208 protein-coding genes, 1 tRNA gene and 3 pseudogenes (1 of these 212 cut by a window edge) are annotated in these 226,255 nt (G+C 60.8%); 95 read left to right on the forward strand and 117 right to left on the reverse strand.

The features are described 5' to 3' along the window. Positions 1–29: 29 nt before the first annotated feature. From ACR0LZ_RS08365 to ACR0LZ_RS08375, 3 genes are all read right to left on the reverse strand, one after another. The gene (locus tag ACR0LZ_RS08365; RefSeq protein ID WP_480749341.1) at positions 30–3,878 is read right to left on the reverse strand and encodes a sacsin N-terminal ATP-binding-like domain-containing protein; all 3,849 of its coding nucleotides are present in this window, start codon (positions 3,876–3,878) and stop codon (positions 30–32) included. Next, the gene (locus ACR0LZ_RS08370; protein ID WP_480749342.1) at positions 3,875–7,162 is read right to left on the reverse strand and encodes a TM0106 family RecB-like putative nuclease; all 3,288 of its coding nucleotides are present in this window, start codon (positions 7,160–7,162) and stop codon (positions 3,875–3,877) included. Before ACR0LZ_RS08370 ends, ACR0LZ_RS08365 begins: the two co-directional genes overlap by 4 nt. Before the next feature lie 174 nt (positions 7,163–7,336). Next, positions 7,337–7,600: a hypothetical protein gene (locus tag ACR0LZ_RS08375; RefSeq protein ID WP_480749343.1), complete on the reverse strand. Its 264-nt coding sequence runs from the start codon at positions 7,598–7,600 to the stop codon at positions 7,337–7,339. A gap of 151 nt (positions 7,601–7,751) precedes the next feature. On the opposite strand from ACR0LZ_RS08375, the gene ACR0LZ_RS08380 reads away from it, so the two are divergent. After that, positions 7,752–8,732, forward strand: coding sequence for a helix-turn-helix transcriptional regulator (locus ACR0LZ_RS08380; protein WP_480749344.1), 981 nt, complete (start codon positions 7,752–7,754; stop codon positions 8,730–8,732). 25 nt (positions 8,733–8,757) lie between these two features. Beyond that, the gene (locus ACR0LZ_RS08385; RefSeq protein ID WP_480749345.1) at positions 8,758–9,423 is read left to right on the forward strand and encodes a hypothetical protein; all 666 of its coding nucleotides are present in this window, start codon (positions 8,758–8,760) and stop codon (positions 9,421–9,423) included. A gap of 59 nt (positions 9,424–9,482) precedes the next feature. Here the strand turns inward: ACR0LZ_RS08385 and ACR0LZ_RS08390 are convergent, their stop codons facing one another. The 7 genes from ACR0LZ_RS08390 to ACR0LZ_RS08420 form a co-directional block, all read right to left on the reverse strand. Continuing rightward, positions 9,483–12,932, reverse strand: coding sequence for an ATP-binding protein (locus tag ACR0LZ_RS08390; protein ID WP_480749346.1), 3,450 nt, complete (start codon positions 12,930–12,932; stop codon positions 9,483–9,485). Continuing rightward, entirely contained in the window at positions 12,929–14,167 is a 1,239-nt protein-coding gene (locus ACR0LZ_RS08395; protein ID WP_480749347.1) for a metallophosphoesterase family protein, read from the reverse strand. Before ACR0LZ_RS08395 ends, ACR0LZ_RS08390 begins: the two co-directional genes overlap by 4 nt. Before the next feature lie 456 nt (positions 14,168–14,623). Continuing rightward, positions 14,624–15,022: a DUF5681 domain-containing protein gene (locus ACR0LZ_RS08400; RefSeq protein WP_480749348.1), complete on the reverse strand. Its 399-nt coding sequence runs from the start codon at positions 15,020–15,022 to the stop codon at positions 14,624–14,626. Further along, positions 15,015–15,398, reverse strand: a complete 384-nt coding sequence (locus ACR0LZ_RS08405) for a DUF5681 domain-containing protein (protein WP_480749349.1) — start codon at positions 15,396–15,398, stop codon at positions 15,015–15,017. Before ACR0LZ_RS08405 ends, ACR0LZ_RS08400 begins: the two co-directional genes overlap by 8 nt. Then, the gene (locus ACR0LZ_RS08410; protein ID WP_480749350.1) at positions 15,395–16,756 is read right to left on the reverse strand and encodes a site-specific DNA-methyltransferase; all 1,362 of its coding nucleotides are present in this window, start codon (positions 16,754–16,756) and stop codon (positions 15,395–15,397) included. Before ACR0LZ_RS08410 ends, ACR0LZ_RS08405 begins: the two co-directional genes overlap by 4 nt. Before the next feature lie 211 nt (positions 16,757–16,967). Continuing rightward, entirely contained in the window at positions 16,968–17,408 is a 441-nt protein-coding gene (locus tag ACR0LZ_RS08415; RefSeq protein ID WP_480749352.1) for a ParB N-terminal domain-containing protein, read from the reverse strand. 370 nt (positions 17,409–17,778) lie between these two features. Continuing rightward, positions 17,779–18,003, reverse strand: coding sequence for a helix-turn-helix domain-containing protein (locus tag ACR0LZ_RS08420; RefSeq protein ID WP_480749353.1), 225 nt, complete (start codon positions 18,001–18,003; stop codon positions 17,779–17,781). 124 nt (positions 18,004–18,127) lie between these two features. Between ACR0LZ_RS08420 and ACR0LZ_RS08425 the strand changes: the two genes are divergently transcribed. Continuing rightward, positions 18,128–18,895, forward strand: coding sequence for a hypothetical protein (locus ACR0LZ_RS08425; RefSeq protein ID WP_480749354.1), 768 nt, complete (start codon positions 18,128–18,130; stop codon positions 18,893–18,895). Positions 18,896–18,978: 83 nt separating this feature from the next. Further along, positions 18,979–19,179, forward strand: coding sequence for a hypothetical protein (locus tag ACR0LZ_RS08430; RefSeq protein ID WP_480749355.1), 201 nt, complete (start codon positions 18,979–18,981; stop codon positions 19,177–19,179). Positions 19,180–19,422: 243 nt separating this feature from the next. Here ACR0LZ_RS08430 and ACR0LZ_RS08435 read toward each other — a convergent pair whose 3' ends face one another. Continuing rightward, a complete protein-coding gene (locus ACR0LZ_RS08435; protein ID WP_480749356.1) occupies positions 19,423–22,356 on the reverse strand; it encodes a DEAD/DEAH box helicase in 2,934 nt (977 codons plus the stop codon). A gap of 18 nt (positions 22,357–22,374) precedes the next feature. Between ACR0LZ_RS08435 and ACR0LZ_RS08440 the strand changes: the two genes are divergently transcribed. Further along, positions 22,375–22,728 carry a hypothetical protein gene (locus ACR0LZ_RS08440; RefSeq protein WP_480749357.1) on the forward strand — a complete coding sequence of 118 codons (354 nt, stop codon included), beginning with the start codon at positions 22,375–22,377 and terminating at the stop codon, positions 22,726–22,728. Here the strand turns inward: ACR0LZ_RS08440 and ACR0LZ_RS08445 are convergent. Then, positions 22,725–23,624 carry a hypothetical protein gene (locus ACR0LZ_RS08445; protein WP_480749358.1) on the reverse strand — a complete coding sequence of 300 codons (900 nt, stop codon included), beginning with the start codon at positions 23,622–23,624 and terminating at the stop codon, positions 22,725–22,727. The two genes, ACR0LZ_RS08440 and ACR0LZ_RS08445, sit on opposite strands and share 4 nt — an antisense overlap. Positions 23,625–24,010: 386 nt before the next feature. Here ACR0LZ_RS08445 and ACR0LZ_RS08450 point away from each other — a divergent pair, with 386 nt between their 5' ends. From ACR0LZ_RS08450 to ACR0LZ_RS08495, 10 genes are all read left to right on the forward strand, one after another. Next, positions 24,011–24,337 (forward strand): DUF3489 domain-containing protein, encoded by a 327-nt coding sequence (locus tag ACR0LZ_RS08450; protein ID WP_480749360.1) that lies wholly within the window; start codon positions 24,011–24,013, stop codon positions 24,335–24,337. Next, positions 24,334–24,828: a DUF2924 domain-containing protein gene (locus ACR0LZ_RS08455; protein WP_480749361.1), complete on the forward strand. Its 495-nt coding sequence runs from the start codon at positions 24,334–24,336 to the stop codon at positions 24,826–24,828. The genes ACR0LZ_RS08450 and ACR0LZ_RS08455 overlap by 4 nt, the downstream gene beginning before the upstream one ends. A 1-nt stretch (position 24,829) precedes the next feature. Continuing rightward, on the forward strand, positions 24,830–26,482 hold the full coding sequence (locus ACR0LZ_RS08460; RefSeq protein WP_480749362.1) for a recombinase family protein: 1,653 nt from the start codon (positions 24,830–24,832) through the stop codon (positions 26,480–26,482). Between the two features lie 137 nt (positions 26,483–26,619). Then, complete coding sequence (locus ACR0LZ_RS08465) at positions 26,620–27,507, forward strand: BrxR family helix-turn-helix transcriptional regulator (protein ID WP_480749363.1); 888 nt, start codon at positions 26,620–26,622, stop codon at positions 27,505–27,507. Then, positions 27,504–32,681, forward strand: a complete 5,178-nt coding sequence (locus ACR0LZ_RS08470; RefSeq protein WP_480749364.1) for a DEAD/DEAH box helicase — start codon at positions 27,504–27,506, stop codon at positions 32,679–32,681. The genes ACR0LZ_RS08465 and ACR0LZ_RS08470 overlap by 4 nt, the downstream gene beginning before the upstream one ends. A 1-nt stretch (position 32,682) precedes the next feature. Next, complete coding sequence (locus tag ACR0LZ_RS08475; RefSeq protein WP_480749365.1) at positions 32,683–35,454, forward strand: helicase-related protein; 2,772 nt, start codon at positions 32,683–32,685, stop codon at positions 35,452–35,454. A gap of 2 nt (positions 35,455–35,456) precedes the next feature. Continuing rightward, positions 35,457–39,275 carry an Eco57I restriction-modification methylase domain-containing protein gene (locus tag ACR0LZ_RS08480; RefSeq protein WP_480749366.1) on the forward strand — a complete coding sequence of 1,273 codons (3,819 nt, stop codon included), beginning with the start codon at positions 35,457–35,459 and terminating at the stop codon, positions 39,273–39,275. Next, positions 39,268–39,615: a hypothetical protein gene (locus ACR0LZ_RS08485; RefSeq protein ID WP_480749367.1), complete on the forward strand. Its 348-nt coding sequence runs from the start codon at positions 39,268–39,270 to the stop codon at positions 39,613–39,615. The genes ACR0LZ_RS08480 and ACR0LZ_RS08485 overlap by 8 nt, the downstream gene beginning before the upstream one ends. Further along, positions 39,587–40,738: an ImmA/IrrE family metallo-endopeptidase gene (locus ACR0LZ_RS08490; protein WP_480749368.1), complete on the forward strand. Its 1,152-nt coding sequence runs from the start codon at positions 39,587–39,589 to the stop codon at positions 40,736–40,738. Before ACR0LZ_RS08485 ends, ACR0LZ_RS08490 begins: the two co-directional genes overlap by 29 nt. Before the next feature lie 4 nt (positions 40,739–40,742). Beyond that, entirely contained in the window at positions 40,743–41,501 is a 759-nt protein-coding gene (locus ACR0LZ_RS08495; RefSeq protein ID WP_480749369.1) for an HNH endonuclease, read from the forward strand. A 79-nt stretch (positions 41,502–41,580) separates the two neighbouring features. On the opposite strand, the pseudogene ACR0LZ_RS08500 reads toward ACR0LZ_RS08495, so the two are convergent. Further along, a pseudogene (locus ACR0LZ_RS08500) lies at positions 41,581–41,862 on the reverse strand (protein NO VEIN domain-containing protein); the annotation flags it as partial. Positions 41,863–41,964: 102 nt separating this feature from the next. On the opposite strand from ACR0LZ_RS08500, the pseudogene ACR0LZ_RS08505 reads away from it, so the two are divergent. Beyond that, a pseudogene (locus tag ACR0LZ_RS08505) lies at positions 41,965–43,149 on the forward strand (IS256 family transposase). A gap of 33 nt (positions 43,150–43,182) precedes the next feature. On the opposite strand, the pseudogene ACR0LZ_RS08510 reads toward ACR0LZ_RS08505, so the two are convergent. From ACR0LZ_RS08510 to ACR0LZ_RS08530, 5 genes and pseudogenes are all read right to left on the reverse strand, one after another. Further along, positions 43,183–43,743: pseudogene (locus ACR0LZ_RS08510) on the reverse strand (protein NO VEIN domain-containing protein); the annotation flags it as partial. A 497-nt stretch (positions 43,744–44,240) separates the two neighbouring features. Then, positions 44,241–51,575: a UvrD-helicase domain-containing protein gene (locus ACR0LZ_RS08515; protein ID WP_480749370.1), complete on the reverse strand. Its 7,335-nt coding sequence runs from the start codon at positions 51,573–51,575 to the stop codon at positions 44,241–44,243. 687 nt (positions 51,576–52,262) lie between these two features. Continuing rightward, positions 52,263–52,352 (reverse strand) — tRNA-Ser (locus tag ACR0LZ_RS08520). A gap of 434 nt (positions 52,353–52,786) precedes the next feature. Continuing rightward, on the reverse strand, positions 52,787–53,734 hold the full coding sequence (locus tag ACR0LZ_RS08525; protein ID WP_480749371.1) for an aminotransferase class IV: 948 nt from the start codon (positions 53,732–53,734) through the stop codon (positions 52,787–52,789). A gap of 168 nt (positions 53,735–53,902) precedes the next feature. After that, positions 53,903–54,817, reverse strand: coding sequence for a LysR family transcriptional regulator (locus ACR0LZ_RS08530; protein WP_480749372.1), 915 nt, complete (start codon positions 54,815–54,817; stop codon positions 53,903–53,905). 102 nt (positions 54,818–54,919) lie between these two features. Between ACR0LZ_RS08530 and ACR0LZ_RS08535 the strand changes: the two genes are divergently transcribed. Then, positions 54,920–56,044, forward strand: coding sequence for an enolase C-terminal domain-like protein (locus tag ACR0LZ_RS08535; protein WP_480749373.1), 1,125 nt, complete (start codon positions 54,920–54,922; stop codon positions 56,042–56,044). An 11-nt stretch (positions 56,045–56,055) separates the two neighbouring features. Here the strand turns inward: ACR0LZ_RS08535 and ACR0LZ_RS08540 are convergent, their stop codons facing one another. Further along, positions 56,056–56,571, reverse strand: a complete 516-nt coding sequence (locus tag ACR0LZ_RS08540) for a winged helix DNA-binding protein (RefSeq protein ID WP_480749374.1) — start codon at positions 56,569–56,571, stop codon at positions 56,056–56,058. A 117-nt stretch (positions 56,572–56,688) separates the two neighbouring features. Between ACR0LZ_RS08540 and ACR0LZ_RS08545 the strand changes: the two genes are divergently transcribed. From ACR0LZ_RS08545 to ACR0LZ_RS08585, 9 genes are all read left to right on the forward strand, one after another. Further along, positions 56,689–57,951 carry an NAD(P)/FAD-dependent oxidoreductase gene (locus ACR0LZ_RS08545; protein WP_480749375.1) on the forward strand — a complete coding sequence of 421 codons (1,263 nt, stop codon included), beginning with the start codon at positions 56,689–56,691 and terminating at the stop codon, positions 57,949–57,951. A gap of 39 nt (positions 57,952–57,990) precedes the next feature. Next, entirely contained in the window at positions 57,991–58,974 is a 984-nt protein-coding gene (locus ACR0LZ_RS08550; RefSeq protein WP_480749376.1) for a TRAP transporter substrate-binding protein, read from the forward strand. Between the two features lie 63 nt (positions 58,975–59,037). Then, the gene (locus ACR0LZ_RS08555) at positions 59,038–59,571 is read left to right on the forward strand and encodes a TRAP transporter small permease (protein WP_480749377.1); all 534 of its coding nucleotides are present in this window, start codon (positions 59,038–59,040) and stop codon (positions 59,569–59,571) included. 4 nt (positions 59,572–59,575) lie between these two features. Next, positions 59,576–60,892 (forward strand): TRAP transporter large permease, encoded by a 1,317-nt coding sequence (locus ACR0LZ_RS08560; RefSeq protein WP_480749378.1) that lies wholly within the window; start codon positions 59,576–59,578, stop codon positions 60,890–60,892. A gap of 72 nt (positions 60,893–60,964) precedes the next feature. Next, entirely contained in the window at positions 60,965–61,888 is a 924-nt protein-coding gene (locus tag ACR0LZ_RS08565; protein WP_480749379.1) for a hypothetical protein, read from the forward strand. Next, complete coding sequence (locus ACR0LZ_RS08570; protein WP_480749380.1) at positions 61,875–62,624, forward strand: 5-oxoprolinase subunit B family protein; 750 nt, start codon at positions 61,875–61,877, stop codon at positions 62,622–62,624. The genes ACR0LZ_RS08565 and ACR0LZ_RS08570 overlap by 14 nt, the downstream gene beginning before the upstream one ends. Further along, positions 62,621–63,619, forward strand: a complete 999-nt coding sequence (locus ACR0LZ_RS08575) for a 5-oxoprolinase subunit C family protein (protein ID WP_480749381.1) — start codon at positions 62,621–62,623, stop codon at positions 63,617–63,619. Before ACR0LZ_RS08570 ends, ACR0LZ_RS08575 begins: the two co-directional genes overlap by 4 nt. Before the next feature lie 11 nt (positions 63,620–63,630). After that, positions 63,631–64,392, forward strand: a complete 762-nt coding sequence (locus tag ACR0LZ_RS08580; RefSeq protein WP_480749382.1) for a LamB/YcsF family protein — start codon at positions 63,631–63,633, stop codon at positions 64,390–64,392. 119 nt (positions 64,393–64,511) lie between these two features. Continuing rightward, on the forward strand, positions 64,512–64,826 hold the full coding sequence (locus tag ACR0LZ_RS08585; RefSeq protein ID WP_480749383.1) for a hypothetical protein: 315 nt from the start codon (positions 64,512–64,514) through the stop codon (positions 64,824–64,826). Between the two features lie 105 nt (positions 64,827–64,931). Here the strand turns inward: ACR0LZ_RS08585 and ACR0LZ_RS08590 are convergent, their stop codons facing one another. Next, positions 64,932–66,332: a D-alanyl-D-alanine carboxypeptidase family protein gene (locus ACR0LZ_RS08590; RefSeq protein WP_480749580.1), complete on the reverse strand. Its 1,401-nt coding sequence runs from the start codon at positions 66,330–66,332 to the stop codon at positions 64,932–64,934. Between the two features lie 286 nt (positions 66,333–66,618). Continuing rightward, positions 66,619–67,320, reverse strand: a complete 702-nt coding sequence (locus tag ACR0LZ_RS08595; RefSeq protein ID WP_480749384.1) for an HAD family hydrolase — start codon at positions 67,318–67,320, stop codon at positions 66,619–66,621. Between the two features lie 91 nt (positions 67,321–67,411). On the opposite strand from ACR0LZ_RS08595, the gene clpS reads away from it, so the two are divergent. The 4 genes from clpS to hemF all read left to right on the forward strand — a co-directional run bounded on the left by clpS (position 67,412) and on the right by hemF (position 70,532). After that, the gene (gene clpS, locus ACR0LZ_RS08600; RefSeq protein WP_480749385.1) at positions 67,412–67,753 is read left to right on the forward strand and encodes an ATP-dependent Clp protease adapter ClpS; all 342 of its coding nucleotides are present in this window, start codon (positions 67,412–67,414) and stop codon (positions 67,751–67,753) included. An 85-nt stretch (positions 67,754–67,838) separates the two neighbouring features. Continuing rightward, positions 67,839–68,804: a class I SAM-dependent methyltransferase gene (locus tag ACR0LZ_RS08605; RefSeq protein WP_480749386.1), complete on the forward strand. Its 966-nt coding sequence runs from the start codon at positions 67,839–67,841 to the stop codon at positions 68,802–68,804. A gap of 37 nt (positions 68,805–68,841) precedes the next feature. After that, a complete protein-coding gene (locus ACR0LZ_RS08610; RefSeq protein ID WP_480749387.1) occupies positions 68,842–69,642 on the forward strand; it encodes an SDR family NAD(P)-dependent oxidoreductase in 801 nt (266 codons plus the stop codon). A 5-nt stretch (positions 69,643–69,647) separates the two neighbouring features. Next, a complete protein-coding gene (gene hemF / locus ACR0LZ_RS08615; RefSeq protein WP_480749388.1) occupies positions 69,648–70,532 on the forward strand; it encodes an oxygen-dependent coproporphyrinogen oxidase in 885 nt (294 codons plus the stop codon). A 3-nt stretch (positions 70,533–70,535) separates the two neighbouring features. On the opposite strand, the gene ACR0LZ_RS08620 is transcribed toward hemF, so the two are convergent. The 16 genes from ACR0LZ_RS08620 to ACR0LZ_RS08695 form a co-directional block, all read right to left on the reverse strand. Continuing rightward, the gene (locus ACR0LZ_RS08620; protein ID WP_480749389.1) at positions 70,536–70,949 is read right to left on the reverse strand and encodes a hypothetical protein; all 414 of its coding nucleotides are present in this window, start codon (positions 70,947–70,949) and stop codon (positions 70,536–70,538) included. A gap of 103 nt (positions 70,950–71,052) precedes the next feature. Further along, complete coding sequence (gene modC, locus ACR0LZ_RS08625; RefSeq protein WP_480749390.1) at positions 71,053–72,156, reverse strand: molybdenum ABC transporter ATP-binding protein; 1,104 nt, start codon at positions 72,154–72,156, stop codon at positions 71,053–71,055. Then, positions 72,153–72,845, reverse strand: a complete 693-nt coding sequence (gene modB / locus ACR0LZ_RS08630; protein WP_480749391.1) for a molybdate ABC transporter permease subunit — start codon at positions 72,843–72,845, stop codon at positions 72,153–72,155. Before modB ends, modC begins: the two co-directional genes overlap by 4 nt. 4 nt (positions 72,846–72,849) lie before the next feature. After that, the gene (gene modA / locus ACR0LZ_RS08635) at positions 72,850–73,629 is read right to left on the reverse strand and encodes a molybdate ABC transporter substrate-binding protein (RefSeq protein ID WP_480749392.1); all 780 of its coding nucleotides are present in this window, start codon (positions 73,627–73,629) and stop codon (positions 72,850–72,852) included. 60 nt (positions 73,630–73,689) lie between these two features. Further along, positions 73,690–74,061 (reverse strand): winged helix-turn-helix domain-containing protein, encoded by a 372-nt coding sequence (locus ACR0LZ_RS08640; protein WP_480749393.1) that lies wholly within the window; start codon positions 74,059–74,061, stop codon positions 73,690–73,692. Positions 74,062–74,198: 137 nt separating this feature from the next. After that, on the reverse strand, positions 74,199–75,302 hold the full coding sequence (locus tag ACR0LZ_RS08645; protein ID WP_480749394.1) for an alpha-hydroxy acid oxidase: 1,104 nt from the start codon (positions 75,300–75,302) through the stop codon (positions 74,199–74,201). Further along, complete coding sequence (comE, locus tag ACR0LZ_RS08650; protein ID WP_480749395.1) at positions 75,302–75,856, reverse strand: sulfopyruvate decarboxylase subunit beta; 555 nt, start codon at positions 75,854–75,856, stop codon at positions 75,302–75,304. Before comE ends, ACR0LZ_RS08645 begins: the two co-directional genes overlap by 1 nt. After that, positions 75,853–76,359 carry a sulfopyruvate decarboxylase subunit alpha gene (gene comD / locus ACR0LZ_RS08655; protein ID WP_480749396.1) on the reverse strand — a complete coding sequence of 169 codons (507 nt, stop codon included), beginning with the start codon at positions 76,357–76,359 and terminating at the stop codon, positions 75,853–75,855. Before comD ends, comE begins: the two co-directional genes overlap by 4 nt. A 49-nt stretch (positions 76,360–76,408) precedes the next feature. After that, on the reverse strand, positions 76,409–76,819 hold the full coding sequence (locus ACR0LZ_RS08660) for a universal stress protein (protein ID WP_480749397.1): 411 nt from the start codon (positions 76,817–76,819) through the stop codon (positions 76,409–76,411). A gap of 23 nt (positions 76,820–76,842) precedes the next feature. Then, entirely contained in the window at positions 76,843–77,823 is a 981-nt protein-coding gene (locus ACR0LZ_RS08665) for an alcohol dehydrogenase catalytic domain-containing protein (protein WP_480749398.1), read from the reverse strand. Next, a complete protein-coding gene (locus ACR0LZ_RS08670) occupies positions 77,820–78,581 on the reverse strand; it encodes an SDR family NAD(P)-dependent oxidoreductase (RefSeq protein ID WP_480749399.1) in 762 nt (253 codons plus the stop codon). The genes ACR0LZ_RS08665 and ACR0LZ_RS08670 overlap by 4 nt, the downstream gene beginning before the upstream one ends. Further along, positions 78,574–79,881: a histidinol dehydrogenase gene (gene hisD / locus ACR0LZ_RS08675; protein ID WP_480749400.1), complete on the reverse strand. Its 1,308-nt coding sequence runs from the start codon at positions 79,879–79,881 to the stop codon at positions 78,574–78,576. Before hisD ends, ACR0LZ_RS08670 begins: the two co-directional genes overlap by 8 nt. A 12-nt stretch (positions 79,882–79,893) precedes the next feature. Next, on the reverse strand, positions 79,894–81,222 hold the full coding sequence (locus ACR0LZ_RS08680) for a TRAP transporter large permease (protein ID WP_480749401.1): 1,329 nt from the start codon (positions 81,220–81,222) through the stop codon (positions 79,894–79,896). 11 nt (positions 81,223–81,233) lie between these two features. Then, positions 81,234–81,746, reverse strand: a complete 513-nt coding sequence (locus ACR0LZ_RS08685; RefSeq protein ID WP_480749402.1) for a TRAP transporter small permease — start codon at positions 81,744–81,746, stop codon at positions 81,234–81,236. 110 nt (positions 81,747–81,856) lie between these two features. Beyond that, on the reverse strand, positions 81,857–83,002 hold the full coding sequence (locus ACR0LZ_RS08690) for a TRAP transporter substrate-binding protein (RefSeq protein WP_480749403.1): 1,146 nt from the start codon (positions 83,000–83,002) through the stop codon (positions 81,857–81,859). Positions 83,003–83,036: 34 nt separating this feature from the next. Next, the gene (locus ACR0LZ_RS08695) at positions 83,037–83,222 is read right to left on the reverse strand and encodes a hypothetical protein (protein WP_480749404.1); all 186 of its coding nucleotides are present in this window, start codon (positions 83,220–83,222) and stop codon (positions 83,037–83,039) included. 135 nt (positions 83,223–83,357) lie between these two features. Between ACR0LZ_RS08695 and ACR0LZ_RS08700 the strand changes: the two genes are divergently transcribed. Further along, positions 83,358–84,377: a LacI family DNA-binding transcriptional regulator gene (locus tag ACR0LZ_RS08700; RefSeq protein WP_480749405.1), complete on the forward strand. Its 1,020-nt coding sequence runs from the start codon at positions 83,358–83,360 to the stop codon at positions 84,375–84,377. Here the strand turns inward: ACR0LZ_RS08700 and ACR0LZ_RS08705 are convergent. The 5 genes from ACR0LZ_RS08705 to ACR0LZ_RS08725 form a co-directional block, all read right to left on the reverse strand. Next, a complete protein-coding gene (locus tag ACR0LZ_RS08705) occupies positions 84,332–84,634 on the reverse strand; it encodes a trimethylamine methyltransferase family protein (RefSeq protein ID WP_480749406.1) in 303 nt (100 codons plus the stop codon). The genes ACR0LZ_RS08700 and ACR0LZ_RS08705 overlap by 46 nt on opposite strands. A 204-nt stretch (positions 84,635–84,838) precedes the next feature. Further along, the gene (locus ACR0LZ_RS08710) at positions 84,839–85,828 is read right to left on the reverse strand and encodes a C45 family autoproteolytic acyltransferase/hydolase (RefSeq protein ID WP_480749407.1); all 990 of its coding nucleotides are present in this window, start codon (positions 85,826–85,828) and stop codon (positions 84,839–84,841) included. A 5-nt stretch (positions 85,829–85,833) separates the two neighbouring features. Then, a complete protein-coding gene (locus ACR0LZ_RS08715) occupies positions 85,834–87,285 on the reverse strand; it encodes a biotin carboxylase (protein WP_480749408.1) in 1,452 nt (483 codons plus the stop codon). A 40-nt stretch (positions 87,286–87,325) separates the two neighbouring features. Continuing rightward, positions 87,326–90,064, reverse strand: coding sequence for an aminotransferase class I/II-fold pyridoxal phosphate-dependent enzyme (locus ACR0LZ_RS08720; RefSeq protein ID WP_480749581.1), 2,739 nt, complete (start codon positions 90,062–90,064; stop codon positions 87,326–87,328). A gap of 57 nt (positions 90,065–90,121) precedes the next feature. Beyond that, positions 90,122–91,090, reverse strand: a complete 969-nt coding sequence (locus tag ACR0LZ_RS08725; RefSeq protein ID WP_480749409.1) for a carbon-nitrogen hydrolase family protein — start codon at positions 91,088–91,090, stop codon at positions 90,122–90,124. 306 nt (positions 91,091–91,396) lie between these two features. Here ACR0LZ_RS08725 and ACR0LZ_RS08730 point away from each other — a divergent pair, with 306 nt between their 5' ends. Continuing rightward, positions 91,397–92,167: an SDR family NAD(P)-dependent oxidoreductase gene (locus tag ACR0LZ_RS08730; protein WP_480749410.1), complete on the forward strand. Its 771-nt coding sequence runs from the start codon at positions 91,397–91,399 to the stop codon at positions 92,165–92,167. A gap of 90 nt (positions 92,168–92,257) precedes the next feature. After that, positions 92,258–94,102 carry an adenylate/guanylate cyclase domain-containing protein gene (locus ACR0LZ_RS08735; protein WP_480749411.1) on the forward strand — a complete coding sequence of 615 codons (1,845 nt, stop codon included), beginning with the start codon at positions 92,258–92,260 and terminating at the stop codon, positions 94,100–94,102. 61 nt (positions 94,103–94,163) lie between these two features. On the opposite strand, the gene ACR0LZ_RS08740 is transcribed toward ACR0LZ_RS08735, so the two are convergent. After that, positions 94,164–97,373, reverse strand: a complete 3,210-nt coding sequence (locus ACR0LZ_RS08740) for an AAA family ATPase (protein ID WP_480749412.1) — start codon at positions 97,371–97,373, stop codon at positions 94,164–94,166. Positions 97,374–97,553: 180 nt separating this feature from the next. Here ACR0LZ_RS08740 and ACR0LZ_RS08745 point away from each other — a divergent pair, with 180 nt between their 5' ends. Next, positions 97,554–97,949 carry a DUF1348 family protein gene (locus ACR0LZ_RS08745; protein ID WP_480749413.1) on the forward strand — a complete coding sequence of 132 codons (396 nt, stop codon included), beginning with the start codon at positions 97,554–97,556 and terminating at the stop codon, positions 97,947–97,949. A 103-nt stretch (positions 97,950–98,052) separates the two neighbouring features. Here ACR0LZ_RS08745 and ACR0LZ_RS08750 read toward each other — a convergent pair whose 3' ends face one another. The 9 genes from ACR0LZ_RS08750 to ACR0LZ_RS08790 form a co-directional block, all read right to left on the reverse strand. Next, complete coding sequence (locus tag ACR0LZ_RS08750) at positions 98,053–99,543, reverse strand: M81 family metallopeptidase (RefSeq protein ID WP_480749414.1); 1,491 nt, start codon at positions 99,541–99,543, stop codon at positions 98,053–98,055. Beyond that, a complete protein-coding gene (locus ACR0LZ_RS08755; protein ID WP_480749415.1) occupies positions 99,540–101,189 on the reverse strand; it encodes an amidohydrolase in 1,650 nt (549 codons plus the stop codon). The genes ACR0LZ_RS08750 and ACR0LZ_RS08755 overlap by 4 nt, the downstream gene beginning before the upstream one ends. Positions 101,190–101,201: 12 nt before the next feature. Continuing rightward, positions 101,202–102,002, reverse strand: a complete 801-nt coding sequence (locus ACR0LZ_RS08760; RefSeq protein ID WP_480749416.1) for an SDR family NAD(P)-dependent oxidoreductase — start codon at positions 102,000–102,002, stop codon at positions 101,202–101,204. Further along, positions 101,999–102,937: an oligopeptide/dipeptide ABC transporter ATP-binding protein gene (locus ACR0LZ_RS08765; RefSeq protein ID WP_480749417.1), complete on the reverse strand. Its 939-nt coding sequence runs from the start codon at positions 102,935–102,937 to the stop codon at positions 101,999–102,001. The genes ACR0LZ_RS08760 and ACR0LZ_RS08765 overlap by 4 nt, the downstream gene beginning before the upstream one ends. Next, the gene (locus ACR0LZ_RS08770; protein ID WP_480749418.1) at positions 102,934–103,914 is read right to left on the reverse strand and encodes an ABC transporter ATP-binding protein; all 981 of its coding nucleotides are present in this window, start codon (positions 103,912–103,914) and stop codon (positions 102,934–102,936) included. The genes ACR0LZ_RS08765 and ACR0LZ_RS08770 overlap by 4 nt, the downstream gene beginning before the upstream one ends. After that, complete coding sequence (locus tag ACR0LZ_RS08775) at positions 103,911–104,768, reverse strand: ABC transporter permease (protein ID WP_480749419.1); 858 nt, start codon at positions 104,766–104,768, stop codon at positions 103,911–103,913. Before ACR0LZ_RS08775 ends, ACR0LZ_RS08770 begins: the two co-directional genes overlap by 4 nt. Positions 104,769–104,778: 10 nt before the next feature. Continuing rightward, positions 104,779–105,717 carry an ABC transporter permease gene (locus ACR0LZ_RS08780; protein ID WP_480749420.1) on the reverse strand — a complete coding sequence of 313 codons (939 nt, stop codon included), beginning with the start codon at positions 105,715–105,717 and terminating at the stop codon, positions 104,779–104,781. An 87-nt stretch (positions 105,718–105,804) separates the two neighbouring features. Beyond that, a complete protein-coding gene (locus ACR0LZ_RS08785; protein WP_480749421.1) occupies positions 105,805–107,367 on the reverse strand; it encodes an ABC transporter substrate-binding protein in 1,563 nt (520 codons plus the stop codon). A gap of 28 nt (positions 107,368–107,395) precedes the next feature. Continuing rightward, the gene (locus ACR0LZ_RS08790; RefSeq protein WP_480749422.1) at positions 107,396–109,372 is read right to left on the reverse strand and encodes a CocE/NonD family hydrolase; all 1,977 of its coding nucleotides are present in this window, start codon (positions 109,370–109,372) and stop codon (positions 107,396–107,398) included. A gap of 131 nt (positions 109,373–109,503) precedes the next feature. On the opposite strand from ACR0LZ_RS08790, the gene ACR0LZ_RS08795 reads away from it, so the two are divergent. Further along, positions 109,504–110,304, forward strand: coding sequence for a helix-turn-helix transcriptional regulator (locus ACR0LZ_RS08795; protein ID WP_480749423.1), 801 nt, complete (start codon positions 109,504–109,506; stop codon positions 110,302–110,304). A 367-nt stretch (positions 110,305–110,671) separates the two neighbouring features. Here ACR0LZ_RS08795 and ACR0LZ_RS08800 read toward each other — a convergent pair whose 3' ends face one another. Beyond that, positions 110,672–111,163 (reverse strand): RNA pyrophosphohydrolase, encoded by a 492-nt coding sequence (locus ACR0LZ_RS08800; protein ID WP_480749424.1) that lies wholly within the window; start codon positions 111,161–111,163, stop codon positions 110,672–110,674. A 137-nt stretch (positions 111,164–111,300) separates the two neighbouring features. Between ACR0LZ_RS08800 and ACR0LZ_RS08805 the strand changes: the two genes are divergently transcribed. Next, complete coding sequence (locus ACR0LZ_RS08805) at positions 111,301–113,328, forward strand: FAD-dependent oxidoreductase (RefSeq protein ID WP_480749425.1); 2,028 nt, start codon at positions 111,301–111,303, stop codon at positions 113,326–113,328. A 172-nt stretch (positions 113,329–113,500) separates the two neighbouring features. Here ACR0LZ_RS08805 and ACR0LZ_RS08810 read toward each other — a convergent pair whose 3' ends face one another. The 7 genes from ACR0LZ_RS08810 to meaB all read right to left on the reverse strand — a co-directional run bounded on the left by ACR0LZ_RS08810 (position 113,501) and on the right by meaB (position 117,881). After that, the gene (locus ACR0LZ_RS08810; protein WP_480749426.1) at positions 113,501–113,866 is read right to left on the reverse strand and encodes a YybH family protein; all 366 of its coding nucleotides are present in this window, start codon (positions 113,864–113,866) and stop codon (positions 113,501–113,503) included. Positions 113,867–114,082: 216 nt separating this feature from the next. Then, positions 114,083–114,523: a copper chaperone PCu(A)C gene (locus tag ACR0LZ_RS08815; RefSeq protein WP_480749427.1), complete on the reverse strand. Its 441-nt coding sequence runs from the start codon at positions 114,521–114,523 to the stop codon at positions 114,083–114,085. A gap of 51 nt (positions 114,524–114,574) precedes the next feature. Next, positions 114,575–114,934 (reverse strand): hypothetical protein, encoded by a 360-nt coding sequence (locus ACR0LZ_RS08820; protein ID WP_480749428.1) that lies wholly within the window; start codon positions 114,932–114,934, stop codon positions 114,575–114,577. Between the two features lie 85 nt (positions 114,935–115,019). Then, positions 115,020–115,448 carry a CBS domain-containing protein gene (locus ACR0LZ_RS08825; RefSeq protein ID WP_480749429.1) on the reverse strand — a complete coding sequence of 143 codons (429 nt, stop codon included), beginning with the start codon at positions 115,446–115,448 and terminating at the stop codon, positions 115,020–115,022. A gap of 151 nt (positions 115,449–115,599) precedes the next feature. Further along, positions 115,600–116,256: a pyridoxamine 5'-phosphate oxidase family protein gene (locus tag ACR0LZ_RS08830; RefSeq protein ID WP_480749430.1), complete on the reverse strand. Its 657-nt coding sequence runs from the start codon at positions 116,254–116,256 to the stop codon at positions 115,600–115,602. Positions 116,257–116,379: 123 nt separating this feature from the next. Beyond that, positions 116,380–116,667: a 50S ribosomal protein L28 gene (rpmB, locus tag ACR0LZ_RS08835; protein ID WP_480599182.1), complete on the reverse strand. Its 288-nt coding sequence runs from the start codon at positions 116,665–116,667 to the stop codon at positions 116,380–116,382. A 236-nt stretch (positions 116,668–116,903) separates the two neighbouring features. Continuing rightward, positions 116,904–117,881 carry a methylmalonyl Co-A mutase-associated GTPase MeaB gene (meaB, locus tag ACR0LZ_RS08840; RefSeq protein ID WP_480749431.1) on the reverse strand — a complete coding sequence of 326 codons (978 nt, stop codon included), beginning with the start codon at positions 117,879–117,881 and terminating at the stop codon, positions 116,904–116,906. Between the two features lie 125 nt (positions 117,882–118,006). On the opposite strand from meaB, the gene hrpB reads away from it, so the two are divergent. Then, the gene (gene hrpB, locus ACR0LZ_RS08845) at positions 118,007–120,454 is read left to right on the forward strand and encodes an ATP-dependent helicase HrpB (RefSeq protein WP_480749432.1); all 2,448 of its coding nucleotides are present in this window, start codon (positions 118,007–118,009) and stop codon (positions 120,452–120,454) included. A 47-nt stretch (positions 120,455–120,501) separates the two neighbouring features. Here hrpB and ACR0LZ_RS08850 read toward each other — a convergent pair whose 3' ends face one another. Then, positions 120,502–122,112, reverse strand: a complete 1,611-nt coding sequence (locus ACR0LZ_RS08850; protein ID WP_480749433.1) for a GMC family oxidoreductase — start codon at positions 122,110–122,112, stop codon at positions 120,502–120,504. A gap of 137 nt (positions 122,113–122,249) precedes the next feature. Between ACR0LZ_RS08850 and ACR0LZ_RS08855 the strand changes: the two genes are divergently transcribed. Beyond that, entirely contained in the window at positions 122,250–123,152 is a 903-nt protein-coding gene (locus ACR0LZ_RS08855) for an alpha/beta fold hydrolase (protein WP_480749434.1), read from the forward strand. Positions 123,153–123,191: 39 nt separating this feature from the next. Here ACR0LZ_RS08855 and ACR0LZ_RS08860 read toward each other — a convergent pair whose 3' ends face one another. Further along, on the reverse strand, positions 123,192–124,001 hold the full coding sequence (locus tag ACR0LZ_RS08860; RefSeq protein ID WP_480749435.1) for a class I SAM-dependent methyltransferase: 810 nt from the start codon (positions 123,999–124,001) through the stop codon (positions 123,192–123,194). 168 nt (positions 124,002–124,169) lie between these two features. Between ACR0LZ_RS08860 and ACR0LZ_RS08865 the strand changes: the two genes are divergently transcribed. Next, positions 124,170–124,928, forward strand: a complete 759-nt coding sequence (locus ACR0LZ_RS08865; RefSeq protein WP_480749436.1) for a hypothetical protein — start codon at positions 124,170–124,172, stop codon at positions 124,926–124,928. Positions 124,929–125,026: 98 nt separating this feature from the next. Beyond that, the gene (locus tag ACR0LZ_RS08870) at positions 125,027–125,524 is read left to right on the forward strand and encodes a GNAT family N-acetyltransferase (RefSeq protein ID WP_480749437.1); all 498 of its coding nucleotides are present in this window, start codon (positions 125,027–125,029) and stop codon (positions 125,522–125,524) included. A 95-nt stretch (positions 125,525–125,619) separates the two neighbouring features. Here ACR0LZ_RS08870 and gndA read toward each other — a convergent pair whose 3' ends face one another. Continuing rightward, complete coding sequence (gene gndA / locus ACR0LZ_RS08875) at positions 125,620–127,017, reverse strand: NADP-dependent phosphogluconate dehydrogenase (RefSeq protein ID WP_480749438.1); 1,398 nt, start codon at positions 127,015–127,017, stop codon at positions 125,620–125,622. A gap of 162 nt (positions 127,018–127,179) precedes the next feature. On the opposite strand from gndA, the gene ACR0LZ_RS08880 reads away from it, so the two are divergent. Together ACR0LZ_RS08880 and ACR0LZ_RS08885 are read left to right on the forward strand one after the other, a co-directional pair. Beyond that, positions 127,180–127,638, forward strand: a complete 459-nt coding sequence (locus tag ACR0LZ_RS08880) for an NUDIX hydrolase (RefSeq protein ID WP_480749439.1) — start codon at positions 127,180–127,182, stop codon at positions 127,636–127,638. A 92-nt stretch (positions 127,639–127,730) separates the two neighbouring features. After that, positions 127,731–129,209 carry an inorganic phosphate transporter gene (locus ACR0LZ_RS08885; protein ID WP_480749440.1) on the forward strand — a complete coding sequence of 493 codons (1,479 nt, stop codon included), beginning with the start codon at positions 127,731–127,733 and terminating at the stop codon, positions 129,207–129,209. Between the two features lie 21 nt (positions 129,210–129,230). Here the strand turns inward: ACR0LZ_RS08885 and ACR0LZ_RS08890 are convergent, their stop codons facing one another. The 4 genes from ACR0LZ_RS08890 to ACR0LZ_RS08905 all read right to left on the reverse strand — a co-directional run bounded on the left by ACR0LZ_RS08890 (position 129,231) and on the right by ACR0LZ_RS08905 (position 133,934). After that, positions 129,231–130,559: a metal-dependent hydrolase family protein gene (locus tag ACR0LZ_RS08890; RefSeq protein ID WP_480749441.1), complete on the reverse strand. Its 1,329-nt coding sequence runs from the start codon at positions 130,557–130,559 to the stop codon at positions 129,231–129,233. A gap of 122 nt (positions 130,560–130,681) precedes the next feature. Continuing rightward, positions 130,682–131,683, reverse strand: coding sequence for a helix-turn-helix transcriptional regulator (locus ACR0LZ_RS08895; protein ID WP_480749442.1), 1,002 nt, complete (start codon positions 131,681–131,683; stop codon positions 130,682–130,684). Positions 131,684–131,899: 216 nt separating this feature from the next. Further along, positions 131,900–132,895 (reverse strand): 2-dehydropantoate 2-reductase, encoded by a 996-nt coding sequence (locus tag ACR0LZ_RS08900; RefSeq protein WP_480749443.1) that lies wholly within the window; start codon positions 132,893–132,895, stop codon positions 131,900–131,902. Between the two features lie 61 nt (positions 132,896–132,956). Beyond that, positions 132,957–133,934, reverse strand: coding sequence for a sterol desaturase family protein (locus tag ACR0LZ_RS08905; protein WP_480749444.1), 978 nt, complete (start codon positions 133,932–133,934; stop codon positions 132,957–132,959). A 103-nt stretch (positions 133,935–134,037) separates the two neighbouring features. Between ACR0LZ_RS08905 and ACR0LZ_RS08910 the strand changes: the two genes are divergently transcribed. Then, the gene (locus ACR0LZ_RS08910; RefSeq protein ID WP_480749445.1) at positions 134,038–135,015 is read left to right on the forward strand and encodes a LysR family transcriptional regulator; all 978 of its coding nucleotides are present in this window, start codon (positions 134,038–134,040) and stop codon (positions 135,013–135,015) included. Here the strand turns inward: ACR0LZ_RS08910 and argF are convergent. The 3 genes from argF to ACR0LZ_RS08925 form a co-directional block, all read right to left on the reverse strand. Continuing rightward, positions 134,990–135,916 (reverse strand): ornithine carbamoyltransferase, encoded by a 927-nt coding sequence (gene argF / locus ACR0LZ_RS08915; RefSeq protein ID WP_480749446.1) that lies wholly within the window; start codon positions 135,914–135,916, stop codon positions 134,990–134,992. The two genes, ACR0LZ_RS08910 and argF, sit on opposite strands and share 26 nt — an antisense overlap. A 76-nt stretch (positions 135,917–135,992) precedes the next feature. Then, positions 135,993–137,180: an acetylornithine transaminase gene (locus ACR0LZ_RS08920; RefSeq protein WP_480749447.1), complete on the reverse strand. Its 1,188-nt coding sequence runs from the start codon at positions 137,178–137,180 to the stop codon at positions 135,993–135,995. A gap of 242 nt (positions 137,181–137,422) precedes the next feature. Then, on the reverse strand, positions 137,423–137,683 hold the full coding sequence (locus ACR0LZ_RS08925) for a zinc ribbon domain-containing protein (RefSeq protein ID WP_209598147.1): 261 nt from the start codon (positions 137,681–137,683) through the stop codon (positions 137,423–137,425). Positions 137,684–137,757: 74 nt separating this feature from the next. Between ACR0LZ_RS08925 and ACR0LZ_RS08930 the strand changes: the two genes are divergently transcribed. The 3 genes from ACR0LZ_RS08930 to ACR0LZ_RS08940 all read left to right on the forward strand — a co-directional run bounded on the left by ACR0LZ_RS08930 (position 137,758) and on the right by ACR0LZ_RS08940 (position 140,426). After that, a complete protein-coding gene (locus ACR0LZ_RS08930; protein WP_480749448.1) occupies positions 137,758–138,123 on the forward strand; it encodes a MerR family transcriptional regulator in 366 nt (121 codons plus the stop codon). A 52-nt stretch (positions 138,124–138,175) separates the two neighbouring features. Next, a complete protein-coding gene (locus tag ACR0LZ_RS08935; protein ID WP_480749449.1) occupies positions 138,176–139,054 on the forward strand; it encodes a DMT family transporter in 879 nt (292 codons plus the stop codon). Positions 139,055–139,184: 130 nt separating this feature from the next. Continuing rightward, positions 139,185–140,426 carry an MFS transporter gene (locus ACR0LZ_RS08940; protein ID WP_480749450.1) on the forward strand — a complete coding sequence of 414 codons (1,242 nt, stop codon included), beginning with the start codon at positions 139,185–139,187 and terminating at the stop codon, positions 140,424–140,426. On the opposite strand, the gene ACR0LZ_RS08945 is transcribed toward ACR0LZ_RS08940, so the two are convergent. Continuing rightward, a complete protein-coding gene (locus ACR0LZ_RS08945) occupies positions 140,423–141,226 on the reverse strand; it encodes an ABC transporter permease (protein ID WP_480749582.1) in 804 nt (267 codons plus the stop codon). The genes ACR0LZ_RS08940 and ACR0LZ_RS08945 overlap by 4 nt on opposite strands. Positions 141,227–141,355: 129 nt before the next feature. Here ACR0LZ_RS08945 and ACR0LZ_RS08950 point away from each other — a divergent pair, with 129 nt between their 5' ends. Further along, positions 141,356–141,931 carry a GcrA family cell cycle regulator gene (locus tag ACR0LZ_RS08950; protein ID WP_480749451.1) on the forward strand — a complete coding sequence of 192 codons (576 nt, stop codon included), beginning with the start codon at positions 141,356–141,358 and terminating at the stop codon, positions 141,929–141,931. A 259-nt stretch (positions 141,932–142,190) separates the two neighbouring features. Here ACR0LZ_RS08950 and ACR0LZ_RS08955 read toward each other — a convergent pair whose 3' ends face one another. Beyond that, complete coding sequence (locus ACR0LZ_RS08955) at positions 142,191–142,706, reverse strand: YHS domain-containing (seleno)protein (protein WP_480749452.1); 516 nt, start codon at positions 142,704–142,706, stop codon at positions 142,191–142,193. A 246-nt stretch (positions 142,707–142,952) separates the two neighbouring features. Here ACR0LZ_RS08955 and yghU point away from each other — a divergent pair, with 246 nt between their 5' ends. Next, on the forward strand, positions 142,953–143,831 hold the full coding sequence (gene yghU, locus ACR0LZ_RS08960; RefSeq protein WP_480749453.1) for a glutathione-dependent disulfide-bond oxidoreductase: 879 nt from the start codon (positions 142,953–142,955) through the stop codon (positions 143,829–143,831). Positions 143,832–143,879: 48 nt separating this feature from the next. Here yghU and ACR0LZ_RS08965 read toward each other — a convergent pair whose 3' ends face one another. Together ACR0LZ_RS08965 and ACR0LZ_RS08970 are read right to left on the reverse strand one after the other, a co-directional pair. Beyond that, positions 143,880–144,668 (reverse strand): SseB family protein, encoded by a 789-nt coding sequence (locus tag ACR0LZ_RS08965; protein WP_480749454.1) that lies wholly within the window; start codon positions 144,666–144,668, stop codon positions 143,880–143,882. Further along, the gene (locus ACR0LZ_RS08970; protein WP_480749455.1) at positions 144,661–145,251 is read right to left on the reverse strand and encodes a uracil-DNA glycosylase family protein; all 591 of its coding nucleotides are present in this window, start codon (positions 145,249–145,251) and stop codon (positions 144,661–144,663) included. The genes ACR0LZ_RS08965 and ACR0LZ_RS08970 overlap by 8 nt, the downstream gene beginning before the upstream one ends. A 227-nt stretch (positions 145,252–145,478) precedes the next feature. Here ACR0LZ_RS08970 and ACR0LZ_RS08975 point away from each other — a divergent pair, with 227 nt between their 5' ends. From ACR0LZ_RS08975 to ACR0LZ_RS08990, 4 genes are read left to right on the forward strand one after another with little or no spacing between them, the layout of a single operon-like run. Next, positions 145,479–146,138, forward strand: a complete 660-nt coding sequence (locus ACR0LZ_RS08975; RefSeq protein WP_480749456.1) for an ABC transporter ATP-binding protein — start codon at positions 145,479–145,481, stop codon at positions 146,136–146,138. After that, positions 146,116–147,693: a KpsE/RkpR family capsule polysaccharide export protein gene (locus tag ACR0LZ_RS08980; protein WP_480749457.1), complete on the forward strand. Its 1,578-nt coding sequence runs from the start codon at positions 146,116–146,118 to the stop codon at positions 147,691–147,693. Before ACR0LZ_RS08975 ends, ACR0LZ_RS08980 begins: the two co-directional genes overlap by 23 nt. A 5-nt stretch (positions 147,694–147,698) precedes the next feature. Beyond that, complete coding sequence (gene kdsA, locus ACR0LZ_RS08985) at positions 147,699–148,532, forward strand: 3-deoxy-8-phosphooctulonate synthase (protein ID WP_480749458.1); 834 nt, start codon at positions 147,699–147,701, stop codon at positions 148,530–148,532. Positions 148,533–148,547: 15 nt separating this feature from the next. Beyond that, complete coding sequence (locus ACR0LZ_RS08990; RefSeq protein WP_480749459.1) at positions 148,548–150,044, forward strand: phosphomannomutase/phosphoglucomutase; 1,497 nt, start codon at positions 148,548–148,550, stop codon at positions 150,042–150,044. Between the two features lie 132 nt (positions 150,045–150,176). On the opposite strand, the gene ACR0LZ_RS08995 is transcribed toward ACR0LZ_RS08990, so the two are convergent. Continuing rightward, entirely contained in the window at positions 150,177–152,111 is a 1,935-nt protein-coding gene (locus tag ACR0LZ_RS08995; RefSeq protein ID WP_480749460.1) for an AsmA family protein, read from the reverse strand. Positions 152,112–152,209: 98 nt separating this feature from the next. Between ACR0LZ_RS08995 and rimO the strand changes: the two genes are divergently transcribed. From rimO to ACR0LZ_RS09010, 3 genes are all read left to right on the forward strand, one after another. After that, the gene (gene rimO, locus ACR0LZ_RS09000; protein WP_480749461.1) at positions 152,210–153,658 is read left to right on the forward strand and encodes a 30S ribosomal protein S12 methylthiotransferase RimO; all 1,449 of its coding nucleotides are present in this window, start codon (positions 152,210–152,212) and stop codon (positions 153,656–153,658) included. Between the two features lie 52 nt (positions 153,659–153,710). Continuing rightward, entirely contained in the window at positions 153,711–154,478 is a 768-nt protein-coding gene (locus tag ACR0LZ_RS09005) for a hypothetical protein (RefSeq protein ID WP_480749462.1), read from the forward strand. A 166-nt stretch (positions 154,479–154,644) separates the two neighbouring features. Continuing rightward, positions 154,645–155,004: a hypothetical protein gene (locus ACR0LZ_RS09010; protein WP_480749463.1), complete on the forward strand. Its 360-nt coding sequence runs from the start codon at positions 154,645–154,647 to the stop codon at positions 155,002–155,004. 6 nt (positions 155,005–155,010) lie between these two features. Here the strand turns inward: ACR0LZ_RS09010 and ACR0LZ_RS09015 are convergent, their stop codons facing one another. After that, the gene (locus ACR0LZ_RS09015) at positions 155,011–155,367 is read right to left on the reverse strand and encodes a diacylglycerol kinase (protein ID WP_480749464.1); all 357 of its coding nucleotides are present in this window, start codon (positions 155,365–155,367) and stop codon (positions 155,011–155,013) included. A 91-nt stretch (positions 155,368–155,458) separates the two neighbouring features. On the opposite strand from ACR0LZ_RS09015, the gene ACR0LZ_RS09020 reads away from it, so the two are divergent. Beyond that, entirely contained in the window at positions 155,459–156,271 is an 813-nt protein-coding gene (locus ACR0LZ_RS09020; RefSeq protein ID WP_480749465.1) for a trypsin-like serine peptidase, read from the forward strand. 51 nt (positions 156,272–156,322) lie between these two features. Here the strand turns inward: ACR0LZ_RS09020 and ACR0LZ_RS09025 are convergent, their stop codons facing one another. After that, on the reverse strand, positions 156,323–156,511 hold the full coding sequence (locus ACR0LZ_RS09025) for a hypothetical protein (RefSeq protein WP_480749466.1): 189 nt from the start codon (positions 156,509–156,511) through the stop codon (positions 156,323–156,325). Positions 156,512–156,715: 204 nt separating this feature from the next. On the opposite strand from ACR0LZ_RS09025, the gene ACR0LZ_RS09030 reads away from it, so the two are divergent. Further along, positions 156,716–156,958: a CDGSH iron-sulfur domain-containing protein gene (locus ACR0LZ_RS09030; protein ID WP_480749467.1), complete on the forward strand. Its 243-nt coding sequence runs from the start codon at positions 156,716–156,718 to the stop codon at positions 156,956–156,958. On the opposite strand, the gene ACR0LZ_RS09035 is transcribed toward ACR0LZ_RS09030, so the two are convergent. From ACR0LZ_RS09035 to ACR0LZ_RS09055, 5 genes are all read right to left on the reverse strand, one after another. Beyond that, positions 156,959–157,216 carry a DUF6455 family protein gene (locus ACR0LZ_RS09035; protein ID WP_480749468.1) on the reverse strand — a complete coding sequence of 86 codons (258 nt, stop codon included), beginning with the start codon at positions 157,214–157,216 and terminating at the stop codon, positions 156,959–156,961. It abuts the gene before it with no gap. Then, positions 157,216–157,491: a DUF6455 family protein gene (locus tag ACR0LZ_RS09040; protein WP_480749469.1), complete on the reverse strand. Its 276-nt coding sequence runs from the start codon at positions 157,489–157,491 to the stop codon at positions 157,216–157,218. Before ACR0LZ_RS09040 ends, ACR0LZ_RS09035 begins: the two co-directional genes overlap by 1 nt. Positions 157,492–157,497: 6 nt before the next feature. Then, positions 157,498–157,749, reverse strand: coding sequence for a DUF6455 family protein (locus ACR0LZ_RS09045; RefSeq protein WP_480749470.1), 252 nt, complete (start codon positions 157,747–157,749; stop codon positions 157,498–157,500). A 68-nt stretch (positions 157,750–157,817) separates the two neighbouring features. Next, complete coding sequence (locus tag ACR0LZ_RS09050; RefSeq protein ID WP_480749471.1) at positions 157,818–158,186, reverse strand: YigZ family protein; 369 nt, start codon at positions 158,184–158,186, stop codon at positions 157,818–157,820. Then, complete coding sequence (locus ACR0LZ_RS09055; RefSeq protein ID WP_480749472.1) at positions 158,183–158,887, reverse strand: M48 family metalloprotease; 705 nt, start codon at positions 158,885–158,887, stop codon at positions 158,183–158,185. Before ACR0LZ_RS09055 ends, ACR0LZ_RS09050 begins: the two co-directional genes overlap by 4 nt. Before the next feature lie 122 nt (positions 158,888–159,009). Here ACR0LZ_RS09055 and ACR0LZ_RS09060 point away from each other — a divergent pair, with 122 nt between their 5' ends. Continuing rightward, positions 159,010–159,258: a hypothetical protein gene (locus ACR0LZ_RS09060; protein ID WP_480749473.1), complete on the forward strand. Its 249-nt coding sequence runs from the start codon at positions 159,010–159,012 to the stop codon at positions 159,256–159,258. Here ACR0LZ_RS09060 and ACR0LZ_RS09065 read toward each other — a convergent pair. Beyond that, positions 159,246–159,521: a DUF167 domain-containing protein gene (locus ACR0LZ_RS09065; protein ID WP_480749583.1), complete on the reverse strand. Its 276-nt coding sequence runs from the start codon at positions 159,519–159,521 to the stop codon at positions 159,246–159,248. The two genes, ACR0LZ_RS09060 and ACR0LZ_RS09065, sit on opposite strands and share 13 nt — an antisense overlap. A 218-nt stretch (positions 159,522–159,739) precedes the next feature. On the opposite strand from ACR0LZ_RS09065, the gene ACR0LZ_RS09070 reads away from it, so the two are divergent. Beyond that, positions 159,740–160,318, forward strand: a complete 579-nt coding sequence (locus ACR0LZ_RS09070; RefSeq protein WP_480749474.1) for a nitroreductase family protein — start codon at positions 159,740–159,742, stop codon at positions 160,316–160,318. Next, positions 160,315–161,013 (forward strand): EI24 domain-containing protein, encoded by a 699-nt coding sequence (locus ACR0LZ_RS09075; protein WP_480749475.1) that lies wholly within the window; start codon positions 160,315–160,317, stop codon positions 161,011–161,013. The genes ACR0LZ_RS09070 and ACR0LZ_RS09075 overlap by 4 nt, the downstream gene beginning before the upstream one ends. 13 nt (positions 161,014–161,026) lie before the next feature. Here the strand turns inward: ACR0LZ_RS09075 and ACR0LZ_RS09080 are convergent, their stop codons facing one another. Together ACR0LZ_RS09080 and mce are read right to left on the reverse strand one after the other, a co-directional pair. Next, on the reverse strand, positions 161,027–161,302 hold the full coding sequence (locus tag ACR0LZ_RS09080; RefSeq protein WP_480749476.1) for a DUF1467 family protein: 276 nt from the start codon (positions 161,300–161,302) through the stop codon (positions 161,027–161,029). A gap of 24 nt (positions 161,303–161,326) precedes the next feature. After that, a complete protein-coding gene (gene mce, locus ACR0LZ_RS09085) occupies positions 161,327–161,731 on the reverse strand; it encodes a methylmalonyl-CoA epimerase (protein WP_480749477.1) in 405 nt (134 codons plus the stop codon). 139 nt (positions 161,732–161,870) lie between these two features. On the opposite strand from mce, the gene ACR0LZ_RS09090 reads away from it, so the two are divergent. Together ACR0LZ_RS09090 and ACR0LZ_RS09095 are read left to right on the forward strand one after the other, a co-directional pair. Continuing rightward, on the forward strand, positions 161,871–162,590 hold the full coding sequence (locus ACR0LZ_RS09090) for a response regulator (RefSeq protein WP_480749478.1): 720 nt from the start codon (positions 161,871–161,873) through the stop codon (positions 162,588–162,590). Position 162,591: 1 nt separating this feature from the next. Then, positions 162,592–162,723 (forward strand): hypothetical protein, encoded by a 132-nt coding sequence (locus ACR0LZ_RS09095; protein ID WP_480749479.1) that lies wholly within the window; start codon positions 162,592–162,594, stop codon positions 162,721–162,723. A 96-nt stretch (positions 162,724–162,819) separates the two neighbouring features. On the opposite strand, the gene aspS is transcribed toward ACR0LZ_RS09095, so the two are convergent. Then, a complete protein-coding gene (gene aspS / locus ACR0LZ_RS09100) occupies positions 162,820–164,601 on the reverse strand; it encodes an aspartate--tRNA ligase (protein ID WP_480749480.1) in 1,782 nt (593 codons plus the stop codon). A gap of 229 nt (positions 164,602–164,830) precedes the next feature. On the opposite strand from aspS, the gene ACR0LZ_RS09105 reads away from it, so the two are divergent. After that, positions 164,831–166,033: a class I SAM-dependent methyltransferase gene (locus ACR0LZ_RS09105; protein ID WP_480749584.1), complete on the forward strand. Its 1,203-nt coding sequence runs from the start codon at positions 164,831–164,833 to the stop codon at positions 166,031–166,033. Here the strand turns inward: ACR0LZ_RS09105 and ACR0LZ_RS09110 are convergent, their stop codons facing one another. After that, the gene (locus ACR0LZ_RS09110) at positions 166,034–166,681 is read right to left on the reverse strand and encodes an aminotransferase class IV family protein (RefSeq protein ID WP_480749481.1); all 648 of its coding nucleotides are present in this window, start codon (positions 166,679–166,681) and stop codon (positions 166,034–166,036) included. Next, positions 166,636–167,763, reverse strand: a complete 1,128-nt coding sequence (locus tag ACR0LZ_RS09115) for an aminodeoxychorismate synthase component I (protein ID WP_480749482.1) — start codon at positions 167,761–167,763, stop codon at positions 166,636–166,638. Before ACR0LZ_RS09115 ends, ACR0LZ_RS09110 begins: the two co-directional genes overlap by 46 nt. A 179-nt stretch (positions 167,764–167,942) precedes the next feature. On the opposite strand from ACR0LZ_RS09115, the gene carB reads away from it, so the two are divergent. Both carB and ACR0LZ_RS09125 read left to right on the forward strand, forming a co-directional pair. Further along, entirely contained in the window at positions 167,943–171,287 is a 3,345-nt protein-coding gene (gene carB, locus ACR0LZ_RS09120; RefSeq protein WP_480749483.1) for a carbamoyl-phosphate synthase large subunit, read from the forward strand. A 492-nt stretch (positions 171,288–171,779) separates the two neighbouring features. Further along, complete coding sequence (locus ACR0LZ_RS09125) at positions 171,780–172,904, forward strand: beta-ketoacyl-ACP synthase III (RefSeq protein ID WP_480749484.1); 1,125 nt, start codon at positions 171,780–171,782, stop codon at positions 172,902–172,904. A gap of 485 nt (positions 172,905–173,389) precedes the next feature. On the opposite strand, the gene ACR0LZ_RS09130 is transcribed toward ACR0LZ_RS09125, so the two are convergent. Next, entirely contained in the window at positions 173,390–173,776 is a 387-nt protein-coding gene (locus ACR0LZ_RS09130; RefSeq protein ID WP_480749485.1) for a hydroxyisourate hydrolase, read from the reverse strand. Between the two features lie 200 nt (positions 173,777–173,976). Here ACR0LZ_RS09130 and ACR0LZ_RS09135 point away from each other — a divergent pair, with 200 nt between their 5' ends. The 5 genes from ACR0LZ_RS09135 (at position 173,977) to ACR0LZ_RS09155 (ending at position 178,598) form a co-directional block, all read left to right on the forward strand. Then, positions 173,977–174,906 (forward strand): LysR family transcriptional regulator, encoded by a 930-nt coding sequence (locus ACR0LZ_RS09135; protein ID WP_480749486.1) that lies wholly within the window; start codon positions 173,977–173,979, stop codon positions 174,904–174,906. Between the two features lie 132 nt (positions 174,907–175,038). Next, positions 175,039–175,608 carry a 2-oxo-4-hydroxy-4-carboxy-5-ureidoimidazoline decarboxylase gene (gene uraD, locus ACR0LZ_RS09140; protein ID WP_480749487.1) on the forward strand — a complete coding sequence of 190 codons (570 nt, stop codon included), beginning with the start codon at positions 175,039–175,041 and terminating at the stop codon, positions 175,606–175,608. Beyond that, a complete protein-coding gene (locus ACR0LZ_RS09145) occupies positions 175,598–176,095 on the forward strand; it encodes a tripartite tricarboxylate transporter TctB family protein (RefSeq protein ID WP_480749488.1) in 498 nt (165 codons plus the stop codon). Before uraD ends, ACR0LZ_RS09145 begins: the two co-directional genes overlap by 11 nt. A 2-nt stretch (positions 176,096–176,097) precedes the next feature. Further along, positions 176,098–177,627 carry a tripartite tricarboxylate transporter permease gene (locus tag ACR0LZ_RS09150; protein ID WP_480749489.1) on the forward strand — a complete coding sequence of 510 codons (1,530 nt, stop codon included), beginning with the start codon at positions 176,098–176,100 and terminating at the stop codon, positions 177,625–177,627. Further along, positions 177,624–178,598 carry a Bug family tripartite tricarboxylate transporter substrate binding protein gene (locus ACR0LZ_RS09155; RefSeq protein ID WP_480749490.1) on the forward strand — a complete coding sequence of 325 codons (975 nt, stop codon included), beginning with the start codon at positions 177,624–177,626 and terminating at the stop codon, positions 178,596–178,598. The genes ACR0LZ_RS09150 and ACR0LZ_RS09155 overlap by 4 nt, the downstream gene beginning before the upstream one ends. Positions 178,599–178,683: 85 nt before the next feature. Here the strand turns inward: ACR0LZ_RS09155 and ACR0LZ_RS09160 are convergent, their stop codons facing one another. The 6 genes from ACR0LZ_RS09160 to ACR0LZ_RS09185 all read right to left on the reverse strand — a co-directional run bounded on the left by ACR0LZ_RS09160 (position 178,684) and on the right by ACR0LZ_RS09185 (position 183,796). Further along, positions 178,684–179,172 (reverse strand): nucleoside deaminase, encoded by a 489-nt coding sequence (locus ACR0LZ_RS09160; RefSeq protein WP_480749491.1) that lies wholly within the window; start codon positions 179,170–179,172, stop codon positions 178,684–178,686. A gap of 293 nt (positions 179,173–179,465) precedes the next feature. Beyond that, positions 179,466–180,140 carry an ankyrin repeat domain-containing protein gene (locus tag ACR0LZ_RS09165; RefSeq protein ID WP_480749492.1) on the reverse strand — a complete coding sequence of 225 codons (675 nt, stop codon included), beginning with the start codon at positions 180,138–180,140 and terminating at the stop codon, positions 179,466–179,468. A gap of 65 nt (positions 180,141–180,205) precedes the next feature. Then, complete coding sequence (locus ACR0LZ_RS09170; RefSeq protein WP_480749493.1) at positions 180,206–180,688, reverse strand: GlcG/HbpS family heme-binding protein; 483 nt, start codon at positions 180,686–180,688, stop codon at positions 180,206–180,208. Between the two features lie 89 nt (positions 180,689–180,777). Then, on the reverse strand, positions 180,778–181,386 hold the full coding sequence (locus ACR0LZ_RS09175) for a response regulator transcription factor (protein WP_480749494.1): 609 nt from the start codon (positions 181,384–181,386) through the stop codon (positions 180,778–180,780). Then, positions 181,383–182,864 carry a sensor histidine kinase gene (locus ACR0LZ_RS09180; protein WP_480749495.1) on the reverse strand — a complete coding sequence of 494 codons (1,482 nt, stop codon included), beginning with the start codon at positions 182,862–182,864 and terminating at the stop codon, positions 181,383–181,385. Before ACR0LZ_RS09180 ends, ACR0LZ_RS09175 begins: the two co-directional genes overlap by 4 nt. Before the next feature lie 473 nt (positions 182,865–183,337). Further along, the gene (locus ACR0LZ_RS09185; protein ID WP_480749496.1) at positions 183,338–183,796 is read right to left on the reverse strand and encodes a hypothetical protein; all 459 of its coding nucleotides are present in this window, start codon (positions 183,794–183,796) and stop codon (positions 183,338–183,340) included. A 378-nt stretch (positions 183,797–184,174) separates the two neighbouring features. Between ACR0LZ_RS09185 and ACR0LZ_RS09190 the strand changes: the two genes are divergently transcribed. Next, complete coding sequence (locus ACR0LZ_RS09190; protein ID WP_480749497.1) at positions 184,175–184,765, forward strand: thymidine kinase; 591 nt, start codon at positions 184,175–184,177, stop codon at positions 184,763–184,765. Positions 184,766–184,863: 98 nt separating this feature from the next. On the opposite strand, the gene ACR0LZ_RS09195 is transcribed toward ACR0LZ_RS09190, so the two are convergent. The 5 genes from ACR0LZ_RS09195 to ACR0LZ_RS09215 form a co-directional block, all read right to left on the reverse strand. Next, positions 184,864–185,817 (reverse strand): 2-hydroxyacid dehydrogenase, encoded by a 954-nt coding sequence (locus ACR0LZ_RS09195; protein ID WP_480749498.1) that lies wholly within the window; start codon positions 185,815–185,817, stop codon positions 184,864–184,866. Next, complete coding sequence (locus ACR0LZ_RS09200; RefSeq protein WP_480749499.1) at positions 185,817–186,155, reverse strand: tRNA-binding protein; 339 nt, start codon at positions 186,153–186,155, stop codon at positions 185,817–185,819. Before ACR0LZ_RS09200 ends, ACR0LZ_RS09195 begins: the two co-directional genes overlap by 1 nt. Further along, positions 186,148–186,963, reverse strand: a complete 816-nt coding sequence (gene proC, locus ACR0LZ_RS09205; protein ID WP_480749500.1) for a pyrroline-5-carboxylate reductase — start codon at positions 186,961–186,963, stop codon at positions 186,148–186,150. The genes ACR0LZ_RS09200 and proC overlap by 8 nt, the downstream gene beginning before the upstream one ends. A 39-nt stretch (positions 186,964–187,002) precedes the next feature. Further along, positions 187,003–187,503: a type III secretion system chaperone family protein gene (locus tag ACR0LZ_RS09210; protein WP_480749501.1), complete on the reverse strand. Its 501-nt coding sequence runs from the start codon at positions 187,501–187,503 to the stop codon at positions 187,003–187,005. Between the two features lie 312 nt (positions 187,504–187,815). Then, positions 187,816–188,064 carry an accessory factor UbiK family protein gene (locus ACR0LZ_RS09215; RefSeq protein ID WP_480749502.1) on the reverse strand — a complete coding sequence of 83 codons (249 nt, stop codon included), beginning with the start codon at positions 188,062–188,064 and terminating at the stop codon, positions 187,816–187,818. Positions 188,065–188,161: 97 nt separating this feature from the next. Between ACR0LZ_RS09215 and lgt the strand changes: the two genes are divergently transcribed. From lgt to ACR0LZ_RS09235, 4 genes are all read left to right on the forward strand, one after another. Further along, positions 188,162–189,049 carry a prolipoprotein diacylglyceryl transferase gene (gene lgt, locus ACR0LZ_RS09220; RefSeq protein WP_480749503.1) on the forward strand — a complete coding sequence of 296 codons (888 nt, stop codon included), beginning with the start codon at positions 188,162–188,164 and terminating at the stop codon, positions 189,047–189,049. Next, the gene (locus tag ACR0LZ_RS09225) at positions 189,046–190,113 is read left to right on the forward strand and encodes a class I SAM-dependent methyltransferase (RefSeq protein WP_480749504.1); all 1,068 of its coding nucleotides are present in this window, start codon (positions 189,046–189,048) and stop codon (positions 190,111–190,113) included. The genes lgt and ACR0LZ_RS09225 overlap by 4 nt, the downstream gene beginning before the upstream one ends. Beyond that, positions 190,110–190,865 carry a peptidoglycan editing factor PgeF gene (pgeF, locus tag ACR0LZ_RS09230; RefSeq protein WP_480749505.1) on the forward strand — a complete coding sequence of 252 codons (756 nt, stop codon included), beginning with the start codon at positions 190,110–190,112 and terminating at the stop codon, positions 190,863–190,865. The genes ACR0LZ_RS09225 and pgeF overlap by 4 nt, the downstream gene beginning before the upstream one ends. Before the next feature lie 727 nt (positions 190,866–191,592). Continuing rightward, positions 191,593–192,372, forward strand: coding sequence for a Hint domain-containing protein (locus ACR0LZ_RS09235; protein WP_480749506.1), 780 nt, complete (start codon positions 191,593–191,595; stop codon positions 192,370–192,372). A gap of 96 nt (positions 192,373–192,468) precedes the next feature. Here ACR0LZ_RS09235 and ACR0LZ_RS09240 read toward each other — a convergent pair whose 3' ends face one another. Continuing rightward, positions 192,469–192,969: an Lrp/AsnC family transcriptional regulator gene (locus tag ACR0LZ_RS09240; RefSeq protein ID WP_480599035.1), complete on the reverse strand. Its 501-nt coding sequence runs from the start codon at positions 192,967–192,969 to the stop codon at positions 192,469–192,471. A 223-nt stretch (positions 192,970–193,192) separates the two neighbouring features. Here ACR0LZ_RS09240 and trxB point away from each other — a divergent pair, with 223 nt between their 5' ends. The 3 genes from trxB to ACR0LZ_RS09255 all read left to right on the forward strand — a co-directional run bounded on the left by trxB (position 193,193) and on the right by ACR0LZ_RS09255 (position 197,984). After that, the gene (gene trxB, locus ACR0LZ_RS09245) at positions 193,193–194,134 is read left to right on the forward strand and encodes a thioredoxin-disulfide reductase (RefSeq protein ID WP_480749507.1); all 942 of its coding nucleotides are present in this window, start codon (positions 193,193–193,195) and stop codon (positions 194,132–194,134) included. Between the two features lie 243 nt (positions 194,135–194,377). After that, on the forward strand, positions 194,378–196,057 hold the full coding sequence (locus tag ACR0LZ_RS09250; RefSeq protein WP_480749508.1) for an adenylate/guanylate cyclase domain-containing protein: 1,680 nt from the start codon (positions 194,378–194,380) through the stop codon (positions 196,055–196,057). A 208-nt stretch (positions 196,058–196,265) separates the two neighbouring features. Then, the gene (locus ACR0LZ_RS09255; protein WP_480749509.1) at positions 196,266–197,984 is read left to right on the forward strand and encodes a bifunctional sulfate adenylyltransferase/adenylylsulfate kinase; all 1,719 of its coding nucleotides are present in this window, start codon (positions 196,266–196,268) and stop codon (positions 197,982–197,984) included. 178 nt (positions 197,985–198,162) lie between these two features. Here the strand turns inward: ACR0LZ_RS09255 and ACR0LZ_RS09260 are convergent, their stop codons facing one another. The 4 genes from ACR0LZ_RS09260 to ACR0LZ_RS09275 form a co-directional block, all read right to left on the reverse strand. Then, positions 198,163–199,023 carry a glycosyltransferase family 10 domain-containing protein gene (locus ACR0LZ_RS09260; RefSeq protein WP_480749510.1) on the reverse strand — a complete coding sequence of 287 codons (861 nt, stop codon included), beginning with the start codon at positions 199,021–199,023 and terminating at the stop codon, positions 198,163–198,165. Then, positions 199,023–199,910, reverse strand: coding sequence for a PhzF family phenazine biosynthesis protein (locus tag ACR0LZ_RS09265; protein WP_480749511.1), 888 nt, complete (start codon positions 199,908–199,910; stop codon positions 199,023–199,025). Before ACR0LZ_RS09265 ends, ACR0LZ_RS09260 begins: the two co-directional genes overlap by 1 nt. A 111-nt stretch (positions 199,911–200,021) precedes the next feature. After that, positions 200,022–200,246 (reverse strand): DUF1150 family protein, encoded by a 225-nt coding sequence (locus ACR0LZ_RS09270; RefSeq protein WP_480749512.1) that lies wholly within the window; start codon positions 200,244–200,246, stop codon positions 200,022–200,024. A gap of 3 nt (positions 200,247–200,249) precedes the next feature. Then, positions 200,250–200,663, reverse strand: a complete 414-nt coding sequence (locus ACR0LZ_RS09275; RefSeq protein ID WP_480749513.1) for an Hsp20 family protein — start codon at positions 200,661–200,663, stop codon at positions 200,250–200,252. A gap of 165 nt (positions 200,664–200,828) precedes the next feature. On the opposite strand from ACR0LZ_RS09275, the gene ACR0LZ_RS09280 reads away from it, so the two are divergent. The 4 genes from ACR0LZ_RS09280 to ACR0LZ_RS09295 all read left to right on the forward strand — a co-directional run bounded on the left by ACR0LZ_RS09280 (position 200,829) and on the right by ACR0LZ_RS09295 (position 203,561). Next, the gene (locus ACR0LZ_RS09280) at positions 200,829–201,053 is read left to right on the forward strand and encodes a YdcH family protein (RefSeq protein WP_480749514.1); all 225 of its coding nucleotides are present in this window, start codon (positions 200,829–200,831) and stop codon (positions 201,051–201,053) included. A 200-nt stretch (positions 201,054–201,253) separates the two neighbouring features. Continuing rightward, entirely contained in the window at positions 201,254–201,739 is a 486-nt protein-coding gene (gene purE, locus ACR0LZ_RS09285) for a 5-(carboxyamino)imidazole ribonucleotide mutase (protein WP_480749515.1), read from the forward strand. Next, the gene (locus tag ACR0LZ_RS09290; RefSeq protein ID WP_480749516.1) at positions 201,736–202,491 is read left to right on the forward strand and encodes an NAD(P)-binding domain-containing protein; all 756 of its coding nucleotides are present in this window, start codon (positions 201,736–201,738) and stop codon (positions 202,489–202,491) included. The genes purE and ACR0LZ_RS09290 overlap by 4 nt, the downstream gene beginning before the upstream one ends. 2 nt (positions 202,492–202,493) lie before the next feature. Then, on the forward strand, positions 202,494–203,561 hold the full coding sequence (locus ACR0LZ_RS09295; protein WP_480749517.1) for a 5-(carboxyamino)imidazole ribonucleotide synthase: 1,068 nt from the start codon (positions 202,494–202,496) through the stop codon (positions 203,559–203,561). 43 nt (positions 203,562–203,604) lie between these two features. Here ACR0LZ_RS09295 and ACR0LZ_RS09300 read toward each other — a convergent pair whose 3' ends face one another. From ACR0LZ_RS09300 to ACR0LZ_RS09320, 5 genes are all read right to left on the reverse strand, one after another. After that, the gene (locus ACR0LZ_RS09300; protein ID WP_480749518.1) at positions 203,605–204,756 is read right to left on the reverse strand and encodes an alpha-D-ribose 1-methylphosphonate 5-triphosphate diphosphatase; all 1,152 of its coding nucleotides are present in this window, start codon (positions 204,754–204,756) and stop codon (positions 203,605–203,607) included. Continuing rightward, a complete protein-coding gene (locus ACR0LZ_RS09305) occupies positions 204,753–205,529 on the reverse strand; it encodes an alpha/beta fold hydrolase (RefSeq protein WP_480749519.1) in 777 nt (258 codons plus the stop codon). Before ACR0LZ_RS09305 ends, ACR0LZ_RS09300 begins: the two co-directional genes overlap by 4 nt. A gap of 38 nt (positions 205,530–205,567) precedes the next feature. Beyond that, positions 205,568–206,410, reverse strand: coding sequence for a DMT family transporter (locus ACR0LZ_RS09310; RefSeq protein WP_480749520.1), 843 nt, complete (start codon positions 206,408–206,410; stop codon positions 205,568–205,570). 360 nt (positions 206,411–206,770) lie between these two features. Then, positions 206,771–208,411: a chaperonin GroEL gene (gene groL, locus ACR0LZ_RS09315; RefSeq protein ID WP_480749521.1), complete on the reverse strand. Its 1,641-nt coding sequence runs from the start codon at positions 208,409–208,411 to the stop codon at positions 206,771–206,773. A gap of 62 nt (positions 208,412–208,473) precedes the next feature. After that, positions 208,474–208,761 (reverse strand): co-chaperone GroES, encoded by a 288-nt coding sequence (locus ACR0LZ_RS09320; protein WP_170614752.1) that lies wholly within the window; start codon positions 208,759–208,761, stop codon positions 208,474–208,476. A gap of 261 nt (positions 208,762–209,022) precedes the next feature. Here ACR0LZ_RS09320 and ACR0LZ_RS09325 point away from each other — a divergent pair, with 261 nt between their 5' ends. Beyond that, complete coding sequence (locus ACR0LZ_RS09325; protein WP_480749522.1) at positions 209,023–209,928, forward strand: alpha/beta fold hydrolase; 906 nt, start codon at positions 209,023–209,025, stop codon at positions 209,926–209,928. A gap of 213 nt (positions 209,929–210,141) precedes the next feature. Here the strand turns inward: ACR0LZ_RS09325 and ACR0LZ_RS09330 are convergent, their stop codons facing one another. From ACR0LZ_RS09330 to ACR0LZ_RS09340, 3 genes are read right to left on the reverse strand one after another with little or no spacing between them, the layout of a single operon-like run. Next, the gene (locus ACR0LZ_RS09330) at positions 210,142–210,606 is read right to left on the reverse strand and encodes a CoA-binding protein (RefSeq protein WP_480749585.1); all 465 of its coding nucleotides are present in this window, start codon (positions 210,604–210,606) and stop codon (positions 210,142–210,144) included. Between the two features lie 4 nt (positions 210,607–210,610). Beyond that, the gene (locus tag ACR0LZ_RS09335; protein WP_480749523.1) at positions 210,611–210,961 is read right to left on the reverse strand and encodes a 2Fe-2S iron-sulfur cluster-binding protein; all 351 of its coding nucleotides are present in this window, start codon (positions 210,959–210,961) and stop codon (positions 210,611–210,613) included. An 11-nt stretch (positions 210,962–210,972) separates the two neighbouring features. Next, positions 210,973–212,328 (reverse strand): selenium-binding family protein, encoded by a 1,356-nt coding sequence (locus tag ACR0LZ_RS09340; RefSeq protein WP_480749524.1) that lies wholly within the window; start codon positions 212,326–212,328, stop codon positions 210,973–210,975. A 71-nt stretch (positions 212,329–212,399) separates the two neighbouring features. Between ACR0LZ_RS09340 and ACR0LZ_RS09345 the strand changes: the two genes are divergently transcribed. Then, positions 212,400–213,161, forward strand: coding sequence for an IclR family transcriptional regulator (locus ACR0LZ_RS09345; RefSeq protein WP_480749525.1), 762 nt, complete (start codon positions 212,400–212,402; stop codon positions 213,159–213,161). 103 nt (positions 213,162–213,264) lie between these two features. Next, positions 213,265–213,618, forward strand: coding sequence for a putative quinol monooxygenase (locus ACR0LZ_RS09350; protein WP_480749526.1), 354 nt, complete (start codon positions 213,265–213,267; stop codon positions 213,616–213,618). A 135-nt stretch (positions 213,619–213,753) separates the two neighbouring features. Here the strand turns inward: ACR0LZ_RS09350 and ACR0LZ_RS09355 are convergent, their stop codons facing one another. Beyond that, positions 213,754–214,428, reverse strand: coding sequence for a DUF2161 domain-containing phosphodiesterase (locus ACR0LZ_RS09355; RefSeq protein ID WP_480749586.1), 675 nt, complete (start codon positions 214,426–214,428; stop codon positions 213,754–213,756). 103 nt (positions 214,429–214,531) lie between these two features. Between ACR0LZ_RS09355 and ACR0LZ_RS09360 the strand changes: the two genes are divergently transcribed. The 7 genes from ACR0LZ_RS09360 to ACR0LZ_RS09390 all read left to right on the forward strand — a co-directional run bounded on the left by ACR0LZ_RS09360 (position 214,532) and on the right by ACR0LZ_RS09390 (position 221,604). Then, positions 214,532–215,515, forward strand: a complete 984-nt coding sequence (locus tag ACR0LZ_RS09360; RefSeq protein ID WP_480749527.1) for a TraB/GumN family protein — start codon at positions 214,532–214,534, stop codon at positions 215,513–215,515. 21 nt (positions 215,516–215,536) lie between these two features. Continuing rightward, positions 215,537–216,520, forward strand: coding sequence for a TraB/GumN family protein (locus tag ACR0LZ_RS09365; protein WP_480749528.1), 984 nt, complete (start codon positions 215,537–215,539; stop codon positions 216,518–216,520). Between the two features lie 109 nt (positions 216,521–216,629). Continuing rightward, positions 216,630–217,550 carry a manganese-dependent inorganic pyrophosphatase gene (locus ACR0LZ_RS09370; protein ID WP_480749529.1) on the forward strand — a complete coding sequence of 307 codons (921 nt, stop codon included), beginning with the start codon at positions 216,630–216,632 and terminating at the stop codon, positions 217,548–217,550. 226 nt (positions 217,551–217,776) lie between these two features. Beyond that, positions 217,777–218,151, forward strand: a complete 375-nt coding sequence (locus ACR0LZ_RS09375) for a hypothetical protein (protein ID WP_480749530.1) — start codon at positions 217,777–217,779, stop codon at positions 218,149–218,151. Between the two features lie 252 nt (positions 218,152–218,403). Further along, positions 218,404–219,279 (forward strand): TIGR01459 family HAD-type hydrolase, encoded by an 876-nt coding sequence (locus ACR0LZ_RS09380; RefSeq protein WP_480749531.1) that lies wholly within the window; start codon positions 218,404–218,406, stop codon positions 219,277–219,279. 102 nt (positions 219,280–219,381) lie between these two features. Next, positions 219,382–219,825: a MaoC family dehydratase gene (locus ACR0LZ_RS09385; RefSeq protein WP_480749532.1), complete on the forward strand. Its 444-nt coding sequence runs from the start codon at positions 219,382–219,384 to the stop codon at positions 219,823–219,825. 69 nt (positions 219,826–219,894) lie between these two features. Further along, a complete protein-coding gene (locus ACR0LZ_RS09390; protein WP_480749533.1) occupies positions 219,895–221,604 on the forward strand; it encodes an adenylate/guanylate cyclase domain-containing protein in 1,710 nt (569 codons plus the stop codon). A 32-nt stretch (positions 221,605–221,636) separates the two neighbouring features. Here ACR0LZ_RS09390 and ACR0LZ_RS09395 read toward each other — a convergent pair whose 3' ends face one another. Beyond that, on the reverse strand, positions 221,637–222,626 hold the full coding sequence (locus ACR0LZ_RS09395) for a methylenetetrahydrofolate reductase (RefSeq protein WP_480749534.1): 990 nt from the start codon (positions 222,624–222,626) through the stop codon (positions 221,637–221,639). Then, positions 222,623–223,207 carry a methylenetetrahydrofolate reductase C-terminal domain-containing protein gene (locus ACR0LZ_RS09400; protein WP_480749535.1) on the reverse strand — a complete coding sequence of 195 codons (585 nt, stop codon included), beginning with the start codon at positions 223,205–223,207 and terminating at the stop codon, positions 222,623–222,625. The genes ACR0LZ_RS09395 and ACR0LZ_RS09400 overlap by 4 nt, the downstream gene beginning before the upstream one ends. Positions 223,208–223,472: 265 nt before the next feature. Here ACR0LZ_RS09400 and ACR0LZ_RS09405 point away from each other — a divergent pair, with 265 nt between their 5' ends. Genes ACR0LZ_RS09405 through ACR0LZ_RS09415 form a run of 3 tightly spaced genes read left to right on the forward strand, consistent with a single transcriptional unit; the run spans position 223,473 to position 225,912 of the window. Beyond that, the gene (locus ACR0LZ_RS09405; RefSeq protein WP_480749536.1) at positions 223,473–224,405 is read left to right on the forward strand and encodes a bifunctional riboflavin kinase/FAD synthetase; all 933 of its coding nucleotides are present in this window, start codon (positions 223,473–223,475) and stop codon (positions 224,403–224,405) included. Further along, positions 224,402–224,875 carry a YcgN family cysteine cluster protein gene (locus tag ACR0LZ_RS09410; protein ID WP_480749537.1) on the forward strand — a complete coding sequence of 158 codons (474 nt, stop codon included), beginning with the start codon at positions 224,402–224,404 and terminating at the stop codon, positions 224,873–224,875. Before ACR0LZ_RS09405 ends, ACR0LZ_RS09410 begins: the two co-directional genes overlap by 4 nt. Then, positions 224,875–225,912, forward strand: coding sequence for a threonine aldolase family protein (locus tag ACR0LZ_RS09415; RefSeq protein WP_480749538.1), 1,038 nt, complete (start codon positions 224,875–224,877; stop codon positions 225,910–225,912). Before ACR0LZ_RS09410 ends, ACR0LZ_RS09415 begins: the two co-directional genes overlap by 1 nt. Here the strand turns inward: ACR0LZ_RS09415 and ACR0LZ_RS09420 are convergent, their stop codons facing one another. Further along, a protein-coding gene (locus ACR0LZ_RS09420) for an alpha/beta fold hydrolase (protein ID WP_480749539.1) crosses the window boundary here: on the reverse strand, positions 225,913–226,255 show its end. It continues 470 nt past the right edge of the window; 343 of the gene's 813 nt are visible here — the last part of the coding sequence; its start codon lies beyond the right edge, outside the window; the stop codon is at positions 225,913–225,915.

Raw genomic sequence — 226,255 nt, forward strand, 5'->3', positions numbered from 1 at the left:
CAACCTGCCGCAACTTCGAGACAATTTCTTCAGGCTTCGGTCGCTTGTTTGCCATTTCTGATCCTCCGTTTCCTAATCTTAACGGTGGACCCATTCAAATGGGGAGCCTCAGCACCATCCTCAGCAGCGGCTGCATCATCATGCAGCGGCAAGAGCTCGGCGAGCTCCGTGCTGAGCAGGACATCCGGCGCAACCCCCGTGCATCGGGCGGTGACCTCCGAACCAGGTTTCCAGCTGCCCGCCACGGTGGGCACCAAGACTTCGCCCACGATCCTTCGGAAGCTCGAGATGGGCCATGAAGTCATCGCCCGGAAGCTCGCCTCGTAGGCAACGCGCGCAGAACTCTTCGCAGCTCGGGCTGTACTTTGCCCCTCCTGTGCTATCCTCGCTAAGGTGTTGAGCCAACCGTCAAGGTCGACAGACGATACGCTGTCGGCGGTCCCGAAATGCGTGAGGACCTCGTGCACCCGCCCCGCGTTCTTCTGGTCGCCCTTGGCAAGCGCCCGCAGTACGGCGGCGAGAAGGGGCCAGCCGGTCAATGGGAGGACGGCCCCGGCAGCAGCGAGGTCGGTAAGCGCCCTTGCCAACTCCTCGTTGACCTCACCCATATAGGCGACAGGTCTCTCAGCCTCGACCATGAGGAGAAGCCCGTCCAGAGAGCTCACCCCGTCGGAAAGCACGCCCCGGTCGCGCAAGGCGGCGAAGGCTGGGTGATCACGGAGCACCGGAGCAATGTCGCTCACCGGGAGGAAAGGCAGATCCTCGCCAAGTGCCTGGCGCGCGGCGGTAAGGATCTCGTCGGACAGGTCAAGCACGTCCTCGGGCTTCCAGGCGCTGCCGCGACGGTCAAAGAGCCAAGGGATCCCGCCGATCTGGTCAGGGTCAGGTCGGTCGCCCCGTGCGAGTGCCTCAATAATCTCGACGGCGAAGCGCGAGGGTTCTTGTTGTCTGAGGCAAAGTGCGATCTGCGCCTCGGGTGACCAGTGACGCACGAGTGCCTCGGCACGTCTCTTCGCCGTCTGCTCCATAATGTCACCAAGCATCGGCACAAGGGCAGTCATGCTCGCTGGGACAGGCCAGTCTGGGTTCGATTGATAAAGGTCGTCCGCGGACGCCCAGCCACCCTTAGTCGTGGGAAGGATCGGCAGCCGTCGGAGCGTTTCCTCGGGAATGTCAGCGCACAGGATCGCCTCGGCCGCCTTTCGGTCGAGGCCGCATTCAGGCAGCTCCTCAGCATGGCGGTAGAGCAGATCACCAAGTTCCGCCCCCTCGATCGTAGCGATCGACAGGTGGCGTACCTTGACCCGATCGAGCGTGTCGATAACCTCAGCTGGCACTAGAACGTCTTGCGCTGAAGTTGCGATCAGCCGCGCAATCAGCGCGTCGAGCGCCGGGACTGCCTCGCGCAGTGCCTCGAGTTTGACACCAGGATCGAGCGCGCGCAGATCCCCGGCTGCAAGAACGCGTAGGGCGTCGCGCTTGTCCGCATCCTCCGTGAAGATCTTGTTCAGCAGTGCGGCGCGGGTCTGAGGCGAACCGAATGCCTCGGCCCTTCGCGCCAAGGAGCAGGCGGCGCCGGCATCGAGGTTGGCCAAGCGGAAGGTCGGCTCAGCAGATGGGCCGCGGCTTGCGTCGTCCAGCGCGCTGGCGACGGCGCTGGGAAGGATGAACGCCTTCGCCCCAGGCAGCGCGGCCGCCAACAACCCAAGAAGCATTCGTGCAGGCGGTGTGTCACGGAACAGCCTCCCTTCGCGCGCTGTGGCGTCGAGTTCGGCAAGGCTCAGCAGGCGGCTGCCACTGCCATCGAGCGCTCGCACTACAGGAAGTTTGCAAAGCTCCGGGTCGGCAAGTGCCGCTTCCAGGTTCTTGAGCCGGCGCACGATGGCGAGGGATGCCGTACCTGCGGCCTCGCCCTGCGCTTCGTTCGCGAACAGCGGCTGCAACGCTGCGATAAGTGGCCGGGCCTTGTCGGCGTCGAGCGTCGGGCTGTCTTCCGTCCCTTCCGGTAGCCATGCCCGGGACAGACAAAGTGGCGCGTTCTGCGCCTGCGCGAGTGCGCGCAACACGTAGCGCTCGGAGGCCGAGGGTGGCAACGGCACGATGTCCGAACAATTTATGGTGGCCAGAACCTCGGCGATCCGGGAATGCGGTGCAACCGCACGCGCCGAGGCGATCGCCTTCCTCAGCCGGTCGGTGACCGGCTCGGCCGCAGCCACGCGCAGATCATCGTTGGCGCATGCGACAAGTAGGAAACCTCTCAGAACGCGCGTGTGTCTTTCGCTTGCAAAGCACTCGGGCTCAAGCCCCGCCAGAAACTCCTTTAACTCGCCGGAGTTCCAGCCCGGCACTTCGGGCGCCAGCAGTGCATCTGTGCCGCAGACCAGCGTTAGGTTGCGCGCCGCCGCCCAGTCGACGACATTGGGCAAAAGCTCTAAGAGCGCGATGCGCCCACGGTCGTCGGGTGCCGGCAGGGGCCGAAGGACCGTCCCAGCCGTAACGAGGCGCCAGCGCGCCACCGTGCTGTCTCGAGTGATGTCAACGCAGCGGGCCAGCACATGTTCAGCCGCGATCGCTTCGCGGTGCGTGCGACCGAAGTCGCTGTTCGCCAGTGCGCTGACCGCGGCTGCTAGCGCCTCACTCGAGAGTACCTGTTGTGCCAGAGCGTCGTGAAAGACGGCTGGGATCAGCGGCAGAACAAGCTCGTCGCGGAGGCTACGGTTCCAATCCGCACGTAGCGCAGCCTCGTTCGAAGGCTTCTGCTCAGAGTGCCTCGGGCCGTCATCGTCAAGTCCGATGACGGCCTTGCGCCCACTGTCTACAAAAAAGCATCCATGGAGGAGCAGCTTCAGGCGTCCCTTGCCGTCATGGTGGAGGGCGCGAAAAGCCTGAGTTACCGGCAGGAGCACCGACCAGTCGGCAGAGAGCTGCCCACGGCTGTCAGGCTCGACCACGAGGATTGCAGTGCCGTGGGGTGTTGCCTTTTGTTTCTGCTCCTCGTCGGTGTCCGGGTTCCGGCTGAGTGGCCAGTTGTCCGACCCTCGAAGGTCGCTGCGGAAGTCGTCAGATGCACGACGTTCGCGGCCGAGGCTAAACATACCCGGGCCGAGCGCCCCCCCGAAACTACGATCACCTGGATCAAGTCCGTAGCCAACCATGCCAGGGGCCGCATCACGGTCGAGTTCGACGCGCACGCCGTTGATCTCGACCGACACGCGGCGCACATGACGCAGCGATGCGAGCATTTCAGCCAGGCGTTGACGGTCTGCAAGGGGCGAGAGGCTTTCAGGCGTGACATCCGTTGAGACACCGCCTTTGCTCGTCGGCTTGGGGCGCAGTCCGCGGCGTCGCAGGGGGAACCACAAGTTCAGTCTGCGGGAAGAGGATATGAAGCGCTCCCCCGCCGAAACGATAAGGGATGCATCGCTTTCGTCGATTTTGGTCCAGCGAAGGCAGTCATCGCCTTCGCGTCCGAGCGTCTCGAAAGGGTTGACGACAAAGGGAGCGTGTTCTGTCCCGTAACCACAGGGAACAACCACAAAGGCATCGCAAAGGTGAAAGACAGATTTCTGCCCGAGGCCGAAACGCCCCACGGCGGCCTCATCGAGCGCCTTCACGCTTCCGCCGAAGGTTTGCATGCCTGTTGCAGAGCCGGCGTCAAAACCACCATCGTTGACTAACAAAAGACCCGGCCCGCGGAGCAGCGGATTGGCAGCCTCCGGCCACCCACTGAGAAGGCTTACGGCTACGCTTTCAGCTTCCGCTTTCGGGTCGTCGGCATTCTGCAGAAGCTCGCGGAGGACAGGGAAGCCATCAGCATAGGGATAACGCTCAAGGTTGTGGCGCAGATGTTCGACGATGTCTTTTGGGTCGAATCTCATGACGCCCCTTTGATTTCTGCCTGTGCCGTCACCGCGCAGAGCGTGTTAATCAGCTGCATCTGCTCGACTGTATCGCATTTAGCCTCGCGTAGTCGCGGAGCCCCGAAGACCAGAGCCAAGCCTTTTGCCCGCGACACCGCCACATTGATACGGTTGAGCGAGAACAGGAAGTCCATGCCGCGCGGCGTTTCCTCGGCAGATGAGGCCGTCATCGAGACGAGACAGATTGGCGCTTCCTGCCCCTGGAATTTGTCCACCGTCCCTACCCGGATCACCTCGGGCAAGGCCTCGCGTAGCGCGTTAACCTGAGCGTTGTAGGGCGCGACGACGATGATATCAGACTGACGAATGGGGCGAGTCACGCCGTCCTTCTCTTTCCAAGCGCCCGTCAGCAGTTCCTCGACGGCATCTTGGATCGCCTCGACTTCTTCCAATGCGACCTGCGCGTTCCCTTCATGTGCCACCGGCACCCAATAGGCGCCGGCTTCCGGAAAATTCGTGCCGGTCACCGCCTGGCGGGCAGTATCGGGGTGACTTTCGAGACGACCCTCGTAGACCTGATCCGAAATGAAGCGATTGACCTCCGGATGCATTCGCCGTGTCACGCCGAGGAAGATCCCGCGATCCGGCGGAATAGTGGCGTGGTCACCCAACATCCATTCCAGACAGGACAGGTTTGCAGGCGCCGGATGCGCTCCTTGGATCACCTGCGGCAACTGGCGAGGGTCGCCCACCAGCACGATGTTGCGCGCGGCCCGGCCCATGGCGGCCATGTTGGCGAGCCCCACCTGTCCGGCCTCGTCCACGAACAGCCAGTCAAAGGCTTGAATGTTCTCTTCACGGGCAAAGAAGAAGGCCGTGCCGCCCACCACCTGACTACCTGACGCGGCTTCCGCGTTGTCGTTAGTGCGGCGGATCAGGCAGTCCTCAGGATAGCCATCCTCATCTCCGGACACCTTGTGGATGAGCTCCAGGTCTATCGGTAGATCTTCATCTTCCAACGCCTTCAGACATCCCATCAAGACGTTGCGAATGGCTTCATGGGAATTGGAGGCCACGCCCACCCGTTTTCCTGCTCGGACAAGCGACAGAATTGCACGCGCCGAGACATGGGTCTTGCCGGTCCCAGGAGGGCCCTGAATGGGCATCACCGTTTCATCCATTCGCTCGACTGCCGCGATGGTGCCTGCGACCACGTCACCCTGAGGCAGAATTGGGCCCGCGCCCGTCAACCTCGGGGCCGATCGCGAGAGAAGATCATCGACGGCGCGGTAGCTCCGAGGACCACACTGGTCATCGATCACATCACGAAGCGCCGACGCGATCACCTCGGCATTGATCGGCTTGTCCGGATGGAGTGTCAGGCGGTCCGCCAGGAGATCCGCCCGTGCTGCTCCAATCTTCAGCGTAATCGTGCGCCGCGTTCGATCGAATTCCTCGATGCTCACAGATGTGAAGCCTTCGGGGGTCGGAATGCTGGCCTTCTTGCCCCCGCGCAATTTGCTTTCCTGCGCAGGGAAGCGGTAGCTGCGCTGCACTGAGCGCTTGATCGGCTCGGCGGGCCCGGTCGCGACGAGGCCTCCCAAGGCGTCGAGATCATCGATCAGATCCTCATCGTCCTTGCCCAGACTGTCAAAGATCGCCCACCAGGCCGGTTTGGCCTCGCGTTTATGAAACATCCCAAGGTCGAACAGCATCGACTGTTTGTCTTCTGTGAGGCGTGACGCTGCGAGCTGTGCACGCAAGGCTTGAGCCTCGACATCCTCCTCATTTTCCTTCGCATCGGCAGGTTCAATGAGCTGTGGCCAAGGACCTTCGGGGCGGATTTCAACCAACCAGTCGCGGAGGCGTTCCGTCGAGACACAGTCGATGCGATTGTAGTCCTCGATCTCGTCGAGGATCTGCTGCTCGCCGGTTTCTCGCCAATGTTCGTAGGCCACAACCGAACCGCCCGCCGTTTTGACCTCGCCCTTGCGTTCGAGCCCGTAGAAGGCTTCCAGAGACTTGATCGAATAGTTTGGCTCGGAGCAGATTAGTCCTCCGCGCACAACGGCATAGAGATCCACAAAGCGGCGCTCCCGAAGCAGCCGGTCTAGGAACGCCTCACCAATCCCGTACTTCGCGGTCAGGCGGCGCAGGGCCGTGATTTCGTAGGGAGCGTAGTGATAGATCCGCGCCTGCGGGAACTTTGCGAGCTGGTCCCGGAAGAAGTCGAGCAATTCCGACAGGGCCCGCGCCTCTGCCTTGTGGTCATGCGCCCAGAAGGCACGAAAGCCACCGTCGAACCAGACGCCATGCAGATATTCGAGCCCGCCTTCGTAATGGGGGTCCCCCTCTATGTCGTAAAAGAGGTCACCAGGCTGCGGCGCCGGCAGCAGATCAAATCCCTTCCCGAGTTGTGGCGGACGCAACTCATAGTGGGGTGCCCCTAGCTTCCGGGCATTCTGAAGGCGCGCCTGGGTGCGTAGTTTTTCCAGCGTCTCATTCGCCATGCCGCGAATTGGGCCTGCATGCGTTGCCAGCTCCGCCATCGTGGAGATCCCGGCGGCCTCCAGCTTCTTGACCTGCCCCTTGGCGATGTTCGCCACGTTGAAAAGACTGTCCTCGGCATCCCAGACACTGCTGCAGTGATCCGCCCACCGACAGAGAGCGCAATCGGAACAAGGTATAGGCCGCGTCGTCGCGGGCTCAGCCACAAAGGCCTCAAGTCTAGCGCGAGCGGCGCGCGCGTAATGGGCATAGTCCGCCAGCCGCAGGGTCGCCCTCTCGCCTGTCCCCAACTCGACATGGGCAAATTCGGGCGCCATGCCTAGTATCTCGGTCAGAAGGTCGGAGTAGAGCACCAGTTGCAACACGTGCTTCGGGTGAGGCTGGCGCTTTAGCTTGGTATCGGCCACCTCATAGCTGAACGGACCCAGAGCCGAGGGCCGCTCGACCCGTTCCAGGAAGTCTGACCATCCGCCCCAGTTGCCCGCGAGAAACGCGCCCTGGAACACCACCTCGGCCCCTGTGGCAAGTGCAGCGCGGGTTTCTTGTGCGTTGGTAGCCAGATCACCCCGATCGATCTCGATCACGTGCCGCCCGGATGCCTTCAGCTTCGCCAAATGCGCCGCCTCATGCGCATCGCCCTGCTTTTGCAGCAGAGCGGCATCCTCGGTATCTTCTCCGGGCTCTGGCCCTTCTCCCCGCATGCGCAACAAATCGAGATGGGTTGCATGGGGGCAACCCATGAACCGCATCAGATCAGTCGCTGAAAAAAGGATGTTTCCGCCAAATTCCCGCATGGGTTCCTTCAATCAAAATAGTAGGCGATCCAAAGCAGACTCGTCACTTGCTCGCAGCTTGGCCCTCAACCGGAAAGGGTGTCAACATTTGTCACACATAATCCCGAGCCACCTCGTTCTGCGATGGATGTTCAATAGGAATATGCCGAAAAGTAAGGCCGATTCCGGGAGCGCTCAGGTAGCTCTCACTATGCGCAAGCTTTCCGGTGATATCAGAGAGGCCCGCTTTCCATTTGCCCCCATCCAGAGTGAAAAGCCCTTTCCGATGAGCTCCGCTGCGTCGTCCAGCGTCTTTACATAGACCGCGTGCTCCGCGTGATGCTTTTGCTTTCCATGGGCCGGATCTCCAAGCTTGTAGCCTTTTGCTGTGAATTGCGGCTCTTCGACCTTTCCTGCACGCGGAGAAACTCGTTCGATCCTGATTACCTGTCCAGTCATTGGTGGCTCCTTTCGTTTCACGATGCGCCTGCCAGCAATTCCACCTTGCTGATCGGGGCACGATCCGCTTGAGGGAATCGGCTCGACAGGACGCTAGAGCAAACGTAACCTGCGAGGGTGTCAAACTTTGACAGGCTTGTTAGTTGCGCTTATGTCTTTCTCTAAGGCCCAGGACCTGATCCGCCTCGCACAGCTGGCGGCGGCTCGGCGCCGAGGCGTCAGCCTCGAGGATATTTGCGCCGAGTTCGAGGTGTCACACCGAACTGCTCAGCGTATGACCGATGCGCTGGAAACCACATTCGGAAATGTCCTTTCTGAAGATGGCGAAGATAGAAAACGCCGCTGGCGCTTGACCGACCCGCATCTTGATAGGCTGCAGCTTCGCCACGAGACCGGGGTCGAAGCTCTTGAGATCGCTGCGCGCGCTGCCGAGTCCGATGGGCGTTTACGGCATGCACAGGCGCTTTCCGATCTTCGTGAGGGACTGCTCGCCCGGTTGTCCTCGCGGAATGCAGCGCGGGTTGAGACCGATGCAGAGGCGGTTCTGACGGCAATGGGTCAAGTGACGCGACCCGGGCCGCGCGTCAGCGTCTCTCCCGATATTCTGGATGAGATCATCGAGGCGCTGCGCGGCCCCTTCCGGCTACGCGTGCGCTACAACGAGGATAAGGAGACACGCATTCTCGAGCCGCACGGAGTGCTGCTGGGCCATCGCACCTATCTTGCTGCGCGCGACCCAGCCAAGGCCGATGAGGTGCGGAACTTCCGGATCGATCTCATCCGAGAGGCAACGGCACTCGATGAGAGTTTCGCGCTAGTGGAAGGGTTCACCATTGCTGGCTATGCCGCCAAGTCCTTCGGTGTTTGGCAGGACCCTGAACAATATGGCGAGGTCGTCTGGCGTTTTTCGCCGGAGGCCGCCGACCGCGCGGCAGGTTTCAGGTTTCATCCCGATCAAGTCCTTGAGCCGCAAGATGACGGCAGCCTGATTGTACGTTTCCATGCGGCCGGGTGGCTCGAGATGACCTGGCACCTCTACCAATGGGGAGACAAGGTCGAGGTTATTGCGCCCGAGGCGTTGCGCTTCATGGTGGAAGGCTATCGTCGGTCCGATTTCGGGGCGATGCCATGAAAGCAGTTTGAAACGGAGGTATTTGATGGACGGCAACCTGGAATTCAGTGCTCTCAAAGAAAAACAGCGGGTTATTCGCGCCGGGTTCCCGGAGACAATGGGACTACGGGTGCATCGCGCGATCAGTTGGGTCGGCAGGTCCGAAGCCTGTGACGGGGATGACGACGCTCGCTTCCTGTTTCTTTGGATTGCTTTCAACGCGGCCTATGCCGATGAGCGCGAATTTCAGTCGATCGCACCAGGCGAGCGCGCAGCCTTTCTGGATTTCTTCGGCAAACTCGTCGCGCTGGACCATGACAAACGGATCTATCGCGCTGTTTGGCAGAGGTTCACCGGCCCAGTCCGGATGCTCATGGAAAACCGTTACGTGTTCAATCCGTTCTGGCAGCATCATAACGGTATTGATGGGTATGAAGACTGGGAAGAACGCTTCAAGGCGTCCGCCAAGTCATTCGCTCAGGCTTTTCAGGCGGGAGACACTGCGCGTGTACTAAGTTTTGTTTTCGATCGATTGTATGTCTTGCGCAATCAATTGATTCACGGTGGTTCGACGTGGAACAGCGGTGTAAATCGAGCGCAAGTCCGGGATGGTGCAGCCATCCTGGCATTCCTGCTGCCCGTCTTTGTCGATCTGATGATGGATAATCCAGACCAGGATTGGGGAAAGCCTTTCTACCCTGTCATAGAGTAAACCTTTATGGGCCAACGCTCCTCGCGACCTAAACCCATTTCAGCTCTCATCATCCCGCGCTAGGCCTCGATGTTGTGGATCTGCACCCCCTCGCCACAGACCTCGCGAGCGATATCAACGACATGCTGATGATGCGTGAGATAGATCGCCTGTCCACGCAGCCCGACACGCTCCATCACCCGGCAGGCCGAGCGCGTGCGTTCCTCGTCGAAGGTCTCGAAGATATCATCGCAAAAGAACGGCAGCGAAGCCCCTTGATCCGCTAGCTGCTCGTAGGCCGCGGCGCGCAAGGCGAGATAGAGCTGGAACCGGGTGCCTTTGGACATGTCCTGAGCCTGTTTCGCCATGCCACTCGCATCCAACGCCAACAGGGTTTCCGATGCTCCGTCGATCTGGGTTTGGAGTTTGGAATAGGCGCCGTTCGTTAGTTCCGAAAACGCCGTTTCCGTGGCTTGCATCATCGCGCTGCGGTGGGCATCGCGGTACCGACGGATCGCCGCTTCTGCGAGGTGGTGACCCAAACTCAGTTCGAGATGCCGAAGTGCAACGTCCTGCATTTCGAGTTCCAGCGTTGTCTTTCTCTCGACCAGGAGCGCAACATCTGCGTCCCCGGCAATAGCGCGGAGCGCTTGTGCAGCGGCGGTCCGCGCCTCGATCGCGCCCTTGTAGAGCCCTTCAATGCCTTCGAGATCAGCGCCGATTTCGTCGAGCTCGGCCTGCAATCCGGTTTGGGTCGCCCCCGCCAATACGGCTCGGGCTTCTTCCAGGCTCTCGAGGTCAAGGAGCGACGTCAGAGTGCGCTCAAGGTCCGAACGTCTCGCCCTGTCAGAGATGACTCCGTTAGCAGTGCTGACGGCCTGCCGCAGAGCGCCCAGAGAACTGGTATCTATGCCTTCGGGAAACACCCGAGCCAGTTCAGCAACGGCACGGTCTATGTCGTCCAGGATCTTTTGAGCCTCGGCCAATGAGACTCCACACGCCTTAATCCGCTCGTTCAGGTCGCGCGCCTTTTCTTCTGCGCCCATTGCCTGCTCCGACATGGCCTTTAGAGCTTCGTAGTCGGACAGTGGCGATCCAGTCGGAATGCTACCGACCCGCTCGACCAGTTTCTGCACTTTCTCGGAAAACTGGGTCTGGTCGTCTTCCATGGAAGAGACCTGACGCTCCAACGCCACGCGTTCCTTGTCGTCTTCACGTAGATCCTGGAGCGGTTGCAGTGAGGCCTCAAGCACGCCAGCATCCAAACCCTCCGGCAAGGCCGCGGCCGCCCGCTCCATCCAATTACGGCGCGCGTTCGATGCGTCCGCGTCAAAGGCGGCAAGCTTGTCGGCGCGCTTGGTCCGATCCCGGCTCAGCTCATCAACACGCGCTTTGACGCTGCGCAGGTTTTCCTGATGCGTGCGCTGCGTGGCGAGACTGGTTTTTGCGACGGCGACCAAGTCGTCAAACTCCGGCGCGTCGCGGCGGATGTGCTCCGAGAGCACTTGGATCAGCCGGTCTGCCTTTTTGAAGGTCTCCTGATGCTCGTCTTGAAGCCGGAGCAGTTCGGCATCGGCACGTGACGCCAATTCAAGCTTGCGCAACCAGTTCACGAAAGTGTCCGGGGCAACTGTGGTTTCGAGACCGGCTTCGGTCGCCGCCCCCGCCAAACGCTCCAATATAGTGTTGCGCGCTTGTTCCAGTGCGGAGACCTGTTGCTCCACCGAGCCCGCCTTCGCGTTCGCCGCCGCGAGATCGCGTTCTTGCTGACGCAGTGTTCCAAGATCAGCAGCCTGCGAAAGTCGGAGATCCATTGCAGTATCGACACGCGCCATTGCGCCCTCGAACGCGTCAGCGCTCTCGTTGGTCATGCTGGATCTGTGGGCCTTCCAGAGGTCGTCGCGACCCGCGCGGATGCTGCGGGTCTCGTCATCGTCTACAAGCCCGTCCATCGCCTTGATCTGTGCGATCCGGGCGTCGCGCTCCGCGATTTCGACTCGAACATTCTCCAGCTCTTGGACCGCGGCCTCATAGCGCTGGGTCGTTTCCTGTACATCGCCAAGCAGAGTGTCGGCCTCTTCCACGGTCAGAGGAGAGGTCGGAAGAGCCTCAAAGCTTTGTCCTTTGATGGTGAGCGCATCCAGCGCCGACCGCCGGTTACGGCGCGCGGTCTTTAGAGCTTCAGAGGCAGCCGCATGGCGCGCGGAAAGCGTATCGACATCAAAACGCTCGAAGATCTCGGCCAAATCGACAGTGATAGAGGTTTCAGCACCGAGGGTGCCTAGGCGCTCCTTGGCTGCCCCGATCCTTTCGTCGATGGCCGCCACTTCGTCCCGCTCACGCGTGACCGCGGCTTCTGCATCCCGCATCCTCTCCCGGGCCTGCTCGAGGTCCAACAAGGTGGCCGAGGACAGCACCAGATCCTTCGGGTCGATACCGGCGGGTGCACCAAGCTCCCGAGCGGCCAGGCCCATATCTGCGAGAACCTGTTCGAGCGCCTTGCGGCGCCGATCCAGGTCCAGGTCGGCCGTCGCGTACCGGCTCCTCAAGGCGTCCAGATCCTCCAACTCCTGCGTCAGCGAAAGATGCTCGGGGTGGTGTTCGATCGCGGCCAGATCCGAACGCAACCCTTCGAGCTCATCGCCGAGTTTCGTGATGTCGCTCTGAGCCGTGGTCTGTTGGGTGAGCATCCGCACTAAGTCTTCAGGGTCGACATCAAGTTGCGCCGGCCAGGTGCTGAAATCCGCCAGCTGGTCATCAAGCAGACCGATCTCGCCCAACACGGGCAAGGCCTTGAGCCTGGCGTCCAGCTGAGCTTTCGCGGCAAACAGCTCCTTGCGACGTTTGGAAACCTGGGCTTCCTCGAGCAGCGCGTCGTCGAGCGCCTTCTTCAGACCTCGATACTGTGAAGCGGACACATCGAGTTCCCGGATCTGCTTCTCGACGTCGGCATGTTCTTTTTTCAGACCTGCGAGCCGGGTCGTGCTCGCGCGCTTGCGATATAGACCGTCCGCTTCCGCCCGCACACTATCGAGAACGTCGGAAAGTTCGCTGATCCCGGCCGCCGCAGAAAACAGCAGGCGTCCGATATCGCCCTTGGCCCGGGTGATTTCGTCGCCCCCTTTTTCGATGGTCAGGTCGTCCAGACACAGAAGGTTCCTGTAGTCTTCCTCGGACAGGCCGCCGAGATGCGCTTGCAGCGCGCTGTTGGGCAATTCCTGGCCATGGGCATCGCGGAGCGACGGATCGCGGGTAGGTACCCGTGTGAAGGCCGTTTCAGTGCCGTCGATATCCAGCAGGCCAGAAACCCGAAGGTTTTTGCGCTGGTGGAGGAAATCGTAAGGCTCCCGATGGGGAAACCCATAAAGAAGTCGAAGATAGCCTTCCATCGTCGTGGTCTTGCCGGCCTCGTTCGGCCCGTAGATGACGTGAAAATCCGGCATGCCTGGATCTGGCCGGGCCCCAAAATCAAATCGCTTGCCGGTAAACCCGCCGAAGAGTTCCAGATCGAGCTTTCGCAGGCGCATCATTCCGAAGCTCCCTTCATCAGGGCAAAGAGATGCTCGGACCCAGCTTCAGCCAGCCCGGATGTCAACGCAGAGAGTGCCTCCGCATCGGTCATAAGCTCAGCGCGCCGGGCCGCTGGAAGCTGCGATAGCACCTCGTCGACTTCGGCCTGCGCCTGCGCTGCAAACCCCTCTTCCGCCGCGATCTGCGCCATCAGGCGGCCAAGCTCATCGGTGGCACTGGTATGGCCCCCCGCCGCGGGCGCCTCGAGCGCAAAGCTGAGCTTCTCGACCCAGAGCCGGCCGGTTTCTTCGGCGATTTGTGAGACGGTTTCGGTCCAGATGTCCCGGTCACGCAGGACATGCCAATGCCGTGCCGTTCTCCCTGAAAGTGTCAGACGCAAGATCGCATCGTCGTCGGGTCGCAAGTCCGCGATCGGAGCATGGAGGCTTTGCCGAATCCGCTGGCGGATTTCGTCGTCATTTTCCGCCCCGGACACATCGATGTTATGGCCAATAAAAGACACGATGGAGGTCGGAACTTCCGCCACGGCAATCCCCCCGCCTTCGATCGTCAAGAGCGAGGCCGACTTGGAACCCGCCTCGCCAATGTCGCGGCCCTGCGGGATGCCGGGCATGACGACCCAAGGCGCTTCGCTATGCACCTGTCGTTTGTGAACATGGCCGAGCGCCCAATAGTCAAAGCCCAGCGTGGCAAGTTCGGCGACGGAACAGGGCGCGTAATTGTCGTGGCCTGCCGCTCCGGCCAAGGACGTGTGGAGCATCGCAATGTTGATGGCACCGGACACCGGCGCGCCAAACTTGCCGAGCAGGCTTTCGGGGGCGTGTTTGCCGCTGAAGCTTACGCCATGGATCCAGACATCCAGATCCGCCAGCTGTACCTTGCCGCCGCGCCCATCGAACACATGGACGTTGTCAGGGAGCGCGACTTCGCCGGTGATCGGGTTTTCGGCGTCGTGATTGCCTTTGATGTAGAACACCGGGATCTCGGCAGCCCGCAGCCTTTCAAGCTGCCCCCCCAGAAACGCCGCGGTTTTCGCGCTGCGTTGTGCCCCGTCGTAAAGGTCACCGGCGATCAGAAGGGTAGCAACGCCCTCGGCGAGCGCGGTATCGATGATCCGGATAAATGCAGACCGCGTCGCGGACTGGATATTTGCGCGCAGAGCCTCGCCGCGAAGCGCCAGGGACGTGAGCGGCGAGTCCAAGTGAACATCGGCGGTGTGCAAAATCTTGATCAAACATATTCTCCCATAAACCAGCCCAAACGACTGCCCGCGTTCTCAGCTCGGCGCCCACCTTCCGCAATTCATTCGGGTCGCGCAGCAAGAATCGATCTCCGGCCATTTAACCCAATCTACGTGCCATGGGTGTCAAATTATGACATGGATGGTGCGGTTCCGGCGATCGTGAAATCGGGCTCCGGGATTGCCGAAACAGATTCCGAAACTTGTGAGGTGCAGCCCGCGCTCCCAGTTTGGCCGTTTAGACCCATCACGAAGGGGCGAGACCCCTCGTACAGCTGGCTGATCGAGGCTGGCCCTCATGTCAGCGTGCGGCAGCCCCATTGGGCCCGTGGAGCGCCCGTACGGCCTGTGCAGGGCCAGCCATACGGGCGCTGAAATTGAGAGGCCACGGGCAGGCCGCGGCCTCTCTTGATCTAAGCCCCTTTCAGGCCGCCAAGGCGCCGCGTCGCCTCAGTCGTTCTCCAGCGGCCGATTGCGCAGAGCCTCGGTCGGCAGGCCGAGCCGTTCGAGCCGGGCGATCAGCTCTTCCCGCTTGCGGCGCTTGTCATCGATCTTTGCTTCGACGGCCGGCTGGACCTCCAGCATGATCGTAACGGCCCTGAGAAGCGCCGGCACGTCGCCTTTAAGCCCCTTGCGGCAGAGCGCCAAATAGGCGGCCTCCAACCCCGCCAGCGACACGGGCTTCCCATCGGAGGTCCGGGCCATCACAGGTTCTGACAGGATCGCTGCGGCGTCCCTGAGGTGGTCCGCCCGGCTTTTGGGCCGACCCTTCGGATTGCCCGACTGCCCCTTCCGCCATTTACTGGCCTCTGGCGGCTTGCCATAGCCGATATCATATTCGTCACGCATCGCCGTCGCCCTCCTTCTTCGTCGCCTTGGCGATCCGGTTGAGAATTTCCACGACCTTTCGCCTTTTGGCATCTGGATCGAAACGGTCCGTGTCAGCGGCATCGGACTCTGCGAGAATCCGGCGCTGCAGATCCAACGCACGACGATCACCGGCAAGCGCCAGCTCCCGCAGGCGGCGGATAAGGGCCTCGCGGATAGGCATCTGGTCGTCACTGCCCTGCAGCTTGACTTTGCGGTTCAGCACCCGGCTCAGGTGGCCCCAGAGGTCATCCTGTTTGCGCGGACGCCCGCGGGGATTGCCGGACTTGCCCTTCTTGAAGCGGTGCTGTGCCGGCGGGTTGGCATACCCCGCCGGCTGATTGGTCTGATCGCTCATTTTGCAACCTCCGGTTCAGGCGCCTTGGCCTCAGTGGCGCGCGTCTCGGCCGCGGCCGCGAAGGTCTCGCCTGTGGCCTCCAGCACCGGCCCAACGCCCGTGAGCGCTGCGTAGCGGCGGCAGATCACGTCACTGTAGATCGGGTCGAGCTCCACCAGCCGCGCGACACGGCCGGTGCGCTCGGCCGCGATCAGCGTAGTGCCCGAGCCGCCGAAGCCGTCGAGCACGATCTCGCCGCGGCGGGTGACGTCCTTGATCGCATCGGCCACCAGCGCCACCGGCTTTACCGTCGGATGCAGCGCCAGGTCCTGCTGGTTGCCGCCGAAGCTGTTCACCCCGGGATAGTCCCAGACATTGGTGCGATAGCGACCATGTTCGCCGAGGCCGAAGGTATTGGTGTGCGGCGCGGTGCCGACTTTCCAGACATAGATCAGCTCATGCCGCGAGCGGTAGAAGGTCCCCATGCCGCCATTGGTCTTGGCCCAGACCACGAGGTTTTTCAGCTCGCTATAGACGCGTGAGCCAGCCGCGTGCAGCTCAGCCATGTGGCGCCAGTCCATGCAGGTGTAGTGGATCGCGCCATCGAGGCTGACCGCCGCCATGGCGCCGAGAGAGGCTTCGAGGAAGGCGGTGAAGGTAACCGCATCCATCTCGCCCGAGGCCATGGCAAATTCGCGGTGCTTGACGGCGCCAGAGCCGCAGACATGTCCGTCGATCTTCACATTGTAGGGCGGATCGGTGAACACCGCCCGAGCGCGATCGGCACCCATGAGCGCGACATAGGTCGCCGGGTCGCGTGCGTCGCCGCAGATGAGCCTGTGCTTGCCCAGAACCCAGACGTCGCCCGGCTGGGTCACCGCCGGCCCAGACACGGGTTCGGGCATCTCATCGGCCGGGTCCGCGAAATCTTCGTCGGCACTATCGTCGAGCATCAGGTCGAGCTCTGCGGTCTCGAAGCCGGTGATCTCCAGCTCGAAGTCGAGATCCATCTCGGCCAGCGCCTGGAATTCGATCTTCAGAATCTCGCGATCCCAGCCCGCGAGCTCGGCTAGGCGATTATCGGCGATGATGTAAGCGCGCCGCTCGGCAGCCGTCAGATGGCCCAGGGCGATGGTCGGCACTTCGGGAATGCCGAGCTGCTTCGCCGCAGCCACGCGACCATGGCCGGCAACGATGCCGCCCGCGACGTCGATCAGCACCGGGTTGGTGAAGCCGAAGTGGCGGATCGACGCTGCGATCTGGGCGATCTGCTTGTCGCTATGGGTGCGGGCATTGCCCGCATACGGAATGAGGTCACCAGTCTTGCGATAGGTGATCTTGAGCCGGGTGCTTTCCGGCAGGGTCTTGATATCAGCCATTCTGGGGCCTTTCGGGTTCGCGCTGCCGGCTCGCCGTGACAGGGACCAGAGCCCAAAAGGGTGAGCCGGACAGCGCTGTTTCAGGGAGAGGCCGGACCGTAGGGTCCTTGCGAAGGGCCGGTCGCCCGGCACGAGATCGGCAGGCCCCCCACCGATCACTTCGCATCTTTTTGACCGGGCACTTTGAGCCCGGGTCGGGTTCACTGGATCGTCACTGGGTCTTGACCGCAGTGTCGCTCCCGCCCGCCTTCATCAGTGCTTCGACCACGAGCAGAAGCTGCAGGTCGGTTTCCAGCATCTCAGCGCTCCAGCCGACATAGGCGCCGAAGCGGATCATCGTCTCGATGTAGTGATCGAGATCATCCGATGAGAACGACGACAGCGGAATGGCCGGAATCTCATCGACACCGAGCAACCGGCCGGCTTCAACACGCCCGCGACCGGCGACGATGTTGCACTCGTCATCGATCACGATCGGCTGAGCGCCGTTGTAGTCGTAGATCGTCCGCTGGAAGTGGTCGATCTCGGCGTCGCTATGTTCGCGCTCTTCGAGCAGGAGATAGTCCAGCTCATCCGGATCATACCGGATGACCTTCGCGAGGGTTTCGTCCCTCAGGTTGGGAACGTCCGTTCCCTGGGTGATGTTGGTCATGAGATTTTCTCCTCTGCATACCAACTTGCCCCCAGAGCGTTCCGGGGACTTCCAATCTCATTCGCGGCGATCTGGCGCCGCTAAACACCGTTGGTTCCGTTGATACGCAGGCAACCCGGTGGATTGCTGCGGAGTTGCCGGGATTTCGGCCCGACCCGTGTGATAGTCCGATGCTATCCACGATCCGTTACTTCTGAGCCGGCAGCTGTTTGCGGCTCAGGGTCTACATTGTGGCGCTTCCCCATGAACGCAAGGGTTTTCTGCCCCGATGTATAAATGGCTTATATAGAATCTGCATTCCGGACCGATTTTCGGGGATTTGTAGGCCTTAAAACACGGTCTTGGCGCCCACGGCTATCGAGACGAATCGCTAACTCGCACCGGAGCCATGTTCGTCGAGCAAGGCGCCGACCGGCACGCCCAGCGCCGCTGCCAGTTTATCGACCACGGTGATCGTCGGATTGCGTGCCCCGCGTTCCAGGTCGCTGACATAGGTCCGGTGCAGCCCGGCCTGATGCGCAAACTCCTCCTGCGACCAGCCTTTCGACTGGCGCAGACGGCGCATGTTGAGGCTCAGGCGTTCGCGGATCTCCATGCCGCCCAAAGGCGGTTGGTGTCGTCGATCCGTCTACAGACGAACAGTGACATTCACGCTTGACCTCAGCCGCGGCGCAAGCGTTGTTCGTGTCACTGATCGACGACAATTTGGGATTATGACGATGGTGGAAGCGGCAGATGCAAACGAGATAGAGGCGAAGAAACCTCGGGGATTTGGCGATCCCGTCATCATGCTTGCCGACCATATCGAGGAGATAGGGCTGGAGCAGGTCGGCGTCTCGCAAGAATACCGCTATGCTTCCCTGCCGCTTTGTGTGATCGACGCGGTGTTTTCGATCGGTGTGAAATACACATCCACGCAAGCGACCGTGGCGCGGTTCTGCGACAAGTCCGGCTGGCCGCGCTTTGCGCCGTTGCGCGAAGATCGTGGCGCCGGGACCCACAGCCTCTCGGATCTGCTCGCGCTCTATGAGGGGTTGACCTCGGAGGCCGCAGCCCAGGTGCTCTTCGGAAACCGCCAGCGTACATCGACGACTTCGGGAATATTGAAAGCCGAAGCGGTCAGGCTGTTCGCCGAAGCTCTGCGCAGGTGCGAAATCGACACCTTCGCAGACTTCACGCCGGATCGGCTGGAGCTTGCCGAAGCGATCATCCTCGGCCTGCCGGGCCAGGGTAGCGGGATCGCTTTCGACTATTTCAGGATGCTGGCCGGTGATGATGACCTCATCAAACCCGACCGGATGATCCAGCGCTTCGTCGCCAATGCGCTAAGGATCGAAAAAGAGCCTGAGCCCCGGCAGGCGGCGGTGTTGGTTCGGCTTGCAGCCCGTGAATTGACGGAACGCGGGCATCGCTGGACGCCGCTCAGCCTCGATCATGCGATCTGGCGTTATCAGAGAGCCCAGCGTGCGATTGCTGGAACGGTTTAGGTTCGTCTGCCAGACGGCAGAAACGACTGGACTTTAGCTCCGCCGGAAGCGGTCCTTGCTCGACAGAGGACTGGAGCCGGAACGTGCAGGACACCGAAATACAGGAGCTCTTCGCCCGGCTGACCGCACAGTTCGAGGACTGCGCGGCTCTGGCGGCCGAAGGGCAGCGGGCTGGGCTCAGCCAGGCAAGAGCCGCCGGGCTGCTTCGCGAGATCAGGGATGTCACGAAGCGAACCGAACAGTCTCTTTCCCTGGTCAAAGAATATCTGGATGGCGGACATTAGTTCGAAGGGAAAAGCTGTGCGCCGAGCCCGGCCCTTAGCGGACCGTAGGGTCCGCTCCATTCTGCGTAGCCGCATCCCGTAAAACTGCCATTGGGCCTTTGGTTCGGCGGTATGATCGTTCGCTGCAGTGAACGGAGGTTATCATAGCGGCGTCTCTATGTGCTGTCATCGGAGTATGGTGTGTTTACACTAGCCAGATCGATCGCACGGCAACAGGGATGCTTGCAAACTGGCATGCTACGCTCAGTCGCCGACCAGCAGCAGATACACCCGCATGCGATCCACCACCGCAGGATACTCTTCCATATTTGAGAGCTCTGGCTCACGCTCGAAAGTGGCGGAATAGGCCTGATGAGTCTGAACGCGGCTCAGGAAGCCGCGCTTGATGTCGCTAAAGGCGAGCTTGTTCGGGGTGTCGAAGCCGCGTCTGACCCCGGCGGCAAGGCAGTCAATAACAGAGACCGGTGTAGCCGTTCCGTCGGCGACTGCAGGTATCTCGCTTGCCGTGCGCGCGGCTAGACCGGCAGCGAAGGAAAGGCTGAGCGGCACTAGCTGAGAGACTAGCTCACGGGCACGCGGGCAAATCGCTTTTTCAGCGGGGTCGCCGCCGAGTTGTCTTTCGATTTCGCGCAAGGGTTCGCCGCGTAGCCAAGCCAGAATGCCGGGTTCGAGGCTTCTTACGGCGTCGGCCGTCAGCGGTCCGTCCTTCTTGTTTCCGGTAGCGCCGAGAATTGCCCTACCATCACGGATGAGAATGGCATCGCGCGCATCCTGATCCTCTGCGAGCCAGTTGATGATCCAGGACGTCCAGTCCGGTATTGTCTGGGGCAGCCGTTCAATCTGATCCTCGATCCTTTGCCGCAGCGATTTGAGGATGCCGAGCGGCGCGCCGCTCTGAGTGGCAAGCTCCGCCAGGACCTGATCATCGGCCTCCTTCGCTCTCACGCCGATAAGCTCGTTCAAACGCGCGACTTTCGCATCGAACTCCGCCTTCTGATTGATCCTTATGGCCGTGAAGGCAGCCAGTGACCGCCCTATTGAAAAGCGCGTCGTTGCCTCGGTTTCTGCTCCTTCAGGCGCGACCGCAGTGGCCAGGCGATTCAGGGCATACTCGACATCGGGATCGGCAGCAGCCGCCACATTAATACGATCAAGAATTGTCTGCAGGGGATCGCTCAGGGACAGACAGCGGTCGTCCTCCGGCAGTACCGATTTCAGCTTGTCGAGCACCCCTTTTGTGAAGGGCCTATCTTGCCTGAATTGAAGCACGGCTTCAGGGATCAGGAGCACAATGCCGTTGGCGAGGTGACCGGCGCGACCTGCACGGGCCGCAGCATTCAGTATCTCGTGCGCCTCCAGGTCTTCACGCCCTCCTTCGTCCGGATCGCTGCGCTTGTCCCCGGCAAGAATGGCAATATGAGCCGGAAGGTTGAGACCCTGCGCCAGCGTCGGTGTAGCGACGATGACTTTTGCCCCGTCGGCACGGCGGAACAAGCGCTCTGCCAGATCGCGCTCCAGCCTGAGCATCAGCGCATTGTGGGGCACGGCGGCGGCGGGACCGGGCAAGATCGCGTGTTCCAGCCCGCCAAGCTCGATCTCCAGCGCCTTCCATCTCTCTTCTTCATCTTGCGATTGCTCTGGCGGGTCACCCAGCAGCGCCGAGATTTCACGCGCAGTGGAAGCGGCAGTATCCTTGCGGTTGACGAAAACGATGCCTTTCAGGCCGTTGCGCGCCGCAACAGCCGCAACTTGCGCGGCGACCTTGTTTACATTCGGCGTCAGATAGATCGAACCATTCCGGTTGAGCTTACCGGTTAACGTGACCGGCGCATCGGATATGGCCGTCAGGGTGCAGCTTGGCGCTGCACCGGCCAGCCAGTTGTGCTGAAGCCCAAAGAGAGCATGCGGCGGGCACTGCAGCGCTTCGGCAGCCGGTTTGCGCAGGTTCTTTGCGCGCTTTTTCTTGCGGGCATCCTCCGCGCGCTGAACAGCGATCGCGTTGCGAGTCATCTGCACGATGGCGGCACTCTCATACAGCAGAACTCCGCGCGCCTGTCGGCTCGGCTTCCAAAGCGGATCCGCAAGAACACAGGTGCGACCGGTGAGCTCTTCAATCCACTCTGCGAATACAGCGCCATTATCAAGCATCGCGGAAAGGAACAGAAAGTCGGCTTCCGGTGCGATGCTGTTGAAGGCAAGTACGCAGAACATTCCGTCCAGCGCCCGGCGGAGATTCGATACGGGGCTGAGAAGATGACATTCGTCAAAGACCAGCAACCCTACGTTTTCAAAAGCCTCGGGCGAATATGACAGAAGCGCAAGACAGCGCTCCGGCGTCATGACCTCGATGCTGTCGAAGTTGGTGCCGGAAGCGAACAAGCGGTCGAAATCGCTCGAAACAACCGAACCTTCCAGGGATTCCGGGAAGACTTTCTGTAGATCGTCGGTGAGCTGATCCACAAGCGCGTGAGTTGGAGCCAAGAACACAACCGACTTGCCGCTTGCCAGTACAGCGGCAATCTTCAGGCAAGAGACCGTTGTTTTTCCCGCGCCGGTCGGCAGAACGAGCACGGCGGACTTGCCACTCTCGTGGAATCCCTTCGCTATGGCTTCCCTATGATTGGGCCAGACGAATGGTGCGGCATTCGCACGATGCCTCAGCCAGCTTCGCCAGTAATCCCGATCTGAACCATCGGGCGGCTGCAGGCGTGTAACCGCCGCGCCCGCAATGGAGTCATAGGCTGCCAGCAGCAGTGAGGCGAGGTGACGCGGTCCCGGATAGGTGGTCTGAAAATTCTGCGACAAATCACCGAGGCGACCGTGCTCCAGCGAAGATAGGGCCAGCACGCGGGCGAACGCCGCCCTTGCGCCGTCGAACCGCCCTGCCGCCATCTCGGGCATATCTTCTGCCAGAACTTCCGCGGCAAACAACTCGACACCGACGACGAGGCTCTCGAAGAGCGCCGTTGTCCCCCGCTGTTCAAGCAGTCCACCGGAGAAGAACCCCTCCGGACGGCGCTGCGCGCGGTCGAGAATGCTCTGGAAATTGCCGCGAGCCAGGTCACGAATGTCTTCGGCCAGAATGGTGCAGACATAGTCCTGCTCTCCATCTTCCGGCCTGATAAAGCGCGCGGCTTCGTGGGCGTCCGCGTACTGCTCGGCCACCAGAAAAAGCACCGCCGCCGCGATCGCCGGATGGATGCGATCCCGATCCATGATGGCAACAGACCCGGCAGCATCGGTCTGCGCGAGGTCCTGCGCCAGAATTTGATGCGCCGTGCCGGCAACGAATGCCGCCGCCCTGCGGTAGTCGGCATCGCGCCGGACGGACACAACGATCTCATAGGCGTCGGCAATACGGGCGAGAGGCCATTCGCCATCAGCAGCGCCGTCACCCGCCGCATCTTCAGCGCCTTCAACGCGTCTCATTCTGCGGGCAACCAGTTCTGCATACTGCGCTGTAAGCAATTGCGGCAGCTCGGCAGGATTCAGGCCTGGCAAGGCTGGCGCAGTACGCATGATTTCCGCTGTCACCGGATCGAACATTAGTGATCGTCCTCCCCGAGCTCGTCAATGAAGGCGATCGCCCGACCGGCAATCTCGTCAAACCAGGTGCGCAGTTCCAAAGGCGGCAGGAATGTAGCCCCGATGCGCTGCGCCCCGGTGATCTTTTCAAGCCCCTCATATCCTTTGAACAAAGCTGTGCGTCCGGCCTCCGAGTCGTGGTCAGGGTTGATCGTCAATCCGGCGCGGTAGGCCCTGAATGCCATATCCAGTACGCGCCCTGCAGCCTCCATGACGGCTTCGTCGGGAATCCTGCCGTCAAGCAGCGAAGATGTTGCCGCCACCAGCTCCGAAGCCCGTTTGCCAGCATGGTAGTTTCGGAAGGCCGGCAGAACTTCGTCTCTGAATTTTCGCCGGGGGTCGTTCGAACATTTGTCTTCGAGAATTGTCGCGCGGACGACCGTTTCACCTTTTTCGTCCAGTTCGATCATGAGCCCGTCAAGACCCTGTGTCGTCGCGCTGATGTGGGGGTCTCTCATGAGCACGTTGGCGGCAGCACCCTGTCGGGCGGCGATCCAGGAGATCGCCTCGAAGATCAGACCGTCGCGATGCCATCGGTGAGCGTCCTGCTTTTCCGGCGTGTCTCCGGTCACAGTCAGACGCTGTTTCGCATCGGCACGGAGCACGTCGATGGTCAAGGCCGGAACCGCTAGCTGCAGGTTCGCGATAATCCGCGCTGCGTGCTTCGCCTGTCCCATTGCGATAATCGCTATGAGCCGCGCCAGTAACTCGACATCACCGACCGTCCAGTGATCGCCGACACAGTGCTCGTTGACCTTGCATGCCGCCGTCGAAATCGCCGTTGGGGAGGCAACTCCGGCCTCCGGCCCGGCAGAAACGGTCATCTTGTCGGGGCTGTCTGTCTCAAGGTCCTCGTTCATCTGGTTAAGACTCTCTAAGCAGCGGTCGATGCAGGCGCGTTCTTTTCAATGACAGCGCCGCGGATGCGCGACAACAAATACATGACTTTATTTGATTTTACGTGAGAAACCTACTTCAAGTCGAGCAGTCTGTCCTGTGAAGTGGCTCGAGGGGTAGCTCGCGATCGTGAACACTTGGAAGATTGGGGGCATTCGCGCTCGCGGCAACGAACATCCGTTCTCCGCCCCTTCTGCCCACCTACAATTTCCGCTGGACTTCGTCGGCTCGGCAAGCGGTAGTTAAGTCATGCTGACACAGCGGGTTTGTTCAGCGCCACTGCCCGGAACTCCGGGCTCTGCATGGTAGGAAGGCCGGGATGGATCCGGCCCCGACCAGGAGGCCAACCATGGCGAAGAAACCCACGACCACATCCGACAAAACCGTCGTTTCCTGCGGAACAATCAAAACAGAAGCCCCGGCCGGCATCGAGAGCAAGAAGGATCGGCTGATCAGCATGCTAAGGCGCGACGGCGGCACTACGATTACTGCGATCAGCTCAGCGCTCGGTTGGCAACCGCATACCACCCGCGCAGCGATCACCGGGTTGCGCAAGGCGGGCCACAAGGTCGAAACGGCCAAGCTGGAGGCTGGCGGCTCTGGACTGATCTATCGGATCGCCCTCAGCGCTAGCGCCGATGTGACAGCCGTCAACAGCGCAGAGGCCAGTCAATGAGCTCGACCAACCAACCGGTAGCCCTGCGGAACCTGCCTGAAGCTCTCACCGCTCTCGAAACCGCAGATCGCGCCGCCCTGCTCGACCGCTGGCGCGAGGTGATCGGGGCACCGCCCCCGAAGAACCTCTCACTGCCGTTCTTGCGCCGGGCCGTCGCCTTCGAACTGCAATCTCAGGTGCGTGGCGGACCCAAGGCCCGAACGATCGAGGATCTGAACCGCATCGCCGCTGGCAGAGCGTCGCGGGCGACCGTTGGCACCAGGCTGCGCTCCGGCGCCAAGCTCGTTCGGGAATGGCAGGGGCGCACCTGGACCGTCGAAGTGATCGACGGAGGTTTTCTGATGGCTGGGGAGCGGTATGTATCGCTTTCCGCCATCGCCCGAAAAATCACGGGAGCCCGTTGGTCGGGCCCCCGCTTCTTTGGGTTGGCTGAGGAGGCTCGGCGGGACGATACGCCCACCAAGCTGTCTCATCGAAGAAAGGCGGCTTGAGATGGCCCGCCGAATCCGATGTGCAATCTACACCCGGAAATCCTCCGAAGAAGGACTTGATCAGGACTTCAACTCGCTCGACGCCCAGCACGAGGCATGCGCTGCCTATGTGACGAGCCAGAAGGCGGAGGGTTGGGTGCTCATCCCGACCCGCTACGATGACGGAGGGTTGTCCGGAGGGACCCTGCAGCGGCCAGCGCTCCAGCGCCTGCTCGCGGATATCGAGGCGAGCCTCGTCGACCAGATTGTCGTCTACAAGATCGACCGGCTGACCCGTTCGCTCTCCGACTTCGCGAAAATTGTCGATCGGCTTGATGCAGCCGGCGCCTCCTTCGTCTCGGTCACGCAGTCCTTCAACACCGCCACCAGCATGGGACGGCTAACGCTGAATATGCTCCTCAGCTTCGCGCAGTTCGAGCGCGAGGTGACGGCGGAACGGATCCGCGACAAGATCGCCGCCTCGAAGAAGAAGGGGCTCTGGATGGGCGGCACAGTTCCCTTCGGCTACCAGCCTGACGGCCGCAGCCTGAAGATCGACGAGACCGAAGCGCCAATCATCCGCCGCATCCATGACCTCTATAACGATCTCGGCTCGGTCCGCGCAGTCGCCGAACGTGCGGAAGAACTTGACTATCGAACGCGGTTGCGGTCGTTCGCTACGGGCACCTCGACCGGCGGCACACCATTCAGCCGCGGGCACATCTATCAGATCCTGAGCAACCCGCTTTACGCCGGCCGCATCCGGCACCGGGATAAGATCTATGACGGGCAGCATCCCGCAATCATTGACCCTGCGGCATGGGACGAAATGCAAGAACGTCTTGCCTCCGAGGCGGCCCGCGTACGCGGTCGGTCGAACGCGGCGGAACGCTCGCCCTTGGTCGGCAAGCTCTTCGATGAGACCGGAGATCGGTTGACCCCGAGCCATTCTCGGAAAAACGGCAAGCGTCTGCGCTACTACATCTCGCGCAGGCTAGTCACCAACCGGCGTGAGAAACACGCCGATGCGTGGCGGTTGCCGGCCCGCGACCTCGAGGCTGGCATTGCACGGGTCCTCGCCGATCACTTGCGCAAACCCACCGTGGTGACCGATCTGATCCGGGACATCACGGCCTCTGAGGTCTCGGCTCTGCAGGAGAAGCTTCTGCAAGTCGCGAATGATTGTGACCTGGAAGGCAGTGCTGACTTCTGGGCACCCCTGCTGCGCCGTGCCGATCTTGCGCAGGGTAGCATCCTCTTGCGGCTCGACCGGAAGGTTCTGGCGGAACGGCTTGGCATCGCGCCGGATCGGATTGAAAGCTCGGCCCGACGGATTCCCGCATCCTTTCAGATGCAACGTCGAGGTGTCGAAGCACGCATCATTCTCGGTAGCGCTGTCCCGCAGGTCGATCCAGTGCTTGCGAAGAACATCCTGACTGCACAACGTTGGTACGCGGCCATTAAGGACGGCGCCTCCTTCGGCGACCTTGCCGCTCGAGAGAAAACCACCTCGAGCCGCATCCAGCAGATAGTCGGTCTCGCCTTCCTCGCCCCGGATGTTCTGGATCAGGTTGCCGCGGGTAACCAGCCCGTTTCCTTCACGTCGGAATGGTTCAAACGAAGGCAGCTACCCCCAGAATGGAACAAGCAAGAACAGATTGTTCGCGAGCTTTAACTGCTTCTGTCATCTGAAAAGTCTCATATTTCAAAGTATTTGGATTGCACGCCACCGTCTCCCCCGATAGCCTGGAATGGGACCAGAAAGTGGGTGCACAAAGTTTCGGTGCGCGACAGCTATGCCGGGAGAAAATGGTGGACTCTGATAAGTCGGAACTTCGTTGGGGAGTCGCGCAGCGCCTCGAGTTCATAGAGTTCCGCCTGTTCTGGGAGGGGCACGTGAACCGCAGCGATCTGATGACCCAGTTCGGGGTCTCGGTGAACCAGGCGTCCAACGACCTGAACCGCTACATCGGCTTTTCTGCAGACAACATGGTCTACGACAAGAGCGCACGGACCTATGTCCGAGGCGCTGAGTTCAAGCCGGTGTTCCTCGAGCCAGACGCGAGCCGCTACCTTACGCAACTTCGGTCTGTCGCAGATCAGATCCTCAGCCGCGAGGATGCCTGGATAGCGGATCTCCCGCCCTACGCCTCGACGCCTATTCCAGTGCGCGGAGTCAATCCAGTGACACTTCGGTCAGTCGTTGGGGCTATTCGTCGGTCTGAGGCGATCGAGGTGCAATACCAGTCTCTGTCTAGCCCAGAGCCGCGCATGCGCTGGATTGCTCCGCACGCCATCGCGTTCGACGGGTTTCGATGGCACACCCGGGCGTATTGCTTGACCGAAAAGTGTTTCAAGGACTTCCTGCTCTCGCGAATTCTCAAAATCCGAGCGGTGCGCGAGAGCGAAATATCGGCCGGTGATGATTGCGACTGGCATTCCGAAGTCACTCTGGAAGTCGCCCCCCACCCCGACCTATCGGAGACGCAGGCGAAGATCATCGCGCTCGACTACGGGATGCGGGATGGCAAAGCTGAGATCAATGTCCGTCGCGCGCTCCTTTATTACGCGCTAAGGCGGCTGGGATTAGATACTGACCCGGCGGCCAGGGAACCGCAGGATCAGCAGATAGTGCTACTGAATCGGGATAAAATTCACGAGAGCAAACAATTGAGCTCCGAGAAACAAGGTTTCCAATGAAAGCGTTTGAATTCGACCATCAATTGATAAATGCCTACGAGCACTTCTCGCGTTCATTCAGCGCAATCCGAGCGCCTGATCTGAAATCCGAGATCGATGACCAGTACGACGCCGGAAAATTCTGGCCGGATGCCCTCTTGTCTCTGAACCCGCGTTTCATGGCAGGGCCGACGGTCGATGAACTCGTCGCCACGGGTGATCTCGACGACGGCACGGGCAAAGTTTTCCGGTTTGGCACCACGCCTCTTCGCTTTCACCGGCACCAAGCCGAGGCCATCGCGAAGGCGAAGCAAGGAAAGAGTTATGTCGTCACAACCGGTACGGGTTCGGGGAAATCCCTGTGCTTCTTCGTGCCGGTTGTCGACTCGATCATCCGCGCGCGGCGCGCAGGAAAGCCGCGTCGCACGACGGCAATCATCGTTTACCCCATGAACGCACTGGCAAATAGCCAGATGAAGGAGATCGACAAGTTCATCGCCGGTTCCGGTTTGCCCGATGAGCTCAAGCCGGTGGTCAAGCGCTACACCGGGCAGGAAAGCCGTGAAGAACGCGAGCGCATCGCTGCCAATCCGCCCGATGTTCTCCTGACGAACTACATGATGGCAGAATTGCTTCTGACGCGTCAGGACGACCTGGACTCGAAAGTCGTTTCGAACGCGTCCGGTCTCGAGTTCATCATTCTCGACGAACTCCATACCTATCGCGGGCGCCAAGGTGCCGATGTCGCGGTCCTCGTTCGGCGCCTGCGGGACAGGTGCTCGCCTGACAAGGAGCCAATCTGCATCGGGACCTCGGCAACGATGGCCTCCGAGGGATCGGATGAGAGCCGCGCACTTGCTGTCGCGAAGGTAGCGTCTCGTCTGTTTGGCACCGAAATTGGCCCGGACGCAGTCATCGACGAGTCCTTGCAGCGTGCGACCGATGACGCCCTTAAGACCGTGCAGGTCCTTGGCGCTTTGAAGACGGTCCTGACGCAGCCTTTGCCGGACGCGCTCGATGACGAAACCCTGGAGCGCCATCCGCTCTCGGTGTGGGCCGAACTCGAACTCGGATTGGACGATGGGCTTGAGCTTCGCAGGAAGAAGCCGATCCCTTTCGAAGAGGCCGTCGAAAAGCTCTCTCTGGCCAGTGCGGTCGATGCCGAAACCTGCCGAGACTATCTCGAAAGATTCCTGACCCGGGTAAGCCTGCCGGAGCATGAGCGCGGCGGCACGAAGGACGGAGCCTTTCTCGCCTTCAAACTCCACCGGTTCATCTCAGGTGCCGGTGAAGTCTTTACAACCCTCACTGCCAGGCCGCGTCGGATCCTTCTTGAAGGGCAGCTCGAGGACCCCGAAGCCCCTGGCAACCGCCTCTACCCCACACGGTTCTGCCGAAACTGTGGCCAAGAATACCATGTCGTGACCAAGGTCGACGACGATGGGAGTTTGCGCTTTCTGCCCCGAAGCATCGACGACACGCCGCTCGATACCGAGGAAGACGAAGTCGCAGGATATCTCTGTCCGGTGACGCCCGGCGATTCTGACTTCCAGTTCACAGGCGAGCTTGAGGGGTACCCTGAAAGCTGGCGAGAAGAGAAAAACGGCATTGAACGGCTGAGAGGGTATCGCAAGAAGCGTATGCCGGTATCCTACGTTGTGGGTGCTGATGGTCGCCACGGAGCGGGCGGGAACGATTTCTGGTTCATCCCGGGAAAGTTCGCGTTCTGCCTGTGCTGCCATGACGAACCGACGCAGGGGATGCGTGAGCGCAGCAAGTTGGCGGGTCTGTCCGGCGAAGGGCGAAGCTCGGCTACAACCTTGCTCGTAGCCAGCGCCCTGGAGTGGATGAACAAACCTGGCAGCGGCGTACCCGAAACGAAGCGGAAGCTTCTGGGATTCACGGATAACCGTCAGGATGCAGCCCTGCAGTCCGGCCATTTCAATGACTTCCTGTTCGTAAGCCTGTTGCGAGGAGCCATTCTTCGCGCGGTCATTGCTGCTGGCTCAGGTGGGCTCGCAGAAGACGAGTTCGGCCTGCAGGTGGTGAAGGCGCTCGGCTTTACTGCAGCCAACAAAGAGGCGCGCCAGCATTGGCTGCTGGATTCAAATGCTGGTGCCATCATTCGTGAAGATGCCCAGCGGTCGCTCGCAAAGGTACTCGCCCATCGTGTCTGGACGGACCTGCGTCGCGGTTGGCGCTTCACCAACCCCAGCTTGTCTGTCCTGAACCTGATCGACGTGAATTTCCTCGGCCTCGAGGTAATCTCTGAAGATCGCGAGCGCTTCATGGCCATCCATCAAGCACTGGGAGACCTCAGCCTCGAGCAGCGGCAGGCAATTCTCAAGGCGATTTTGTCCGCGATGCTCGAGGGCCTGGCTGTTCAGACCGAAGCATTGGACCTGACCGTCCTCGACGGCGTAGCCCAGAAATCCCGAATGCTGCTTCAGGCACCTTGGGCAATTGACCAAAAGGAAAATCCGCGAGCGCGGTCCTCGCTTGTCCTGCGCGCGGGCAGCAAGAACGTCGTCACGCTGCGTGAAGAACAAACACTTCTTCGGGCAGGTCCGAATTCGCGGATCGCACGGCTCGTGAACCGGAAGTCCGTTCTCGGCACGAAGCTGAACAAGGATGAGTACTACGAGTTCATGGAAGGGATGCTTGCCTTCCTGAGCGACGAAGGGCTGCTGGTGCCTGTCGAACTCGATAGCGATGTGACGGGCTGGCGCCTGTCACCATCTGCGGTTCGGCTTGTGCCGGGACCGGCCCTCGATGATGAAACCCACCGCGGAAACCGTTATTTCCACGACCTCTATACCGCGATTGCCAGTGACCTTGGCGACGGGCGCAGTTCCTACTGGGGGCTGGAGGGACGCGAGCACACAGCTCAGGTTTCCCAGAAACAGCGTGAATGGCGGGAATGGCGGTTCCGGTTCGAACAGGACGACATGGACCATCTCGCGACCTCGGAGTATCGAACGGAAATCCGGGCGACAGGCGAGTCCGATCGGTTCCTGCCCGCCCTGTTCTGCTCTCCGACTATGGAACTCGGCGTTGATATTTCCGCCTTGAACGCCGTCTACCTGCGCAACGTACCGCCTACGCCGGCGAATTACGCGCAGCGCGCTGGCCGTGCCGGTCGTTCGGGTCAGGCCGCGGTTGTAGTGACCTACTGCGCCTCGGGGTCTCCGCATGACCAATATTTCTTTGAACGGCGCAACGATATGGTGGCCGGCGTTGTGCGGCCGCCGGCACTCGACATCACGAATGAAGAGCTGGTCCGATCGCACCTGCACGCGGTGTGGCTGGCTGAAGCGAAACTGGCGCTTTCTCCCGACATCCCAGAGATTCTGGACCTTCACGGGGATAAATTCCCGCTGAAGGAAGACGTTTTGGCGGTCATCTCGAAACCCGCTCTCGTTTCGCAGGCACGGGGGCCGATGGCGCGTGTCTTGAAGCAGATTCTGGCGTCCGACGGAGGGCAAACCCCAATCTGGATGGATGATCCAGACGAGTTCGTTCTTCACACGGCCATGAATGCCCCCAAGGAGTTTGACCGTGCCTTCGACCGTTGGCGCGAGCTTTATAGCTCTGCCAGGACGCAATTGGCCGAGGCGAACAAGCGTTCGGAGATTACGGGGCTCTCGGGAGTCGACCGGCGCAAGATCAAGGCCGCGCAAATGCAGGCCCAGGATCAGATCGCCATCCTCGAACAAGGCAAAGCCTCGAATGGCTCCGATTTCTATTCGTATCGGTATCTGGCAACTGAGGGCTTCTTGCCCGGGTACAACTTCCCGCGATTGCCGCTCTACGCGTTCGTCCCAGGCGAAGGCAAGACGGGTTCATTCCTGTCAAGAGCTCGGTTCCTCGCCATTTCCGAATTCGGCCCGCGCAGTCTGATCTATCATGAGGGCCGCGCCTACCGGGTCATGAAAGCCAAATTGCCGCCCGAGGTGCGTCAGGGCGACGGGTCGGAATTGGCGACCAAGGATATCTACATCTGCTCTAACTGTGGCGCATCGCATGAGGGCGAGGTCGAGCGGTGCCATGGGTGCAACAACCACATGGCGGGTGAGGTCCCCATCAAGAAGACCCTGCGCATCGACAACGTCGAGGCCGCCCCGACTGAGCGCATCACGGCGAACGATGAAGAGCGCGTTCGGCAGGGCTTTGACATCCAGACCGTCTTCTCCTGGCCGAAGAAGGATGGGCAGGTCCAAGTGACCAACGCCAAATTCGTCTGTGGCGAGACCTCCCTCTTGGCGCTTCAATACGCCAACAGCGCGGAAATCAGCCGTCTGAACAAGGGCTTGAAGCGCCGAAAGGACCAGACTGTCTTCGGTTTCCACATCGATCCAAGGTCCGGCTACTGGGCGAAATCCGACGACGAGGACAGCGACACGGACGTCCCGCCGGACGTGGTCAAGCCGGTTCGCATTGTCCCGATTGTCCGCGATAGAAAGAATGCCCTGCTGTTCCGCTTCGAAAAGCCAGAGCAGTATGAGCCCGAGACAATCGCGACTGTTCAGCATGCGTTGCTGCGCGGAATCGAAGTGGTTTTCCAGTTGGAAGAGGGCGAAATCCTCGGTGAACCGCTGCCCGCGAGGGACAACCGTCGCGCAATCCTTGCCTACGAGGCAACGGAAGGCGGCGCCGGCGTGCTCACGCGCCTGATCGATGACGGAAAGGCAATCAACGAGGTGGCGAAGACCGCACTGGGTTTGATGCACTTCGAGAATGTTGATGCTGCGATTGCGGCGGGTGATGCGGATCTGTTGCAGGAGAGGAAAGACGGAAGCTGTGTTCGCGGCTGCTACCGTTGCCTGCTGTCCTACTTCAACCAACCGGACCATGAGCTGATCGACCGCTCGAGCCCGGAAGTGGCGCAATTCCTGATCGATCTTGCACGCGGCACAATTTCCCTTGCTGCGAAGCCGACCGCTGGAACGGTGGCATCACCATGGCTTGAGGCATTCAGCGCAGCAGGCATTCCCCAAGTCGATACGATGCCTGCGAGCTTTGGTGGGCGCGAATTCGAGTTCGTTTGGCGCGCTTTCGCGGTTGCCGCGACGACCGCTGACCTGACAGCGGAAGCTGAGGCAGACGCGATGAACAAGGGTTGGGTCGTTTTTGAATTGCCTTCGGCTCCGTCGGAAGGACTGCCGGATGGCTTCATGAAGAATTTTGAAGGTTGATATGACTGTGAATTTTACTCCAGGAGATCTCGTCAGAGCGCGCGGCCGCGAATGGGTTGCCTTGCCGACACCCGGCGAGGGCCTGCTCGCCCTGCGCCCCCTCTCGGGCAATGAAAACGACATCGTGGTTCTTGCTCCGGATCTCGAGCTTACGCCGGTCGAAGCCGCTCGCTTCGACCTGCCTGACGATGCGCGCACGACAGTGCAGTCCAAGGCAGCCCTTCTTGCCGACGCGTTGCGACTGACCCTCCGCCGGGGGGCAGGCCCGTTCCGGTCCGCCGCACAGCTTACTTTTGAGCCTCGGACGTACCAGCTGGTCCCGCTTCTCATGGCCCTTCGGCTTCAGGTCCCGCGTCTGTTGATTGCCGACGACGTTGGAATCGGCAAGACCATCGAAGCGGGTCTGATCCTGCGCGAACTGATGGATCGCGGAGAGGTCGATGCGTTTTCGGTTCTCTGCCCTCCGCACCTTGTGGACCAGTGGATCACAGAACTGAAGGATCGCTTCGGGATCGATGCCGTTGCCGTCACCTCCGGGACTGCGGCACGTCTGGAGCGCAACCTCCCATTGGCGCAGACCCTTTTCGATGCCTATCCGTTCACGGTGGTCAGCCTTGACTACATCAAAGCCGAGAAACGTCGGGATGGGTTCGCCAGGGCCTGTCCGGATTTCGTTATCGTCGATGAAGCACACGCCTGCGTCGGGACGCACAAGGGAAAGCAGCAGCGCTTCGACCTGCTCCAAGGCCTTGCGCGCGATCCTGAGCGTCGTTTGATCCTGCTGACAGCCACGCCGCACTCCGGGGATGAAGATGCGTTCGCTCGGCTTCTGTCGCTGATCGACACGGAATTCGGGACCGTCAACTTCGACAACCAGAAATACCGCGAGCGCCTTGTCAGGCACTTTGTTCAGCGGCGGCGCGTCGACCTAGTGGAGGGCGACTGGGATGAGAACCGCTCGTTCCCCAAGCACGAGACGACCGAATACTCGTATCGCCTGAACGACGAGCATCGGGCCTTCCAGGAAGCCGTACTTGATTACTGCTTCTCGGTCGTGTCTCGGGCTGGGGACGCGCAAAGGGATCGCCGGCTTGCGTTCTGGGGCACTCTGGCGCTGATGCGCTGTGTCGGATCGTCACCCGCAGCCGCAATGAGCGCGTTGCGAAATCGAGCTTCCAATGAAGACGACCGCCTCGAGCCGCAGATTTACGACGAAGATGGCGATGATGAAGACGCCGTGGACATCGAGCCAAACACCGTCTTCTCAAATGATCCCGCTCTCCAAGGGCTACTCGACAAGGCCAGCGAACTTCTGAAGGCCGAAGATCCCAAACTGAACGCCCTCATCAAGGCCCTCAAACCCTTGATCAAAGAAGGGGCTAACCCGGTGGTCTTCTGCCGCTACCTCGCCACTGCCGAACACGTGAAGGAAGGGCTTCGTAAGGCCTTCCCCAAGCTGAATGTGCAAGCCGTGACGGGTGAATTGACACCGGACGAACGTCGCGATCGCGTCGCGGAAATGGCGGCGGAAGAAAGTGCTGCCACAGATCAGCGCATCCTGGTCGCTACGGACTGCCTGTCGGAGGGGATCAACCTTCAACAGCTGTTCGACACCGTGATCCACTACGACCTTTCCTGGAATCCGACGCGCCATCAACAGCGCGAAGGTCGCGTGGATCGTTTCGGGCAACCCGCCGAACTCGTTCGCTCGATCATGATGTTTTCGCCCGACAGCGCCATCGACGGTGCCGTCTTGGACGTCATTCTTCGCAAAGCCGAGGAAATCCGCAAGGCGACGGGCGTGACTGTGCCTCTACCCGATGAACGGGGACCAGTCACCGATGCGCTGATGGCTGCAATGATGCTCCGCCGTGGCGGTGGCAGCCACAAGCAGCTTACGCTGGACCTGCAAATTGGCGACGGGATCCAAGTGATGGAGACCCGCTGGCGCGATGCAAGCGAGAACGAAAAGCGGTCACGCGCCCGGTTTGCACAAAACGCCATGAAGCCGAGTGAAGTCGCTCCTGAATGGGACAAGGTGAAGTCCCTGCTTGGATCGCCAGCAGTAACGCTCGAATTTCTCGAGCGCGCGATGTCTCGGTTCGGGGTGCCCCTCGAGAAGAAGAAATCGCTGCAGTTCGCCCACGTGCATGCCCTTCAGGATAGCCTCAAGGAAAAGCTGGAGCAGCGTGGGCTGAAGGGCTCTCTGAAACTGGCCACGCAGGAACCGGTGCCCTCAGGCGCTTCACTTCTGACCAGAACCCATCCGCTGACATCGTCCCTGGCAGAAAGCCTGCTTGAAGCCTCTCTTGACACCGAAGCGCTGCCGGATCTGGGCATCGGTCGTGTCGGGGCCTGGCCGAGTGCCGCCGTCACTCAGATGACGCGTGTCGCGCTCTTGCGTATTCGTTACAAGCTCACGGTTCATGCACGGCGCGAGCGCCTTCTGCTGGCAGAGGAAGCCGCCCTCGTTGCCCTAGACAGCAATACGGTGATCGCCTCTGGCAGCGAGGCGCGCGCGCTGCTTGCCTCTCCCGCGACTGCTGATCTCGCGCCTGTCGCCCGCGATCGGATGATCAATTCGGCGAAGGCAGCCCTTCCCGACCTGCTGGGCGGCCCGATTGCCGATTTCGTGCAAAAGCGTGCCGCGGAGCTGGTTGAAGACCACGCCCGCCTTCGTGCTGCCGCTGGGTCTGCGTCGCGTGTCAGTGTGGAGCCGATCATTCCCCCAGACGTTATCGGCCTCTTCGTTCTTGTTCCGGGGGAGGTGTAATCATGGCCCGCAAGCCAATTACCGATATGTCGGCGTGGCCGTCGCTGAGCCTCGAAGGCAACCTGATCGCGCCTGCAATGATCGCCAAGATCGATCAGCGCCAGGCACCCGAGCAATCCCCAGAGGAATACGGGGTTCGCAAAGGTCTGCAAATCCGCGAGGAAATCGCCACCGCCTTCCGCGTAGGCCAATCGCATTTCGATACCTTTGCGAAGATCGAGCACCCCTCGGCCGCCGCTACCTCGCGTTTCATCGCCGACTTCTTCAAGGAAACCTTCGGGTACACCGATCTAGTGGTGGCAGCCGCACCGATCGCCCTTATCGCGTCCGACCGTGTGCCCGTTGTGGTCGTCCCTCCGTCCGAGCTGCTTGATCGCCGCAGCCCCACGCTCTCGACGGATCGGTCGCGCTCTCCGGCCTTTGCTCTTCAGGACCACCTGAATGATCGGGACGAGGCCCTTTGGGGCATCGTGACCAACGGGATGCAGTTGCGCCTCATGCGCGACAATGCCTCCCTGACCCGCCCGGCCTATATGGAGGCCGATCTGGCACAGATGTTCACCAACGAGGACATCGCGTCCTTTGCGGTGCTCTGGCTCCTGATCCACCGCACCCGCTTCGGCGCGGCAGACGCCCCCGCCACCGATTGCCCCCTCGAACGCTGGCGCGACGCCGGCTCCAAGGAGGGCGAAGCCGCGCGTGATCGCCTCGCCAGTCAGGTCCAGCTGGCCCTCAAACTGCTCGGCTCGGGCTTTCTCGAGGCTAACTCCGACCTCGCCGTGAAACTGCATTCCGGCGAAGTGAACCTGACCGAGTGGTTCAACGAACTCCTGCGCCTCGTCTACCGCCTGATCTTCCTCATGGTGGCCGAGGACCGGAACCTCCTTCACCCGGAAAAGGCCAAACCCGAGGCCCGCGCCCTCTACGCCCAGGGCTATTCGCTCCAGTCGCTGCGCAAGCAATGCTACCGCGCCGCCACCTGGGACAAACACCATGACCGCTACGAGGGGGTGAAGATCGTCTTCCGCGCCCTCACGCATGGCCAGCCCGCCCTCGCGCTGCCCGCCCTCGGCGGCCTCTTTGCCGAGGACCGGCTGCCCCACCTCGAAACCGCCCGCCTTCGCAACAAGGCCTTCATGGAGGCGCTCTATCGTCTCTCCTGGCTTGCCGACAAGAACGGCATGGTCCCCGTCAACTGGCGCGCGATGGAAACCGAGGAACTGGGCTCGGTCTACGAATCCCTCCTCGAACTCCAGCCCCAGCTCGGCGACGACGGCAAGACGCTCGTCTTCGCCTCCGAGGCGGCCGAGCAGAAGGGCAATCAGCGCAAGACCACCGGCTCCTACTACACGCCCGACAGCCTCGTTCAGGCGCTGCTCGACACCGCGCTCGACCCCGTGCTCGACAAGACCGAGGCCGAAGCGGACGATCCTGCCAAGGCGCTGCTGAAACTCTCGGTTATCGATCCGGCCTGCGGGTCCGGGCACTTCCTGTTGGCCGCCGCCCGCCGCATCGCCACGCGGCTCGCGCGCATCCGGGCCGAGGGCACGCCCTCGCTAGCCGACTTCCGCCACGCGCTGCGCGATGTCGCGCGCTGCTGCATCCACGGGGTGGACCGCAACCCGATGGCGGTGGAGCTGACCAAGGTCGCGCTCTGGATCGAGACGGTGGACCCCGGCCTACCGCTCGGCTTCTTCGACGCACAGATCCGCTGTGGCGACGCGCTGCTGGGGGTTTTCGACCTGAAGGTGCTGGAGGACGGCATCCCCGACGCCGCCTACAAGCCGCTGACCGGCGACGACAAGGACGTCGCCAAATTTTACGACCGCGCCAACAAGGACGCGAAGAAGGGCCAGGGCACGTTCGACTTCACAGGTGGCCGCTCCGACCTGCCCACCGCGCCGCTCTCGGCCGAGTTCTCCGATCTGCGCGATCTGCCCGAAGACACGGTGGAGGACGTCGAAGCCAAAGCAAAGGCGTACCGCTCGCTCCGCAAGCAGGACGCCTTTCTGCGCGCACGCATGGGCTGCAACCTCTACACTGCGGCCTTCCTACTGCCCAAGACGGGTGAGGTCCCGAGCGGCGATTCCGAACGGACCGTGCCGACCTCGCAGGATGTCTGGCTGGCGGTTGGTCAGGGCAAGGGGCGCAAGCCCATCATGGAGAATGCGAAGGCAGCGACGCAGGCACGGGCGCTGCACTGGCCGCTGGAGTTTCCCGACGTGATACAAGGCGGCGGATTTGATGTGGTCTTGGGCAATCCGCCCTATGTTCGCCACGAACTTCTTGACGAGAAACTAAAGCGGTTCCTAAAGGTAAATTATGAAGCATTCGATGGTATTGCTGACCTGTACGTGTATTTCTACGAGCGGGGACTGCGTGCGCTTCGCAGAGGCGGCTATCTGAGCTACGTTGTGACTAATAAGTGGCTACGGGCAGGGTACGCAAAATCATTACGTAGTCTTTTCTCATCTGATTACTTTGTAAATTTCATTGCGGATTTTGGCCACGCCAAACACTTCTTTCCAGGAGTTGACGTCTTTCCCTCCATTGCAACCTTTCAGAGACCAATAGAGGGACAAGAGGCGCCGGTCGATACAACGGTCTGCGTGGTTCCTAGAGATGCATCTCCGCAAAATGGTCTCTCCGCAGCACTTTCAGCAGGGACATACCGGCTGCCTCGAAGCACTTTCACAAGCGAAAGCTGGACGCTCGAACCACCCGAAATTATGGGCCTCCTAAGTAAAATAAGTTCGAATGGCTTGCCGCTGGCGGAATATAACTCTGTAAGGCCATACCGAGGCGTATCAACGGGATTGAATGATGCCTTTCTTATTGACGATACAACTCGTGATCGACTGGTTGAAGAAGATCCAGCGTGTACTGACATTATTAAGCCATACGTAAGGGGCCAAGACATAGGGCGGTGGCACTCCCCGTGGAATGGGCTCTGGATGATCTTCGCCCGTCGGGGAATTGAGATTGATCACTACCCAAGTGTCAAAAGACATCTAGAGGCCTTCCGAGACCGGCTTGAGCCCAAGCCGGCAGATTGGATGCCTTCGAATGATGAAGAAAAATGGCCTGGACGAAAGCCAGGGCGCTATGAGTGGTATGAGATTCAAGATAGCACGGAGTATTGGCCCGAGTTTGAGAGGCCAAAAATAGTCTTTCAGGAGCTTAGTTGGCGCCAGACCTTTCAGATTGACGAGTCTAATCTCTACTTGCCCAATACAGCATATCTTTTGACATCATCAGATCCCTGGCTGTTGGCCGTGCTCAATGCCCCCACGTTCTGGTGGTGGAGTTGGAGACGGGCGGTTCACGGGAAAGATGATGCTTTGCGACTAATAAAGGAATTCATTGTCACAGTCCCCATTCCTACGCCATCCGATGCAACAAGAGCTGAAGCGGAAAGAATAACGACATCCCTGAAGCAGTTGACAACAGTACAGCAAGAAACGGAACGTTCTGTTCACGAATGGCTACGAGATGAGTTCGGACTGACCAAAACTGGGAAAGCCTTGTCGGAACTCACCCTCTTGGGTGCCGATGAATTTGTTAAAGCCGTCTTGGCTGCACTACCAAAGAGGCAAACCACGGTAGCAGCTGATCGAATCAAGCAAAGACACGGTGAAGTTCTGGCGCCTGCTCAAGATACGGTTATGAAAATACTCGACCTTGAACGGGAGCTCTCGGATATCGTTTGCGCTGCATACCAACTAACACAGGCCGAAATAGAGCTGATGTGGCGCACAGCTCCGCCACGCATGCCAGTCGATCCAATTAGAGAACTTCGCCGACGCAGTGTGAGTGCCTGAAGTGTTGCAGCTTGGATTGATATTAGACAACTACGCCAGCCTTGCAATTGCTCCTCGCGAACATAAGGGCAAGCGGTACCTTTGGAATATCGACCGGCATGCGGTTCTCCGCGCCGACCTCGACGCCTTCTACGCCTGCGCCTACGACCTGACCCGAGACGAGCTGCGCTACATCCTCGACTCTGCGGATGTGAAAGGCCCCGACTACCCCTCGGAAACCTTCCGCGTCCTCAAGGAAAAGGAAATCCGCCAATACGGCGAATACCGCACCCGCCGCCTCGTCCTCGCCGCCTGGGACCGCATGGAAGCGGATGGCGAATTCACTGCGATGGGGATGTGATACCGTGGATGGCGCTAGATCAAAGCGAAGGTTGCTCGATCTCTATGTGGCCGTTGCGCTCATGGATTGGGTCGACATGGCTGATCCGCCAAACGTAATGGCCCAAAAGGTCACCAAAATCCTGCGCGATGATTGGGATGTGGCAGAGGACCTGACACGCTTTGTCGAGCCTTTGGTTCCGGAAATCTTCAAGCGGTTTTGGACGAATGACGGTGGTCTGATGACCCGGGCGTCTCAGAAGCAAGGCGACTACGGTCCTGATGAGCTGGCTGACTTCATCGCAGCAACGGCGTGGCAGCTACGAGAAGAACAGGCGCCGGAGCGGTCTCTGCTGGAGCAGCTCATCTCTGCGACGAAGCTCTACGACAGTAGCGAGGCGATCAAGGAGCTGCTCGCCTTCACGATCCGTCTGCGCGAATTCGCCCCATTCAACGCGATGCTTTTGCACATCCAGAAGCCGGGCCTGACCCACGCAGCAACGGCACAGGACTGGCACAAGCGGTTTGGGCGGGTGCCGAAAAAGGGTGCGCGGCCGCTTCTGATCCTGCGTACCAAGGGCCCGGTCGATTTCGTCTTCGACATCCTTGATACCGAGGGGCGCGATGTCCCTGTCGATGCCTTTGCCTTTCCCACATTCGGCAACCTGACTGACAACCGTTTCATCGAGTTCATTCAGTCGGTTAAGAAGGAGCGGATCGACGTAGTCGTCCTTGATTCCGGCGATGGACAAGCAGGTTGGATACGTCTGCTTGCAGCGTCGAAGGCCAAGACCGGCAAGAACCTTTACCAGCTCGCCTACAACCGCAATCACGACGCTGCCACGCGCTTCGTCACCGTGGCGCATGAGCTGGCGCATCTGTACTTGGGTCACCTCGGGCTTGATGCCGGTCGTCGGGTGCCGGATCGGCGCGATACACCGCACGCTCTGATGGAGGTCGAGGCGGAGATGGCGGCCTATCTGGTGGCGATGCGCAACGGGCTGAAACCCAGAAGCGAAAGCTATCTGGCCAACTACAAGGGCGCGTTCGAGGATTTGAACCTTTACGCCGTCACCCGCGCGGCCAACGCCGTAGAAACAGCGATGGGCCTCTCCGCCCAGAAGCTCCGGAACGAGAAGGCATGAGGGAATGATCGAGACGCCCCAATCCTTCGTGACCCGCCAGGAATGCGACAAGGTCGCGTTCCAGAATGGCTTCCGCCGGTCTCACGGCGACGCAGATGGCTGGAGGCGCTACAGCTCGACTACGGCGCAGGGCTCAATCTGGCTAGCACATGATGAAGATGGCGGTTGGCTGTTGGCCATCGATCATGCTGGCGTGACTGAGGAACTGGACACAGCCGGGGCCCCGGTCGAGGGGCCTGGCCTTGTGCGCTACACATTCACGACCTTGGGGCTGCTCTACGCCTTGATGCCCCGTGTCTATCAGCTGGCCGCCAGCCTTCCCGACGCGCCGCTGGCGCAATTCCAGGCCAAGGTGAAGGATCTGCCAACATCCACGGAGGCCGAACGCCTCGTCGTTCAACGTATTGGTCAGGATGTATTTCGATCGGGACTACTGGAATATTGGCAAGGGCGCTGCCCACTGACGGGTATCGCTGATACCCCGCTACTTCGCGCTTCGCATATCGTTCCCTGGAAGGATTGCCCAAGCGATGCAGAGCGCCTCGATGTTCACAATGGCCTGTTGCTCTCGGCACTCTGGGATGCTGCGTTTGACCGCGGCCTTGTCAGCTTCGATGACACAGGCCATCCATTGTTTTCGCCAGCCCTCGGAGCGGCCGCCCGCGATGAACTGCGCTGGCATCAACCAGTTAGTTTGACGGATAGTCATCGCGCACGCCTTGCCTGGCATCGCGCAAATCTTTTCAAAGAAAAATCAAAGTAATGGCGGTCGCCGCAGACAAAATCCTGTCTACACTTGAGAATGAGCGAACATTGCCCAACCCATCGGCCACGGAGTGGGTTCAGTGAAAACTTGCCTGAAACGCGGTCGCTGTGAGAGACACGTGAGCATCCAGTGGCGGGCGAAGCTCAAAGGCCTTGGGTTCGCGTGAGAAATTCCAGAGCCGGAACAGGCACCATTCCGAACGCCGCTCCTCCGCGACAGCCAGTTCGTTACGAGTGATATGGAAGGGCGTGCGCTCCCATCCGTTCGTCGTCTTCACCTCGATCAGCCGCGGCCGCCCGTCGGTTTCGAAGCTCGCGATGTCGTAGCCCGCACCGTCCCCTTCTTCTTCGGAGACCCAGAGATAACGTACAAAGTCTTTCGCACATTTGACCGTGATGATGGCTCCTTTCACACTGACTGAGAGGAGCAAAGAATGGATGATAACGAGAAGCCCAAACCGATGGGGCAAGTGATACAGATCGATGAGGCGCGCATTCGAGATCACCTTGGTGAGATGGTGCGCGGCACCGTTGAGGAGGCGCTGAATGCGATGCTGGATGCGGAAGCAGACAGGCTGTGCGGCGCGGGCAAATACGAACGAACTGACGGCCGCAAGGACACACGGGCTGGCAGCTATGAACGGTCGCTCGACACGAAGGCCGGGCCGGTGAAGTTGAAGATGCCGAAGCTCAGGAAGCAGACCTTCGAAACCGCCATCATCGAGCGCTACCAGCGTCGCGAGAGCTCCGTCGAAGAGGCGCTGATCGAGATGTATCTGGCTGGCGTTTAGGTTCGGCGCGTCGAAGACATCACCGAGGCGCTCTGGGGCACGCGGGTCAGCCCCGGCACCGTCTCGAACCTCAACAAGAAGATCTACGCCAAGATCGATGACTGGCGGCATCGGAAGATCGAAGGCGATCATCCGTACGTCTTTCTTGACGGGATCGTGATGAAGCGCTCTTGGGCGGGCGAGGTCCGGAACGTCTCGCTGCTGGTGGCCATTGGCGTGACCACAGACGGCTATCGCGAGATTCTGGGCATCATGGAGGGACCCAAGGAGGACAAATCCGGCTGGTCGGCCTTTCTGCGCCACCTGGTGGATCGCGGCCTCAGCGGCGTGCAGCTCGTTGTCTCAGACGCCTGCCGCGGCCTCGTCGAGAGCGCTTCCGAGTTTCTGCCCGACGCACAATGGCAACGCTGTGTCGTGCATTTTTACCGGAACGTCTTCAGCCTCGTGCCGTCCGGAAAGGTCCGCGATATCGCCAGGATGCTGAAGGCAATCCACGCCCAGGAGGATCGCAAGGCGTCAGCCGAGAAGATGCGTGCTGTCATCGCCGATCTGCGCGCCATGAAGCTGGCGAAGGCGGCCGACCTGCTCGAAGAGAGCGGCCACGAGACGCTGACCTACTACGGATTCTCGGACAGCCATTGGATCAAGTTGCGGACGAACAATCCCCTGGAGCGCATCATGCGCGAGATCCGGCGACGAACGCGGGTCGTCGGTGCCTTCCCTGATGGTAAATCCTGCCTGAACCTGGCCGCAGCCCGGTTGAGACACATTGCCGGAACCCAATGGTCGACCCGCAAGTACATGAACATGACCCCGCTATTCGCGGACCAAACCCAAGGAGCCGTCGTCGCCTGAAAATCAAAAGTGCGAAAGATCTTTGACACTACCGACCCAGATCACCTTGCGCGCGAGGTCATCACGGCCAGCCGATCGGAGTTGTGCCCGCTCATGTTTCAGCGCTCGCTCTTCGCCGGCGCGGCCAAGCGCTCGATTTCGCTCGTCCCGAGCCGCAACGTCGAATTTGCGCGCAACGCGCAGCACCTGCTCCAGTTCCTGAGGTGGAGGTTGGTTTGAGAGTGTAGGCGGCGGTCCAACCCAGATTTGCGGCGCTTCACGAAGTTCGTTTTCTTGAGGCCCAGTTACCACGCGTGTAAGCCAGGAAGGGTTCTTAGCCAGCCAGCGGTCCACCGCATTTTCCAAAGCCATCTGGTAATTGAAGGCCGGTTTGTAACCTGGGATCCGATCTTCGCCGAGGCCTACAAGAACCGCGCTGATGTTCTGATGCTTGAACTCGATCGATCCTTCAGACCGATTGTTTAGCAGAGGCAGAAGTGCGCGACGATGCTCAGCCTTGCTATAAGGGCGCCCGGAAACATCGTCGGCGAGCATCGCGAAGTAGTCCGCGACAATCAGATCGTTCTCGATGTCCGTCCACGTCCCGTTCGACATGTCGCCAGGCTAAAGGCGAGAAGTTCCTTTGTCATCAGGGCTTTCAGGTGTCTGCCCTCGACAGGCACTCCCGCCGCTGCTAGTCGTCACATTATGCTGAACGCCACGAATTCAGCCCCGCACCAGCTTCGAAATGGCCCAAAGTCAAGTCCAGCGCCTGAAGCGCCATCCGAAAACCGTATCGCGCCAAATGCCAAACAGAGACTCGGGCCGTTTTGGGCGGCTATTTCGCCTGTGATTTCAAGTCTCTAGGAGCCAGAGCGCCTCACATGTCACGGAAAACACGCCACAATACGTCTGGCGAAAAATCGTTTAATATCAATGTGTTATGTGGTGGCGGAGCACTCTGGATTCGAACCAGAGATATGTTCCCTTTTCTAACCCCCGGAAAACACGACACATTTTGAGCATAGAAAATAGGGTAGACTGTTGAATTTGCGCGATTTTTGGGCACCCGCTTGGCGAACAGATCATCATGATATGTCGTCATTTTTACCTCAACGAAGCCGTCCTTCCACAAGGACCGCATAAGCCCACGCGCGCCCGTTGGCCCATCTGGGCGGCATATCAGGGAAGAAACGGACGACTGCCGCAACACGAAGGTCTGCTGCCGGGCCAGCGGATCCGGTTCTAAATGCAAGAAAACCAACCTGAGTGGGCAAGCCCGAAGAATTGACATGAAAGAGGGCGCGCCCGGCACCGCCGCCACGACCACCGACGGAAATCGGATCGCCGACGGCAACATGTGTTTCGATGTAGTCATGGAGGCCTGCGGGGTTGGAATTGAAGCCCCGGCCATCCGCGGTCCAACCTAGGTCTATCTCCGTGCCACTTCCATTTAGGAACCGGCTCTCATCCTGGCCCGCAAGCGGGCGCGGAGGGTCAGAAGACCAGGCGGCCTCGCGTTCACCGTGCAGCCTGAGCATGCGCTCCTTGGCGCGGGTTCCAGCGACGTAGAGCACGCGAGCCTCCTCGGCCGCCGCGCGCGCCGGATCATCGTGGCCCATGGGGAAGGCGCAGGTGGAAGGCATGATGATTACATCGTCGAACTCCAGGCCCTTAACTTTATGGATCGTAGAAAGTATCCGAGAGGCCCCGCGACCCACTAGTCGATCGACGTCGTCCGGTCGCAGCCAACTCCGTAACAAGCCGGCAACGTCGGACAGGCGTGCTTCGCGATCCTCCTCTCGTGCGCAGTTCCATAGGGCCGCAAGGTCGCGCATTGCCTCGCTGTCCCCTCTCGTCTCTGGGATGTGGAAGGTCTGGCGGAAATCCTTGAGGAGCGTGTCGCGCAACTCCGTCGTCGCGGTGTCATCTCCCTGGGCGATCCGCCGGTCGAGAAAATCCAGCCACAAGCCGACATGGCGACAGTCAGCGACGTTCAGGATCTCGCTCCGCTTTTGGACCCTCAGGCCAGGCAGTACAGCCGTCAGCGACTCCCGAAGACGGTCCACCTCGGCGTTGCTTCGGCAAAGGATCGCTAGGGACCTATCCTTCGGGAAATTGGCGAGTTGCTGCTGAAAATCCGCGACCAGATCGTCCCATGCCCGGTCGCGGCAATCCTCGACCCGCCATTCGCCCGTCGGCGCATCCTTACGCGCGCGCAGTGCGGAGCGCTTCAGTCGCCCGCTGACGGGACTGCGATCCAGCATTCCTGCCAGGTCGCGCTCGCTGCCTTCCACAATCGCTCGGCCCGAACGGAAGTTTACGGAAAGTGAGCAATGATCTTCCGACCCGGTTTCAAATGTCTGCTCGAACCGCTCGAAATAGGTGCCAGAGAACGCTCCGCTCGCACGGTTCCAGCGCGTGATGTCCTGATCGTCATCACCAATTGCGAATACCCCCGCTCCTGATGCCTCGGCGACCGACTCTACGATGTCGAAGATCGCATCGTTGGAGTCCTGGAATTCGTCAACTAGGATGCAGCGGCAGGCCATCGCAACCTCTGCGGCAAGCGTGGCGTCTCGACGCATGCTGTCGCTCAAAGCTGCGAGGACGTTCTCATCCTTTCTGCGTGTTCCCTCGGGAAGGAATTTCGTTGCCAGCGCATGGAAAGTTTGGACTCTCAAGTCACGAGTATACGCTCCGTAGCCCAAATCATGGAATACCGCGGCGACCCGCGCGCGGATTTCCTGCACGACGGCGCGGTTGAAGGCCATGACAAGGATCTCGCCTGGCTTCAGGCCCTGCACGTGAAGCAGATGCAGGATCCGGGCGACGAGCACGGCCGTTTTTCCGGCGCCAGGCCCCGCGTTCACCAACATAGGTCGATTGTAGGGGTGCGTGATCGCCGTCCACTGAGCTGGCTCCTCAGAGGTTTTGAAGCGCGAAAAATGTTCGTCCACGGCCTCGCCACGATAGCGGCGCAGCAGGCTCTCCACGAATTCCGAAAGGTGAGTGTCCTCCTCGCTAATGGTACCCAATTGCTGCACGAGGAACGCCTCGACCTCCTCTGCGTCGCGGCAGGCCATGTACCCTCGAACGAACCCGTCCCGCGCAGCCTCGGGTATCGCGCAAAAGGCCTCCATAACGATAAGGCGGGCCTCAGCATGCGAGTTCACAGATGCGAGTTTTGCCGCCAACTCGGGATGTCCGTCAAATCCAGCGCCGTCCCCTTGAAGGGCAATCTCGTAATGGCTTGGCAGAAGCTCCTCGCGAATCGAGAGTTGACGTAGCGCGGAAGCCAAACGGAGAGTGGCATCTAGGTCGCGGGTGCGGAAACCGCGATGGACCTCCTTAACCAACTTCACCAAGTCGCCGGCATCCACTGAAAACGTCTCGGGCCCATCCCGTCGTACCTGCGTGATCAGTCCCTGGACGGCCTGGAGTAGCTTTTCGGCGCGCTGATGCGCCTTGCGCTGCTCCGGCGCTGGAAGCCGAACACGCCAGGCGAGCCCTTCCTTCTGCGACACCTGCCTGAGATAGACCCCGCAGGACAGAGCGAGTGACTTCACCGCCCATGTCCAAGCCTGTCGGAAGGACCTTCGCTCGTCCTCAGTGACCCCAGCGAAAACGTCGCCTTCCTCGTCGCGCGCAGCGCCAACCTCCTCCATCAAGGTCGTTGGATCAACTTCGGCACCTGGCCCAACGGCCCGATTTATTAGCCACGTAATCCCCTGTTCGACGGCGTCGATTAGCGCGTTCGTTTGTTCGGGTGGCTGTTTCCAAAGCCGCAAGGGGCTCGCCGACAACGTCCAATCGATTTCCAGGGCCCGTCTTTCGCGCAACTCCGCAAGAGCGGCTATGGTCTCATCCGTTCCGGCATGTCCGCAGGCACGACTCAATGAGCCGACATCGAGAAGAACGAGCTGCACCTCCCCTCCGGCTGCGCGATCGCTGGGCGAATGGTCATCGCCAATGATTGCGAGGAGCTGCTCCGCTGCGCACCCGACTGAGTTCTCCTCATCTACGATCCTGCGAAGCGCATCGGCATGCAGGTAGACCGAAAGCGATGTGCGCACGAGATTGACGAGTGTCAGCCGACCTGCCTCCTCCAACCAGTGGAGCGACATCCGACAGCGCGTCTCCAGAGCGCGTTTGTGACCGTCGCTCGTGTAGGTTTCGAAGCCATGCGAGGGCACAATCACGCGATCTCCGGTCGCATGCTGCCGCAACTCCAAATGGAAGCTTCGGATTGATGCCTCAGTGACCTCGTTCTTCTTGCGCAAGTCCCTCGCTACAACGAAATCGGCAGGTGACCAAAGTAGGGGCGCCGGCAGTCGATCAAATCCTGCGGCCTCGCGCTCACGCATGCCGCGACCGATGCGGCCAACCTCCTGCAGGTAGTCCTCCAGGTAGGCCGGAGGCGACAGATGCACAACGTAGTGGATGTCAGGGATATCCATCCCCATTCCGAAAGCCTTCGTGGCGACGAGTACGTCGATGCGCCCATCGCGAAAGTCCTCCACGAGTTCCTCGCGCAGCCCAGCGGAGAGGCCGGCGTGGAACGCCTCGGCCGTTATTCCTGTCTCCTGCGCGATCGCCGATGCGACGGCTTCTGCATGAGAGCGGCGCGTCACAAAGACCAGCACACCGCTTCGCTGGCCAGTACGCATGCCATTCTCCTGCGCCGCGCGGACGGCAGCCGCTAGATAGGGCAACCGTTCTGGCAGGCCCTTGTCGAACTCCTTCTTCCCGAGGATCGCGCGCTGCACCTCCTCGGTTCGAACCTCGATGTGCTCTCGGAGTGGATGCGGCTGCTCGTCGGGCGGCGGTACCGACTTCAAGGCCACGCTTCGGTCCAAGCCACGCGCCGACTTCAGCACTGCAGCGAGCGCGTCCCGGTCGGCGGCGGTATGCGTGGCCGATAACATCAGGACGGGAGCAGCCGGCTCAAACTCTCGCCCAGGAGCATCAGGGAGCACCTCGGTCATCGCCTCGGAGATGTTTTGAGCGCCCGCGGCGTCTGCAGAGCGAAGAACTTCTTGTACTGCGAAGAAGTAGTCGGGTCGGAATTCGAACCCCCATTGGTTCAAACAATGTGCCTCGTCTAGGACCAGACGCTCCAGCCCCGCGTCCGCCACGATCCGTCGCTCAAGCACGTCACGGAAGATGGGGTCGCGGAGGCGCTCAGGCGCAACGTAAAGAAGGACAAGCCTGTGATCCAGTAGGCCCTCCAGGATCTCGGCCCTCTCGTGTGCCGGACGGTCGGCGTTCAGGTAGTCCGCCGAAGCGTCGAATCCTTGTATGCGCAGCCGCTCGACCTGATCCCTCATCAACGCTCTGAGCGGCGACAGAACGAGCGTGAGGCGGCGATGACGCAGGCCGCGGCAAAGTCCGGGAACCTGGAAGAGAACGGACTTTCCCTCTCCAGTTGGCAGCGTTACGACAACGTCCTGTTGTCGTTGCAAGATAGCTTCCATGGCTAATTTTTGGGTCGGCTTGAAGCCTTCCACGGCGTTGCCCTGCCCGCCAGGCGGTTGCCAGTGCGCAACGAGGAACGCCTCCATTGCCTTGATGTCTGATGGAGCGGCCTCACGTTTGATCGCGAGCGGCTCGAGAAGAGCCATTAGCTTGCCACGTTCGCGCTCTGGCAAGGCCGGGAGCGAAGGTCTCGGCGCGAGGCGACCTCGAAGTGGGCGTAGCAGTTCGCCAGCACGCGGATCGAGGATCAAAGGCGCGATACGAGCAGCAGCTAGCCCGCTTTCTTGAAGCCAGGCTTCGAGGTAAGCGCGAGAGGTTTCGACCAGTCCAGTGGCGATATCAGCGCGCGTAATCGGACCTGACGGGATCTCTGAGGCATCTGACGTACTACGTGCTAGAAGATACCACTCCTCCACGGGCAGCGCCTCGACAAGCGGGCGAAGCACTATACCTTGCGCTTCGGCAAGCCGGAGCCACTCCCGCCACTCCTCTGCCAGCATAACGACCGTACCATCAATGCGTGACGCCCGCTTCAGGTGCTCGCCACGGCTGGTGTGCTCCGCCTTGACCTCGCCATGACCGATCTCCGCCAACGCCTTTTCAAGGAGGAAAAGGAGTGTTCGGCTGCAACTGGAACCAACGAGGAGCGCCCGAACCTCTCCGTTCGCCGCCAGCCCGGCCACGTCGCTGATCACATCGGCCCAGTAGTTAGCGTTGTCGAATCCCCCAGGACCCATGCGGAATATCTTGCGCTCGGGCACAAGCGGGACGGGCGTATCTGATGTGGGGCTCAGCGGTACGATCGCCTCCGCCGGAATACGTGCGGTCCGAAGGCACCGTGGCTTTGGAAAGACGTCCAGACGCGCCGCTGCCGGGTCGGGAAGCGCCCAGCATCCCGCAATCTCTTCCCATACGAGTACCTCTTGCACGACAGAGCTGACCTGCAGCGAACCTACCGCGGTTGGAGGAACATCAATGAGGCGGACGGTTCCGGTCCACGATAGGACACGCAACGACGTTGAATCGAAATCATCCCACCACGAACCTGCGGGCGGAAGCAAGCATACCCGTAAGCCTTTTGCCTTGGCGGGCCGGGCTCCGCGACGGACGACATGGCCGAGGCGGCCTTCGATCAGCCAAGGCGGAAGCATTCCGATGCGCAGCGCGATACCCGCTGCATCGCAGCGCTCTGCCAACGCCAAGACGACCGCTGCCCGCGGATCGGAGGTGGGATCGAACTCGGCGTCAGCGCACAGGGAGTCCACGTCGACGACAAGCAGGTCCAGCGGGAGGGCGCCGCCGCCCGGTACCGGAACGACGTCGACGCCGCTGGTCCAGGCGAGTTCGTTGATTGCATGCATCGGGGCTAGAACGGGCCGGTCGCAGTTAGGCGCGGCGTCCACAACCCAAGTCGGGGTAGGCGCCGGCTCGAGAAAGTCGGCCGAGAGCTCTTGTGCAATACGCGCAATCAGGCTGGTGCTTGATGTTGGGGGATTGCTCAGGAGCGAGGCCGCGAATGAGTCGGGAAGGCGATCGAGCTGCCTACGGAAGAGCGCGAGCGCATCGGCCGCATCCATGTCGGCGCGGTGCGCACCGCTAAGGGCATGGGAAACCGCGCGCGGATCTAGCAGAGCCTCCACAAGCAGTGTGTCCCAGACGAGACCAATATCGAGCGAGTCGTTACCCTCTTCAGCGAGGATTGGGAGGTCCCAAGTGAGGACGTTGTGGCCGACTACAATCGGCGCCTTAGAAAGTCGGCGGGTCAGCTTCGCGAATGCCTCCGCCTGCTCCCCTGGCCCGCCGCCGTCGAACAGCAAGCTGCTACCAGCCGCCGTGGCCGTACCGATCTGCTGCGTCGTGTTACCATCAGTCTCAAGATCGAAGGCAAGCGCCACGCGCCATGCAAGATCCGGGGCGATGTCTGGCCGGAGAGCAATCGCTGCTGTGCGTGTCTCATGCGTAGCGGCCGCTGCGCTTAAGAGAGATTCTTTCTGCTTTTCAGAAAGAAGTTCTAGGCAGAGGAGGACCTGCTCCCCATCTGCCGTAGCGATTGCTTCGACGAAACCCTCGGGCAAAAGACCGCTCGTGCGCAGCGCCTCGAGCCAGCGCACTAGACCCGCTCCGTGCGGGAGACCGGAGTCCAGCAGGCGTGATGCGGCCTCCGCCTCCCAGGAGGCCCGGCCGCTGAGCATTTCATCGCGCTCGCGTCCGGTTGCCTCGGCCCCTCCGGCCCGAACGAACCACGCGATTACCTCCGCTCGCCTTGCCTCCGACGCGCGCGAGAGCACCTGCGGTCCGGGTCGTCCAAACAGCGATAGGCGCTCCGCCGGGACGTTATCAAGTAGGGCCACGGCGTCCGGATGCGCCGTGTCAAAACATGGAGCAAACTCGTAGAGTGCCGATCGCGACAGGGTTAGGGGGTCGAACCGCTTCAGCTCGTCCTGATCCATGCCGCAAATGCGCGTGAGCACCAAGCCGCGTAAAAGGTCATCTTCGAGATTGGCTGGGGCGGACTTGTCCCCCCATTTTTGGACGTACCAGTTCGGACGAAGCACCGCGTCGAGCCGTCCAAGGAATTCGCCCAGGGCTACCCGTCGCATCTTGTCCCAGGAAGCCTGGTCATTCGGTGCCCCGTCGTTCCAGACGATGTGATCCAATGCCGCCCATCGGACGATCTCTTTGCGATCTCCTCGCCTTGGATCGCTTCCCACAAGCGCAAGGATGGGGACTCCGGGTTTCAAGATTTCGAAGTCATCCCGCCGAATACCGGCGTTGCGGTGGAAGAAGAGGCGTTGCCCTGCGACCGATGCCGCGAAGCCGAAGCCGCGATCGGTCAGCTCGATGACTTCCGCCAAGAGCGGCAGAAAAAGCGCCTTCTTGGCTGAAATCCTGATATTCTGAGGCCGCCCATTTGCCTGACTTTTGCTCGGGCTTGATTTCTCGCTGCCCCGGCCTTGGGCGGACCTCATTATTGCGCCAAGTTGATCTAGGGACTTGGTCGTACGGTTTTTACGGGGGGGTTCTTTGGTCATCCTGCCACAATTCGAATTCCTGCCCAGCCCGAATGAAAAGCCCTTGCAGAAAACCTGCGAAGAAAGTCACCTAAGGCCAAGAATTTGTTATTTTTCTTTAAGCGTTACACGACTGGCTTCATTGGGACAAGCAAGGTTGTTCTGTAAGCGGGAAACCTTCGGGCTGGTTCAAAACGGGCTCCCAAAAAGCAATTGAAATTCGAATGAAACAGCCAGGTAGCAAGCTACCGGGTCGGTTTCGAAAGCGCCTGCGGAGTAGTCTTCTTGCCCCAACTCCTCAGCCAGCCGAAACGCACCGGATCGGCAAAAAGAACGCCCCGCGAACCCACGTTGAGTCCCGTCTGCAGGCAGGCTGCATCTTATGCCATACGAGGCTGGCTGGGTCGGCGGGCTGCCTGGAATTAGGTGGCCATCAGCTTCCATTCAACCGAAAGTCAAGTCCAGCGCCGGAAGCGCCACCCGAAAACCGTATCGCGCCAAATGCCAAACAGAGACTCACCCCATTTGGGGCGGCTATTTCGCCTGCAATTTCAAGTCTCTAGAGGCCAACGCCCCGCACAGTTCGCGGAAAACGCGACACAATACGTGAGGCGTAAAATCATTTAATATCAATATGTTAAGTGGTGGCGGAGACGAAGGGATTCGAACCCTCGAGACGGTTTCCCGTCTACTCCCTTAGCAGGGGAGCGCCTTCGACCACTCGGCCACGTCTCCGCCGACGGGTATATCCGCGCAAGCAACGGAAATTCAAGGCCAATTCGGCAGCTTTGGGAATTTTTTACGGAACCACTCGAACCCTTTGAAATAGCACGGAAAGGCGGAGGCGAGCGGCAATTTCGTGCACGGATTTGTCGTCTGTCTGATGCGGTGCCGGCTCGCCAGCACCCGATGTGCGCCGCTCGGACCGGCGAGATTCAGTTTGTCGGCAGTATTTTCCGTTACTGCCGCCGATATGAAATGGGACTGTTTCTTGCTGCACCGAGATCCGGCATCAAACATCGCATCTGGCAGGACAGTTACGGAGTTTCGGAGTTCGGCCACGCAGGGTCGACCCCGCCTGCTCCCACGAATATTCTACCCGTCGGGCGCGTCGCGTATTTCAACCACGTTCCGGCGTGTAATCCGGGCCAATCCGCCATCACTGCCCCTTATTTCGTTTTCGATGCCTTCTGCTCGACCACGTTTTGCGCAACCAGATCCTTGTAGAGTTGGCGAAGGCGCAAGGTCATGGGGCCTGCGCCCGTATGGTCGCCGATCGGTTTGCCGTCGATTTCCGCCACTGGCGTCTGCGCCCCGAAGGTGCCGGTCAGAAACGCCTCGTCCGCGCCATAGGCCTCGTAAAGTGAATAGTTCTTTTCCTGCACCGGAATGCCGTTGGCGCGGCACAGGTCGATCACCTTTTGCCTGGTGACCCCGTTCATGCAGTAATCGCCCGTCGAAGTCCAAACCTCGCCGCGGCGCACGATGAAAAAATTGCAGGCGTTGGTGGTGTTGACGAACCCGTGCGGGTCCAGCATCAGCGCCTCATCCGCGCCGGCCTGCTCGGCCTGCAGGCAGGCGATCACGCAGTTCAGCTTGGAGTGGCTGTTGTATTTGGCGTCCTGACTCATCGGCAAGCCGCGCACCTGCGGGACCGTTGCCAGCCTGATACCGCGCGATTGCAGGCTATCGGCGGGCGTGGAATGCTCGACGATGGCCACGATGGTCGGCCCCCATTTCGACAGACCCGGATGCTGGAACGGTTTGGCCTTGCGCCCGCGCGTGATCATCAGGCGGCAATGGGCATCGCCTGTCATGCCATTGGCCGTGGCGGTATCATCAAGAATCTTTCGGATGTCTTCAGCCCCCATGCCGATGTCTATCGAGACCGATTTCAGCGAATTGAACAGCCGGTCCATGTGATCGTCGAAAAAGGCCCATTCGCCGTCATACAGGCGCAACCCTTCCCACATGCCGTCGCCCAGCATGAAGCCGCTGTCATAGACCGAAACCACTGCTTCGCGCTTGGGCACCAGTTTGCCGTCGACGTAGATCAGAATGTTCTCGTTGCGATCGTCTGCCTGGGCATCGTGAGTGGAATGGCTGTGTTTGGTCATCTGTCTGTCTTCCCTCTGTGTCTTGGCCGATCATGTGATCGGGGGCAGGCTGGCGGGTAATGTCGGGCAAGGCGCGACACTTGCCTGGCGCACATGCTTTCTCTGGCAAGATCGCCAGAACGTCCAGTGCTCTCAGGATAAGTCGCGTATCAGATCGCCGATGAACTGTCACAACCTGGCGACGGCAGGAGATATTGCAAGGCGACTCATACTGGCCGAGACCTGCGACAGGAATTGTTCCCCGATCGCCGAAATCGGGCGCCCGCGCGCGGTGACGATGACCACGTCCAGCACGATCTGCGGCACAAAACGGCGCAGTACATATCCTTCGCGGTCGTCACTGGACAGGGTGAAGGGATCGACAAAGGTCACTCCCAGCCCCTGCTTGACCAGATTCAACGCGTTTCGGAACAGATCAGTGTGGCATCTCGTTTTCATGTTGGCCCCGTCGGTATGGAACGCCTCGCGCGCACGCCGGGTGACCATGTGATCCGCACCCATCACGATAAACGGGATATCATCCAGCAGCCTCGGGGTCAGCACTTTATGTTCGACCAGTGGGCTATTTTGCGGAACCGCGCAAAGGATCTCGAAGAAGAAGGGCGTATAGTCCAGGCCGTCCTGGCGCAAAGGGGGTTCACAGATCCCTATCTCGAACAGGCCCGCGGCGACCCATTCCTGTATCTTCGATGAATACTGAGACTGAAACGCGATGGTCAGGTTCGGCTTGTCCTCGGCAAACCGCGCGATTTCTCCTGGCATGAACCCAAAAGCCATGGCGTGGCTGGTCGCCACCTGCAACTGGCCGGCCTTTTGGTTCTGCAAGTCCACCACCGCTTGATTCACATGGTCGAGGCCCCGGACCACGGTATCGATTTCTTCGTACAGCACCATCGCTTCGGGCGTCGGCAGCAAGCGGCCCCTGCTGCGCTCGAAGAGCTTGAGCTTGGAGTGGCGCTCCAGTTGCCCCAGAAGGTTGGAAATGGCCGGCTGCGAGACGCCAAGCTGCTCGGCCGCGCGTGTCACGGTCCCGGTTTCGATAATGGCGTGAAAAGCCTGATAGTGGCGAAAGAAGGAGGCCATATGACACTATACATCATTTTTGCTGATGCATTGCAAAAATATTAGTATTTGAAATGATGAAAATGACGCCGCACACTGTTCTTGACCTTGGGGGAGGACAGCGTGGATCTTTTGCAAACCATCACCGGATTTGATCTGTGGCACCTGAAATTGCCCGTCGTTTCCGCAAGGGATCATGGCATCGGACGGGTCGAGGGAACCTGTGAAATCGTCGTTTTGCGCCTGACCGCCGAGGGTGGTGCTCAAGGGTTTGGCGAGGCCTCACCCTGGTCGGTTTTCACCGGAACCCCCGAGGCAAGCTATGCCGCGCTGGACCGGTACCTTCGCCCACTGGTGGTTGGCCGGAGTGTTGGTGACAGGGCAGCAATAATGGCCCAAGCCGCCCGCGCGGTGGCCCATTGCACCGAGGCCAAGGCAGCGCTGGAAACCGCGTTGCTGGATCTGGCCGGGCAGATCAGCGGTCAGCCGGTCTGGTCCCTGCTTGGGGGCAAGTGTCGCGACACGATTCCGCTAAGCTGTTCTATCGCCAATCCGGATTTTGGGGCGGATATCGAGTTGATGGAGCGCCTGCGTACCGACAAGGTCGGGCTTATCAAGCTCAAGACCGGGTTCAAGGACCATGCCTTTGACATCATGCGGCTTGAACGGATCGCTCAGGACTTTCCCGAGTTCCGTGTGCGGGTCGACTACAATCAGGGGCTTGAGATCGAAGAAGCGGTGCCGCGCGTGCTGGATGTGGCCCGCTTTACCCCGGATTTCATCGAACAGCCTGTCAGGTACCACCATTTCGACATGATGGCGCAGCTGCGAGGCTTGACCAATGTTCCCCTTTTGGCGGATGAAAGCGTGTTCGGGCCGGAAGACATGGCGCGCGCCGCGCGCGAGGGCATTTGCGACGGCGTGTCGGTCAAGATCATGAAATCAGGCGGTTTGTCCCGCGCTCAGACGGTTGCGCGGATGGCAGCGGCACACGGGTTGACGGCCTATGGCGGTGATATGTTCGAGGCCGGGCTGGCGCATCTGGCCGGAACCCACATGATCGCCGCGACGCCCGAGATAACGCTGGGCTGCGAGTTCTATCAGGCTTTGTATTTCCTGAAAGAGGACATTCTGGAGACGCCATTTGCCGTCAAGGATGGCCAGGTTGTCGTCCCGGACGGTCCGGGGTTGGGAGGGCGACCCGATCTGGACAAGCTTGATCACTACAGCGTTCGGAAATCGACATGAACGCGCGGTGTTCAGAACACGCTGGCGCCACGCGCGGCCTGGTCGTATTGCCCGGACATCAGGCGCATCAGCGCGGACACCCGGCTAAGCTGTTCGGCTTCGACACCGATTTCCTGCATCGCTTCCAGCAAGAGCGCCTCGCGTATCTCGCCATATCGCGTGCAGGCAGCGGCGCCTTCTGGCGTGGCTTCGACAGTCTTTTCCTTGCCCTGACGGCCCTGTTTGACCAACCCTGCCGCGCTGAGTTTCTTGATCGCGTAATTGACCGTATGCGTGTCTTCGACGTTCAGTACATGACAGATATCGGCCAGCTTTTTGGGGCGGTCCCGATGGCGGACCGTGTGCAGCACCAATACGTCCAGCGAGGACAGGCCGGAATAACCGGCGGCGGCCATGGCGCGCACCGTCCAGCGGGCAAAGGCATGTCCGGCGATGATCAGCCCGAATTCAAACTCGGATACTTCCGGAAAGCTCCCTTCGGCCAGGTGAGCAGAAGATACAATGGGGCCAAGAATGGATTTTGACATGACGTCAGAATATTATTCACCGTCACTTTGTCAACATTTTGTTGACGTTTTTTCCCTATGTGGCACTCTATGTCCAATCGAATCGGTCCGTTCAGCAGCGAACCCGTGGAGGGCATCATGACTGAAACGCCCAAAACCATTGCCATCGTCGGCGCCGGCATCGTCGGGGTTTCGACCGCAATATGGCTGCAGCGGGATGGCCACAGGGTCATCCTGATCGATAAGAAAGGCCCGGCCGAGGGCACCTCGTTCGGCAATGGCGGCATTTTGGCGTCCTGCTCGATCGTGCCGGTGACCGTTCCCGGCCTGCTGCCCAAGGCGCCGCGCATGTTGTTCGACCCTAATCAGCCGCTGTTTCTGCGATGGGGCTATTTGCCGAAACTGGCGCCGTGGCTGCTCAAGTACCTGGGCAACGCCAATACCAGTGGTGCTGAACGGGCGGCGGCGGCTCTGGCTCCGATCGTGGGCGACAGCCTGCAAGACCATCTGGCACTTGCACAGGGAACGGGGGCCGAGAAATGGATCAAGCCGTCGGATTACCTGTTCGTCTACAATGATCGCCCGCATTTCCGGGAAGATGCGTTCGGTTGGGGCTTGCGGCGCAAACACGGTTTCACCTGGGACGAGTTCGACGCGCAGGAGTTCCACGCCTACGATCCCATATTCGCCTCCGACCTGACCTTTGCGGTGCGCCTGAAGGATCATGGCCGAATCGCCGACCCGGGCCGATATGTCAAGGACCTTGCCGGGCATTTTCAGGCACAAGGCGGACAGCTGGTAAGGGCGGATGCCGAGGACATCGTGCATGAAAACGGGCATGTCATCGCAGTACGTGCCGCCGGGCAGAACATTGCCTGCGATGCAGCGGTCATCGCTACCGGCGCATGGTCGGGTCCGTTGACCAGGAAACTGGGTCTGAACATCCCGTTGGAGGCGGAGCGCGGATACCACATCGAATTCTGGGAACCGTCGATCATGCCGAAGGCCCCCGTTATGGTGGCAGCCCGGAAAATCGTCGCAACCCCGATGGATGGGCGCTTGCGATTGGCAGGTGTGGTCGAATTCGGTGGTCTTGAAGCGGGCGCTTCGGAGGGTCCCATCGAGTTGCTGCGAAAAAGCGCCAAAGCGGTCTTTCCAGACCTGAAAGCCGCCGAGGTGACAGAATGGCTGGGCCACCGCCCTGCCCCGGCGGATTCAATCCCGGTGATCGGAGAGTTGCCGCACATCAAGGGCGCGTTCACCGGGTTCGGACACCATCATGTTGGGCTGACAGGCGGCCCCAAAACGGGCCGTTTGCTGGCCCAACTCATCTCGGGGCGACAGCCAAATGTTGACCTGAGCGTCTATTCACCGGCACGCTATACGAAGGCCGGGCATTAACAACCACGCAATCAAACACTTCACACCAGGGAGAAAACCATGAAAACACTTGCGAAACTGATGACGGCAACTGCCCTGACTGCGGCTGCGGCGATGCCGGCCATGGCCGAGAAATGGGACATGCCAATGGCCTATTCCGGCTCGAACTTTCATTCGGTGACCGGCGCGGAATTCGCCAAATGCGTGACGACCGGCACCCAAGGCGAAATCGAGATCGTGACGCACCCGTCGGGTTCGTTGTTCCCCGGCGCACAGATCAAGCGCGCCATCCAGACCGGACAAGTGCCGATCGGCGAACGCTTGTTGTCGGGTCACCAGAACGAAGACGCAATCTTCGGCGTCGACTCGATCCCGTTCCTGGCGACGTCCTTTGACGACGCTGAAAAACTGTGGAAGGCGGCAAAGCCAACTCTTGAAAAGGTACTTGCCGACCAGAACCTGACCCTGATCTATTCGGTACCGTGGCCGCCGCAGGGCCTTTACTTCCGGGACGAAGTGAATTCGGTCGCTGACATGAAGGGCATCAAGTTCCGCTCATACAACAACGCCACCGCGCGTTTGGCGGAACTGACCGGGATGTTGCCGGTCACCATCGAGGCGGCCGAAATCAGCCAGGCATTCGCCACCGGCGTTGCGGATTCGATGGTCAGTTCGGGCGCAACCGGCTATGACCGCAAAGTCTGGGAAAGCCTGAATTACTTCTACGAAGTGGATGCCTGGCTGCCGCGCAACTATGTCATGGTGAATTCGGACACCTGGTCGGGCGTTTCGGACGCGAACAAGGCCGTGATCCAGGGCTGTGCGGAACTGGCGGAATACGCGGGTACCTGGCGCGCAGTCCAATACACCGACTTTACCCTGAAGGGTCTCAGCGACGGCGGTATGACCGTGGCCAAGGCCAGCGATCAACTGAAGGGCGAGCTGCAGCAGATCGGTGAAACCATGACAGCCGAATGGCTGGAGGCCGCCGGTGCCGACGGTGCGGCGATCGTCGAAGCCTTCAAGGCGTCCAAGTCGGAATGACTCCGGACCGGGGCGGGCGATGGTGCCTGCCCCATTCCCAATCAGCAAAAAACAGGGGGCATCATGACAATGGCCCAGCGGCTTCGCTCCGCCCTAGATTTCCTGTACCTCGGCTCTGGTATTCTTGCCGCGCTTTGCCTGATCGCGATCCTTGTGCTGATCGTGATCCAGATGATTGCCCGCTGGACGGGCGAGGTATTTCCCGGCGCACCGGATTATGCGGGCTACGCCATGGCGGCGGCCTCGTTCCTGGCCTTTGCCAACGCGCTGAACCGCGGTGCGCATATCCGTGTTTCGATCCTTTTGAATGCGGTTGGCCCGACCATGCAACGCGTGGTCAACATATGGTGTTTTGCAATCGGCACGGCAATTGCATGGTTCTTCGTCCGCTACTGCGTCAAATTCGTTTACTGGTCGTGGAAGTTCAACGATATCAGTCAGGGACAAGACAGAACCGCCCTGTGGATACCGCAATCCGTCATGCTGTTGGGCGCAGTAATCTTTGCCATCGCTCTGACGGACCACCTGATCAGCCTGATCATCAGCGGCGAGCACCGCATCAAACGCGATCTCGTCGATCAGAGCTTTGGGGAGTAAGGTAATGGAAGATTTCTCGATCATCATTCTCTTTCTCTTTGTGCTCTTCCTTCTGCTGGGAACCGGCGTCTGGGTCGGCCTTGCGCTGATGGGTGTGGCCTGGGTGGGGATGGAGCTGTTCACCACCCGCCCGGTTGGCGACGTAATGCTGACCACGATCTGGACAGCATCGTCCTCGTGGACGCTGACCGCACTTCCACTGTTCATCTGGATGGGCGAAATCCTGTATCGAACGCGGCTATCCGAGGATATGTTCAAGGGGCTGGCCCCTTGGATGGCCGGGCTGCCCGGCGGTTTGGTGCACACCAATATCGTGGGCTGTACCGTGTTTGCCGCCGTGTCGGGGTCGTCCGCTGCAACGTTGACAACGGTGGGCAAAATGTCGATCCCCGAACTGCGAAAACGGCAATACCCCGAACCGATGATAATCGGCACGCTGGCGGGCGCGGCCACGCTTGGCCTGATGATACCGCCGTCGCTGACGCTGATCGTCTATGGCGTGACCATCAACGAGTCGATTTCGAAACTGTTTTTCGCAGGTATCCTGCCCGGTCTGGTGCTGGCCACGATGTTCATGGCTTATGTGGCAATCTCCTCGCGGGTGTCCAAGACATGGAACCCGGCGCAGGAACCGCCGCTGACACTGGGGCAAAGGCTTGCAAATTCGCGATTTCTTCTGCCAGTGATCTGCCTGATCCTGGTGGTGATCGGATCGATGTACCTGGGCTATGCCACCGCGACCGAGGCCGCAGCATTCGGCGTCATCGGCGGGCTGATCCTGGCTGCCAGCCAGGGCTCGCTCAGCTGGCAGACATTTACTGAAAGCCTGATGGGGGCCACCCGCACCAGCGCGATGATCGCGCTGATCCTGGCCGGAGCCGCCTTTCTGTCGCTGTCGATGGGCTTTACCGGCCTGCCGCGCGGATTGGCGGATCTGATTGCTCAGCTTGAACTCAGCAAATTCCAGTTGCTGATGGTCTTGCTGGTATTCTACATCATCCTGGGCATGTTCCTTGACGGTATCTCGTCGGTGGTGCTGACCATGGCTGTGGTCGAGCCGATGGTGAGGCAGGCGGGCATCGATCTGATCTGGTTCGGCATTTTCATCGTCGTTGTCGTCGAGATGGCGCAGATCACGCCGCCGATCGGGTTCAACCTGTTCGTGCTGCAAGGCATGACGCATCATGAAATGGGCTTCATCGCGCGCGCGGCGTTTCCGATGTTCCTGATCATGGTGTTGATGGTCTTTGTGCTGATCGCCTTCCCCGAGATCGCAACGTGGTTGCCTGAAAATATCCGGCAGGCGCCGGGTGGCGGATAAACCTGCTGCGAGAGCATGGAGTGGGCCGTCTGGCCCACTCCAGACTTTTCCAAGCCCCAAGTCCCAGCTCCCATGATTCATCGCGCACTTTCATTCGTTGCCCGTCACGGCAAGTTGGCCCTGATTTGCGGCCTGGTTGCGGGGATCGCCTTGCCGGGCCTTGCAGGCACCCTGCGGGCGTGGATCCCCGAGATGGTGGCGCTGCTTTTGTTTCTGACGGCGTTTCGCATCGGTCCACGCGACACTGTGGAAAGCCTGCATGCAATGGCCAGGACCTCGGCAACGGCGCTGGTTCTGCAATTGGTCATGCCGCTGGTTTTTCTCGCTGTGCTGGCGATTTTCGACCTGCCGTTGTCGCCGCTTGCGCTGGCTGTTGCCCTGATGCTGGCGGCCCCGTCGGTCACCGCGTCTGCGAATCTGACGATCCTGCTCAACCATGATCCCTCCCCGGCCCTACGTCTGTTGATCCTCGGTACTGCCATCCTGCCGCTGACCTGTATTCCGGTTATTACACTGCTGCCCCAGTTTGGAGCGCTGGCGTCGGTGCTGCAGGCCGCAGGTCGTCTGTTGGCCGTCATTCTGGCGGCGGCTGCATTTGGCTTTGCATTGCGCCACTGGGGTTTTTCCGGGATGACTGACCGGGGACGTCAGGTGACGGATGGAATTACCGTTGTCACGCTGGCGGTGATCGTGATCGGCCTCATGTCGGCGGTTCGGCCAACATTCGAACAGAACCCCGCCGAATTGGGCTTTTGGCTGGCCGCCGCTTTCGGCGCCAATTTCGGTGTGCAGATAGTGGCCTTTACCGTTCTACGCCTGCTTGGTCGCCCCGATGCGGTTCCAACGGCGATCATCGCGGGAAACCGGAACTTTGCCCTGTTCTTTGTAGCCCTGCCTCCGGAAACCACCGATCCGCTGCTGATCTTTCTTGGATGCTATCAATTCCCCATGTATTTGACGCCGACCCTGTTGCGGAGGCTTTATGACCCACGCTGATCCTTTCCCCGTGATCCGGAACGTCGGACTGGACGGCATGCTTGTCACCTTTGCCGACACCATGACCGAGCCGTCGAACCGCGCGGCGCTCGCCTTTCGCGGCGCGGTGGAAGACGCCGGCTGGGAGGGGGTGATCGAAACCTCAACCTCGCTGGCCTCGACCTATGTTCGGTTCGATTTCTCGCGGCTGCCCCATACCGAGATGGAACGGTGTCTGCGCGATCTGCTGGCCTCGCGCGACTGGTACGCCGCGCCCCTGCCTGCCGGACGCAAGTTGTGGCGGGTGCCCACCGTTTATGGCACGGAACTGGCCCCGCAACTGGACGAAGCCGCCGCCGCCGCCGGGTTGCCCGTTACAGAGGCCATTCGCCGCCTCAGCCAGACACGCGTGCGCGTCCTGACCATCGGATTTGCACCGGGCCAGCCCTATCTTGGCCCGCTGGGGCCCGAGTTTAACATCCCCCGCTTAAAGGAACTGACCCCGATGGTTCCCGAAGGGGCGCTGGTTCTGGCCATTTCGCAGTTCGTATTGTTTTCGGGGCCGACCCCGACAGGGTGGCGGCATATCGGGCAAACCGCGTTTCGGTGTTTCCGGCCCGAAATTGAGCAGAGCTTTGCCCTCAATCCCGGCGACGAGATGGTGTTTGAATCGGTTCCCCGCGACGAGCTGGAACACATCTGCGCGCATAACGAGGATGGTACAGGCGGCTCAACGGCAGAGGAGATCCCAGCATGAGCCTGATCGTCCGCCGTATCGGCCCTGCTTGCACGGTTCAGGATCAGGGGCGCGACGGGTTCCTTGATCAGGGCTTGTCGCGCTCGGGCGCCGCGGACCTGCTGGCCCTGCACGAAGGGGCCGCACTTTTGGGTCAACCGGCTGCGCTGGCGGCACTGGAGATGGCGGGGATGGGCGGCGAGTTCGAGGCGTTGGAGGACATCCGCATCGCCCTGACCGGCGCGCCGATGCAGGCCAGCATCGACGGCAGTCCGGCGATGTGGAATGCCTCGCACCTGCTGGCCAAGGGGCAACGGTTGACTTTGGGGGCTGTACTCAAGGGTGGTTATGGTTACCTGCATTTGGGCGGCGGCATCGCAACTGAACCGTTCCTGGGATCACGCGCCACACATCTGACTGCCAAAATCGGCAGGGCTGTTGAAACCGGGGACACATTGCCCGGTGGGCCTGACGCGGGTATCACGGGTATGAAACTGGTGCCCGCCGAGCGGTTTTCGGGCGGTGCGCTGCGCATCGTGCCCAGCTTTCAGACCGCGCTTTTCGATCCGGAGACTTTGGCCCGGTTCGAACAGACCGAATTCCGGCGCGGCCCGCGCGCCAACAGGATGGGTATGCAACTGGACAGTGACGGCGAGGGGTTCGCGGCGCAGGGGCAGCTCAACATTCTGTCCGAAGTCATCACCCCGGGTGATATCCAGATGACCGGATCGGGAAACCCTTTCATCCTGCTCCCTGAATGCCAGACCACCGGCGGTTATCCCCGCATCGCCACGGTCGTGCCCTGCGACCTGCCTCGCGCGGCTCAGACACCGGCAGGTGGCAAGATCAGGTTCCAGTTCGTGACACTGGACGAGGCGACGGCCCTTCAAACCGCTTTTGTCAAGGATCTGGCGGGGCTGTCCCGACGGGTCGAACCACTGGTCCGCGACCCGCATGACATTGCCGACCTTCTGTCCTACCAATTGATCAGCGGAGTTGTTTCCGCGACCGACTGAGGAGACTGCCGATGAACCGCGTCGATCTGAACGCCGATATGGGAGAAAGCTTTGGCCCTTGGAAAATGGGCGATGACGACAGCCTTTTGAAAATCATCACCTCGGCCAATATCGCCTGCGGGTTTCACGCGGGCGACCCGGACGTGATGGCAATGACCATGCGGCTTGCTGCGGACAACGATGTGGGGATCGGCGCCCATCCCGGCTTTCCCGATCTGCAGGGGTTCGGGAGGCGCAACATGAAGGTGCCGCACAGCTCGCTGCGCAATCTGGTTCGCTATCAGTTGGGCGCGGCACAAGGTATGGCAAGAGCCGTTGGCACCAGCGTCAGACACCTGAAACTGCACGGGGCGCTGGCCAATATGTGTTCAGCCGATCAGGACATGGCGCGCGCCTGTTATGAGGGCGCACTGGATGTGAACCCGGACATCATCATCATGGTTTTGGCGGCAACCCAGCAGGAAGCAGCCGTGCGCGAACTGGGCTGCAATTGGGTAGGCGAAATCTTTGCCGACCGGGCCTATAACGACGACGGCACACTGGTGGATCGTTCCCTTCCCGGAGCCGTCATTCACGACCCCGAGATCGCCGGGCCACGCATTCTGAACATGGTGCGCGAAGGGGCGATCATCACCGAAAACGGCAAGCGGCTGGAAGCCTCGATCGACACGATCTGCCTGCACGGCGACGGGCCGACAGCGGTTCAGATCGCCAAATCTGTACGTTCCAGTCTGATTGACGGTGGCATCAAGGTAAGCAAGTTCGAGCGTTAGATAGTCGGGCGGTTGGCCAAAACGCAAAACCCTTTGGCGTCTGTTCACAAGCGCGGGCCCAGGCCGCGCTCCATCTATCCGGTGCAGCCGAACAGGCCGCCTGACCCCGGAGGAACTCAATGAACGTCAAAGTCACGCTCGACCAGCCAACCGCGAAATTCCAACCCGGCAAGACCGTGTTGATCTGCCAAGCGCGCCACCTGCGCAGAAAACTGGCCTTGGTGAAATTGTCGCCATCGGATGCCGAACGTCTGGCCGAAGGTGATACCATTACCCTCATGATCGATCCCACGGACAACGAGACCTTGGCAACTGAAATGCGCGACCTGACGTCGTGCTGGCGCATCGTGATGATCGAAACCCGTCCTGAAGGGCCATTCGCTTATTGCATGCCGCAAGGCCCGTCATTCGGGCGGCCAATGTTATTGATCTGACAATCGGGCGTTAAGAAACGCGGCCCGTTTTCGCTGCGCAATCCAATAAAAAGCGGCTGCGGTTGAGAGCGCAGCCGTCCAGTACCCGTGAGCGAGCGCCAGACCTTAGGATGGTCCGATCATGAAACAGGTGACATTGCGGGCTTTGAGGCGACGGCAGGCCAGATCAGCCTGTTCGCGTGTCATGCCCTGGAAAGTGGCATCATACCCGCGCGACCCTTGATTGACTTTGCGCAGGGTACCGTCGAGCGTGGTCATTTCCGCCAACGCCGTTCTCAGCAGGATTTTCTCTGCCTCGTACCGGCTGGGATAGCGCCCGACATTGATACCCCACAGATGGCCACCGGAAGTGGACAGGCGGGTGACAATTTCTTGTTCGGGCTCTGGCTCGGGGGCCGGTGACGCGGATGCCAGAACCAGTTCTTTTGGGCGTCCCACGGGCCGGGTATCGGTAACCTCGGCAACGGCTTGTGCAGCCGTCGATCCGACTTCGGCAATCGCAGCCTCGATACTTTCCTGGATCAAAGTGCCGTTCTCGGCCGCATTTTCAGCGATGGCGCTGGCAAGCAGCACTGGCTGGGCACCGGAACGCGAAAGTGGGCGAAGGCTCTTTTCGGGGGCGCCAACCAGCCGGATCGTCTTGGTCACGCCATCGCTGATACCGGTGTTCCCGGCATAGACCGGACGTGCGGGTTTGCGGATCGGCGCGCGCGAAGGCGCCTTGCGGAATCCCAGATCCAAAAGCTCTGCCACCTTGGCATTGCGCGAGGCGCTGGAATTGCCGCCAAAAACCGTGGCGATGATGCGCTCATCCCCGCGTTTGGCCGAAGCCACAAGATTGAAACCTGCCGCGCGGGTGTATCCGGTCTTGATCCCGTCCGCGCCCTTGTAGGCTGCCAGCAGTTTCCGGTTGGTGTTGGGGACGGTCTTGATCCCCGCATTCGTGGATTGGCGCGAGAACAGGTTGTAATACTGTGGATAGTCATACAGCAGGTGCCGCCCCAGGGTTGTCATGTCGCGGGCACTGGAAAGGTGCCCTGCCTCGGTCAAACCATGTGCGTTCTTGAAGGTCGTACGCGTCATTCCCATCGACTTGGCGGTGCGCGTCATGCGGCGGGCAAAAGCGGACTCGGACCCGCTGAGCGTGACACCGATCGCCGTCGCGGCGTCATTGGCCGATTTCACCGCAGCCGCGCGGATAAGATAACGAAACGCAATCTTCTGTCCGGTCCGCAATCCAAGCTTCGACGGCGGTTCTACCGCCGCCTCGGACGGAACAGTCACCATGGTATCCAGGGTAATCTCGCCGTTCCGCACCGCTTCGAACGCGATGTAGAGCGTCATCATTTTTGTCAGAGAGGCAGGATGCAGTCGGGCATCGGCGTTTTTGGAATGCAGGACTTCGCCCGTTCGGGCATCAATGACCATTGCCGCGTAAGGCGCCGCCACCGCGTGAAGCGGCAGCATCAATAGCAGCCACAAAAATGCTAGAAGATATAGCCCCATACGGGCCGGACTTGTCCGCCGAACCTGCACGATCTTTGCCTCTGTCTGCCTCGCGCCGCCGGATTTTCCGGTCAGCAAAATTCATTTTTATTGCCTCAAGCGTAACACAGGGTTTTGTTGATTGAAACCGAAAGCGCCATATTTGCATGATCAATTTCTTGAAACCACCGACCTGCATATAGTGGCGGGACTTACAAAAGCGCCCCATATCTGGTGTATCTTCGACCTATCGACGATAATCGCCCCTTAAAATTTGAAAGATGAGGCGCTTTTGCAACAAGCGCAACTAGTCCAGAGAACGCACCAGATCCGCCAAATCGCCCAGATCAGAAATCTCGCGAAACCGGTTGTGATCGTCGGGTGCGTCGGCTTGTTCCACCTCCCACACCAACCCGTGCGGTACAAATACCCCCCATCCCCCGGCTTCGATCGCAGGCAGAACATCCGACCGCATGGAGTTGCCCACCATCATCGATTGCGCCGCGCCATCGCCATGACGGGCAAAAATACCGTGATAGATGTCAGGCGTTTTTTCCGAAACGATCTCGACAAAGTTGAACAACTCACCCAATCCCGACTGCGCCAGCTTGCGTTCCTGATCAATCAGGTCGCCCTTGGTGATCAGCACGACCTTGTGCGTTTCCGCCACGGCCTCGACTGCCTCGCGCGCATGAGGCAACAACTCGATGGGGTGCGCCAGCATCTCCTGCCCCGCTTCGATCAACTGGCGGATCACCGAGGCAGGTACACGGTCTTGCGTCACCTCGATGGCGGTTTCGATCATCGACAGGGTAAAGCCTTTGATTCCGTAGCCATAGTGCCTGATGTTGCGTCGTTCCGCGGCCAACAGCCGTTCCATCAGGTGATCTTTCTCGGCGTGATCAGCCAGCAGTTCAGCGAAATGCGACTGGGTCAGCTGAAAGAACCGTTCGTTGTGCCACAATGTGTCGTCGGCATCGAACCCGACAGTCGTGAGCATTTGTCCCATGCCAATTTGCCTGCTTTCTCTTTTCCAAAGCTGCGCTAAGGTTATATAAGCTCCCAATTGAATCGAAGGCTGAATCGGAATTTCGAAAGTAATGGTGATCGAACCCCTGTTGATGTCGGACAAATCGGACGAGGATGGAAGCACCTCGATCCTTGTGCAGACGCGCCCAAAAACCAAGCGTCCGCCGCTCTACAAGGTTCTGCTGCTGAATGACGATTACACGCCGATGGAATTCGTGGTGCATGTGCTGGAACGCTTCTTTGGTATGAGCCATGCGCAGGCGTTCGAGATCATGCTTACCGTCCACAAGAAAGGCGTGGCCGTTGTCGGGGTGTTCAGCCACGAGATTGCGGAAACCAAGGTCGGGCAAGTGATGGATTTCGCCCGACGCCACCAGCACCCGCTTCAATGCACGATGGAAAAAGAGGATTGAACCGGTTGACTGGCCGTGACTGCGCCTGCCTCTGTCAATTGCGAAACCGCAATCCATCCCTCTGACACACGACTTGGAATCCTGAATGTCGCCTCGCGTTTCACTTGCCCTCGACGCCGGACTGACCCTGTCCGAAAACGTATCAGCCCTGTTGCCCACGCCTGAACATGATCTGTCAGACCTGCCCGGCCAGGCCGAAGTGGTGCAGCCGTTCAAGCCGTTCCACGATCATTTCGCGGCACTGGGGTTTCATGCAGTACCCGCTTCGGACACTCCGTGTACCGATGCGATCCTGTTTCTGCCGCGCGCCAAGGCGCAGGCCAGGGCGATGGTGCAACAGGCGTGCACAAGGGCCTCGGGAACCGTTGTCATCGACGGCGGCAAGACCGATGGCGTGGACGGCCTGTTCAAGGATATTCGCAAGAGGGTCGATGTTCGGGGGCCGATCTCCAAGGCGCATGGCAAGATTTTCTGGTTCAAATCCGATGCCGACGCATTTTCCGACTGGGCCGCGCCGGAACACCAGCAGGCCGACGGGTTCGTGACCGCGCCCGGCGTCTTTTCCGCCGATGGCATTGATCCCGCGTCCGAGTTGCTTTTGGCCGCCCTGCCCGCAAAACTGGGCCGCCATGTCGCGGACTTTGGGGCGGGTTGGGGGTACCTGTCGGCGCAGATTCTTAAGGACGAGCGTATCGAAAAGCTAGATCTGGTCGAGGCCGATCACCTCGCGCTGAGCTGCGCACGGGAAAACGTGCCGGATGCCCGTGCCCGATTTCATTGGGCCGACGCCATCACATGGAAATCCGCCGAGCCGCTGGATGCGGTCGTCATGAACCCGCCGTTTCACACCTCCCGGGCCGCCGACCCGTCGCTGGGCAAGGGATTCATTCAGTCCGCCGCCCGCAACCTGGGCAAGTCTGGGCACCTGTGGATGGTCGCCAACCGCCACCTGCCGTATGAGGCCACGCTTGGCGATTCCTTCGCATCCGTGGAAGAAGCGTCGGGAGACAACCGTTTCAAAGTGCTTCACGCCTCTCGCCCTCGCCGGTGATCCCGGTTAACGTGCGCCGCAACTCAGGAGGAACCGGATGTCCTTTTCCATCGCAGGCAAAACCGCAATCGTCACCGGGGGCGCAAATGGCATCGGCCTTGCCATAGGCAGACACTTTGCCGAGGCCGGGGCAAATGTCATGTTCGCGGACATGGACGAAGCCGGATTGGCCAACGAATTGGGAGAGCAGGGCGAAGACAGCAATATCAGGTATTTCGCCGGAGATCTGCGCGAGAAACTGACCATCGCCAATCTGCTGTCGGCGACCATCGACGCCTTTGATCAGGTGGACATCCTGGTCAACGGAGCGCGGCAGGTTCTGCCGACCGATCCCCTGGACCCCGAGGATGACACGGTGCGCGAGTTGCTGAATCAGAATCTCATGCCGGCGATGCGGCTCACCCAGATGGTCGCAAACCGGATGATCAAGCAGACCGAAAAGGACAATGAAAGCCCGGCCGGATCGATCATCAACCTGTCTTCGGTCGCTGCGCGCAGGACACATCCCAACCTTCTGGCTTACTCGGTTTCTACCGCCGCCCTCGATCAGCTGACCCGCTCGCTGGCGGTCTCTCTCGCCCCCAAGCGCATCCGCGTGAACGCCATCGCAATCGGCTCGGTGATGAGTGCGTCGCTGCGAACTACCTTGAAGGACAACCGCGAATTCCGTCTGGATATCGAACGGCATACCCCTCTGGCCCGCATCGCGGCGCCGACCGAGTTAACCGAAGCCGCGCAATTTCTGGCCTCGGAAGCCTCCGGCTTCATGACCGGCCAGATCCTGACCGTCGATGGCGGGCGCACCCTTCTCGATTCCGTTGCGGCCCCGGCTCATTGATACCGATGTTCGATACAGAAAAATCCACCGCCTCCGCCTGGTTCCGTCAACTGCGCGACGAAATCGTCGCCGCCTTTGAACAACTGGAAGACAATCATGACTCCGGCCCGTTTTCGGACGCTGACCCGGGTCGCTTCGAAGTCACGGAAACCAAACGCCACTCAGACGACGGAACGGATGCCGGCGGCGGGCTGATGTCGGTCATGCGCGGTGGGCGCGTGTTTGAGAAAGTGGGTGTCAACGTCTCGACGGTGTATGGCACCTTGGGCGAACGCGCGCAGAGCGCCATGGCCGCACGCAAGGGCATTCCGGGGATGAAGGACGATCCGCGCTTCTGGGCCTCGGGTATCAGCCTTGTCGCGCATCTGCAGAACCCGCATGTTCCGGCGGTGCACATGAACACCCGCATGTTCTGGACACCGCATGCCTGGTGGTTCGGCGGCGGGTCCGACCTGAACCCCTGCATCGAGTATGACGAAGATACCGCACATTTCCACGGCACCCAGAAATCCTTCCTCGACCCGCATGGCGTGGGCCACTATCCACGCCTCAAGGACTGGGCGGACGAGTACTTCTATATCCCGCACCGCAAGCGCGCGCGGGGTGTCGGCGGTATCTTCATGGATGATTATTGCACCGACGACTGGCAGGCCGATTTGGCCCTGACACAGGATATCGGCCGGGCTTTTCTACCTGCCTTCGTGCCTCTGGTGGAGAAGCGCAGGGTGCAGGGTTTCACCGACGCAGACAAGAACATCCAACTGATTCACCGCGGGCTTTATGCGGAATACAACCTGGTTTACGACCGCGGCACCAAGTTCGGGCTGGAAACCGGCCATGATCCCGATGCCGTGCTGATGAGCTTGCCACCGCTGGCAAAATGGGTCTGAGCGTTACCGCAGCCACAAATCGTCGGTAAGGTTGTCGTAGCAGTATCCCTGCGCCATCGATGCGGACAGGTTGTCGCCCACGCGCTTGACGGTCAGGGAATAGCCCGGCGTCGTATCCGCGCCCTCCGGGGCCTGCAGCGAGAACTGAACGCCTTTCTTGCCCGGCTGCGACACCGACGGCCCGACCGCATTCCACAAATAGATGCGCTCGTTACCCTTCAGCCTGAGTACCCGGATGCCGTAATCACCCGCACCGCACCAGTAATCCCTTGGGGCCGAGCCGAAGTAATTGACGACTTCGAACACGCCATTGCCGATCGGCGTGACCTCGGATCGGTTCCAGGCGCGGAATGCCAACGCCATTCCCGGGGCTACAATCAGGGCGGTCAGAACGCCCACCTTAACCAACTGTTTCATCCGTATCTCCAGTTTCAATACCCGTGATCCATGAAAAGCATAGCGCATTGTTTCGCGCCGCCCACACTGAAACACGCAAGTGTCAAGTCTCGACACCGCGACTTCAATCTGCACCTTTCAGGATACGCCCTCCCACATCTTCCGGGGCAATCGCCACAGTTTTGATGATTGCATGGCATTCGCTCCCAACTCCTAGCCCAAGGGCCGCCACGGATCGCCGTGTGACACGGGCAAGCACTGTCCCGGCATCGGTCGCGACCGAAACGATTGCCCCCGGCCCTTCACCCGCGCGGATACCCGTGACCGTGCCGGGCAGGACATTGAGCGCCGACAATCCCTCTGGCTTGTGGTTGGCCAGGATCACCTCTTGCGCCGCAATCCGAACTCGCAGGCTTTCGCCGATCCTGTGCGGGATGCGCGGCAGAAACAGGCGGTTCTCACCAGCCTGCAGCTCGGTCAACCCGTCATCATGATGTGTCACGACATTGGCTTGCAGGATTGCCCCGACGGCGCGAATACCCGCAGGCGCGACCGCCGGGTCGGACAGGACTTCGGATGCGGGGCCATGCCGGGCGACACGCCCGTCTTGCAACGCGACCACCGAAGTCGCCAGACGCGCCACTTCGGCGGCAGAGTGGGTGACATACAGAATCGGGATTGAAACCTCGTCCCTGAGCCGTTCGAAATAGGGCAGGATTTCCGCCTTGCGCGCGTCGTCCAGCGCCGCCAACGGCTCATCCGCCAGGATCAGCCGGGGGCCGGCCAACAGGGCACGCCCGATGGCAACGCGCTGCTTCTCGCCCCCGGACAGGTCCGTTGGCCTGCGATCCAGCAGGTGGCCGACACCAAGCATCCCGACCACCTTGTCCTCGCTTTCAAATCGGGTTCCGCGCGGGGCAAACCAGCGACCGTAGGCCAGGTTCTGGCGCACGGTGAGATGCGGAAACAGTCGGCCTTCCTGAAATATATAGCCAAGCCTGCGCCGGTGTGGCGACAGCCACCGCTTCTGTTGCGTGTCAAACAGAACCCAGTCACCCACCGCAACCCGACCCATCTCTGGCCTCAACAACCCGGCCACCGCGTTGACAACCGTGGTCTTGCCCGACCCCGACCGCCCGAACAGAACCGTGACGCCGGGCGGCGCATCAAAGGAAACGTCCAGTTCCATCTCGGGTAACTGGTGCCGGATATGCACCGACAACGTCATGTTCCGGCCACCCGCGCCGCCGCACGCCTGCCGACATATTCCGACAACAGCAAGGCGCCCATCGCGATCCCGATGGAAACCAGCACAAGCCGCGTTGCCGCAGGCTCGCCACCTGGCACCTGCAGAAAGGCGTAAACAGCCGATGGCAACGTCTGGGTCTGGCCGGGGATGTTCGACACAAAGGTGATGGTTGCGCCAAATTCCCCCATCGCCTTGGCAAAGGCCAGTATCGCCCCCGCAATGATACCCGGAAAGATCATCGGCAGCGTCACCGTGGCGAACACCATAAACCGGTTGGCGCCCAGCGTTGCCCCGGCCTGTTCCAGCTTGGGGTCGACCGCCTCGATCGACAGACGGATGGCGCGCACCATCAGCGGAAAGGCCATGATCCCCGCCGCCAGCGCCGCCCCGGTCCAACGAAAGGCAAAGACGATACCGATCTGTTGCAAGGCGCTGCCCAGCGGCCCTTGGGTGCCGAACGTCAACAACAGCAGATACCCCGTGACCACCGGCGGCAGGATCAGCGGCAGGTGAACCAGACCGTTGACGATGTGCCGCCCGGGAAACCGCCACCGGGCAAGAGCATACGCCACGAATATTCCCAACGGCAAAGCCACCGCTGTCGCCCAAAGCGACACTTTGAGCGACAGTATCAGCGCAGTCCATTCCTGTGGACCCAGCCAACCCATATTCCTATCCCTCCAGCAGGGCGAACCCCTGCGCGACAAAGATGCGGCGAGCTTCGTCCCGCCGCAGATAAGCAAGGAACCTTCGGGCAGCGTCCGAGCCTTTTGCAGTCACCGCAGCCGGATAGACGATTTGTGAATGTGAAGCGGCAGGAAAGTGGCCCAGAACCTGAACCCGATCGTCCGCTGCGGCGTCAGTCGCATAGACCACGCCCAAAGGCGCTGCGCCCACCGCCACCAGCGCCAACGCGGCCCGAACATTGTCGGATTGCGCTATACGGTCTGCGACGCCGTCCCACAAACCAAGATACTGCAGCGCCGCCTTGCCATAGACGCCTGCGGGCACCGCGTCCACCAAAGCCATTGCTAGGTGTCCGCCCGCCAACTGATCGCCCAAAGGATAGTCCGGTCCGATCTCGACGGGCGGTTCGCCGGTCGGTGGCCCGATCAGAACAAGACTGTTGCCCAACAGATCCACCCGGGTTTCCGGGTCGATGAACCCTTCCACCTCTAATAAGTCCATCCAGGCGACATTGGCCGAAAGAAAGACCTGTGCCGGGGCGCCAAGCTGTATCTGGCGCGCCAGAACCGAGGACCCTGCAAAAGAGAGGGTAATCGTATGTCCACTTTGCGCCGAATACTCTGCCGCGATGTCATCCAAAGCTGACTTGAGACTGGCCGCTGCAAAAACCAGAACCTCCTCGCCGCGCGCTGGGGTGGCCAGCGAAGCGCATATTCCAAGCGCCGCGATCCAGGTTCGGCAAACGCGAGAGAAAGTCGTGTTCATAGGTCAAAAACTCGTTATGTTCTTTCGGGAATATCGGAGCTTCATCTGCATGGGCAACCCCTATTTTTCCACCTCCCGTTCGCGCAGCATCTCGCACAGCTTTTCGATATGTGGATGCGCGGCCTGCCGCGCATCGTGTTCGAGCGCGCGATAGGCAGCCAGGACCTTACGCCCCGTCTGCGTCAGCTCGGCCCCGCCACGATTGGCCCCACCGCGCGTGCTTAGCACGACAGGTTCGGCAAACATCGCATTCATAGTCTCAACCAGTTGCCAGGCCCGCTTGTAGCTCATACTCATTTCGCGCCCCGCCGCCGCAATGGACCCGGTGCACGCGATATGTTCCAGCAATTCCGCCTTGCCAGGTCCGATCATCTCGTCCGGGCTGAACACGACGCGCAATCGGAAGCGGGGATCGGGAAAGCGGTTTGTCATAGCGCGATTGTGCTTGGACAGGGTGCAGAGTTCAACGGTACATCTGACTATGAACCCGGTGGCGGTCAATCATATGCGCAATGGCTGCCGACACGCCTGCTGATCCACGCTGTCGCGGTTTTCCGAATACCGCAACGTCACGCAATACAGCTTTGATCGACTTCAGTGATCGCGCATCGGCCGATTTGCGCCAATGTCTGGTGAAGCTCAGTCTGAAGCACAGCTGCAAACTGCTTGAGGCCAGATTCGCCGCTGGCCGCGATTGCATAAAGCAGGGGCCGTCCGAAGAAAACGAAATCCGCGCCCGAGGCATAGGCTTTGACAATGTCTTCTCCCGACCGCAGGCCGCTATCGAAGAACAGCGGGAACTCCGACCCGATGGCCTCGCGAATTTCGCGCAACGCGTCAAGTGCACCCGGCGCGCTTTCCATCTGTCGGCCGCCGTGGTTGGAAACCTGTACCGCATCGACGCCTTCGTTCCGCAATCGCAAGGCATCTTCGGGGTCCATCACACCCTTGACCACCAGATTGCCCTGCCATTCCTGACGCAACCGCCTCAGATAGTCCCAATCGGCCGCCGCACGGCTGGCGTCCCGGTCAAAAGTCCCGAAAGGTCCGCCAAAATTCGCCAGTTCCGGACGGCCCTTGAAAAGGGTGCTCAGCGACCAGCGCGGATGCAGCGCAAAATCGATGAATTGGCGCGGACCCAGACGGAAGGGCATCTTGAACCCATTGCGCAGATCCTTGGGCCGCCGCCCCACCTCAGGCACGTCCACGGTCAGAACCAGCGTCTGGTAACCCGCAGCGCGCGCACGAGGGATCAGACGCCAGGAATCTTCGCCATAGTACAATTGCAGCCAGGCCTGCCCTTGCGCCTGCTCCTGGATCTGTTCGAGGCTGGTCGAGGCCAGCGTTGAAACCACATGCGGTATGCGCAGTCGCGCAGCCAACCGGGCCAGCATCAGATCCGCCCCATGCCCAGCCAGATTGCACATGCCCATTGGACTGATCCCGAAGGCTTGCCCGCACTCCTTATCTAGGACCACGTGATTCAGACTTCGTCGCTGCACGTTGCGAAGCACTCGCGGGCGTAACTGAACCCGGTCCAGCGCCGCGCGATTGCGCCGCGCGCCCTGCTCTTGGCCTGCGGCACCGTCGATATAATCGAACACCATCCAAGGCAGCCGTCGGCGTGCCAACCGGCGCGCGTCTTCGGCGCAATGGATGGCGTTTGTCGCCATCAGGCCTGAACGGCCTTCATGAAACGGTCGCGGATGACCACCGGGTCCATGGTGATGACAGGCATCTTGGCGTTGCCGCTTTCGCATTTGCACACGATGACGGTCTTGCGCCCGGCATCCAGAGCCTGCTGCAACACTGCTCCGGTCTCTTCTGCGCGGCACTCGATCACGGTCTCGCACCCCGCCTCGCGGGCCATTCCCGCCAGCGAGGTCCGCTGCCCGGCATAGGTCGGCTGATCCCCGGTCGAGCCATAGGACCCGTTGTCGATGATCAGCAGGATATAGTTGTCGGCCTGATGGTTACCGATGGTGGGCAACGTGCCCAGATTGGTCAGAACCGATCCGTCACCGTCGATCACGATCACCGGCTTGGGCTGCGCCAGTGCCAGCCCGAACCCGATCGACGAGGCCAGACCCATCGTGCCAAGCATGTAGAAATTGGTCGGCTGGTCGTCGATGGCGTGCAACTCCTGGCTGGGGATGCCGATATTGCAGATCACCAGATGGTCACGAATGATCGGGGCGATTTCCCGCAGAATTTCAGAACGGATCATTGGTCGCCGTAGCCTCCCCAGAAATTGGCGTCGGTCAGGACCGCCACCGGCTTGTTGCACATGAAGGTGTATTTCAGGATGTTGTCCAGTTCCCCAACATCCCGCTGATTGTGGAAATGGTAGGTGGGGATGTTAAGTTGCGCCAGAAGCGCCTTGGTATGCACGGCCATCTCGACCTGGCAGGCCACCGGCTCGCGCAACTCGCCGCGATAGGAGATCAGCATCGGCAGGGGCATCCGATAGTACTGGATCAGCGTGGCCAGCGTGTTGATGGTTACGCCAATCGCGGTGTTCTGCATGATGATGGCCGGACGCTTGCCGCCCATCCAGGCACCGGCACACAACCCCATGCCCTCGTCTTCCTTGTTCGAGGGGATGTGTAGGATATCATCGCGCCGATCGATTTCGGCAATGACCCCGGCCAGTTGCTTGCACGGCACCGTGGTGACGAACGAAATGTCGTTCGCGACCAGAGTATCGGTGATCTGTTTGTCTATGTTCATATCCGAGTTCTAGATCCTGAATGATGCGCCCTGGGCGCGATTGACGGGTTTAGGATTGGCGGTGCACATGCACGGCACAGGGTGCATGCCGAACGACGCGCGATGCGGTCGAGCCCAGAAAATAGTCGCTGAGCCCCGGTTTGTGCGAGCCTACAATGATACAGTCGATCTCGTTTTCGGTGGCATAATCGATGATGGCACGAGCCGAATGCCCCCTGACAATAACGGGATGAACGCCGTCAAGGCCCTCGACCTTGTCCACAAGCAGGTTGCGCGCATGGCGAAACGCCTCTTCGACCACGGATTTGTCCAGATAGCTGCTGACGGAACCCTGCGGCGCTTCATAGACATGCAATGCAATGATCTCACCACTTCCGCCGGAAAGGGCCTGGGCCACTTCCAGCGTGTGCTGCGAGATGCCGTGATCCAGCGCCATCGGGACAAGAACTTTTTTGTACATGGTTGCCTCCATTGTTGCCGGGTCTACGCCCACGGTGTCAGGACGATCTTTGGTGCGGCGACCGTACCGGCACGCAAATCGCGAAACGCTTGCGCCCCATCTGACAACGCCCGTTCTTCAAACCAGTCGAGTTGCCCAAGGCGCCCATCAAAGATCGCCTGCGCGGTCTGGCGAAAATCCTCGCTCGTATAGGTATAAGTGCCGATGAAGGTTATTTCCTGCAAGGTCATTCGGCGCACATCCAGCCCGCCCGTGTCCTCGCCCAGCCCGACATGCACGATCACCCCTCCCGGCGCAACGCGGGCTGACGCGCTGTCTCGGGTCGCCGCATATCCGACAGCGTCTATGACAAGCGGAAACGAACCGATCACACTGTCTACCAGTTTCAGTGACCGAAGCTGTTCCAGAAACCCTCGCCTGTGCGCATTCGGTTCGACAATGGTCACGTCATCAACCCCGATCGCCTTGAGCGCCAATGCCGCCGCAACGCCAATGGCCCCGCCACCAATTACCAGCGCACGCCTGTCCATCGCAGGATGCAGGGCCTCAACCCCCAACCTGACCGCATGCCAACTCACTGCGAGCGGCTCGGCCAGCGCGGCCCGGGATAACGGCACGTCATCCGGCACCTTGATCAGATTGGCCTCCGGCATGGTGACATATTGCGCAAACGCCCCCTCACGCGGGGGCATCGAGATGATTTGACGTTCCGGGCACAGATTTTCGCGACCAGACACGCAGGCAAGGCAACGGCCACAGACCACAAGCGGATTGATCGTCACGCGCGTCCCGTCCATGGTCCCGCCGACGACAACTCCCGCCGCCTCGTGCCCCAATATCAGCGGCGCCGGACGCCGGGCGTCGTGACCGAGATACGCATGCATGTCCGAGCCACAGATGCCGACGGCCTCGACCCGGATCAGGTGCTCGCCCAGGACGGGAACGGCATCGGGCACTTCCTCATAAGCCAGCCGTTCTACACCCTCGTAAACCAGCGCTTTCATTTTGCCGTGAACCCCCCGTCGACCATCAAAACCTGCCCCGTGACATAGTCAGACGCCCTTGAGCACAAAAACAGGATTGGACCGTCGATATCCTCCAACCGCCCATTGCGCCGGATGCAGGTTTGCGCGGCATTGCGGGCAGCCCGTTCGGGATCGTCGAATACGGCTTGCGTCAGTTCCGTCGGAAAGAACCCCGGCCCGATTGCGTTGGCGGTGATGCCGAAAGGCGACCATGCCTCGGCCATGGCCCGTGTCAGCTGGCCGATCCCGGCTTTGGTCGCGCCATAGGCGATGCCGCCCGGAAAGGCCCTCGTGGTCTGCAACGACGCGAAGTTCACGATGCGGCCCCAGCCGCGTTCCTTCATTACAGGCACCATCGCCCGGCTCAAAAAGAACGGCGCGCTGAGGTTCAGTGCAAGGGTCGCATCCCAACCTTCGTCCGTGACCTCATCGGCGGCTTCGCGCGAATTCAACCCGGCCGCGTGGACAATGATGTCCGGCGCGCCGAACGGGGCGGATATCCGTTCGACCAGCGCGTCTGTCGCGGCCCGGTCGGCCACATCCCCGACCATTGTGGCGACGCTGTCGCCAACCTCGTCACGCAGCTGCGCCAAGGCCCCGGCGCGTCGAGCGACGCCGATTACCCGAGCCCCGGCGGCGGCCAGAACAATCACCGCCCTCCGCCCCAGACCCGAGCTTGCGCCGGTGACGCAGGCAACCCGTCCCGTCAGGTCAAAAAGCGCGCGCGGATCATCCATCGGCGGTCAGATCGAACTGTTCGTCGGGAAAATACTTGGCAAGTCGCACATCGGCAGCCCGTGCATGCCCCTCCATCCCCTCCAGGCGGGAGATGCGGGCAGTGGCCAATGCAATCGGCTTGGACCCCTCACGCGTCGCCCGCTGCCATGTCACGATCTTCATGTATTTGTGCACGCTCAGCCCACCAGTATAGCTCGCAGCGCCAGACGTGGGCAGCACATGGTTGGTGCCCGTGGCCTTGTCGCCGTAGGACACGGTGGTTTCCTCGCCCAGAAACAGCGAGCCATAGCAGGTCAGCCGGTTCAACCACCAATCCAGATCATCGGCCTGTACCGTCAGATGTTCGGGCGCATATTCGTCAGAACAGGCGGCCATTTCCTCGCGGTCCGAACAGACGATCACTTCGGCATAGTCACGCCACGCAGCAAAAGCATTGTCACGGTTCAGTTCAGGAAGATCGTCGATCAATGCCGGAACCAGTTCCATGACCTTCTGCGCCAGATCCCGGTCATCGGTCACCAGCCAGACGGGTGAGTTGTATCCATGTTCGGCCTGGCTTACCAAATCGGTTGCAACGACATGCGCATCCGAGGTCGAGTCCGCCAGAATCAGACTGTCGGTCGGGCCTGCGATCATGTCGATGCCGACCTTGCCATACAGAATACGCTTGGCCTCGGCGACAAACTGATTGCCCGGCCCCACGAGGATATTGGCGCGCGGCAGGCCGAACAGGCCATAAGTCATCGCGGCGACCCCCTGAACGCCCCCCATTGCAAGGATGCTGTCGGCACCACAGATATGCGCCGCGTAAACGATTGCGGGCGCGACCCCCTCACCCGGGCGCGGAGGGGAACAGGCGGTGATATGCCGGCACCCGGCCACCTTCGCCGTCGTGACGGTCATGATCGCGCTGGCGATGTGACTGTAACGCCCGCCCGGCACATAGCAGCCCGCCGCATCCACCGGGATCGCTTTCTGACCGGCGATGAACCCCGGCACGATTTCCATCTGCACATCAGACACGGTTGCCTTTTGCGTTTCCGCAAACCGGCGTACGTTGTCATGGGCAAAGCGGATGTCCGCCTTGAGCTTTTCGGGAACCAGCGCACAGGCGGCCTCGATCTCCTTGGCGCTCATCAGGACATTGCCTTCGTATTTGTCGAACTTGGCCGCGTATTCCATGGCCTTGGCGTCCCGGCCTGCCTCGATGTCGGCAAGAATGGTCTTGACCGTGTCATGAACCTCCGACGCATGCGATTGCGCGGTCAGGGTTGCCTTTTTCAGATAGTCACGAGGCATATTCAGCAGATCCTATTGGTAGATTTCAGGAAGCAATGTAGTCGAAACCGCCGGAACATAAGCGATCAGAATGACCACGATCAGCATGGTAAGAACGAAGGGCACGGCACGGGCGGCGATCTTGAGGATCGACTCGCCGGTTATGCCCGAGACGACGAACAGGTTCAGACCCAAAGGCGGCGTGATGAACCCGACACCCAGCGCGGTAATCATCATGATGCAGAATTGAATTTCGTTCATTCCGATATTGTCCGCCAACGGTTTCAGGATGGGCGCGAGGATCACGATATTCGGCGTCGTCTCCATGACGCAACCGGCAGCAATCAAGATGCCGATCATCAGAAGGATCAAAAGATAGGGGTCATCGGTCAGCGACGTGATCGAGGCGACAAAGCCCTGCGGCACACCCATGATAGCAAGCGCTTCGGCCAATGGGGCCGAAAACGCAATGATCGGCAGGATCACCCCGTTCACCTTGGCCGAACTGACCAGCATCGACGGGAAATCAGCCAGCGTCAGCGTACGCAGGATGAAACCCATGATAATGGTGACGACCACCGCGGTCGCTCCGGCCTCGGTCGGCGTCAGGCGACCCGAGAAGATGCCGTAGAAGATAATCCCCGGCACGATGAAGGCGTACCAACCTGACCTGAGAGCCTTGCCCAGATTGGCCAGCCACTCGCCCATGGTCATCAACCCGCCCCCTTCATAGGCGTATAGGCGGTTCATGATGATGTTGGTGATCAGGATAGACACCAGAATGGCAAGACCGGGAATGAGCGCGGCCAGAAACAGGGTCGATGCGGAAATCCCCAGCACAAGGCCGATGATGATATAGGCAATGGACGGCGGGATCAGAATGCCGGTACAGGCCCCTGCGGCAACCAGCGCACACGCATAGGGGCGCGGATAGCCGCTTTCGACCAACCGGTTGATGGTCATGCGGCCCACGGCGGCTGCACCCGCCGCGTCAGAGCCCGAGATGGCGGCAAACATGCCGCAGACCAGAACCGTGGCCGAGCCGAAACCACCCTTGGCGAAACAGGTCAGCGCCTCGGCCACGTCCAGAAACTTGCGTGACAACCCGGTCCTGACCAGTACGTCACCGGTCAGGATGAACAGCGGAACGGCGGTCAGCGCAAACGCGTCGATGCCGGTGAACAGGCTCTCGCCAACAAGGCTGAGCGGCAAGTCACCTGACATCACCAGCATCACGATTGCCGCCGAACCAATCGCGGCCCAGACCGGTACGGCCAAGGCGATGAGGCCGACAAACATGATAACCGGCAGATAGAAATCCCAGCCCAGTTCGACGGATTGATTGAGGGAATTCCAAAGCATCGCAGGTCTCCTCAATCAAACAGCTTGTCGCCTTCAAAGACGGGGGTGCCGTCTCGAAGGGATTTCACGTCGCGCATCAGGGATTGGATCAGCCGCCAGATCATCAGCGCAAAACCGGTTGGAACCGCCATCAGGAACCAGACCTTTGACACGCGCAGGCCATCGGTCACCGATCCGAACTTGGCAGACACGTGAACGGCCTCGTAAGACCAGTATAGCGCGATCACGGCGACGACGAACATCACCAGATCGCCAAATATATACAGCAACGCTTTGGGGCGCGGCCCGAGATAGTGCATGACCACGTCAATGCGGATATGCGCCCGCTCCTTGACGGCGGCAGCCGCGCCAATCCAGGCAAGATAGATGAAGGAATAGCGAACGATTTCCTCGCCCCAGATCGAAGAGAACGCGAAAATCTCGCGCCGCAGAACCTCGATGGCCATCGTGATCACCAGCATCACATAGAACACAAGCAGCAGCCAGCGTTCTGCATTTCGGTCTAAGTTCTGAAGAACGGTCATTTTCCCCTCGGCGTCAAAACGGTCACGCGCAGGCATTCTGCAAGACGTTGCTGTGGGCCACGCTTTTGAAGCTCTCGGCGGACACCCGTTCGGTGCCCGCCGAATTTGTATCAGGCGTCGTGAACGTAGTATTTGCCCTGTGTACCAGCCGCTTCGACCAGCTTTTCAAAGGCATCCATCGACCCCGCCAATTCCGTCTTGAACGGATCCCAATCGGCGTTCTGATAGCCGCCGGCATCCTGCCATTCCGCCAATTGATCTGCGCTGAGCGAGTGGAACTCGACTCCGGCCTTGTTCAACTCGGACATGGCATAGGCCCGCGCCGAGGGAACCTTGGACAGGTTCTGGTGGCTGGTCATCTCCGACCCCCACATGATGCCTTCCTGCACATCGGCAGGCATCGAGTTGAACCATTCCAGGTTACAGGAATAGACCTGACTGTCCGGCACTGCCTGTGTAAAGGTCACATGGCTCAGAATGTCCTTGAAACCAAAAACATACAGCGCCCCAACGGACGGATCGAGCGCATCCGCGACACCCTGCTTGATGGCCGAAGGTGTTTCGCCCCACGCAACCGGGGTCGGGTTGGCGCCTACCATCCGGTAGTATTGTTGCAGCATCTTCGACCCCGGCACGCGGAACTTGATGCCGCTCATGTCACCCGGGGTCATGACTGCGTTACCGCCCTGACGCACCGCGACGACACGCGGGTCGATCACCACATAGAACAGTGCCTTGAACCCGGCCGCCTCGACCTTGGGGTGAACTTCGTTCTTCCATGTGTCGGAATGCACCAGATTGGTAAAGCGCTGGTTCGAACCGCACAAATAAGGCATGTTGATCAGATCGACGGTCGAGGCAAAGGGCGCGAAGTTCGACAACGAATGCTGCGCCGCCTGAATCGTGCCGCCCTGCACCTTTTGCACCAGCGCGCCGCCCGCGCCCAACTGGCCGCCGGGTGCCAGTTTGACATACACCTTGCCGTTCGTCGCGTTCTGGATGTTCTCTTTGAGGTCCAGTTGCATGATCGGATAGCTGCGCGAGGCTCCCAGCACATAGGCTGTTGCCACGGTCATGACGTGATCGGCCGCATTTTCCCGCTCGCGCTCCTCTTTCGCGGTCTGCGCGGCCGCTTCGGATGACCAAAGCATCCCACCGGCACCTGCGACCAGCGCGGCGGTGAAAGCGCCGCTGGCACTAAGTTTCAGGAAATTGCGGCGCTCTGCGGATGCAAGCTCGTTTCTGTCGTTGTTCATATTATGCCCTCCCATTGGAAAATTCGGCCCCATCTCAACCGCCATTCTTGGCGTCGCGGTCGGCCTCCTTCTTCAGAATTGCGACAACGAACAGGATCGACGCCGCGAACAGAACCAACATCTCCCCTACATCCCCAAGAAATGCGCTGCCCGCAAAAGCACCCAAAGCCACGTTCGCAAAATAGATGGCAAACACGATAATGGACGCTGCAAGAAACATTTCCCGGTCTCCCTGTAGAATCGGCTCTTACCTATTTGTAAGCGCTTACATGACAAATGCAAGCGCTTACATTGTGACTTCCATCCACTCATCAAACCGTCTAGACTTTGGCAAAAGCGAATTGTGAGTTCGAGAATGACAAAACTTCGGTCCGCGCCAACCCTGGATGATGTAGCCAGGAAAGCGGGCGTTTCGACTGCGACCGTGTCGAGGTGCCTCAACGATCCGCAACGCGTCGTCGAGGCGACGCGCAAACGCGTCATGTCGGCGGTCGAGGTCTTGGGATACACACCGAATTTTGCCGCACGCGTCATGGCGGCTAAGAGGTCGTTCACGATCGGCGCGATCATTCCCACGATGGAAAACGCGATCTTTGCTAGGGGGCTGCAGGCGTTTCAGGAAGAGATTCACCAGCGCGGCTATACCCTGCTTGTTGCAAGTTCCGCCTACAAACCCGAGGTCGAGGAAGAGCAGATCAGAAATCTGGTCGCCCGTGGCGCTGATGGGCTGTTGCTCATCGGCCATGATCGCGACCCACGCATCTACGACTATCTCGACCGTCAGAAGGTCCCCGCGATGGTTGCCTGGTCCTTCATTCCGGGCAAGCGTGTTCCTTCCATCGGATTTGACAATCGCGAAGCGATGATGGCACTGGCGAACGCGGTGATCGGTCAGGGGCACACGCGCCTGGCGACGATTTCGGCCATCAGTAAAGGCAACGACCGCGCCCGGTTGAGGATCGAGGGCATCAGGGACGCCATGACAAAAAACGGCCTGTCCCCCGACGCATTGTCGATCATCGAAACACCATACGAAATCGAAAATGGGGCCGCAGCCTTCAGCAGGTTGATGTCCCGCGCCCCACGCCCGACAGCAGTCTTGTGCGGTAACGACGTTCTTGCCGTAGGCGCGCTGCGCCAGGCCGAAAAGATGGGCCTGCGTGTGCCCGAAGATATATCGATCACCGGGTTCGACGATATCGAGTTGGCCCGGATTGTTCATCCGGGCCTTACGACATTGCATGTCCCGCATCGCGAGATGGGTCGTAGGGCAGCGATCGAGTTGATCAACATGATCGAAACCGCAGCGCCTGGCCAATCCATCCAGCTTCAAACCGAAATCGTGACCCGCGGTTCGCTGTCCCGGCCAATGTGACCCACGTGGGATTGACGGGGCCCTGCCCGGTTTGTCCCAGCCCGGGCGCGTGCCACATCCGGCGCGCTGGGCAGTTCGGCATTCCCTTTTTCGCAACCCGCCTGAAAGTCGGGTAGCTTGCTGTTGGTCATGCCCGCGCTGTCCGTGCAAGGAATGCCATGGCGTTGCCCCATCTGCGCGCTGACGGCCATCCGCACGCCCAGTTCGGCGCGGCCACCCGAACAGCGCAGGATGACCGGGGTGCAGCAGATTGACATAAACCAGCTCGGCCAGAGCCTCGGCAGTTTGCTGCGCTGTGCCGGTCCTTCTTCAGAGTGTATCTTCTTAAGAGACAGGGTTCGCGCAACGGTTGACAGTAAAAGTTCCTGCAAGGCAATGGCAGGGTTTGACAAACAGCTTGGACGGGGTGGATCGGTCACCTTGCACCTGACCCGAAATGGAGCGTCAGCTCAAGGCGATTGTCAAGTTGCCGACTGCAAAACATCGGGATAGTCGACCCCGAGTTGACCTGTTTCAAACCGGTTCAGGTTCTTGCGCCACGTCCGGTCCGGCCAGATCAGTTCCACGGACAGATCGCAGGGGTGATAGGCGGCTGTGTAGAGGGTGCCAAATCCCCTGTTGAATGCCAGCGAATACAGCGGGGGCTTGAGGAACGACCCGATGAACTTCTCTTTCGTTTCCGGATGCAGCGTCAACCGCTGAAGCAGAAACCGCTCCCGTTCGACTGAGGCCGTCAAACGCGCGTGGCTGGACCATTCAACGCGCTCCTGATGGTTGGTGGCGACTGCCACTCTGGTAATGATGGTGGGGCGATCTGGAGCAAGGTAGGCGGTGAAGTAATTCCTGTCGCGATCCAGAACCGTCACGTTGTAGGTCATGTGACAGGGAACCCGCGTCAGAACCTCTTTTGCCTCATCGATGGTCGAGCAAACTTGCAAAAGGTATCTGAGGATGAGGGGCACGCCAAAGCCGTCGCCAACAGCACGGCGTCCGCCAAAGGTCAGCGAAACGGTGAGGCCCGCGTCGTTGATCCCGTCGAGCAGACCGAACAGCCCATCCGAAGTGCCCATCACCTGACGACCGTTCCAGACGGTTTTGAGAAATACCCCGTCAAATGCCGACGGGTTGTAATCGTAGTTGCGGACCAAGAGCGGTTCCTTGCCCTGCCAGATCGCCTGACTGCAACCGGCCAGATAGCGTGGCGGGCAATAGAAACTCAGGAACCGCGATTCCAGATCACCGCCCCCAGCGGCAGCGCACAACCGGTCGTAGAGTCCGACGATTTCGGGCATGTGAGTTTGCAAGGCCCGGCGGCATTCCGCATAGGTGGGGCGACCGGACAGGCCTTCGCCCGCCCACCAATTGAGATAGGCCTTTCTGTATTCGGAAAAGAGCCCGGTCAGTTTCTGGCCGGGCTGTGTTTCCTCCACGGCGCGGAATGTCAGTTTCATGCGCCCTACATAATCTTAAATGCCGGATCCTCAAAGGCCTGCGCAGAGGGCAGCGGGCGGGCGGAATAGGCGTTCTTGATTCCGTCGATCCAGCGCTTCGATTTCTCGGTCAGTTTGAAGCCTTTGGTCATCGAGCGCCCCCTGGTCACAAGGATGCCGAGATCCGCGCCCTCATAGCGGTAATCGCCCACATTCGAGATACGCAGGAAGAACGCTTCATCCTCGCTTTCGACCGCGCGGCGGTGGTAATCGAACCGATTGAACACGACCTGACCGTCCGGCAGCATCTTGTAAATGCCGGATTGGGGGGCATGGGTGACAATATCCACGGTGTCCTCGGTATGCTTGATCACCATCTGTGACCAGGAATCGATCATGTCTGGATCCGCCCAGCGGGCGTTCAATTCCTCCACGTCCAGCTTGAACGGTTTTTTCGAGAACTCGAGCAGATGGAAGATGAACAGTGGCGCATCCGCATGGGCAAAGGCCGCGTGGTTGGTCATCGAAGAGGCGCCGGTGATGCGCGGGTTCAGCTCGCCCAGCCAGATGTCGCCTGTTTTCTTGTCGATCAGGAAGTCCAGTTCGAAATAGCCGCGATAGCCTTCCTTGCGCAGCTGTTCGCCGAACTTGAAGGTCAGCTCGCGCGCCTTCTCGCGGGTTTTTGGCGGGAAGGCGGTGGAGAAGATTTCGTTGCCGCACCAGCCGCCTCGATAGGGCGTCAGTTCCTTGAACCCGACAAGCTCGGTCATCAGTGGGCCGACGATGGTGCCTTCGGCGGTGCAGCACGCTTCGATCGCCGAGCCGCGGCAGTCGATCCGCTTCATAATCTTGATTTCGCCCTGGCCGACGATCTCATGCTCGTGCTTGCGAAAATCGGCCTCGGACTTGATAAAGAATGTGGTGTGGCCTGAATCCCCGAACGCGCTTTGCAGCACCAGATCGTCGCCCAGATCCGCCTTCTTGCAGATCTTCTTGAGGTGGTCGTAGCTGTCCACCCTGGACAGTGTGTTGGGCACCGAGGGGACGCCGGCCTTGTTGCCGACACGGACGGTTTCGATCTTGTTGTCCATCTTGGTGCGCAGTTTTGCCTTGGGAAACCAGACCTCGCCGCCGATTTCCTTGGCAAGTTTCTCGGTTTTCTCGTCGAACATCAGGAACACGAATTTCGGCTTGCCGCCGCGTGATTTGACGTAGTCGATGACTTCCTTGTGCTGCAGCAGGTAGTTGTTGATATCCTCGATCGACTGGAACTCGTCATGCGGCAGTTCCGACGGAACCAGCACGTTCGGGTGACGGCCGTCGAAACAGTCCATGTAACAGATGTATTTGAAATTCTTCACCCACTCATCAAGCCCAAGAAGATTGAAATTGGTTGCTGAGACAAAATAGATCGGGTCCGAATTGGTGTGAAAGTACCGGCGGATTTCCGAAATATTGTTCAGAACTTTCTTCGGCATGTGTCTTCTCCCCTTTGAAATTATTGTTTTGGGCCGACTGTTATTTCTTGACTGATTGCAGAGCCTCTTTGGTGAACACCCGCAGGCCCAGATCGGCGCGGTAGCCATGGATTTCGCTGACATCCAGCGCCCGCATGAATGACAGGATTTCCGGGCTGATGACCTGACCCGGCACCAGTATCGGAAAGCCGGGCGGATAGGGTATGATGAAGCTTGACGACACCAGTTCCTCGCCGGATTCCAGGCGCTTCAACAGGGTGTCGTCGGTCGGGATGTAATCGCAGTTGTCCTCGTTATAGGCGAGGAAGAAGGCAGTACGGATGTCGCCTTCGGGCGTATCCTTGCCTGTGCGGAACGCGTCGTGGAAACGGCTGAAATCCGGTAGCGGCGGGACATGCTCGACCAGCGCTGCCACCCGGTTTTCGAACGAGCGCCGCTCCATCTTGGACGCGTCATCAAGCAACTCGTCCAGATCGTTTGCAATCTCGACCAGTACCTCGATCAGATAGGCGACCGAAGAACGTGTCGTGCCGATATTGGTCATGAACAGCACCGTATTGCGGGACGTCTTGTTGATCTGGATCCCGTATTTGTCCATCAAGATCTTGGTCTTGAACGTATCGCCGTCCCATCCGGTTCCGCCGACGGCCAGAGTGATGCGCGTCGGGTCCAGTACGAACTCGTCCTGGCTCCACATATTCCAGGTGTCGGCCCATCCGTGATCCGGGTCGTAATAGGCTTCCACTCCGCTTTCGCGAAACCGCTCGGGGATCATGTCGCCGGCAGTCAGGATGCGAAAATACTTGTTCAGGAGCGGATTGTCGGAGATTGCGCGGCGGATCGACATCGCGGTTTCGATCTGCTTCTGAACGAACTCGAACCCCTCCAGTTCGACCTGCCGCCGCCCGACATCCAGCGAGGCGATGATCTGGTAGTTCGGCGAGGTCGAGGTGTGGGTCATGTAGGCTTCGTGAAAGGACTGTTCGACCTCGCCCTTGAAGTCCTGATCGTTGACATGGATCATCGAGCCCTGACGGAGCGATGTCAGCGTTTTGTGGGTCGATTGGGTGGCATAGACCCGGACCCGCGCGTCGGGCGGCGGTACAAGACGCGTATCGAGCAATTGATCTTCGGTTGCGCCTTTGAGCGCTTGCTGCTGCGCTTCCCATGCGTCGGCGGTTTCCTGACTGCGCAACGTTTGTCTGAGCGTGTTGGCAACCCCCATTGCCGTGCGTTGGCGGTAGGTGGGGTCAAAGCGCGCAAAGCCAAACCAGGCCTCGTCCCAAAGAAAGATCATGTCTTTCTTGATTGCGAGGCATTCTTCCATGACGCGTTGCACGTTATAGACCACGCCGTCAAATGTGCAGTTGGTCAGCAACACCATTCTGACCTGATCCAGCTTTCCGGCGGCCTTGAGTTGCAGGAGGGTGTGTTTGATTTCCCGCAGCGGTACCGCGCCGTACATCGAGTGCTCATGCAGCGGGTAGCTGTCCATGTAGACAACGTTGGCCCCGGCCAGAACCATGCCGTAATGGTGCGATTTGTGGCAGTCGCGGTCGACCAGCACGATGTCGCCGGGCCGGACTACCGACTGCACCACGATCTTGTTGCAGGTCGAGGTGCCGTTGGTGGCAAAGAATGTATGTTTCGCCCCGAATGCCCGCGCCGCCATGTCCTGCGCTTCCTTGATCGGGCCGCGTGGCTCGAGCAGGCTGTCGAGGCCGCCGGAGGTCGCGGAAGTTTCGGCAAGGAAGATGTTCGAGCCGTAAAACGCCCCCATGTCCTGAATCCAGTGCGAGCGGCTGATCGACTTGCCACGGCTGATCGGCATGGCATGGAACACGCCCGTGGGCTGTTTGGAATACTCTTTCAACGCGGTGAAAAAGGGCGTCTTGTAACGGCGGTCCACCCCCCGCAGGATATTGAGGTGCAGCTCCTGAAAATCTTCCTGATTGTAGAACACGCGGCGGCACCGGCCGAGGTCCAGACCGGCAATATCCTCGGCTGACCGGTCGGTGACCAGATAGGCATCCAGTTCGGGGCGAATTTTCTCGATCAGCCGGCAGGCCTCGGGACCGTATTCATGTGGCTCGATCTCGTCCACGGCTTCGCCTTCGCTGACGCGAGTCAGGTATTGGCTGAGAATCGGCAACTCATTCTTGGACTTGAGCGACAACCCCGGACGTACCACCACGGCCTGAACATTGTGGTTGAACAGAACGCCAATCAGCGCGTCTTCGAGCGAGGGTACGATCACTGGCTCGTAAATGAACTGATCTTCGACACGGCGCATGCGCTGCAGGTTCTGCCGCAGGAACCGTTCCTGAGGTTCGGACACGTCATCTACGATCAGAACCTCGAAATAGGGACGCCCCAGCGCCCGTGCTTCGGGGGCCAGCGAAGCTTCATCCTCGTAATCCTCATTGTCGATCTCGTCAGAAGACAATGGAATCGAGCGACGCCGGTAGGCGCCCGACGTCAGCGCCCTGGCGATCCGCCGGACTGATACGGACAGATCGTCAGAATTGCCATGCAGCAGAAGCCTGCGCAGGTGATCGAATGCGTGTATGCCGGGAAAGGCCCAGTATCGTTCGACCGGTGCAAGGACATCCAGCAGATGCTCTGCGGTGTTCATGAGCTTCTGGTTTTGGCGGCCCTCTTTGCGGTGTCGGACGAGGCCTTCGGCGGCCTCCCGCAATGCGCTCCACCTGTCCGCGCGCAGTTGGGTCGCGCTGTAGTAATCCCGGATCGACGGCAGCTTCTTCTTCCGCGAGTGCAAGTTCAAAACCTGCCTCCTTTTCTGTCGCGTCAGGACCTGCGCCGCCTTCCAGTCCGGTTAATCTGAACCCGTCTTTCCAGGAAAGACGGTAAAATTATGCGGCGAACGTAAGTTCTGCTCCAAATTCTCCAGGGAGCTTCTGGGGTCGGAGGTCTGAAGCCCGCGTGATGACCCTTGTCCGGGGGTTTCCAGCGGCCCTAGTGTCTTGAGATATGCGTCTGCGCCGCTGGTGCGGTCGTAGACGGTGAATTCGGCTTCGCGGTCGCGGAAGCTTTTTAATACCTGACCAAGCCCCTTGAGACCGGTTTCACGCTGACGCCGCACCTGGTCGAGGTCTATTTCGATGGGGAACATATCCTCTTGTCCCGCAGATTGGTGCAGTACGGTTGCCGAGGGGTCGACCACCAGAGAGCGCCCGACACCGCCCGCGCTGAGCCCGTTGACGTCGAAGACATAACATTGGAATTGCGCCGCCGTGGCGCGGGCAATGGACAGTTCCGCCTCCCGGTCGGTGGTGCCGGTCAGCACCGGATGCAACAGCACCTCGACACCCTGACTTGTCAGTTGCCGTGTGGTTTCGGGAAACCAGATATCATAGCAGATCGACAAGCCGAAGCGGCCTACCTCTGGAACATCGAACACACAGAATTCGGTTCCGGCGGAAATTCCGGTCTCATACGGACGGAATGGGAACATCTTGGAGTATTTGGCGACGATTTCGCCTTGGGGGTTGATCACGACGGAGGTGTTGAAGATCCGGCCGTCCTCGGCTTTTTCGAACATCGATCCGGGGATCAGCCAGATACCGAACCGATGCGCGTCTTCCTGAAACTGTGACAAGGCATCGTTCGGAAACGGCTGCGCAAAACGGTCCAGCGGGCCGTAAGGTGCCAATTCGGAAAACAGCACCATCTGCGTCCAGGGGAAACGAGCCATCAGAATTTCAATTCGGTGACGCATGGCCTCTACATTCGAGTGAAGCGCGGCGACATGCATCTGAACACCAGCAATGGCGAAAGGTGTCATATGGGGAGAAACTCCAAAATAATCTGTTAATCCCAGTCTATGACCCCTTTTTTGCATTGGCTAGAGCGTTTCTCAGATCCAATCCATCGGTGCCGCTTGGTCATTATTTGGGCTTCTGCGGGGATCGCCTTGCAAGTTCTGTTTCAAGGCTGGGTGCGCCCCCGACCGCCGGAATGATTGAATGTACTGTCTTGTGGCCTCGCCTGATGCGCCATTGCCGCAATCGTCCCCCGAGAATTTTCACTGACAGTCCTGTCAAATACTGTGGTAAATTTGCCTGACGGCAGTGTATCGGAGGGAAACCACATGGGCCGGTTTGATGGCAGCGTCGTGCTGGTTACCGGCGCGGCAAGCGGGATCGGTTTGGCGACCGCTGTCGAGTTTGCGGCAGAAGGCGCGGTCCTTGTCGCTACCGACATCAACAAGGATGGCTTGGATAAGGCGCTTGCCGACAGCGTTTCTGCAGGTCTGCCAATCGAGACGCTATGGCAGGACACCACCGACCCCGACGGCTGGGATGCCCTGATCAAGGACGTGATCAGCCGCCACGGACACCTGGATGTTCTTTTCAACAATGCCGGCGGTGGCCACATGGTCAGGATCGACGAAACGACTCTGGAACAGTGGCGACACGTCACAGCGGTCAATTTCGATGGCGTGTTCTTCGGGATGCAGGCCGCAATTCGTGCAATGAGAGACCGCGGAGGCGCAATCATCAACAACTCGTCCATCGCCGCTTTGATCGGGGAACCGCTGCTTGCCGCCTACAGCGCGACAAAGGGCGGGGTGAGGGCCGCGACCAAGGCCGCTGCCGTCGATTGCGCCCGTCGCGGTTGGCCGATCCGCATCAATTCGATTCATGCCGGCTATACCGATACGCCGTTGGTGCATTCAGCGGTTGCAAGCCTCGGTGACGATGCCGAGGCATTCGTCGCCGCAACCATCGCCAAGATACCGATGGGTCGGCTGGCCCAGCCCCGCGAGATTGCGCGTGCCGTCTTGTTCCTTGCCAGCGATGACGCCTCGTACATGACGGGTGCCGAGTTGGTCGTGGATGGCGGGTTTGTCGCCGAGTAGGCATGTCGGATCGTCCCGGGCGCCCAGAGAGCAAGATTTCGTCGTGCGAATTTGCCTCTGGCGGACGACACAGACCTGAGGAGGGCCGGAATGCGCGAGCGAATGTTCACAATTCGGCGCACCGAGCGTTTCGACGCACCGGTTGATGCCCTGTGGAACGCGGTTGCGGACACCGAAAGACTGAACATTGTCGCCGGCACGGGGTTTACTCCCTACGTCGCCGAGGACGCGATCGGATCGGACGGTCGGACCCTGAGGCGCTGTTCGAAGCGCATGGGCCCATTCGTTTTACGGTGGGAGGAACGGTTCGGTCAGTGGGTCGACAGGCGCTTTGTCGAGATGGAGCGGTTTTTCTTCAACGGCCCCTACAAGGAATTGTCGGTCAGGATCAGTTTTTCGGGGGAAGGCACAGATGCGCAGGTGGATTTCGATTACACCGCCCGATGGGACAATTTATTGGGAGAGGCCCTGTTTCGATTGGGGTTTCTTCACCTGATCACTCGGGAATTGCCAGCTGCGACGCACAAGCTGATGTTGGAGCCATCAAAAGTGGACGCAATTGCAGAGCGCCGGGCCGCAGCCGCAAAAGCCACGGCCGAGGCTCCGCCAGACAGGCTCGCGACGGTCAAACAGCACCTTGAAGATGAGCAGGCACATACGCATGGGCTGACTTCGCGATTGATGAAGTACCTCGACAGTTCTGATCCTATCGAGGTTCGCCGCATGCGCCCGCTGGCATTGGCGAAGGCTTGGGGCGCGCGCCCGTCTGACGTGGTCGACCTGATGCTGGCAGCGCATCGGGCCGGTCTGCTGGCACTGCGCTGGGAGGTCATGTGTCCGCGGTGCCGTGGTGGAAAATCGCAAAGCCTGCTGCTTTCGAACGTACCGCGGGAGGTGCATTGCACCTCTTGCAACATCGACTATGAGCGCGACTTTGCCCGGAATGTCGAGTTGGTGTTCGCGCCATCGCCCTGGTATCAGGTGCCGGCGACCGAAGCATTCTGCATTCAATCCGCCGTGGCCACTTCGCACGTCAAGATTCAATGCGATGTTGGTGCGCTTGGCGAACGAACCGAACAGGTCTTTTTGCGGGACGGGCGTTACCGCATACGCACGATCGAGCCGGGGCCGATGACGGAAATAGAGATCTTCGGCGGCGTGATTCCGGAGATAGTGATCGAAGAAGACCGGTTGATACTAGGCGACCCAGCTCCGCAAGGGTTCGTTCACGCCATCAACAAATGTGAGAATCCTCGTTGCCTGGTGATCGAGACGACCGAGTGGTCCAGAAACGCGCTGTCGGTGCCAACCGTCATCGGCATGCGGGCATTTCGCGAGTTGTGCCCGGAGCAATTGCTCCGCCCTGGCGACGAGGTGGAGATCGGCTGGACCGGCATCCTGTTTACAGACCTGAAAGGCTCGACCGCCCTGTTCGAGCAGGTTGGTGACAGCCGTGCCTATGCGATGGTTCGCAACCATTTTGCCTTTCTCGAAGAACGAATTGCGCGTCATGACGGTGCGTTGGTCAAGACCATTGGTGATGCGGTGATGGCGACATTTCCGAGTGGCGAGGCGGCGCTTTGCGCGGCGCTCGACATGCAGGACGAGGTAGGAATATTCAATCGCAACCACGATCTGGCGCCAATTGAACTCAAGATCGGGGTGCACGAGGGCGCATGCGTCGCCGTCACCTCAAATGGTGTATTGGATTATTTTGGCGCTGCCGTGAATTTAGCCGCGCGATTGCAGGCGCAGGCAGATGGCGGAGAGATCGTTTTGTCGATGGCGATCTCGGCTTCGGGTGAGGCACCCGCCCATCTTGCGGCTCGCAGCGCGACAGAAGATCGGGCCTTGCTGGGCGGTTTTGCGGAACCGGTGCGGTTCGTTCGGGTAAAAGGAACAGGGGCTGCAGATAGTTCGGATGCAAGAGGTTAGGCGTTGTATTGCCATACGATTTTCGCGCCAAGCTTTCGAAACGTTGTGAACGAGCAGTCAGTCAGACATCCGCGTGATTGATTTCAATCCCGTGTATCTCCGACGATTTCGCCACGCGCATAGTCAGGGCTTGGGCCTGCTGCGCGCAGGCTACAGAGGCAGCCTGTTGAAATGCCGTTTTGGCGGCGGCGTTTTCCCCACTGGCCATCAGGATTTCGCCTTGGATCCGGCGAAGTTCGGCCTCGGCCCAGCGTTCCCCGGTTGCTTCCTGCTCGCGTAGGGCGCGGTCGACCGAGCGCATTGCGGCAGTGAGATCACCAGACCTCAGCAGCGCTTTTGCCTGTTCGCTCAGGTACAGCGAGACCCAGAGCCAGCAGCCTGTCATCCGGTATTCCTCAAGAGCGACATCCAGCCGCTTGGCAGCGTCCGGCTCATCCGTCATGCAAGCGAGAACAGCATCGTGGATGGTCACGTAACTCTTCCATAGCGCCATGTCGTGATCTTCGGCCAGACGCCTCATTTCGTCGTTGATCTCACGGGCGCGTGCGACATTTTCGGTCCAGATTGCCAGGGTGACAGAATGCAGGCCTGCATAGCAGATCGTGTTTGCATGTTTGAGTTTCCGCGCACGGGCCAATGACCGATTGGCCGTGTTCCACGCCTCGGCCTCGTCCCCGCACATCCATTGTGCCAGCAGCATGTAACACCATATCTGTACGCCGGGGTCTTGTGCAAATCTGGTCGAGAAATCCACGATTTCGGCCGACTCGTACAAGGCGAAAGCCGCATTCAAGTCTTCGAGCGCCTCGGGTGACCGGCCCATGGCGATGAGGGTCGCGGCCCGCATCCGGCGCGAAATCAGCCCCGGGATGGGGTCGGTTTCATCGGCCATGTCCGTGACCAAACGCGACACCAGATCGAAAGCAAGGTGCAGATCGTTGCCGATATAAGGGGCGATCCATTTGCCATAATAGATTGCAACTTTCAGCTCGGGGTCGGAGGTTGCCCCGATACGCTCCAGCGCCCGAGAAAATGCATCGCCTGCTTCCTTGGACGCGTATCCATCCTTGGCGATGTGGACCTGCGCAAGCTGTACCAGCAAGGCCAGTTCCTTTTCCCGCCATTCGGGCTTGTCCAGAAGCCCCGAAACCAGCTCGAGCGCGGTTCGCAACTGATTGCCTGCTTCGATATAGGCTGGGCGAGCTTGTGCTTTCTTTGCGGCTTCGCCCCACAAGAGAACGGCTTTTTCCGTCAACCCTGCTTCGGTTGCGTGGTGTGCAATCAGTTCGGCTGGCGCGGTCGGGTCGGTTTCGAACAGGTCGACGAGGCGGTGATGAATTTCCAGACGCCGCCGTTTCAACAGGCTTTCATACGCGACGTCACGCACCAGCGCGTGTTTGAAGACATAAGTTGCATCGGGTGGTGTTCCCCGCCGGAACACAAGCTCGCTGCGTTCGAGCTGTCCCAATGCGTCGTCCAGCATCCGGTCGTCGACGCGCGCGATCTTGGCCAGCGCCGCACGCTCGAAACTGCGGCCGATACAGGCCGCCATCTGGGCAATTTCCTTGACGGGCTGCAACCGGTCGATCCGCGCCATAAGGGAATCGTGCAGCGTTGCGGGGATAGTGACCCGGTTCAAAGGACCGGCAAGTTCGAAGCTGTGTTCGTTTTCAATCAGATCACCGGACTCAAGGATGGTCTTGGTGAGTTCCTCGATGAACAGCGGCACGCCGTCGGTCCGGTTAATGATTTCCGCGACCAGTTCGTCGGGCAGAGTCTTGCCGCCGGTGATCTTGGCCAGAACCCCTTCGATCTGGTCCGAACCCAGGCGGTTGAGCGTCAGGTTTGACATGATCGGATGACCGCCGAAGCCATGCCGGAACGTGGGACGCGCGGTGATAAGGATCATCACACGTTCGCCTGCGATGCGGTCCAGACACGCCTCGATCATCGCCAGCGTCGAAGCATCGCTCCAATGCGCGTCTTCGACGACCAGCAGGACCGGCCTTTCCCGTGCCAAGGCCTGCATTTCGCGCGAGGTTTCTTCCATGATCCGGAGCCGGAGCTGTTGCGGAGACATATCCGAGATGCTGTCAGCGGATACGGCTTCAACTTGCAAAAGCTCGGCGATGATCCCAGGATCGGCTACGCGAAGCTGTTGGTGCAGCTTGCCAATCTTGTCCTCGGTCGTGTCGGTTTCGCGCAGACCCATCGCATGGGACAGCTGCCGGATGACCGGATAGAAGCTGGAATCCGTGTGATAGGGCGAGCAGTGGTAATTGATCCGATAGTGGTCTTGCTGGCGGATCTCATCGACAACAGCCCGCGTGAGCCGCGACTTTCCGATACCCGCTTCGCCGATCAGGACAGTGACCTGCCCTTCGCCAGAGACCGCGCGATGCCAGCGTTCCATGATCAGTCCAAGCTCGTGGTTGCGGCCGATCATGGGAAGGATAGGGGCGAGGTCCTCGGCCTCGAACCGGCTTTCGAGACTGCGCTCGACCGTCACTTGCCAGGCCGAGACCGGCGCATCCAGCCCTTTGATGCTGAACTGGCCCAACGTCTCGGTCTCGAAAGTGTCTTGAATCAGATGCCGGGTTTCATCCGAGACCAGAATCTGGCCCGGTTCGGCAAGCGTTTGAAGACGTGCCGCAAGGTTGGGAGTATCGCCAACGACAGTTTCCTCCTGCGCCGAGCCTTCGCCGATAAGGTCGCCCACAACGACCATTCCGGTCGCCACGCCGGCGCGCGCCGCCATCGCCTGACCATCCGGTGCGCGCATTTCTGCGACAGAACGTACCGTCGCCAAGGCAGAACGTGTAGCGCGTTTCGCATCGTCTTCATGTGCGACCGGCCAGCCGAAATAGCACAGCACTCCATCACCCATGTACTTTGCGACGTGGCCTTCGTAGCGGGTGACGATGCCTGCCACGGTGTTCTGGTAGCGCTTGATGACATCACTCATATCTTCGGGGTCCAGCCGCGCCGACAGTGCGGTCGAGCCGACGAGGTCGATGAACAAGGTCGTCAGGTGGCGCCGTTCCGCGTCGCGCGGGACGTTCGCGGGGGAAATTGCGACGGGTTGGGGATCGGTCGCATCCGCATCGAAGGCTGCGCGCAATCGTTTTCGCGCACCAAGGGACAGGCCGATCTCGCGCATATCCTCGTCGGTGAGATCGAACAGAATGTCCAGATCAATCTCGTTTTCGACCAGAGACGCTTCGAGATTCGCAAGGTTTCTTTGCGCCAGCCATTCTCCGAGTTTCGACATCCGGGTCCGCAACCCTTTCCTTTGGTTCTGCAATGCCAGTTTTTCCGATCATGTTCGATTGGGCAATGATTATTGCCCACCCACAGGCACGTTTGAGCAATGGCCCTGCCGTTTCGTCTGTGGACAGGGAAATGTAATGGCGTCTAGGTTGCCACGGGTAATCATTGGGGGAGGAACACGATGGGAGTGGATGAGACCACGTTCGAAAAGATGACCGAGGCGTACACTGCCGCGTGGAATTCGGGCGATCCACAAGCGGTTGCCGGTCACTATGCCCCGGGCAAAGGGATCACGATTAATCGAGGCGACAACCAGTTCGGACGCGAGGCGATGATTGCAATGGCGAGCGGGTTCATGGCGTCTTTTTCTGATCTGAAGCTGACGCGGGATTTCTTTCGGGTTGCGGGCGATCATGCAGTCTTTGGCTGGACGCTGGAGGGGCATCATTCGGAAACCGGCAACTATGTGAAAGCAAGTGGCTGGGAGGAATGGGAACTGGATGAGAACAGCGTCATCACCAATTCCCTGGGTTGGTTCGATGCCCTCGACTATGATCGCCAGGTTGCAGGGGAATAGTCGAAAATAATAGGAATCGACCGAAAATCCGCGATTGCATAGGCCCGGCACGCGACGCTCGGGTTCTTCGAGGTGCACCCGCCTGTCCACAGATTGTGGATGATTATGCCACGCGGGGGGTTGTCCGTTTGCCGGCGGGAAGGTTCCGATAGGGGACTTGCTCCAGGTCACACAGGAATGCGCCGGGGGCGGCAACGGGGTATGTCGCGCTGGCGATGGGGTCGAACGCGGCGCGGTAGTGCACGGTGCTTTTGACGCAGATCAGCGCATAGCCGGTCGGGTCCAGCCCCAGATGGGTGAAGTGCGCGAGATCGAGGCACTGGCTGCGCACCGAGGTCACGACCAGATCGACATCGACGCCGGTTCCGATCAGTTTCAAGGCGGCGGTCTTGCCCAAAGTGGCAATGCCGCCCCCGTACATTTTCCCTGTATACCGGCAAGTTCCGTCGCTGAGGGCGAGAACCTGAAACTCGGCCTCGACGGGGGATTGTCCAGCAAGACCGGATTTGCCGCCCAAGGCGGCACGGAGGCGAGCGCCTGTGCCTGCTGCATGGGCCGCTGCAGCCACTTCGGGGTCGTGGAACAGACCCATCAGAACGCCTCTCGCCCCGGCCCCGACCAGCGTCTTCAGCAGGCCGGTGGTGTCCGAGGTGCCGCCCGCTCCGGGATTATCCTGAACATCGGCCAGAACGATCGGCTTGTTCGGGGCCTGTCGCACCAGAGCCGCGGCCGCGTCGAGCGAAAGCATGGTGATGGCGATCTGGGGTTCGCAGGTTTCGAACAGCGTCAGGATTTCATCTGCGGCACGGTCGGCATGCCGGGCGGTTGCGGCATAGGTCACGCAGGAGGGGCCGGTGTCGGGGATGTCGGCGGCAGTGAAGCCGAGGGCGATGTCGGCCGAAACGCCGCGACCGGTCAGCTGCGGCAGGATATCGTAGATCCGGTCAAACGGTGCGGCGCCTGTGTACTGCGCGTGCAACGGAATCAGATAGGGGATCTGGCGGAAGGATTTGAACGGCCTTTCGCCTGCCAGCAGGCGTTGCAGCATCGGCAGGCAGCGCGCGCCGGTTTCGGCCATGTCGAGATGCGGATAGGTCCGGTAGATCGCGAGGTAATCGGCGATCTCGACCATTTCGGGCGAGATGTTGGCGTGCAGGTCGAGGCTGGCGATCAGAGGGGTGTTCGGGCCCACCAAATCGCGCACGCGGCGCAGCACTTCGCCTTCGCCATCAGCGAGACTTTCTGTGACCATCGCGCCATGCAGGTCGAGATAGACCGCATCCAGCGGCCCTGACGCGCGCAGGCCATCCAGCAGCATGCCACAAATCGTTTCAAACGCGTGGTCGGTGACATGGGCCGAAGGTTCGGCGGCGCACCACAGGATCGGGGCAAGTTCCATTCCGGCGCCTTGGGCGGCGGTGGCAAAGCCCGCGATGGGCAGGTTCATGCCCCGCGTCCGCGAAACAACATGGGGGCCGTGCAGCATCTCGGGCCAGGAATCGGCCATCTGGAATTCGGCGAGGCCGGCCCTGGTCACACCAAAGCAGTTGGTTTCGTGTTGAAATCCGGCAATTGCGATGCGGGGTCTGGTCATTGGGCGCCCGTGAGTTCCGGCTCGGACGCGGTTTTGCGAAACACGGTCTGGCCCCGTCGAATGGTCTGGATGACGCGAGTGTTGTTCAGTTGATCTGGTTCGATGAGCGGATTGCGGTCGAGTATGGCGAAATCGGCGATTTTGCCCGGTTCGATCGAGCCGCGCACATCTTCCTTGAACACCTGCCAGGCGGCGTCGATGGTCTGGGCGCGCAGGGCTGACAGGACGCTTGTCTTTTGGCCGTCGCCCAGCACCCTGCCGCCGGATGTCAGCCGGTTCACTGCGCAATGGGCCAGATGGATCGGTCGCGTGGGTGTAACGGAGGCGTCGTTGTGGATGGTGTAGCGGACGCCAAATCGTTCGGCAGAGGCCGCAGGCGATATCCGATCTGCGCGGTCCGGTCCCAAGAACGTGTCGTAATGGCGGTCGCCCCAGAAATGAACATGGGCGGAGAAAAAGCTGACGGTGATCCCGAGGCGGGCCATCTGCTGCAACTGGTCGTCGCGCAGGGTCTGGCCGTGAATGATCGTGTGACGGTGATCAGCGCGCGGGTGATCGGCAAGCGCCCTTTCGACGGCGGTGATGAACATGCCCGCCCCGGCATCGCCGTTGCAATGGCAATGGATCTGAAAGCCCATGCCATGCAGTTTGGCAACCTGCGCGTCGAGATCGGCTTGCGTCGTATACGGCATGCCGCAAGGGTTTTGTGGGTCGAGAGGTGTGTGGTATGGCGCGCTCAGATACGCGGTTTGCAATTGAAAGGCCCCGTCAGCGAACAGCTTGCGCGCACCAAGGGTGAAATGGGGATTACCGGGCCAGATCAGCGGCTCGGGTCCCTGGCTGAGGGCCGGTTCCAGTTCGCCGATCGGTAGCAGTTCCAGGTCGATGCCGGGATCGGTTTCGGCGGGCAGGCTGGCGAAGTGTTCTAGCAACTCACGCGAAGCCCAGGCGTTCTGGGCATAGGTGACGCCGTGGGCGAGGTATTCGTCGCGGCAAGCGGCAAAGCCCTGCCAGAACCGGTCGCGGTCGATCAGGAAGTTTGTGTCGCCCATTTCGCGCATCGCCGACAGCCCTTCGACGAGTCCGGTCAGCGTGCCGGTTTCGGGGTCGCGGCCAAAGCGCCCGCCGAGGGGGTCGGGCGTGTCGCGGTTCACGCCGTGCAGTTTCAGCGCCAGAGAGTTCGCCGCCCCGTTATGTCCGGAGGCGTGGAGAACCCACACCGGATGCGTCAGCGATACGTCGTCAAGTTCCTGCCGCGTTGGCATGCGGGTTTCGGCGAAGGCGGTATTGTCGAACAGAACGCCCATGACCCATTCGCCGTCCGGCGATTGCGCCGCCTTGGCGCGCAGCTTGGCAAGGGCCGTAGACATGTCGGCACAATCCCCGCGCGGGGGGGAGGCCAGATCGACGCGGAAGAGTTTGATGAAGCCGGGATCGGGGAAATGCCCGTGCGGGTCAATGAAGGCCGGGATCAGGGTTTGCCCCTGCAGATCGTGTTCCAGCGTTCCAGCGGGCATCCGGGCGCGCAGGTCTGCTTCGGCTCCGACAGCGCGGATCGTTTCGCCCACGGTCAGCGCCGCCTCGGGGCTGGAATTCCCGGCGTCCATCGTAAGGATCAGGCCGTTGAAATAGAGTGTGGATGTCATCGCGGTCCCGGTTCAGTCATTTCCGTCTTGGCGTGCGCGCAGGACGTGTCCCCGCCTCTCAAGCAGGGGGCGGGAAGGATAGTCGATCAGCGTCAAGCCACCATCAACAACCAGCGTCTGGCCGGTGATGAAACTGGCGTCGTCCGATGCCAGAAAGGCCACAGCGCCGGCGATTTCAGCCCCGGTGCCCATGCGGTTGAGGAGCGACGGCGGCAAATCCCAGTTGCCGTCCATGTTGCCTGACGCGCGGGCCGTCACTTCGGTTTCGATCCAGCCGGGACTGACCGCGTTGATCCGTACAGGCGCGGCTTCGGCGGCAAAGGCGCGGGTCAGCGCCTCGACCCCGGCCTTGGCGACACCGTAAAGGCCCCAGTTGCCGTGCAGGGAAGAGGTGGAGGAGATGTTGACCACCGATCCACCCGAGGCGCGCAAAAGCGGCAGGCAATGGGCGGTCATCAGGTAAGCGCTGTCCTGATTGGCGCCCCGGACCCGGTTCCAGCGGGTGCCAGGACTGTCGCCCGGATCATGTTCGGTCCGCAGGCTGCCAAGGCCTGCATTGTTGACCAGAACGTCGAGCCGCGACAGCCCTGAAACAAGATCGGTCACCGCGTCTTCGTGCGACAGGTCCACGGACAGGAAACGGCAGGTCCACCCCGTCGCGACGAGCTTATCCACCGCCGCATCGCCCTTGGCCTGGTCGCGTCCGACAAGAATCAGCTTTGCGCCCTCCTGCGCGAAGCGTTGGGCGATGGCAAAACCGATGCCGGTATGGCCGCCGGTCACCAGAACCGTTTTGCTGGCGAACCGTTTCATGCCGCTTGTCCGGGCTGCAACGGGGCTAGACAACGCAGGCCGTGGCCGTTTTCGACTTCCCATACCGGGGTTTGGGTGCAGATCGCTTGCGCGAACGGGCAGCGCTCGCGAAACTCGCAACCCGAGGGTCGGTTGAGCAGGCTGGGTGGCTCGCCCTTGAGGGCGATGCGTTCGAGACGCGCGTCTGGGTCCGGTTCGGGGTTGGCGCTCAACAGGCAGCGGGTATAGGGGTGGCGCGGGTCGTGGAAGATCGCCTCGGTGGTGCCTTCCTCGACCAGACGGCCAAGATACATGATGCCCATGCGGTCCGACACGTGGCGCACCACGTTGAGATTGTGGGTGATGATCACCATCGCCAGCCCCAGCCGTTCGCGCAGGTCGTTGAGCAGGTTCAAAAGCTCGCCCTGCACCGACACGTCCAGACCGGCAGTGGGTTCGTCGGCAAGGATCAGCCGGGGTTCCAACGCCAGCGCGCGCGCGACGCCGACGCGACGCGCCTGACCGCCCGACAGCTGATAGGGGTATCGGTCGGCGAAATGGGCGGGCAGGTTCACCATTTCCAGCAGGCGTTTTGCCTCGGCATCCAGATCGCGGTCCTTCAGGCTCTGAATGCGGTAGGGTTCGGTGATAAGGCTGCCGATGGTCAGGCGCGGTGACAGGGACCCGACCGGGTCCTGGAACATCATGGCGATATCCTTGCGCAACGGGCGCAGGGCGCGTTCGGACGCGCCCCGGATTTCCTGTCCGTCGAACCTGACCGAGCCTTCCTGCGCCGGGGCCAGCCCGGCAATGGCGCGGATCACGGTTGTCTTGCCCGAACCGCTTTCCCCCACAAGCGCATAAGTTTCACCCGCCTCCACTGCAAAGCTGACCCCGGCCAGAACGTTGACGGGGCCATAGCTGGTTTTTAGGTCGCGAACGTCCAACAGGCTCATGACATCGCCTCCTCGTGGTTCAGCCAGCAGGCGGCGTGATGACCCTGACGCAACTGTTCCAGAGGCGGTATCTGGGTGGCGCAGTGGGGCATCGCCTGATCGCAGCGGTCGCGGAAGATGCAGCCGTCGGGCAGGTTGGCCAGATCGGGCACCTCGCCCGGGATGGTGGGCAGGACTCGGGCGCGTTCCTTGATATGGCCCGGATCGCAGTCGATCAGCCGTCCGGTGTAGGGGTGTTTGGGATTGTGGAAGATTTCGCGCACATCGCCGCTTTCCACGACTGCACCAGCGTACATCACCACCACTCGGTCGCAGAGCTCCGCAATGACGCCAAGGTGGTGCGAGATGAACAGGATGGCACAGTTGAATTCGCGTTGCAGTTCCTGCAGGCGTTCGATGATCTGCACTTCGAGTGTGGCATCCAACGCGGTTGTCGGTTCGTCCGCGATCAGCAGGTCGGGTTCGGACATCAGCGCCATGGCGATGGCGATGCGCTGTCGCATACCGCCCGAGAATTCATGCGGGAACTGGTTCAGTCGCGCCTCGGGGTCGGGGATGCCCACCGCGCCCAGCATCCCGGCGGCGCGGGCGCGTTTTTCGGCCCTGGGCGCGTTTGATCGGTGCTGGATGTCCACCATCTGCTGGCCGATGCTGAGCACGGGGTTGTGCGTCTGCATCGGGTCCTGAAACACTATGGAGATATCCGCGCCGCGCAAATTGCGCATCTTGCGTTCGGGCAGGGCCAGAAGGTTCTGGCCCTTGAACCGCACTTCGCCCTGTCGGAACCGGGTGTTGGGTGCGGTCAGGCGCAGGATCGAGGAGATCAGGGTTGATTTGCCACAGCCGCTCTCGCCCACGATGCCCACGATCTCTCCCTCGCGGACATCGAAGGTGATGTCGCGCAGGGCTTTCAGGTCGCCGCGGGCAGTTTCGTAATCGACGCTGAGGCGGTCGATTTCCAGAAGGGTCTCGGTCATCGTTGTTTCCTCAGTTTCGGATCGACCACGTCACGCAGGGACTCGCCCAGGAAGGTGAAGCCGAGCGTGGCCAGGATGATCGGCAGGCCGCCACCCACCACCAGCCAGGGCGTCTGCCGGATCAGCGAATAGCCGTCTTTCAGCAGCGCGCCCCAGCTGGGGGTCGGCGGCTTGACGCCAAGGCCCAGGAAGGAGAGGCCAGCTTCAAGCGCGATCACGGTGGGGATGTCCATTGCGGCCAGTACGGCCAGTACACCAACGATATTGGGCAGCATGTGAACGCCCAGAATGCGGCTCATGCTGGCGCCCATCGAACGTTCGGCAAGGATGAATTCGGAGTTACGCAGGGTCAGCGTCTGAGTACGGGCCACCCGGCCATAGGTGGGGATCGAGGTGGCCATAACCACGAAAACCACGGTTTGCAGGCTGGGCCCGATCAACGCCACCACGGCCAGTGCGAACATCACTGTCGGGAAGGACCGAATGGTGTCGAAGAAAAGCATCAGGATATTGTCGAGCCATTTCGGCCCGTAGCCTGCGATCATGCCCAGTGTCAGGCCGATGGCCATGGCACCGAACACCGCCGGAAGCGCCACCTTGAGCGCGACCTGCCCACCCATGATCACGCGGGAAAACGTGTCGCGGCCCAACTGATCGGTGCCGAGAGGATGGGCCAGTGACGGCCCCTGAAGCCGCGCCTGAATGTCCATCGCAACCGGGTCATAGGGTACGATCCAGGCGGCGAAGACGGCGCAGAACACGATGGTGCCGACGATGATCAGCCCCATCAGGCCAAGCGGGTCGCGCGCGACGCCGTGGATGATCTGGCCCAGTTCGGAACGGGATTTGGTCATGTCACGCTCCTTACTTGGCCGTGCGGGCGCGGGGGTCGAGCCAGGCGTTGACCAGGTCGGCCAGTGCCGTGGACGCTACGAACAGCGCGGTTGAGATAAGCACCGACCCCATCACGATCGGATAGTTGCGGGTAGTGATCGAGTCGATTACCAGCTTGCCCAGACCGGGGCGGGCAAAGACGATCTCGGCAAAGACGGCGGAGGAGAGCAGGAAGCCCATGCCGACGCCGATCACGGTCACGACCGGCAGGATGGCGATGCGCAGCGCATAGACCATGACCACGCGCCGTTCGTTGATGCCAAATGCACGGGCAGTACGGACGTGGTTCTCTCCCATCACCTCGAGCATCGAGGCGCGCACCAGCCGGGCGATATAGCCCACCCAACTGAGCCCGATGGCGAAGGCAGGCAGAACCAGGTGATCGAGGCGATCCCAGAAACCTTCACCCGCGCCGATGGCGGGAAACCATTGCAGATGAACCGCAAAGACCAAAAGCGACAACAGCGCCACCACAAAGGCGGGCGCGGCCACAAAACTGACCGAAACGGCGGCGGCAACGCGGTCGATCAGCGTATTGGGATGTGCCGCGGCATAGGCGCCGAGCGCGATGCCAAGGGCCGCCGACCAGGTGATCGAGGCGAAGATTAGCCAAAGTGTGTGCGGCAGTTGCTCGAACACAATATCCGTCACCGAGCGCCCGGAAAAGACGTCGATACCCAGATCGCCCTGAAGGAGGTTGCCATAGAAGATGACGAGCTGTTTCCAGATCGGCTGATCCAGCGCCAGTTCGGCGGTCAGGCGGGCCTGAAGCTCGGGCGTGGCGCGCGGCCCCAGCATGATCTGGACGGGGTCGCCGGGAACGGCGCGGATCATCAGGAACATGACGGTGACCGCCACGAACAGGATGAGCAACGCCAGCCCGAAGCGACGGGTTGCGAAATTCAGCATGGCCGCATGGCTCCTTTGGCTTGTGCGGTCGATTGCCGCTCCCGGCCACCACGAAATCGCATGGCCGGGACCGATTGGCGAAACAGGTTACGACTTGCCAAAGTACCGCAGTAGCGCCAAACCGTCGGGGCGCAGCGCCGGGGCAACGCCTGCCGAATGGATCACCGGTGTTGCCTCGTGGGTCAGGAAGCGATAGGCGCCGCTTTCCTCCATCAGATCCTGCGCACGCTGGTACATCGCCGCGCGTTTGGCGTTGTCAGTTTCCTGATAGGCCGAGTTGTGGATCTGGTCGAACTCTTCGTTCTTGAACCGCTCCCAGTTCCAGATGCCGGCCTGTTCCGTGGTGAACCAGGCGGTGGCATAATAGGGATCCGGCGTCATCGAGAAGCGGTTCAGAACCAGTTGCAGGTCTTCGTTGTCGCCGCTGGCCCAGAAGGCCCCGGATTCCAGCACGTTGACCTCAACCGTGATGCCAATCTGTGCCAGCGTGGCCTGAATGACCTGCGCGGCGGTGGTGAAGGTGGTCTTGTTCAGCGTGTCGAGTTTGAGCGTGACGTTGGTTTCACCGGATTCAGCCAACAGCTCGGCTGCTTTGGCGAAATCGGCCTGCGGCGGCACCAGAGATTTCTCGCGATGCCCGGCAAGGCCCGGTGCGATGATGCCAGTTGATGGCTCGACCGCGCCGAAATAGGCCGCCTGCAGAACGGTGGGCACGTCGATGGCATGCTGGATCGCTTGACGCAGTTTCGGATTCTGCAGTTTGGGATGATCCAGATTCATGCCCAGCCACGCATAGTAGAGCGACGGGTATTCCAGAAGGGTTCCGCCATTCGGCACACCAGCGCGATAGCGCTCGACCGAGCCCAGAGATACACGGGTGAAGTCCAGCTCGCCTGCCTCGAACGCGATCTCGGCAGTGTTCTCGTCGTCGATCGGATAGATCTCGATCGTATCCCAGACCGGCGCATCGCCCTTCCAGTCGGGATTGCGCTTGAGAACGGTCTTTTCCTTGGGCGACCAGCTGGCCCGCAGATAGGGACCGGATTCCGCCACCGGGTCGGCGCCGATGCGGCCGCCTGCGGCCTCGGTCGCCGCCTTGGAGACGATGTTGCCGGTGATATAGGGCAATGCGATGGTCCAGAGCGGGGCGAAGGGTTCGTTCAGAACGATGGTGCCTTCGCGCTCTCCGGTCACTTCGACATGGCTGAGCGGACCCATGTCGGGCTTGTTGGGGCTTTCGGTGGCGTCATCGACGATGCGTTCAAAGCTGAATTTCACATCTTCGGCGGTCATCGCGCCATGGCCGTTGGTAAAGCCGATGTCGTCGCGCAGGGCGAATTTGATATGTGTCGGGTCGACCTGTTCGATCATCGCGGCGGCGTCCAGTTGCCAGCCCCATTCGCGGCCCGGCTTGTACTGGATCAGCTTGTTGTAGATGGCGGCGTGTACCTCTTCCTCGACCACGCCAACGCTGTGCGCGGGGTCCATGTTCTGCGCGTCACCATAGGAGCGCACGCGCAAGACACCGTCAGTGGCGGCAAAGGCCCGTTGTGCCCATCCCATTGGCAAGGCCGTGGCCGCACCCAGCGCTGTCGCGCCTTTCAGAAATCCACGACGGCCCACTGCCGCCTTGGTCCATTCGATCTTCATGGTATCCTCCCTTGGATCAGATCTTGGGTCAAAGAAGCCCGCGTGGAACGGTTTCGGACCATTCCTTTGTCAGGACTTCGGAGTCGTTCGCGCCTTCGGTGGCGCGCAGTTTCCGGCGCAGGTGAAACATGTCGCCGTCACAGGTCATGCAGCTTTCGGTCTCGATGGCAACTTGCCAGTCGCCGCGTTCAAAGGTAAAACGCCACTCTGCCTTGAACTCGGCCGAGGCGGGGTCGTCGGGGTGTATGCCGTAGTGCATAGTAACATGACTGCCGACGATCAGCCCGTGATAGGGATCGCGTGCCTTGCCGTAATCGTCGAAGGTGTCCAGAACCACCCGCCCCTCCTTGGTGACGTGGCGGTTCGACGTGCCGGATGGCGGGCGCAACTGCTCGGCTGCGAGCACCGGGAACGCCTGCGCAGTAGTGGGATTGGCGGGCTCGATTTCCTGCATGACTTGCCGCACGGGCAGGTGCAGGGTGCAGTTTTGCAGATGCAGCGACACGCGGGTCGTCTGTGGTGAAGGCCAGACGATCGGCCAGTAGGACGTTGACAGCGACAGTCGCAGGATGTGGCCCTCCCGCAGGTGGTGGGCGCATTCGTTCAACTCGACCTCGGCCTCGTAAATCCGACCGGGCACCAGTGGCTCGGGCGTTTCGTGGCTGTTGTAGTGGCACAGGTTGAGCGGACGATAGGTAATCCGCTGTGACACGCCCTCGGGCGAGACATCACACAGCCGTGCCACCAGCTGCGCCACGGGCTTGTCGACGGAAAATGCGAACTTCAGGCACGGTCGACCCAGCAGTTCCAGCGGGGCGTCTAGCGGCGCGGTATCAAAGCAGGTCGACAAGGCATCGTCAGAGGTCTGATCTTCTGCCAGTTCGTTGTCGATTCGCATGCCGGGGCAGAAATATCCCGCCGCTTGTCCAGTGTGGGCGGGAGAAGCAACATCAACCGTGCCTGCTGTAGGGACGTCGGCAAAGCCGCCGGGGGCAAGGTGCAGGACGCGATCCTTCACGTTTGGCGAGGGCCAGATCGCCTCGGCGATCCAGCGGCCCGTGCGCGGCTTGTTTTCCTTGGTCGGGTTGAAATGTTCCTGCATGAAGGTGCGGTAGTCTGGCAGGTCTTCGGCGCCGTTCTGTTCCCGCTTCAGCCAGCGGTCGAACCAGCCAATCACCTCGGAATGGAAATCCGCCGGGTCGAGCTTGGAGATATGGGGATAGCGATGCTCCCACGGGCCGATGATGGCTTTGGCGGGCACGGTCAGATTGGCCGCAAGAGCGGGCGGTGCGTTCACGTAGGCGTCGGCCCAACCGGTGATGGCGAGGGTCGGGGCTTGAATGGCGGACCAGTCCTCGCATACCGAACCGTGTATCCAGAACGCGTCGCGGGTGGGGTGGCGCAACCAGTCAACTGAAGAAAAAGGCACGTTTTCGAGCCGCGCGATCCAGTCCTCGCGCCAGTCAGGGCGAAGGTCCGGGTCTGCTGGTCGGGTGAGATAGGCGAACATCTGACTGCCCCAATTGGCATTGTCACTCAGCAAACAACCACCCATGAAATGGATGTCATCGGCATAGCGGTCCACTGTCGAGGCCACGCTGACCACCGCCTTGAGCGGTTCGGGGTGGCGAAAGGCCAATTGCAGCCCGTTGAAGCCACCCCAAGAAATGCCAATCATGCCGATATTGCCGTCGCACCAATCCTGCGCCGCGATCCAGGCCAGTACCGCTTCGCCGTCGCTGAGTTCCTGTTCGGAATACTCATCGTCAAACCGGCCTTGGCTGTCGCCGGTTCCGGCTATGTCGACCCGTACACAGGCATATCCGGCCTCGGCAAATACCCGGTGAGTGGTCTCGTCCCGGGGCGCGGTGCCGTCGCGTTTGCGATAGGGCAGATATTCGAGGATCGCAGGCGCAGGGGCCGCATCGGGCAGCCATAGCCGGGCGGCCAGCCGACGACCGTCAGGCAGGGTGATCCAGGTATTTTCGGTGACACTGATCGACATGTTGGCCTTTGGATTCGGAAACTTGATGTGCAAGAAGATGACGTGTTCTCGAAAGAAAGAAATTGTGCGATTTTGCGCGATGTGATGCATATTGAAGTGAAATAGCGTCAGGTAGCGAAAGAATTTGCAGCATGTCAGAAAGTTTTTCCCGAAATCTTCGCCAGCTTTGCGCCGAGCATGGCAGCATCTCGCAGATCTGCCGCGACATCGGGCTGAACCGTCAGCAGTTCAACCGCTATCTGAACGGGTCGAGCATGCCTTCGGCGCACAACCTCCGCCGTATCGCCCGCCACTTTGACATGACCGAGGCGCAGCTATTTGCCGCCGCACCGGAGTTTGAAGCGCTTTTGACGCAGTCGTCGCCCGGTCAGGTGGCCTCGCCGTCCAAGACGTTTCTGGAACCATTCCGCGATCAGCAAAAGAATCTCAAACGCTATCTGGGATTCTATCACTCGTTCTTTCGTACCCCGTCCTGGGATGGGGTAATCTTTTGCTCCTTGATCCGGCTGAGCGAACGGGATGGGCTGATCACTATCCGGTCGCATGAAAACGCCACCTCGCCCGACAAAAGCATACGGCAGCTTTCACGCTATGAAGGGCTTGTCACTCTGAGGGGGAACCGGATTTTTGTGACCGAACACGAAAGGGCGCGCGAGGGCAGTGTTGCGCAGACGATACTTTATTCGGCGCACCGGCAGCAACTCAAATACCTGCGCGGTATGACTATGGGGGTCGCGTGGCGCCCCTATCCACGGCCCTATGCGGCCAAAACGATCTGGAAACGGCTACCCGAAAGGGTAACCGCGCGCGAGGCGCTTGCGGCCTGCGGGGTTTATTCCGTTTCAAGCTCGTGGATCGACCCGACGGTTCGCACCTATCTCGATTCCTCGGACAAGGATATGCCTGACCTGCCAGATAGTGTGCTGGTCTGACGGCCCGGTTCCGGTCCGGCGATCCCCAGCAAACTCATCAAGCTTTTGCGTGGGATGGTTCAATAGCACCCTCAGCACAAAGAAAGAAACCTAAAAACTTGCTCCCGAAAAGAGTTTAATCAAAGAACCGCATTCTAGGAGACTAACCTATCATCAATCCATCGAGATGACAGTCTCGTCCCGCAGTTTTCGGTTTTCGGCATCGCGGCGAATGTGCGGCATTGAAGCGGATTTAGAAGCTGGCTGGTAATGCCTGGTTTGCAAATCTTGGCTGCAACCGCCAAGTATTGCTGCGGCGGCAATTGCCGCAGTTGCACATATCAGGATTGCCTGCAAAGCAGCCCGTTTTTAACAACACCCCAAGCGATTATAACTTGCCCAAGTGGCTGGAAAAAGCCTCGACCACGCGCTCATACACATCGCGCTTGAAGGGTACGATTTCGGCGATCAGCTGGTCGGGTTTTTGCCATTTCCAGCGGGTAAATTCAGGGTGGTCGGTTTCGATGTTGATCTGATCGTCAGCGCCGGTGAAGCGCAACAGGAACCATTTCTGTTCCTGCCCGCGATAGCGGCCTTTCCAGATATGGGGCACGATGTCATGGGGCAGGTCATAGGGCAGCCAGCCCTTGGTTTCGGCGATGATTTCGACCAGATCAGCTGTGACCCCGGTTTCTTCCCACAGCTCGCGCAGGGCTGCGACGCGGGGATCTTCGCCTCTGTCCACACCGCCCTGCGGCATTTGCCAGGCGTCCGCGTGGCGGTCGTTGCGCTGTCCCACGAAGATCTTGCCCTCGGCATTCATCAGCATCAGCCCGACGCAGGGGCGATAGGGCAGTTTGGCGATTTCTTCGGGGGTCATGCGCGGCCTCATCGGGTTGTTCCGCCCACCTCTAGCAATCACCGACGCCAAGGCAAAGAGGGTGACGTGGGGTTTCGCGTGACAAAGTTGACGCGAACGTCAATCTAGCGGGCAAATTCAGGAGGGAGAGTTCCGCCATGACTGCGTACCCGAATATGCTAGCCCCGCTGGATCTGGGCTTTACCACGTTGAAAAACCGCGTGCTGATGGGCTCGATGCATACGGGGCTTGAGGAGACCGGCGACTGGAACCGGGTGGCCGAGTTTTACGCCAACCGGGCGCGGGGCGGCGTGGCCTTGATGGTGACGGGTGGGATTGGTCCGAACCCTGAAGGCTCGGTCCTGCCGGGGGCCTCGATGATGGTGAGCGACAAGGACGTGGCGCACCATTCCATCGTGACGCAGCGCGTACATGACGCGGGCGGCAAGATCGCGATGCAGATCCTGCACGCGGGGCGTTATGCCTATGGGCCGAAATGCGTGGCACCCAGCCCGGTGAAATCGCCGATCTCTCCGTTCCCGCCCACTGAGCTGGATGAAGAGGGCATCGAGAAGCAGATCAGCGATATCGTCAACGCCGCCGTACTGGCGCAAAAGGCGGGTTATGACGGGGTCGAGATCATGGGGTCGGAAGGGTACTTCCTGAACCAGTTCCTTGTGACCCATACCAACAAGCGCACCGACCGCTGGGGCGGGTCTTATGAGAACCGGATGCGTCTGCCGATCGAAGTTGTACGCCGCACGCGCAAGGCGGTGGGCACCGATTTCGTCATCATCTACCGGCTGTCGATGATCGATCTGGTACCCAACGGATCGACCCATGACGAGGTGGTGCAACTGGCGCAGGAGATCGAAAAGGCCGGGGCCACGATCATCAACACCGGCATTGGCTGGCACGAGGCGCGGATCCCTACCATTGCCACCAGCGTGCCGCGCGCGGCCTTTGCCTGGGTGACCAAGAAGCTGATGGGCAAGGTGGGGATACCAGTGATCACATCGAACCGGATCAACACCCCCGAGGTGGCCGAAGAGGTTCTGTCGACCGGTTGCGCCGACATGGTCTCGCTGGCCCGCCCGATGCTGGCGGATGCGGATTTCGTGGCCAAGGCGATTGCGGGTGAGGCCGCGAAGATCGCGCCTTGCATTGCCTGCAATCAGGCCTGTCTGGATCACACGTTCAGCGGCAAGCTGACCTCGTGCCTCGTGAACCCGCGCGCCTGTCATGAGACAGAGCTGGTGATTGAACCGGCCAAAACGCGCAAATCCATTGCCATTGTGGGGGCAGGCCCTGCCGGTCTGTCGACCGCAATGATCGCGGCCCAGCGCGGCCACGATGTTACCTTGTTCGACCGCGCTGATGAGGTCGGCGGGCAGCTGAACATGGCCAAGCAGGTGCCGGGGAAAGAAGAATTCTGGGGCCTTGTCGACTGGTACCGCACCATGATGGATGATCTGGGCGTGACCGTCGAACTGAACCGCGAGGTAGGCGCAGATGACCTGACCGGCTTTGACGAGGTGGTCATCGCCACCGGTGTCAGCCCGCGTGATCCGCAGATACCGGGGCAGGATCGGGACAACGTGCTGAGTTACATCGACTTACTGCGCGGCAAGGCCGTGGTTGGCAAGTCTGCTGCCGTGATCGGGGCCGGTGGTATCGGTTTTGATGTGTCCGAGTTCCTGTTGGAAGAGGGTCACAGCGCCACGACCGACCTGCCCTTGTGGATGAAGGAATGGGGCGTGACGGACCCGGCTGAACACCGTGCGGGGTTGGCGCCCGATGGGCCGCAACCCAGCGCGCCCGCGCGTCAGGTCACCTTGTTGCAGCGCAAGAAACAGGCGCATGGAAAGGGTCTTGGCAAAACCACCGGCTGGATTCACCGGGCAACACTGAAGATGAAGAACGTCAATTTCGTGGGCGGCGTGAATTATGAGCGCATCGACGATGACGGTCTGCATGTCAGCTTTGGCGAAGAGCGCGCGGACCCGACGGTGATTGCGGCCGACACCATAGTGCTGTGTGCCGGTCAGGTGTCCGAACGGTCACTGGCGGACGCGCTGATCGAGCAGGGTATCACCCCACATGTGATCGGGGGTGCGGATGTCGCCGCCGAGTTGGACGCCAAGCGCGCGATCAATCAGGGCACGCGGCTGGCGGCTACATTCTAGCAACTGTAAATCTCAAGATTTTCGCAGATCGTTTTCGGGACGCGGAAAAGCCAAATAAGGTCATCATCACAGCAGTCGCTAGAAAGCTGGTCACAATCGTGAACGCACTCCTCAAATCTCAGCAAAACCGGTCGGCTCAGGCCGCTTGGGAAATACAGTTGCTAGAAACGCTTTAAGGCCGGTCGCTGTTGAAGATAGAGACGGCGACCTTCCAGGTACCATCGGGCTGACGTTTCAGGACGTTGACGAACTTGCCCTCTTCGGGCGGGGTTGCACCGATGACGGCGTAGGTTCCGATCTGATAGGCCATGTCGCCCTCGACACCGTATTCGATCAGCGCATTGGTATGGGTGCCACCGTCGGAGACTTCCATCCGCGAGCGGTAGACTTCCTCGAACGCGGCGCGGCCGCGGATCATGGGCTGACCGGGCGCCAGCAGGACGACATCCTCGGTAAAGAACGCGGCGCAGGCCGCGGCGTCACCCCGGTTGAAGGCGTCGTTATACGCCGCGTCGAAGTCTTCGAGTAACTTTTTCATGTCCATGGTCAAAACCCTCAATCACCAATCCCGGCGCGTGGGCGCAATAGCTGCGGCACCGCTTTACAGCCCCATCGTAACACGAAACGCGCGGCCACCAGGCCGGCTGGATGCGATTGCCGGAGGGCGCAACGGCAACAGGCCGGGGGATACCCGGCCTGACGCATTGACGAGGGCCGCAGCGCGGTGCGAAGACAGGCGCTGCCGCCTGCCGGATCAGCGGTTCAGATCGACGGGGATCTCGACCTCGATCTCGCCGGCGTTTTCAAAGATCAGCGTGACCGGGATCGTTGCGCCCTGCTCGAAGGGAGCCTTGATCCCCATGAACATCACATGGTCGCCGCCGCGCTGCAGATTGTGGGCCTCGTTCGCGGGAATGACGAAACCTTCTTCGACATGGACCATCTGGGCCACGCCTTCGGAGTTGATCTGGTGAGTGTGCAGCTCGACGCGGCCGGCCACGCCCGATTTCGCGTCAATCAGACGGTCATCGGCATCAGACTGGTTCGTGATGGTCATGAATGCGGCCCCGGCCTTGGCATTCTTGCCTGACGAGCGGGCATAGGCGTCTTCGATCACGATCGCGCCGTCGGCCAGCGCGGCACCGGCCAGGGTCAGGATTGCAACTGCGGTAAGCAGGGTGGATTTGAGCGACATGGCGTCTCTCCCATTGTCTTGATTGTCTGTATTGCGAGTTGAATGCGAAAATCAGACAACAAGTGGAGGCGCGCGCGCGGCGGCGTGCAGATGCGGTACAGGAGCGTTCAGATCTATTGCGTAAAGGGCTGCGGGCCGGTCGTGATCCGGTGCGGCGGGCAGCGGTGACTGGTCCAGCAGAACCGCACCCAAAAGGGTCAGGGCATAGTCGGGGCAGTAATGCGGCGGTTTCGTCGGCTGGCCCTGTTCGTCCATGTAGACCATGACCGGGCCAGTGCCGGTGCACAGTTCCATCTGGCCCATAGCGGCGCTCATCCCGCGCGAAACGGCAAGGCTTTGGCCAGTGAGGACCAGCAGCAACGACAACACAAGCGCCAGATATGGGCGGAACGGATGGTTCATTTGAGTCATTGCATACGCCTTGCGGACGCGGTGCTTCAAGCGCATTGCGCGACCCTGCGACAGCAGGGCGCTGGGGCCCCTGGCGGACGCGGGGTCAACCACTGATATAGCGTTCCAGTTGTTCGATCACGAATTGCTGGTCGCTGATGATGCTTTTGACCAGATCGCCCATCGACACAATACCCACAAGTTGCCCCTGATCCATCACCGGCAAATGGCGCACGCGCAGGTCGGTCATGACCGCCATCGCCTCCTGCACGGTCTGGTCGGGCGGCGCGTAGGAGACCCGGGTCGCCATGACATCACCCACCCGTGTTTTCGGAGAGGAGCGGCCTTTGAGGAACACTTCGCGCGCATAGTGGCGTTCGGTGAAAATCCCCATCACCTTGCCGCCCTGCACTACCACGATTGCACCGACATCGGCGTCGGCCATTTTCTGGATGGCATCCAGAACCGTCGCGGTCGGATGAATTGTCAGAACCTTCTGACTTTTGGAATTGAGCAATTGCTGAAGTGTCGGCATGGTCCTCTACCTCGCTCAGTAGATGGTGACCCGATGAAAAATCATTGCCACAAACCGTAAAAAAAACAATGATTCAGATCAACTAATGACCATTCTTTTCAATCTTTTGTACACGCAATAAAAGACCGGAACTCCGCCACAGGAGATGGGCCTACTCCAGACCTTTCCAGAATTTCCGCCGATACTCGGTTTCGGTGGTTGTCTCACCGCTTGCCGCCGCTTTCTTGCGGTCCGGTTCCGGCAGCAGCTCCTGCAGGTAGTCGACGCGTTTCCAGTCAGGGACGGGCGTTTCGACGCCGGGCCGTGGCACGAAATCCGAAGCCTGTTGACGCTGATAGCGGTGGATATAGCGGGGGCAGTTTGTAAAGATGTTTTCCAGATCGACCCGCACCACCAAAAGCGCCCCGGGATAGGTGTCGAACAAGGGCGATGACGTCGACCCTTGTGCCCGCCCGTGCAGGCGCAGGCGACGGGGCTGCTCGAAATCGATGAACAGCATGCCGACTCTGGCGGTATCGGCGATGTTTCCGGCCGAATAGAACATACCGTTGCCGTCATAGATCGGAAAACACAGAGTGCGGTCGTCGAGGATGCGTACGAAGCCGGGTGCGCCGCCCTTGTATGAAACCGAGGGAAAACCGGCGTGGTCGATGGTGGACAGGAAAAAGAAGTCGCTGGCCGTGATGAACCTGCGGTCCATCGGGGCCAGTGCCGAGCGCATGACCCTGTCGTGCAGCGCATCGGCCAGTCTTCGGGTTTCGAACTTGTCCTGCAGATGCCGGTGGGCGCTGGAATAGAACTCTGCCATGAGCGGTCTCCCTTTGGAGCCGCATCCTAGCAGATTTGCAGTTGCCCGTCGCGCGGACAGCACACAAGCAAAAACCCCGTACCGGCATAGTACGGGGTTTCAAAATCCGACTTTCGAAAGCTATCAGGCCGAGGCTTGGGCCTTGGCGATCTCTTTTTTGACTTTCAGCGCGTTGGCGGACAGGTCTTCGTCCTTGGCCTTGGCCAGGAACGCGTCCAGACCACCGCGATGATCAACCGAGCGCAGAGCGGAAGCCGAGATGCGCAGCTTGACGCCACGGCCCAGGGTTTCCGACTGCAGCGTAACATCGTTAAGGTTGGGTAGAAAACGACGCTTGGTTTTATTGTTGGCGTGGCTGACATTGTTGCCAGTCATCGGGCCTTTTCCGGTCAGTTCGCAACGGCGCGACATGGTTACATCCTTTGTTTCTGGTGGCAGGGCATCCGGCCTTCTGCCAAATCACAAGGGGCGCAACCCGAAGTCGCGCCCGAAAACTGGTTGGATGCGTTTAGGAGGAATCGCCGGAAGGGTCAAGATGGCGGATGCGGAATCTTTCAAGAAGCTTGCGAAGTTTGCAAGGTTCGGCGGAATGGCCCGTGCCGGGCCATGCCTTCGGCTTGAGTATTTGAAAAAAGATGAAGTGGGGATCAGGCCCCCGAGAGCGTTGCCAGCATGCGTTCGGCGGCGGCGGCGGGGCTGAGCGTCCCCTGCGCCACTTCGTTGTTGAGCCGTGCCATGTTGGCCCGGGCCTCGGCGGTGTCGAGGCGCGCAAGCAGGGCATGGCGCACTTCCTGATCGAACCAGTAGCGGGCCTGTGCGGAGCGATTGGCATCCCAGTGGCTGTTTTCCTTGCGCCAGTCGACCAGCGCCTGCATTTCAACCCATGCCTCGGCCAGCCCCTGTTCTTCGACCGCCGAGACCATCAGAGCCTTGGGAAAACCGGCCGGATCCTGCGGGCGTTTGCGCAGCAGCCGCAGCGCGCCGGCATAATCGGCGCAGGTTCGGACCGCGGTTTCCCTAAGGGCACCGTCTGCCTTGTTGACGAGAATCAAGTCGGCCATTTCCATGATGCCGCGCTTGACGCCCTGCAACTCGTCGCCACCGGCGGGCGCCAGCAGCAGCAGGAACAGGTCGGACATTTCCGAGACCACGGTTTCGGACTGGCCGACGCCCACGGTTTCGATCAGGATCACATCAAAGCTTGCCGCCTCGCAGAGCGCCACCGCCTCGCGCGTGCGGCGGGCGACGCCGCCCAGGTGGGTCTGGCTGGGGGATGGTCGGATAAACGCATTCCGCTCGCGGCTGAGGCGCTCCATCCGGGTCTTGTCCCCTAGGATCGAGCCGCCGGATCGGGCCGAGCTGGGATCGACTGCAAGCACGGCAACGCGCAGCCCCTGCCCGGTCAGCAGCATGCCGAAGGATTCGATGAAGGTGGATTTGCCCACCCCCGGCGTGCCGGACAGACCGATGCGCAGGGCCTGACGACCGGCGGGGGCAAGATATTCGAGCAGTTCGGTCGCCTGTGCGCGGTGGTCGGGGCGCTTGCTTTCGACCAGGGTGATCGCGCGCGCCAGCGCCCGGCGGTCGCCGGTCAGTACCTTGTCGCCAAGCTCTGCGATGTTCATGCGCGCCCCCTTCCCGGAATTTTGCCCTTGATGACGTAGCGGGACGGGGTTTGTCCAGTGTCGGAAGCGGCGGGATTTGCCGCAGGCGAACTGGACGCCGGTCTGTGCTTTGGCGATAAGACGGCATGGACCAATTGCCGATAGATGATGCCCTGCCCGATCTGATTGCCGCGCTGAAAGCGCGCGGGCGGGCGGTGTTGCAGGCTCCGCCGGGGGCAGGCAAGACCACAAAAGTGCCACTGGCGATGCTGGAGGCAGGGCTGTGCGAGGGCCGCATCGTGATGCTGGAACCGCGCAGGCTGGCGGCGCGGGCCGCCGCCGAACGCATGGCCGAGACGCTGGGGGAACGCGCGGGCGAGACCGTGGGGTATCGCGTTCGCGGCGATGCCAGGGTGTCCGGGGCGACGCGGATCGAGGTCGTGACCGAAGGCATCCTTACCCGGATGCTGCAATCCGAACCGGACCTGCCCGGCGTGAGCGCGGTGATATTTGACGAGTTTCACGAACGCTCCCTGAATGCCGATTTGGGACTGGCGCTGTGTCTGGAAGTGGCGGGCGCGCTGCGGGACGACCTGATCCTGCTGGCGATGTCGGCAACCTTGGATGCCGAACCGGTGGCGGTGCTGATGGATGCGCCGTTGGTCAGTTCCGAGGGGCGGAGTTATCCGGTGGAGACACGCTGGCTGGAGCGTCCGCTGGGGCCGCAGGCGCGGCGTCTGGACGCGCTGGCCGATCTGGTCGTCCGGGCCGAGCGGGAGACACGCGGGACAGGCGGTGGGATGCTGGTGTTTCTGCCAGGCGAGGGCGAGATCCGTCGGACCGAGGCGGCGCTGGCGAAACGATTGCCCGAAAGTTGCGTGCTGCGCCCCCTGTTCGGCGCGATGCCCTTTGCCGCGCAGCGGACGGCGATTGCGCCGGTGTCGGCGGGGCGCAAGGTGGTACTGGCGACCTCGATCGCGGAAACCTCGCTGACCATTCCCGACATCCGGGTGGTGATCGATATGGGCCAGGCCCGGCGGGCGCGGTTCGATCCGGGCGCGGGACTGTCACGGCTGGTGACCGAGCGGGTGACGCGGGCAGAGGCGACCCAGCGGGCGGGTCGCGCGGGCCGGGTGGCCGAAGGTGTGTGTTACCGGCTGTGGTCCAGGGGCGAGGACGGGGCGCTGGCCGCCTTTCCACCTGCCGAGATCGAGGCGGCGGACCTGACCGGACTGGCGCTGGAGCTGGCGCTATGGGGGGCCGAGCCGACAGAATTGGCCTTTCTGACGCAGCCGCCCAATGAGGTGATGGCCGAGGCGCGGGCGTTGCTTGCGATGCTGGGCGCGCTGGATGGCAAGGAACGGATTACCGATCACGGGCGGGCGCTGGCCGCCCTGCCCCTGCATCCGCGTCTGGGGCATATGCTGGTGACGGCGGGGGGCGAGGCAGCACCTTTGGCAGCGCTGATGGCCGAACGTGATCCGCTGATGGGCGCGCCGGTGGATCTGAGCCTGCGGCTGGAGGCATTGCGGGACGCAAAGACGTTTCAGCGCAACCGGCCCTATGCGCTGCACATGAGTGTGCTGGAGCGAGTGCGGGCCGAGGCGAAGCGGCTGCGCGGGCAGACGAAATCCTCTGACGAGCGGATGAGCGTCGCGGCCATGGCGGCGCTGGCCTATCCCGACCGTATCGGGCAGCGGCGCAAGGGGGGCACACCCAGGTTCGTTCTGTCGGGCGGCAAAGGCGCCGTGTTGGAGGCCGGAGACGGGCTGGCAGGGGTGCCGTATCTTGTGGCAATCGATACCGATGGCAATCCGCGCGAAGCCCGGGTTCGGCTGGCCGCCCAGATCTCGGAACGGGACATCCGGGAGCTGTTTGGTGAGCAGATTGTCTGGGTGGACGTCTGCGAATGGTCAAGGCGCGACCGCAGGGTGGTGGCGCGGCAACAGGAGCGCTTCGGCGCGATCACGCTGGAGGACCGGGTCTGGAAAGACGCGCCCGACGCGGCGGTGGCAGCGGCGATGCTGGACGGGGTGCGCGATCTGGGCTTGCGGCTGGATGGCGCGGCCGCGCGTCTCGCCGCGCGGGTGGAACTGGTACGGGAAAACGGTGCCGATCTGCCGGATTTTTCCGAACAGGGGCTGCTGGCAAGTCTGGAGGAGTGGTTGTTGCCGATGCTGTCCGGCGTGCGCAGCGCCGAAGAATGGAAGCGGTTCGACCTGCTGCCCGCGCTCAGGACCGCACTGAGCTGGGAGCAGTTGCAGGATCTGGACCGCCGCGCGCCGGGGTCCTTTACCACGCCGCTGGGGCGGAAAGTGCCGATCGACTATGGTGGCGCGGTGCCGGAGATTTCGGTGCGGTTGCAGGAGTTGTTCGGGGTCACGCAGCACCCGGTGATCGGGGGCGAGCCTTTGAAGATCACGCTTTTGTCGCCGGCGCGGCGACCGATCCAGATTACCCGCGATCTGCCGGGATTCTGGGCCGGGTCCTATGCGGACGTGCGCAAGGACATGCGAGCGCAATACCCCAAACATCCCTGGCCGGAGGACCCCACAGCAGCCGACCCGACATTGCGGGCAAAGCCGCGGTCATAGGTGGCTCTGCCCCCGGCGCGGCGAGCCGCGCCTCCCCCGGAGTATCCTCAAAAAGATGAAGTGCGGATCATGTCGGCGGCTTTCTCGGCGATCATGATGACCGGGGAGGCGGTATTGCCGCTGACGATTTTCGGCATGATCGAGGCGTCGATCACGCGCAGACCCGAAAGGCCGTGGACGCGCAGATCTGGTGCGGTGACGGCCATCGGGTCGGCGCCCATCCTGCAGGTTCCGACCGGGTGGAAAATCGTGGTGGCGATGTTTCCGGCCTCGCGCAGAAGGTCGGCATCGGTGGCGATTTCCGGACCCGGCAGGAATTCCTGTGGGCAGTAAGGTTGCAGCGCCCGCGCGGTCATGATCCGGCGCGTCTGTTTGACGGCGGCGACAGCGACCTGTTTGTCGCGCTCGGCGCTGAGGTAGTTGAGGCGGATATGCGGCTGCGGGTCGGGCTGGCTGGTGGTGATGTGGCTGTGGCCCACGCTTTCGGGGCGCAGATTGCAGACCGAGACAGTGATGGCCGGAAACGGGTGCAGAGGGTCGCCGAGCCTGTCCGTGGAGAGCGGCTGGACATGGTATTCGAGATCGGGCGTGGCGAGCGCGGGGTCGGATTTGGTGAAGAGGCCGAACTGGCTAGGCGCCATGCTGAGCGGGCCGGAGCGGGAAAGTGCGTATTTCAGGCCGATACCGATGCGACCCAGCACAGAGTTGGCCGTTTCGTTCAGGGTTTGAGTGCCCGAGACCTTGAACACGGTGCGGATCTGCAGGTGGTCCTGCAGGTTCTCACCCACTCCCGGCAGGTCAAGAATGGGCGTGATACCCAGGGCAGAAAGGCGGTCGGGCTGGCCGATGCCGGACAGCTCCAACAGCTTGGGCGAGTTGATGGCACCCGCGGCGAGCAGCACCTCGGCCCGGGCAGTAACGGTCAGGAGGCGGCCTTTGTAGCGAAAGACGACGCCGGTGACGCGGCGGCCATCCAGGATCAGCCGGTCGGTTGTCGCATGGGTCAGCACCCGCAGGTTGGGGCGTTTTAACGCCGGGCGCAGGAAGGCCTTGGTGGTGTTCCAGCGGACCCCGTTTTTCTGGTTCACCTCGAAGAAACCCGAGCCTTCGTTGTTGCCGGAATTGAAATCCGGGGTGGGGCCGTAGCCGAATTCCTGCGCACCCTCCTGAAAGGCGCGCAGGATGTCCCAGCTGACGCGCTGGGTGGTCACCTTCCACTCGCCCCCTGCCCCGTGGAGATTGGTCTCGCCCTTGTGGTGATCCTCGGATTTGCGGAAATAGGGCAGCACGTCGTCCCAGCCCCAACCCGTATTGCCCATCTGCCGCCAGCCGTCGTAATCGGCGGCCTGCCCGCGCATGTAGATCATGCCGTTGATCGAGGTGCAGCCGCCCAGAACCTTGCCGCGTGGATAGACCAGCGAGCGACCGTTCAGCCCTGGTTCCTCGGCTGTCTTCATCATCCAGTCGACGCGGGGATTGCCGATGCAATAGAGGTAACCCACGGGGATATGCACCCAGTGATAGAGGTCGTTGCCGCCCGCTTCGAGCAACAACACCCGAGTATCGGGATTTTCGCTCAGGCGGTTGGCGAGCACGCAGCCGGCGGTACCTCCACCGACGATCACATAGTCATAGTCCCCTGTCAGCTGTTCGGTCATGGTGCTCTCTCCTTACCCGCCAGCTTGCCGATTGGGGCGGGGGATGCAATGGGGGTGTTCGGGCATTTTCCGGTAACCTTCGCAGACAGCCGTGGTCACGATTAAAGACGCGTGCGGTTTGTGCTATGCTTACGGACATGCTCAACTTGACCTCGGTCCAATCGGTGGAGGTGAACGGCACCGTTCTTGCTGCTTTGGAAAAAGGTGGCGGCGACCCGTTGGTGCTTGTGCATGGCAGCGCGTCGGATTTGCGAACATGGTCCCATCAGATCGATGTTTTTCCGCAACGCTTTCGCACTATCGCCTATAGCCGCCGCTTTCACGCGCCCAACGCGCCAATACCGTCAGATGCGCCCGATCCCATTCAAGCCCATGTCGATGATCTTGCCGCTCTATTCAGAGCAATGGATGCCGGGCCTGCGCATGTCGTCGGGCATTCCTGGGGCGCGCTTGTTTCACTTTTGGCCGCCGAGCAAGTACCAGCGCTGTTTCGCAGTCTCATCCTGATTGAACCGCCAGCGATTTCGATGCACGTGAGCATTCCGCCGACGGCAAATCAATTGATCCGGCTTCTGGTTTCGGAGCCCCGGCTTGCCTTCGCAATCATGAAATTCGGTGCACGAACCGTCGGCCCTTCGGAAAAGGCTTTCCGCAGGGGGGAGGACAAACTGGCTGTTGAAATCTTTGCCCGAGGGGTGCTGGGCGAGCGGTATTTCGAAGCCTTGTCGGAGGAACGTTTTGCGCAGGTCTGGGACAATCGGGGGCCTGACCGCGCACTGGCCCTGTATCAGGGGTTCCCTGATCTGCGTGGAAAGACATTCCAGAATGTCCGTGTTCCCGTGTTTCTGATTGGTGGCACCGACAGCCCACCGCTTTTCAAGCTGCTTCTTGACGGGCTGTTCCATTGCCTTTCGGATGCGCGGATCAAAATGATCGAGAACGCATCGCACATCGTTCATGAGGACGCGCCCGAGGCTTTGAATGCATTTATTTTGGAGTTCCTTGACGAAGTCGGACAAGGGCCTATCGCGCCCGCTTGAGCAGAAGATGGAATGGGCGTGTTTTCCGACGCGGAATTCTCAGGAAGGTTTTGTTCCCGAGACGACAAAACTCGGCATTGGGATGGCGACAGCTCCGTCGCGTTCGAACTTGAGAATGCCCTCGGTGACGTCGGATTCGATTGCCTTCACGGCTTGGGGAGTTTGCCGGTCCATGATGATGGGCGTTCGAACGCTGAATTGCAGGAACTCGGCCCAGAAGCCGCTTGCTTGACCATGGTAGCAACTTGGAACGTCGATGACCTGTATATCTTCAAAACCCGCGGCCATCAGTGCCTTTGCGCACAGATCACGGTCGGAATAGGCGAATGCGTCAGGTGACGGCGGGACATCGCTCATGTCCGCGTGCCGCAAGACCGCTCCGAAAACCGTGGCGAACAATGCGGAGTCTTTCGGCGAGCACCACTGGCTGAAGGCGTAGCGCCCGCCGGGCCGGATGACACGGAAGGCTTCGGAAAATGCTTTCGTTGGGTCCGTGAAGTGAAAGACGCCAAAGTTGCAGATTGCGGCGTCATAGCTTTCGTCTTGTGCATCGAGCGCAAGCGCGTCTCCCTCCCGGAAAGGCACGTGTGGAAAGCGTCTGGCTGCGGTCCGGACCATGGATGGCGCAAAATCAACGCCTTCGGCATGCGCCCCGATTGCGTCGGCGGCGCCCGCGGCGAAACCCGGCCCGGTGCAGATGTCGAGCACTTTCAGACCGACGCGTGCGCGAATGGCGCTGAGCAGGGCGGGGATTGCCTGGGTCGTGACACGCGCGGTCAGGGTTTCGTAATTCTCGGCCCGCTTGTCCCAGCCGTCCAATTCCTGTTTGCGAAATTCCTCGAATGCCATGGCCCCCTCCGGTTTACTGCCAAAGCATAACACGAAAATTGCGCGAAAGGCCGGTAACGCCAAAGAAACCAACCGGCCGCTCAACGTTTTAGAGTGCGCCGTTTGTTTTGCGGCCACAAAGCATGTACTCTGGATTGACTTGGCGCTGCTTCCTTCAGGAGGTGCACAATGTTAGTCAGGCGTTTCGTTATCTTTCTGGTCCTGCTTCTGAGCGCGTTACCGTCTCAATCGCGGGCAGAAACACCGCTGGGGTCCACGATTTCCGAGGAAGTCTTTCTGTATTTGAAGGTTAGTTCCGAGGCGGCTCAGAGTTTGTTGCCTGAGGGCTGGACGCTGGCCCCCTGGACAAAAGGCGCTTGGGCGGGGGCCAACCTGCTGATTATCCTGGGTGAAACGCATTCCGATCTGAATCCCGAAGGAAAGCCGCGGCGGGATACCGGCTATCTCAACATGCGGCTGTTTACATGGGGTCGCAACGAAGCGGTCAAGTGGCGTATCTTCAACGCGGGCCGGTTTGCCACCGACGATCTGACCCCAAGTTCGACCACCCGCGTTAGCATGGTCAACATGCGCCGTTCGGTATCGCGGGTTACTGAAAGTCGTGGTCATGCTGCGGTCACCGACCATTGGGAAATCGACGCCGAAAGCGGGACGCTCAGGCTAGAAATGTCATACTCGGGGCTGGCACCGCGATATTCGACGCAGCAAGGGAAGGTGGTTGATCCGGATGCCCCGGAAGGAGACCCGGTCGGTTTTCGGATCAAGCAGATTTCCTATATGATACAGGGGCTGAACCACCCTAACAGTGTTTCGTCCGTTGATCTGGAAAATTCGATCCCGGATCTGTTGCCGCTTTTGGATGGGAACGAAGAAATCCTCGCTATCCGGATATTGCCGGTGAAATTCACCGAGCGTCTTGGGCCCTGAGCCTGCTGGCGGAGCGAAGGAAACTCTCATCGTCGTGTGCATCATAGCAGAACCGGTGTTAAGATCGACTTGCCCCACATGTGCGGGAGTAGAAAGTTATGAACATTTGCGAAGCACGATCGCAGGCTGAGATCAACCACGCGGCAAGTCTCATGCGAGGTTTGTATGAAGCGAACAAAGTTCTCTACCACGACGACCTGGAAACCATCGAAGAGTACTACCGGGGGTCGTGGTTTTTTCAGCGCTCACCACAACTTCCGGCTGTGTACCTTCCGCCGCAAGGAAATGTCCTTGTTGCTTATTTGGGCAGCAAACCGGCGGGAACGGTGGCGACCTATCGAATGGATGGTGAAAACTGTGAGCTGAAATCGATGTTCGTTGCTCCTGCTTTCAGAAAAAGCGGCGTTGCACATGCCCTTTGCGAGGCGGTGATCAAGCTGGCCAGAGAACAAGGATATCTCAACGTCAGGCTAACAACCGGGGAGCGTCAATTGCCAGCCCGACGCCTGTATGAACGGCTGGGGTTCAGGATGGTTGCGCCCTGGGACGTCAATCCGCCCGAAGGCTACGATTACTTTGAGTTGGGCATCGGTTAGGGTGGTGATCTGATCGGGTCGATCTCTGCAACCTGACCGGAGCGGCTTGGGGTAGACTTTCTTTCGACGGTGCTGAACTCTTCAGTTTATCCCGCCTATCCCCACTCGCCATGCGTTTCCCCCGGGCGATCGGTGCGCTCGAACCCGTGATGGCCGAAGAAATCGCGTTGTGCCTGGATCAGGTTGGCGGTGCCGGTGGCCTGGCGGATGCTGTCGTACCAGCCGAGCGCGGCGGAGAGCGCGGGAACCGGCAGGCCCGAGGTGATTGACTGCGCCACGATAGCCCGGAGGCCTTGCAACGCGGGGGCGAGAAGGTCCGGTACGGCCGGGGCGAGGAAGGCTGGGCGTTCGGGCCTTTCACGCAGGGCCGGGGCGAGGTCGTCGAGCAGGGATGAGCGGATTATGCAGCCCGCGCGCCAGATCTCGGCGATGCGGGCAAGATCCAGCGACCAGCCGTATTCGGCCGAGGCGGCGCGAAGGATGTCGAAGCCCTGAAGATGTGCCAGAAGGCGGCCTGCAAAAAGAGCCTGCGTCAGCAAATCTGGATGGGGAGTCGACACTGTGCAATCTGCGGGCGGCAACTGCGCGGCGGCGGCCAGCCGGGCGGGTTTGGCGGACGACCAAGCGCGGGCGCCGACGGCGGCCTCGATAACCGAGGCGGACTGGCCCAGTTTCAGCGCCTCGATCACGGTCCAGCGCCCGGTGCCCTTCTGGCCGGCCCGATCGCGGATCATGTCGACCATCGGTCGGCCCGAGAGCGGATCGGTGGCTAGCAGGACGCGGGCGGTGGCCTCGACCAGGAACGAGGCAAGCGGGCCGGTTTCCCAACGCCGGAACAGCGCGCCGATGCGCGGTGCCTCCCACCCTGCCCCATCGCGCAGGAGGCCGTAGATTTCTGCAATCATCTGCATGTCGGCATATTCGATGCCGTTGTGCACAGTCTTGACGAAATGCCCCGCGCCGTCAGGGCCAAGATGCGCGACGCAAGGATCTCCGTCGAACTTGGCGGCAATCGGCTCCAGCAACGGTCGCAGGTGGTGCCAGCTGTGATCCGAGCCGCCCACCATCATCGAAGGGCCGTGGCGCGCGCCCTCTTCTCCGCCGGAAACGCCCATGCCGACGAAGTGCAGCCCCGTTCCCGCAAACTCTGCCGAGCGGCGGCGGCTGTCGTTGAAATCGGCGTTGCCAGCATCGATCAGGGTATCGCCGGACGACAGAAGCGGGCGGATAGCATCGATCATGGCATCAACCGGCGCGCCCGACGGGATCATCAGCAGAATCAGGCGCGGGGTTTCGAGCTGCGCGACAAACTTTGCCAGGGTTGGGGCCGTGCTGATCCTGTCGGCCAATGGCCCGGCCCGGGTCACGAATGGATCGATCCAGTCCACCTCGCGATTTGTGACGCAGATGGGGATGCCATTTTCGGCAAAGTTCAGGGCCAATGCGCTGCCCATCGTTCCCAGACCGTAGACCCCGATCCTTGCCTTGCCCATGCCTGTCCCCGTGCTGTTTGACCGGCGCAGAATGCGATATGGCGGAAACCGGCGCAACCCGGTGACGGTTGTGGATAAATTCTGCGCCTCCCGTTGAATCCGACCGCGAAACCTTTATTTAAAGCGGCATCGATTTATCAGCGCGAACACGAAATCGGTCCGATGAACAAACGGTTACGGAAAGCTTGGGAAGAGGTTGTGCGACCTCTGGTCCGGCGCCCCGACGGGGTGCAGGTTGCGGCGCTGTGCACGCGGCCCACCAAGCGCGGCGACGAGGTTCTGCTGATCACCAGCCGGGGATCGGGCCGCTGGATCGTGCCCAAGGGCTGGCCCATCGACGGGCTGGACGGGCCGGAAAGCGCACTTCGCGAGGCGTGGGAAGAGGCCGGCGTGCGCAAGGCGAATGTCTGGCAAGACCCGGTGGGACGGTATTCCTATGACAAGGTGCTGGATGACGGGTCGTCGCAGACCGTCCGGACCAGCGTCTACCGGTTGCTGGTCGACAGCCTGTCAGACGAATACCCCGAGGCGCATGAGCGCAAGCGGAAATGGATGTCTCCGGCAGATGCTGCCAACCGGGTGAACGAACCCGAACTGCAGGCCATTCTGCGTCAATTGTAGCGCATTCACGAAGGTTTTTTGACGTTTCTCTTGCGAGTCGGGGGGCAAGCGACTAGTCGCGGGCGCGACGTGACACCTGCTGCCGAAAGATCATGACCGATTCACCGACACCAACCCGCTGGAAATCCCTCGATAAGGACCTCAAGCGCATCTCGCGTGTGGAGGCGGCCACGAGCTATGTCTCGCGTCCGCTGGTTGCGCCGGGCATATCGCTGGCCTTCATCGTGCTTGCGGGTCTGGTGGCGTCAGTTTTTTTTGGCGGTGTCAGTGGCAACGTCATTGTCATCGCGGCGGCGGCGTTCGGGGCCTATATGGCCATCAACATCGGCGCAAATGACGTGGCCAACAACATGGGGCCTGCGGTGGGCGCCAATGCCCTGACCATGGGTGGGGCCATCGCCATTGCAGCAATCGCCGAAAGCGCGGGCGCCTTGCTGGCGGGCGGTGACGTGGTGTCGACCATTTCCAAGGGCATTATCGATCCGGCATCGGTCGAGGATACCCAGGTCTTTATCTGGGCAATGATGGCGGCGCTGATATCCTCGGCCCTGTGGGTGAACCTGGCCACATGGGTTGGTGCACCGGTATCGACCACGCATTCGGTCGTGGGCGGCGTGATGGGGGCCGGCGTCGCAGCGGCGGGCCTGTCGGCGGTCAGCTGGTCGACGATGGGCACGATTGCGGCAAGCTGGGTGATCTCGCCGGTGCTGGGCGGTGCGATCGCGGCGTTGTTTCTCGCGCTGATCAAGCACAAGATCCAGTATCAGGACGACAAGATCGCCGCCGCGCGCCGCTGGGTCCCGATACTCGTGGCGGTCATGGCGGGCGCTTTCTCCTCTTACCTTGCGGTCAAGGGACTGAAAAAGATCGTCAAGATCGATCTGGAATACGCCCTGTTGATCGGTCTTGTCGCCGCGGTTGCGTCCTGGGCCATCACCGTGCCGCTGGTGCGGCGCAAATCCGAGGGCATGGAGAACCGCACCAAGTCGGTCAAGACGCTGTTCGGCCTACCGTTGGTCATTTCGGCGGCGCTGTTGAGCTTTGCCCATGGTGCCAATGACGTCGCCAATGCGGTCGGTCCGCTGGCGGCCATCGTGCACGCGACCGAGTTCGGCAGCTTTTCCGCCAAGGTATCGATCCCGAGCTGGGTGATGGTGATCGGGGCGTTCGGCATCTCGTTCGGCCTGTTCCTGTTCGGCCCCAAGCTGATCCGCATGGTTGGCAGCCAGATCACCAAGCTGAACCCGATGCGCGCCTATTGCGTGGCATTGTCCGCCGCCATCACGGTAATTGTCGCAAGCTGGCTGGGCCTGCCAGTCAGTTCCACCCATATCGCGGTGGGCGGTGTCTTTGGCGTAGGATTCTATCGCGAATGGCATTCCGATCGCCGGCGGCGGAACTCGGCCAGCCAGACACCGGCCGAGTTGCGTCTGGCGCGTGAAGAACGCCAGCGCCGCAAGCTGGTGCGGCGGTCGCATTTCATGACCATCGTTGCCGCTTGGGTGATCACTGTGCCTGCCGCCGCACTCATGTCGGCGGTGATCTTCCTGATCCTGAACACGCTGGTTTGATCTGAGTCGTCTGTTGGCAGTTCAGTTCAGCGTGTTCTTGTGGATCACTCCGTCTTTCATGATGATCCTGAGGTTCTCGTGGTTCGTCACCGCGCTCAGGTCCTCGAGTGGGTTGCCATCCACAAGCAGTAGATCGGCATATCCACCTTCGGCGACTGTGCCCAGGGTGCCTTCCTGATAAGGGTTGCGCATATCGCCGCTGAAGGCGAACAGTTCCCCTGCCGTGCTGGTGGCCATGCGCAGGATTTCCACCGGCTCGTACCAGGGTAGAAGGCGTTCCATCATTTTTGCCTGCTCCTCGAACATTTCGGCAGGGACAAAGAACAAATCGGTACCGTAGGTCACCTTGAGGTTCGGAATTTCCTTGGCCCACTGATAAACATTGGCGGTACCCTCGCAGACCTGAGCCAGCTTGGCGTTCGAGAAATCGTCCAACTGCGGTTCGTTGCAGACGGTAAAGGGCTGGGTGCTGAGGAACACGCCCTCGTCCGCCATGCGCTGCAAGATTTCCTTGGTCAGAAGCTGGCCGTGGCCGACATCCTTGACACCTGCGTTGATCGCCCGCTCGATGGCGCTGGGGTGATAGGCGTGTACGGTGACATAGGTGCCCCAATCGGCAGCTGTATCGACAGCGGCCTTGATTTCCTCAAACGTGAACTGGTTACCCAACAGAGGGTCCGCCGGCGAGCTGTAGCCGCCACCGGCCATCACCTTGATGTGCGAAGCCCCGAATTTCAGGTTCTCGCGCGCCGCCGCAAGTACCGCAGGAACCCCATCGACCAGGAAGCCGTGACCCTGCTTGTAGGGGGCTGCCAGATCGCCGCCAAAGCTGGGGTTCGCCTGATTGGGAAAGCGGAAATCACCGTGTCCGGCAGTTTGGCTGATCGCACCACCGGCCGGATAAATCCGCGGCCCCGGAACCAGCCCCTCGTCGATGGCTTTTTTCAGCCCGAATGTGTTTCCGCCCATGTCCCGGATCGAGGTGAAGCCGCGCATCAGCATAGCTTCGGCGTCGATGGTCGAGTGAATGTAGTTGTAGCCTTCGAGGCCAACCAGGAAATCCACCTGGCTGAGCGAGCCGAAGGCAATGTGGGCATGTGTATCGGACAAGCCCGGCATCAGCGTGCGCCCCCCGCCGTCGATCACCGTGGCCCCGGCGGCATCGATTGCCTCGGTCGAAAACTTTCTGATCAGGTTGCCTTCGACAAGCACGTTGGCATTTTCAATCCTGGTGTCGCTGACCCCGTCAAACACATGTACATTCGTGAAAAGAACTTGTCCGGCATCCTCTTGCGCGGATGCCAGCGATGCGGTCACTGCTGCAATAACTGAAAGAACCAAGCGTTTCATTTGCATCTCCTTTTGGTAAAGAATTTGCGCCATCAAACGAGGCGTTTCGTTCACTGTGCTACGTTGGCTGGCATTTGTATTGACATTTCGCGCCACCTGAAGTGGCGAACCATTCCAACAAGTCAATGCGTGTAGAGGCCTTGCCATGCGCCCGGGGCGATACCCATTGTCCTGCTGAATGCACGGGTAAAGCTTGATTGTTCTGAGTAGCCCAAGGCCGTACTGATCTCGGCCAGCGACAGGCTACGGTCGCGCAACATATCCATCGCCAGCCGGATTCTTTCCTGCGTCAACAATGCCGAAAACGTCAGGCCGTTTCCCTTGAGCTTGCGTTGCAGGGTGCGTGGACTGACTTCGAGGATTGCCGAAAACTCTGCCAAGTTTTGGACTTGCCCGTCGAGAAGATAGGGCCTCAGCACTTCGCCCAATGTTCGCGACGGCTGCGATTTCGCCGTCTCATACAAATGCCCCGGACCCGGTGGGGTCGAGGTGACTGCAGCAAATCTGCGCGAAAGGAGCGCCCCGGGAAACCTGACCTCGAGTTGAGGACAACCGCATGACACCCGGGTTCCTGGCAATAGTCTGTCGATTTCCGCAGGGCTGGCCCACGTTGACATCACGGCCACGGAGTCAGGCGCGAAATCCCGGCCAAGTACACTGCGCATGATCTGAACGATGATCCACACACAGTTCCAGTCCGAATAATTCAACCACGTCGAATTTGGCCGCGGATCCGCCATCGTTATGATGACGACCGCTGTCTGGTTCCGAATCTGAATTGCGCCGCATCTGGTGGGGTTGACGATGTTCAGGGCGACAAAAAAACGCAACAGCGCCTGCCAGACGGACAGCGCCCCGGCGACCCAGCTTTTGAAGGGGTCTTCGAACGCTTCGAACTTTTGTTTGGACGAGGCGTAAAAACCCAGGTTTGCGAATCCCTCACGCCTTCCGAGATCGTGCAGAACCCGGTAAGTACGTGGTGAAAACAATCTGACGTCGGGACGCTCAAGCGCGAGTGTCGGCAAACCGTTTCGGGCGAAGGCGTGTTCGACATTCACCACGGCCCGGGACAATGCCCGAATATGGGGAATAATCCTTGCGGAACGTGTCGATTGCATAATCATCGTAAACGCAACTCTGAATACGAAAAAGGCATACTTCGTCGTTGTCTGATCGCAGCCGACCCTACCGTACGCACGATTGGCAGGCCGGATCGAACAATTGTTGCATAAAGATGTCCGTATTTACCAGTATTTTGGCACGGGACGAACCGACGGTCCATAGGACACCCAGATCACCCATACCTAATTTCGATATGCCAAGGCATTTGAGTCTGGATTTCAATTCACCGCTGCAATCCACGCAGAGTCGAGACCGGGGTTGCGGTTGCCCGACCGTGAGGCGTCGCGGATTAGCGTGGCGACCCTGCTGCAGATCGGGGTCGGGACGGAATGCACTTCGCCCAGCCGGATGATCTCGCCCTGCAAACTGTCGATTTCGGTCGGTCGCCCCGCCTTGAGGTCATATGCCATCGACGTGCGGGCGCTGGGGTCGATGGTCAGCATCTGCGCGGCGATCCGGGTAAAGACCGGTGTGGGCAGACGCAGGATATGAGGCACCATCCAGGCGGGCACCGGAGTGTGCGAAGCCACCTCGATGCGGGCGGCTTTCAGCACGCGCAGCGCCTCGACCATCTGGTCGGCCATCAGCCGCCGCCACTCCCGGTCCAGCAACTGTTCGCGCAGGGTCAGCCCGGACAGGGCATTGAGCGCGTTGTTGAGGTTGATCACCAGCTTGCCCCATTGCACCGCTTCGATCCGCGTGGTCTCGACAATCGGCAGGTATGGCACCGACAACTTCCAGGCCAGGTCGCCCGGACCACCCTTTATCATGATGTCGCCTGATGTCGCCCGATGCCAGGTTGCGGGGCCGGTGGGGACCACGTTGAACGGCACCATCGCGGGGCGGATATCCCGTTTGGGCAAATGCGCGCGGAGCATCCGGGCATTTGCAAGACCGTTCTGGAAGGACAACACCGGGGTGATGGCCAGCGCGTATTGGCCGATCAGGTCCGCCATCTCTTGGGTCGCGCCGGTTTTGACGGTGACGATAACGGCATCGGCCAGTGCCATGCAGGCGGGATCCGTCGTCAGTGTAAAACGGTCGGCCGGGACGGTCAGCTTGAGTCCCGAGAAATCGGTGACCGTGAGACCGTGCTCTTCGATCCGGTCGAGGATGCGCGAACGGCCCAGCAGCGTGACGTCATGGCCACTTGCCGCCAACAATCCGCCGCAAAAACAGCCGATGCTGCCCGCGCCCGCGATGGTTATGTGCATGCCCCCGTGCCCCCTTTCCCCGGCGCTATCATTGGGTGAATCCGGCGCCAAGGCAACGGGGCTATTGCGCACGGCGCTGACGGCGGTCCTTTAGGCGGGTGTGGGCTTCGGGTGTGCCGTCATGGAAGGTGCCGAACCAGAGGTCCCATGGCATTTCCAGATTGCCATAGTTCACCTCGAAGTAGCGGTGGTGCATTTGGTGGTGGAAGGTACCCAGCGCTAAAGTTTTGCGATCACGCACCAACAGGCTTTCGAAACCGGTATGTGAACTGGCTGCCGTCAGGCCCTGATGGAACAGATGGAACAGGATGTGCATGGGGTGCGACGGCACAATCAGGTGGATCACAACAGAGGAGAAAAAGAAAAATGCCTCGACAGGGTGCATGGACAGACCGGACCACGGACCAACATTGACGTTGCGATGATGCAGGGCATGCGCCAGCCGATAGAGCGGCCCCCAATGCAACGCCCGATGGATCCAGTAGAAATGGAACGAAATCCAGACCGGTGTCAGCAGCAGGATCAACACGAAGAGAAAGGGGTGGTCTGACGGTATGAGCACCGGCAGCCAGCCGCGCGCCATGCCATGCAATATTGCCACTTCCCAGAGCGTCCAGCAGCCAACACCGCTGGTCAGGCTCCAGAACATGTTGTCATGTATCTGATTGGAAAAGCTGAACTGCCGCCCCTTGTCCGACAGCGGGCGCGGGTCGAATTTCAGGCGGTCACCCTGCAGTTTGCGACCGAAGAAAAACAGGTGCAGCCCGCCAGCAACCAGCAGCATCAGCCCGATGTTGCGCAGCCAGATGAGCGCAATCCAATCCGGTGACAGGGTGGCCATACGGTCAAGCGAAGGCGTCAGCCAGATCCAGCTGATCATGGCCAGCGCCAGCACGATCACGTTCTCGGCGACGCCAAGCCACCGCGCGGTAACCCAGCGCACCATGCGGCGCGGGTCAGGCGGCCATGAAAAGAATGGAGAAACCAGAATTGGCGTTTCCGGAATGTGAGCCCATCCGGGCAACTGCGGTTTGGTCATCGGAGGCTCCGTACGGATGCAGCACACCGTGACAGCTTTGACTTCCCATGAAAAACAGAAAATATTTGAGAATAAGAACAGAAAAATCGAATTGGGCCTGGATATGGATGAATTGCGCCTGTCGTTGCGCATGCTGCGGTCTTTCATGGTTGCGGTCGAAACCGGATCAATCGCCGGCGCGGCAGAGGTATTGAATCTGGCACCATCGGCAGTTGCCGCTGCGCTGGACCGGGTTGAGGCCGAGTTCGGCACGACGCTGGTCCGGCGCGCACGGGCCCGGGGCATAGCGCCAACCCCGGCTGGTCAGGCGCTGGCTGCGCGGGTGCGTGGCCTGATTGAGAGCTATGGCGACGTCATGCACGAAGGGTACGCGTTGGGTCATGCGCTACAGGGCAAATTGCATATCGGTTATTACGCCCCCACCGCGCCCGCGTTTCTGCCAGCCATTCTGAACCCACTGCTGGCAAGGCACCCGAATATCACGCTTGATTTGCGTGAATGCGACAACATCACCGCGCAAACCGGTTTGCTGGAGGGCAGGCTGGATATCAGCATCTTTGCCGGAGACGAGTTGCTGGCCGGTGTGGAAACGCGTCCGCTGCTGGATTTGCCGCCCTACGTGCTGCTGCCCGAGGGCCATGCCCTGGCCGCAGACGCAGAGATCGATCCGCAAGCTTTGACGGGACAGCCGATGGTGGTGTTGGATCTGCCGCTTGCAGGCCCTTATGTGCGTGGTTTGCTACGGCGGGCCGGGATAGAGCCGCACATCGCTGCCACGGCCAGCACGCTGGAAATGGTGCGGGCGCTGGTCGGGGCCGGGTTGGGTATCGCCGTATTGAACATGCGCCCCAAAACGATGCTGAGCTATGCAGGTGATCCGCTGGTTGCGCGACCGCTGGGCGGCGGTCTGCCCGGTTTGCATCTGGTTTCGGGGAGGGCCGAAGGTCCTCCGCGCAAGGTGGTTCAGGTAATAGAGACGGCGCTGCACGACTGGTTCGCAGGGCCGGAGGCGCAGGCATTGGTTATGCCCGGCGCGACGGCCGGGCAATCCCCGATCACTGCTCCAGACACCAGCGCATGATGGCCTTTTGCGCGTGCAGGCGGTTCTCGGCCTCATCGAAGATGACCGAGTTCGGCCCGTCCATGACCTCGGAGGTTGCTTCTTCCTCACGATGTGCGGGCAGGCAGTGCATGAACAGCGCGTCAGGTTTGGCATGTGACATGAGTTCCGCGTTGACCTGATAGGGGCGCAGCATGTTGTGACGACGTTCCTTGGCGGATTGACTGTCATGCATCGAAACCCAGGTGTCGGCAACCACCAGATCAGCGCCCTCGACCGCTTTGTGCGGGTCCCGTTCGATGACGACTCTGGAACCCTTCTGGCGGGCAAAACCCATGAACTCTTCTTCAGGGTCAAGCTGGGCCGGGCCGCTGAAGGTCAGATCGAAGCCGAATTGACCGGCGGCGTGCAGGAACGAGGCGCAGACATTGTTGCCATCGCCGGTCCAGACCACTTTCTTGCCCGCGATGGGGCCGCGGTGTTCCTCGAACGTCAAAACATCGGCCATGATCTGGCAGGGATGGGTGCGATCGGTCAGGCCGTTGATGACGGGCACGTCGGAATATTCGGCCATCTCGGTCAGGATGGTCTCATCAAAGGTGCGGATCATGATCATGTCGACATAGCGCGACAGCACACGGGCCGTATCGGCAATGGTTTCGCCGTGACCCAGCTGCATGTCCTTACCTGACAGCACCATGGTCTGGCCGCCCATCTGGCGCACGCCAACGTCAAAGGACACGCGCGTCCGGGTGGAGGGCTTTTCGAAGATCAGCGCGACCATGCGGTCTTTCAGCGGCTGTTCGTCATCAGGGGCGGCCTTGGGACGGCCCAGACGCGCCTGTTTCATCGCGTCCGCCTGATCGATCATGGACCGCAACGCGGTGGCATCGGTTTTGTGGATGTCGAGAAAATGGTTCATATCGCTTCGCTTTTGGCTGGTCGGGCGGTGGGGGCCTTACCCCCACACCCCCGGAGTATTTGGGAAAAGATGAAGCTCAGGCAGTTGCGAGCTGTGTTTCGATCTGATTGGCGGCCTTTTCGAGGCGGATCATGGCCTGGGCGATGTCATCCTCGGTCAGGGTCAGGGGCGGCAGCAGGCGGATGACGTTGTCGGCGGCGGGGACGGTGATGACCAGATTGTCATAGCCCGCATTGACCACATCTATATTTGGCGCCTTGCATTTCAGGCCGAGCATCAGGCCCGATCCGCGCACCTCTTCGAAGACCTCGGGGTGATCGGCGACCAGGCCTTCGAGTTTCTGGCGCAACAGGCCGGCCTTGCGGTTGACACCTTCGAGAAAGGCGGGTGTGGCGACCTGATCGATCACCGCACAGCCCACGGCGCAGCCCAGCGGGTTGCCGCCATAGGTGGAGCCATGCGTGCCTGCGGTCATACCGGACGCCGCATCTTCGGTTGCCAGCACAGCGCCGAGGGGGAAACCACCGCCGATGCCTTTGGCGACCATCATGATATCCGGGGTGATCCCGGCCCATTCATGGGCGAAGAGCCTGCCGGTCCGACCGACGCCGCATTGCACCTCGTCCAGGATCAGCAGCAGACCGTGTTCGTCGCAAATGGCACGCAGGGCCTTGAGTTCGGCATCGGGTACGGGGCGGATGCCACCCTCGCCCTGTATCGGTTCGATCAGGATGGCTGCGGTATTTTCCGTGATGGCGTCGGTGACACCGTCGAGATCGCCAAAGGTGACGTGGACAAAGCCCGGCAAAAGCGGGCCAAAGCCTTTGGTCATCTTCTCGGACCCGGCCGCAGCGATGCCCGCCGACGACCGGCCATGGAAGGAGCCGTCGAAGGTGATGATCTCAACCCGTTCGGGCTGGTCTTTGTCATAGAAATACTTGCGGGCCATTTTCACGGCCAGTTCACAGGCTTCGGTACCGGAATTCGTAAAGAAAACCGTATCCGCAAAGGTGTGTTCGACCAGCTTGTCTGCCAGTGCCTGCTGTTGCGGGATGTTGTAGAGGTTCGAGACATGCCACAGCGCATGGGCTTGTTCCGTCAGGGCGGCCACCAGCGCCGGATGGGCGTGGCCCAGCGCGTTCACCGCGATCCCTGCGCCGAGGTCGAGAAAACGTCGGCCATCCGCCTCGGTCAGCCAGGCGCCTTCGCCCTTTACAAATGACAAGGGCGCGCGGTTATAGGTCGGCAGAACGGACGGGATCATGGGATCATCCTTTTCGGGTCGTTTGAGCCTCGTGAGTGATACACGAAGGCCCGGTTCGTCAACAGATTTGGTGAGATTTGTGCCAATTTGGCAGGCACATGGGATCAAACAGGCCGATTACGCAGAGAGGCGTCGGCGTCGGAGCAGCTGGATATGTGCGCGTTTGATCATGGCCGCTCTATAGCCGCGAAAAGACTGCCTGAAAACCCTATTATTGCCGCCGGGTCAAAATTGCCGTCGGATCATCCCGCCGAGCGCCAGCGGTCGAGCTTGCCCATGCCGCGGGTGAAAGCCCAGGCAAGGATGCGGGGCATGCCTTTGGCGACAAGGGCATCGACGCAATGAGACTGGAACTCTTCCAGCGATGCGTCGGGATGGCGGAACGCACCGTTTTCGTAACACAGCGAGCAGTAACGCGTGCTTCGCCCGCCGTCAGCTTCGGACCCGCCGCCCTGGGGATCTTTTGACAGCGGCATGCCGCAACTTTGGCATTTGGGACCCATGGTGCTTGTCCTTGCAGATAATGACTGTCTGACATAGGATCAAAACCATGGAGTTGAGTCAACGGTTTTGAAACATGCGGATCGGGGAACTTGCGCGGCGCAGCGGGCTGAGCCGTGACACGCTGAGGTTTTATGAACGGCAGGGGTTGATCCGGTCAGGCCCGGGTCCGGACAACACCAACAGCTATCGCGACTATCCCGAAGACGCGCTGATCACGCTGGAGCAAATTGCCGATGCACAGGCGGCAGGCATTAGCATTGCAGAACTGGTCATGTTGCTGGGGCAGTTGGACGCCGCCGATCCCGACAGCTTTGACGGCGAGGCGTTTTTGCAGGACCGGATTGACGAGGTCGAAGCACGGATCGCACGGGCAGAGCGTTTTTTGGACAGCCTCAAACAAGCCAAGGCGGCGCTGGCGGCCCCACCGGTTTTGCGCTGAGCGCTGAATTGCGTCTTGCCAAGGCCCCTTTTTTGGCGCACCGCTTTCGCCCATGTTCACCCCGAAGGCGCAAAATCCTGCTTTGGCCGCAGGGCTGATCTTTGTCGCGACCGCCTTTATCGCGGCGACGACGCTGTTGGCCAAGGCCTTGGGGACGGATACACTCGGGCCTCCCTTGCACGCGATGCAGATCAGTCACGGGCGGTTTCTGTTCGCTTTTCTGGTTATCGTTATGGCGGTGGCGGCGTTCCGCCCACACCTGACGCGGCCCCATTGGAGGCTGCATCTGGGCCGGACGAGTTTCGGCTGGGCCGGTGTGACGCTGATGTTTGCTTCGGTCGCCTATATTCCGATGGCGGACGCCACCGCGATTTCCTTTCTCAACCCGGTATTCGGCATGGTGCTGGCAATCCCACTTTTGGGCGAGCGGGTTGGCCCGTGGCGCTGGCTGGCGGCAGGTGTCGCGCTTATCGGGGCACTGGTTCTGCTGCGCCCTACGCCGGCGAGTTTTCAGCCTGCGGCTCTGCTAGCGCTGACGGCAGCGGCAGTGATTGGAATGGAGCTGATTTTCATCAAAAAGCTGGCGGGGCGCGAGATCGCGTTGCAGGTTCTGATGATCAACAACGCGATGGGCCTGACCATTGCGTCGGTGGCCGTACTATTCGTCTGGCACGAACCCACGCCCGCCCAATGGGCGGCGCTGGCGGGCGTTGGCGTTTTGATGGCTTGTGCGCAATTCTGTTTCGTCAATGGTATGGCGCGTGCCGATGCCTCTTTCGTGGCGCCGATCAGCTATGCCACGCTGATCTTTGCTGCGTGTTATGACTTTGCTGCCTTTTCTGTCGTTCCCGATCTGGTCACGGTCACGGGGGCCGCGATCATCCTGATAAGCGCGCTTATCCTGGTCTGGCGAGAAGCGAGACGCCGCTAAGCTTATGTTCCACGCAACCCAGTAAAATTCCCGAAATCCGGGTCCATGCGCGACGCCCATGTCGCAATTGTTGATGAAGCAATGGTGCAATCCGGCAATTTTGGCGCTTGTTGGTTAGAAAGATTGCCACATGCACGAAAGACGCATTCCCGAGTGGGTTCGCCACGCTCCTGCCCCATCCGTTCGCGATTTCGGCATCCTTGCCGGTCTCGAAGCGGTTGTGCGCGGCATTCTGATCTCGGTCTTTCCCCTGGTGCTGTACCGGGCGCTGCAGGATGCGGCACAGGTCTCGTTTCTGTATTTCCTGGTTGGCATCGCCTCGCTGTCCGCAGGTCTGATGGTACCTTTTGCCATCCGTTTCATCCCGCGCCGCTGGGCCTATACGGGCGGTACGCTACTCTATGTCACCGGGGCCGGTCTTGCCATTCAGGGCACGCCTGAAACCGTCATGGCGGCGCTGGCCTGCAATACGGTGGCCGCAGTTGTCACCTTCATCTGCTTCAACGCCTATGTGCTGGACTATATCGATCGGATCGAGCTGGGAAGATGCGAAACGAGCCGGATGTTCTATAGCGCTTTGGGCTGGACAGCCGGGCCGATGGCCGGGGTGCTATTGATGGAGGTCTGGCCACCTGCCCCGTTTGTCATAAGCGGTACGGCAGCGATCCTGATGCTGGCGGTGTTTTGGTGGCTGAGGCTGGGCAACGGCAAGCTGATCGCAAAAGCGCGCGGTCCGGCACGAAATCCACTGGCCTTTCTGCCGCGCTTTTTCGCGCAGCCGCGGCTGGTTGCCGGGTACATGTTTGCCATGATCCGGTCCTGCGGCTGGTGGATTTATGTGGTCTATCTGCCAATCTTTGCCATCGAAAACGGGTTAGGTGAGCAGCTGGGCGGCATCCTGTTGTCGCTGACCAACGCCATGCTGTTTGCAGCGCCGCTGATCCTGCGCTGGGTGCAGGGGCGGTCGCTGCGCAGCGCGGTCCGTATCGGGTTTCTGGCCTGCGCGGCCTGTTTCGCCGGGGCGGGCGTGTTGTCGGGCTGGCCCGTCGTGTCGGTAACCAGTTTGGTCCTCGGCTCGGTTTGGTTGATCGTGCTGGATATCTGTGCCGGACTGCCATTCCTGCTGGCAGTCAAACCGTCCGAGCGCACCGAGATGTCGGCGATCTATTCCAGTTATCGCGATGTCTCGGGCATTCTGACACCTGGCGTTGCCTCGGTGGTCTTGCTGGTAGCACCGGTTGCGGGCGTTTTTGCCGCCGGTGGTCTTGCGCTGTTCGGTGCCTGGCAGGTCGCGGCGCGCCTGCATCCCAGGCTTGGACGACCGCGCATAGCGTTGCTGCCGGGTACGCTGGCCGAGCCGGAAACCGCCTAGGATTTGAGCCGGTATCCGGTTCTGATCATCTGCCATGTCACGCAACAAACCGCGACAGTCGCCAGCGTGCAGATCACCAGACCCACAAAAGGAGAGCTGTCGGAAACGCCGATCATCCCGAAGCGCAGCCCGTCAATAAGGTAAAAAACCGGATTGGCATGGGACAGCCGGTTCAGTACCGGCGGCAGCGCTTCGACCGAGTAGAAGGTGCCGGACAAGAAGGCCAGCGGCGTAACGATGAAGTTGGTGATCGCCGCCATCTGGTCGAACTTGTTGGCAAAGATCCCGGCAAATAGGCCAAGTGCACCCATGAAGGCGCCGCCGAGGATGACAAAGGCAAGGGCGACGAGCGGATGGTACGGAATCATTCCCAGCACCAGCGCCAATGCGATGCTGACGGCCAGCGCAATCAGGACGCCGCGGGCAACGCCCCCGGCAAGATAGCCCAGCAGAATTTCCAGCGGCGAGAGCGGCGGCATCAGCGTGTCGACGATATTGCCCTGCACCTTGGCTATCACCATTGACGACGAGGTGTTGGCAAAGGCGTTCTGGATCACCGTCATCATCATAATGCCTGGAGCCAGGAAGGTCAGGAATGGCACTCCCATCACATCGGGGCGCCCGGGCCCGATTGCGATGTTGAAGATCAGCAGGAACAGCCCGGCGGTCACCAGTGGCGCCAGCAAGGTCTGGGTCCAAACCGCGAGAAATCGCTGCACTTCGCGCTGCGCCAGCGTATAGAGACCCATCCAGTTGCAGCGGCCAAAGCGTGGTGCGCCCCGATCGACGAAATTCTGCATCATCCGCCCCTCATCCGATTCGAAGACAGCTTGTAACTCGGCGCACAGTGATTAGAATAGGGGCCTATGACGAATTCCGAAGGCGGCCGCGATCAAGGGGGCCGCTTTCCCGCTTTTGAAAGGCAACCCATGTCCTGGACTGACGAGCGTGTAGAGCTGCTCAAGAAAATGTGGGGCGAAGGCCAGTCGGCCAGCCAGATCGCCAAGGAATTAGGTGGGGTCACCCGCAACGCGGTAATCGGCAAGGTGCATCGTCTGGGCCTGTCGAACCGCACTACGGGCGCAGCTGCGGCCAAACCGGAACCCAAGGAAAAACCGACCCCCGCCCCGAAAGCCGAAGCAAAACCGAAACCCGCCCCCAAGACCGAACCGGCGCGCCCAGCCCCGGCGCCTGCGGTCGAGACCAAACCGGCCACACCGCCGCGCCGCCAGATCATCCCGGCGGGCCAACCGCTGCCGCCGCAACCTTCGGCCAATGAAATCAGCCCCGAAGCACTGGCCAAGGTCAACGAGATCGAGAAAAAGGCCAAGAAGCTGACACTGATGGAATTGACCGAGCGGACTTGCAAATGGCCCGTCGGCGATCCGGCGACCGAGGATTTCTGGTTCTGCGGCCTGCCTGTGGAACAGGGAAAACCCTATTGCGAGGCGCATGTGGGCGTGGCCTTTCAGCCAATGAGCGCCCGCCGCGACCGGCGGCGCTGAAACCTTTCCACAACCAGACAATGAACTACTCCGGTTTTCGGCGTGGTTTTGTTGCAGGGCATTACTGAACAGGAAGGTTGCTTGAACGCGTCGCGCCCCTTTTGGGGAAATCAGGGGCGCTGCCCCTCTTGCCCTGCGGGCAATTCACCCCCGGGGTATTTGGGACTAGAATGAAACAGACGCAGCCTGACTGAGTTGCAGAAATAAAAAGCCCGGGCAGTACGCCCGGGCGTACACTCGTTACTCACATTCAGCCGATTTACTTGGTCGGAGCGCTGGAGGTGAAATTCGGGATCACGTTGGTCGATGCGGCATCGGGCTCGATGCCCGGCCAGTTCCCCTGAGCCAGATTGATGTTGCCGGGGATATCCTCTTCCCAGAAACCGACAACGTTCTTGGTGATGTTGAGATAAAGCTTGTCATCCACGATGCGCCACAGGTTCGGGTTGCCCGGAACCTTGCCGCCGCGCGACACGCCATAGGCGCAATGGCCGTCGTATTGCGGCGCGAAATGTTCTGGATTTGAAAGAAACTTTTCGCGATTCTCCTCGGAGACGAATGCCCAGGTGGCGCCGTTGTATTCGGCGGTGAAGGCGGCGTTGCCCTTGACGCCTTCGGGCTGCGCCTGACCGACGGCCGATTGCGCCAGATCGCGATAGGCGACGACATCATAGCCGGACGCGGCGTAGCCGGTTCCGTCAACATATTGCGGGCCGGCATAGGCAGGAATGGCAAAGGCGGCCGTGGCGGCCAGCGCAGCAAGAAGACGTTTCATCAAATCGGTCCTTTCGGTTTTCCAATGCGCCGTGTGGCGGCGTCGGTTGATCTGCGAGGACAATATTCATTTCGGGCCGGGAACGAAGAGGGCCTCGCGGCTCTGTGACGGGCAAAGAAGTTTCGTGAGCTGAAATCGGGATATGTTACAGCTTTTTTATTCCACCTCAGGGGGTAGACATAGAAAAATGAAATATTAACTGAGCAAGAGGCACCCGGTGGCACGAACAACTCGAAGAGGCGCAGAATGAGCGATCTAACCAGCTATACTCCCCCGAAGATCTGGGTGTGGGACCGGGAAAACGGCGGGCAATTCGCCAATATCAACCGTCCCATAGCCGGCGCGACCCATGACCAGGACCTGCCGGTAGGCAAACATCCGATACAGCTTTACTCGCTAGCCACGCCGAACGGGGTGAAGGTGACGGTCATGCTTGAAGAGCTTCTGGAGCAGGGGCACGAAGGCGCCGAGTACGATGCGTGGCTGATCCAGATCGGGGACGGCGACCAGTTCAGTTCGGGCTTTGTCGAGATCAATCCGAATTCAAAGATCCCTGCGCTCGTCGACCGGTCCGGGGATGAACCGGTGCGGGTATTCGAGAGCGGTTCGATCCTGTTTCATCTGGCCGAAAAATTCGGGGCTTTCCTGCCTGCAAGCGGCCCGGCGCGCACCGAGGTGATGAACTGGCTGTTCTGGCAGATGGGCAGCGCGCCCTATCTGGGCGGCGGCTTTGGTCATTTCTACGCCTATGCGCCGGAGAAATGGGAATATCCAATCAACCGCTTTGCCATGGAGGTCAAACGGCAGTTGGATGTGCTGGATCGGGAGTTGGCGAACAAGACCTATATCGCTGGTGAAGACTATTCGATTGCGGACATGGCGATCTGGCCTTGGTACGGACAACTGGTGCTGGGCCGAAACTATGGCGCGGCCGAATTTCTGGATGCGGAAAGCTATGAGAACGTGATGCGCTGGTCCAGGCAGATCGATGCCCGCCCGGCGGTGAGCCGGGGCCGCATGGTCAACAAGACATCAGGCGAGCCGAAGTTCCAGTTGCGCGAGCGGCACGCGGCGTCGGATTTCGAAACCCGCACGCAGGACAAGCTGGAGGACGCGGCGGAATAACCGCCCGACCGCTGCTGGAAGCGCCCAGTTGTTATGATGCGCCGAGCGTTACTTGAGGATCGGCGGCTTGGACGGGTCGCTGCCCGGTGCCGGACGCAGAGGCTGCGGCGTCTCGGGCTGAGTCAGATCAAAACACAAGCCCGTCTTCGCCAGCTTTTCAACAGCGCTGTCAGAGGCGGAGAAGAACCCGACATCCATTGTCCCAGCCTCGATGCCGGAAAAGGTCAAAGCCTCGGAGGCGGCCTTGGCCAAAGCCCCCTCCGCGCCATCTACAGCACCGACAAAGGCCAGAAGGTGCCCGCGGGTGCCAGTTTCGTCTTCGGTCCCGACCAGATACGCGCGTTGGACCAACCCGGCCGCAGTCGCAAGCTTGACGTCGAGCGCCTGGATCAGGACATCCGGCAAGCCCTTCGGGGCGAGAAACCGAGTGATTCGCGCCGATACCTCGTCGGGTTCGTGGCCGAGCGCATCGCTGAGCCACGCCAGCGCTTCGGCCGGGATCAGGATCGAGGATGGGGCAACTTCGAGGTTCAGACCCAGACCGATACCCTGCCCCGCCAGCATCGACGACAGCACCCGTCCCGACAATGCCGCATAGGGGGCGGGACGCCCGGCGAATTGCGCCAGCCTGTCCTCGCGGTCGAAAGCCAGCACGAAGCGGCCATCCGCCACGTCGAAAAGCTCGGGCGAGATGTTTTCACCCTGCGCCTCTTTGGTCAGCATCAGAAACAGTTCGCTGTCGGCCAACCTTTCATAGAAGCGCAAACGGGCGGCGTCGCTGTCGGGGGTGGCCTCGATTGCCGCATGAGCGACGTCCAGGGCAGTTGTTTCAGTCATTCAGAACCTCCTGCACCCGGGCGCGCAGCACCGGCAGCAGCTCTGCCTCGAACCACGGGTGTTTCCTGAGCCATGCCGTATTGCGCCAGGACGGGTGAGGCAAGGCAAAGACCCGCGGCGCATGGTCTCGCCAATTGCGAACGGTCTCGGTGACGGGGGCGCGGGCACGCAGGTGGTATTTGTGGGCGTGGCCGCCAACCAGAACGGTCAGAGGCATCTCTCCCAACTCGTCGATGACTCGGTCGTGCCAGGTGCGGCGACAGATCGGCGGTGGCGGCAGGTCTGCATTGCGGGCATCGTACCCGGGAAAGCAGAACGCCATCGGAACCACGGCAACGCGGGACAGGTCGTAAAAGATATCCTCGTTCAGCCCAAGCCAGTCGCGCAGCCGGTCACCAGAGGGATCGGTGAAGGGGCGGCCCGACGCATGGACCCGTGCGCCCGGAGCCTGCCCCGCGATCAGGATGCGCGCACCGGGACGGAACCAGACAACCGGGCGCGGCTGATGCGCGGTTGCCGTTGCCGCGAACTTGTCGGCACACAGGCGACAGGCGCTGATTTCCCGGGCCACGGTCGATGTCATTGCAGTGTCTCCCCGATCGGGGCGACTTGTGCCGTCTGGCCCCGTAATGCTAGAGGCAGGTCAATGCCCGACCGCACAATTGGCCGGACGCATCAATCCCACGTTGATCATTTGTTTCACATTTCGACATAATGTGGCCAAGATAAAAGTGTACCCGGCATGCGGCCTGCACTGGCAGGGTCCGCGCCCACCGACAAAAACAGAGGCCACCCAGCGGCAGACGCACGATGCTAGAATTCGAGAATGTCAGCAAATCCTTCTGGACGGGCACCCAGCGTAAGGTGATCCTCGACCGCGTTTCCTTTCGGGTCGAGCTGGGAAAATCGCTGGGCATTCTGGCCCCCAATGGTACAGGCAAGACGACGCTGATCAACATGATGGCGGGGCTGGAAAAACCGGACGAGGGCATTATCCGCCGCGAATGCAACATCTCGTTCCCGCTCGGATTCATGGGCGGCGTAATCGGACGCATCTCGGCCATGGAGAACGCCCGCTATATCGCCAGGCTGTATGGAATGGACCCGGATTATGTCGAGGCTTATTGCCGGTGGCTGTGCGATCTGGGGGAGTATTTTGACCAGCCACTTGGCACTTATTCCTCGGGCATGCGGTCACGGTTCACATTTGCGTTGATGCTGGCATTGGATTTCGACATGTACCTGATCGATGAGGGGATGCCCGCAACAACGGATGTGGAGTTCAACAAGAAAGCAGGGTCGATCCTGCAGGAACGGTTGCGCACGACAACCATCGTGATCGTGTCGCACAGCCCGCAGATTCTCGAGAAATTTGCGCATCAGGCTGCCGTCCTGATGGACGGTAAGCTTTATCACTTTGAAACCTTGGAAGAGGCAACGCAGCTTTATGACTACCAAACCCAAGGCTAGGAAATATCGCATCCGGCGCGATCAGGCATCCGGCGCAGGTGAGGACGGACACGAAACCGGTCAGCTTTCACCAGCCGAGCGGATTCGCCGTGCATTGGGCCAGCACGAACCCGAGACGCAGGTGGGTGAAGAACTGGAGGCCATCAAGCGCGAGGGGCTGACCGGGCGACAGTTGCGCGTGGCAAGGCGTCTGGCGCAAAAGCACAAACTGCCCGCAACATCGGATTATGACGCGGTGCGTTTGCTGCGGCAGAAAGGGATCGACCCGACTAGCCGAACCAACGTGCTGGATCTGGTGGTTACGCAAACCCAGTCCGACGATGAACAACCACGCGACCGGATACAGCTGCCGCAAACCATCCGCGAGCGGCGCGAGACCCTGCCCTCGACCGAACTCAGCCCGTCGCAACGTCGCGAGATGGAGATCGGCAAGATTCAGCGCGATATTGCTCGGCGTCGCCGCAGAAAGATGTTCGGCCTTATGGCCCGTCTGGCGATGTTCGTCATATTGCCCACCGCGCTGGTCGGAACCTATTTCTATCGCTACGCCACGCCGATGTATTCGACCAAGTCCGAATTTGTCATCCTGCAAGCCGACGGAGCACTGGGCAGCGTTGGCAGCCTGTTTGCAGGCACCCAGTTCGCCACCAGCCAGGATTCGATCTCGGTCCAGTCATTCCTGGAATCGAAAGAAGCAATGCTGCTTTTGGATCGCGACGTCGGGTTCAAGTCACAGTTCCAGCAACCCTGGATCGACGAGATACAACGCCTGCCTGGCGATGCCAGCAACGAGGCGGCCTACAAGATCTACAAGCGATCAGTGAAACTTGGCTATGACCCGACCGAGGGTGTCATCCGGATGGAAGTGATCGCCCCTGATCCGCTGGTGGCCACGGAGTATTCCGAAAAACTGATCTCGTATGCCGAAGAACGGGTGAACGACCTGTCCGAACAGAAGCGCGAGGACCAGATGAAGGACGCGCGCGACAGTTTCGAAATGGCGCAGGCGGAACGTCGAAACGCGCAGGAGGCACTGGTCCAATTGCAGCAGGAAGGTGCGATACTGGATCCGGCCAGCGTGATTGCCAGCCTGCGCGCGCGGATCGACCAGGTCGAGGTGCAGTTGCAGGACAAGGAGCTTGAACTGGCCGCATTGCTGGACAACGCCCGCCCGAACAAGGCCAAAGTCGACGGTGCCCAGGCTGATATCCAAAGACTGGAAGCGGTGCTGGCATCGCTCAATGCCGAGATGCTCGACGCCTCGAACGGCGAGAACTCGCTGGCACAGCTGAACGTTCGCATTCAGATGGCACAGGCCGACCTAGCGTCACGGGATCTGATTCTGCAAACAGCATTGCAGCAAATGGAAACCACCCGGATCGAGGCCAACCGTCAGGTGCGCTATCTGACGGTGTTCGTAAACCCCGTGCCCAGCGATGATCCCAGCTATCCACGCAAGTTCGAAAATACGATTTTGGCATTTCTGGTTTTTGCTGGTATCTACCTCATGATCTCGCTTACCGCGTCGATCCTTCGTGAACAGGTATCCTCGTAAGACTCATGAAACATGTAAAAATCGCCGATCTGACAGTGGGCAACGACCTTCCGCTCACCATCATCGCGGGCCCGTGCCAGCTTGAAACCGCCGATCACGCGCAGATGATCGCAGGGCAGATGAAAGAAGCCTGCGAAGCCGCTGGCGCGCAGTACCTTTTCAAAGCCAGCTATGACAAGGCGAACCGGACCTCGCTGTCTGGAAAACGCGGCATGGGCATTGATGCGGGGTTGCAGGTTCTGGATGGTATCCGCAAGACGATGGGCATACCGGTCCTGACCGATGTTCATACCGAAGCGCAGTGTGCCATCGCCGCCGAGGCGGTAGACGTCCTGCAGATCCCAGCGTTTTTGTGCCGCCAGACGGATATGCTGCTGGCTGCGGGTAATACGGGCGCAGTGGTCAATGTAAAAAAGGGTCAGTTTCTTGCGCCGTGGGAGATGCCGAATATAGTCGAAAAGATCGAAAGCACTGGCAATACCAACATCCTGCTGACCGAACGTGGCACTTCGTTCGGCTATAACACGCTGGTGGCTGATATGCGCTCCCTGCCACAAATGGCCCAGACCGGGTATCCGGTGGTGATGGATGCGACCCATTCGGTGCAACAACCCGGCGGGCGCGGCGGTTCGTCCGGCGGCCAACGTGAGTTTGCGCCTGTGATGGCGCGGGCGGCGGTATCGCTGGGAATCGGCGCAGTGTTCATCGAAACCCATCAGGACCCGGACAACGCGCCGTCGGACGGGCCGAACATGATCCCTCTGGATCAAATGCCGCAACTGATTGCCACCCTGATGCGCTTTGATACGCTGGCCAAAGCCTACCCGATCCGGATTTGAACCAAGAGATTACCCATGAGCAAACCCATTACCGAAGTGACACCGAACACCTGGAGTTTTCTGCGGGACGCGATGATCAGGTCGACAGGCTTTCGCGAATATGACGCGCGGTGGAAATACCCCGAAGAAATCAATCTGCCGGGCATGACCGCTCTGGGCCTTGGCCTGGGCACTCAGATGCACAAGCACGGGATTGCGCCGGTAATCGCGGTGGGCAACGACTATCGCGACTATTCTCTGGCGATCAAGAATGCGCTGATCCTCGGGCTGATCCAGGCCGGGATACAGGTCAAGGACATCGGACCGGCCCTGTCACCGATGGCGTATTTCGCCCAATTTCACCTGGATGTGCCCGCGGTGGCGATGGTGACTGCCAGCCACAACCCCAACGGCTGGACCGGGGTGAAGATGGGTTTTGACCGTCCCCTGACCCACGGCCCTGACGAGATGACCGAGTTGCGCGACATCGTGCTGAACGGCGAAGGCATGGCGCGTTCGGGCGGGTCCTATGAGTTCGTGGATGGCGTGAAAGAGGCTTATATTGACGATCTGGTTGGCGATTTCCGCATGTCGCGTCCGCTCAAGGTGGTCTGTGCCACGGGCAACGGCACGGCATCGGCTTTTGCGCCCGAAATCTTCCAGCGGATGGGGGTCGAGGTGGTGCCCAGCCACAACCGGCTGGATTACACGTTTCCGCACTACAATCCCAATCCCGAAGCGATGGAGATGCTGCATGACATGGCAGCCACGGTGAAAGCGTCGGGCGCCGATCTGGCGTTGGGCTTTGACGGAGACGGCGACCGTTGCGGTGTGGTGGACGACGAGGGCGAAGAGATATTCGCCGATAAGGTGGGCGTGATCATGGCGCGCGACCTGTCAAAGCTGCATCCAGGTGCGACCTTTGTGGCGGATGTGAAATCGACCGGCCTGTTCGCCTCGGACCCCGAGCTGCGCAAAAACGGCGTGACGGCGGATTACTGGAAAACCGGCCACAGCCACATGAAACGGCGCGTGAAAGAGATCGGCGCGCTGGCCGGGTTCGAAAAATCGGGGCACTACTTTCTGGCTGAGCCGGTGGGGCGTGGTTATGACTGCGGCATGCGCGTGGCGGTCGAGATCTGCAAGATGCTTGACCGCAACCCCGGCAAATCCATGTCGGATCTGCGAAAGGCGCTGCCCAAGACGTGGTCGACCCCCACAATGTCGCCCTATGCGTCGGATACCGAAAAATACGAAATTCTCAACCGGCTGGTGGACAAGCTGGTCGCCAAGCATGGCGCTGGCGAAACCTTTGCCGGGCGTGCAATCAAGGAAGTGGTTACCGTCAACGGCGCGCGCGTGATCCTGGATAATGGCAGTTGGGGACTGGTGCGAGCGTCATCCAACACACCCAACCTTGTGGTCGTGTGCGAAAGCAGCGAAAGCGAGGATGAGATGCGCTCGATCTTTGCCGACATCGATGCGGTGATCCGCACGGAACCCGGCGTCGGCGAGTACGATCAGAAGATCTGAAACTTTCTGCGAGGCTCCGCCTCGCGCTCCGGGGTATTTGACACCGGAAAGAAGCAAGGACGCCTCCTGTTTCTTTCTGGTTCGAACAACCCCCGGGGGGGGCGTGGCCTGCCGCGACGGAGACAGCACACCCTAGTCCACACCCAGCAGCTTGAGCAGGCCTTTTTTGGTCTCGTTCTCCAGCCGGTCCTTGATCAACTCCTCGATGTTCTGGTCTTCGGTCACGGTAGTGTCGAGTTCCTCGCTCAGCTTTTGGCGCAGTTGGTCCTTTGCCTGTGTTTCGACATCCTTGATATTCTTGCCAGTCGCGGCCTCGATCACCTGGCTCAGATCCGGCCGGATCTCGGGGTTGGCCCAGGGACCCACGATCCGAACCGGAATTGCAAGCCCCTCTCCGGCATTGGCGCGCAGGGCAACCGGGGTGAAAAGATAGTCAAGATCCCGCATGCCCAATCCGACGCGTCCTTCGCCATCGGCGCGAAAATTGTCCAGTTGCAGCAACAGATCCCGGTTGAACAGGTTTCCTTGGTCAATGGTGTAACTGGCCGTCAGGCTGTTGAATACGGTGGTGCCCCCCGACCCGGTTCCGGATGTCATCAAGCGGTCCAGATCTATCCCTGAAATGACCCCGCGCCCCATATCGATGCGCCCGTTTCCGGAAAGCGAGCGCATGATCTGATCTTCACTTTGGCCCTCGCCCAAAAACTCCAGCTCCGTCGATGCCAACCCCGACAGGCGATTGATACCGCCCAGGGTTGACAGAGCCTGTTGCGCGTCGATGTCCCGACCCGCCAACTTGCCTGCGACCGACAGACCGTTACGGTTGTTGGCAACAAGTTCGCCGGTCAGTTTGCCGGAAAACAACGTGACCGGGTCCATCTTCAATACGGCGCGCGAGCGATCGAGTGTCAGTGCCACACTGCTTTGCCCCATCTTCAAGTCCAAAACCGAAATCGCCTCGGCGTCGAGTCGGAGCGTGCCGTTCGCCAAGGCCAGAGGGGATGCGTCGATGGTAGATTTCGACCATCCATTCGCGCCACCACCTGCCGATCCGCCAGCGTGCTGACCGGCGGAGCCGATCTGCGTCAGATCGAGATGGCCGGTGCGGAGCCTTGCGGTAACCTTCGGCAGGTCACCGAGAAGGATATCGGCCTCGCCGGCAAAACTGTTCTGGTCGAGACTGACGTTGAGGTCGCGCAGGGCCAGTCGGCCATCCTGAGTATAGGTCGCCTGAGCGGTGACATCTACCGCTTGCCCCAGCCCCTTGGGGAGGCGCGTATCGGGCCGACCAAGTGCCGCCAGAAACCTTGTACTGTCCGAGGTATTGATCCGGATCGTCCCGGATACCTCGCCCGCAATGTTGGCCGATCCGGAAAAAGTGGCGTTGCCGCCCGGTGCTGTCACAACGCTCTTCAATGCGGTCGCGGCACCTGTGCCAAAAGCCGGGAGGTCCGCGATTTCCAGGTCCGCTTCGACGCCGCCCCTGCTGGCCTGCACGCGCAGCGGCGCATCTGCAGATGGCCAGCTGGCGGTCAGGTCCACCATGTCGAAGTCGAAGCGGGCCGCACCATCCTCGACATAGACCAGCCGCGCGTTGGTGAGACGAAGCTGGTCCAGCGTCACCGCCTGACGGGCAACCGAAGTATCGGGCGCGCCAGAGCCACCCTCGGACGTCCGGCTGGGCGCCGGGCCGAACTGCCAATTGCCCCGCCCCTCCGCGAATTCAAGCCGCAGGACCGGATCCTTGGCCACGATCTGCTTGATCTTGATCTGCCCGGACAACAACGAAGCCGCATCGACCCCGACGGACAGCGCGCTGGCGCTGAGCATCGGGTCAGGACCGGCCCAATCGGCATTGGCAAACGTCACGGGGCCGGTCTCGATGCCCAGCACCGGCCAAAAGGACATAGCGACATCACTGCTCAGCGTCAGGTCGCGACCGGTCTGCGCCTTGATCTGATCGGAGACGATCTTGCCCAGCTTGTCTCCCGGCATCAGCAGCAGCGCGCCGATCACTAGCCCGACCACTGCAATCAGGATGAAAACGATCCGCCACAACCAGCGCATATCCCTGCTCCATTTTTTGCTTATGCAAAGCATATGACGCGCCGGTGGGCCGCGCGCAACAATTGCATGGGGGTCACTTCACCTCTATACGCGCGGCCATGAGCACGAACCCGCCAAACCTCCGCCCCGACCTGGCGCCCGCCGCCCGGATCACCGACGCCCCCCGCGCGGGACAGCCGACAATCGGCATGGTCTCGCTGGGCTGCCCCAAGGCTTTGGTGGACAGCGAGCGCATTCTGACGCGGCTGCGCGCCGAAGGTTACGGCATTTCCCCAGACTATGCAGGGGCCGATGCCGTGATCGTGAACACCTGCGGGTTTCTCGACAGCGCCAAGGCGGAAAGCCTGGAGGCGATCGGTGAGGCACTGGTGGAAAACGGCAAGGTGATCGTGACCGGCTGCCTGGGGGCCGAGCCGGACTATATCCGCGAGCATCATCCGCGTATTCTGGCGGTCACCGGGCCGCACCAGTATGAACAGGTGCTGGACGCGGTGCATGCCGCCGTGCCGCCCGATCCCAATCCGTTTGTCGATCTGCTGCCCGCGAGCGGCGTCAAGCTGACCCCGCGCCATTACAGCTATCTCAAGATTTCCGAAGGCTGCAATCACAGGTGCAAGTTCTGCATCATTCCCGACATGCGTGGGCGTCTGGCCAGCCGGCCGGCCCATGCGGTGTTGCGCGAGGCTGAAAAGCTGGTCGAAAACGGCGTGCGCGAATTGCTGGTGATATCACAGGACACCTCGGCCTATGGGCTGGACCGCAAGTATGACGTGAACCCGTGGAAGGACCGTGAGGTGCGCAGCCACATCACCGATCTGGCGCGAGAACTTGGACAGTTCGATGCCTGGGTGCGGTTGCACTATGTCTATCCCTACCCGCATGTGCGCGAGTTGATCCCTTTGATGGCGGATGCGGGTTGCAACGTGCTGCCCTATCTGGATATTCCGTTCCAACACGCGCACCCGGATGTGTTGAAACGCATGGCGCGACCCGCAGCGGCGGCGAAAACGCTGGACGAGATCGCCGCGTGGCGCTCGGTGTGTCCCGACGTCACCCTGCGCTCGACCTTCATCGTGGGTTATCCGGGCGAGACCGAGGCCGAGTTCCAGACCCTGCTGGACTGGATGGAAGAGGCTCAGTTGGACCGTGTGGGTTGTTTTCAGTACGAAAACGTGGACGGCGCGCGGTCAAATGACCTGCCGGATCACGTGCCTGCCGTGGTCAAGCAGGAACGCTGGGAGCGGTTCATGGAAAAGGCGCAGGCGATTTCCGAGGCCAAGCTGGCGGCCAAGGTGGGCCAGACCATCGAGGTGATCGTGGACGAGGTCGACGCTGAGGCCGCCACCTGCCGCACCAAGGCCGACGCGCCCGAGATCGACGGAAACCTGTTCATCGATGAAGGCTTCGAGGGGTTGAAGCCGGGGGATATCGTGACGGTCGAGGTGGACGAAGCCGGGGAGTATGATTTGTGGGGACGGCTGTCGCGTTCTAAATCGATCCTTGACCTTGACCCGCATATTGAATCCCCGCATCCACAAGGTAATTAAAACACCGTAGATACATTTGCCTTGCCCTGATCCTTTCCTTTGGCAAAGAAGCATGAGATTTGAACGAAAATTCCTTTTTTACAGCTTATTGATAACACTGGGCTTTTTTCAACTGCCAACTAGCTTGCCGGAAGTGGACTCTCCCCGGAGTGCACCGTGGGCTTACCTCCTGTATTGGGGACTATCCTGCGCCCCTCTGGTTCCACTTTTTCTAGCTCAAATTTGTGCCGTGACCGGTTGGCGCTTTCCAAATGCTGTTGCCTCAAGCGGAGCGTTTTTGATCGGGTTGGTCGGGACTTCTCTTGGCAGCGCTTTGGCAGTTTTTTCCGGCGCAGGATCGAACTTGGCGCTCATTTACAACCTTTCAATAACCACCGCTATCGTCGCCTCAGTTTTGCTTCTGTCACAAAAGCGCAAAGGGCGTGAATTGGAAACATACGCTTGGAAGGTTTTCATGCTTCCGGTAGTTGTGTCGATTTGGTCTGTCACGATGGTCGGCGTCACCTCCGTAAAAGCCATTCTATTGTCTGGTGGAAACCCATATTGTATCGCCGCGCATGGCATCGATTCCGATGTGAGTACCTTTGCCCAACTCCGTGCCCTGTCATTCCACACAACAAAAACGGGTTACAAGTTGAATTCGGAATGGTACTTTCATGGCTTGCTTATCATCGAAACTCACGAAGAGCAGGAAGTATTCAATTGGTCGCCTAGACGAATGGATTTTTTTCGCCTCGATCACCCCGAGAGCTTCTTTGTCAATCCGTCAGACAGTTGTACGCCTCGCAAAGGGTTTTTAGGGCGATTGACACTCATTTGATGCTCCTGTGAAAATCGACAGTGAAGCCAAATAGCGTCCGTGAGATGCATTTCTCTATTCTTGCCTTCTGTGCCTTTCCCCAAATCGTGACCCGAATTCATTGGCCTTTCGGTCCGACTCCCCCCATCCTTGACGTGGTCCGCCGACCCTGAAAAAGGAGGCTTTCATGTTCAAACCAACATTACTTGCGGCGACCGGCGCGGTGATGGCTTTGGTGGCAAACCTTCTCGCCAGCCCGGCCACGGCCCATGACAGTGACGATGCTATCGCGGGGTTCATTGCGCTTGGGGCCGTCGCGCTCAGCCTGCAGGACCGCAGCAAGCACCGGGTGCACCGCTATTACATCGCACCGCAGCCCAAACCGCATGTGCGCAAGCCGAACGTACATCACAGCAAAGCGTATGCGCCGCGCCATTACAAAGGCGCCAAGCGCCGCGTCTATGGGTATTATCCGTATTACGCGCCGGTACACCGTCCGGCCCGCAGTCACAGTTTCAACCGGGGCTATCGCTATTACGGGTTCTGAGCGGGCCTATAGAAGCCCCAGCAGCACAACCGCCCAGGCCACGCCCGCAGCAATCGCGGTCAGGGCAACGCCGGCGCTGGCGGCGTCTTTGGCCTGCCCCGCCAGTTCGTGGTGATCGGTCGAGGTGTGATCCACCGCCCGTTCGATCGCCGTGTTGAACAGCTCGGCGGCCAGAACCAGAACGCCCAGCGCCAGGATCAGCGCGCGTTCACCGGTGGTGATCGGCAAATAGAATGCCAACGTCGCCGAAATCAGGTTGGCCCAGATCCATGAACGAAAGGAGTATTCGCTGCGCCATGTGGCGACCAGGCCGTACCAGCTCCAGACTGTCCGGTTTTTCGTATGTTCAATGAATTGCCGCATCGACCCTCCGCGCGGTCACTTTGGCGCGAGAGGGCTTTGGATGCAACGGGCGGGGTTGCCATTTGCATCCGGGCGTGGCGAAGCTGCCGGCATGGCGATCCGACGACTGTTCACTTTTGCTGCGCTAGGACTAGCGGCAAGCTTTTGGCCACCGGTGGCGCGGGCCGACGGGCTGTTCCGGCCCGGGCTGAATGCGATCTGTCAGGCCGGGGACCAACTGGATCAGGGATGCGAGGCGATCCGTGGGCGTCAGGTGGTCGATGCCGCCCAACCGCCATGGCGTGCCATCGGGCGGGTAAATTTCGCCAGCATTCAGGTGCGCAGCCATTGCACCGGCACGTTGGTGGCCGAGCGTGTCGTGCTGACGGCGGCGCATTGTCTGTTCAACCACGCGCGAAAGACGTGGATACCGCCGCAAAGCATTCGCTTTGCTGCCGGATATCAGCGCGGCGAGGCTCTGGCGGTGAGCGAGGTCGAACGGTTCGTCCTGCCATCGGTCATCGACACCACCAGCCGCGCGTTCAAGGTTCCGTTGGCCTCGGACTGGGCCCTGCTGGTGCTGAAAGACCCGATAGGCGCGCGAACGGGGGTTCTGGGCATAGAGGAACAGAAGCAGAGCAACCTGGCGGCAGATGGATTTCTGATGGCAGGTTATGCCGGTCTCAGGCCGCACGTGCTGAGCGTCGAGTGGAACTGCGGTGAACCACGGTCGCAGGACAGCCTTCTGTTGCAGAGATGTGCGGCGATGTCCGGGGATTCCGGTGCGCCCCTGCTGGTCGAGATAGACGGGGAGATGATGGTGATCGGGGTTTTGTCCGGCGTCGCCGCGAATGATCCCCCCGTCAGCATCGGCGTTCCGACGGCGCAGATAGCGGATGCGCTGAAACGCGCCACCGCCAACTAGGCGTTTCGGACGTGAAAAGGGGCGGCCCTTATGGACCGCCCACTTGGGAAGTTATTGCGTTACAGGTGCGCAGACGGTTTCACCAGCTTCGGTGGTTGCCAGCTGATAACCTGCCGAGCAGCTGGGTGCGCCATACTTGTCATAGCTAGGCTGGACATAGACCGGTGTCGGCTCTTCCTGCTGCGAGCAGGCGGTCAGAACGACGGTGATTGCACAAAGGGCCGCGAGTTTCAGTTTCATGTCCTTCAATCCTTTTTTGTCGACAACTTTTATTCCCAAAAGCGCTTTGGGCGTGCGATCAGGATAGGAGCGGCATTACCACATTGCAATCACGGGATTCTTTGCGCCCCCGGCGCTGGCGGAAGGTTGCCGTCGACACCCCCTACCAATTCCCAAAACGCCCGCTATTCTCAACATGAGGTGTCAGCCAGCAGGGAGAGCCACATGTCAGACGCGCCCCAGATTGCACAAAAAGGGCCTTTTCCGATCGAAGTTACTGAAGGTAAAACCTATTTCTGGTGCGCCTGCGGGCGGTCCAAGAAACAGCCGTTTTGCGATGGGTCGCACAAGGACACAGGCTTTTCGCCGGTGAAATTTACAGCCGAGGCCGACAAGAAAGTGTTCTTCTGCGGGTGCAAGCATTCTGGAAAGAAGCCGCTGTGTGACGGCTCGCACTCCAAGCTCTGATCACCGCAAATTGTCGAGAGTTTCGGCATTGGCGCAAAAATCGGGAGCCGCTTGCGCCCGGCATTGTTGCGCGGCCAGCCAGTGCTCGCATGCGGCCTGACAGTGGGCGGCGCGGCAGCGCGTGACCAGTTCGGCGTAGCCCTGTTCGCTCATGCGGCCCTCTGCCATAGCCTCGGACAGAGACAGCCCCATGCAGCGCGCCACGGATCGGGTGAGCCAAAAATGTTTCTCGATGTCGCCAAGCGGAATCTGGGCCATCATTCTTCCTCTGTCTGCTGCTGCCTCAGCGCCCATAACCGGGTGCGGTTGGGGCAGGTTTCCGGGGCACCGTCCAGCTGATCGTGTTCGTCCAGCAAGTGCTGACACTGGCCCACTGATTCGCAGGCGCGGCAGGTTGTGACCATTGCCGCCCAATCCGCTTGACTGAGCCGTCCTTCGTTATGCGCCTCGACGATATCGGTTCCCGTCGCCCGTCCCATCCGCATAACGAGGCGAAGATGGGTCATGATTTTTCCGAGCTTGGGCATTGGCATCCGGGGTCAGGATTTCAGATCCTTGAACAGGTCCTTGTTGCGACAATATTCCGGCACGTGGTCCAACTGGCTCAACTCGGCCAGCAGTTTCGTGCAGTGTTCTGGATTGGGGCAGTCGCTGCACCGCAGGACGACGTCAGAAATGTCGTCGATGCTCAACTTGCCCTGAATGGCGGCTTCCTGCAGGTCGATGCCCTGCACGGCGGCCATCCTGTCCACCAATTCGGCATGTTTTCGGAACTTGTCTCGATCAGACATGGCGTGTCCTTTCTGTCGCGCGTGGCACGGAGATTAGACGCTGACGCAGTTATCGCCCTTGATACAGGTCAAGGTTCGGATCCGACGTGATCCAGATAGGCGCGGGTGGCGTCCTGAACCCGGCGGAACCGGTCGCCGCCCAGCTTTTTGCCGCCATACCAGCGCGTCACGATGATCACGTGGTTTTCAAGTTCCGCCCGTTCCATCATCCGCAAGATCACCATACCCGCGCCGGATTCGCCGTCATCCGCCTTGAGCGCCCCGGACGGAAGCACCGCAGCCCAGGTATTGTGGGTGGCCTTGGCGTAGGCGCGGTCGGCTTTCAATTCGTCCAGCACCGCGTTCACATCGTCCCGGCTGGAGACGTCGGCACCCGATACAGCGTATTTCGAGCCGCGATCGGTCAGAATGACGCCCAGCCGGGTAACTTTGGTCACTGCACCAGACCCACCTGCGCGGCGGTCCGGCGCACGATATCGACGCGCTGCGCATTCGGCGGATGTGTACCGAGGAACCGGTCGCCGGGATCGGGAATGCGATCAAAGAAGTAAACCCCGATCAGCGGATTGTATCCGGCATTGTAGGTGATGATTGTGCCCAGCTGATCGGCCTCCAGCTCAAACTCTTTTGAGTAGCTGCGCGCGCCCACTACGGCCCCCAGCTGTTGCGCCGCTTCGATCGAGGCCGAACCGCCACCAGTTATGCCCGCAAGCTGCCCAAAGATAAGGGCGCCGGCCGCCGCGTTCTGGTTCTGGCGGGCGATGTGGCCCCTGATGTGATGCGCGGCTTCATGGCCCATGACAAAGGCCAGTTCATCGCCATTGCGCGCCGAGTTGATCAGGGCCTGCGTGAAAATGATCACAGGTCTGCCTTGCTTATCAAGAGTTTGATACGCGTTGGCCTGAGCGCGCGTGTTGGGATCAATCCCGATCTGAAAATCGCAATTCGCGCCGCTGGTCCGCCGCAGGCATTCGGCGCGCGCCTGGGTTCCTACTGCCTGTCTGACCGCGTAAAAATCCCGCGGTGCGGCCTGCGCGTTCAGCGTCACCCGGCTGGGTTGTTGTGGCGGCACAGCAACCGGCTGCGGCACATCGCAACCAGCGAGAACAAAAACCATAAGCAGGGCGAACTGCCGCATGAGCAAGCCTTTCGAGTCAATGCATCGGAACGGCACATTATCCTGCGTCCCAACCGTGTTCCAGACCGGATATTCGGCATCGGCGGGTTGCATAACCTGCGCACCATCGGCAGTCTGCAGGCATGTTTAGTATCGAGCATGAATTCGACTCGACCGTTATTACCCTGGTCGACGAAGGCCCCGCCCCCTTGCAGGAGGACGTGGTCATCAACAATTTCGCGGAATGCGTGACGCTGGAACAATTCGACCCGCGTACCGAGCAGATGCAAAAGATCACACTGTCACCGGAACAGGTGCGCGATCTCGCGGCGGCGCTGGATTTGCCCGAGGGCGTATACCAGATCCGCGAAACGCCTCCTCAGGGATCATAGGCAAAGACCTTGTCGCGTGCGGTCTGACCGCGCTTGAGCGTAAGATGCGACGGGGCGATTCCCATTGCCGCGGCCAGCAATGCGCGAATCGCGGCGTTGGCCTTGCCGTCCTCGGGCGGCGAGGTCACTGATATGCGCAATGTGCCACCTTCCCAGAACACCCGGTCGCGCGCGGCATTGGGCGTTGCCCGGATGGCAAATTCGGCGCCCGGCGTCGCCAAATGCGACAGGTCGGGCAGATCCTTGAGCTTCGGTTTGGCCATCGCGGTCAATTGCCTTTCCTCTGAGCTTTGGGCTCGGGCACCCATGCACACTGAATGTGCACGAAGCCTTTGACCATGGTGCCCGCTGGATTTTGCAGGCACTTTGACCAAACGCAAGCCAGCCGCACCAAGGAATGTCGCCAGCCCTGCACTTTTAACCTTGAAACCCGGCCCTGCCTGACCGAGATACAGGGGGCTTATGTAAAAAGGCTTCACATATGACGCTGAAAAACCCTGCAGCCCTTGATTTTCTGCTGACGCGCCGATCGCGCCCAGCCAAGACTCTGATTGCCCCGGCACCCACACGCGAGCAGTTGCGACCGCTGCTGAATGCAGCCGCCCGTAGCCCCGATCACGGAAAGCTGGAGCCATGGCGCTTTGTGGTTATAGAGAAAGGGGCGATGGCCCGGCTCGCGGGTTTGGTCGAACAGCGCGGCAAGGCCCTGGGCAAGTCGCCCGAAGATATCACCAAGGCGCGTAACCAGTTTGATCAGGGACTTCTTGCCGTGGCCGTGATCGAGGTGCAGAAGCCATCGGACAAGGTGCCGTCCATCGAGCAAAGCTATTCAACAGGGGCGGTTTGCCTGTCGCTGCTCAACGCGGCGCTGGCGGCTGGCTGGGGGGCGAACTGGTTGTCGGGCTGGCCGTCGCATGACTCTGAATTCCGCCAACAGGCGCTGGGGCTGGCCGAGAACGAGCGCATTGCCGGCCTTGTTCATATCGCCACCGAAAGCGCAGCCCCACCCGAACGCCCCCGCCCCGATGTTGCGGCCATCACGGAATGGGTATCGGTATGATCATCATCAACTCGTTTTTCATGGCGCTGGGGCAATTGGGCGATCCGCGATTCCGCAAGGTACTGCTGCTGGGCGTCGGGCTGACATTTGCCTTGCTGATCGGGGCATATGCCGGGTTCCTGTGGCTGATCAACACTCTGATCGGTGAGCACGTGACCGTGCCGATTTTGGGCGAGGTGACGTGGCTCAACGATCTGGCGAGCGTTTCGTCATTTTTGCTGATGATGGTGCTATCGGTGTTCCTGATGGTGCCGGTGGCCTCGGCCATTACCTCGATGTTTCTCGACGAAGTGGCGCAGGCGGTCGAGGACAGGCACTATCCCGGACTGCCTGCGGTGCCGGGGGTTCCATTCACCGACGCCTTGACCGACACGCTGAGCTTTCTGGGCGTGCTGATCGTCGCAAACTTGCTGGCGCTTATCCTTTATGCCCTGTTCACACCGCTTGCGCCGTTCATTTTCTGGGGCATGAACGGGTTTCTGCTGGGGCGGGAATATTTCACGCTGGCGGCGATGCGGCGACTGGGGCGGGAAGGGGCGCGCAAGCTCAGGTCGCAGCACATGGCGACCATCTGGATCGCAGGAACACTGATGGCCATTCCGCTGTCAGTGCCGCTGATCAACCTGTTGATCCCGATCCTTGGTGCGGCAACCTTTACCCACATCTATCATGGTGTGGCGGCGTCCCAAAGGTAGCCGCCCACGGTTTTCATTCGACCGGCGGCAACCGGTTCATCCAGTCGAAATCCCGCACCGAGATCACGCCGGAAATTATGATCCCGGCGATGATCACCCACAGAACGATCGTGATTCCGGTGGTGATCCAAGCCTTTTTCTTCAGGTGATGTTCCTCGGGCGCGCCCGCATGGGTGCCGGGGACAATATCGCCCAGATCGCCCTGTGTCCGGATACGGATCGGCAGGACGATGAGAAACGTCATGAACCAGATGACGGCAAACAGAACCAGACCAGCGGTGATCGTCATGTAGAAACCTCCGATGCGGCTGGCTCAGACCTGTTCCAGTTCGACCAGGCAGCCGTTGAAATCCTTGGGGTGCAGGAACAGTACAGGCTTGCCGTGGGCGCCGATCTTGGGCTCGCCCGATCCCAGCACCCGCGCACCGGTTTCCTTGAGGTGGTCGCGGGCGGCGATGATGTCTTCTACCTCATAACAGACGTGGTGAATTCCACCCGAGGGGTTCTTTTCCAGAAAGCCTTTGATCGGGCTGTCCTCGCCCAGCGGATAAAGCAGCTCGATCTTGGTGTTGGGCAGTTCGATGAACACGACAGTGACGCCATGATCGGGTTCGTCCTGCGGCGTGCCGACCTTGGCGCCAAGCGCAGTACGGTATTGCGCCGATGCGGCTTCCAGATCCGGCACGGCAATGGCGACATGATTCAAGCGACCGATCATTCTTGTCCTCCTCGATCCATCGGGTTGCGGAGGTTATGGGGGCTGCGGCGACCTAGGGCAAGTGCGCCAAAGCGCCCATTAACCCTGTGTTAGCCGCCTTTGCCTAGCGTCGGGACGTCTGTTTAAAAGGAGCCTCGCCATGGATGATTCGGATCCCTTTGCCGTCCCGCACCTGACCGTCGGTAACAGACGGCCGCTTTTGGGGATGACGGTTCTGGTGGTCGAGGACAGCCGATACGCGAGTGAGGCGTTGCGACTGATGTGCCTGCGCAGCGGCGCCCGCATCCGACGTGCGGATTGCCTGACATCGGCGCGCCGCCACCTGCAGGTCTATCGCCCCTCAGTCCTGATCGTCGATATCGGCCTGCCCGACGGTTCGGGCTTGAACCTGATCGAGGAGATGGCGCAAACCACCCCGCGCGTCGCAGTGATTCTAGGCATATCCGGAGACGATTTTGCCGAAGGCCTGGCGATTGCCGCTGGGGCGGACGGGTTTCTGAGCAAGCCTCTGACCTCGCTGGCGGCGTTTCAGACAAGAATCCTGTCACACTTGCCCGAAGATCGCCGCCCGGCTGGGCCGCAGGTAATTCAGGATGAGGTGATCTGCCCTGACCTGATGGCATATCGGGACGACATGGCCCATATCGCGGACATACTGGCAGATGCCAGCGACACCAAGGCGCTCGACTATGCTGCGCAATTTGTCAGCGGGGTCGCCCGCGCCGCGGACGATCTGCCGCTGGCCCGTGCCGCGCAGGATGTAGCGCGGGCGCGCTCGCGCGGGCGGCCCTATGCCACTTGCGCCGCGCAGCTTGCCGGGATGGTGCAGACCCGGCTGGAACGACGCGAGGCAATCTGAGGTGGCAGCAAGCAGTCTGGTTCTGTTTGGCGCAGTCTATCTGGTGCTCTACCGGCATGTACGGGCAGCAGCACAAGACATCCGGCGCAATCGTCAGCGCGGCGAGGTAGAAGAAAGCGGGATATTTCCCTAGCACACCAAGCAACGGCGCCAAAGGCAGACCGATGCCCTGTGTGGTATTGCGTCCCTCAAAGTAAGACGCCGCCCTTTTGAGGCGGCGTTTCAGGTGTCAATCCTGCGGGATAACGCGCAGGCCCAGCTCCATCAACTGATCCGACGTCGGATCCGAAGGGGCCGACATCATCAGGTCTTCGGCGCGTTGGTTCATCGGGAACATGATGACCTCGCGGATGTTCACTGTATCGGCCAACAGCATCACGATACGGTCGATACCTGCTGCGCAGCCGCCATGCGGGGGGGCGCCGTACTGGAAGGCGTTGACCATGCCGCCGAACCGCTTGCGCACCTCGTCCTCGCCGTATCCGGCAATCTCGAAGGCCTTGAACATGATCTCGGGCTTGTGGTTCCGGATCGCGCCCGACAGGATTTCGTATCCGTTGCAGGACAGGTCGTACTGATAGCCCAGCACCTTGAGCGGATCGCCCATCAGCGCGTCCATACCCCCCTGCGGCATCGAGAAGGGGTTGTGCTCGAAATCGATCTTGCCGGTTTCCTCGTCCTGCTCGTAGATCGGGAAATCGACGATCCAGGCGAATGCAAAGCGGTCGGTCTCGGTCAGGCCCAATTCGGCACCGATCACGTCGCGCGCCTTGCCGGCGACCTTTTCGAACGACTTGGGCTTGCCGCCCAGGAAGAAGGCCGCGTCGCCGACGCCCAGACCCAGTTGCTGGCGGATCGCCTCAGTGCGCTCGGGGCCGATATTCTTGGCCAGCGGGCCTGCGGCCTCCATGCCCTCCCCCTGATCGCGCCAGAAGATATACCCCATCCCCGGCAGCCCTTCTTTCTGGGCAAAGGCATTCATGCGGTCGCAGAACTTGCGGCTGCCACCAGTGGGCGCGGGAATGGCTCGAATTTCGGTGCCGTCCTGCTCCAGCAACTTGGCGAAGATGGCAAAACCCGAGCCACGGAAATGCTCGGAACAGTCCTGCATCTTGATCGGGTTGCGCAGGTCTGGCTTGTCGGTGCCGTACCACAGCGCGGAATCGCGATAGGAAATCTGCGGCCAGTCCTGCCACGCATCCGCCTTGCGGCCCTCGCCGAATTCCTCGAACACACCGGCCAGTACAGGCGCGATGGTATCAAACACGTCCTGCTGCTCGACAAAGGACATCTCGAGGTCGAGCTGATAGAAATCGGTGGGCGAGCGGTCGGCGCGCGGATCTTCGTCGCGGAAACAGGGCGCGATCTGGAAATAGCGGTCAAATCCTGACACCATGATCAGCTGCTTGAACTGCTGCGGTGCTTGCGGCAACGCATAGAACTTGCCGGGATGCAGACGCGAGGGAACCAGAAAGTCGCGTGCGCCCTCGGGGCTTGACGCGGTGATGATCGGGGTCTGGTATTCGCGGAATTTCCGATCCCACATGCGGCGGCGCATCGAGGCGACCACGTCGGACCGCAGCGTCATGTTGCGCTGCATCGCCTCGCGACGCAGGTCCAGATAGCGATAGCGCAGGCGGGTTTCCTCGGGATATTCCTGATCGCCGAACACCATCAGCGGCAGTTCCGACGCCGCACCCAGCACTTCCAGTTCGCGCACGTACACCTCGATCTCGCCAGTGGGTAGCTTCGGGTTCACCAAATCCGCATCGCGCGCCTTGACCGTGCCGTCGATACGGATGCACCACTCGGACCGAACCTTTTCCAGTTCGGCAAAGGCGGCGCTATCGCCGTCGCACAGAACCTGCGTCACGCCGAAATGGTCGCGCAGGTCTATGAACAAAACGCCCCCGTGGTCGCGCACGCGGTGAACCCAGCCCGACAGGCGGACGGTGTCACCGACATTGGCGGCAGTCAGTTCGGCGCAGGTGTGGCTGCGATAGGCGTGCATCGGTCATATCCCTTCGGGCGGAGAATTCGTCGCGCCGATACACCGCGATAGGCCCGGGAAGTCAAGGGTCGCGCGCCATCGTGACCGGGAAGTCACCCAAAAGAGGTGGAAATCACGAAATTGGTGCATATTTCCAATGCTGTGATATGGATTTCTTGTCTTCTGTTTCAGAACGCTCACCCATCGAGCGGGGAAGAGTAGGATGATGTGGCAAAGAATTTTAGATCGTGTGTTGAACAGGTTCGTCACTCAGGGCGCATTGCGGGTGACGTTTCCAGACGGGTCCAGCGAGGTCTATGGTGACGGAACGCACCCGTGCCCCCATTTCCGGATCCATGCCCCCGACCTGATGCGGCGATTGTGCCAGAACCCCGAGCTTGGCTTTGGCGAAGGGGTGATGGAGGGCACGCTGACCACCGAAGACAGCAGTCTGGACGATGTATTGAGGGTTGCGATTCGCAATTTGTCGGCGGGAAATCTTCCGAGATTCTATCATTGGCTCGAACGGGCAAAGTTCTTCCTGCGACCGATCCTGCAACGCAATACGCTGCGTTTGGCGCGGCGCAACGTGGCGCATCACTACGACCTGTCCGACGATTTCTACCGGCTGATGCTGGACCCGGACATGCAGTACAGCTGCGCCTATTTCGACACGCCGGACCTGACGCTGGATCAGGCTCAGGCCGCGAAAAAGGCGCATATCGCGCGCAAGCTGTGCCTTGAACCCGGTCACCGGGTTCTTGACATCGGGTGCGGCTGGGGCGGGCTGGCATTGACCTTGGCCCGGGAACATGGCGCCCATGTCACCGGCCTGACCCTGTCGCAGAACCAGCATGACGCTGCCAAGGCGCGCGCGGTCGAGGCCGGGATGCGGGACCATATCGATATCCGCCTGATGGACTATCGCGAGTTCACCGGACAGTTCGACCGGATCGTTTCGGTCGGCATGCTGGAGCATGTGGGCGTGCCCCACTATGACACCTATTTCGGCAAGGTCGCCGATTTGTTGAAACCCGACGGCGTGGCGTTGATCCATACCATCGGGCGCAATGGACCGCCGACCAACCAGTCGCCGTGGCTGAACAAGTACATCTTCCCCGGCGGCTATGTACCGTCCCTGTCGGAACTGGTGGTGCCGATTGGTCGGGCAGGCCTGTGGAACCTGGATATCGAAAGCCTGCGCCTGCACTACGCCAAAACGCTGCGCTGCTGGAGGGACCGGTTCGAAGCCAATATCGATCAGGTCCGCGCGATGTATGACGAGCAGTTCGTCCGCATGTGGCGCTTTTACCTGACCATCTGTATCCTGGTTTTCGAAGAGCGGGACCAGACCGTGTTCCAGTTCCAGCTTGGCCATCGGCGCGATGCGGTGCCTCTCACCCGTGACTACCTCTACCCTGGCCGCGATCGGCTGCGGGACGCCGCCGAGTGATCAGGAGGTTGCCATTTCCACCCTGATCAACCCTCGCAGGGAATTGCCAGCAAGAATACTCTGAGCTTCTCTTAAGTCGTTCAAAGTTAGTATAGCTTCGGACACCTCTCGTTTTACAAGCAGTTCTTCACGCAGAATTCCCGGCAAAAGACCAGCGGAAAGCGCCGGAGTCAGCATTTTGCCATCAGCCATGACCGCGAAGATATTGGTGATGGTACCTTCGCAGACTTCCCCACGTTCGTTGAGAAAGATCATCTCATCGATCCCGTCGCGCAGATTTGCGCGAACCTCATCGTAAAGCGCGCGCCGGGTGGTCTTGTGCCGCAGCCAAAAATTCCCGGAGTCCAGCCGCTCTGGGGCGACCGCCACGCGCCAGACAGATGGGGTTTCGGTCAGGGCACCGGTGGTCAGGCCAAACTGACCGTCTGCCTCCAAAGTCAGACGGCAGCGCAGCGGATCGTCGCCCGCCACCGCCTGCAACCGCAGTTCTGCTGCCGAGCGGTCAAATGGAATGTTCAAGGCCTGCGCCGACCGCGCCATTCGCGCAAGGTGACGATCAAGGCGTGCGAACCCTTCACCGGAGCGATAACCCAATGTTTCGATCAGGCGGAAATCAGGCTCAGTTGGCGGGCAAAGCGCGCTTTCCATAACGCCTCCTCGTATTCCGATGCTGCGGTACTGTCCCAGACGACGCCGCCACCAACGTTCAGCGTGGCCCGGTTCCCCTCGGCCATCAGCGTGCGGATCGCCACGTTGAATTCGGACCGGCCGTCAGGTGCGGCCCAGCCGATGGTGCCGCAATAGATGTCGCGCGGCCAGGGTTCCAGATCGCTCAGAATTTCCATCGCGCGGATCTTTGGCGCGCCGGTGATCGAGCCGCAGGGGAAGAGAGCCTTCAGTATGTCAGACAAACGGGCATCGGCGCGCAACTGCGCCCGCACAAGCGATACCATCTGATGCACGGTGGCATAGGTTTCGACCCTGAACAGTTCGGGCACCTTGACTGTCCCCGGCACCGCCACCCGGCTGATATCGTTGCGCAAGAGGTCCACGATCATCAGATTCTCGGCCCGGTTCTTTTCGTCGCTGATCAAAAAGTTGCGGCGGCGGGCGTCCTCGGCCGGATCGGCGCTGCGCGGCTGGGTGCCTTTCATGGGGCGGGTTTCAATCATTCCGCGAGCATCAGTGCGAAAGAACAGCTCGGGCGAACGCGACAGCAGGTCGGGCAATCCCTCCTGCCGGACAAACGTGCCATGTCCCACGGGCTGGAGATGCGCCAATGCCGCATATAGCGCGACAGCAGGCCCTTCGAGGTCAAGATCGACCGGAAAAGTCAGGTTCGCCTGATAGATGTCACCTGCGCCGATGGCGTCGTGAACCGCGCGGAACGCATCCCCGTACCGATCTTCGTTCCAGCGCGGCGCAAACCGGGTGATCCCCCCTGCCCCTGTGGTTACAGAGCATTGGCCGGGCGCACCATAGACACCAAAGCAGATCAGCGGCAGCCGCCGGCCAACCGGCATGCGCGCGGCGAGCCGCGGCTCCAGTGTGTAGCCCAGCTCATAACTGGCATATCCCGCCAGCCACGCCCCCTGCGCCCGGGCGGCATCAATAGCGGCTAGGGCTGCAGGCACATCGGCGGGTTCGTCGGCGCGGATCACGCGCGACGGGCGGTCGAAACACGTTCCCGGACCGGCCGGACCCTGATCGAAACGAATATGCAAGTGCATCCCCATTTGCCGTGGGCTGCGATATAGAGGTTTCGGGGACAGGCGAAAGGGGGGAAAGCGGCAAATGCGCATCAGATTCCGATCCCCCTTGCACCTTTTCGCGCGGTCCCTATAACCCACGACAATTTGGGCGCTTGGTGGGCGCCTGCCGACTCGCGAAAAACCGAAGGAACCTGGCCATGCCGAAGAGAACCGACATCCAGTCGATCATGATCATCGGGGCGGGCCCCATCGTCATTGGGCAAGCCTGCGAGTTCGACTACTCCGGGGCACAGGCCTGCAAGGCGCTGCGCGAGGAAGGGTACCGGGTCATCCTGGTGAACTCGAACCCGGCCACGATCATGACCGATCCGGAACTGGCCGACGCCACCTATATCGAACCGATCACGCCCGAAGTCGTCGCCAAGATAATCGAAAAGGAACGCCCCGACGCGCTGTTGCCCACGATGGGCGGGCAGACGGGTCTCAACACCTCACTGGCGCTGGAAGAGATGGGCGTGCTGAAAAAGTTCGGCGTCGAGATGATTGGCGCCAAGCGAGAGGCCATCGAGATGGCCGAAGACCGCAAGCTGTTCCGCGAGGCGATGGACCGGCTGGGGCTGGAAAATCCCCGCGCCACCATCGTCACCGCGCCGAAGAAACCCAACGGCACAGCCGACCTGGATGCTGGCGTTCAGATGGCACTGGACGAGTTGGAAGACATCGGCCTTCCCGCCATCATCCGCCCGGCCTTTACCCTGGGCGGAACCGGCGGCGGCGTCGCCTATAACCGTGAGGATTACATACATTATTGCCGCTCGGGCATGGATGCCTCGCCGGTCAACCAGATCCTCGTCGACGAAAGCCTGCTGGGCTGGAAGGAATACGAGATGGAAGTGGTGCGCGACACTGCCGACAACGCCATCATCGTCTGTTCCATCGAAAACGTCGACCCGATGGGCGTGCACACGGGTGACTCGATCACCGTGGCCCCTGCCCTGACGCTGACCGATAAGGAATATCAGATCATGCGCAACGGCTCGATCGCCGTGCTGCGCGAGATCGGTGTGGAAACCGGCGGATCGAACGTACAATGGGCGATCAACCCCGAAGACGGCCGGATGGTCGTGATCGAGATGAACCCGCGCGTGTCTCGCTCTTCGGCATTGGCGTCCAAGGCCACGGGTTTCCCGATTGCCAAGATCGCCGCCAAGCTGGCCGTCGGATACACGCTCGATGAGTTGGACAACGACATCACCAAGGTCACGCCCGCCAGCTTCGAGCCGACCATCGATTATGTCGTCACCAAAATTCCGAAATTCGCCTTCGAGAAATTCCCCGGTGCGGAACCGTTCCTGACCACGGCCATGAAGTCGGTGGGCGAAGCGATGTCCATTGGACGGACGATCCACGAATCGCTGCAAAAGGCGCTGGCCTCGATGGAATCGGGCCTGACCGGGTTCGACGAAGTTTCCATTCCCGGTCTGAGTGTGGGCCCTTGGGAGGAAGTGACCGACAAGGCCGCCGTTATCAAGGCCATCAGCCAACAGACCCCCGACCGGATGCGCACCATTGCGCAGGCGATGCGGCACGGGCTTTCGGATGACGAGATTCAGGCGGTGACCAAGTTCGATCCCTGGTTCCTGGCCCGCATTCGCGAGATCGTGGACGCCGAACGCGAGGTGCGCGAGGCAGGACTGCCCGCCGACGAGGCCGGGTTGCGCGCGCTCAAGATGCTGGGCTTCACCGATGCCCGCCTCGGCAAGCTGACCGGCAAGAAAGAAGCCGAAGTCCGCAAGGCCCGCAAGGAGGTCGGGGTCACCGCTGTGTTCAAGCGCATCGACACCTGCGCCGCCGAGTTCGAAGCGCAGACGCCCTATATGTATTCGACCTACGAGGCCCCGATGATGGGCGAGGTCGAATGCGAGGCACGCCCGTCGGACCGCAAGAAGGTGGTCATTCTGGGTGGCGGCCCGAACCGGATCGGTCAGGGGATCGAGTTCGACTATTGCTGCTGTCACGCCTGCTATGCGCTGACCGATGCGGGCTATGAAACCATCATGGTCAACTGCAACCCCGAGACGGTGTCCACCGACTATGATACCTCGGACCGTCTGTATTTCGAGCCGCTGACATTTGAACACGTGATGGAAATCCTGACGAAGGAACAGGAAAACGGCACGCTGCACGGTGTCATCGTCCAGTTCGGTGGCCAGACCCCGTTGAAACTGGCCAACGCGCTGGAGGCCGAGGGCATTCCGATCCTGGGCACCACCCCGGACGCCATCGACCTGGCCGAAGACCGCGAGCGGTTTCAGGACCTGGTTAACAAGCTGAGCCTGAAACAGCCCAAGAACGGCATTGCCTCAACCGACGAGCGGGCTATTGAAATTGCAGATGAAATCGGCTTTCCGCTGGTAATTCGCCCCTCCTATGTACTGGGCGGTCGCGCGATGGAGATCGTTCGCGACATGGACCACCTGAAACGCTACATCGCCGAGGCGGTGGTGGTCTCGGGCGACAGCCCGGTGCTGCTCGACAGCTATCTCAGCGGCGCCGTCGAACTGGATGTGGATGCGCTCTGCGATGGCGAGGCGGTGCATGTGGCCGGCATCATGCAGCATATCGAAGAGGCGGGCGTTCATTCGGGCGACAGCGCCTGTTCGCTGCCCCCCTATTCGCTCTCGCCCGAGATCATCGAGCAGATCAAGGAGCAGACCAACAAGCTGGCGCGTGCGCTGAATGTCGTCGGCCTGATGAACGTACAGTTCGCAATCAAGGATGATGAAATCTATCTGATCGAGGTGAACCCCCGCGCCTCGCGCACCGTGCCCTTCGTCGCCAAGGCCACCGACAGCGCCATCGCCTCGATCGCCGCGCGGGTGATGGCGGGAGAGCCGCTGTCGAACTTCCCGATGCGCCCGCCCTACAAGGAGGGGCAGGACACCAAGATCGCCGATCAGATGACTCTGGCCGACCCGAACATGCCCTGGTTCTCGGTGAAAGAGGCCGTGCTGCCCTTTGCCCGATTCCCCGGTGTCGATACCATTCTGGGTCCGGAAATGCGCTCGACCGGAGAGGTGATGGGCTGGGATCGCTCATTCCCGCGCGCCTTCCTCAAGGCGCAGATGGGGGCGGGCATGGTGCTGCCGTCCTCGGGTCGTGCGTTTATCTCGATCAAGGATGCCGACAAGGGAGCGGCGATGCTGGAAGCGGCGAAAGTGTTGGTAGAACAAGGCTTTACACTGGTCGCCACGCGCGGAACGCAAAGCTGGCTGGACGGCCACGGGGTACCTTGCGACGTTGTCAACAAGGTCTATGAGGGCCGCCCCGACGTGGTCGACATGCTCAAGGACGGGCAGGTTCAGCTGTTGATGAACACCACCGAGGGCGCGCAGGCGGTCGAGGACAGCAAGTCCATCCGCTCGATCGCGCTGTATGACAAGATCCCCTATTTCACCACCGCCGCCGCCAGCAATGCCGCGGCGCTGGCGATCAAGGCGCAGGCCGAGGGGGATGTCGAGGTGCGCAGCCTGCAAGGCTGATACTTGCCGGCTCCTGTCTCTCCCGTTGACCTTTGGCTGGCGGGGGACAATGCTGTTTTCAACGAGCAGTACAAGGAAAATCAGCCATGCGTACCATTGTGGTCTTCGCCTCCCTTCTGGCGCTTGCGGCCTGTGACGTGCCGTTTGTTCCCCTGATCTGAGCCGCGTAAACCGGGAGGGGGAAACTTGTGTCGGGCCGCGGTCAAGGCGCCCGGGCTTCAGCGATGTACAGATGAAGTGCGCGATTTGTACGCGATTTCATCCCCCACTTGTCCGAATTGTACCATTCCGCGACACCGATCCGGATTGGCGGCGGAGCTGCCGCCGCCATCGAAAACTGCCGGGTGGCGGGCTGGCGCCTGCCGTTACCGAAACATTTCAGAGATGAAGCAATTTTTCACTGATCCGGGGGGATTCCCTTGGGTCACTTCCCCTTGATCAGCGCGTGAGGCGGCTTCATTTTGAGCCAATCCGAAACATTCAGGATCCGCCATGTACACGCCCGCCATTACCGGAACCGGTGTCTATACGCCCGAGAACGTGATCACCAACGCCGAGCTTGTCGAAGCCTTCAACGCCTATGCCGATCGGCAGAACGCCGGGAATGCCGCGGCCATCGCTGCCGGGCGGGTGGAGCCAATGCAGCATTCGTCGGAGGAGTTCATCGTCAAGGCGTCGGGAATCGAGAACCGGTACGTGATGGACAAGGCCGGCGTTCTGAACCCCGAAATCATGCACCCCACCCTGCGACAGCGCAGCGATGACGAACCGGGGATCATGACCGAGATGGCGGTGGATGCCTGCCGCAAGGCGCTGGCGCAAGCGGGGCGCAGCGCCGAGGATGTGGATCTGGTGATCTGTGCGGCGTCGAACCACGAACGCGCCTATCCGGCGATTGCGATCGAGATACAGAACGCGCTGGGGATCAAAGGGTTCGGGTTCGACATGAACGTGGCCTGCTCGTCGGCGACCTTTGGCATTCAGGCGGCGGCGGACATGGTGCGCTCGGGCTCGGTGCGGGCGGCGCTGGTGGTCAACCCCGAGATTTGCTCGGGCCACCTGGAATGGCGCGACCGGGATTGTCATTTCATCTTTGGCGATGTGGCCACCGCGACCCTGATCGAACGCGAGAACGAGGCCAGCGGGCCGCATTTCGAGATCCTGTCCACCCGCTGCGCCACCGAGTTTTCCAACAACATCCGAAACAACAACGGCTTTCTGCGCCGCTCGCGCCCCGACGGCGTCGCGGACCGGCGCGACATGCAGTTCATGCAGAACGGGCGCAAGGTGTTCAAGGAAGTGCTGCCGCTGGTCAGCCAGCATATCGCCGATCACATGGCCGCCGAGGGGATCGCAAACACCGACCTGAAACGGCTGTGGCTGCATCAGGCCAACAAGACGATGAACGATTTCATCGGCAAGAAAGTGCTGGGGCGCGAACCGGAACCGGGCGAACAGCCCAATATCCTGCAGGACTATGCCAACACTTCGTCCGCCGGGTCGATCATCGCCTTTTCCAAGTATTCGGACGACTTGCAGGAAGGCGATATCGGCCTGATCTGTTCGTTCGGTGCAGGGTATTCGGTGGGATCGGTGATCGTCAGACGGCACGGGTGACGGGTTGGGTGTTGGAGCCGGTCTGGGGGTGTCGGCTTTGAGCCCATACCTCGCAGATGCTGCACTCTGCGGGAATGGCTGCGAAGCGCTCAAGGACGACATTGTTCCCCGATAGGTCGAACCAAATCGGGCAATGGCTCAGGCCTCTTGATACCGCGGTGCGGCCCACGAGTTCTGGCATCAGCTGCACGTGCGAAGTCAAATTATTGCCAAATTCACCCAAAACAGGACGAAGAAGGCAATAACGTTTGCGCAAAAAACCGACCGTCTTAACGGACTTCGAGGTCTAGCCGCAACCTTCCGGCTTACGGCCCATGGGCAGCCGTGCACTTATCGTGACCTCCGGCATCACGCCGCATGAACTTATTAACATCGCCGCCCGGGCCGGTGCCGACACCTCGACCTACGGATGAAGAGTGCGAGATGTGTTTCGTGTGGGACGGTCATTGGATTTGCGCCGTAGGTGGAAAGACGAGAGGGTGGTGCTAGGCGCCGCCCCGGAAAAGAGAAAACCCCCACGGTGTGAACTTGAACGGCAGGTGAAAATGTTCTTCGATGCGTTCGATGCCAAATCGAAAGACCGCAGTTTCAAGAAACGACGGTTCTGGTAAGGTGCGACCAGCTTGCCGGTAAAAATCTCCGACCTCGAATTCGACCTCGTAGAGCCCTGGCTGTACGCCTTGGCCCTCGCCGACCGGATGATGCAGCAACCCGTCAGGGCCACACACACCTGACGCGATTTCCGTTCTCGCAGGTCGTAGGTGCCATAGCCGAACCGCCAGTCCGGCAGCGGGTATGCCATCCGCAACATCCACTGCATGAATTGATATTCCTCCGGCAACCGGATCGGTTGGATGGGACTGATGCGTCACGACACTCTTCTCCTTCTTTGCGGAACTCCAAGCAGATCGCGAGCCCCTTCGATACGACTTTCCATTTCACTATCTGCCACAGAGGCGAGATCGCCATTCCAAAATACAGAATGCCCTGTTATTCCAGTTCAAACCAGGCCGATCAGGCTGGTCGGAAGCGACCTCACGATATCCCATGCCTTGGAAAGGGATTGCAGGAAATGGCACTTCATCTTGTTCCGCGCGCACTTCAGTATCTGGAGCAGGTCGCGCAGAGTGGATCGATCCAGGCAGCGTCCCGGGAGCTTGGAATTTCAGCGTCCGCCGTCCATCGGCAGATTGTGGCGATCGAGGAGGACCTCGGAGAGGCTCTGTTTGACAGAGGTCCCAAGGGCCTGACCTTGACGCCCACCGGCAAGCTTGTGCTGGACCTTGCTCGCGGCTGGCGTCTCGACAACGCGCGCCTGTGGTCCGTTGTCCAAGAAAATCGAGGCATCGAACAGGGGCATTTCCGGCTCGCCGCAATGGACAGCATGGTCAACGGCTTCGTGCTCGATGTGGTGCGGGCCATCGCCTCGGATTTGCCGATGGTTACCGTCGATGTCGAAATCAAGAGTCCGGACGCCGCTGTCAAAGGCGTTCTCGAAGGTGACTTTGACCTCGCCGCGGTCGCAAATGCACCGCCGGTCGATACTCTCGACTTCCACTGGCGGCGAGAGTTTCCATTGGGGTGCATCGCCACCAGAGATCATCCAGTGGCGACCAAGGAGTCGATTAGTTTTTCAGAATTTATTGCGAATCCCGTCGTATTCCAGAGTTCCGCCCTGTCAATTCGGAGACTGCTCGAGGTTCGCCACGGATGGCTCTTCGAGCAAGCCCGAACTTCTGTGGTCGTCAACTCCATTCAGCTCATGAAGCTGCTTGTCGCGACAGGCAGGTATGTCGCGGTCACCTCGGAGATCGATGCCGGACCCGAAATCAAGGACGGGCGTTTCGCCTTTATCCCGATCAGCGACAAGGATGCGTTCCGTCAGAGCATCTCTCTGATATCCAACGCACAAATGCCGGCTTCCGCGATGCGTCAGAAGATTCTCGATCTATCGGTCCGGTGTCTCGATGACCTTTCCGGTACGTCGGGTCATCCGATCTGACATACTTGTAAGTCTCAGCGAGCCTCCCGAAAGAGTGGTATGGAATTCTAAAAATGCGAATGCGATGTAAACTATTATTCTATAGACGACAACGGTGCCGCTGCCTACGCTGGGACGTGAGGGGGACGTCACATGACATCATTGGAAGATTTGAACCATGCGGATGATCGGACGGCGCTCGGTTACATTGCTCCCCTGATCGAAAGAGCGCCCGAGGTCGCGAAACGGGTGGTGTCGCACCGTCCCTTTCGGGACTTGGATGCTCTGACAGCGGCCATTCACCGAGAACTCGTCGCGCTGAACGAAACGGACAGCATTGCCCTGTTTTGCGCGCACCCCGAACTTGCTCCGGACAATCCCCTGACAATGACGTCGGAATCCCAGATCGAGCAGGGGCGGCTCGATCTTACCTCTCCCAAAAGCGAATATCGAGACCGTCTGGCAGCCATGAATGCCGAATACCGGCAACGCTTTGGCTTCCCTTTCATTACCGCGCTCGTACGCCATGCCGATATGGACAGCGTCATGGCAGAGTTCAGCGATCGTCTAAAAGCCGACCGCGCTTCTGAAATCCGTGCAGCAATCGAGCAAATTTCTGCCGTAAGCACGGCCCGCGTGCGGGCGCTCTTCGGACAGGCCTCGAAACCCGACATGTTAGAAAAAGGGCACGTCATGACAAGAGGGACCCGGCATGCCAGTTGATCCCGAACATATGGACGTCGAGGACCGGGTGCCGGAAGGATCCCATGGAGCGCTCGGCTGGGGTGGCGAGATCGGCGGGTTGGTGCTCCTCGGTCTGAGCATCATCTTCATGGTCGGTGGCTGGCAGTTGGGCCTTGGGGTCCCGACCCGCCTTGGAACCGGGGCCTTCCCGTTCGTCACCGGTGCCATTCTTGCTGTTCTGGCTCTGGTCATCTGCGTGGAAGAGCGGCGCGGCGATGGCATCGCCGAGACGCCGGACTGGATTGAACTTTTCGCGATCTGCGCGGCTCTCGCCGTGTTCGCGGCGACGGCCGACTGGCTCGGCCTAGTTCCCGCAGTCTTCCTGACCGTTATTGTCGCCAGCCTGCCGGACCACACGCTTCCCTGGATCGGAAAACTCATCTTGGGTGGGATCGTGGCGCTTGGATGCTGGGCAGTCTTCATCGAACTGCTGAATCTGCCTCTCAGGCCGTTTCCGGGAGGCTGACCATGGATGTCCTGACGCTCTTCTACCAAGGCCTGTTGGTGGTCCTCGAGCCGCAGAACTTGATGTATTGCTTCATTGGGGTCTTTCTCGGAACCTTCATCGGCGTTCTGCCAGGCATCGGGTCGATGGCGGCGATCGCGATGATCCTCCCGCTCACCTTCTATCTCGATCCAACTCCCGCCCTGGTGATGATCGCCGGCGTTTTCTACGGTGCGGAATACGGCGGATCGACCGCTTCGATCCTGATGAACGTTCCGGGCACACCGGCGGCCTCGATCACCGCAATCGAGGGACACGCCCTTGCCAAGAAGGGCCGGGCAGGTGTTGCCCTTTTCTCGACGGCCACAGCTTCCTTCGGAGGCGGGATCATCGGCATGATCGTAATCGCCATCCTGTCGCCGTCCCTGGCGCAACTTGCGCTCAGTTTCGGACCACCGGACTACTTCTCTGTCCTTCTTTTGGGCCTGATCGCAGCCTCGGCCGTGAGCAACGGCGGTGCGCTGAAAGGAATCGCGATGGTGGTGACCGGCCTGATGCTCGGTACAATCGGCATCGACCTGACCACCGGGGACCTCCGGTTCACGATGGGCATTCCCGAACTGCGCGATGGCGTGCACATCGTCATCGTGGCGATGGGTCTCTTCGGCGTGACCGAGGTCATAGCGTCGATCCGTACGGCGACCAGCGGAAAGGCTGCCCAGACGGTGAATTACGACGATTTCTATCCCACCAAGGAGGAATGGAAATCGCTGCCTGCACCGATTCTGCGTGGCGGTGCGATCGGATCCTTCATCGGTGCTCTGCCAGGCACAGGCCAGACCATTGCCGCGGCCCTTGCCTATGCGGTCGAGAAACGCGTGAACCGCCGGCGGAAGGATTTTGGCACCGGGGTGGTTCCAGGTGTGGCGGTTCCTGAAGCCGCGAACAATTCGGCGACCCAAACAGCCTTCATCCCGACCCTCACGTTGGGGGTGCCCGGCAGCCCGCCAATGGCGATCGTCATCGGGGCGCTGATGATCTACGGGATCACGCCCGGACCCCGTCTCCTCACCGAACAGCCCGACATGTTCTGGGGTCTGGTCGCGAGCTTCCTCGTGGGCAACATCATGCTGTTGATCCTCAACGTGCCCCTGATCGGCATGTGGGTGCGTCTGCTGAAAATACCCTATAAGTACATGTACCCGACAATCATCGTTCTGATCTGCATGGGCGTCTACAGTCTGAACAACAACGTGTTCGACGTCTGGCTGACGCTGGTGATCGGTGCCGTCGGCTACGTCATGCGCCTCTTCCGTTTCGAACCGGCGCCCCTTCTGCTGGGGTTCGTTCTCGGCCCGCTCATGGAAGAACAGCTCCGGCGCTCGATGCTCCTGTCTCGCGGTGACCCGATGGTGTTTCTTCAGAGACCCATCAGCGCAACGCTGATCGCGATCACCGTCGCCATTCTCGCATTTGCTCTGTTCAAGACGGAGCAGAACCGACGCCGCCGGCGCGCGGCCATGAAAGCCAATCAGGGAGAAACACCAACATGAAAATTGACCGTAGACTACTTATGAGCACAGGCGCTGCAGCGGCCCTCCTCCTGCAGGCGCCGGCGGCGCTGGCAGAACCCGGAGCCTGGAGCGATGAACCTGTCCGGATCGTCGTGACCTTCCCTCCAGGCGGCACGAGCGACCTTGTCGCTCGGCTGCTTGCGCAGCACCTGGACACCGATTTCGGTCAGAAGGCCGTGGTCGATAACCGTCCAGGCGCTGCCGGGACGGTTGCGGCTGACTATGTCGCGCAACAGGCGGCTGACGGCACGACGCTCATCCTGTCAAACAACGCGCCCTTCACGATTGCACCGACACGGTTCAAATCCATCCCCTACGAACCACTCGATGGATTCACGCATGTCGCCTATATCGGCGCGTCGGCGCCTGGCCTGTTCGTTCAGCCGTCCTCCGGGATCACGTCGCTTGACGAATACATCGCCTTCGTCAAGGAAACCCCGATGACTTTCGGCTCGAGCGGGGTCGGTTCGATTTCCCATATTCTCGGGGTCGCGGTCGATCAGGCGCTCGAAGTGGAGTCGATCCACGTACCCTACCAGGGCAGCTCTCCGGCCATCCAGGATTTTCGCGCCGGTGTGCTCGACAGCTTCTACGACATGGTCGTTCAGAACAGCGAGATGATTGAGGACAAAGAGGCCGTGGCGATCGCGATCGCCTCGCCTGAACGCAACAAGGAAATCCCTGACGTCCCGACCTTCAAGGAACAGGGCTACGACATTGTGATCGAAAACTGGGTCGGTCTTTCCGGACCAGCGGGCATGGACCCGGCAACCGTCGAGACGATCCACGACACCGTCCTGGCCGTCTTTGCCAATCCCGATGTCCAGGAAAGGCTAAAGGAACTCGGCATCACCCATACGGCGATGTCCACCGACGACTACACGGCCTTCGTCGCAAATTCGATTGAGGTCTGGGCGCCGCTCATCGAGTCGGCCGGAATCAAGGAATAAGCCAGACTGGTTTGGCCGCTGCGCTCTGCCGCGGCGGCCTACATTTGGTGGCCCTTGCCACGCAGGCCCGCCAAAACGTCACGCGTCATTTGCGTGTCTCGGCCCAAGCAGCGATTACCTCGACTGCCACCTCGGACAAATGTTGCTCAGCCGGGATGTCCCGGGCATCAACTGGCTGGATGCATGCCTCCCGCAGCTTCTCAGAATCGATTGGAAATCTGGAAGCAGGAGACAGCCCATTCATGGCAGAATCCGACTGCGCGAGACTTGCGGCATAATACAAGCGCGATATCTGTGCGATCTCCATGGCGGCCACGCAAAGCGGACATGGCTCGCAGTTCGTATAAAGTTCGCAACCGCTGAGATCGACGGTCCCGAGGTTCCGGGCCGCGTCGCGAATGGCCTCGATCTCACCATGTGACGTGGGATCGTGATTGAGCAAGGATCGGTTAATCCCCTCACCCACGATCCGACCGTTTCGCACGATCACCGCGCCGAAGGGTTCGGTTCCCTCCGTCATAAGCGCAGTTGCCGAGAGCTCGATAGCGCGGAGCAAGAAGTCTTCGACATACATGATGTAAGTGTCCTTTACCGAAGCGGTTTCACTGCCCTTGCCTTCGCCGCCTGTCAGGTCTCAGAGCAAAACCCTTACAGATCGACGAGTTGGTCGCCTGTGGTATTCGAATCATCCCGGCTAGGATCGTCAAGCAGATACGCGCTCCGCGACGTCTGAACCATCTTATTGGGCCTGTGACGCTTGATTGCCGATCTCTGTACTGCATCTCTTAAGCACAACGGTGAGCCAGATCAGACGGGCATATCAAAGAGCCGGATGCGCCGCCCGATAAGGCGCCTCGGCACTGGCCGTCAGTTCGGCCTTTTCAACCGTTCAGCCATCTCCTTGAACCCACGCGCTTCGGCGTGCTGCAGCGGTGTGACGCCATCGCGGTCGGCCAGGGACCGGTCGGCCCCGGCGGAGAGGAGCGCGTCGAGCACGGCCTGGTGATCCGCGCCACCATCGCCCAGAACCACAGCTTCCATCACCGCCGTCCAGTGCAGGTTGTTGATGTGATCGAGCGGCGCGCCCGCGTCGATCAGACGCCGCACCACCTCGGCATGACCGAGATGCGCCGCGGCGATCAGCGCGGTGCCAAGATAGGGACTCGTCACGAGGCCCGGATCGTTGCCCAGTTCGATGGCGAGCGACATCAGCTCGAGATCATCCGCGACGGCTGCGATCGTCACGACGTCATAGGCCCGGTGTTCGAGGGCATTCATGTCGGCACCGGCCTCCGCCAGAGCGCGCAATGCCTCGTCCTCGGACGCGAAGGCTGCCACATGGATCGGCGTCCGGCCTCTGGAGTCTCGGGCATCGACGTCGGCGCCTTCACGGATCAGACGCTCGATCCCAGCGACATCGCCCTCATGGGCGGCCTGGAAGAGGCCGTCGTAAGCAGCGACCTCGCTGGCAGAGGGGGCGGTTTGCGCAGCGACCGGACCGGCGAGGCCAATGAGAAGGGCAGTCAGGGAAAGACGGCGCATGGGTCTACCTTTCTTGGGGTGTTCGTGAGGACGGGTCCGCGCATCAGGCGCGGACCCCAATGGATTCACTCGGCGCCGATTGCGTCCAGTCCGGCACGGGCGCAGGCCTCGTCCAGGTGTCCGCCGGGGGCACCTCCGACGCCGATACCGCCCACCAGCGCGCCTCCGATCCTGATGGGCAGACCACCGCCCTGGATAACCATGCGCGCATCCATGTAGCGCAGACCGTCGTGCTGCGGGTTTTCGCCGATGAACTCGGCAAGCCCTGCCGTGTCGCGCCCCATAGAGGCCGAGGTGAAGGCCTTGCCCTGAGCGCTGCCGACGGTATGGGGCCCCGAGTTGTCGGCCTTCAGGTGCACCTTGGTGGCACCATCGCGGGTGACGATGGCAACGCTCACGTTGTAGCCGTCAGCGGCACAGGCTTGAAGGGCCACATTCGCGGCGTCGCTCGCCATGGCAAGCGGCAGATAGGGGCTGGTGGGCAGGTCCTGCGCGTGCGCTGCCACGGGAGCGGCGAAAGCGGCGAGAAGGGTGATTGTTCTGAGCATGTCGGTTCTCCTTTGCTGGTGATAGGGAGACACCTAAGCCACCACGGGATTCTAACCCATTCGTAGGCCAGCCCAACACCTCCGTAGAACTACCGAGTGGGCTCGGCCTCGATCCAGAGACGCGTCATCTCGGCCGGCGAGGTGGTGCCGAGCTTGGCCCCGATCGCCGCGCGATGGCTTTCCACCGTCCGGGGGGAGACTTTAAGCGCTGCGGCGATGTCGCGGGTCGCGAAGCCCCGCGCCACGAGTGACAGGACTTCCCGCTCGCGCGGCGTCAGCCCGGACAGGAGCGCCAGTGTTTCCCGGCGCTCGGCGTCTGCTTCGGCGGTCCTGCTCAGTGCTGCCTGCCCCTTCTGTATGGCGTCAATGAGGTCCTGCTCGTCCACCGGTTTCGACAGGAAGTCGATGGCGCCATTACGGAACGCCTTTCGGCAGGCTTCGATATCGCCATGCCCGGAAATCACCACCGTCGGCCATTCCACACCGCTTGCGGTCAGGCGTTCCTGCAGCTTCAATCCCGAGATTGCCGGCATCCGGATATCGAGGATCAGGCAGCCCGGGCCCAGCTTCGGAAGAGCCGACAGGAAGTCTTCGGGACCGGCGAAGGTCCTGACATCGATCCCCACGGTGGAGAGCAGCAGCGAGAGAGCGTCCCGGACCGCCGCATCGTCGTCGACAAGATAGACCGGCGCGGTCATTCCGCCGCCTCCCGGGCGGCACGGGCCAGAGGCAAGCTGATCCTGAAGCGTGCACCCTCGCGGGCCTCGACCAATGTCAGATCGCCGGCGGCTCGCTCGACAAGGCGATGGCTAAGCGCAAGGCCGAGGCCTGTTCCGTTCTCCCGGGTCGTGACAAAAGGGATGAACAGCCGGTCCCGCACATCCGGACGAATTCCGGGACCGGTGTCGCTCACCTCGATCACCACCATCTCGGCGTCGAGCGACGCCTCAACGGCAACCTCCCGCGTCCCCGTACTCTCGGCGACCGCGTCGAGCGCGTTCCGCATCAGGTTGAACAGGACCTGCTCCATTTCCACCCGATCGCCCTCCACCGTCAGAGGCGTCGGTGGCAGCGTCAGGGTGAGGCTGGCGCCAAGCTCTTGTGCCTGTCCCGCGAGCAGGCTTTCCGCCACGCGGATGCAGTCTCTGAGATCGATGGGTTCCGCGTGGCGCTCCCCCGGCCGCGTCCACGTCCGCAGGCGCTCCAGAATAGCGGAGGCGCGCCGCGTCTGTCCAACGACCTCCTCGAGAATCTCCGCGACGCGGTCTGTGTCTCCGCGTGCGGCAAGGTGTCGGGCCGCCTGCGCCTGCGCCAGGATCGCCGTCAGGGGCTGGGTCAGTTCATGCGCCATGCCACTTGCCATCTCGCCGAGCGCGTTCACCCGGGATGCATGGCTGAGACGGGTTTCGAGACCGCTGAGTTCAGCCCGCGCCTCCGCGGCGCGGACCTTGGCGCGTTGTCGGCCGATCACGCGCAGCGCTAGGGCACACAATGCGATCACGGCCAGGACGAGGACCACCCGGCCCAGCGGCAGAATGTCCGATATTGTCATGCGGATCGCCGTCTGCAGTTCAAGCGGCTGCGTGCCACTCGACAGGGCGCGAGTAAACTGCGGCGCGTGGGAGTCTGCGACGACGCCAATCAGCGGAGTGCCGTCCGGCAGCGCCAGCCAGCGCGACGCCTCGGCCCGCGTCCAATAGGCGGAGTCTCCATCCAGCAGGGCCGCGGCATCAATGACAAGGGCGAGCCCATAGCGCGCCGCGTCGGAGTTGGGGCTTCGTTTGACGATCAGGTAGGCCGGGCGGTCAGAGGGATGCCGCACCAGGACCGGCGCGCCGGTCGAGCGTTCGGCGTTTGCGCGGATGAGCTCCCGGAGATCAGTCTCGCGGACCCCGATTTCCAGCACGCCGTCTTCTCCGTCCAGCGGCACGAGGGAAATGCCGATGATCCGGGGGTAGAACCGCATGATCGCGCCCGCGACCTCGCGAACGAGGTCCGGACGCTGCTCCGCTCCGGCCACCGCGATGGCAGACAGGGCCGTCAGATGCGCATCGTGCTGATCGACGCGTTGTGAGGCGACCGCGTGAAGGCGATCGCTCTCCGCCGTCAGGTCGGCCAGCCGCGCGCTGCGCTCGAAACCGGCGAGAAGCCCAAGCGCCAGGACGCAGACAACCACCCAGGCGATCCCCCGGGCAAGGGGTCGGCGCAGGATGTCTCGTGCTGGTCGCGCTCTCTCTGACACGTGTCCGGTTCCGGTGTGGGCGATGCCTCTTCAAGCATCGTGACGTGGAGACAAGCATATCCTCCTGGCCCCGTTTTGAAATCCGTAGAACTACAGAGGCGCGAGGGACATTTCATTGGTGCGTCGCTTGCCACTAAATGTGGGGCACCGGTCACTTGGGAGTTGGTTTGAACATCGAGAACATTTGATGTTCGCATCCTGCTTGCCCCAGTCGTTCACATACACAGCGAACAAATGTGTCCCACCCGTCTTACTTTTCACTTCGGTCGCGAAACTACACAAAGCTGACCTTGGGTTGAAAAGATCGAAAGCCCGCTTCGTCCGCACAGCCGTCACCCATCGGCAGGCGCGATGGAGGCAGGTGCGGCCCCGACAGTCGGCTGCAAAAGCGACAAACCGGCCCGCTATCAGGTGCTTTCCTCTTCGAGGTGCAGTTTCATGTCGATCAGCACCTGTTGCAGTTGCACGGTTTCGCGCAGCAGGCGTTTGGCCTCGTTCACGGTGATGATGCCGTCTTCCATCGCTTCCTGGTATTCGCTCATCAGCATGGCAAAGCGCTGGCTGAGCGCGATCACGTCGGAATTCACGCCGCCGGTTCTGGGCTCGTCCGAGTTGCGGCCGTTGTAGGACAGGGTGATGTTCTTGAGGTCCGCCAGCGCCGAGGTCACGTGCGGATAGCTGGATTTGGCCTCAAGCTTGGCGACCGCATCCACCGGCATGAAGCGGTCGGAATGTTCGGCATTGTCGGAATAGTACCGGCCCAGCGTCGCCTTGGATTTGCCGGTGATCTCGCAGGCTGCCTCGATCCCGACATCCTTGACCAGCGCCTCGGTGTGTTTCTTCAGATAGGCGCAGATATCTGCCATTTTCGCCTCATCGAACAACTGCCTCTGCCGACCCTTTTTTGTTTCCGGGGGAAAGGGTCAGGAAATTTCCCATTTCAGAGTATTAATTCAAATGTCATACCTTGGCTATCCCTCAGACAAACGAGGGATTTTGTGAGTGAGTGGCGGCAGTTCCTGCTGGTAGTGAGTGTTGGCGGGGCAAAATTGATCGCCCCGCTCCTTTCCGGTCAGATGATGGCCAATGACGTCGTCGTTGCGGTTATGGGTTGACCATCCCCGAACGAGCGTTGGCTCAGGCCCCGTTGCCGTGGCGGCGGCGTCGTGTAACCTTGTATCATCGCATAACTCTTTGGCCCACAGCGCCTTGCCCCCTTTGCGCGGGCGGTCTAGACCCGGCGCATGGCCAAGCTCTACTTCAACTATTCGACCATGAATGCCGGCAAGTCGACAGTCCTGCTGCAGGCGTCGCACAACTATCGTGAGCGCGGCATGCAGACCTATCTGATGACGGCGGCGGTCGACGGGCGCGCGGGCGCCGGGCGAATCGCGTCGCGAATCGGGATCTGCGAGGAGGCCGACACCTTTGGCCCGGGCGACGATGTGTTTGCGATGATCGAGGCGCGGCTGGCACAGGGCGAGGTGGCCTGTGTTTTTGTCGACGAGGCGCAGTTTCTGACCGAGGATCAGGTCTGGCAACTGGCCCGCGCGGTGGATGATCTGGATGTGCCGGTGCTGGCCTACGGGCTGCGGGTCGATTTCCAGGGCAGGCTGTTTCCCGGCTCGGCGACGCTGCTGGCGCTGGCCGACGAAATGCGCGAGGTGCGCACGATCTGCAAATGCGGGCGCAAGGCGACAATGGTGATCCGGCAGGATGCAAATGGCCGCGCCATCACCGAAGGCGCGCAGGTGCAGATTGGCGGCAACGAGAGCTATGTCTCGCTCTGCCGCAGGCACTGGCGCGAGGCGGTCGGCGATCTGCCCTCGGCCTGATCACGTATCAGACCGCAGCCTGCCCGTGGCAGGCTGCCCGGCCCAACCGGCGGTGGCGCATCCCTGATGCGCCTGCGGCGGGCGGGAGCGCATGTGGTTCAGTTCACCGCGTTGGGCAGATCGTGGCCTGCGACGAAGGCGGCGACATTGTCGAGCGCCATGTGGCCCATGTTGCTGCGCACCTCTTCGGTTGCGGTGCCGAGATGCGGCAGCAGGGTGACGTTGTCCATCGCGCGCAGTGCTTCGGGGACCGTTGGTTCGAACTCGTAAACATCCAGCCCGGCGCCAGCGATCTCGCCGGTTTGCAGGGCCGCGATCAGGGCGGGCTCGTCCACCACTTCGCCACGGGCGATGTTGACGAGCAGGCCGGTGGGATTCATCGCCTTGAGGATTGCGGCATCGATCAGGTGCCGGGTCTCGGCACCGCCGGGGACCGCGACGATCAGAAAATCGACCGAGGCCGCCAATGTGGGCAGATCGGCGGCGGCATCAGCCGGGAAATCGAGCTGTTTCGGGCTGCGGGCCACATAGGCCACCTGCATGCCGAAACCGAAGTGGCAGCGCCGGGCGATGGCCTGTCCGATGCGGCCCATGCCGACGATGCCGACGCGCTTGCCGGTGACGTGATGGCCCAGCATCTGGGTCGGGTGCCAGCCCTGCCACTGACCCGAGCGCACCAGCCGCTCGCCCTCGCCCGCGCGGCGGGCGGTGGACAGCAGCAACGTCATGGCAATGTCGGCGGTGGCGTCGGTGACGGCGCCCGGCGTGTTGGTCACGGCAATTCCCGCTGCCTTTGCCGCCTGCGTGTCGATGTGGTTGTAGCCGACGCCGAAATTGGCCAGCAGCCTGCAGCGGGGTTGCGGCACCGAGGCAAAGACCCCGGCCGAGAACAGATCGCCCAGCGTGGGCACCACCACGTCGAAATCGGTCAGGGCGCGGCGCATCTCGTCACCGGAGAGCGGCGTATTGCCGTCGCGAATCTCGGCACCGAATTCGGCGCGCGCCCGCGCCTCGACCGCTGGCGTCATCGGGCGGGCGATCCAGAGTTTCATCAGTGCATCCTTCCGCCCAGCGGCACCTTGCCGTCGGGGCCGATCAGAACGATTTCGCCGCTTTCGTCCGGCAGGCCCAGCACCAGAACCTCGGACATGAACTTGCCGATCTGGCGTGGGGGAAAGTTGACCACCGCCATCACCTGCTTGCCGACCAGAGTGGCCGGATCGTAATGCGCGGTGATCTGGGCCGAGGTCTTGCGTTCACCGATCTCGTCACCGAAATCGATCCACATCTTGATCGCAGGTTTGCGAGCTTCGGGGAAGGGTTCGGCACGGATGATTTCGCCCACGCGCACATCCACTTTCAGAAAGTCGTCAAACGATATTTCACTCACGCGAGAGCTCCCTGGATCGGATGGTTGCGGCCTTGACCGCGCGGTGCAGCAGGTCGGGGAACCCGGTTTCCTGGTGCATCAGCACCTCGAGCGCGGCCTGTGTGGTGCCGTTGGGCGAGGTCACGTTGATGCGCAGCTGTGCGGGGTCTTCGTCGGCTGCCATGGCCAGCGCCCCGGCGCCGGCGACGGTGGATTTGGCCAGTTTCATCGCAAGCTCGTGCGGCAGGCCATGCGCCTCGCCCGCTTTGGCCAGCGTTTCGATCAGGTGAAACACATAGGCCGGGCCGGACCCGCTGACCCCGGTGACGGCATCCATCTGGGATTCGTCGTCAAGGCGAACGGTCTGACCCACCGCCGACAGCAGGCTTTCGGCCTGGTCCATATCGGCCTCGGAGGCGTGTGCATTGCCGATCAGCGCGGTGATGCCCTGACGGATGGCGGCCGGGGTGTTGGGCATGGCGCGGATGATGGGCGTCGCCGTGCCCAGAACTTTTTCGAATGTGGCGATGGAGGTTCCGGCGGCGACCGAGACGAACAGGGTGCGCCCGCCGCCCAGCGCCTTGATCGCGGGCAGCGCTTCGCCCATCATCTGCGGCTTGACCGCCACCAGCACCACAGCGGGCGCTTCGGGCAACGGGGCGTTGATGTTGACGCCCTGCGCCTTGAGCCAGTCGGACGGATACGGATCGATCACCCAGACCGACGCGGCCGGAAGCCCGTGTTCCAGCCACCCGGCCAGCATCGCCGACCCCATCTTGCCGCATCCCAGAAGCACCAGCCCCTGTTCGGCAACACGTTCCATGTCCATGAAAAGCCCCTCCCCCTTGTTAAGGTTCGGGGCGCAGGTTTACGCGCGACCGTAGGCCTCTGCAATGGCGACTTGCATCGCATCGGCAGAGCTGCGGTTGCCCCAGGTCACCAGCTGGATCGCCGGGTAATAGCGCTCGGCGCTCAGCACGGCGGCGGTGATCATGGTGTCGATCTGTTCGGGGCTGGCCGTCTGGCCGCCCGCAAGAACCAGACCATAGCGATAGACCATCAGCCTTTGCCCGCCCCAATAGGTAAAGGCGCCGGCCCAGCATTGATCGTTCATTGCGTTGAGCAATTCGTAGAGCTGTGGAATGCGCTCTTCCGGCGGCTCCATCTCGAACGAGCACACCATGCGCAGCGTCTCGTCAAAACCGGACCAGGCCAGGGTGATCGAATAAGTGCGCCACTGGCCTTCGACCGCCATGGCGATCTGATCGTCCCCGATGCGGTCGAAATCCCATTCGTGATGTTCGGCCAGATGTTCGACGATGTCGATCGGATGGATGTCTTCTTCCAGATACTGCTCGGAAAGGGCCATGTTACACCTCACTGATCTCTAGCGGTTTGGGGCTGGCAGCGCCCCAGCGCTAGTTGCCTGCTCTACAAACCGGGCGTCAGCCTTGGGTCTGTACCAGATATGGTGCGATGTGGTTGCTTTCCTGACAACCCCCATTTTTGGGGATAACAGCAATAAGTTGTGGACAGACGGCAACGGCGATCAAAATATCGACGTTTGATGCAGCTTTTTCTTGCATTAAGCAAGCGGAACGGCAGAATACACCTCACCGCGCAGCCCCGGCGGGTTGCTCGGAATGGTTGTTTATTCCCGAAATTCCGGCGTCAGCGGCGATCAGTCGCCCTGTTTGGCCTCGAGCGCGGCGATGCGCTTTTGCAGCGCGGCGTTTTCTTCGCGCGCCTTCTGGGCCATCGCGCGCACCGCATCGAATTCCTCGCGGGTCACGAAGTCGCGGTCGGCGAGCCAGCGGTCCATCATCGATTTCATCGCGGTCTCGGCCTCTTCCCGCGCGCCCTGGGCCACGCCCATGGCGTTGGTCATCAGTTGGGAAATGTCGTCAAGAATCTTGTTGCGGGTCTGCATGTCTTTACTCCCGTGTCGCGGTTGTCCTCTATATGGGTCACAAGCGCGGCAGGCTCAAGGTTGACTTGCCCCTCAAACCACGGGCAATGAGACGCACATGCAGGCAGTGATCCCCTTTCCCGACCTTTCGCCCGAACTGTTCTCGATCTCGATCTTCGGGATGGAGTTCGCGCTGCGCTGGTATGCGCTGGCCTATATCGCGGGTATTCTGATCGCGTGGCGCATGGCGCTGACGGCATTGCGCCGTCCCGCCCTGTGGCCGGATCAGGCGCCACCGATGAGCGCACGGCAGCTGGAGGACCTGCTGACCTGGATCATTCTGGGCGTCATTCTGGGCGGACGGCTGGGATTCGTCCTGTTCTATCAGCCGGGATATTACCTGCAGAACCCGGCCGACATCCTGAAAGTCTGGCAAGGCGGCATGGCGTTTCATGGCGGCATGCTGGGCGTGATCGTCGCCGCGTTTCTGTTTGCCCGAAAACACCGGATCCCGACCCTGCTGCTGGCCGATCTGGTCGCCCACACGGTGCCGCCCGGATTGCTGTTGGGGCGGCTGGCGAATTTCGTCAATGCCGAATTGTGGGGGCGGCCAAGCGATGTACCCTGGGCGGTGATCTTTCCCGGTGAGATGGCGCAGTATTGCCCGGAGGTCGAAGGGGTTTGCGCGCGCCACCCCTCGCAGCTTTACGAGGCCGGGCTGGAAGGGCTGCTGCTGGGCGCGTTGTTGCTGTGGCTGGTCTACCGGCGTGGCGGGTTCCGGCAACCGGGCCTGATTCTGGGCGTGTTTCTGGCGGGCTATGGCCTGTCGCGCTTTGTCGTCGAGTTCTTTCGGCAACCGGATGCGCAATTCGTCTCGGACGGCAATCCGCTGGGGCTGGCGTGGCAGGCCGGCGGCTATGGCCTGACGATGGGACAGGTGCTGTCGCTGCCGATGATCGCCGTTGGCCTGTGGTTCGTCTGGCGGGCCAGGCGGGCGCGGGCATGAGCCTGCGCGACATACTGATCGGGCGCATCCGGCAGGATGGGCCGATGACGGTCGCGGATTACATGGCCGAATGCCTTTTGCATCCCATGCACGGCTATTACTCTACCCGCGACCCGCTTGGCGCTGAGGGCGATTTTACCACCGCGCCCGAGATCAGCCAGATGTTCGGCGAACTGGTGGGGCTGGCGCTGGCGCAAAGCTGGCTGGATCAGGGGAGCCCCGCCCCCTTCACGCTGGCCGAGCTTGGCCCCGGACGCGGGACGTTGATGGCCGATATCCTGCGCACGACGCGCGGCGTTCCCGGTTTTCACGAGGCGGCCCGCGTGGTTCTGGTGGAAGCGTCCCGAGCGCTGCGACAGGTTCAGGCCGACACCCTGACCAAGGCCAGCCCGCGCTGGCTGGACAAGGTCGAAGACCTGCCGGATGCACCGTTGTTTCTGGTCGCCAACGAGTTCTTTGACGCCCTGCCGGTGCGGCAGTTCCTCCGCGACGGCGCCGGCTGGCGCGAGCGGCTGGTTGGCGAAAGGGACGGCAGGCTGGCCTTTGGTCTGGGCGCGCAGGCGCAACAGGCCGCGCTGGATTACCGGCTGGGTGACACGCGCGAGGGCGATCTGGTCGAGCTGTGCCCTGCCGCCGCGCCGGTTACTGCCGCCGTTGCCGGGCGCATAGCGCGCCATGGCGGCGCGGCGTTGGTAATCGATTATGGCGACTGGCGGTCGCTGGGAGATACGTTTCAGGCCCTGCGCGCGCATGACCGCGCCGATCCGCTGGCCGATCCGGGACAGGCGGATCTGACCGCGCATGTGGATTTCGAGGTGCTGGCGGAGGCCGCCCGCGCCACGGGTTGCGCGCATAGCCGGTTGACCACCCAAGGCGTGTTTCTGGAACGCCTCGGCATCACCGCCCGCGCACAGGCCTTGGCGCAGGGAAAGGCAGAAAATGACCTGAATGCGCTGATTGCCGCGCATCGCAGGTTGACGCACCCCGAGGAAATGGGAAACCTGTTCAAGACAATGGCGCTTTATCCTGCGTCATCCTCACCACCACCCGGATTGGACCCATGACGCTGGAAATACTGACGTCAGACCTTTTGACCCCGGCACACCACGGTTTCTTCAGCCGCCGCGGCGGGGCGTCTTCGGGCATATTCTCGGGGCTGAACTGCGGTGTCGGATCAACGGACCTGAACGACGCCGTGGCCCTGAACCGCACCCGCGTGGCGGACGCCATGAAGGTGACGGCCACCGATCTGGTCGGTGTGTATCAGGTGCATTCCGCCGATGTGGTGATTGTGACAGAGCCGCTGGACGAACGGCCCAAGGCCGATGCGCTGGTGACGGCGGTGCCCGGGCTGGCGCTGACCATCCTGACCGCCGATTGCCAGCCCGTGCTGTTTGCCGATCACAAGGCCGGTGTCATCGGGGCCGCCCATGCCGGATGGCGCGGCGCGTTGGGCGGAGTGCTGGAGGCCACGCTGGATGCGATGGAATCGCTGGGTGCGCGGCGCGAAAACACGGTTGCGGCAATCGGTCCCACGATCTCGCAGAACGCCTATGAGGTAGGGCCGGAGTTCCTGGACGATTTCCTGATGGAGGACATGGACAACACCCGGTTCTTTGCCAATGGCAATGGCGACCGGATGCTGTTCGACCTGCCCGCCTATGGGCTGCACCGACTGCGACAGGCCGGAATCGGGGCCGCGGAATGGACCCGGCATTGCACCTATTCCGACCCTGACCGGTTTTATTCCTATCGCCGGGCCACACATGCGGGCGAAGTTGACTATGGCCGGTTGATATCGGCGATACGACTTTGAGGCATTGCGGCCAAATTAAGGCAAAACCGCCACGATCCCGCCCAAAAATTTGTATCTAATTTCCTGTGAATCAGCTGTGGAAATGCACCTGACCTCAACCGGTTAAGTGCGTTGCACGCACAGTCGAAATCTGGCGCAGACAGGAAAGGAGTCCGCAAGACGCGCAAATTTGTCCTCTTTTTTTCCCGGATCGGCCCTAAGGGCGCCGCAAAACCATTTCATTTTGGAATTATCCAAGCTGGACGGGTGCAAAGCCCGCTGAAGGAAGGGGAAGAATGAAAACCGGTTCACGCTTTATCAGGTCGGTGATCGCAACTGCCAGGGATCACGTGCTGCCAATGCCCTGGAAGCTGAAATCGGGTCGTTCAGACAACATCACTCGAATGTGAGTGAGTGTGAGATATCTCCGGAAGGCCAAGCTGCCGGCCTTTTGGATCGTCCGTATCGGCAAGCGCCCTGGGCCGATGTGGATCTGAACCGCAACTGTGCGCGGTGTTCCGGGGCGTGTGAGTGTGGTGGGCTTTTTTGCCTGCTTGTTATGAGTTCTGTTTTGGGGGGTCATCGTTTTGACCAAAGTTGAGCATCAAATCGCTCGCTTTTTAGGCCATTGCCGCTGCATCGAGCGCGGTTATTGCGACCGTTTCAGGACATTAAACCTGTATGCCAATTCAAGGCCGTCTGAGGGGGCTGCCCAAAATATGGCAGGAATAAAGGGGACGGAATACGAATGTCTATTCCATATTCGTTAACGCGAGCGGCGCGCAATGCTGTTGAAACATCTGCGCTGCTGCAGGACCCGGCTGCGCTGCGCGGTCAGAACCGGCCGCAACTCAGGCGTTACGAGGTCTGCGCCAAGGCCGCCAACGGTGACATCATCCAGAAACGCCATATCGCACCGGCCCTGCCGCTGTTCGAGGATGCGTTCTGCGCCTTTTCGCGCGGATCGCTGATCGAGACCGATCAGGGGCCGATGGCCATCGAGGACCTGCTGCCCGGAGATCACGTCGCCACTCAGGACGGCTCGCAGGAAGTCTTGTGGAAAGGCTCCATCACCTTGCTGCCGGGGCGTCCCGACGCGCGGGGGCGGACCCATCCGTTGACCCGGTTCATGGCCGACACGTTCGGCATCCAGAAACCGATGTCGGGGGTCATTGCCGGGCCGGCGGCGCGCATTCTGGCCACGCCCGCGCATCTGCGCCACCTGTCCAGCGGGTCCCCGATGCTGACGCCGGTGCAGGAATTCGTGGACGGCATGAGCGTGGTGGAAACCATTCCGCCCACCCCGGTCGAGCTGTTTCACATCTGCCTGAAGAAACACGCGGTGATCAATGTCGACGGCATCCAGTTCGAGACCTATCACCCCGGCATCAATGCCGTACGCATTCTGGGTCAGACATTGCGTGAGCTGTACCTGAGCCTGTTCGAGCACATTCACACGCTCAGCGATTTCGGCCCGCTGGCATTTCCGCGTGCCGGTGACGGCGAAATCGACGCGATCACGGCCTGAGGGGAAACGCCATGCATCTGCTTCTCAGCTGGGTTTTCTCACTGACCATCGCGGCGTTTCTGCCGTCTTCGACCTCGCCTTCGGGCGCGGTCGCGATCAGGCGCTTCGGCTCAGGCGTTCTTCCAGGACGTCAAACGGAACGCCGGGTTCGTCCTTTGCGCCTCGAATGACAAGCGACGTCTTGACGCTGGCCACGTTCGGCGTGGTCAGCAACTCTCCGGTCAGGAATTGCTGAAAGCTGCTGAGATCGGGTGAGACGCATTTCAGGATGAAATCCACCTCGCCGTTCAGCATGTGGCATTCCCGGACCAGCGGCCAGTTGCGGCAGCGTTCCTCGAAGGCGCGCAGTTCGACCTCGGCCTGGCTGTCCAGACCGACCATGGCAAAGACCTGAACCTCGAACCCCAGTTCACGGGCGTTGACATCGGCGTGATAGCCGCGGATATACCCGGCCTCTTCCAGGGTGCGCACCCGGCGCAGGCAGGGCGGAGCGGATATTCCCACACGTTTTGCGAGTTCGACATTGGTCATGCGACCGTCCGCCTGCAATTCGGAAAGAATCTTGCGGTCAATTTCGTCCAGCCGTGTAGCGACCATAAAATGCTCCTGGGTTTTTCGGTTCTTATAGCAGCGCCCCGGTTGGGCGCAATATTATTTCGCACCCGCGCAACATTCTTTAATCTCAAAGACATATTTGGCCTCGGCTGAGGGCGCTGCGGGAACAGGAGCGGATCATCTTGGGGCTTTAAGAGCGTGGCCTGCGCCGCTATATCCCTCGTTCGAGACCATCAGGTTCATTCGGGCAGAAAACGGGGGCACCATGACCGAGACACGTCACACCAAGGTTCTGATCATCGGGTCGGGGCCTGCGGGCTATACCGCCGGCGTTTATGCAAGCCGGGCCATGCTGGAACCCATACTGGTGCAGGGCATCGAGCCCGGCGGCCAGCTGACCACGACAACCGAGGTCGAGAACTATCCCGGCTTCACCGAAGTTCAGGGCCCCGATCTGATGATCAAGATGCAGGAGCATGCCGCCGCGATGGGATGTGAGGTCATCGGCGACATCATCACCGATCTGGACCTGTCCAAACGGCCGTTTACCGCCAAGGGCGACAGCGGCACCACCTATACCGCTGACGCGGTCATCCTAGCCACTGGAGCGCGTGCGAAATGGCTGGGCCTGCCGTCCGAGGACAAGTTCAAGGGCTTTGGCGTGTCGGCCTGCGCAACTTGTGACGGCTTTTTCTATCGCGGGCAGGAAATCGTGGTGATCGGGGGCGGCAACACCGCCGTGGAAGAGGCACTGTTCCTGACCAATTTCGCCAGCAAGGTGACCCTGATCCACCGCCGCGATGAGTTGCGGGCGGAAAAGATCCTGCAGGACCGGCTGTTGAAGAACGAAAAGATCGTGCCGCTGTGGTTCCACACGCTGGAAGAGGTGATCGGCACCGATGCGCCGCTGGGCGTCGAAGGCGTTCGGGTCCGGAACGTCAAGACCGACGAGATCACCGAAATCCCCTGCAAGGGCGTATTCGTGGCGATCGGCCATGCGCCCGCAAACGAGCTGGTCAAGGACACGCTGGAGACCCATATGGGCGGCTATGTCGTGACCAAACCGGGCAGCACCGAAACCTCGATCCCCGGCGTTTTTGCAGCGGGCGATCTGACCGACCATGTCTATCGTCAGGCGGTGACAAGCGCCGGTATGGGCTGCATGGCGGCACTGGATGCCGAACGGTTCCTGGCCGAACAGGACTGAACGGATGCCGGAATTCTCCGGCCCGGTCCGGAGAATTCTGCTGCGGTCGTGCAGGGCATGATTCATTGCCCTCCCTCGCGACCTGGCTTTAACCACGCCAGCTTGGTGGGCCCGCCCCCGGCGGTGCCCCGGGCAAACGCCGGCACGGGCTGGCCCGGTGACAATCGCGAGAGTGGGGCTTGACCATCCCGGTCTGCGCCTCACAATGTTGACCCTGGCGCGAAAAGCAAACCGGAGGCGCAAGTGGCAAGTGTTCTCTGGCGAGGCAACTGGACGACACGGCTCAGGATCGTAACCGGGCTGATCCTGCTCACCTTTGCCTTTTTCCATTTTTTCAACATCGGTCTGGGCCTGTTCCATACCGACTATCTGCACGACATGCAGGACGGTCGGACAATGGTGTCGCGCCACGGCCTTGTGAGCATCGTTCTATATGCGGCACTGCTGATCCATGCCGGTCTGGCGCTGGTCTCGGTTGCGCGGCGCAGGACATTGCGCATGCCGTTCAGTTCGGCCCTGCAGATTGTTCTTGGCCTTCTGATTCCGCTACAGCTGATCTCGCATCTTGTGCAGACGCGCTATGCCCATGAAATCTATGACGTCAATGACGAGATGGGCTATATCATCGCGCTGATGTGGCCTGGCCCGGCCATCTGGATGCAGAGCCTGCTGCTGCTCATCGTCTGGGTGCATGGCTGCATCGGCCTGCACATGTGGCTGCGGCTGACCCGCTGGTGGTCGGGGATGGTGCCCTATCTGATCGGATTGGCGGTGTTTGTCCCCTGTTTTGCGCTGGCCGGGTTGCTGACCGAAGGGCGGCGGATCTGGGCCGATTTTTCCGATGAGTTCCTGCGCGAGCAGTATATCGAACACTATAACTGGCCCAGCCCCGAAGCCTTCGAGGCGATGTTCAGCGTCAAGGATAACGCCCTTATGGCGTTCTGGGCGGCACTGGCGGCGGCGCTGGCCTTTCATCTGGGTCGCAAGATGTGGCGACGCAGACATTCGGTGCGAATTCAATACGTGGACGGCCCGGAAATCCGCTCGGAAAAAGGCATGACCCTGCTGGAGATGTCGCTTGCCAACGCGGTGCCGCATACCGCCCTGTGCGGCGGCAAGGGGCGCTGCACCACCTGCCGGGTCATCGTCGAGGAAGGCGCCGACCTGCTGCATCCGCCGGGCACGGTCGAGGCGCGCAGCCTTGCCGCCATCGATGCCCCGCCCGGTATGCGGCTGGCCTGCCAGATCCGCCCGATGGACCCGGCGACGGTATTCCGCGTCTTTCGGCCCGAAGGCGGGCGCAACCGCGCGCATGCCAGTCAGGGGCAGGAACGGCAACTGGCAGTGTTGTTTCTGGATATGCGTGGGTTTACCGCCCGTACCACGGGGCAGTTGCCATATGACGTTGTTTTCCTGCTGAACCGGTTCTTTGACGCCATCGTGCCCGCAATCACGAAAGCGGGCGGTGTGGTGGACAAATACCTTGGCGACGGGCTGTTGGCGGTGTTCGACACCCGGGACGCCGCCAGTTCGGCGCAGGCCGGTATTCAGGCGGCAATCGGCGTCAGCCGCGCCCTGCAGGAGTTCAATCAGCGGCTGGCACAGGAAGACGCGCCGGAAATCCGGATCGGGATGGGGCTGCATATCGGCACCCTCGTGCTGGGCGAGATCGGGGCGGCCGGGCATGCGCCCCGCACCATCATCGGTGACACCGTCAATGCCGCCAGCCGACTGGAAGGCGAGACCAAGGCGCTGGGTGCCGAGCTGCTGATCTCGGCCAACGTATTGACGGCCGCGGGCATCGCGGTGGCGCCCCTCGCACTTCAGGAATTCAGGTTGCGGGGCGTTCCGGAACCCCTTGCCGCCCTGGCAGTTGAATCGGCCTCGGAATTGGCCTCGATGCTGGGGCTTCCGGAACAATGACCCTTTTGAGGGTCGCAATCCGTCACCTGGACGAAAATCTTCCCACAGATCGACAAATGCCGGCAAAAGACGTTCTGATTGGCGGAAAAACGACACACTTCGTCCTTTGTTGCGGCCGACCGTCTGGACTCCGCCCGTGCAACCGGGCAAATGCCGCTCGAAACTGCTGGAAAATGCAAATTCCCACCCTGGTGACACGAGTATTGAAATGACGATGTTGAGCAACCTAGCCCCGATTCCCGAACTGTACGTTTCCTACGAATCCGCCCAGAAGCTGAAAGTCGAAGCCGCCGACCTGACCAGCTGGGATCTGAGCCCGCGCCAGATCTGCGATCTGGAGCTGCTGATGAATGGCGGTTTCAACCCGCTCAAGGGTTTTTTGTCGGAAGAAGACTACAATGGCGTGGTCGAGAACATGCGTCTGGCCGACGGCACCCTTTGGCCGATGCCCATCACGCTGGACGTGAAAGAGGACTTTGCCGACAAGATCGAACTGGGTCAGGACATCGCCCTGCGCGATCAGGAAGGTGTCATCCTGGCGACCATGACCGTGACAGACCGCTGGACGCCCGACAAGGCGAACGAGGCTGCAAAGGTTTTCGGCGCCGACGACAGCGCACACCCGGCAGTGAACTATCTGCACAACGTGGCCGGAAAGGTCTATCTGGGCGGGCCGATCACCGGCATTCAGCCGCCCGTGCACTATGATTTCAAGGCCCGTCGCGACACGCCGAACGAGTTGCGGGCCTATTTCCGCAAGGTGGGCTGGCGCCGTATCGTCGCCTTCCAGACCCGCAACCCGCTGCACCGCGCGCATCAGGAACTGACCTTCCGCGCCGCCAAGGAAGCGCAGGCCAACCTGCTGATCCACCCGGTCGTCGGGCTGACCAAACCCGGCGATGTCGATCACTTCACCCGCGTGCGCTGTTATGAGGCGGTGCTGGACAAATATCCGGCCTCGACCACCTCGATGAGCCTGCTGAACCTTGCCATGCGCATGGCCGGCCCGCGCGAGGCGGTCTGGCACGGCCTGATCCGCAAGAATCACGGCTGCACCCATTTCATCGTCGGCCGCGATCACGCAGGCCCGGGCAAGAACTCGGCCGGTGAGGATTTCTATGGGCCCTATGACGCGCAGGACCTGTTTCGCAAATACCAGGACGAGATCGGCATCGAGATGGTCGATTTCAAACACATGGTCTATGTGCAGGAACGCGCCCAGTACGAGCCCAATGACGAGATCAAGGACAAGGACAATGTCACCATCCTGAACATCTCGGGCACCGAGTTGCGCCGCCGCCTGCAGGAAGGTCTGGAAATTCCGGAGTGGTTTTCCTTCCCCGAAGTCGTTGCCGAGCTGCGCAAGACCCGGCCACCGCGCTCGCAGCAGGGCTTCACGGTGTTCTTCACCGGTTTTTCGGGATCCGGCAAATCCACCATCGCCAACGCGCTCATGGTCAAGTTGATGGAAATGGGGGGGCGTCCGGTGACATTGCTTGACGGCGATATCGTGCGCAAGAACCTCAGCTCGGAACTTGGCTTCTCGAAAGAACACCGCGATCTCAACATCCGCCGCATCGGCTATGTCGCCTCGGAAATCACCAAGAACGGCGGCATCGCCATTTGCGCGCCCATCGCGCCCTATGCGACGACCCGCCGTGCCGTGCGTGAAGATATCGAAGCCTTTGGCGCCTTCTGCGAAGTCCATGTCTCGACCTCGATCGAAGAATGCGAACGCCGCGACCGCAAGGGCCTCTACAAGCTGGCGCGCGAAGGCAAGATCAAGGAATTCACCGGAATTTCGGACCCCTATGACGTGCCGGAAAATCCCGAATTGCGGGTCGAAACCGAAAATGTGGATGTCGACAACTGTGCACACCAGGTTTTGTTGAAACTGGAAAGCATGGGCCTGATCGCCGGGCACTGACCTCGCAACAGACTTGCAAGACGGCCCCCTTTGCGGGGCCGTATTCTTTTGGGGATGTCGGAATTACGAAAGGGCGCTGCCCCTCTTGCCCTTCGGGCAATTCACCCCGGGGGTATTGAAAACCAGAAAGAATCAGGAGCGTGCCGGAGGCGCACATTTTGGCGACGGTTGGCCAGGATCAGAGCTGATCGCGCAGCGCCCGCGCCACCCGGCCTTCGAAATCCCCCAGTTCCGCCGCTTTGGGCTTGATTGCCTGAAGCAGTGGCAATCTGGACGCGTAATCGTCCACAGTCAGAGCTTCGACTGCTTGCCGGATATCGTCGGCGCTTTTGCACAGGATCATGCCTGCCGGGTCCAGGAACCTCTCGATATTGGGACAGCCCCAATAGATCGGCACGGTATCGCACAGGATCGCGTCGATCAGTTTTTCCGAGACATAGTTGGTCTCGCGTACGTTCTCGATCACGATCGAAAACCGATAGGGCGCCAGCCCGTCCGACTTGCGCTCGAACGGCATGTAGCCGCGCCCCATGATATCCACGTCCTGCCCCGTTTCGCGGACCCAGTCGATCATCTCGTGGCGAAGCTGGTGACCGATCAGGTCCCGCTTGGCCGAGGCGATCAGGGAACAGGATTTGGTTTTCAGAGGGTTCAGGTCCGGCCAGTCGGACACCATGGTCGAGCCATAAGGCACGAAGACAGCGTTGGGGATGCTGTTCAGTAGGACTTCGTGAAAGGTAAAGACCCGGAAGAACCGCCGCCAGGTGAACCGCAGCAGGCGGTCGTGCTTGGCGTGGATTGCACTCGGTTCTCCCATCATCAACGAGATCTGCGCCCGTGTTCCCCGGCGCAGCCGGAAATGGGCCATCGTATTTGGATACATGATCAGGTGATCGCTCGGGGCCAGATCGCCCACACGGGCGCCGGTCAGGCGCCCGGGGCATCCCAGCGGCCAGATCAGGTCGGACAGCGGCAGCGCCGCCAGATCGGGGCCAAGCCGATTGCCGTAGGGCAACAGCGCGATCGCAGGCTCCGGCATCACATCTCACCTTCGGGCAGATCGACCTGCCCGCGCATCAGCACAAAACCCGATCCGGCCACCTTGATCCCCGTCATCCGGTCCGGTTCTCCGACCCGGGTGACGGTGGCGCGACCGGGACGGCCCATGTCATGGCCCTGCTCGGCGACGAAACTGTCCTTGGGCATCAGCCCGTATTTCCACAGATAGGCCGCCATCGCGCCGGTGGCAGAGCCGGTGAACGGGTCTCCGGGCGGGCTGGGCGGCGCCATCAGAAGACGGGAAAACGTATCACCCTGCCCGGTCGCGCCCTGCAGGGTGACCAGAAACGGCTCCATCATGTCGGTGCCGGAATAACCCTGGCTTTCGGCCATGCGGCGCAGGGCGTCGATGTTCAGCCTTGCCGCCCGCAACGCCTGATGGTCGCGCAGCACCGTGATGCAGAACGGCAGGCCGGTGGACACGATCTGAGGCGGCGAGACAATCGCCTCGGGGTTCAATCCAATCCCTTCGGCCACGAGTTCAGCCGGGATAATCGCGCCGAATTTCGGTGCGACCTGCGTCATCTCGATCTCGTCATCGGTGAGTCGAATCGACACAATTCCCGCACCGGTTTCAAGTGTCAGATCATCGCCCGAAATCATCCCGCGAGACCGCAGGGCCGCGACGGTTGCAATAGTGGGATGTCCGGCAAAGGGGATTTCGCGGCTGGCCAGGAAATAGCGCACGCGGATATCTGCAATTTCGGACGGGCCGGTAAAAGTGCACTCGACCAGAGAGGTTTCGCGCACGAAGGCTTGTGAGGTTTCCGGGGACAGTCCTGCACCGCCATGGACAACGGCACATCCGTTGCCGCCAAAGGGCCGGTCGGTAAAGGCGTCCACCCAGTCGAAATCGAACCAGCTCATATCCGCTCTCTCGCTGTGTCAGTATTCTCGGCGGGAGTACGGGCCCGGCCGGTCCGTATGTTTCGCCGTCCGGGCGGCGAATGTCACGTCAAATCGTGGCCGACCGTTGTCTTAGTGCACCGTCACCGGCGTCAGATCGTTCTGGCGGGCCAGTACGAAGGCCAGCTTGCGGTTGGCGACCAGGGCCAGTTGCTGACCGTTCGCGTCATGAACCGCATAGAGGTGATCGAGATCACCGGCCTGAATACGGACTTCTTCCGGCAGATCGGCCACGTCGACGGCCTTGACATAAACGATCCGGCTGTCCTTGTCCTTGAAATCGAATGGTGTGTGCATGGCTTACCCTTTCCTGATGTTGATCGTCTGCACCACCGCTTCGGGAATGGCGCGGGTCAGATCGATATGCAGCAGCCCGTTTTCCATCACCGCCTCACCGACCTCGACACCGTCTGCCAGCACGAACATGCGCTGGAACTGACGTGCGGCGATGCCACGGTGCAGGAACACGCGCCCCTCGCTGTCGTCGCGTTGCCGTCCCCGGATCACCAGTTGGCGATCCTCGATGGTGATTGACAGATCCTCTTCGGCAAACCCGGCCACGGCCAGCGTGATCCGATAGGAATGATCCGAGGTCTGTTCGATGTTGTAGGGCGGATATCCTTCGTTGCCGGCCTTGGCCGAGCGTTCCAGAAGGCGTTCCAACTGCTCGAACCCCAACAGGTGCGGATAGGAGCCAAGTGTAAGTTTCGACACGTTGTTTCGTCCTTGTTCATCAAAGCGACGGTTCGGGCGGTCCCGTTCTGGCAACCGCTCTGTCTAGAATATGGGAAGAAACCGGGATGTCCACAAGGTCTAGGCGGATTCCCTGTTACGCACTATTGTGTGTACCAAGCAGAACAAAAAGAATTGAGTCGCCATATGAATGCGCCAACGGACCTGTCGATGAAATCCGACGACGTGCTGAAGGTGGAACTGGAGGTCTTTCGCCGCCAGCACCGCGATCTGGATGAAGCCATCGAAGCGCTGGAAGCCAAGGGAACAGCCGATCAGCTTACGATCAAGCGGTTGAAAAAGCAGAAACTTCGCCTGAAGGACATCATTGCGATGATTGAAGACCGCCTGACGCCTGACATCATCGCCTGAACTTTTCCCCGTTGAACGGAATGCCGGATCGGACGCATTGGGCACGACGCCATGCCCGGACCAGGTGACGCGTCGTTCTGATCGCACCCATCCGAAGTGTCCAGCAGGAAAATCTCCATGAAAATGGCTGTCTTGGCGCATTGCCACATAGGCGGATTTGGCTATAGTGCGCGCTCTTTCCACAGATGGGGGCCGGGTGCATGGGCGACATCAAAGTAGGGATCATCATGGGCAGCCAGTCGGATTGGCCCACGATGAAGGAAGCCGCCGACATTCTGGACGAGTTGGGTGTGGCTTATGAGGCCAGGATCGTCTCGGCGCACCGCACCCCGGATCGCTTGTGGGATTATGGCAAGACCGCGGTGGAGCGCGGGTTGCAGGTGATTATCGCAGGCGCGGGCGGGGCGGCGCATCTGCCGGGCATGATGGCGTCGAAAACGCGGGTGCCGGTGATCGGCGTTCCGGTTCAGACCCGTGCGCTGTCGGGCGTCGACTCGCTTTATTCCATCGTGCAGATGCCCAGGGGCTTTCCGGTGGCGACCATGGCGATCGGGTCTGCGGGCGGAGCCAATGCCGGGCTGATGGCGGCAGGCATTCTGGCGTTGCAGGATGACGCCCTGGCCAAACGGCTGGATGACTGGCGCGCGGCGCTTTCGGCCTCGATCCCGGAAGAACCGCAGGGATGAGCCGGATCGGTTTCATCGGCACCGGCCATATCGCGGCGCCCATGGTGCGGTTTCTGGCCGCCAGGGGGCATCACATCGCGGTGACGGAACGCAGCGCGTCGGTTTCCGCACAGCTGGCGCAAGAGCTTGGGGTCGACGTGGATACGCCTCAAGGCGTCATCGACCGGTCCGATATCGTATTCCTGTGCCTGCGCCCGCATCTGGCGGCGGAGGTTCTTGCGCCGCTCAGCTTTCGGGCGGATCAGCAGGTTGTCTCGGTCATGGCGGCGGTGCCGGCCGGGCAACTGGCCAGACTGTGCGCCCCGGCCTCGGATTTCGTGCAGACCATTCCGCTGGGATTCCTGCAGACCGGAGGTTGCCCGCTGGCCGCGTTCGGCAATGACCACCTGCTGGCACAATTGTTCGAGCCGGAAAACCCGGTGGTGAAAGTGGCTGACGAGGTCGCGCTGAACGCACATTTCGCAATCTGCGCCATGGTTCCGGGAATTCTGGACCTTATGGCAACCGGTGCAGGGTGGCTGGCCCGGGAAACCGGCGATGCGGATGCGGCGGAGTTTTATACGACGCAACTTGTGTCGGGGTTTCTGTCGACGATGGACAAGGGCAAGGCGGGGCGTCTGGCGGAAGAACGCGATGCCCTGGCAACTGATGGCACTTTGAGCCTGCAGATGACGGATGCACTGACATCGGGCGGAGCACATGAAGCTTTGCGGTCCGCGCTGACCGCGATTGGAAAACGGCTGGAGACCTGACGATGACGGAAATGCTCGCCCCCGGTGCGACGATCGGAATTCTGGGCGGTGGTCAGTTGGGCCGGATGCTGTCGGTTGCTGCGGCACGTCTGGGCTTTACCACCCATATTTTCGAGCCGGGTCAGAACCCGCCCGCGGGGCAGGTGGCCGACCGGGTGACAACCGCGCCTTATGATGACGCGGAGGCGCTGCAGGCGTTTGCCGACAGTGTCGATGTCATCACCTATGAGTTCGAGAACATCCCGACCGAAGCGCTAGATCTGTTGGAGGCGCACCGCCCGATCCGTCCCGGTCGCGAGGCGCTGCGTGTCAGTCAGGACCGCCTGATCGAGAAATCCTTTCTGCGTGATCTGGGCCTGCTGACCGCACCCTTTGCCGATGTCGCCGATCTGGACGATCTGCAGGCGGCGATTGCCGAAATTGGAACACCGGCCATTCTGAAAACCCGCCGCTTCGGCTATGACGGCAAGGGGCAGGCCCGGCTGCGTGCGCCCGAGGATGCCGAGGCCGCGCTGGCGGACATGGCCGGCGCGCCCTCGATCCTGGAAGGGTTCGTGGAGTTCAGCCATGAAGTGTCGGTCATCGCCGCGCGCGGGCTGGATGGCCAGGTTGCCTGCTTCGATCCGGGCGAGAACGTGCATCGCGACGGCATCCTGCACACCACCACGGTGCCTGCGCGCCTGTCACCGGCGCAACGCACCGATGCGGTACTGCTGGCCGCCAACATCCTGAACGCGCTGGATTACGTCGGCGTCATGGGGGTCGAGTTGTTCGTGACGCCGCAGGGTCTGATCGTCAACGAAATCGCCCCGCGCGTGCACAATTCGGGCCACTGGACCCAGAACGGCTGTGCGGTGGACCAGTTCGAGCAGCATGTCCGCGCCGTCGCGGGCTGGCCACTGGGCGACGGCCAGCGCCACTCGGACGTGGTGATGGAGAACCTGATCGGCGCGGATATGGACCGGGTGCCGGATCTGGCCCGCGAGCGCGACGTGGCGATCCACCTTTATGGCAAGGCCGAGGTCAAGCCCGGGCGCAAGATGGGCCATTTCAACCGGATCACCCGCTGAGGGGCGCGGGAGCATTTTTCAAGATGAAGAAATGGCGGTTCGCTTACCGCAGGAACCGTGCAGCAATATCACCGGACATATAGCTGACGCGCCCGCCTGACAGGGTGGCGGCGACGCGGCGCGTAGTGGCATCCAGGATAACCAGATCGGCGCGTTTTCCGGGTGCCAGAGCGCCCCGGTCATCCAGGCCCAACACCCGCGCCGGACCGTCCGAGACCAGCGACCAGGCAGCGGCGAAATCCAGCACGCCTGTCGCCACCAGCATCAACGCCGCGCGGCGCGGGCTGGGATAGTGATAATCCGAGGCCAGCGCGTCGCACAGCCCCATCGCAATCAGTTCTACGGCGCTGGCATTGCCGTTATGCGAGCCTCCCCGCACCACGTTGGGCGCGCCCATGATCACATGGTCCCCGGCGGATTTGGCGGCCTCGGCGGCCTCGCGGGTTTCCGGAAATTCGGCGATGCTTGCGCCCCGGTCACGCCATTGCCCGCGGCCCTCGGCGGTGGCATCGTCGTGGCTGCCCATCCGCACCCCCTGCCCCGCCAGGCGGGCGCAAAGTGTATCCAGCGCGGCGGGAACTTCGTCGCGGCGCGCATGCAGGCCCTGCATCAGTTCCAGATGGGCCTCGGGACTGCGCCCGGCCTTCAGCGCCTGCCCGGTCAGGCGCGGCGGCTTGCGCCCCTGCGCCAGCCGATCATGCGGCAGATGGTCGTTGAAGACAACATAAGGGATGTTCCAGTCGGTCACGTAGTCGGGCAGTGTGGGATGATCGTCCAGCAAATGGGTTTCGAACCGCAATTGCGGGATCAGGCAGGTCACAACCTCGCCGCGGACCTGCATGATGGCGCGGAATACCTGGGCGGCGAAATCCGGCCCGCGCAGCCCGCCCTCCCAACTGTAGAACTGGGCCAGAACGGCGGTGGTGATCCCGTTCGCCGCGAGTTCGGCCTCGGCGGCCAGCACGCCTTCGTTCGTCTGTTTCATCGCGCCCCGGCGCGGCGCCAGGTGGCGTTCGAACCCGTCACCGTGCAGATCGACGATCCCGGGCAGAATCATGTATCCCGACAGGTCAACACATCGCCCGACCGGGTCATTGCAGATCACACCCTGGGCGATACCAAGCTCTGCCTCGGTCAATCCTTCGTCGGGCAGCAGCACCCGCGCCCCCTGTAACCGCAGATCCAGTGCCGTCATTGCGTCGACTCCGATCTGGGCTGGGTGCAATCCTGCCCGACGCAGATGTCGTCGATCACCTTGGCCACCGCCTCGGACCACGAAATCTCGGGGCCGAAGCGCCCGAATTCGATGAAATGCAGCACCTGCGCCACCACGCGGGGATTGTTCATCATGAAGGTATGGGTGACCGGCAGCACGATATGATCGGTCATACCCTGAACCCTGGTACTGTCGATCGAGACCTTGCCGTCGTCGGGTCCTTCGATCAGCGAAGAAAACAGAGGGTTCAGCGAGTTTCTGCCCGCGATCACGCCCAGGTCGAAATTCACCGGCGGCAGTTGGCGGGGCACGCTGTCCGGCCCGGTTCCCAGTGCCAGACCGGCGGGGCCGTTCAGCAGGCCGAACACTTCCCAGTCGCCAAGTTCGTCCACCAGCTCGCTGCCCTGGTTGGGCGGCCCAAGCATGACGACGCGGCCAAGGTTTTCCGGCATGTGATCCTGCAGCCAATACCGGATCAGGATGCCACCCATCGAATGCGCCACGAAATGGGTTGTTTGGTCGCCGCATTCGGCCATTGCCGCAGGCAGGGTCTGGTTGGCCAGCTCGGGAATTGGCAGATCGGTCGAGGGGTATCCCGGGCGCACCACATCGTAACCGCGATGCAGCAAGAGCTGCTCCATCACCGCAAACGACGTCTCGGTCCGTGCCAGCCCGTGCAGCAGCACAACGCAATCGGCGCGCAGGGCCGCGGGCCAGAGCAGTAACAGGAACAGGAGCAGCAGATACCTCATGTCAGCCAGATAAGCCTATTTGGCGTGCAGGAAAAGCCTCAGCCCGCGCGACGCCGGGTTACCGCCAGCGCAATCCCGCCCAGAACCAGCGCCGTGCCGACGGTCAGCTTCCAGCTGAGCGTCTCGCCCAGCAGCAGTACGCCCGCGAGTATCGCGATTACCGGCACGCTCAGCTGTGCGGTGGCGGCGACCGGCGCGGCCAGACCGGGCAGGACGCGGTACCACAACGCATAACCCAGCCCGGATGTCACCGCCCCCGACAGGATCGCCAACAGATACCCCGGCAGGGCCATGCCCCAGCCCCCGCCCAGCGCGAGAATGGCGAGGGCCGTCACCGGCAGGGCGATGATGAAATTGGCGCCTGTCCCGGCCAGCGCATCCGGCTCGCTGCGCCCGGCCAGTGAATAAGCCCCCCAGCCCACGCCTGCGGCGATCATCAGGGCCGCCCCGCCGGGGTCGACCCGAACCGCGCCCGTTGGCCACAGGATATAGGCCAGCCCGCCAAAGGCGATGCCCGCGCCGGCCAGCTGCCGCGCCGTGGGCGGCGTGCCGGAAATGGTGGTGGCGGCAAACATGGTGATCTGCACCACCCCGAACAGGATCAGCGCCCCGACCCCGGCATCCAGCGTCAGATAGGCGGTCGAAAACCCGATCATGTAAAGCGACAGCGACCCCGCCCCGACAATCCGTCGGCGCGAGAGCAAGGGCAGCCCGCCGCCCTTCAGATGCACCAGAACCGCCAGCGTGACCGCCCCTGCCAGCACCCGGACCACGGCAAATCCGCCCGGCTCGCTGGCGCCGATGTCGATGGCCATGCGGTTGAGGATCGAGTTCGCGGCAAACGCGACCATGGTCAGAGCGGTCAGGAGAAACAGCTTCATCTCAACCGCATAGCGCGTTCGCGCCCGTTTGAATACTCACTTTTCTGCCGGTCGGTATCGAACGCCCCGGGATGGATCGGCGTTTTCTCCAGATATTCTCCTGATACCGGAATACCAAACGCTCAGCCGCTTTTCGCGGCGCAACGCTCAGGTCGGGATCCGATCCGATGACCTTCGCGCAAGTGCCGCTTCTTTCCGGTCCCAAATACCCTCGCCGAAGGCAGGCCCGCATAGCGGGCCTTTGAACGAAACCGGGGCCGCCCAAAGGCGACCCCGAAACATCTGGCCGGGTTCCGGGCAGATTGGCCTTAGGGCCAATCGCCTGTCTTCCCAAGCGGAATTTCCTTGCGGAAATCCGGCTTACATCATGCCGCCCATGCCGCCCATGTCGGGCATGCCGCCACCTGCCGGTGCGTCTTTCTGCGGCTTGTCGGCCACCATCGCTTCGGTGGTGATCAGCAGACCGGCAACCGATGCGGCGTCTTCCAGAGCGGTCCGGACAACCTTGGCCGGATCGATCACGCCGAACGAGAACATGTCGCCATATTCCTCGGTCTGCGCGTTGAAGCCGAAGGCCGGGTCGTTCGACTCGCGCACCTTGCCTGCAACCACGGCGCCGTCGACGCCTGCGTTCTCGGCGATCTGGCGCAGCGGCGCTTCGATGGCCTTGCGCACGATGTTGATGCCTGCGGTCTGGTCGGGGTTCGCACCTTCCAGATCGATCAGAACCTTGCCGGCCTGAACCAGAGCGACACCGCCGCCCACGACAACGCCTTCCTGAACGGCCGCGCGGGTTGCGTTCAGAGCATCGTCCACACGGTCCTTGCGCTCTTTCACTTCGACTTCGGTCATGCCGCCGACGCGGATCACGGCAACGCCGCCTGCCAGTTTGGCAACACGTTCCTGCAGCTTTTCGCGGTCGTAGTCAGAGGTGGTTTCCTCGATCTGGGTGCGGATCTGTGCAACGCGTGCTTCGATCTCGGCCTTCTCGCCAGCGCCGTCAACGATGGTGGTCTCGTCCTTGGAGATCGAGATTTTCTTGGCGGTGCCCAGCATGTCCATGGTCACGGACTCGAGCTTCATGCCCAGATCTTCCGAGATCACCTGGCCGCCGGTCAGGATCGCGATGTCCTGCAGCATGGCCTTGCGGCGATCGCCGAAGCCCGGTGCCTTGACGGCTGCGATTTTCAGGCCGCCGCGCAGCTTGTTGACCACCAGGGTCGCCAGCGCTTCGCCTTCGACGTCCTCGGCGATGATCAGCAGCGGTTTCTGCGACTGGATCACCTGCTCGAGCAGCGGAACCATCGGCTGCAGCGACGAGAGCTTCTTCTCGTGCAGCAGGATCATGCAGTCTTCCAGCTCGGCGACCATCTTGTCGGCGTTGGTCACGAAGTAGGGCGACAGATAGCCGCGATCAAACTGCATGCCTTCGACGACATCGGTCTCGGTTTCCAGACCTTTGTTTTCCTCGACGGTGATGACACCTTCGTTGCCGACCTTCTGCATCGCGTCAGCGATCTGGCGGCCGATTTCGGCTTCGCCGTTGGCCGAGATGGTGCCGACCTGAGCGACTTCGTCCGAGTCGGTGACGTCACGGGCAGCAGCCTTGATGCCTTCGACAACCTTGTGGGTCGCCAGGTCGATGCCGCGCTTGAGGTCCATCGGGTTCAGACCGGCAGCAACCTGCTTGAGGCCTTCCTTGACGATGGCCTGGGCCAGAACGGTTGCGGTGGTGGTGCCGTCGCCGGCTTCGTCATTGGTGCGCTGGGCGACTTCTTTCACCATCTGCGCGCCCATGTTTTCGAACTTGTCTTCCAGTTCGATTTCCTTGGCAACCGAAACACCGTCCTTGGTGATGCGCGGTGCGCCGAACGACTTGTCCAGCACCACGTTGCGGCCTTTGGGGCCCAGGGTCACTTTCACGGCGTCAGCCAGAATGTTGACACCCCTGAGCATCTTGTTGCGGGCATCGGTCGTAAACTTGACGTCCTTAGCAGCCATGTTCTTTCTCCTTGAGAGATAAATACGTGTTGAAGCGTTGAAAGATCAGAGAGGCGGGCGCCTTACTCGATGATCCCCATGATGTCGCTTTCCTTCATCATCAGCAGCTCTTCGCCACCGACATTGACCTCGGTGCCCGACCATTTGCCGAACAGGATCTTGTCACCGGCTTTGACAGCCATTGCGATCAGTTCGCCGCTGTCCTTGCGCGCGCCTTCGCCGGTCGCGACGACTTCGCCTTCGCTGGGCTTTTCTTTTGCACTGTCGGGGATGATCAGTCCGCCTGCGGTTTTCTCTTCGCTTTCCACGCGGCGAACCAGCACACGGTCATGAAGCGGTTTCAATGCCATCTTTGCAGCTCCTTGGGCTCAAAGGTTGTTTTTCCTCCCCCCGCCTCAATGGCGGGAGCGTTATCACTCATAGTCGTCGAGTGCTAACGGCGAATAGCTAGGCAGGAAAAAACCGGCTGTCAACAAGCTGGATGAATTTTTTTCGACATGGCGAACACAGGCGCCGTCGGCTCCGGGTTTGACTTCGCGCCAACCGCACATAGGGTGGGAATGGCCGTGCCTCAAGAGCAGATCGCAGAGATATGGCCGACGGGGGACGAAATGCAGATCAAAGCGAATGGTATCGCACTGGAAGTCGAACAATGCGGCCCCGGCGATGGCACGCCACTGGTCCTGATCCGTGGCCAGGGCAGCCAACTGGTTCATTGGCCGGACGAGCTGATCGGAGGGTTTGCCGACGCGGGTTTTCGCACGATTCTGTTCGACAACCGCGATGTCGGGCTGTCCCAGCGCTGTCCGGCGCCCGAAGCTCCGGGCGAAGCAGATGCGATTCTGGATCTGCTGCGGCAAGGCGGCGATCTGCCCAGACCCTTTGGGATCACCGACATGGCGGCGGATGTCGTCGGCCTGATGGACGCGCTTGGCATTGCCTGCGCGCATGTGTTCGGCATTTCGATGGGCGGCGCGATCCTGCAGCGGCTGTGCATCGACCACCCCGACCGTTTGCTGAGCGCCACAATGGTCATGACGACCTGCCGCCCTTTCGCCGAACGCGCAGGCCGTGATGGCGCGGCGATGCTGGCGCTGGCGGAAAAACTGCTGGTGCGGCCCAGCACGCTGGAGCAGTATCTTAACGATCAGGTCGAAGAGCATCGCCTGTGGGGCAGCCCCGGCTATCCCATGGCCGAGGACGACATTCGCGCCATGGCCGCCCGCGCCTATGCCCGCGGGGTCGACGATCAGGGCATGAATCGCCAGGTTCTGGCCATCGCCAACGCATGCGACCGGCGCACCGCGCTGCAAGAGGTCACCCTGCCCTGTCTCGTCATCCACGGCACCCACGACGAACTGGTTCCCCTGGAATTGGGCGAGGAAGTGGCCGCCTGCATTCCCGGCAGCGAGTTGCATGCCATCAACGGCATGGGGCACATCATCACCCCCGCCCTGTCGCCGCTGATCGTGAACCTGGTGGCAGACTTCATCTCACGACAGTCGCCTGGGGTTTAGACCCCAAAGCGCCTGAGCCGGCCGCGTTCAGAAGAGACCGCGTCGCCAAACCGTTTTGGTTCGTTGTGCGGGACAAAGCGGGCATATTGAGGTTGAAAACGAACACCCCCTTACAGCGTGCTTTCAGAACTATTTTAATGATCTTTGGGAGGAGAACTGTCTTGGCGGGCTCCCGGTTTGACCGCTAAGTAGCCGGCATTGTATTGGTATTCGTCAAATCTTCAGATCTAGGCGCGGCTTCCAAAACGGACGGAAGAGTTCAATCTTGGGGCACCGGTTCATCACAACCTTGAGGCCTGCGTCTTCCGCAAGCTTTGCCGCCTTCTCGTCATATACGCCGATTTGCCCCCAAAGAACCTTTGCCCCTATTGCTATTGCTTTCTCGGCGAAGCCATAGAATTCCTCTTTGGGGCGGAAGACGTCCACCATATCAACCGGTTTGTCGATTTCTTCCAGCGAGTGGTAGACCTTGAGACCCCTGATTTCCGAAACATTCGGGTTAGGATTTACCGGCAGAATATCATAGCCAATTTCACTGAGTTGCCGCAGCACGCCATAGCTGAATTTCGTTTTGTCGGCACTTGCTCCCACCATCGCAATGGTTTTGATCGACTTCAGGATGTCGGCAAGATACTTGGGGTCATAATTGTAGATACGGTCGATATCTGCTTCTGGCATCGGTTTAACCTTCCTTCGGCGTCGCAATGTCTGCTTTGAGTTCGTGCGGTTTGAGAGGGTCGAGGAACGGGTTGCGGTATAGCTTGTCATGGCTCTCGACCCCGATCTCCAACGTAATGTCGGACGTCGCACGCGCGACGCATAGGATCACATAGCCGTTAGCGATCTGCCGATTGTTGAGTGCAACCTGCCGACGCTGATCCACGGTGCCCGTGGTTAATTTCGCTGCGCAGGTAATGCAGCCTCCGTACTTGCAGCCAAACGGCAAATCGACGCCCTGTTCGCGCAGCGTATCCAGAAGTGGTCGTCGCGCGTCCACATCATATGTCGCCCCTTCTCTATTGGTGATTGTCACGGTGTGCGTCGTCATAGCCAAATGTCGCTTGTGCAATCACCGCCGGGATATCTGCTCTCGTGGCAGCGCGAGGGGCCGTTCGGTTCCTGGCCAAAGTTGACGATAAAGTCCTCGTTGATCTTCATACCGCCGTTATCGGGATCGCAATCTATCATAACCATCACACCGCCTTTTTCGCGGATCTCGGGATAGAACTGGTTGTCCCAAGTTGAGAACAGCGAGGTCGTAACATAAAGTCTGCGTCCGTCGAGGGATAGTTGGAACATCTGTGGACCGCCAGCGACCTCCACTCCATTAACGGTCGGAGCTTTGCCCAAGAGCCCGCCCATGAACACCTGGCCGGTCAACTTGGGATTATGCGGATCAGAGATGTCGTATTGGCGCATGTCGCCGTGTAACCAATTGTTCAGATAGAGGTATTTGTCGTCCATCGAGATCAGGATCGCCGACATCACTCCCGGCAGCGGGATCGGCCATTCCGGGTGCATCTCATTCTCGACGTCGATGATCTTTTCCCACTTCCACGTGTCATCGCAGTCCTTCCACCAGTGAATGACGTTGGTCGACAGAGCGGCCCCGCAGAACCCGTGGGTGCTGTCGGGGTCGTGGTGGAACTTGACCTCCAGCGGCAATAGCCCATCTTCGCCCAGATAGAAGCTTTCAACGGGCTCGCGCTTTTCGAAATCCCAGAAGTGCAGCTCACGTCCGTATTTCAGATGCCCCACTTCTTCCAGATCAAAGCCCGGCATGAAGGTGTTGGGCGCGGCCCATTCGGAACTCACCATCACGTTGTGGCGCGGTTGATACCAGAAATCGTAGCCGAACTTGATGCCGCCCATGGAGCTTTCCCACCGGCCGACGATGTTGAACTCCTTGTCGAGATGCAGATAGCCGCCCGGCGCCTCGCCCTTGGCATTTCCAAGAAAGGAAATGATGATCTCGGAACCCAGACAATGCACTGTGTGCGGCCCCGAAAGATCGGCCTTGGCCTTGATCTCGGCGCCGTCGATGACCTTGTGCAACCGCGGGGCGCGCGGATCGGTAGCCGTGTCGACGATGTGTAGGTTGTTGGAACGGACGCCAGGCAGGATCAGATATTTGCGCGACATCGAACTGTCGTCATGACAGGACGAACAGGCATTCCAGCCCATATGATGAAGTTCATCCCCAATCCCGGGCATCTCCAACCTGTGGATCACTTGAGAATAGGTCGGGCTTGCCGGGTCCACATCTACGGTTGCCAAGTAGTCGGGCTTTTGGATGCCTGTCCCTGTGTAGATAGCAATCGTGTAAAGCAGTTTTTCCCGGGGGGCTTTAATGGCTTCTTGCGGGCTCCTATAGCCTGGTCCGCAGCATGCTCCATCCATAATGTTTTCCCTCCCTTGATTCCATTGCTTGTATCGTATATCGAAAAATGCGTTATCGCATAGTGAGAATAATGTACCTCGAACGCCTAATCCTGATTTTGGAAGTCGTCAGTCAAAAAGGGCGCTCAAACGTTGCAGATATCTGCTCGCACTCTGATCTCCCCAAACCCACTGCATATCGGTTGGTGCAAGACCTTGTTTCCTCCGGTCTGCTCGAGTCTCCTGCGCGAGGAGAGTTTGTGATCGGGACAAGATTAAAAGGCATTATGCTGAGCAATCACTCGGATCGTGCATTACTGGAATTAATTGCTCCGGTACTTGCCAGCGCCGCTACCGATTACGGTGCCGCGTTTTTCTTGTCTCGGTTGAGGGGGCACTTTGTCGAGATAATTCACGTGGCCATACCGGAGACGGGTGTGTCATACCTTCACCCCGGCATGGGCAAGCGGCCATTACACGCATGCTCTTGCGCGAAGGCAATTGCTGCAGTGTCGCCGGAGCTGCTGTCTCATGACGAACTGAGCGGGCAGCTCAAGCAATATACTGAGCGCACTATTACCAACCAAAAGCATCTGGCAAAAGAACTCGATGCCATTCGGGTCAAAGGATACGCCGAATGTGTCGAGGAGCTCGAAAGAGGCATAAGTTCTGTCGCAACAACACTGGCCAAAACAGGCGTTGGTTCGACACTTTCCATTGGCGCGACAGCTTCGGTTCGGGTGTTTACGCCCTCAATGCGAGTTAAGATCGGCCAATTACTCATCGAAATGTCGCATGAGCTATCATCTTCACTAGGTTGGAGTGGTGGTGACGTAGATAGGAAACCCGCCTAGGGTGGTTTTGGTTATAGCGGTGCCGAACGTTCGTAACATCAATCGGCGTCGGAACTTTTGATGCCCTGAGTTCGGGGGCTTCGGGCAACAAGGGAGGCTCGGTATGGACGATGGAATGCGCGGGGGGTTCTTCGCAGTAAATGTCAAACCTGAGCACAGGCAGTCTTTTTTGAACGCCAGCATCTTCGAAGCGCAAAATGTTGTCAGCGAGGAGGCAGAGGTTTTCCAATTTCACATCATGGTGGACATGGCAAACCCCAATCGTTTCTACTTCTACGAAGTGTTCCGGGACGAAGCAGCTGTTCAAGACCATTGGGAATCTGAAGCTTTTAGGAGCTGGTTGAACACTGTCCAAACGATGCTGGATGGTGACATCGAAATGATTGCCCGGATGCGCTCGCTTTTCCCAACGAACAAAGGCTTTGAGGCGCAAAAGCCGGGCCTGCTGCAGTGGTGAAATTGACCGGCCGTTTGAAATTTGGGTGGTTGTAAGAAAGTGACGGGTCGTGATGCTGGTCGGCTTTGGGCTCAAAGCCGACCAACGCCTTTTCACAACATGGCCCCAAAATTGCAGACCGGCCTGCGCTGCCGGTCAGCTGTCTTGCTCCCAACTATAGGCCCAGTGCCGGAGGCCCTCCCGGCCCGCTTCGGTCAGGCGGTAGACACCGGTCGCAACCTTCTCGAACCAGCCATAGTGATTGTCGCGCATGATCCGCGTCGCCGGGGCGACCCCGGTTGCCCTGGCAACGTCGGCCCCCTTGGCGGCGCCGTTCTCGGCCAGATGCGCGGCACAGCGCAGCGCGTCCTGGCGATAGGCCGTGACGATGCCGTGACGGGTCGCACCGCCCGAGTTGGGATCGCCCTGCAGCCGGTCGAACTCGCGCAATAGTCTTGCGGTGCGTTTGGCAGACTTGCGAGGGGCGTAGGGGCCGGGATCGCAATGCACCTCTGCCCGGCCGTCGGGACGGACGGTGATCAGGCCCAGCCCCAGACGGCGGCACAGGTTCAGGTTGTCCCGCAGGGCGCGCCGCGCGGTTCTCCCGCTGGGCCGGACGACCGCCACGTAAACCTGTTCGGACAGCCTGAGCCGGGCGACAGCCTGATGGAACAGCGACAGGGAAAACCGCAGTTTCAGCTCGACGATCACCGGCGGTTCACCCGCGCGGCAGGCAACGACGTCGGCGGCGCCAACCTCGCCCTTCACCTCGTAGCCCTGCCGTTCCAGCAAGGCCTTGATCGGGGAATAGAGATCCTGCTCGCGCTCCATGTCACATGCTTGCCCCAAACCGGCGCGTTGCACAATTTGCATTTGCGGCCCCTTGCGGCCACGGGCCACAATGGACCCAACCGACCGCACCCGGAGAGACATCATGATTCGCGCCCTTTTTGCCCTGATGCTGATGCTCTCGGCATCCGTGGCGCAGGCGCGGTGCACCGGAAGCGACCTGCGGGATCGTCTGACCCCGACATATGAGCAGCGTCTGCAACAGGAAATCCGCAAGGTTCCCTTTGCCTATGGCAACCACTGGGTTGCCACGCGGGGCGAGCGGCGCATTCACGTGATCGGCACGCAGCACAACGGCGACAGCCGCATGCGGCGGGTCATGCGCAACCTGCGTCCGGTCATCCGGTCGGCCGACGTGGTGCTGCTGGAGGTAACGACCGCCGAGATAAGACAGCTCGATGACGTGCTGCAAAGCAATCCCGGCCTCCTGCTCATTCCGCGCGGCCCGACGCTGGCAGACATGATGTCGGCCGAGGACTGGAGCATGCTGAAGCTGCGGATGCTGCCCGAGGGTCTGGACCCCAAGGTGCTGGCCCGGCTGCAGCCATGGTACATTTCGCTGACCCTGTCGCGCTCGGGCTGCGGTGGGCGCGGCATCGCCGCCTATGCCGGGCTGGATGAACGGATCGAACGCATGGCCCTTCGCAGCGGTGTCCGCGTCGCATCGCTCGAACGGGTGGGCGACGGTATGCGCGCGCTGTCGGATCAGCCGGTGCGCGACCAGTTGCGCCTGTTGGAGCTGGATATCAAAAGCTCGCTCAACTATGACGATCAGGTCGTCACGCTGGGCAACGCCTATTTCGACGAACGGCTGGCCGAGGCCATGCTGATCCAGAAATGGACGCTGTACCGCGACATCGACATCCCGCGCCGCGAAGTCACGCGCCTGTTGCAGCAATATGACCGACGGATTCTGGCCGGCCGCAACCGGGCATGGCTGCCGGTGATCCTGAACACCAAGGGAAAGACGGTTGTGGTCGCCGTCGGGGCGGGGCATCTTGCCGGACAACAAGGGGTTTTGAACCTGCTCCAGAACAACGGATATACCCTGACCCGCGCCGAATTCTGAATTTCAACAATGGATGATTTCATGCGTCTGCTGCTTGCATTTGTAATTTCCTGCCTGTTGCCGGCGACGGCTTTTGCCGCATGCGAAGGGCGTGATCTGCGGCTGGACCTGACCGCCGGGGACCGTGCCGCGCTGGATGCCGAGCTGGCGGAAATTCCTTTTGCCGAGGGCAACCACTGGATCGCGCGCAAGGATGGAACGACCCTGCATCTGGTCGGAACGTTGCACACCAGCGACCCGCGGATGGACGCGATCGTCGGTCGGCTGACCCCCGCACTGTCGCAGGCCGATGCGTTCTGGTTCGAGGTCAAGAAAACCGACATGGAGGCGTTCGAACAGGGGCTTGCCACCGATTTCAGCCCGGTCCTGATCACCTCGGGGCCGACCCTGATCGACCTGTTGGACGATGAAAGCTGGGCCGCCCTGTCCAACCGTCTGGCGGAACGCGGCATTGCAAGCTGGATGGCGGCCAAGATGAAGCCGTGGTTTCTGAGCATGATGCTGGGTATCCCGCCCTGCATCGTCAAAACCCCCGGCGCCGACCGGGGCATGGATCAGCGGCTGACCGAACTGGCCGAGGCGCATGACATCCCGCAGCACTCGCTGGAACAGGTCAGCGACCTGATCGCGATTTTCGAAAGCCACCCGATCGAGGAACAGGCGCAATCCATCGTCCGCATGGCCGACGCGTTCGAGGCCGGGGACGACCACATGGTCACGATGGCCAATGCGTATATGGAGGAACGGCACGCCGAGATTCTGCTGGTCGCGCGCCTGCTGGGGCAAGAAACGTCCGAGATTGCACAGGACGAATTCGACAAGGAATGGGCAACCTTCGAGGACCAGCTTGTCGTGCAGCGCAACCGGAACTGGCTGACCCATATCCTGGGCATTCAGGGCCAGACCGCAGTCATCGCCGTAGGTGCCGGCCACCTGGCCGGAGAAGAGGGGTTGCTTCACCAGCTCGAACAGGCCGGTTATGATCTGCAGCGCGCCGAATTCTGACATCTGAGCGCCGGATCAGACCAACCGTCGCATGCCGCGTTCTGCCGGGTGACAAGCCGATGTGACCGCCCTATAAGGCGCGCAAATTTCCAATTCGCAGGACGCTGACATGACCACCCAAGTATTTGGCCACAAATCCCCCGACACCGACTCGACCGGTTCGCCCATCGTCTGGGCCTGGTACCTGAACGAGGTCAAGGGCGTCGCCGCAACCCCGGTTCTGCTGGGCGAGCCCAACACCGAGGCCGCGTTCATGCTGCAGCGCTGGAACCTCGACAAACCGGCCATCATCGCCGATGTCGAAGATGGCGCGCCAGTCGTGATCGTTGACACCAACAACCCCGCCGAGTTGCCCGCCAACATCAACGGTGCCGACATCCGCGCCATCGTCGATCACCACAAGCTGGTCGGCGGTCTGGAAACCAAGGGTCCGATCGACATCACCGTGCGCCCGCTGGCCTGCACCGCCACCATCATGATCGACCTGATGGGCGACGATGCCGACAAGATGCCCGAGGCGATCAAGGGTGCGGCGCTGACCTGTATCCTGTCCGACACGCTGGAGTTCCGCTCGCCCACCACCACCGACCACGACCGGGCAGTGGCCGAGAAACTGGCCGTCGATCTGGGACTCGACATCCCGGCCTATGCCGCTGAAATGTTCGCGGCCAAGTCGGACGTATCGTCGTTCTCGGATGCCGAACTGATCCGCATGGACAGCAAAGAATACGAGGTTGACGGAACCAAGTTCCGCGTTTCGGTTCTGGAAACCACCGCGCCGGGCGTGGTGCTGGACCGCAAGGCCAGCCTGACCGACTCGATGGTCGAGGTCGCCAAGGAAGATGGCGTCGATCAGGTGCTGCTGTTCGTGGTGGACATCCTGAACGAAGAGGCGACGCTGCTGGTGCCCAACGATCTGGTCAAGGGCGTGGCCGAGAAAAGCTTTGGCGCCACTGTCGATGGCGACGCCGTTGTTCTGCCCGGCATCATGAGCCGCAAAAAGCAGATCATTCCGAATCTCAAGGTCTGATCCCATCGCATCGCTGCGCGAAAGGCGCCCGACCGGGCGCCTTTCTTCTTCGCCTTTTGCGAACATTCTCGGTTGTTTTATCGATAGACTGCAATTCCGGCGCGTTAGTTATTGTCGCCGGAGAAGCCAGGATTTGTCAGCTCAACTTGTTCAGATCATTGCAAAAAGATGGCATGTGTGCAAAACGGTCCGCACACGCATAATTGGAAATTGAAAGGCGTAATTCGTGCTAAAGAATATCATTCTCACCGGCTTTCTGATGGTGCCGCTGGCCGCATGTGCAACTTGGGAAACAAGCAATATCGACAACAATCCGCCTGAGGCCGCCGTCGCCGCGATCACCCCGGGCGAAGTCCATCTGACCAGCGCCGCTTTTGACCCGGCCACACAGACAAAGATCTCGGATCTAAAAGTTTCGGTCAACAAGACAACGGCCTTCCATCCGGAGCCGACCGTTGAGCATGTGGAACAGAAGCTGCGCGAGGAAGCGGCAAAGATTGGTGCGGATACCGTTGTCGATACCAAGATTACCGGTGTGAAGGTCACACCCTTCAGCTGGGGCACCCGAGTTGGAACCGGAACCGCTGTTCGTGTCCAATAGAGGCTACGGAAATCCGGTCAATTCGACAGCTTGACCAAGCATTGCCCGGACCATGCCAAACCCGTAAAAGACGCCGCTCGGCGTCTTTTTTTCCGGCGCAATACCCTCAACCCGATCCCGGACCGCCGTTCGACCGGACCAGGGCGGATGTTGGGCAATTCCGACAACGTTCCCGACGCCCAGACAAGCAGCATGGTCAATGCCCGTCAGTTGGGGCATAACCGCCATAAACGCACAGGACATCAAGGCCCCATGACACAGATCATTCATTCGCTTTCCGAAATTTCCGACCGGTACAAGGCTCTGTTCGTCGATCTGTGGGGTTGTGTTCACAATGGCATCACCGCCTTTCCCGAAGCGGTCGCGGCGCTGAAGGATTTCCGCGCCGCGGGCGGCAAGGTGGTTCTGGTGACCAATTCGCCAAAACCCCGGGCCGGTGTCGCGGTACAGTTGGGGCATTTCAACGTGCCGGACGACTGCTATGACACCATCGCCACCAGCGGCGACTCGGCGCGGTCGGCAATGTTTCTGGGGGCGGTCGGTCACAAGGTCTATTTCATGGGGGAATGGCAGCGCGACGAGGGGTTTTTTGAGCCGCTGAAGCTGTTGGACCATCCCATTCACATCGACCGGGTCCCGCTGGACGAGGCCGAAGGCATCGTCTGCTGTGGCCCGTTCGATCCTATGGCAGATCCGGACGTGAACCGCCCCGATTTCCTTTTTGCCAAGCAGAAGGGGCTCAAGTTGCTCTGCGCCAACCCCGATATCGTCGTCGACCGGGGCGAGGTGCGCGAATGGTGCGCGGGCGCTTTGGCGCGGCTTTACACCGAGATGGGCGGCGAGAGCCTCTATTTCGGCAAACCTCACCCGCCAATCTATGATCTGGCCCGCCGCAGGCTGGCAGCGTTGGGCACCGATATCCCCGATTCCGACATTCTTGCTATCGGTGACGGCCCCGCCACCGACATCGCCGGCGCAATGGGTGAAGGCATCGATTCCCTGTTCATCACGGGCGGTCTGGCTGCATCCGAGACAAAAACATCGGTCCACCCTCATCATGAATCTCTAATGGACTATATAAAAAGGGAAAAAATGGAACCGACCTATTCAATCGGACGTTTGCGCTAGCGGAATTAGGGGTTGATTTTCTGCGACTGCGAAGTAATAAAGTTGCTCATCACCGGTCGGAAGTAACGTTTTGTTGCCCGACCATGGCATTGAGAGGGCGACATGTTGGACAATCTTCCGCGCGGAACCATCTGCATCGAGGACATCGAAATGGGCATGACCCGTCACCTGCGCAAAGTGGTGACGGACGAGGATATCGAGATGTTCGCCCAGGTTTCGACCGACCGCAATCCGGTGCATCTGGACGACGACTATGCCCGGGACACGATCTTTGAAGGCCGTATTGCGCATGGCATGCTGACCGCCGGGCTGATCTCGGCGGTGATCGGCGAGCAGTTGCCCGGCCACGGCACCGTTTACATGGGCCAGACCCTGAAATTCCTGGCCCCCGTCCGCCCCGGCGACATGGTCTATGCCGAGGTCAAGGTAGTCGATATCGATATCTCAAAGCGCCGGGTCAAGCTGGACTGTCACTGTGCCGTTGACGGCAAGAAGGTGCTGGTTGGCGAGGCCATGGTTCTGGCCCCCTCGCGCAAATTCGACTGATCCCGGAACTTGGCCAAAACCTGCAAGTAAGTTACACTTTTCCCGTCGACAATGCCGGCGGGAGGAGAGATGCAGCGTAGGCTAGCCACGATACTGGTCGGCGACATCGTTGGCTCCACCCGCCAGATGGAGCAGGACGAAGAGCGGGCCATTCGCAGTTTTTCGGATCGGCTTGCGGTGGTTTCCGAGACCGTAAACAAGCATGACGGGCGGGTTTTCAACCAGGCCGGCGATGCGGTCCTGGCCGAATTCCAGAGCCCGGTGAACGCGTTGCGGGCCGCGATGGCTGCGCGCGGAGCGATTAACGCGGCACAAAAATCGACCGTGTCGGACATGCGGTTTGGCCTGCATCTGGCGGATGTGGTGGACGTGGACGGAGACCTGCGCGGCGATGGCGTCAATATCGCGGCGCGCATTCAATCGGCGGCCGATCCGGGCGCAATTGACACCAGCCAGAGCCTGTTCGATCAGGTTCGCCGCAACTCGCCCTGTGTCTTCGACGATATCGGCGAGCGTCGGTTCAAGGGTATTTCAGAACCGATTCACGTGTTTCGCGTCCGGGAAGAAATCGTGCGTTTCCGGGGTCGGGCCAGCGAGCAGTTCAAGTTGGATGTGCACGCCAAACGCCCACATTCGATTGCGGTTCTGCCCCTGCTCTCGGCAAGTTCCGCCGATACCGACCAAAATACGCTTGCCGACGGGCTGACCGAGGATCTGATCCTGGACCTTGGTCGGATGAAACAGTTGTTCGTGGTATCGGCCACCGCCTCGATGGGTCTGTCCAATCGCGATCCTGTCGCGGCGGGCAATCTGTTGGGGGTCCGCTTCATTTTGACCGGCTCCATCCGGTCTTTGGGCTCGAAACTGCGGCTGAACCTCAATCTTGTCGAAACGGAGAACGGACAGGTTCTTTGGACCGACCGCATCCAACGCCCGTTCGATGAATTCGTCGACATGATGGAAGAGATCACCGCCCGTGTAACCGCAACAGTGACAGGGCGCGTTCTGGAAGCCGACACCCAAACCGCCCGCCAACGCCCGGCGAGTTCTTTGACGGCCTACGAATATTACCTGCGCGGGCTGGACTATCACCGCAGAGGGGGCGTCACCGATCAGAACGTTCACAAGGCCTTGCACTGGTTTGAAAAGGCGATCGAGACCGATCCGAACTTTGCCAAGGCTCAGGCCATGTGGGTGTGTTCGGCATCCGGACTGCCCGATTACGACTGGGGCGACGGGAGGCGGCGCACCGAACGGGCCTTGCAACTTGACCCAAACGACCCCGAGGCCAACCGCATCATGGGTTCGATCCTGATGCTGGAATACAAATTCGATGCCTCGCGCACCTATCACCGCAAGGCGATCGAGCTTGCTCCAAATGACGCGTATATCATTGGCCGGTGCGCGGCGTTTCATAACTTCGCAGGTGAACCGGAAACCGCCTTGTCGCTGCTGGACCGCGCCGGAGCACTCGATCCGTTCCTGCCTGCGTGGATCACCGAGGAAAGGATCGCGGCCCTTTATCATCTGCAAAGATACGACGACGTTCTGAGTGCCGCGCGCGACCTGCCCTTTCAGACGCGACGAAGCTTGTTGTACAAGGCCGCCTCGCGGGTCGCGTTGGGCGACACCCGGCAAGCCGTTGCAAACGTGGCCGACGCGTTGGGCCGTGATGCAGATCTGACTGTCGAATTCGTTCGCTTCAACGAATGCTACCAGAACCGCAGCATCGCGAAGACGCTGATAGACCGATTGCTGCAGGCGGGGCTGCCGAAATAGATCAGCGAATGATCCGGGCGCAAACCGGATTGCTATTTCTTGCGCGGCTTCGAGCGCCCTTTCAGAACCCCTGATTCAAGGATGATCTCGGAAACAAGGTGCTCACGGCGATAGGCCATCACGTGAACGCCCGACACGCCTGCGATTTCCTTGATCTGCTGAATCAGTTCGACACAGATTTTCTTGCCTTCTTCCGCCGGTTTGTCGGCCTTTTCCATCCGGTCGATGATGTCGTCGGGAATGTGGATGCCCGGCACGTTCGACCGCATCCAGCGCGCCGCCTTGGCCGAGGCCATCGGCCCCACCCCGGCGATGATGTAGACTTTTTTGTCCAGCCCTTCGTCGCGCACCCGCGACATGAATTTCTCGAACAGCGGGATGTCGTAGATATAGTTGGTCTGAATATACTCGGCCCCCGCCTCGACTTTTTTGGCCAGCCGGTTCGGGCGCCAGTCATAGGGCGGAATGCAGGGGTTTTCAGCAGCCCCCAGAAACAACTGCGGCGGCCGCGTGATCTTGCGGCCGGACAGGAACTTGCCCTGATCCCGCATGGTCCGGATCGTGCGCAACAGCGTCAGCGAGTCGAAATCGAACACCGGTTTCGCCCCCGGCTGATCGCCGGTACCGACGCCATCCCCGGTCAGGCACAGCACGTTGCTGACGCCCAGCGCCGCCGCGCCCAGCACGTCGCCCTGAATGGCGATGCGGTTCCGGTCGCGGCAGGAGATCTGATAGACCGGCGAATAGCCCGCGCGCGTCAGCAACGCACAAATACCGATCGAAGACATATGGCAGTTCGCGCCCGACGCATCGGTTGCGTTGATCGCGTCCGCCACCTCACCCAGCGGTTGGGCGGCCTGAAACACATCTTCGGGATCGGCGCTGTCAGGCGGGTTCAGCTCTGCCGTCACCGCGAAGCGGCCAGATCGCAAAACCCGTTCCAACCGGCTGTGCGAGACATATCCCTCGGGCACGGGAACATAGCCCGAAGGCTCCACATCCTTGCTGGATGGTGCGCTCATGTTCTGCCTCCCTGATGCGTCGTGGCGCGTGGTGGTTCCTCGGCCAGCGGCGCCGAGGACGGCTCGTTCCTGCGCGCCTCGGGAAAGGCCTGCGCCAGCGTCTGGCGCGCGGCATCGCGCGCCTCGCGCCGTTTGGAGGCAATCTCGCGGCTGACCCGCAACCACGACGACGACCCCTTCAGCGTGTGTTCGACCGGCGGCAGCACCTGCTTGATCTTTTCCGGGCCTTCTCGCATCCGGCTCGACCCGTCCCAGGCCAGCGCCCAGACGCATTTCATATCGGGCTTCACCTCGCAGAACGCGCCCGGCCTCACCCCGCCGCAAGGACCGTTGCGCAATTGCTTGGGGCAGTTCATCGGGCACGACATGCCGGTCGAGGACAACACGCATTGCCCACACATCTTGCAATCGAACAGCAGGGTCTTGACGCCTTTTTCGACCAGTGCAATCGGGCGTTCGACGCGGTTATAGCCGATCTTGGCAAAGACCGGATCAAGCGCCACCATCCCTTGCTCGACGCGCTTGTAGACCCACTCGAAAAACCGAGCGTGGCGAATGGCGAATAGGCGCATTCTGTACATGAGGCACGACCTCAGGGTATGCCCGCGATCTTAAGGGACCGGAACCGAATACCTTTTTCCGACGGGCGGTTACATCAACCGGAGTTCCACTTTACACTTCGTCTTTTTGGCGGATCAAGAAATAGATTGGGCAATGCAAACCTGTCGCACAGCGACAGACAGCGTGGATGTCAAATCAGCCCGCCGGCCTTGGGCACACTTGTGACCCCGGCAATTCGTGAACTGGTGCTTGAACAAGGTCCGTTGTCAAGCTACGCAGGCGCCCATGCGGATCATTCGGGATTACCAGTTCGTCGAAGATCAGGATCGCGGCGCCAGCGTCGCGATTGGCAATTTCGATGGCGTCCATATCGGCCACCGGTCGGTGATCGAACTGGCCCGCGATGCCGCCCCCGACGCCCCCTTGGGCGTACTGACCTTCGAGCCGCACCCGCGCGAGTTCTTTGCCCCCGACAGCCCGCCTTTCCGGCTGATGCGCGGCAACACCCGCGCGCACCGGCTGGAAAAACTGGGGGTCAAAAAGCTTTATGAACTGCCCTTCAACGCCGCGCTTGCCGGGCTGACACCAGAAGGTTTTGCAAGAGGCGTCATCTGCGACGGTCTGGGTTTGGCGCATGTCGTTGTCGGGGCGGATTTCTGTTTTGGCAAGGGCCGCAGCGGTAACGCCGAAGACATGGCGCGGTTTGGCCACGAAATGGGGTTTGGCGTAACGATCGCCCCCCTGATGGAACGGTCCGACAACGTCGTTTCATCCACTGCGATCCGTACTGCGCTGACCGAAGGCCGGCCGCGCGATGCCGCCACGATGCTGGGCCACTGGCACCGGATCGAGGGCGAAGTCATTGGCGGCGAACAGCGCGGACGCGAATTGGGCTTTCCCACTGCCAACATGTCGATCGAGGGGCTGCACCAGCCGAAATTCGGTGTCTACGCGGTGCTGGTCGATGTTCTGGACGGACCGCATCAGGGCAGCTATCACGGCGCCGCCTCGGTCGGCACCCGACCGATGTTCCGGGGCGAGCAGCCCAATATCGAAACCTTCCTGTTCGATTTCTCAGGCGATCTTTACGGCGCGACACTCTCGGTCGGGTTGGTCGAGTATCTGCGCCCCGAGATGACATTTGACGGGCTCGACGCGCTGGTCGCACAGATGGGTGCCGACTGTGCGAAAGCACGCGAGATTCTGGTGGCGGTATGAGCAAGGACCCCATCGACCGCACCGGGCTTGCCCCGCGTTTCTGGGAGCGCAAGCCGCTGCGCAAGATGAACCCGCAGGAATGGGAAGCGCTGTGCGACGGGTGCGGCAAATGCTGCCTGAACAAGCTGGAAGACGAGGACAGCGGCGAGGTGGCCCTGACCTGTGTCGCCTGCCGTCTGCTGGATGACGAAACCTGCCGCTGCACCCAATACGACATCCGCCACCAGTTTGTGCCGGAATGCATCGTGATGCGCCCCGACAATATCGACACCCACGCCTATTGGTTGCCGCAAACATGCGCCTATCGCCTGTTATGGGAGGGCAAGCCGCTTTGCGACTGGCACCCGCTGATCTCTGGCACACCCGAAAGCGTGCATGCGGCGGGTATTTCGGTACGTCACAAGACCGTTTCGGAATTCGAAACCCCCGAAGAAGAGTGGGAAGACCACATAATCGAGGAACCGATCTGATGTTTTTTGCCTCTGACAATTCCGGCCCCGCTCACCCCGAGGTTCTGCAAGCGCTGACCGAGGCCAATCAGGGCTATGCCATGGCCTATGGCGCCGACGCCCTGATGAACGAGGTGCGCGATAACATCCGCGGCATATTCGAGGCCCCCGGCGCGGCGGTCTATCTGGTGGCAACCGGCACGGCGGCCAACTCGCTGGCCCTGGCCACACTGTCAAACCCGTGGGAAACCGTGTTCTGCTCGCCCGTCGCCCATATCCACGAAGACGAGTGCAACGCACCCGAATTCTACAGCGGCGCCAAGCTGACCCTGGTTCCCGGTGGTGACAAGATGACCCCCGAGGCGCTGCGCGGAGCGATTGCGGGCGAAGAAACCCGTGGCGTGCATGGGCCACAGCGCGGGCCGGTGTCGATCACCCAGGTGACCGAGCGCGGCTCGGTCTATTCGCTGGGCGAGTTGCAGGCGCTCTGCGCCGTGGCAAAGGGCTATGGGTTGCCGGTGCACTTGGACGGCGCCCGTTTTGCCAATGCGCTGGTGGCGCTGAACTGTTCGCCCGCCGAGATGACATGGAGGGCCGGCGTCGACGCTGTCAGCTTTGGCGGCACCAAGAACGGCTGCATGGGGGTCGAGGCCGTCATCTTCTTTGACGAAAGCAAGGCCTGGGAATTCGAGCTGCGCCGCAAACGCGGGGCGCACCTGTTTTCCAAGCACCGCTATCTGTCGGCCCAGATGGCGGCCTATCTCAAGGATGACCTGTGGCTGAAATCAGCGCGTCAGGCCAATGCCAACTGCGCCCGGCTGTCCGATGGCCTGCGCAAGGCGGGGGCCGCCTTCCTGCATGAACCACAGGCCAACATCATCTTCGCCAGCTTCCCCCGCAGCACCCACAAGCGCCTGCACGACGCGGGTGCGGTCTATCACCTGTGGGGGGCGGAGCTTGAAGGCGACGACGATACCGAGGCCCTGGCCTGCCGCCTGGTCTGCGACTGGTCGATCGGCACCGCGCAGATCGACCAGTTCCTGACGCTGCTCACCTGATCAGACACGCGCCCAGAACCCAGCGATCCGATCCGCCGTCTCGCGGGGGTGCGAGATCGGCGCCATGTGCCCTGCTCCGTCGATCACGTCGCTGACCGCGTCGGGAAGACGGCGCGCCAATCCTTCGTTGATCGCGGCGATTACCGGGTGGGTCAATGACCCGCGTAACAACAGGACCGACATCGACGCCCGGTCCAGAACGCCCGGTTTCAGCAACCCCGCGCGATCGTTGAACAACGTGTCATCCACCGTCGGCACCACGTGAATGCCTCGGATCATCGCCGCCCGCGTACTGTCCGGCAATTGTGGCCAGCGCGGGCTGTCCTCGGTGCTCCACATCCGG

Source organism: Ruegeria sp. CI1 (assembly GCF_056536925.1).

Excerpts from the sequence above, each read along its gene's own strand:
- ACR0LZ_RS08365 (WP_480749341.1), bottom strand. The coding sequence starts at position 3,878 with ATGAGATTCGACCCAAAAGACATCGTCGAACATCTGCGCCACAACCTT.
- ACR0LZ_RS08370 (WP_480749342.1), bottom strand. The coding sequence starts at position 7,162 with ATGCGGGAATTTGGCGGAAACATCCTTTTTTCAGCGACTGATCTGATG.
- ACR0LZ_RS08375 (WP_480749343.1), bottom strand. The coding sequence starts at position 7,600 with ATGACTGGACAGGTAATCAGGATCGAACGAGTTTCTCCGCGTGCAGGA.
- ACR0LZ_RS08380 (WP_480749344.1), top strand. The coding sequence starts at position 7,752 with ATGTCTTTCTCTAAGGCCCAGGACCTGATCCGCCTCGCACAGCTGGCG.
- ACR0LZ_RS08385 (WP_480749345.1), top strand. The coding sequence starts at position 8,758 with ATGGACGGCAACCTGGAATTCAGTGCTCTCAAAGAAAAACAGCGGGTT.
- ACR0LZ_RS08390 (WP_480749346.1), bottom strand. The coding sequence starts at position 12,932 with ATGATGCGCCTGCGAAAGCTCGATCTGGAACTCTTCGGCGGGTTTACC.
- ACR0LZ_RS08400 (WP_480749348.1), bottom strand. The coding sequence starts at position 15,022 with ATGCGTGACGAATATGATATCGGCTATGGCAAGCCGCCAGAGGCCAGT.
- ACR0LZ_RS08405 (WP_480749349.1), bottom strand. The coding sequence starts at position 15,398 with ATGAGCGATCAGACCAATCAGCCGGCGGGGTATGCCAACCCGCCGGCA.
- ACR0LZ_RS08410 (WP_480749350.1), bottom strand. The coding sequence starts at position 16,756 with ATGGCTGATATCAAGACCCTGCCGGAAAGCACCCGGCTCAAGATCACC.
- ACR0LZ_RS08415 (WP_480749352.1), bottom strand. The coding sequence starts at position 17,408 with ATGACCAACATCACCCAGGGAACGGACGTTCCCAACCTGAGGGACGAA.
- ACR0LZ_RS08420 (WP_480749353.1), bottom strand. The coding sequence starts at position 18,003 with ATGGAGATCCGCGAACGCCTGAGCCTCAACATGCGCCGTCTGCGCCAG.
- ACR0LZ_RS08425 (WP_480749354.1), top strand. The coding sequence starts at position 18,128 with ATGGTGGAAGCGGCAGATGCAAACGAGATAGAGGCGAAGAAACCTCGG.
- ACR0LZ_RS08440 (WP_480749357.1), top strand. The coding sequence starts at position 22,375 with ATGGATGCGATCCCGATCCATGATGGCAACAGACCCGGCAGCATCGGT.
- ACR0LZ_RS08445 (WP_480749358.1), bottom strand. The coding sequence starts at position 23,624 with ATGAACGAGGACCTTGAGACAGACAGCCCCGACAAGATGACCGTTTCT.
- ACR0LZ_RS08450 (WP_480749360.1), top strand. The coding sequence starts at position 24,011 with ATGGCGAAGAAACCCACGACCACATCCGACAAAACCGTCGTTTCCTGC.
- ACR0LZ_RS08455 (WP_480749361.1), top strand. The coding sequence starts at position 24,334 with ATGAGCTCGACCAACCAACCGGTAGCCCTGCGGAACCTGCCTGAAGCT.
- ACR0LZ_RS08460 (WP_480749362.1), top strand. The coding sequence starts at position 24,830 with ATGGCCCGCCGAATCCGATGTGCAATCTACACCCGGAAATCCTCCGAA.
- ACR0LZ_RS08470 (WP_480749364.1), top strand. The coding sequence starts at position 27,504 with ATGAAAGCGTTTGAATTCGACCATCAATTGATAAATGCCTACGAGCAC.
- ACR0LZ_RS08475 (WP_480749365.1), top strand. The coding sequence starts at position 32,683 with ATGACTGTGAATTTTACTCCAGGAGATCTCGTCAGAGCGCGCGGCCGC.
- ACR0LZ_RS08480 (WP_480749366.1), top strand. The coding sequence starts at position 35,457 with ATGGCCCGCAAGCCAATTACCGATATGTCGGCGTGGCCGTCGCTGAGC.
- ACR0LZ_RS08490 (WP_480749368.1), top strand. The coding sequence starts at position 39,587 with ATGGCGAATTCACTGCGATGGGGATGTGATACCGTGGATGGCGCTAGA.
- ACR0LZ_RS08495 (WP_480749369.1), top strand. The coding sequence starts at position 40,743 with ATGATCGAGACGCCCCAATCCTTCGTGACCCGCCAGGAATGCGACAAG.
- ACR0LZ_RS08515 (WP_480749370.1), bottom strand. The coding sequence starts at position 51,575 with ATGAGGTCCGCCCAAGGCCGGGGCAGCGAGAAATCAAGCCCGAGCAAA.
- ACR0LZ_RS08525 (WP_480749371.1), bottom strand. The coding sequence starts at position 53,734 with ATGACCAAACACAGCCATTCCACTCACGATGCCCAGGCAGACGATCGC.
- ACR0LZ_RS08530 (WP_480749372.1), bottom strand. The coding sequence starts at position 54,817 with ATGGCCTCCTTCTTTCGCCACTATCAGGCTTTTCACGCCATTATCGAA.
- ACR0LZ_RS08540 (WP_480749374.1), bottom strand. The coding sequence starts at position 56,571 with ATGTCAAAATCCATTCTTGGCCCCATTGTATCTTCTGCTCACCTGGCC.
- ACR0LZ_RS08545 (WP_480749375.1), top strand. The coding sequence starts at position 56,689 with ATGACTGAAACGCCCAAAACCATTGCCATCGTCGGCGCCGGCATCGTC.
- ACR0LZ_RS08550 (WP_480749376.1), top strand. The coding sequence starts at position 57,991 with ATGAAAACACTTGCGAAACTGATGACGGCAACTGCCCTGACTGCGGCT.
- ACR0LZ_RS08555 (WP_480749377.1), top strand. The coding sequence starts at position 59,038 with ATGACAATGGCCCAGCGGCTTCGCTCCGCCCTAGATTTCCTGTACCTC.
- ACR0LZ_RS08560 (WP_480749378.1), top strand. The coding sequence starts at position 59,576 with ATGGAAGATTTCTCGATCATCATTCTCTTTCTCTTTGTGCTCTTCCTT.
- ACR0LZ_RS08565 (WP_480749379.1), top strand. The coding sequence starts at position 60,965 with ATGATTCATCGCGCACTTTCATTCGTTGCCCGTCACGGCAAGTTGGCC.
- ACR0LZ_RS08570 (WP_480749380.1), top strand. The coding sequence starts at position 61,875 with ATGACCCACGCTGATCCTTTCCCCGTGATCCGGAACGTCGGACTGGAC.
- ACR0LZ_RS08575 (WP_480749381.1), top strand. The coding sequence starts at position 62,621 with ATGAGCCTGATCGTCCGCCGTATCGGCCCTGCTTGCACGGTTCAGGAT.
- ACR0LZ_RS08580 (WP_480749382.1), top strand. The coding sequence starts at position 63,631 with ATGAACCGCGTCGATCTGAACGCCGATATGGGAGAAAGCTTTGGCCCT.
- ACR0LZ_RS08585 (WP_480749383.1), top strand. The coding sequence starts at position 64,512 with ATGAACGTCAAAGTCACGCTCGACCAGCCAACCGCGAAATTCCAACCC.
- ACR0LZ_RS08590 (WP_480749580.1), bottom strand. The coding sequence starts at position 66,332 with ATGGGGCTATATCTTCTAGCATTTTTGTGGCTGCTATTGATGCTGCCG.
- ACR0LZ_RS08595 (WP_480749384.1), bottom strand. The coding sequence starts at position 67,320 with ATGGGACAAATGCTCACGACTGTCGGGTTCGATGCCGACGACACATTG.
- clpS (WP_480749385.1), top strand. The coding sequence starts at position 67,412 with ATGGTGATCGAACCCCTGTTGATGTCGGACAAATCGGACGAGGATGGA.
- ACR0LZ_RS08605 (WP_480749386.1), top strand. The coding sequence starts at position 67,839 with ATGTCGCCTCGCGTTTCACTTGCCCTCGACGCCGGACTGACCCTGTCC.
- ACR0LZ_RS08610 (WP_480749387.1), top strand. The coding sequence starts at position 68,842 with ATGTCCTTTTCCATCGCAGGCAAAACCGCAATCGTCACCGGGGGCGCA.
- hemF (WP_480749388.1), top strand. The coding sequence starts at position 69,648 with ATGTTCGATACAGAAAAATCCACCGCCTCCGCCTGGTTCCGTCAACTG.
- ACR0LZ_RS08620 (WP_480749389.1), bottom strand. The coding sequence starts at position 70,949 with ATGAAACAGTTGGTTAAGGTGGGCGTTCTGACCGCCCTGATTGTAGCC.
- modC (WP_480749390.1), bottom strand. The coding sequence starts at position 72,156 with ATGACGTTGTCGGTGCATATCCGGCACCAGTTACCCGAGATGGAACTG.
- modB (WP_480749391.1), bottom strand. The coding sequence starts at position 72,845 with ATGGGTTGGCTGGGTCCACAGGAATGGACTGCGCTGATACTGTCGCTC.
- modA (WP_480749392.1), bottom strand. The coding sequence starts at position 73,629 with ATGAACACGACTTTCTCTCGCGTTTGCCGAACCTGGATCGCGGCGCTT.
- ACR0LZ_RS08640 (WP_480749393.1), bottom strand. The coding sequence starts at position 74,061 with ATGACAAACCGCTTTCCCGATCCCCGCTTCCGATTGCGCGTCGTGTTC.
- ACR0LZ_RS08645 (WP_480749394.1), bottom strand. The coding sequence starts at position 75,302 with ATGGCGACAAACGCCATCCATTGCGCCGAAGACGCGCGCCGGTTGGCA.
- comE (WP_480749395.1), bottom strand. The coding sequence starts at position 75,856 with ATGATCCGTTCTGAAATTCTGCGGGAAATCGCCCCGATCATTCGTGAC.
- comD (WP_480749396.1), bottom strand. The coding sequence starts at position 76,359 with ATGAACATAGACAAACAGATCACCGATACTCTGGTCGCGAACGACATT.
- ACR0LZ_RS08660 (WP_480749397.1), bottom strand. The coding sequence starts at position 76,819 with ATGTACAAAAAAGTTCTTGTCCCGATGGCGCTGGATCACGGCATCTCG.
- ACR0LZ_RS08665 (WP_480749398.1), bottom strand. The coding sequence starts at position 77,823 with ATGAAAGCGCTGGTTTACGAGGGTGTAGAACGGCTGGCTTATGAGGAA.
- ACR0LZ_RS08670 (WP_480749399.1), bottom strand. The coding sequence starts at position 78,581 with ATGGATGATCCGCGCGCGCTTTTTGACCTGACGGGACGGGTTGCCTGC.
- hisD (WP_480749400.1), bottom strand. The coding sequence starts at position 79,881 with ATGCCTCGTGACTATCTGAAAAAGGCAACCCTGACCGCGCAATCGCAT.
- ACR0LZ_RS08680 (WP_480749401.1), bottom strand. The coding sequence starts at position 81,222 with ATGCTTTGGAATTCCCTCAATCAATCCGTCGAACTGGGCTGGGATTTC.
- ACR0LZ_RS08685 (WP_480749402.1), bottom strand. The coding sequence starts at position 81,746 with ATGACCGTTCTTCAGAACTTAGACCGAAATGCAGAACGCTGGCTGCTG.
- ACR0LZ_RS08690 (WP_480749403.1), bottom strand. The coding sequence starts at position 83,002 with ATGAACAACGACAGAAACGAGCTTGCATCCGCAGAGCGCCGCAATTTC.
- ACR0LZ_RS08695 (WP_480749404.1), bottom strand. The coding sequence starts at position 83,222 with ATGTTTCTTGCAGCGTCCATTATCGTGTTTGCCATCTATTTTGCGAAC.
- ACR0LZ_RS08700 (WP_480749405.1), top strand. The coding sequence starts at position 83,358 with ATGACAAAACTTCGGTCCGCGCCAACCCTGGATGATGTAGCCAGGAAA.
- ACR0LZ_RS08705 (WP_480749406.1), bottom strand. The coding sequence starts at position 84,634 with ATGTCAATCTGCTGCACCCCGGTCATCCTGCGCTGTTCGGGTGGCCGC.
- ACR0LZ_RS08710 (WP_480749407.1), bottom strand. The coding sequence starts at position 85,828 with ATGAAACTGACATTCCGCGCCGTGGAGGAAACACAGCCCGGCCAGAAA.
- ACR0LZ_RS08715 (WP_480749408.1), bottom strand. The coding sequence starts at position 87,285 with ATGCCGAAGAAAGTTCTGAACAATATTTCGGAAATCCGCCGGTACTTT.
- ACR0LZ_RS08725 (WP_480749409.1), bottom strand. The coding sequence starts at position 91,090 with ATGACACCTTTCGCCATTGCTGGTGTTCAGATGCATGTCGCCGCGCTT.
- ACR0LZ_RS08730 (WP_480749410.1), top strand. The coding sequence starts at position 91,397 with ATGGGCCGGTTTGATGGCAGCGTCGTGCTGGTTACCGGCGCGGCAAGC.
- ACR0LZ_RS08735 (WP_480749411.1), top strand. The coding sequence starts at position 92,258 with ATGCGCGAGCGAATGTTCACAATTCGGCGCACCGAGCGTTTCGACGCA.
- ACR0LZ_RS08740 (WP_480749412.1), bottom strand. The coding sequence starts at position 97,373 with ATGTCGAAACTCGGAGAATGGCTGGCGCAAAGAAACCTTGCGAATCTC.
- ACR0LZ_RS08745 (WP_480749413.1), top strand. The coding sequence starts at position 97,554 with ATGGGAGTGGATGAGACCACGTTCGAAAAGATGACCGAGGCGTACACT.
- ACR0LZ_RS08750 (WP_480749414.1), bottom strand. The coding sequence starts at position 99,543 with ATGACCAGACCCCGCATCGCAATTGCCGGATTTCAACACGAAACCAAC.
- ACR0LZ_RS08755 (WP_480749415.1), bottom strand. The coding sequence starts at position 101,189 with ATGACATCCACACTCTATTTCAACGGCCTGATCCTTACGATGGACGCC.
- ACR0LZ_RS08760 (WP_480749416.1), bottom strand. The coding sequence starts at position 102,002 with ATGAAACGGTTCGCCAGCAAAACGGTTCTGGTGACCGGCGGCCATACC.
- ACR0LZ_RS08765 (WP_480749417.1), bottom strand. The coding sequence starts at position 102,937 with ATGAGCCTGTTGGACGTTCGCGACCTAAAAACCAGCTATGGCCCCGTC.
- ACR0LZ_RS08770 (WP_480749418.1), bottom strand. The coding sequence starts at position 103,914 with ATGACCGAGACCCTTCTGGAAATCGACCGCCTCAGCGTCGATTACGAA.
- ACR0LZ_RS08775 (WP_480749419.1), bottom strand. The coding sequence starts at position 104,768 with ATGACCAAATCCCGTTCCGAACTGGGCCAGATCATCCACGGCGTCGCG.
- ACR0LZ_RS08780 (WP_480749420.1), bottom strand. The coding sequence starts at position 105,717 with ATGCTGAATTTCGCAACCCGTCGCTTCGGGCTGGCGTTGCTCATCCTG.
- ACR0LZ_RS08785 (WP_480749421.1), bottom strand. The coding sequence starts at position 107,367 with ATGAAGATCGAATGGACCAAGGCGGCAGTGGGCCGTCGTGGATTTCTG.
- ACR0LZ_RS08790 (WP_480749422.1), bottom strand. The coding sequence starts at position 109,372 with ATGTCGATCAGTGTCACCGAAAATACCTGGATCACCCTGCCTGACGGT.
- ACR0LZ_RS08795 (WP_480749423.1), top strand. The coding sequence starts at position 109,504 with ATGTCAGAAAGTTTTTCCCGAAATCTTCGCCAGCTTTGCGCCGAGCAT.
- ACR0LZ_RS08800 (WP_480749424.1), bottom strand. The coding sequence starts at position 111,163 with ATGACCCCCGAAGAAATCGCCAAACTGCCCTATCGCCCCTGCGTCGGG.
- ACR0LZ_RS08805 (WP_480749425.1), top strand. The coding sequence starts at position 111,301 with ATGACTGCGTACCCGAATATGCTAGCCCCGCTGGATCTGGGCTTTACC.
- ACR0LZ_RS08810 (WP_480749426.1), bottom strand. The coding sequence starts at position 113,866 with ATGAAAAAGTTACTCGAAGACTTCGACGCGGCGTATAACGACGCCTTC.
- ACR0LZ_RS08815 (WP_480749427.1), bottom strand. The coding sequence starts at position 114,523 with ATGTCGCTCAAATCCACCCTGCTTACCGCAGTTGCAATCCTGACCCTG.
- ACR0LZ_RS08820 (WP_480749428.1), bottom strand. The coding sequence starts at position 114,934 with ATGACTCAAATGAACCATCCGTTCCGCCCATATCTGGCGCTTGTGTTG.
- ACR0LZ_RS08825 (WP_480749429.1), bottom strand. The coding sequence starts at position 115,448 with ATGCCGACACTTCAGCAATTGCTCAATTCCAAAAGTCAGAAGGTTCTG.
- ACR0LZ_RS08830 (WP_480749430.1), bottom strand. The coding sequence starts at position 116,256 with ATGGCAGAGTTCTATTCCAGCGCCCACCGGCATCTGCAGGACAAGTTC.
- rpmB (WP_480599182.1), bottom strand. The coding sequence starts at position 116,667 with ATGTCGCGCCGTTGCGAACTGACCGGAAAAGGCCCGATGACTGGCAAC.
- meaB (WP_480749431.1), bottom strand. The coding sequence starts at position 117,881 with ATGAACATCGCAGAGCTTGGCGACAAGGTACTGACCGGCGACCGCCGG.
- hrpB (WP_480749432.1), top strand. The coding sequence starts at position 118,007 with ATGGACCAATTGCCGATAGATGATGCCCTGCCCGATCTGATTGCCGCG.
- ACR0LZ_RS08850 (WP_480749433.1), bottom strand. The coding sequence starts at position 122,112 with ATGACCGAACAGCTGACAGGGGACTATGACTATGTGATCGTCGGTGGA.
- ACR0LZ_RS08855 (WP_480749434.1), top strand. The coding sequence starts at position 122,250 with ATGCTCAACTTGACCTCGGTCCAATCGGTGGAGGTGAACGGCACCGTT.
- ACR0LZ_RS08860 (WP_480749435.1), bottom strand. The coding sequence starts at position 124,001 with ATGGCATTCGAGGAATTTCGCAAACAGGAATTGGACGGCTGGGACAAG.
- ACR0LZ_RS08865 (WP_480749436.1), top strand. The coding sequence starts at position 124,170 with ATGTTAGTCAGGCGTTTCGTTATCTTTCTGGTCCTGCTTCTGAGCGCG.
- ACR0LZ_RS08870 (WP_480749437.1), top strand. The coding sequence starts at position 125,027 with ATGAACATTTGCGAAGCACGATCGCAGGCTGAGATCAACCACGCGGCA.
- gndA (WP_480749438.1), bottom strand. The coding sequence starts at position 127,017 with ATGGGCAAGGCAAGGATCGGGGTCTACGGTCTGGGAACGATGGGCAGC.
- ACR0LZ_RS08880 (WP_480749439.1), top strand. The coding sequence starts at position 127,180 with ATGAACAAACGGTTACGGAAAGCTTGGGAAGAGGTTGTGCGACCTCTG.
- ACR0LZ_RS08885 (WP_480749440.1), top strand. The coding sequence starts at position 127,731 with ATGACCGATTCACCGACACCAACCCGCTGGAAATCCCTCGATAAGGAC.
- ACR0LZ_RS08890 (WP_480749441.1), bottom strand. The coding sequence starts at position 130,559 with ATGAAACGCTTGGTTCTTTCAGTTATTGCAGCAGTGACCGCATCGCTG.
- ACR0LZ_RS08895 (WP_480749442.1), bottom strand. The coding sequence starts at position 131,683 with ATGATTATGCAATCGACACGTTCCGCAAGGATTATTCCCCATATTCGG.
- ACR0LZ_RS08900 (WP_480749443.1), bottom strand. The coding sequence starts at position 132,895 with ATGCACATAACCATCGCGGGCGCGGGCAGCATCGGCTGTTTTTGCGGC.
- ACR0LZ_RS08905 (WP_480749444.1), bottom strand. The coding sequence starts at position 133,934 with ATGACCAAACCGCAGTTGCCCGGATGGGCTCACATTCCGGAAACGCCA.
- ACR0LZ_RS08910 (WP_480749445.1), top strand. The coding sequence starts at position 134,038 with ATGGATGAATTGCGCCTGTCGTTGCGCATGCTGCGGTCTTTCATGGTT.
- argF (WP_480749446.1), bottom strand. The coding sequence starts at position 135,916 with ATGAACCATTTTCTCGACATCCACAAAACCGATGCCACCGCGTTGCGG.
- ACR0LZ_RS08920 (WP_480749447.1), bottom strand. The coding sequence starts at position 137,180 with ATGATCCCGTCCGTTCTGCCGACCTATAACCGCGCGCCCTTGTCATTT.
- ACR0LZ_RS08925 (WP_209598147.1), bottom strand. The coding sequence starts at position 137,683 with ATGGGTCCCAAATGCCAAAGTTGCGGCATGCCGCTGTCAAAAGATCCC.
- ACR0LZ_RS08930 (WP_480749448.1), top strand. The coding sequence starts at position 137,758 with ATGCGGATCGGGGAACTTGCGCGGCGCAGCGGGCTGAGCCGTGACACG.
- ACR0LZ_RS08935 (WP_480749449.1), top strand. The coding sequence starts at position 138,176 with ATGTTCACCCCGAAGGCGCAAAATCCTGCTTTGGCCGCAGGGCTGATC.
- ACR0LZ_RS08940 (WP_480749450.1), top strand. The coding sequence starts at position 139,185 with ATGCACGAAAGACGCATTCCCGAGTGGGTTCGCCACGCTCCTGCCCCA.
- ACR0LZ_RS08945 (WP_480749582.1), bottom strand. The coding sequence starts at position 141,226 with ATGCAGAATTTCGTCGATCGGGGCGCACCACGCTTTGGCCGCTGCAAC.
- ACR0LZ_RS08950 (WP_480749451.1), top strand. The coding sequence starts at position 141,356 with ATGTCCTGGACTGACGAGCGTGTAGAGCTGCTCAAGAAAATGTGGGGC.
- ACR0LZ_RS08955 (WP_480749452.1), bottom strand. The coding sequence starts at position 142,706 with ATGAAACGTCTTCTTGCTGCGCTGGCCGCCACGGCCGCCTTTGCCATT.
- yghU (WP_480749453.1), top strand. The coding sequence starts at position 142,953 with ATGAGCGATCTAACCAGCTATACTCCCCCGAAGATCTGGGTGTGGGAC.
- ACR0LZ_RS08965 (WP_480749454.1), bottom strand. The coding sequence starts at position 144,668 with ATGACTGAAACAACTGCCCTGGACGTCGCTCATGCGGCAATCGAGGCC.
- ACR0LZ_RS08970 (WP_480749455.1), bottom strand. The coding sequence starts at position 145,251 with ATGACATCGACCGTGGCCCGGGAAATCAGCGCCTGTCGCCTGTGTGCC.
- ACR0LZ_RS08975 (WP_480749456.1), top strand. The coding sequence starts at position 145,479 with ATGCTAGAATTCGAGAATGTCAGCAAATCCTTCTGGACGGGCACCCAG.
- ACR0LZ_RS08980 (WP_480749457.1), top strand. The coding sequence starts at position 146,116 with ATGACTACCAAACCCAAGGCTAGGAAATATCGCATCCGGCGCGATCAG.
- kdsA (WP_480749458.1), top strand. The coding sequence starts at position 147,699 with ATGAAACATGTAAAAATCGCCGATCTGACAGTGGGCAACGACCTTCCG.
- ACR0LZ_RS08990 (WP_480749459.1), top strand. The coding sequence starts at position 148,548 with ATGAGCAAACCCATTACCGAAGTGACACCGAACACCTGGAGTTTTCTG.
- ACR0LZ_RS08995 (WP_480749460.1), bottom strand. The coding sequence starts at position 152,111 with ATGCGCTGGTTGTGGCGGATCGTTTTCATCCTGATTGCAGTGGTCGGG.
- rimO (WP_480749461.1), top strand. The coding sequence starts at position 152,210 with ATGAGCACGAACCCGCCAAACCTCCGCCCCGACCTGGCGCCCGCCGCC.
- ACR0LZ_RS09005 (WP_480749462.1), top strand. The coding sequence starts at position 153,711 with ATGAGATTTGAACGAAAATTCCTTTTTTACAGCTTATTGATAACACTG.
- ACR0LZ_RS09010 (WP_480749463.1), top strand. The coding sequence starts at position 154,645 with ATGTTCAAACCAACATTACTTGCGGCGACCGGCGCGGTGATGGCTTTG.
- ACR0LZ_RS09015 (WP_480749464.1), bottom strand. The coding sequence starts at position 155,367 with ATGCGGCAATTCATTGAACATACGAAAAACCGGACAGTCTGGAGCTGG.
- ACR0LZ_RS09020 (WP_480749465.1), top strand. The coding sequence starts at position 155,459 with ATGGCGATCCGACGACTGTTCACTTTTGCTGCGCTAGGACTAGCGGCA.
- ACR0LZ_RS09025 (WP_480749466.1), bottom strand. The coding sequence starts at position 156,511 with ATGAAACTGAAACTCGCGGCCCTTTGTGCAATCACCGTCGTTCTGACC.
- ACR0LZ_RS09030 (WP_480749467.1), top strand. The coding sequence starts at position 156,716 with ATGTCAGACGCGCCCCAGATTGCACAAAAAGGGCCTTTTCCGATCGAA.
- ACR0LZ_RS09035 (WP_480749468.1), bottom strand. The coding sequence starts at position 157,216 with ATGGCCCAGATTCCGCTTGGCGACATCGAGAAACATTTTTGGCTCACC.
- ACR0LZ_RS09040 (WP_480749469.1), bottom strand. The coding sequence starts at position 157,491 with ATGCCAATGCCCAAGCTCGGAAAAATCATGACCCATCTTCGCCTCGTT.
- ACR0LZ_RS09045 (WP_480749470.1), bottom strand. The coding sequence starts at position 157,749 with ATGTCTGATCGAGACAAGTTCCGAAAACATGCCGAATTGGTGGACAGG.
- ACR0LZ_RS09055 (WP_480749472.1), bottom strand. The coding sequence starts at position 158,887 with ATGCGGCAGTTCGCCCTGCTTATGGTTTTTGTTCTCGCTGGTTGCGAT.
- ACR0LZ_RS09060 (WP_480749473.1), top strand. The coding sequence starts at position 159,010 with ATGTTTAGTATCGAGCATGAATTCGACTCGACCGTTATTACCCTGGTC.
- ACR0LZ_RS09065 (WP_480749583.1), bottom strand. The coding sequence starts at position 159,521 with ATGGCCAAACCGAAGCTCAAGGATCTGCCCGACCTGTCGCATTTGGCG.
- ACR0LZ_RS09070 (WP_480749474.1), top strand. The coding sequence starts at position 159,740 with ATGACGCTGAAAAACCCTGCAGCCCTTGATTTTCTGCTGACGCGCCGA.
- ACR0LZ_RS09075 (WP_480749475.1), top strand. The coding sequence starts at position 160,315 with ATGATCATCATCAACTCGTTTTTCATGGCGCTGGGGCAATTGGGCGAT.
- ACR0LZ_RS09080 (WP_480749476.1), bottom strand. The coding sequence starts at position 161,302 with ATGACGATCACCGCTGGTCTGGTTCTGTTTGCCGTCATCTGGTTCATG.
- mce (WP_480749477.1), bottom strand. The coding sequence starts at position 161,731 with ATGATCGGTCGCTTGAATCATGTCGCCATTGCCGTGCCGGATCTGGAA.
- ACR0LZ_RS09090 (WP_480749478.1), top strand. The coding sequence starts at position 161,871 with ATGGATGATTCGGATCCCTTTGCCGTCCCGCACCTGACCGTCGGTAAC.
- aspS (WP_480749480.1), bottom strand. The coding sequence starts at position 164,601 with ATGCACGCCTATCGCAGCCACACCTGCGCCGAACTGACTGCCGCCAAT.
- ACR0LZ_RS09110 (WP_480749481.1), bottom strand. The coding sequence starts at position 166,681 with ATGGAAAGCGCGCTTTGCCCGCCAACTGAGCCTGATTTCCGCCTGATC.
- ACR0LZ_RS09115 (WP_480749482.1), bottom strand. The coding sequence starts at position 167,763 with ATGCACTTGCATATTCGTTTCGATCAGGGTCCGGCCGGTCCGGGAACG.
- carB (WP_480749483.1), top strand. The coding sequence starts at position 167,943 with ATGCCGAAGAGAACCGACATCCAGTCGATCATGATCATCGGGGCGGGC.
- ACR0LZ_RS09125 (WP_480749484.1), top strand. The coding sequence starts at position 171,780 with ATGTACACGCCCGCCATTACCGGAACCGGTGTCTATACGCCCGAGAAC.
- ACR0LZ_RS09135 (WP_480749486.1), top strand. The coding sequence starts at position 173,977 with ATGGCACTTCATCTTGTTCCGCGCGCACTTCAGTATCTGGAGCAGGTC.
- uraD (WP_480749487.1), top strand. The coding sequence starts at position 175,039 with ATGACATCATTGGAAGATTTGAACCATGCGGATGATCGGACGGCGCTC.
- ACR0LZ_RS09145 (WP_480749488.1), top strand. The coding sequence starts at position 175,598 with ATGCCAGTTGATCCCGAACATATGGACGTCGAGGACCGGGTGCCGGAA.
- ACR0LZ_RS09150 (WP_480749489.1), top strand. The coding sequence starts at position 176,098 with ATGGATGTCCTGACGCTCTTCTACCAAGGCCTGTTGGTGGTCCTCGAG.
- ACR0LZ_RS09155 (WP_480749490.1), top strand. The coding sequence starts at position 177,624 with ATGAAAATTGACCGTAGACTACTTATGAGCACAGGCGCTGCAGCGGCC.
- ACR0LZ_RS09160 (WP_480749491.1), bottom strand. The coding sequence starts at position 179,172 with ATGTATGTCGAAGACTTCTTGCTCCGCGCTATCGAGCTCTCGGCAACT.
- ACR0LZ_RS09165 (WP_480749492.1), bottom strand. The coding sequence starts at position 180,140 with ATGCGCCGTCTTTCCCTGACTGCCCTTCTCATTGGCCTCGCCGGTCCG.
- ACR0LZ_RS09170 (WP_480749493.1), bottom strand. The coding sequence starts at position 180,688 with ATGCTCAGAACAATCACCCTTCTCGCCGCTTTCGCCGCTCCCGTGGCA.
- ACR0LZ_RS09175 (WP_480749494.1), bottom strand. The coding sequence starts at position 181,386 with ATGACCGCGCCGGTCTATCTTGTCGACGACGATGCGGCGGTCCGGGAC.
- ACR0LZ_RS09185 (WP_480749496.1), bottom strand. The coding sequence starts at position 183,796 with ATGGCAGATATCTGCGCCTATCTGAAGAAACACACCGAGGCGCTGGTC.
- ACR0LZ_RS09190 (WP_480749497.1), top strand. The coding sequence starts at position 184,175 with ATGGCCAAGCTCTACTTCAACTATTCGACCATGAATGCCGGCAAGTCG.
- ACR0LZ_RS09195 (WP_480749498.1), bottom strand. The coding sequence starts at position 185,817 with ATGAAACTCTGGATCGCCCGCCCGATGACGCCAGCGGTCGAGGCGCGG.
- proC (WP_480749500.1), bottom strand. The coding sequence starts at position 186,963 with ATGGACATGGAACGTGTTGCCGAACAGGGGCTGGTGCTTCTGGGATGC.
- ACR0LZ_RS09210 (WP_480749501.1), bottom strand. The coding sequence starts at position 187,503 with ATGGCCCTTTCCGAGCAGTATCTGGAAGAAGACATCCATCCGATCGAC.
- ACR0LZ_RS09215 (WP_480749502.1), bottom strand. The coding sequence starts at position 188,064 with ATGCAGACCCGCAACAAGATTCTTGACGACATTTCCCAACTGATGACC.
- lgt (WP_480749503.1), top strand. The coding sequence starts at position 188,162 with ATGCAGGCAGTGATCCCCTTTCCCGACCTTTCGCCCGAACTGTTCTCG.
- ACR0LZ_RS09225 (WP_480749504.1), top strand. The coding sequence starts at position 189,046 with ATGAGCCTGCGCGACATACTGATCGGGCGCATCCGGCAGGATGGGCCG.
- pgeF (WP_480749505.1), top strand. The coding sequence starts at position 190,110 with ATGACGCTGGAAATACTGACGTCAGACCTTTTGACCCCGGCACACCAC.
- ACR0LZ_RS09235 (WP_480749506.1), top strand. The coding sequence starts at position 191,593 with ATGTCTATTCCATATTCGTTAACGCGAGCGGCGCGCAATGCTGTTGAA.
- ACR0LZ_RS09240 (WP_480599035.1), bottom strand. The coding sequence starts at position 192,969 with ATGGTCGCTACACGGCTGGACGAAATTGACCGCAAGATTCTTTCCGAA.
- trxB (WP_480749507.1), top strand. The coding sequence starts at position 193,193 with ATGACCGAGACACGTCACACCAAGGTTCTGATCATCGGGTCGGGGCCT.
- ACR0LZ_RS09255 (WP_480749509.1), top strand. The coding sequence starts at position 196,266 with ATGACGATGTTGAGCAACCTAGCCCCGATTCCCGAACTGTACGTTTCC.
- ACR0LZ_RS09260 (WP_480749510.1), bottom strand. The coding sequence starts at position 199,023 with ATGCCGGAGCCTGCGATCGCGCTGTTGCCCTACGGCAATCGGCTTGGC.
- ACR0LZ_RS09265 (WP_480749511.1), bottom strand. The coding sequence starts at position 199,910 with ATGAGCTGGTTCGATTTCGACTGGGTGGACGCCTTTACCGACCGGCCC.
- ACR0LZ_RS09270 (WP_480749512.1), bottom strand. The coding sequence starts at position 200,246 with ATGCACACACCATTCGATTTCAAGGACAAGGACAGCCGGATCGTTTAT.
- ACR0LZ_RS09280 (WP_480749514.1), top strand. The coding sequence starts at position 200,829 with ATGAATGCGCCAACGGACCTGTCGATGAAATCCGACGACGTGCTGAAG.
- purE (WP_480749515.1), top strand. The coding sequence starts at position 201,254 with ATGGGCGACATCAAAGTAGGGATCATCATGGGCAGCCAGTCGGATTGG.
- ACR0LZ_RS09290 (WP_480749516.1), top strand. The coding sequence starts at position 201,736 with ATGAGCCGGATCGGTTTCATCGGCACCGGCCATATCGCGGCGCCCATG.
- ACR0LZ_RS09295 (WP_480749517.1), top strand. The coding sequence starts at position 202,494 with ATGACGGAAATGCTCGCCCCCGGTGCGACGATCGGAATTCTGGGCGGT.
- ACR0LZ_RS09300 (WP_480749518.1), bottom strand. The coding sequence starts at position 204,756 with ATGACGGCACTGGATCTGCGGTTACAGGGGGCGCGGGTGCTGCTGCCC.
- ACR0LZ_RS09305 (WP_480749519.1), bottom strand. The coding sequence starts at position 205,529 with ATGAGGTATCTGCTGCTCCTGTTCCTGTTACTGCTCTGGCCCGCGGCC.
- ACR0LZ_RS09310 (WP_480749520.1), bottom strand. The coding sequence starts at position 206,410 with ATGAAGCTGTTTCTCCTGACCGCTCTGACCATGGTCGCGTTTGCCGCG.
- groL (WP_480749521.1), bottom strand. The coding sequence starts at position 208,411 with ATGGCTGCTAAGGACGTCAAGTTTACGACCGATGCCCGCAACAAGATG.
- ACR0LZ_RS09320 (WP_170614752.1), bottom strand. The coding sequence starts at position 208,761 with ATGGCATTGAAACCGCTTCATGACCGTGTGCTGGTTCGCCGCGTGGAA.
- ACR0LZ_RS09325 (WP_480749522.1), top strand. The coding sequence starts at position 209,023 with ATGCAGATCAAAGCGAATGGTATCGCACTGGAAGTCGAACAATGCGGC.
- ACR0LZ_RS09330 (WP_480749585.1), bottom strand. The coding sequence starts at position 210,606 with ATGCCAGAAGCAGATATCGACCGTATCTACAATTATGACCCCAAGTAT.
- ACR0LZ_RS09340 (WP_480749524.1), bottom strand. The coding sequence starts at position 212,328 with ATGGATGGAGCATGCTGCGGACCAGGCTATAGGAGCCCGCAAGAAGCC.
- ACR0LZ_RS09345 (WP_480749525.1), top strand. The coding sequence starts at position 212,400 with ATGTACCTCGAACGCCTAATCCTGATTTTGGAAGTCGTCAGTCAAAAA.
- ACR0LZ_RS09350 (WP_480749526.1), top strand. The coding sequence starts at position 213,265 with ATGGACGATGGAATGCGCGGGGGGTTCTTCGCAGTAAATGTCAAACCT.
- ACR0LZ_RS09355 (WP_480749586.1), bottom strand. The coding sequence starts at position 214,428 with ATGGAGCGCGAGCAGGATCTCTATTCCCCGATCAAGGCCTTGCTGGAA.
- ACR0LZ_RS09360 (WP_480749527.1), top strand. The coding sequence starts at position 214,532 with ATGATTCGCGCCCTTTTTGCCCTGATGCTGATGCTCTCGGCATCCGTG.
- ACR0LZ_RS09365 (WP_480749528.1), top strand. The coding sequence starts at position 215,537 with ATGCGTCTGCTGCTTGCATTTGTAATTTCCTGCCTGTTGCCGGCGACG.
- ACR0LZ_RS09370 (WP_480749529.1), top strand. The coding sequence starts at position 216,630 with ATGACCACCCAAGTATTTGGCCACAAATCCCCCGACACCGACTCGACC.
- ACR0LZ_RS09380 (WP_480749531.1), top strand. The coding sequence starts at position 218,404 with ATGACACAGATCATTCATTCGCTTTCCGAAATTTCCGACCGGTACAAG.
- ACR0LZ_RS09385 (WP_480749532.1), top strand. The coding sequence starts at position 219,382 with ATGTTGGACAATCTTCCGCGCGGAACCATCTGCATCGAGGACATCGAA.
- ACR0LZ_RS09390 (WP_480749533.1), top strand. The coding sequence starts at position 219,895 with ATGCAGCGTAGGCTAGCCACGATACTGGTCGGCGACATCGTTGGCTCC.
- ACR0LZ_RS09395 (WP_480749534.1), bottom strand. The coding sequence starts at position 222,626 with ATGAGCGCACCATCCAGCAAGGATGTGGAGCCTTCGGGCTATGTTCCC.
- ACR0LZ_RS09400 (WP_480749535.1), bottom strand. The coding sequence starts at position 223,207 with ATGTACAGAATGCGCCTATTCGCCATTCGCCACGCTCGGTTTTTCGAG.
- ACR0LZ_RS09405 (WP_480749536.1), top strand. The coding sequence starts at position 223,473 with ATGCGGATCATTCGGGATTACCAGTTCGTCGAAGATCAGGATCGCGGC.
- ACR0LZ_RS09410 (WP_480749537.1), top strand. The coding sequence starts at position 224,402 with ATGAGCAAGGACCCCATCGACCGCACCGGGCTTGCCCCGCGTTTCTGG.
- ACR0LZ_RS09415 (WP_480749538.1), top strand. The coding sequence starts at position 224,875 with ATGTTTTTTGCCTCTGACAATTCCGGCCCCGCTCACCCCGAGGTTCTG.